This window comes from Microbacterium commune, assembly GCF_014836945.1.
GTDB classification, from domain to species: domain Bacteria; phylum Actinomycetota; class Actinomycetes; order Actinomycetales; family Microbacteriaceae; genus Microbacterium; species Microbacterium commune.
In genome coordinates this window covers 566,215-796,900 of record NZ_JACSPX010000001.1, presented here as the reverse complement: position 1 = coordinate 796,900, position 230,686 = coordinate 566,215, and the positions used below count along the sequence as shown (strand labels likewise).

The 230,686-nt window shown below is 68.9% G+C and carries 185 protein-coding genes, 3 tRNA genes, 3 pseudogenes and 1 riboswitch (2 of these 192 running past the window's edge); of the genes and pseudogenes, 121 read left to right on the top strand and 70 right to left on the bottom strand.

What is annotated here, in order from left to right:
• A protein-coding gene (gene aspS / locus H9633_RS03640) for an aspartate--tRNA ligase (RefSeq protein ID WP_191712130.1) crosses the window boundary here: on the bottom strand, positions 1-368 show its 5' portion. The gene continues 1,408 nt to the left of window position 1, outside the view; only the first 368 of its 1,776 coding nucleotides appear in the window; its start codon is at positions 366-368; its stop codon lies beyond the left edge, outside the window.
• Positions 369-467: 99 nt separating this feature from the next.
• On the opposite strand from aspS, the gene H9633_RS03635 reads away from it, so the two are divergent.
• From H9633_RS03635 to ccsB, 5 genes are all read left to right on the top strand, one after another.
• Entirely contained in the window at positions 468-1,109 is a 642-nt protein-coding gene (locus tag H9633_RS03635) for a histidine phosphatase family protein (protein ID WP_191712129.1), read from the top strand.
• A 124-nt stretch (positions 1,110-1,233) separates the two neighbouring features.
• Positions 1,234-1,854: a TlpA family protein disulfide reductase gene (locus tag H9633_RS03630; RefSeq protein ID WP_318247183.1), complete on the top strand. Its 621-nt coding sequence runs from the start codon at positions 1,234-1,236 to the stop codon at positions 1,852-1,854.
• On the top strand, positions 1,851-2,612 hold the full coding sequence (locus H9633_RS03625) for a cytochrome c biogenesis CcdA family protein (RefSeq protein ID WP_191712128.1): 762 nt from the start codon (positions 1,851-1,853) through the stop codon (positions 2,610-2,612). Before H9633_RS03630 ends, H9633_RS03625 begins: the two co-directional genes overlap by 4 nt.
• On the top strand, positions 2,593-4,308 hold the full coding sequence (gene resB / locus H9633_RS03620; RefSeq protein WP_191712127.1) for a cytochrome c biogenesis protein ResB: 1,716 nt from the start codon (positions 2,593-2,595) through the stop codon (positions 4,306-4,308). Before H9633_RS03625 ends, resB begins: the two co-directional genes overlap by 20 nt.
• A 1-nt stretch (position 4,309) precedes the next feature.
• The gene (gene ccsB, locus H9633_RS03615; RefSeq protein ID WP_191712126.1) at positions 4,310-5,314 is read left to right on the top strand and encodes a c-type cytochrome biogenesis protein CcsB; all 1,005 of its coding nucleotides are present in this window, start codon (positions 4,310-4,312) and stop codon (positions 5,312-5,314) included.
• Between the two features lie 179 nt (positions 5,315-5,493).
• On the opposite strand, the gene H9633_RS03610 is transcribed toward ccsB, so the two are convergent.
• Positions 5,494-7,485 carry a YhgE/Pip domain-containing protein gene (locus H9633_RS03610; RefSeq protein ID WP_191712125.1) on the bottom strand — a complete coding sequence of 664 codons (1,992 nt, stop codon included), beginning with the start codon at positions 7,483-7,485 and terminating at the stop codon, positions 5,494-5,496.
• Positions 7,482-10,202 (bottom strand): MMPL family transporter, encoded by a 2,721-nt coding sequence (locus H9633_RS03605; RefSeq protein WP_191712124.1) that lies wholly within the window; start codon positions 10,200-10,202, stop codon positions 7,482-7,484. The genes H9633_RS03610 and H9633_RS03605 overlap by 4 nt, the downstream gene beginning before the upstream one ends.
• 104 nt (positions 10,203-10,306) lie before the next feature.
• Here H9633_RS03605 and H9633_RS03600 point away from each other — a divergent pair, with 104 nt between their 5' ends.
• Entirely contained in the window at positions 10,307-10,918 is a 612-nt protein-coding gene (locus tag H9633_RS03600) for a TetR/AcrR family transcriptional regulator (RefSeq protein ID WP_191712123.1), read from the top strand.
• 47 nt (positions 10,919-10,965) lie between these two features.
• Here H9633_RS03600 and H9633_RS03595 read toward each other — a convergent pair whose 3' ends face one another.
• From H9633_RS03595 to H9633_RS03585, 3 genes are all read right to left on the bottom strand, one after another.
• Positions 10,966-11,946, bottom strand: coding sequence for an o-succinylbenzoate synthase (locus tag H9633_RS03595; RefSeq protein ID WP_191712122.1), 981 nt, complete (start codon positions 11,944-11,946; stop codon positions 10,966-10,968).
• A gap of 163 nt (positions 11,947-12,109) precedes the next feature.
• Positions 12,110-12,271, bottom strand: a complete 162-nt coding sequence (locus H9633_RS03590; RefSeq protein ID WP_177243771.1) for a hypothetical protein — start codon at positions 12,269-12,271, stop codon at positions 12,110-12,112.
• On the bottom strand, positions 12,268-13,128 hold the full coding sequence (locus H9633_RS03585) for a GNAT family N-acetyltransferase (protein ID WP_191712121.1): 861 nt from the start codon (positions 13,126-13,128) through the stop codon (positions 12,268-12,270). The genes H9633_RS03590 and H9633_RS03585 overlap by 4 nt, the downstream gene beginning before the upstream one ends.
• 77 nt (positions 13,129-13,205) lie before the next feature.
• Here H9633_RS03585 and H9633_RS03580 point away from each other — a divergent pair, with 77 nt between their 5' ends.
• The gene (locus H9633_RS03580) at positions 13,206-13,541 is read left to right on the top strand and encodes a PadR family transcriptional regulator (protein WP_071644049.1); all 336 of its coding nucleotides are present in this window, start codon (positions 13,206-13,208) and stop codon (positions 13,539-13,541) included.
• 1 nt (position 13,542) lies between these two features.
• Positions 13,543-14,499, top strand: coding sequence for a hypothetical protein (locus H9633_RS03575; protein ID WP_191712120.1), 957 nt, complete (start codon positions 13,543-13,545; stop codon positions 14,497-14,499).
• 196 nt (positions 14,500-14,695) lie between these two features.
• Here H9633_RS03575 and H9633_RS03570 read toward each other — a convergent pair whose 3' ends face one another.
• The gene (locus tag H9633_RS03570; protein ID WP_318247182.1) at positions 14,696-15,394 is read right to left on the bottom strand and encodes a peptidylprolyl isomerase; all 699 of its coding nucleotides are present in this window, start codon (positions 15,392-15,394) and stop codon (positions 14,696-14,698) included.
• 70 nt (positions 15,395-15,464) lie between these two features.
• On the opposite strand from H9633_RS03570, the gene H9633_RS03565 reads away from it, so the two are divergent.
• The 9 genes from H9633_RS03565 to H9633_RS03525 all read left to right on the top strand — a co-directional run bounded on the left by H9633_RS03565 (position 15,465) and on the right by H9633_RS03525 (position 23,851).
• Complete coding sequence (locus H9633_RS03565) at positions 15,465-16,376, top strand: 1,4-dihydroxy-2-naphthoyl-CoA synthase (RefSeq protein WP_191712118.1); 912 nt, start codon at positions 15,465-15,467, stop codon at positions 16,374-16,376.
• A 13-nt stretch (positions 16,377-16,389) separates the two neighbouring features.
• Positions 16,390-17,505: an AMP-binding protein gene (locus tag H9633_RS03560; RefSeq protein ID WP_191712923.1), complete on the top strand. Its 1,116-nt coding sequence runs from the start codon at positions 16,390-16,392 to the stop codon at positions 17,503-17,505.
• Positions 17,506-17,530: 25 nt separating this feature from the next.
• The gene (locus tag H9633_RS03555; protein ID WP_071644057.1) at positions 17,531-18,322 is read left to right on the top strand and encodes a methyltransferase domain-containing protein; all 792 of its coding nucleotides are present in this window, start codon (positions 17,531-17,533) and stop codon (positions 18,320-18,322) included.
• Positions 18,323-18,469: 147 nt separating this feature from the next.
• On the top strand, positions 18,470-19,684 hold the full coding sequence (locus H9633_RS03550) for a sensor histidine kinase (RefSeq protein ID WP_071644059.1): 1,215 nt from the start codon (positions 18,470-18,472) through the stop codon (positions 19,682-19,684).
• 29 nt (positions 19,685-19,713) lie between these two features.
• The gene (locus tag H9633_RS03545) at positions 19,714-20,349 is read left to right on the top strand and encodes a response regulator (protein WP_071644061.1); all 636 of its coding nucleotides are present in this window, start codon (positions 19,714-19,716) and stop codon (positions 20,347-20,349) included.
• 102 nt (positions 20,350-20,451) lie between these two features.
• On the top strand, positions 20,452-21,213 hold the full coding sequence (locus tag H9633_RS03540) for an ABC transporter ATP-binding protein (RefSeq protein ID WP_191712117.1): 762 nt from the start codon (positions 20,452-20,454) through the stop codon (positions 21,211-21,213).
• 17 nt (positions 21,214-21,230) lie between these two features.
• Entirely contained in the window at positions 21,231-22,667 is a 1,437-nt protein-coding gene (locus H9633_RS03535) for an FtsX-like permease family protein (protein WP_449843652.1), read from the top strand.
• 77 nt (positions 22,668-22,744) lie between these two features.
• Positions 22,745-23,425, top strand: a complete 681-nt coding sequence (locus tag H9633_RS03530) for a 2-phosphosulfolactate phosphatase (protein ID WP_191712116.1) — start codon at positions 22,745-22,747, stop codon at positions 23,423-23,425.
• A gap of 51 nt (positions 23,426-23,476) precedes the next feature.
• Positions 23,477-23,851 (top strand): DUF3054 domain-containing protein, encoded by a 375-nt coding sequence (locus tag H9633_RS03525; protein ID WP_071644065.1) that lies wholly within the window; start codon positions 23,477-23,479, stop codon positions 23,849-23,851.
• A gap of 36 nt (positions 23,852-23,887) precedes the next feature.
• On the opposite strand, the gene H9633_RS03520 is transcribed toward H9633_RS03525, so the two are convergent.
• The 4 genes from H9633_RS03520 to H9633_RS03505 all read right to left on the bottom strand — a co-directional run bounded on the left by H9633_RS03520 (position 23,888) and on the right by H9633_RS03505 (position 27,210).
• Positions 23,888-24,376 (bottom strand): SprT-like domain-containing protein, encoded by a 489-nt coding sequence (locus H9633_RS03520; protein ID WP_191712115.1) that lies wholly within the window; start codon positions 24,374-24,376, stop codon positions 23,888-23,890.
• Positions 24,377-24,410: 34 nt separating this feature from the next.
• Positions 24,411-24,941 carry a hypothetical protein gene (locus H9633_RS03515; RefSeq protein ID WP_071644069.1) on the bottom strand — a complete coding sequence of 177 codons (531 nt, stop codon included), beginning with the start codon at positions 24,939-24,941 and terminating at the stop codon, positions 24,411-24,413.
• Positions 24,942-25,034: 93 nt separating this feature from the next.
• Complete coding sequence (locus H9633_RS03510; protein ID WP_191712114.1) at positions 25,035-25,904, bottom strand: spermidine synthase; 870 nt, start codon at positions 25,902-25,904, stop codon at positions 25,035-25,037.
• 70 nt (positions 25,905-25,974) lie between these two features.
• Positions 25,975-27,210: an LCP family protein gene (locus tag H9633_RS03505; RefSeq protein ID WP_191712113.1), complete on the bottom strand. Its 1,236-nt coding sequence runs from the start codon at positions 27,208-27,210 to the stop codon at positions 25,975-25,977.
• A gap of 163 nt (positions 27,211-27,373) precedes the next feature.
• Here H9633_RS03505 and H9633_RS03500 point away from each other — a divergent pair, with 163 nt between their 5' ends.
• The 4 genes from H9633_RS03500 to H9633_RS03485 all read left to right on the top strand — a co-directional run bounded on the left by H9633_RS03500 (position 27,374) and on the right by H9633_RS03485 (position 32,747).
• Entirely contained in the window at positions 27,374-29,050 is a 1,677-nt protein-coding gene (locus tag H9633_RS03500; RefSeq protein ID WP_071644076.1) for an ABC transporter substrate-binding protein, read from the top strand.
• A 69-nt stretch (positions 29,051-29,119) separates the two neighbouring features.
• Positions 29,120-30,124, top strand: a complete 1,005-nt coding sequence (locus H9633_RS03495) for an ABC transporter permease (protein WP_071644078.1) — start codon at positions 29,120-29,122, stop codon at positions 30,122-30,124.
• On the top strand, positions 30,124-31,071 hold the full coding sequence (locus tag H9633_RS03490) for an ABC transporter permease (protein ID WP_191712112.1): 948 nt from the start codon (positions 30,124-30,126) through the stop codon (positions 31,069-31,071). Before H9633_RS03495 ends, H9633_RS03490 begins: the two co-directional genes overlap by 1 nt.
• Entirely contained in the window at positions 31,068-32,747 is a 1,680-nt protein-coding gene (locus tag H9633_RS03485; RefSeq protein WP_191712111.1) for an ABC transporter ATP-binding protein, read from the top strand. Before H9633_RS03490 ends, H9633_RS03485 begins: the two co-directional genes overlap by 4 nt.
• Positions 32,748-32,757: 10 nt before the next feature.
• Here the strand turns inward: H9633_RS03485 and H9633_RS03480 are convergent, their stop codons facing one another.
• Positions 32,758-33,252, bottom strand: a complete 495-nt coding sequence (locus tag H9633_RS03480; RefSeq protein ID WP_225211039.1) for a hypothetical protein — start codon at positions 33,250-33,252, stop codon at positions 32,758-32,760.
• A 214-nt stretch (positions 33,253-33,466) separates the two neighbouring features.
• Here H9633_RS03480 and rpoB point away from each other — a divergent pair, with 214 nt between their 5' ends.
• The 4 genes from rpoB (at position 33,467) to H9633_RS03460 (ending at position 42,220) form a co-directional block, all read left to right on the top strand.
• Positions 33,467-36,967, top strand: a complete 3,501-nt coding sequence (gene rpoB, locus H9633_RS03475; protein WP_191712109.1) for a DNA-directed RNA polymerase subunit beta — start codon at positions 33,467-33,469, stop codon at positions 36,965-36,967.
• A 46-nt stretch (positions 36,968-37,013) separates the two neighbouring features.
• Positions 37,014-40,889, top strand: a complete 3,876-nt coding sequence (gene rpoC, locus H9633_RS03470) for a DNA-directed RNA polymerase subunit beta' (RefSeq protein WP_191712108.1) — start codon at positions 37,014-37,016, stop codon at positions 40,887-40,889.
• A gap of 258 nt (positions 40,890-41,147) precedes the next feature.
• Complete coding sequence (locus tag H9633_RS03465; RefSeq protein WP_191712107.1) at positions 41,148-42,053, top strand: PfkB family carbohydrate kinase; 906 nt, start codon at positions 41,148-41,150, stop codon at positions 42,051-42,053.
• An 86-nt stretch (positions 42,054-42,139) separates the two neighbouring features.
• Positions 42,140-42,220: transfer RNA gene (locus H9633_RS03460), tRNA-Tyr, on the top strand.
• A gap of 72 nt (positions 42,221-42,292) precedes the next feature.
• Here H9633_RS03460 and H9633_RS03455 read toward each other — a convergent pair.
• On the bottom strand, positions 42,293-42,610 hold the full coding sequence (locus H9633_RS03455; RefSeq protein ID WP_191712106.1) for a DUF2249 domain-containing protein: 318 nt from the start codon (positions 42,608-42,610) through the stop codon (positions 42,293-42,295).
• A gap of 59 nt (positions 42,611-42,669) precedes the next feature.
• On the opposite strand from H9633_RS03455, the gene H9633_RS03450 reads away from it, so the two are divergent.
• The 15 genes from H9633_RS03450 (at position 42,670) to H9633_RS03380 (ending at position 60,229) form a co-directional block, all read left to right on the top strand.
• On the top strand, positions 42,670-43,326 hold the full coding sequence (locus tag H9633_RS03450; protein WP_191712105.1) for a helix-turn-helix transcriptional regulator: 657 nt from the start codon (positions 42,670-42,672) through the stop codon (positions 43,324-43,326).
• A 209-nt stretch (positions 43,327-43,535) separates the two neighbouring features.
• Complete coding sequence (locus H9633_RS03445; protein WP_191712104.1) at positions 43,536-44,654, top strand: hypothetical protein; 1,119 nt, start codon at positions 43,536-43,538, stop codon at positions 44,652-44,654.
• Positions 44,655-44,677: 23 nt separating this feature from the next.
• Positions 44,678-47,401 carry a multicopper oxidase domain-containing protein gene (locus tag H9633_RS03440; RefSeq protein ID WP_191712103.1) on the top strand — a complete coding sequence of 908 codons (2,724 nt, stop codon included), beginning with the start codon at positions 44,678-44,680 and terminating at the stop codon, positions 47,399-47,401.
• Positions 47,402-47,747: 346 nt separating this feature from the next.
• Positions 47,748-48,440 (top strand): ankyrin repeat domain-containing protein, encoded by a 693-nt coding sequence (locus H9633_RS03435; protein WP_191712102.1) that lies wholly within the window; start codon positions 47,748-47,750, stop codon positions 48,438-48,440.
• A gap of 13 nt (positions 48,441-48,453) precedes the next feature.
• Positions 48,454-48,936 (top strand): nucleoside deaminase, encoded by a 483-nt coding sequence (locus H9633_RS03430; protein ID WP_191712101.1) that lies wholly within the window; start codon positions 48,454-48,456, stop codon positions 48,934-48,936.
• 9 nt (positions 48,937-48,945) lie between these two features.
• Positions 48,946-49,437 (top strand): FBP domain-containing protein, encoded by a 492-nt coding sequence (locus H9633_RS03425; RefSeq protein ID WP_191712100.1) that lies wholly within the window; start codon positions 48,946-48,948, stop codon positions 49,435-49,437.
• A gap of 283 nt (positions 49,438-49,720) precedes the next feature.
• Positions 49,721-50,530, top strand: a complete 810-nt coding sequence (locus tag H9633_RS03420) for an enoyl-CoA hydratase/isomerase family protein (protein ID WP_191712099.1) — start codon at positions 49,721-49,723, stop codon at positions 50,528-50,530.
• A 73-nt stretch (positions 50,531-50,603) separates the two neighbouring features.
• Complete coding sequence (locus tag H9633_RS03415; protein WP_191712098.1) at positions 50,604-51,992, top strand: hypothetical protein; 1,389 nt, start codon at positions 50,604-50,606, stop codon at positions 51,990-51,992.
• A complete protein-coding gene (locus tag H9633_RS03410; RefSeq protein ID WP_191712097.1) occupies positions 51,989-52,783 on the top strand; it encodes an inositol monophosphatase family protein in 795 nt (264 codons plus the stop codon). Before H9633_RS03415 ends, H9633_RS03410 begins: the two co-directional genes overlap by 4 nt.
• Before the next feature lie 280 nt (positions 52,784-53,063).
• Positions 53,064-54,227, top strand: coding sequence for a M23 family metallopeptidase (locus H9633_RS03405; protein ID WP_318247181.1), 1,164 nt, complete (start codon positions 53,064-53,066; stop codon positions 54,225-54,227).
• Between the two features lie 66 nt (positions 54,228-54,293).
• Positions 54,294-54,365, top strand: a tRNA-Thr gene (locus H9633_RS03400).
• Positions 54,366-54,397: 32 nt separating this feature from the next.
• Positions 54,398-54,471, top strand: a tRNA-Met gene (locus H9633_RS03395).
• Between the two features lie 94 nt (positions 54,472-54,565).
• The gene (locus H9633_RS03390) at positions 54,566-56,035 is read left to right on the top strand and encodes a DUF3375 domain-containing protein (protein ID WP_191712095.1); all 1,470 of its coding nucleotides are present in this window, start codon (positions 54,566-54,568) and stop codon (positions 56,033-56,035) included.
• Positions 56,028-56,885: a DUF4194 domain-containing protein gene (locus tag H9633_RS03385; RefSeq protein WP_191712094.1), complete on the top strand. Its 858-nt coding sequence runs from the start codon at positions 56,028-56,030 to the stop codon at positions 56,883-56,885. Before H9633_RS03390 ends, H9633_RS03385 begins: the two co-directional genes overlap by 8 nt.
• Positions 56,882-60,229, top strand: a complete 3,348-nt coding sequence (locus tag H9633_RS03380) for an ATP-binding protein (protein ID WP_191712093.1) — start codon at positions 56,882-56,884, stop codon at positions 60,227-60,229. The genes H9633_RS03385 and H9633_RS03380 overlap by 4 nt, the downstream gene beginning before the upstream one ends.
• A gap of 111 nt (positions 60,230-60,340) precedes the next feature.
• Here H9633_RS03380 and H9633_RS03375 read toward each other — a convergent pair whose 3' ends face one another.
• The gene (locus tag H9633_RS03375) at positions 60,341-61,708 is read right to left on the bottom strand and encodes an HNH endonuclease signature motif containing protein (RefSeq protein WP_191712092.1); all 1,368 of its coding nucleotides are present in this window, start codon (positions 61,706-61,708) and stop codon (positions 60,341-60,343) included.
• Positions 61,709-61,912: 204 nt separating this feature from the next.
• Between H9633_RS03375 and truA the strand changes: the two genes are divergently transcribed.
• Entirely contained in the window at positions 61,913-62,761 is an 849-nt protein-coding gene (gene truA / locus H9633_RS03370) for a tRNA pseudouridine(38-40) synthase TruA (RefSeq protein ID WP_191712091.1), read from the top strand.
• A gap of 63 nt (positions 62,762-62,824) precedes the next feature.
• Positions 62,825-63,493 (top strand): endonuclease/exonuclease/phosphatase family protein, encoded by a 669-nt coding sequence (locus H9633_RS03365; RefSeq protein WP_071640488.1) that lies wholly within the window; start codon positions 62,825-62,827, stop codon positions 63,491-63,493.
• A gap of 446 nt (positions 63,494-63,939) precedes the next feature.
• Here the strand turns inward: H9633_RS03365 and H9633_RS03360 are convergent, their stop codons facing one another.
• Positions 63,940-64,935 (bottom strand): PDDEXK family nuclease, encoded by a 996-nt coding sequence (locus H9633_RS03360; protein WP_191712090.1) that lies wholly within the window; start codon positions 64,933-64,935, stop codon positions 63,940-63,942.
• Between the two features lie 463 nt (positions 64,936-65,398).
• On the opposite strand from H9633_RS03360, the gene rplM reads away from it, so the two are divergent.
• From rplM to glmM, 3 genes are read left to right on the top strand one after another with little or no spacing between them, the layout of a single operon-like run.
• The gene (gene rplM, locus H9633_RS03355; RefSeq protein ID WP_071640481.1) at positions 65,399-65,845 is read left to right on the top strand and encodes a 50S ribosomal protein L13; all 447 of its coding nucleotides are present in this window, start codon (positions 65,399-65,401) and stop codon (positions 65,843-65,845) included.
• 29 nt (positions 65,846-65,874) lie between these two features.
• Positions 65,875-66,360: a 30S ribosomal protein S9 gene (rpsI, locus tag H9633_RS03350; protein ID WP_071640480.1), complete on the top strand. Its 486-nt coding sequence runs from the start codon at positions 65,875-65,877 to the stop codon at positions 66,358-66,360.
• 17 nt (positions 66,361-66,377) lie between these two features.
• The gene (glmM, locus tag H9633_RS03345; RefSeq protein ID WP_191712089.1) at positions 66,378-67,742 is read left to right on the top strand and encodes a phosphoglucosamine mutase; all 1,365 of its coding nucleotides are present in this window, start codon (positions 66,378-66,380) and stop codon (positions 67,740-67,742) included.
• 389 nt (positions 67,743-68,131) lie between these two features.
• On the opposite strand, the gene H9633_RS03340 is transcribed toward glmM, so the two are convergent.
• Genes H9633_RS03340 through H9633_RS03330 form a run of 3 tightly spaced genes read right to left on the bottom strand, consistent with a single transcriptional unit; the run spans position 68,132 to position 71,123 of the window.
• Positions 68,132-69,373 (bottom strand): sulfate adenylyltransferase subunit 1, encoded by a 1,242-nt coding sequence (locus H9633_RS03340; protein ID WP_191712088.1) that lies wholly within the window; start codon positions 69,371-69,373, stop codon positions 68,132-68,134.
• Complete coding sequence (cysD, locus tag H9633_RS03335; RefSeq protein WP_218161789.1) at positions 69,373-70,293, bottom strand: sulfate adenylyltransferase subunit CysD; 921 nt, start codon at positions 70,291-70,293, stop codon at positions 69,373-69,375. Before cysD ends, H9633_RS03340 begins: the two co-directional genes overlap by 1 nt.
• Positions 70,293-71,123, bottom strand: coding sequence for a 3'(2'),5'-bisphosphate nucleotidase CysQ (locus H9633_RS03330; RefSeq protein ID WP_313477341.1), 831 nt, complete (start codon positions 71,121-71,123; stop codon positions 70,293-70,295). Before H9633_RS03330 ends, cysD begins: the two co-directional genes overlap by 1 nt.
• 340 nt (positions 71,124-71,463) lie before the next feature.
• On the opposite strand from H9633_RS03330, the gene H9633_RS03325 reads away from it, so the two are divergent.
• From H9633_RS03325 to H9633_RS03315, 3 genes are all read left to right on the top strand, one after another.
• Entirely contained in the window at positions 71,464-72,429 is a 966-nt protein-coding gene (locus H9633_RS03325) for a sulfite exporter TauE/SafE family protein (protein WP_191712087.1), read from the top strand.
• The gene (cysC, locus tag H9633_RS13230) at positions 72,426-73,604 is read left to right on the top strand and encodes an adenylyl-sulfate kinase (RefSeq protein WP_191712086.1); all 1,179 of its coding nucleotides are present in this window, start codon (positions 72,426-72,428) and stop codon (positions 73,602-73,604) included. Before H9633_RS03325 ends, cysC begins: the two co-directional genes overlap by 4 nt.
• Positions 73,605-73,788: 184 nt before the next feature.
• A complete protein-coding gene (locus H9633_RS03315; RefSeq protein ID WP_191712085.1) occupies positions 73,789-75,216 on the top strand; it encodes a carbohydrate binding domain-containing protein in 1,428 nt (475 codons plus the stop codon).
• Position 75,217: 1 nt separating this feature from the next.
• Here the strand turns inward: H9633_RS03315 and H9633_RS03310 are convergent, their stop codons facing one another.
• Positions 75,218-76,771 (bottom strand): MATE family efflux transporter, encoded by a 1,554-nt coding sequence (locus tag H9633_RS03310; RefSeq protein WP_191712084.1) that lies wholly within the window; start codon positions 76,769-76,771, stop codon positions 75,218-75,220.
• Between the two features lie 7 nt (positions 76,772-76,778).
• The gene (locus H9633_RS03305) at positions 76,779-77,642 is read right to left on the bottom strand and encodes a sulfotransferase family protein (RefSeq protein WP_225211038.1); all 864 of its coding nucleotides are present in this window, start codon (positions 77,640-77,642) and stop codon (positions 76,779-76,781) included.
• A 203-nt stretch (positions 77,643-77,845) separates the two neighbouring features.
• Here H9633_RS03305 and H9633_RS03300 point away from each other — a divergent pair, with 203 nt between their 5' ends.
• Positions 77,846-78,769: a sulfotransferase family protein gene (locus H9633_RS03300; RefSeq protein ID WP_191712083.1), complete on the top strand. Its 924-nt coding sequence runs from the start codon at positions 77,846-77,848 to the stop codon at positions 78,767-78,769.
• 31 nt (positions 78,770-78,800) lie between these two features.
• Here H9633_RS03300 and H9633_RS03295 read toward each other — a convergent pair whose 3' ends face one another.
• A complete protein-coding gene (locus H9633_RS03295; protein WP_191712082.1) occupies positions 78,801-79,574 on the bottom strand; it encodes a phosphotransferase in 774 nt (257 codons plus the stop codon).
• A gap of 377 nt (positions 79,575-79,951) precedes the next feature.
• Positions 79,952-81,466 carry a Wzz/FepE/Etk N-terminal domain-containing protein gene (locus H9633_RS03290; RefSeq protein ID WP_191712081.1) on the bottom strand — a complete coding sequence of 505 codons (1,515 nt, stop codon included), beginning with the start codon at positions 81,464-81,466 and terminating at the stop codon, positions 79,952-79,954.
• Between the two features lie 193 nt (positions 81,467-81,659).
• On the opposite strand from H9633_RS03290, the gene H9633_RS03285 reads away from it, so the two are divergent.
• The 6 genes from H9633_RS03285 to H9633_RS03260 all read left to right on the top strand — a co-directional run bounded on the left by H9633_RS03285 (position 81,660) and on the right by H9633_RS03260 (position 92,304).
• On the top strand, positions 81,660-82,460 hold the full coding sequence (locus H9633_RS03285; protein ID WP_191712080.1) for a sulfotransferase family protein: 801 nt from the start codon (positions 81,660-81,662) through the stop codon (positions 82,458-82,460).
• Positions 82,457-84,859 carry an O-antigen ligase family protein gene (locus H9633_RS03280; RefSeq protein WP_191712079.1) on the top strand — a complete coding sequence of 801 codons (2,403 nt, stop codon included), beginning with the start codon at positions 82,457-82,459 and terminating at the stop codon, positions 84,857-84,859. Before H9633_RS03285 ends, H9633_RS03280 begins: the two co-directional genes overlap by 4 nt.
• An 11-nt stretch (positions 84,860-84,870) precedes the next feature.
• Complete coding sequence (locus H9633_RS03275; RefSeq protein WP_071641132.1) at positions 84,871-85,785, top strand: glycosyltransferase family 2 protein; 915 nt, start codon at positions 84,871-84,873, stop codon at positions 85,783-85,785.
• A 159-nt stretch (positions 85,786-85,944) separates the two neighbouring features.
• Positions 85,945-90,900 carry a PKD domain-containing protein gene (locus tag H9633_RS13225; protein ID WP_191712078.1) on the top strand — a complete coding sequence of 1,652 codons (4,956 nt, stop codon included), beginning with the start codon at positions 85,945-85,947 and terminating at the stop codon, positions 90,898-90,900.
• Positions 90,901-90,904: 4 nt separating this feature from the next.
• On the top strand, positions 90,905-91,471 hold the full coding sequence (locus H9633_RS03265) for a hypothetical protein (RefSeq protein WP_191712077.1): 567 nt from the start codon (positions 90,905-90,907) through the stop codon (positions 91,469-91,471).
• A 38-nt stretch (positions 91,472-91,509) separates the two neighbouring features.
• Positions 91,510-92,304, top strand: a complete 795-nt coding sequence (locus H9633_RS03260) for a hypothetical protein (protein WP_191712076.1) — start codon at positions 91,510-91,512, stop codon at positions 92,302-92,304.
• Between the two features lie 66 nt (positions 92,305-92,370).
• On the opposite strand, the gene H9633_RS13220 is transcribed toward H9633_RS03260, so the two are convergent.
• The 5 genes from H9633_RS13220 to H9633_RS03235 form a co-directional block, all read right to left on the bottom strand.
• Positions 92,371-92,928, bottom strand: coding sequence for a glycosyltransferase (locus H9633_RS13220; RefSeq protein ID WP_191712075.1), 558 nt, complete (start codon positions 92,926-92,928; stop codon positions 92,371-92,373).
• An 8-nt stretch (positions 92,929-92,936) separates the two neighbouring features.
• On the bottom strand, positions 92,937-93,461 hold the full coding sequence (locus H9633_RS03250) for a UDP-N-acetylglucosamine--LPS N-acetylglucosamine transferase (RefSeq protein ID WP_318247180.1): 525 nt from the start codon (positions 93,459-93,461) through the stop codon (positions 92,937-92,939).
• Between the two features lie 17 nt (positions 93,462-93,478).
• Positions 93,479-95,011 carry a sugar transferase gene (locus H9633_RS03245; protein WP_191712074.1) on the bottom strand — a complete coding sequence of 511 codons (1,533 nt, stop codon included), beginning with the start codon at positions 95,009-95,011 and terminating at the stop codon, positions 93,479-93,481.
• 562 nt (positions 95,012-95,573) lie between these two features.
• On the bottom strand, positions 95,574-97,022 hold the full coding sequence (locus tag H9633_RS13215) for a polysaccharide biosynthesis tyrosine autokinase (protein ID WP_191712073.1): 1,449 nt from the start codon (positions 97,020-97,022) through the stop codon (positions 95,574-95,576).
• Positions 97,023-97,085: 63 nt separating this feature from the next.
• The gene (locus tag H9633_RS03235) at positions 97,086-98,459 is read right to left on the bottom strand and encodes a polysaccharide biosynthesis tyrosine autokinase (RefSeq protein ID WP_191712072.1); all 1,374 of its coding nucleotides are present in this window, start codon (positions 98,457-98,459) and stop codon (positions 97,086-97,088) included.
• 99 nt (positions 98,460-98,558) lie between these two features.
• Between H9633_RS03235 and H9633_RS03230 the strand changes: the two genes are divergently transcribed.
• From H9633_RS03230 to H9633_RS03220, 3 genes are all read left to right on the top strand, one after another.
• Positions 98,559-99,761, top strand: coding sequence for a hypothetical protein (locus tag H9633_RS03230; RefSeq protein ID WP_191712071.1), 1,203 nt, complete (start codon positions 98,559-98,561; stop codon positions 99,759-99,761).
• A 147-nt stretch (positions 99,762-99,908) separates the two neighbouring features.
• Positions 99,909-101,348 carry a sugar transferase gene (locus H9633_RS03225; protein WP_191712070.1) on the top strand — a complete coding sequence of 480 codons (1,440 nt, stop codon included), beginning with the start codon at positions 99,909-99,911 and terminating at the stop codon, positions 101,346-101,348.
• A gap of 19 nt (positions 101,349-101,367) precedes the next feature.
• Positions 101,368-102,636, top strand: coding sequence for a nucleotide sugar dehydrogenase (locus H9633_RS03220; RefSeq protein ID WP_191712069.1), 1,269 nt, complete (start codon positions 101,368-101,370; stop codon positions 102,634-102,636).
• Positions 102,637-102,739: 103 nt separating this feature from the next.
• Here the strand turns inward: H9633_RS03220 and H9633_RS13280 are convergent, their stop codons facing one another.
• Entirely contained in the window at positions 102,740-103,783 is a 1,044-nt protein-coding gene (locus H9633_RS13280) for a glycosyltransferase family 4 protein (RefSeq protein ID WP_191712068.1), read from the bottom strand.
• A 57-nt stretch (positions 103,784-103,840) separates the two neighbouring features.
• Between H9633_RS13280 and H9633_RS03210 the strand changes: the two genes are divergently transcribed.
• The 4 genes from H9633_RS03210 to H9633_RS03195 all read left to right on the top strand — a co-directional run bounded on the left by H9633_RS03210 (position 103,841) and on the right by H9633_RS03195 (position 108,258).
• Entirely contained in the window at positions 103,841-105,013 is a 1,173-nt protein-coding gene (locus H9633_RS03210; protein ID WP_191712067.1) for a glycosyltransferase, read from the top strand.
• 59 nt (positions 105,014-105,072) lie between these two features.
• Positions 105,073-106,173 (top strand): O-antigen ligase family protein, encoded by a 1,101-nt coding sequence (locus H9633_RS13210; protein WP_318247179.1) that lies wholly within the window; start codon positions 105,073-105,075, stop codon positions 106,171-106,173.
• 68 nt (positions 106,174-106,241) lie between these two features.
• On the top strand, positions 106,242-106,805 hold the full coding sequence (locus H9633_RS13275) for an acyltransferase (protein ID WP_191712065.1): 564 nt from the start codon (positions 106,242-106,244) through the stop codon (positions 106,803-106,805).
• Positions 106,798-108,258 (top strand): lipopolysaccharide biosynthesis protein, encoded by a 1,461-nt coding sequence (locus H9633_RS03195; RefSeq protein WP_225211364.1) that lies wholly within the window; start codon positions 106,798-106,800, stop codon positions 108,256-108,258. Before H9633_RS13275 ends, H9633_RS03195 begins: the two co-directional genes overlap by 8 nt.
• Positions 108,259-108,484: 226 nt before the next feature.
• Here H9633_RS03195 and H9633_RS12940 read toward each other — a convergent pair.
• A pseudogene (locus H9633_RS12940) lies at positions 108,485-108,583 on the bottom strand (glucose-1-phosphate thymidylyltransferase); the annotation flags it as partial.
• A gap of 2 nt (positions 108,584-108,585) precedes the next feature.
• Between H9633_RS12940 and H9633_RS03190 the strand changes: the two are divergent.
• The 3 genes and pseudogenes from H9633_RS03190 to rfbD all read left to right on the top strand — a co-directional run.
• Positions 108,586-109,248: pseudogene (locus tag H9633_RS03190) on the top strand (sugar nucleotidyltransferase); the annotation flags it as partial.
• Positions 109,245-110,235: pseudogene (gene rfbB, locus H9633_RS03185) on the top strand (dTDP-glucose 4,6-dehydratase). The pseudogenes H9633_RS03190 and rfbB, both read left to right, overlap by 4 nt.
• Positions 110,232-111,644, top strand: coding sequence for a dTDP-4-dehydrorhamnose reductase (gene rfbD, locus H9633_RS03180; RefSeq protein ID WP_191712063.1), 1,413 nt, complete (start codon positions 110,232-110,234; stop codon positions 111,642-111,644). Before rfbB ends, rfbD begins: the two are co-directional and overlap by 4 nt.
• Here rfbD and H9633_RS03175 read toward each other — a convergent pair whose 3' ends face one another.
• Genes H9633_RS03175 through H9633_RS03160 form a run of 4 tightly spaced genes read right to left on the bottom strand, consistent with a single transcriptional unit; the run spans position 111,645 to position 115,110 of the window.
• Positions 111,645-112,148: a VanZ family protein gene (locus H9633_RS03175; RefSeq protein ID WP_191712062.1), complete on the bottom strand. Its 504-nt coding sequence runs from the start codon at positions 112,146-112,148 to the stop codon at positions 111,645-111,647.
• A 53-nt stretch (positions 112,149-112,201) separates the two neighbouring features.
• Positions 112,202-112,978 carry an arsenate reductase/protein-tyrosine-phosphatase family protein gene (locus H9633_RS03170; protein ID WP_191712061.1) on the bottom strand — a complete coding sequence of 259 codons (777 nt, stop codon included), beginning with the start codon at positions 112,976-112,978 and terminating at the stop codon, positions 112,202-112,204.
• Between the two features lie 24 nt (positions 112,979-113,002).
• Positions 113,003-114,028 carry a UDP-glucose 4-epimerase GalE gene (gene galE, locus H9633_RS03165; protein WP_191712060.1) on the bottom strand — a complete coding sequence of 342 codons (1,026 nt, stop codon included), beginning with the start codon at positions 114,026-114,028 and terminating at the stop codon, positions 113,003-113,005.
• Between the two features lie 56 nt (positions 114,029-114,084).
• The gene (locus H9633_RS03160) at positions 114,085-115,110 is read right to left on the bottom strand and encodes an LCP family protein (RefSeq protein ID WP_191712059.1); all 1,026 of its coding nucleotides are present in this window, start codon (positions 115,108-115,110) and stop codon (positions 114,085-114,087) included.
• A gap of 278 nt (positions 115,111-115,388) precedes the next feature.
• On the opposite strand from H9633_RS03160, the gene coaA reads away from it, so the two are divergent.
• Both coaA and H9633_RS03150 read left to right on the top strand, forming a co-directional pair.
• Positions 115,389-116,381, top strand: a complete 993-nt coding sequence (gene coaA, locus H9633_RS03155) for a type I pantothenate kinase (RefSeq protein WP_191712058.1) — start codon at positions 115,389-115,391, stop codon at positions 116,379-116,381.
• A 202-nt stretch (positions 116,382-116,583) separates the two neighbouring features.
• Entirely contained in the window at positions 116,584-121,776 is a 5,193-nt protein-coding gene (locus tag H9633_RS03150) for an isopeptide-forming domain-containing fimbrial protein (RefSeq protein ID WP_225211037.1), read from the top strand.
• 295 nt (positions 121,777-122,071) lie between these two features.
• Here the strand turns inward: H9633_RS03150 and H9633_RS03145 are convergent, their stop codons facing one another.
• Positions 122,072-123,328: an MFS transporter gene (locus tag H9633_RS03145; RefSeq protein ID WP_191712057.1), complete on the bottom strand. Its 1,257-nt coding sequence runs from the start codon at positions 123,326-123,328 to the stop codon at positions 122,072-122,074.
• Between the two features lie 83 nt (positions 123,329-123,411).
• On the opposite strand from H9633_RS03145, the gene H9633_RS03140 reads away from it, so the two are divergent.
• From H9633_RS03140 to H9633_RS03125, 4 genes are all read left to right on the top strand, one after another.
• The gene (locus H9633_RS03140; RefSeq protein ID WP_191712056.1) at positions 123,412-125,715 is read left to right on the top strand and encodes a helix-turn-helix transcriptional regulator; all 2,304 of its coding nucleotides are present in this window, start codon (positions 123,412-123,414) and stop codon (positions 125,713-125,715) included.
• A 74-nt stretch (positions 125,716-125,789) separates the two neighbouring features.
• Positions 125,790-126,398 carry a hypothetical protein gene (locus H9633_RS03135; protein WP_191712055.1) on the top strand — a complete coding sequence of 203 codons (609 nt, stop codon included), beginning with the start codon at positions 125,790-125,792 and terminating at the stop codon, positions 126,396-126,398.
• A gap of 125 nt (positions 126,399-126,523) precedes the next feature.
• On the top strand, positions 126,524-127,237 hold the full coding sequence (locus H9633_RS03130; protein WP_191712054.1) for a fructose 1,6-bisphosphatase: 714 nt from the start codon (positions 126,524-126,526) through the stop codon (positions 127,235-127,237).
• A 132-nt stretch (positions 127,238-127,369) separates the two neighbouring features.
• A complete protein-coding gene (locus H9633_RS03125) occupies positions 127,370-128,848 on the top strand; it encodes a glycosyltransferase family 2 protein (RefSeq protein WP_318247178.1) in 1,479 nt (492 codons plus the stop codon).
• Between the two features lie 21 nt (positions 128,849-128,869).
• On the opposite strand, the gene H9633_RS03120 is transcribed toward H9633_RS03125, so the two are convergent.
• Together H9633_RS03120 and H9633_RS03115 are read right to left on the bottom strand one after the other, a co-directional pair.
• Positions 128,870-129,844: a response regulator transcription factor gene (locus H9633_RS03120; RefSeq protein ID WP_191712053.1), complete on the bottom strand. Its 975-nt coding sequence runs from the start codon at positions 129,842-129,844 to the stop codon at positions 128,870-128,872.
• 80 nt (positions 129,845-129,924) lie between these two features.
• Positions 129,925-131,004, bottom strand: coding sequence for a glycoside hydrolase family 6 protein (locus H9633_RS03115; RefSeq protein WP_191712052.1), 1,080 nt, complete (start codon positions 131,002-131,004; stop codon positions 129,925-129,927).
• Between the two features lie 85 nt (positions 131,005-131,089).
• Here H9633_RS03115 and glmS point away from each other — a divergent pair, with 85 nt between their 5' ends.
• Entirely contained in the window at positions 131,090-132,937 is a 1,848-nt protein-coding gene (glmS, locus tag H9633_RS03110; RefSeq protein WP_191712051.1) for a glutamine--fructose-6-phosphate transaminase (isomerizing), read from the top strand.
• A 163-nt stretch (positions 132,938-133,100) separates the two neighbouring features.
• On the opposite strand, the gene H9633_RS03105 is transcribed toward glmS, so the two are convergent.
• Positions 133,101-133,934, bottom strand: coding sequence for a DUF559 domain-containing protein (locus H9633_RS03105; RefSeq protein ID WP_191712917.1), 834 nt, complete (start codon positions 133,932-133,934; stop codon positions 133,101-133,103).
• Positions 133,935-134,288: 354 nt separating this feature from the next.
• Here H9633_RS03105 and H9633_RS03100 point away from each other — a divergent pair, with 354 nt between their 5' ends.
• The 3 genes from H9633_RS03100 to tsaE all read left to right on the top strand — a co-directional run bounded on the left by H9633_RS03100 (position 134,289) and on the right by tsaE (position 136,370).
• Positions 134,289-134,648, top strand: coding sequence for a holo-ACP synthase (locus H9633_RS03100; protein ID WP_191712050.1), 360 nt, complete (start codon positions 134,289-134,291; stop codon positions 134,646-134,648).
• A 139-nt stretch (positions 134,649-134,787) separates the two neighbouring features.
• Positions 134,788-135,891 carry an alanine racemase gene (gene alr / locus H9633_RS03095; protein ID WP_191712049.1) on the top strand — a complete coding sequence of 368 codons (1,104 nt, stop codon included), beginning with the start codon at positions 134,788-134,790 and terminating at the stop codon, positions 135,889-135,891.
• The gene (gene tsaE / locus H9633_RS03090; RefSeq protein ID WP_191712048.1) at positions 135,888-136,370 is read left to right on the top strand and encodes a tRNA (adenosine(37)-N6)-threonylcarbamoyltransferase complex ATPase subunit type 1 TsaE; all 483 of its coding nucleotides are present in this window, start codon (positions 135,888-135,890) and stop codon (positions 136,368-136,370) included. Before alr ends, tsaE begins: the two co-directional genes overlap by 4 nt.
• 363 nt (positions 136,371-136,733) lie before the next feature.
• On the opposite strand, the gene H9633_RS03085 is transcribed toward tsaE, so the two are convergent.
• The 4 genes from H9633_RS03085 to H9633_RS03070 are packed head-to-tail and all read right to left on the bottom strand — an operon-like array spanning position 136,734 to position 142,549.
• Complete coding sequence (locus tag H9633_RS03085; protein ID WP_191712047.1) at positions 136,734-138,380, bottom strand: MFS transporter; 1,647 nt, start codon at positions 138,378-138,380, stop codon at positions 136,734-136,736.
• A 2-nt stretch (positions 138,381-138,382) separates the two neighbouring features.
• Entirely contained in the window at positions 138,383-139,000 is a 618-nt protein-coding gene (locus H9633_RS03080) for a response regulator (RefSeq protein ID WP_191712046.1), read from the bottom strand.
• Positions 138,997-140,469 carry a sensor histidine kinase gene (locus H9633_RS03075; RefSeq protein WP_225211036.1) on the bottom strand — a complete coding sequence of 491 codons (1,473 nt, stop codon included), beginning with the start codon at positions 140,467-140,469 and terminating at the stop codon, positions 138,997-138,999. Before H9633_RS03075 ends, H9633_RS03080 begins: the two co-directional genes overlap by 4 nt.
• On the bottom strand, positions 140,438-142,549 hold the full coding sequence (locus tag H9633_RS03070; protein WP_191712045.1) for an MMPL family transporter: 2,112 nt from the start codon (positions 142,547-142,549) through the stop codon (positions 140,438-140,440). Before H9633_RS03070 ends, H9633_RS03075 begins: the two co-directional genes overlap by 32 nt.
• Before the next feature lie 315 nt (positions 142,550-142,864).
• On the opposite strand from H9633_RS03070, the gene H9633_RS13205 reads away from it, so the two are divergent.
• The 8 genes from H9633_RS13205 to H9633_RS03030 all read left to right on the top strand — a co-directional run bounded on the left by H9633_RS13205 (position 142,865) and on the right by H9633_RS03030 (position 150,489).
• Complete coding sequence (locus H9633_RS13205) at positions 142,865-143,692, top strand: response regulator transcription factor (RefSeq protein WP_191712044.1); 828 nt, start codon at positions 142,865-142,867, stop codon at positions 143,690-143,692.
• An 89-nt stretch (positions 143,693-143,781) separates the two neighbouring features.
• A complete protein-coding gene (locus tag H9633_RS03060; protein WP_191712043.1) occupies positions 143,782-145,410 on the top strand; it encodes a sensor histidine kinase in 1,629 nt (542 codons plus the stop codon).
• Entirely contained in the window at positions 145,407-146,582 is a 1,176-nt protein-coding gene (locus tag H9633_RS03055; RefSeq protein WP_191712042.1) for a hypothetical protein, read from the top strand. Before H9633_RS03060 ends, H9633_RS03055 begins: the two co-directional genes overlap by 4 nt.
• Before the next feature lie 178 nt (positions 146,583-146,760).
• Positions 146,761-147,348, top strand: a complete 588-nt coding sequence (tsaB, locus tag H9633_RS03050; RefSeq protein ID WP_191712041.1) for a tRNA (adenosine(37)-N6)-threonylcarbamoyltransferase complex dimerization subunit type 1 TsaB — start codon at positions 146,761-146,763, stop codon at positions 147,346-147,348.
• Positions 147,345-147,869: a ribosomal protein S18-alanine N-acetyltransferase gene (gene rimI / locus H9633_RS03045; RefSeq protein ID WP_191712040.1), complete on the top strand. Its 525-nt coding sequence runs from the start codon at positions 147,345-147,347 to the stop codon at positions 147,867-147,869. The genes tsaB and rimI overlap by 4 nt, the downstream gene beginning before the upstream one ends.
• Positions 147,866-148,933, top strand: coding sequence for a tRNA (adenosine(37)-N6)-threonylcarbamoyltransferase complex transferase subunit TsaD (gene tsaD / locus H9633_RS03040; protein ID WP_191712039.1), 1,068 nt, complete (start codon positions 147,866-147,868; stop codon positions 148,931-148,933). The genes rimI and tsaD overlap by 4 nt, the downstream gene beginning before the upstream one ends.
• Positions 148,930-149,370 (top strand): hypothetical protein, encoded by a 441-nt coding sequence (locus H9633_RS03035; protein ID WP_191712038.1) that lies wholly within the window; start codon positions 148,930-148,932, stop codon positions 149,368-149,370. Before tsaD ends, H9633_RS03035 begins: the two co-directional genes overlap by 4 nt.
• Before the next feature lie 3 nt (positions 149,371-149,373).
• The gene (locus tag H9633_RS03030; protein WP_191712037.1) at positions 149,374-150,489 is read left to right on the top strand and encodes a hypothetical protein; all 1,116 of its coding nucleotides are present in this window, start codon (positions 149,374-149,376) and stop codon (positions 150,487-150,489) included.
• Here H9633_RS03030 and H9633_RS03025 read toward each other — a convergent pair whose 3' ends face one another.
• On the bottom strand, positions 150,490-151,671 hold the full coding sequence (locus tag H9633_RS03025) for a class I SAM-dependent methyltransferase (RefSeq protein WP_191712036.1): 1,182 nt from the start codon (positions 151,669-151,671) through the stop codon (positions 150,490-150,492).
• Positions 151,672-151,916: 245 nt separating this feature from the next.
• Here H9633_RS03025 and groES point away from each other — a divergent pair, with 245 nt between their 5' ends.
• The 3 genes from groES to H9633_RS03010 all read left to right on the top strand — a co-directional run bounded on the left by groES (position 151,917) and on the right by H9633_RS03010 (position 154,617).
• Positions 151,917-152,213 (top strand): co-chaperone GroES, encoded by a 297-nt coding sequence (gene groES / locus H9633_RS03020; protein ID WP_099196502.1) that lies wholly within the window; start codon positions 151,917-151,919, stop codon positions 152,211-152,213.
• Positions 152,214-152,320: 107 nt separating this feature from the next.
• Positions 152,321-153,232 (top strand): EamA family transporter RarD, encoded by a 912-nt coding sequence (gene rarD, locus H9633_RS03015; RefSeq protein ID WP_318247177.1) that lies wholly within the window; start codon positions 152,321-152,323, stop codon positions 153,230-153,232.
• A gap of 119 nt (positions 153,233-153,351) precedes the next feature.
• A complete protein-coding gene (locus H9633_RS03010; protein WP_191712034.1) occupies positions 153,352-154,617 on the top strand; it encodes an ABC transporter substrate-binding protein in 1,266 nt (421 codons plus the stop codon).
• 88 nt (positions 154,618-154,705) lie between these two features.
• Here H9633_RS03010 and H9633_RS03005 read toward each other — a convergent pair whose 3' ends face one another.
• The 4 genes from H9633_RS03005 to H9633_RS02990 are packed head-to-tail and all read right to left on the bottom strand — an operon-like array spanning position 154,706 to position 158,722.
• On the bottom strand, positions 154,706-155,446 hold the full coding sequence (locus H9633_RS03005; RefSeq protein WP_071642778.1) for an ABC transporter ATP-binding protein: 741 nt from the start codon (positions 155,444-155,446) through the stop codon (positions 154,706-154,708).
• On the bottom strand, positions 155,446-156,459 hold the full coding sequence (locus tag H9633_RS03000) for an ABC transporter ATP-binding protein (protein ID WP_071642776.1): 1,014 nt from the start codon (positions 156,457-156,459) through the stop codon (positions 155,446-155,448). Before H9633_RS03000 ends, H9633_RS03005 begins: the two co-directional genes overlap by 1 nt.
• A complete protein-coding gene (locus H9633_RS02995) occupies positions 156,449-157,426 on the bottom strand; it encodes a branched-chain amino acid ABC transporter permease (RefSeq protein WP_191712033.1) in 978 nt (325 codons plus the stop codon). Before H9633_RS02995 ends, H9633_RS03000 begins: the two co-directional genes overlap by 11 nt.
• A 3-nt stretch (positions 157,427-157,429) precedes the next feature.
• Positions 157,430-158,722, bottom strand: coding sequence for a branched-chain amino acid ABC transporter permease (locus H9633_RS02990; protein WP_071642788.1), 1,293 nt, complete (start codon positions 158,720-158,722; stop codon positions 157,430-157,432).
• A 346-nt stretch (positions 158,723-159,068) separates the two neighbouring features.
• On the opposite strand from H9633_RS02990, the gene guaB reads away from it, so the two are divergent.
• The 3 genes from guaB (at position 159,069) to H9633_RS02975 (ending at position 163,525) form a co-directional block, all read left to right on the top strand.
• Complete coding sequence (guaB, locus tag H9633_RS02985; RefSeq protein WP_071642773.1) at positions 159,069-160,571, top strand: IMP dehydrogenase; 1,503 nt, start codon at positions 159,069-159,071, stop codon at positions 160,569-160,571.
• Positions 160,572-160,718: 147 nt separating this feature from the next.
• Positions 160,719-162,074: an MFS transporter gene (locus tag H9633_RS02980; RefSeq protein ID WP_191712032.1), complete on the top strand. Its 1,356-nt coding sequence runs from the start codon at positions 160,719-160,721 to the stop codon at positions 162,072-162,074.
• Positions 162,071-163,525, top strand: coding sequence for a pyridoxal phosphate-dependent decarboxylase family protein (locus H9633_RS02975; RefSeq protein ID WP_318247176.1), 1,455 nt, complete (start codon positions 162,071-162,073; stop codon positions 163,523-163,525). The genes H9633_RS02980 and H9633_RS02975 overlap by 4 nt, the downstream gene beginning before the upstream one ends.
• 114 nt (positions 163,526-163,639) lie before the next feature.
• Here H9633_RS02975 and H9633_RS02970 read toward each other — a convergent pair whose 3' ends face one another.
• Positions 163,640-164,485 (bottom strand): type IV toxin-antitoxin system AbiEi family antitoxin domain-containing protein, encoded by an 846-nt coding sequence (locus tag H9633_RS02970; RefSeq protein WP_191712031.1) that lies wholly within the window; start codon positions 164,483-164,485, stop codon positions 163,640-163,642.
• A gap of 255 nt (positions 164,486-164,740) precedes the next feature.
• On the opposite strand from H9633_RS02970, the gene H9633_RS02965 reads away from it, so the two are divergent.
• The 5 genes from H9633_RS02965 (at position 164,741) to guaA (ending at position 173,573) form a co-directional block, all read left to right on the top strand.
• Positions 164,741-165,859: a GuaB3 family IMP dehydrogenase-related protein gene (locus tag H9633_RS02965; protein WP_071642766.1), complete on the top strand. Its 1,119-nt coding sequence runs from the start codon at positions 164,741-164,743 to the stop codon at positions 165,857-165,859.
• The gene (locus tag H9633_RS02960) at positions 165,856-166,656 is read left to right on the top strand and encodes an SURF1 family protein (RefSeq protein ID WP_225211035.1); all 801 of its coding nucleotides are present in this window, start codon (positions 165,856-165,858) and stop codon (positions 166,654-166,656) included. The genes H9633_RS02965 and H9633_RS02960 overlap by 4 nt, the downstream gene beginning before the upstream one ends.
• A 158-nt stretch (positions 166,657-166,814) precedes the next feature.
• Positions 166,815-171,419 carry an ExeM/NucH family extracellular endonuclease gene (locus tag H9633_RS02955; RefSeq protein WP_191712030.1) on the top strand — a complete coding sequence of 1,535 codons (4,605 nt, stop codon included), beginning with the start codon at positions 166,815-166,817 and terminating at the stop codon, positions 171,417-171,419.
• An 88-nt stretch (positions 171,420-171,507) separates the two neighbouring features.
• Positions 171,508-171,990 (top strand): DUF3817 domain-containing protein, encoded by a 483-nt coding sequence (locus tag H9633_RS02950; protein ID WP_191712029.1) that lies wholly within the window; start codon positions 171,508-171,510, stop codon positions 171,988-171,990.
• On the top strand, positions 171,987-173,573 hold the full coding sequence (gene guaA / locus H9633_RS02945) for a glutamine-hydrolyzing GMP synthase (protein ID WP_191712028.1): 1,587 nt from the start codon (positions 171,987-171,989) through the stop codon (positions 173,571-173,573). The genes H9633_RS02950 and guaA overlap by 4 nt, the downstream gene beginning before the upstream one ends.
• Positions 173,574-173,644: 71 nt before the next feature.
• Here guaA and H9633_RS02940 read toward each other — a convergent pair whose 3' ends face one another.
• Both H9633_RS02940 and H9633_RS02935 read right to left on the bottom strand, forming a co-directional pair.
• Positions 173,645-173,914 (bottom strand): GlsB/YeaQ/YmgE family stress response membrane protein, encoded by a 270-nt coding sequence (locus tag H9633_RS02940; protein WP_071642759.1) that lies wholly within the window; start codon positions 173,912-173,914, stop codon positions 173,645-173,647.
• Positions 173,915-174,123: 209 nt separating this feature from the next.
• Positions 174,124-175,056: a Bax inhibitor-1/YccA family protein gene (locus H9633_RS02935; protein WP_071642782.1), complete on the bottom strand. Its 933-nt coding sequence runs from the start codon at positions 175,054-175,056 to the stop codon at positions 174,124-174,126.
• Between the two features lie 87 nt (positions 175,057-175,143).
• Here H9633_RS02935 and H9633_RS02930 point away from each other — a divergent pair, with 87 nt between their 5' ends.
• On the top strand, positions 175,144-176,127 hold the full coding sequence (locus H9633_RS02930; protein ID WP_071642780.1) for a glycerophosphodiester phosphodiesterase family protein: 984 nt from the start codon (positions 175,144-175,146) through the stop codon (positions 176,125-176,127).
• A 9-nt stretch (positions 176,128-176,136) separates the two neighbouring features.
• On the opposite strand, the gene H9633_RS02925 is transcribed toward H9633_RS02930, so the two are convergent.
• Positions 176,137-176,529 (bottom strand): YccF domain-containing protein, encoded by a 393-nt coding sequence (locus H9633_RS02925; RefSeq protein ID WP_071642757.1) that lies wholly within the window; start codon positions 176,527-176,529, stop codon positions 176,137-176,139.
• A 24-nt stretch (positions 176,530-176,553) separates the two neighbouring features.
• Positions 176,554-176,952, bottom strand: coding sequence for a pyridoxamine 5'-phosphate oxidase family protein (locus tag H9633_RS02920; RefSeq protein WP_071642755.1), 399 nt, complete (start codon positions 176,950-176,952; stop codon positions 176,554-176,556).
• 71 nt (positions 176,953-177,023) lie between these two features.
• Between H9633_RS02920 and H9633_RS02915 the strand changes: the two genes are divergently transcribed.
• From H9633_RS02915 to ligD, 3 genes are all read left to right on the top strand, one after another.
• Entirely contained in the window at positions 177,024-179,498 is a 2,475-nt protein-coding gene (locus H9633_RS02915; protein WP_191712027.1) for an ATP-dependent helicase, read from the top strand.
• 63 nt (positions 179,499-179,561) lie between these two features.
• Positions 179,562-180,716, top strand: coding sequence for an SseB family protein (locus tag H9633_RS02910; protein ID WP_191712026.1), 1,155 nt, complete (start codon positions 179,562-179,564; stop codon positions 180,714-180,716).
• A gap of 78 nt (positions 180,717-180,794) precedes the next feature.
• Positions 180,795-181,856, top strand: coding sequence for a non-homologous end-joining DNA ligase (gene ligD, locus H9633_RS02905; RefSeq protein ID WP_191712025.1), 1,062 nt, complete (start codon positions 180,795-180,797; stop codon positions 181,854-181,856).
• 54 nt (positions 181,857-181,910) lie between these two features.
• Here ligD and H9633_RS02900 read toward each other — a convergent pair whose 3' ends face one another.
• Complete coding sequence (locus H9633_RS02900) at positions 181,911-182,945, bottom strand: ATP-dependent DNA ligase (RefSeq protein ID WP_191712024.1); 1,035 nt, start codon at positions 182,943-182,945, stop codon at positions 181,911-181,913.
• Positions 182,946-183,030: 85 nt separating this feature from the next.
• Between H9633_RS02900 and H9633_RS02895 the strand changes: the two genes are divergently transcribed.
• Positions 183,031-183,534, top strand: a complete 504-nt coding sequence (locus tag H9633_RS02895; RefSeq protein ID WP_191712023.1) for a hypothetical protein — start codon at positions 183,031-183,033, stop codon at positions 183,532-183,534.
• 13 nt (positions 183,535-183,547) lie between these two features.
• Here the strand turns inward: H9633_RS02895 and H9633_RS02890 are convergent, their stop codons facing one another.
• Positions 183,548-184,207, bottom strand: coding sequence for a TetR family transcriptional regulator (locus H9633_RS02890; RefSeq protein WP_071643540.1), 660 nt, complete (start codon positions 184,205-184,207; stop codon positions 183,548-183,550).
• Positions 184,208-184,361: 154 nt separating this feature from the next.
• Between H9633_RS02890 and sucC the strand changes: the two genes are divergently transcribed.
• On the top strand, positions 184,362-185,528 hold the full coding sequence (gene sucC, locus H9633_RS02885; protein WP_071643539.1) for an ADP-forming succinate--CoA ligase subunit beta: 1,167 nt from the start codon (positions 184,362-184,364) through the stop codon (positions 185,526-185,528).
• Between the two features lie 22 nt (positions 185,529-185,550).
• Positions 185,551-186,453: a succinate--CoA ligase subunit alpha gene (gene sucD, locus H9633_RS02880; RefSeq protein WP_071643538.1), complete on the top strand. Its 903-nt coding sequence runs from the start codon at positions 185,551-185,553 to the stop codon at positions 186,451-186,453.
• 235 nt (positions 186,454-186,688) lie between these two features.
• Here sucD and H9633_RS02875 read toward each other — a convergent pair whose 3' ends face one another.
• Positions 186,689-188,128, bottom strand: coding sequence for an NCS2 family permease (locus H9633_RS02875; RefSeq protein ID WP_191712022.1), 1,440 nt, complete (start codon positions 188,126-188,128; stop codon positions 186,689-186,691).
• Between the two features lie 92 nt (positions 188,129-188,220).
• On the opposite strand from H9633_RS02875, the gene H9633_RS02870 reads away from it, so the two are divergent.
• The 8 genes from H9633_RS02870 to H9633_RS02835 all read left to right on the top strand — a co-directional run bounded on the left by H9633_RS02870 (position 188,221) and on the right by H9633_RS02835 (position 198,527).
• Positions 188,221-189,489, top strand: coding sequence for a cell division protein PerM (locus H9633_RS02870; RefSeq protein WP_191712021.1), 1,269 nt, complete (start codon positions 188,221-188,223; stop codon positions 189,487-189,489).
• Positions 189,490-189,493: 4 nt separating this feature from the next.
• On the top strand, positions 189,494-190,075 hold the full coding sequence (gene purN / locus H9633_RS02865) for a phosphoribosylglycinamide formyltransferase (protein ID WP_071643535.1): 582 nt from the start codon (positions 189,494-189,496) through the stop codon (positions 190,073-190,075).
• A 35-nt stretch (positions 190,076-190,110) separates the two neighbouring features.
• Positions 190,111-191,718, top strand: a complete 1,608-nt coding sequence (gene purH / locus H9633_RS02860) for a bifunctional phosphoribosylaminoimidazolecarboxamide formyltransferase/IMP cyclohydrolase (protein ID WP_071643534.1) — start codon at positions 190,111-190,113, stop codon at positions 191,716-191,718.
• Between the two features lie 185 nt (positions 191,719-191,903).
• Positions 191,904-193,418: a DNA-3-methyladenine glycosylase 2 family protein gene (locus tag H9633_RS02855; RefSeq protein ID WP_191712020.1), complete on the top strand. Its 1,515-nt coding sequence runs from the start codon at positions 191,904-191,906 to the stop codon at positions 193,416-193,418.
• On the top strand, positions 193,415-193,912 hold the full coding sequence (locus H9633_RS02850; protein WP_191712019.1) for a methylated-DNA--[protein]-cysteine S-methyltransferase: 498 nt from the start codon (positions 193,415-193,417) through the stop codon (positions 193,910-193,912). The genes H9633_RS02855 and H9633_RS02850 overlap by 4 nt, the downstream gene beginning before the upstream one ends.
• Before the next feature lie 132 nt (positions 193,913-194,044).
• Positions 194,045-195,904, top strand: a complete 1,860-nt coding sequence (locus H9633_RS02845; protein WP_191712018.1) for an ABC transporter ATP-binding protein — start codon at positions 194,045-194,047, stop codon at positions 195,902-195,904.
• Positions 195,901-197,709, top strand: coding sequence for an ABC transporter ATP-binding protein (locus H9633_RS02840; protein ID WP_191712017.1), 1,809 nt, complete (start codon positions 195,901-195,903; stop codon positions 197,707-197,709). The genes H9633_RS02845 and H9633_RS02840 overlap by 4 nt, the downstream gene beginning before the upstream one ends.
• 53 nt (positions 197,710-197,762) lie before the next feature.
• A complete protein-coding gene (locus H9633_RS02835; RefSeq protein ID WP_191712016.1) occupies positions 197,763-198,527 on the top strand; it encodes a hypothetical protein in 765 nt (254 codons plus the stop codon).
• A 10-nt stretch (positions 198,528-198,537) separates the two neighbouring features.
• Here the strand turns inward: H9633_RS02835 and H9633_RS02830 are convergent, their stop codons facing one another.
• Positions 198,538-198,996: a GNAT family N-acetyltransferase gene (locus tag H9633_RS02830; protein ID WP_071643528.1), complete on the bottom strand. Its 459-nt coding sequence runs from the start codon at positions 198,994-198,996 to the stop codon at positions 198,538-198,540.
• A gap of 128 nt (positions 198,997-199,124) precedes the next feature.
• Here H9633_RS02830 and H9633_RS02825 point away from each other — a divergent pair, with 128 nt between their 5' ends.
• Positions 199,125-201,341, top strand: a complete 2,217-nt coding sequence (locus tag H9633_RS02825; protein WP_191712015.1) for an NADP-dependent isocitrate dehydrogenase — start codon at positions 199,125-199,127, stop codon at positions 201,339-201,341.
• Positions 201,342-201,414: 73 nt separating this feature from the next.
• On the opposite strand, the gene H9633_RS02820 is transcribed toward H9633_RS02825, so the two are convergent.
• Entirely contained in the window at positions 201,415-202,881 is a 1,467-nt protein-coding gene (locus H9633_RS02820) for a L,D-transpeptidase family protein (RefSeq protein WP_318247175.1), read from the bottom strand.
• Between the two features lie 207 nt (positions 202,882-203,088).
• On the opposite strand from H9633_RS02820, the gene H9633_RS02815 reads away from it, so the two are divergent.
• Both H9633_RS02815 and nagB read left to right on the top strand, forming a co-directional pair.
• On the top strand, positions 203,089-204,237 hold the full coding sequence (locus H9633_RS02815; RefSeq protein WP_318247174.1) for an ROK family transcriptional regulator: 1,149 nt from the start codon (positions 203,089-203,091) through the stop codon (positions 204,235-204,237).
• A 169-nt stretch (positions 204,238-204,406) separates the two neighbouring features.
• Positions 204,407-205,186: a glucosamine-6-phosphate deaminase gene (gene nagB / locus H9633_RS02810; RefSeq protein WP_191712014.1), complete on the top strand. Its 780-nt coding sequence runs from the start codon at positions 204,407-204,409 to the stop codon at positions 205,184-205,186.
• A gap of 25 nt (positions 205,187-205,211) precedes the next feature.
• Here the strand turns inward: nagB and H9633_RS02805 are convergent, their stop codons facing one another.
• From H9633_RS02805 to H9633_RS02790, 4 genes are read right to left on the bottom strand one after another with little or no spacing between them, the layout of a single operon-like run.
• Positions 205,212-205,607, bottom strand: coding sequence for an NUDIX hydrolase (locus H9633_RS02805; RefSeq protein ID WP_191712013.1), 396 nt, complete (start codon positions 205,605-205,607; stop codon positions 205,212-205,214).
• The gene (locus H9633_RS02800; protein WP_071643524.1) at positions 205,600-206,961 is read right to left on the bottom strand and encodes an FAD-binding oxidoreductase; all 1,362 of its coding nucleotides are present in this window, start codon (positions 206,959-206,961) and stop codon (positions 205,600-205,602) included. The genes H9633_RS02805 and H9633_RS02800 overlap by 8 nt, the downstream gene beginning before the upstream one ends.
• Positions 206,962-206,984: 23 nt before the next feature.
• Positions 206,985-207,356: a YrdB family protein gene (locus H9633_RS02795; protein WP_071643523.1), complete on the bottom strand. Its 372-nt coding sequence runs from the start codon at positions 207,354-207,356 to the stop codon at positions 206,985-206,987.
• Between the two features lie 59 nt (positions 207,357-207,415).
• Entirely contained in the window at positions 207,416-208,603 is a 1,188-nt protein-coding gene (locus H9633_RS02790; protein WP_191712012.1) for an N-acetylglucosamine-6-phosphate deacetylase, read from the bottom strand.
• Between the two features lie 143 nt (positions 208,604-208,746).
• Positions 208,747-208,829: riboswitch (ZMP/ZTP riboswitch) on the top strand.
• A 36-nt stretch (positions 208,830-208,865) separates the two neighbouring features.
• Between H9633_RS02790 and glyA the strand changes: the two genes are divergently transcribed.
• Both glyA and H9633_RS02780 read left to right on the top strand, forming a co-directional pair.
• Positions 208,866-210,140 carry a serine hydroxymethyltransferase gene (glyA, locus tag H9633_RS02785; protein ID WP_071643521.1) on the top strand — a complete coding sequence of 425 codons (1,275 nt, stop codon included), beginning with the start codon at positions 208,866-208,868 and terminating at the stop codon, positions 210,138-210,140.
• A 98-nt stretch (positions 210,141-210,238) separates the two neighbouring features.
• On the top strand, positions 210,239-211,120 hold the full coding sequence (locus tag H9633_RS02780) for a bifunctional methylenetetrahydrofolate dehydrogenase/methenyltetrahydrofolate cyclohydrolase (protein WP_191712011.1): 882 nt from the start codon (positions 210,239-210,241) through the stop codon (positions 211,118-211,120).
• Between the two features lie 77 nt (positions 211,121-211,197).
• Here H9633_RS02780 and H9633_RS02775 read toward each other — a convergent pair whose 3' ends face one another.
• The 8 genes from H9633_RS02775 to H9633_RS02740 form a co-directional block, all read right to left on the bottom strand.
• A complete protein-coding gene (locus tag H9633_RS02775; RefSeq protein ID WP_191712010.1) occupies positions 211,198-211,923 on the bottom strand; it encodes a DUF6882 domain-containing protein in 726 nt (241 codons plus the stop codon).
• A 78-nt stretch (positions 211,924-212,001) separates the two neighbouring features.
• The gene (locus tag H9633_RS02770; RefSeq protein WP_191712009.1) at positions 212,002-213,231 is read right to left on the bottom strand and encodes an MFS transporter; all 1,230 of its coding nucleotides are present in this window, start codon (positions 213,229-213,231) and stop codon (positions 212,002-212,004) included.
• A 46-nt stretch (positions 213,232-213,277) separates the two neighbouring features.
• Positions 213,278-214,081, bottom strand: a complete 804-nt coding sequence (locus H9633_RS02765) for an HpcH/HpaI aldolase family protein (RefSeq protein WP_191712008.1) — start codon at positions 214,079-214,081, stop codon at positions 213,278-213,280.
• The gene (locus tag H9633_RS02760; protein ID WP_071643518.1) at positions 214,066-214,854 is read right to left on the bottom strand and encodes a fumarylacetoacetate hydrolase family protein; all 789 of its coding nucleotides are present in this window, start codon (positions 214,852-214,854) and stop codon (positions 214,066-214,068) included. The genes H9633_RS02765 and H9633_RS02760 overlap by 16 nt, the downstream gene beginning before the upstream one ends.
• Entirely contained in the window at positions 214,851-216,017 is a 1,167-nt protein-coding gene (gene hpaD / locus H9633_RS02755; protein WP_191712007.1) for a 3,4-dihydroxyphenylacetate 2,3-dioxygenase, read from the bottom strand. Before hpaD ends, H9633_RS02760 begins: the two co-directional genes overlap by 4 nt.
• Positions 216,018-216,136: 119 nt before the next feature.
• Positions 216,137-217,657 (bottom strand): 5-carboxymethyl-2-hydroxymuconate semialdehyde dehydrogenase, encoded by a 1,521-nt coding sequence (hpaE, locus tag H9633_RS02750; RefSeq protein ID WP_191712006.1) that lies wholly within the window; start codon positions 217,655-217,657, stop codon positions 216,137-216,139.
• Positions 217,657-218,337: a GntR family transcriptional regulator gene (locus tag H9633_RS02745; protein WP_071643515.1), complete on the bottom strand. Its 681-nt coding sequence runs from the start codon at positions 218,335-218,337 to the stop codon at positions 217,657-217,659. The genes hpaE and H9633_RS02745 overlap by 1 nt, the downstream gene beginning before the upstream one ends.
• Positions 218,334-219,812 (bottom strand): fumarylacetoacetate hydrolase family protein, encoded by a 1,479-nt coding sequence (locus H9633_RS02740; protein WP_191712005.1) that lies wholly within the window; start codon positions 219,810-219,812, stop codon positions 218,334-218,336. The genes H9633_RS02745 and H9633_RS02740 overlap by 4 nt, the downstream gene beginning before the upstream one ends.
• 134 nt (positions 219,813-219,946) lie before the next feature.
• On the opposite strand from H9633_RS02740, the gene H9633_RS02735 reads away from it, so the two are divergent.
• Positions 219,947-221,350 carry an MFS transporter gene (locus H9633_RS02735; RefSeq protein WP_191712004.1) on the top strand — a complete coding sequence of 468 codons (1,404 nt, stop codon included), beginning with the start codon at positions 219,947-219,949 and terminating at the stop codon, positions 221,348-221,350.
• A 96-nt stretch (positions 221,351-221,446) separates the two neighbouring features.
• Here H9633_RS02735 and H9633_RS02730 read toward each other — a convergent pair whose 3' ends face one another.
• Positions 221,447-222,136: an IclR family transcriptional regulator gene (locus H9633_RS02730; protein WP_191712003.1), complete on the bottom strand. Its 690-nt coding sequence runs from the start codon at positions 222,134-222,136 to the stop codon at positions 221,447-221,449.
• Between the two features lie 105 nt (positions 222,137-222,241).
• Here H9633_RS02730 and H9633_RS02725 point away from each other — a divergent pair, with 105 nt between their 5' ends.
• From H9633_RS02725 to H9633_RS02705, 5 genes are all read left to right on the top strand, one after another.
• The gene (locus H9633_RS02725) at positions 222,242-224,098 is read left to right on the top strand and encodes an FAD-dependent monooxygenase (protein ID WP_191712002.1); all 1,857 of its coding nucleotides are present in this window, start codon (positions 222,242-222,244) and stop codon (positions 224,096-224,098) included.
• 92 nt (positions 224,099-224,190) lie between these two features.
• Entirely contained in the window at positions 224,191-225,183 is a 993-nt protein-coding gene (locus tag H9633_RS02720; protein WP_191712001.1) for an ABC transporter ATP-binding protein, read from the top strand.
• A gap of 1 nt (position 225,184) precedes the next feature.
• On the top strand, positions 225,185-225,964 hold the full coding sequence (locus tag H9633_RS02715; protein ID WP_071643510.1) for an ABC transporter permease: 780 nt from the start codon (positions 225,185-225,187) through the stop codon (positions 225,962-225,964).
• A gap of 31 nt (positions 225,965-225,995) precedes the next feature.
• Positions 225,996-227,120, top strand: coding sequence for a sensor histidine kinase (locus H9633_RS02710; protein WP_191712000.1), 1,125 nt, complete (start codon positions 225,996-225,998; stop codon positions 227,118-227,120).
• Positions 227,117-227,755: a response regulator transcription factor gene (locus H9633_RS02705; protein WP_071643508.1), complete on the top strand. Its 639-nt coding sequence runs from the start codon at positions 227,117-227,119 to the stop codon at positions 227,753-227,755. The genes H9633_RS02710 and H9633_RS02705 overlap by 4 nt, the downstream gene beginning before the upstream one ends.
• A gap of 33 nt (positions 227,756-227,788) precedes the next feature.
• Here the strand turns inward: H9633_RS02705 and H9633_RS02700 are convergent, their stop codons facing one another.
• Entirely contained in the window at positions 227,789-229,447 is a 1,659-nt protein-coding gene (locus H9633_RS02700) for a thiamine pyrophosphate-binding protein (protein ID WP_191711999.1), read from the bottom strand.
• A gap of 270 nt (positions 229,448-229,717) precedes the next feature.
• On the opposite strand from H9633_RS02700, the gene H9633_RS02695 reads away from it, so the two are divergent.
• Positions 229,718-230,686, top strand: partial view of a YihY/virulence factor BrkB family protein gene (locus tag H9633_RS02695; RefSeq protein ID WP_071643541.1) — the 5' portion only. The gene runs 123 nt beyond the window's last position; only the first 969 of its 1,092 coding nucleotides appear in the window; its start codon is at positions 229,718-229,720; its stop codon lies off the right edge, out of view.

Here is a 230,686-nt window from a genome sequence, read left to right as displayed (position 1 = left end):
CGCACCTCCTCGCCGATCGGGTCGGATTCGGCCAGGCCGCTCGAGACCTGAAAGGGGAGCGGGGCGGACTCGTTGAGAACGACCACCTCAGCCGCGATCACCTCGATCTCGCCGGTCGGCAGGTTCGGGTTCTCGTTGCCCGCGGGGCGGCGCGAGACCTCGCCGGTCACCTGCAGCACGAACTCCGAGCGCAGCGGGTGCGCCACCTCTTCGTCGCGGATGACGACCTGCGCGATGCCCGATGCATCGCGGAGATCGATGAACGCGACGCCTCCGTGATCGCGGCGACGATCGACCCAGCCCGAGAGGGTGACGGTCTGACCGATGTGCGAGGCATCGAGTGAGCCTGCCGTGTGTGTGCGAAGCACGGAGATTCCTTCTGATCGGGAGATATGAACCCGCCCAGTCTACGTGGCGGGTCGTGACGCCCGATCCGGCGGGGTGCTCGCCCGCGATACGGTGGGCGGGTGACGGCACGACGACTCCACCTGGTGCGCCATGGCGAAGTGCACAATCCGAAGCGGGTGCTCTACGGGCGCCTGCCCGATTACCACCTGAGCAGGGCTGGGCGCCGGATGGCGCGCGATGCGGCCGAGTATCTGGCATCCACAGGCCGCCCCGTGAGCGAACTGCGTTGCTCTCCGCTCGAGCGCACCCAGGAATCCGCCGAGCCGTTCACCGAGCTGTTCGGGCTGGACGCCACGCACGACGCGCGCATCATCGAACCCGCCAACGTGTTCGAGGGGCAGCGGATGTCGCGCGCTCTGCGCAATCCGTTCAACTGGCGGCATCTGCGTCGACCGTCGGTGCCCAGCTGGGGTGAGCCGTACACGTCGGTCGCGACGCGCATGCGCGCGGCGATGGATGAGGCGTGGGATGCCGCCGAGCGGGCGGCCGCGGTGCACGAGGGCGACATCGTGTTCGTCTCGCACCAGGCGCCGATCTGGATCACGCACCTCTCGGTCGCGGGCATCACGCTGCAGCACGATCCGCGCACCCGGCGCTGCGCGCTGTCGAGCATCACCTCGTTCGAGCGCGTCGGCGACGTGTGGCGTGAGGTCGACTACGCGGAGCCCGCGGCCAAGGGCGTCGACCTCGGCGCGGTCTGACCCACCGGTTTCGAATCGCTCACCTGGCGGCGATCTCGGCGCAGAAACCGCCAGGTGAGCGATTCGAACGCCACCGGGGGGCCGGCTCAGAGCGCGCATAGGAACCGCGCGTACGATTCCCAGCGTGTCCGTGCCTGCTCGATCCCTTCGCGGCGCTTGGCGCATCGGCGCCGCAGCGCTCGCCGCGACGCTCGCCATCGGCCTGAGCGCCTGCGCGCCCGACCCCATGGTCGAGGCGTACAAGAACGGCGATCAGAAGGCGTACACGACCGCCGATTTCCGAGTCGAGTCGATCCCGGCGGCCGAGCGCAAGGCGCCCGTCGATTTCGGCGGGGTCACCGAAGACGGGACGACGTTCTCGAGCGACGACATCCGCGGCGAGGTCGCCGTCGTGAACTTCTGGTACGCCGGGTGCGGGCCCTGCCGCATCGAAGCCGAAGACCTCGAGGCGACCTGGCAGAAGCACAAGGACGACGGCGTGCAGTTCATCGGCGTGAACATCTACGACCAGGCCGACACCGCGAAGGCCTTCGCGAAGACCTACGGCGTCACCTACCCGAGCCTCATGGACGCCACCACCGGCGACGCCAAGCTCGCGTTCGCCCGGGTGACGCCGATCCAGGCACCGCCGACCACGCTCGTGCTCGACAGGCAGGGGCGGGTCGCCGCGCGCATCATCGGGCCGATCGACGGCACCTCGATCCTGTCGACCCTCATCAAGGACGCCCTCGAGGAGAAGGCGTGACTCCGGATGCCGTGATCGGAGCCGGCGCGCTCTGGATCGCCATCCCACTCGCCCTGCTCGCAGGGCTCGTGTCGTTCCTGTCGCCGTGCATCCTGCCGCTGGTACCGGGGTATCTGGGATTCCTCGGGGGAGCGGCGGGAACCGCAGCCCCCTCGGCGCAGGTCAGCGCATCCACCTCCCCACGCCGCCGGATGCTTCTCAGCGTCCTCCTGTTCATCGCCGGGTTCACGGTGGTGTTCGTCGCCTACACGGTGATCGGCGGCGCGGCATCCGTCTTCTTCCTGGAATGGGGCGACCTGATCACCCGCGTCCTGGGCGGCGTCGTCGTGCTGATGGGCCTGGTCTTCCTCGGAATGTTCGGCTTCGCGCAGCGCGAGTACAAGATGCGGGTCGACTCGACCGCCGGTCTCATCGGCGCACCTCTGCTCGGCTTCACGCTCGCGATCGGCTGGGCGCCGTGCACCGGCCCCACACTCGGCGCCATCATCAGCGTCGGCTGGACCCTGGGCGATCCGTGGCGCGCCGGACTGCTCGGTGTCGCGTACTCGCTCGGCCTCGGCATCCCGTTCCTGCTGGTCGCGCTCGGCTTCGGCTGGGCGACCAGCGCGACCGCCTTCATGCGGCGCCACATCCGCGTCGTCAACATCGTCGGCGGTGCGCTGCTGATCGTGCTGGGCCTGCTGATGGTCACCGGCGTGTGGACCCAGATCATGTCTCGACTCACGGCGGTGATGAGCAGTGTCATCCTCCCCCTCTGATCGCTCCGACGGCACGGCGGCCGCCTCCGATCCGCTTCGGCCCTCCGATCACATCGACTCCGCGCCCGTCGACGACAACGACATCAATCAGCCCGCGCTGGGCGTCGTCGGCTGGCTGCGGTGGGGCTGGCGCCAGCTGACGTCGATGCGCGTCGCGCTGGTGCTGCTGCTGATCCTCGCCATCGCCGCGATCCCCGGATCGGTGTTCCCGCAGCGCACGGCCGACCCCAACGGCGTCGTGCAGTACCGGCAGAACAATCCCGACATCTTCCCCGTGCTCGACGCGATGCGGATGTTCGACGTGTACTCGTCGCCCTGGTTCTCGGCGATCTACCTGCTGCTGTTCGTCTCGCTGATCGGCTGCATCATCCCGCGCATCAAGCACCACGCGAAGGCGCTGCGCGCGTTGCCGCCGCGCACCCCGGCGCGGCTCGGCCGACTCGAGCACCACCGTTCGGTGACCCGGGAGAACGGCGACGCGGCCGCGGCGATCGACGTCGCCGAGAAGCAGCTCAAGTCGCTCGGGTACCGCGTGGCACGCTACGACCGCGGCACGACGTGGTCTGTGTCGGCCGAGCGCGGGTACTGGCGAGAGACCGGCAACCTGCTCTTCCACATCGCTCTCGTCGGCGTGCTGGTCACGGTCGGCATCGGCGGAGGCTTCGCGTACACCGGCCAGCGCGTGGTCATCGAGGGCGCCAGCTACGTGAACACCCTGATCGACTACAACTCGATCAACCGGGGTCGTTTCGTCGCGGACGACACGTTCCAGCCCTACGCGCTCACGCTCGACTCGTTCGACGTTACCTACGAGGATTTCGGCACCCCCGGTGCGGGTCAGGCCGGCAACTTCGCCGCCAACCTCTCGGTGCGAAACGTCGACGGCTCGACCAGCAAGGGCACCGTGCGCGTGAACCACCCGCTGCACGTCGGCGGCGACAGCGTCTACCTGCTCGGCAACGGATACGCACCGACCATCACGGTGCGCAACGCCGAGGGCGACACGGTGTTCAGCGGGCCGGTCGAGTTCCTGCCGCAGGACAGCGCGATGACCTCGCTCGGCGTGGTGAAGGTCACCGACGGCATGCCCGAGCAGCTCGGCATGATCGGCTTCCTCTACCCGACACCGCTGAAGATGAAGAGCGGCGCGTACACCTCGGTGCACGGCGCGCTGAACCTTCCGCTGCTGACGCTGGACGTGTATCAGGGCGATCTCGGCGTCGACGGCGGCAAGCCGGTCTCGGTGTTCGAGCTCGACACCGACGGTCTCGAGAAGCTCAACGGCCGCACCACCGACACCGAGTCGATCGAGCTGCAGCCCGGTGAGACGGCCGACCTGCCCAACGGGCTCGGCACCGTCACGTTCGAGAACGTGTCGCCGAAGGGCGCGAAAGACACGCTGCAGTCGGTCAAGCGCTACGTCTCCCTGCAGATCCACCACGACGCGTCGGCGCCGTGGGTGCTGGCGTTCGCGCTGCTCGCCCTCGCCGGCCTGGGGCTGGCCCTTTTCGTGCCGCGTCGACGCATGTGGGTGAAGGCCACCACCGCCGACGACGGCACCCACCTCGAGTACGCCGCACTCGCGCGCGGCGACGATCCGACCCTCGCCGCCGCCGTTGACGACCTCGTCCGCGGACACGAGCGGCTTCTCGAAGCGGCCGCGCCCGAAGGCTCGACCCCCGCGAAGGGAGCATGACATGCCCGACCTCGATTCGATCTCGATCCTCACGCTGTGGACGGCCATCGCCGTCTACGCCGGCTCGTTCATCGCCTACGCCTTCGACCTCGCCCGTCGCTCCTCCGCGACGATCGCAGAGGTCGAGACGCCGGTGCTGGTCGCAGCCGGGGGAGCGGATGCCCGTGGCGCCGGCTCGCCGGCATCCGGAACCGCCGCAGGCGGCGCAGCCAGGAGCGGGAAGGCGAAGAGCGGCACGCCGCGCTACATCTTCGCCCGCATCGGCACGGCGCTGGCGATCCTCGGCTGGCTGTTCCATCTCACGTCGACGCTGACCCGCGGCTTCGCCGCCGGACGCGTGCCGTGGGCGAACCTGTACGAGTTCGCGATGGTCGGCACGCTGCTGATCATGGCCGTGTACCTCGTGGTGCTCACCCGCATCGACCTGCGCTACCTGGGAACGTTCATCTCGGGGCTCGTGGTCGTGCTGCTGGGGGCCGCCGCGGCGAACTTCTACGTCGCGGTCACCCCGCTGGTCGACCCGCTGAAGTCGGTGTGGCTCGTGATCCACGTGTTCGTGGCATCGCTGTCGACCGCCCTGTTCGCGCTCGCCTTCGCTCTGTCGGTCATGCAGCTCATGCAGTCGCGGCGCGAGCGTCGCATCGCGGGCGGCGTCGAGAACGCGGGTCCGGGGTTCCTGCGCACACTGCCGAACACGGTGCGTCTCGAGAACATGGCGTACCACTTCACGGTCGTGGGCTTCATCTTCTGGACCTTCACGCTGATCGCCGGCTCGATCTGGGCGCAGGACGCCTGGGGTCGCTACTGGGGCTTCGACGTGAAGGAGACCTGGACGTTCATCATCTGGGTGCTCTACGCCGGGTACATCCACGCCCGCGCGACGCGCGGCTGGCGCGGCAACCCGTCAGCATGGCTCTCGATCACCGGATTCACCGCCGTGATCTTCAACTTCGCGATCGTGAACGTCTTCTTCAAGGGCCTCCACGCGTACTCCGGCCTGAGCTGAGCTGAGCTGAGCTGAGCTGAGCTGAGCTGAGCTGAGCTGAGCCGTGCTCTTCGCCTACGAGGCCACCCACGCGGCGGGCACGCAGGAGAACAGACGAGGGCAGGACCTGGATCATCGGATCCGTCCTGCCCTCGTCTGTTCGCCTGCGCCCGCAGAGGCAGGCCGCAGGCGTCCGGATGCTAGGCCGCGGCCAGCACGGCCTTCGCTGACGTCGTGCGCCGGGTGGCCACCGCGATGGTGGCGGCACCGAGCGACAGCACAGCCCACACGACCAGCCCGGCGAAGGCCGCACCGCTCGGCTCGATCAGCCCGCTCAGAGCGGGCGCCGTCGGCATCGCGGCGCCGAGGCCCGCGAGCCAGTCGGGCACCGTCGAGATGAGGCTCGTCGCGAATGCCAGCACGCCCACCAGGGCGCTGATCCAGCGACCGATGCCGCCGAGCACGGCGACGAGCGCCTGGTTGATCGCGGCGAAGGCGATGCCGACGATGATCGCGAAACCGGCGAAGCCCCACCACGTCGCCGCGTCGTACGCCACGACCAGCTGCACGACCAGTGCGGCCAGCAGGCCCTGCGCCGCACCGATCGCCGCGGCGGGCCAGAACCCGCGCAGCACCATGCCGGCCGACGAGCGTCGCGAGGTGAGCGCGCTGCCGGGAACCGCCCGCAGCACGACGAAGGACGCCAGCGCCCCGAACCACAGCACGACGGCCGACAGCAGGGGGATCGTCGCCGGACCGAAGAAGTCGTTCGTGTCGGAGCTCGAGGTGACCGGGTCGGCGATCACCGACGCGAGGGAGGTCGACTGCTCGTCGTCGAACGACGGCAGCGAGGTCGACGCGGTGCGCAGGCCCTCGGCGAGCTCGTCGGTGCCGGATGCCAGGTCGTCGAGTCCGCTCGAGAGCTCACCCGCACCGTCGCCGAGGGCGGTGATGCCGTCGCCGAGCTGCGACGCGCCTTCAGCGAGGCCCGATGCCCCGGTCGCCGACTGGCCCACTCCGTCGGCGAGCTGGCCCAGTCCGCTGCCGAGCTGGGATGCCGCCGCACCGGCCGTACGCAGCTGGCCGGCGACGGCCTTGGGGGCCTCGGTGCTCAGCTGCGTGAGCCCGTCCGCTGTTCCCGCTGCGGCCGCCGAGGCTCCCGCGGTGCCAGTCCTCAGAGCGGGCAGACCCTCCTTCTGATCCGTCTGGAGGGTCTTCAGAGCACCGCACACCTGGTCGCCGGCGGGATCGATCCCGGGCGTGCGGGTGGAGCACAGCATGACGAGCTGGTCGATGCCGCTTGAGAGCTTCGCGACTCCGCTGTCGACCCCGGCGGTGGCCTGCTTGGCCCCGTTCGCGGCATCCAGCAGCTGACCCGGCACGAGTCCGCCGCTCTCCAGCGCCGCCGCACCCGAGATCAGACCCTGTCCGAGCTGCGTCGCGCCCGAACCGGCTTCGCGCGCCTTCCCGGCGATCGTGCTCAGGCCACCCGCGAGCTCACCCGCGCCGTCTGCGAGCTTGTTCGCCCCGTCGGCCAGCTGCGCCGCGCCGCCCGGGATCTCGGCCGCGCCGTCGGCCGCAGAGCGTGCACCGGCGGCGAGCTGGTCGGCGCCGTCGGCGGCATCCCCGATCTGGTCGCCGATGGTCTTGAAGCCGATCAGCACGTTGCCGACCGTCGCCTCGCTCAGCATCGTGCCGAGGGTCGAGGCGGCGACCGAGGCGATCTGCTGGCTGATCAGCCCGTCGGCCACGCGCCCGTCGGGCGGGGAGGTGACGCTGATCTCGGCCTGCTCGGCGGTTGCCTCACCGTCCTGCAGGGCGACACCCGCCGAGGTGGCGTCCTTCGAGAACGACTTCGGGATCGTCACGATCGCCTGGTAGCGGCCGTCGGCCATGCCCTCGGCAGCATCGTCCTCGTTCGAGATGACCCACGTGAGGTTCGAGTCGAGCTCATCCGAGCCCTCCACGAGTCCTGCGGCGAGCTGACGGCCGAGCGGGGTGTACTGCCCGTCGATGGTGACCGGCTTGTCGAGGTTGACGACCGCGGCGGTCATCTCCTCGAGGCGGTCGGTCGGGTCGTGCAGGGCGGCGACGAGGATCCCGCCGATCATCGCGGGCAGCAGCAGCACCCCGATGAGCGTCAGCCAGGTGATCGGTCGCCGGGAGCGTGCGCGTTCGATGGGAAGACTCATGCGGTCACCTCGGTCGGGTCGGGAAGGACGGAAGTGCGGGACAGATCCGAGACGGATGCCGGGGCGCGGCCGGCATCGACGAGCAGCCGCTGCGCGGCATCCGGATCGGTCGTGGTGAAGACCACGGCGAGAGCGTCACCGGCGTCGCGCAGCTGCGCGGCGATCTGGTCGCGGTGCGAGAGCGACATGCGCTCGATGCCGTGCAGGATGACCAGCGCCGTGTGACCGCGCAGCGCCTCGCCGACGTGAGCGGGGGCATCCGGCTGGTCGAGCAGCGCGACGCCGACGTGCGCGCGCACCCACACCGCGCGACCGGGCAGCAGGTGTCCGGCGATGCGCAGCCTGCCGGCATCCGGCGTCACCCGTCCCGCCAGCACGAGAGCCAGGGCGCGCAGCGCGCGCGACGTCGTTCCGGTGACGACCAGCGAACCACCCGGCGCGAGGCGCAGGTGCGCCCGGTGGATGTCGGCCTCGTCGACGACGAGGTCGTCGGCCGCGAGGACGCTCCCGTCACCCGGCCACGCCTCGAGCGCGCGCTCGCGCTCGACCGCCTCGCCCTCGATGTCGACGTGCGGCAGGATGCGCTGCATCCACCGCGGGATGCGCCACGCGCGATCGCCGAGGATCGCCATCACCGCGGGGATCAGCGTCATGCGCACGAGGAACGCGTCGATCGCGATGCCCGCGGCGAGCCCGAGGGCGATCGGTTTGAGCGACGAGTCGCCCTCCGGCACGAACGCGACGAAGACTGCGAACATGATGAGCGCCGCCGCCGTGACCACGCGGGCGGTGCCGGCGAAGCCGGATCGCACCGCCTCGACGGCCGCAGCGCGACCAGAGCCGGCGGCGTGCACGAAGTCCTCGCGCATCCGCGAGACGAGGAACACCTGGTAGTCCATGGCCAGGCCGAACAGCACACCCATCAGCACGATAGGCATGAAGCTGATGATCGGGCCCGTGCGCGCGACGTGCAGGGCATCCGCGAACCAGCCCCACTCGAAGACCGCGGCGACGACGCCGAACGCGGCGGCGATCGAGAGCAGATAGCCGATCGCCGCGGTGACCGGCACCCAGATCGAGCGGAAGACGATCGCCAGCAGGATCAGCGACAGGCCGATCACGAAGATGCCGAACGGAAGCAGCGCCGAGCCGAGCTGATCGGAGATGTCGATCGCGACGGCGGTGAATCCGGTGACCTTCAGGTCGATGCCGTACTCGTCGAGCCACTCGTCGTGGTGCGAGCGCAGTTCGCGCACGAGGTCGCTGGTGGCGGGGTCGTCGGGGGCGGTCTCGGGGATGATCTGCACGATGCCGGTGTCGGCCGTCTCGTTCGGGGTGGCCAGGGCGACCTCGCGCACGCCGGGCAGCTTCTCGACCTCGTCGCCGAGATCCTGCATGAGGTTCAGCGGATCGGTGGAGGTGACGATCGTGCCGGTGAGGATCAGCGGGCCGTTGAAGCCGGGGCCGAATTCCTCTGCGGTGAGGTCGTAGCTGATGCGCGCCTCGGATCCCTTCGGCAGCACGCCGGCGTTGGGCAGTGCGAGGTTGAGGCTGAGGGCCGGGATCGCGACGACGCCGAGACCGACGATCACCGCCGTGGCGACCATGACCGGACGCTTCGTGATGGCGTCCACCCAGCGCCGCGAGAAGGTGGGCCGAGGTGCGGCATCCGTCTTCCGGCGCGCGCGGCGCGGGCGCCCGGCGACGCGACCCTTGACGAAACCGAGCATCGCGGGGGTGAGCGTGACCGAGATGGCGACGGCGATCGCCACGGCGACCGAGGCGGCGACGCCCATGGTCGTCAGGAACGGGATGCCCGCGAAACCGAGCCCGATCAGGGCGATCAGCACCGTGACTCCGGCGAACACGACGGCCGAGCCGGCCGTGCCGACGGCTCGTGCGGCGGACTGCTCGGGATCGACGCCATCGCGCACCTGATCCTGGTGCCGGGCGACGATGAACAGCGCGTAGTCGATGCCGACCGCGAGGCCGAGCATGAGCGCGAGCAGGGGAGTGGTCGACGAGACGGTCGCGAATGCCGTGGCGGCGAAGATGCCGGCCATCGAGATGCCGACGCCGAGCACGGCGGTCAGCAGGGGAAGGCCCGCGACGACGAACGAGCGGAACGTCACGATCAGCACGAGCAGGGCGATGAGCAGGCCGATCGCCTCGGTGATCGTGACGGTGGGGATCGACGTGGCGAACAGGTCGCCGCCGAGCGCCGCCTGCGATCCGTCCGGCAGCGCCGTGGCGAGGTCGTCGACGCGCTGCTGCAGGTCGTCTTTCACGCTGTCCGGCACGTCCGTCGACTGCCCGTCGAACTGCAGGCGCACGATCGCGGCGGTCTTCTCGTTGTTGACCATGCCGGTGATGTTCTCGTCGTAGGGCGACGTCACGGCGAGCACTCCGTCGATGCGCTCGAGAGCCCGCACAGTGCTCTCGATGTCGTCGCGGTACGCGGTATCAGTGACGTCATCGCCGTCGGCGGCGACCACGATGAACTGGGCGTTCGTGCCGCTCACCTGGGGGAAGGTACGCTGCAGCTGCTCGAGTCCGGCCTGCGACTCGGTGCCGGGGATGGAGAACGTGTTGTCTGTTCCCGCGCCGAGCCCCACCGCGCCGCCGCCCGCGACGCCGAGCACGATCAGCCAGGCGACGAGCACACGCCAGGGGTGGCGGAACGACCATCGGCCGAGCGAGGAGAGAAGGGTGGACACGCGGCCTCCGCAGAATCTCGATACATGTCTGTATTGAATACGTAGATGTATCGTAAGGGCATCGGGATGCCGGATGCTGTGCACCCGATGTGAAGGAGGAGCCGATGTCGACGACGCGCAGCCGTGAGAACACCCGCGCGCGCCTGCTCGAGGCGGCTGCGCAGGTGTTCGCCGAAATGGGCCTGGAGGGCGCCACCGTCGAGGCCGTCTGCGAGCGGGCCGGATTCACCCGCGGTGCGTTCTACTCGAACTTCGAGTCGAAGGACGCCCTGTTCCTCGAGCTCGCCGCGTCGGTCGGCGAAGCGCGCCTGCAGGCCGTCCGCGAGCGGGTCTCGGCCCTCGTCGGCCAGAACGCCATCGACGACTGCGACCCGGCCGACCTCGTGCAGCAGATCATGGACTCCGGCGCCGATGACCGCGTCGGCGTGATGATGATGAGCGAGATCCGCATCCGTGCGCTGCGGGATCCGGGATTCGGCGCCGCGTACCTCGCACAGGAGGACGAGATGGTGGGCAGTATCGCCGCCATCATTCAGGAGATCGTCGACACGGGGCAGATCACTCTGCGCATCGGCGCGGAGGAGGCGGCCCGGCTGCTGATGATCGTGTGGGAGGGGATGATCGTGCGCGGCGCGATGAGCGGCGAGGATTCGGATCGACTACGCCGCACGGGCAGCGAGGCCCTCGGCCGCATAGTCGAGCTGATCCGCCTCTAGACGCAGGCCTATTCGCCTGCTCTGGTCGCCGGTTCTGGTCGACGGCCTCAGCCTCGGGCATCCAGCAGCGCGTGGCAGCGCTCGAGACGCGCCAGCCACCAGTCGCGCCGCTCAGCCGGTGCCTCCAGGCGTGCCAGTGCACCGGCATCCGGAATCACCCGCGCCGCAGACACCGAGCCGCCCACCGGGCGGGCGTCGGCGACGTCGTCGGTGAAGAGCGAGGCGGTGCCCAGCCCGCAGTCGAACTCGAGAGAGGGGAGGGATGCCGCGAGCGCCGCCCCCTGCGACAGCCCCACTGCGGTGTCGAGCGCGCTCGAGACGACCGCCGGCAGCCCTGCCTGCGCGACGATGTCGAGCGCTCGCCGGATGCCGCCGAGCGGCTGCGCCTTGATGACGACGAGATCCGCGGCGCCGGCGCGGGCGACCGCCAGCGGATCATCGGCCTTGCGGATGCTCTCGTCGGCGGCGATCGGGATGCCCATGTGCTTCACCCGACGGCGCAGCTCCGCGAGCTCGTCGACCGACGCGCAGGGCTGCTCGGCGTACTCGAGATCGAACTCGGCGAGAGCGTGGATGGCGTGCTCGGCCTCGTCGACGTTCCAGCCGGCGTTCGCGTCGACGCGGATCCGCCCTTCAGGCCCCACCTGCGCGCGTACGGCGCGCACGCGGGCGATGTCGTCGGCCAGCGCCTGGCCGCGCTCGGCCACCTTGACCTTGGCGGTGCGGCATCCGTCGAATCGGGCGAGCACCTCGGGCACGCGCGCCGCCTCGACGGCCGGCACGGTGGCGTTGACGGGGATGCGCTCACGCAGCGCCCGGGGCTGCTCGTGCCAGGCGAAGTTGATCGCCGCAGCGAGCCAGGTGGCGGCCTCGGCGTCGGGGTACTCGACGAAGGGCGAGAACTCGGCCCAGCCCTGCGGTCCCTCGAACAGCAGCGCCTCGCGCACGTCGACGCCGCGGAAGCGCGTGTTCATCGGCAGGGCGACCACGCGGGCGGTCGCGAGCAGGTCGGCGAGGGGCGGCGTCATGCGTCCATCATGCCCGCGCATCCGGCCCGGGCTCTTCGTCGACACCCCATCTCGTGCTCACGCCCCCCACCTCGCCCACACCCCCATCTCGTGCCGACACCCCTGGATGCGTAAGCCCGCAGGTAGGGGTGTCGACGGGAACCGGGGGTGTCGGCAGCGGAGGTCAGCCGGCCTTCTTCTGCAGCTCGCCGAGGCGACCGGTGGGCCGGAAGCCGAGGCGGGTGTTGACGGCGAGCATGTGCGCATTCGACGCGGCGTTGTAGGTGTAGATGCGCGGCGTCTCCGGGGAGTGGCGCTGCAGCATCCGCAGGTTCTCGAGCTTCACGCGCAGGCCGAGACGGTGGCCGCGGTCCTCGCGGCGCACGAGAGTGCCCCACTGGTACGCGTTGCCGTCGTCGCCCGAGACGACGAGCTGCGTGTACGCGGCGACCCGGCCGTCGCCGTCAGAGCCACCGTTCCGAACGATGTGCGGCCCTGCATGGCCTGCATCTGCTCGTCGGCGCGGTAGTCGGCGACGTCGGCTGATGCGGCCTCGATGTCGAGCTCGCCGGTCGGCGCCTCGGTGTCGAGAACGGCGTCGAGAGCCGCCCACTCGGCGACGATCTCGTCGGGCACCGGACCGACCCAGCTGCGGATCGCGTACCGCTCGGCGGGTGCCGCCTCGAGCAGCTCGTCGATGATCGCGTCATCGACCGGCAGCTCGAGGCGGTTCTGCAGGTCGCTGAGGGCGAGCGTGTATCCGTGCCGTCGCGCGAATTCGATTCCCGGCTGCCCGGCGCCGTCGTCGGGCTCGGATGCCGGCCACTCCGTCTCCGCGCGCAGGGTCGTGCGATCGGCGTCAGCCGCCTCGGCCTCGATGTGCGCGAGCAGGGCGGAGCCGACACCCCGTCGACGATGGGCGAGCGGCACGGTCACGCCGAGGGCGGCTGAGCGCAGGTTGTCTTTCAGGCTCAGGGCGAGCGATCCGCCGCCCACGACCGCGCCGTCGAGCACGGCGACGTAGGTGCGACGCTCGGTGGTCTCGGAGCGCTGCTGCATCTCGGCGCGGCTCTCTTCGAGGGTCCAGATCAGCGCGTTCTCGCCCATGTCGGCGCGCTTGGCCTCGGCATAGGCCTGCCACCACAGATTGTGCTCGACGGTGTGGAACGGATCGACGCGGCGGATCTGCACCGAGGTGTTCATCGCCCCAGACTACGGTCGCGATGTGACCATCAATGTGCCATTGACAATGGTGTGTGTCACACAATATAGTCTCTCGCATGAGCGACAGCGAGTTCGACGTCCATCTGCAGGAGCTGCGGCGAGGCACCATCGTGCTCGCCAGCCTGCAGCTGCTGCGCACCCCGGGTTACGGGTACGGCCTGCTTGAGCAGCTGGCATCCGCCGGCTTCCCCACCGATGCCAACACGCTCTACCCGCTGCTGCGCCGACTCGAGAAGCAGGGCTATCTCGACAGCGAGTGGAACACAGACGAGGCGAGGCCCCGAAAGTTCTACCGCACCTCCGAGGCGGGCGTCCGCCTCGCGACCACACTGACTCAGGAGGTCGCGGCCATCGCCGCCGCGACCGCCGCGCTCCGCGACCAGGAGAACTGACATGACCGCCACACTGACCGACCGGTACATCGCCGCCACCGTGCGGAGCCTCCCAGCCGGGCTGCAGAAGGAGGTCGGCGACGAGCTGCGCGCCTCGATCGCGGATGCCGTCGACGCCCGCACCGCGAATGGCGAGGCTTTAGAGCATGCCGAGCACGCCGTGCTCACCGAACTGGGCGATCCCGCGGCGCTCGCCGCGGGATACGCCGATCGGCCGCTGCATCTGATCGGGCCGAAGTACTACCTGACCTGGTGGCGGCTGCTGAAGATCCTGCTCGCAATCGTGCCGGCCTGCGCAGTCGGCGGGGTCGCGATCGCGCAGGCGCTGGCCGGCGCGGGCATCGGCGAGATCATCGGCGAGGCCATCGTCGTCGCCCTGTCGGTGATCGTGCACGTCTCGTTCTGGACGACGCTGGTCTTCTTCATCCTCGAGCGGACGGGCGCCGACACCGGCGTCAGGTGGAGCGTCGATCAGCTGCCCGAAGATCCGCAGAACGGCACCGGGCACGCCGATCTGATCGCCTCGCTGATCATGCTCGCGCTGTTCGCCGGGGTGCTCGTGTGGGATCAGCTGCGCGGCTGGACGGCCTCCGCCGATGAGCCGCTGTCGATCCTGAACCCTGGGCTCTGGCCGTGGGGCATCGGCGCGCTGCTGGCGCTGCTCGTCGCCGAGGCCGTGCTCTCGGTCGCGGTCTTCGCTCGCGGGCGCTGGACGATGACCTTCGCCTGGATCAACGCCGCCCTGGCGGCAGTCGTCATGGTGCTCGGCCTGACCGCGCTGATGAACGGGACGCTGTACAACCGGCGTTTCGTCGACGAGGTGTTCCTGAGCAACGGGGTGGGCGATGACGCCGTGATCGTCCTCGCCGTGCTCACCGGCATCGGCATCGTGGGCATCACTGTCGGCGACATGATCGACGGCTGGCGCAAGGCCGCTCGCGCCCGCCTGGCCCGCTGATCCGCGGCCGCCCTCCCGCGGCGAGCGCCGGCGAGCGCCGGCGAGCCCCGGGCCGCCCTCCCACCGCCGAGCTCCCGCCGCCGAGCGCCGAGACCCCCAGATAACGCCGAGACCCCCACCTGCGGACGTTCCGAGGTGGGGGTCTCGCCGCGAAGTAGGGGTCTCGGCGCAGAAGACGGCGCCGCGGCGCGCGGCGTCAGCCCTTCGTGACGCTCTCGATCATGACCGGGGTCTTCGGGGCTCCGTCGGGGCCACCGGTCTCGGTTCCAGCGGCGGCGACGTCGGCCACGACCGCGGTGGACGCCTCGTCGAGGTGGCCGAACACGGTGTAGCTCGGCGGAAGCTGGCTGTCGGCGTAGACGACGAAGAACTGCGAGCCGTTCGTATCCGGCCCGGCGTTCGCCATCGCGAGCGTACCGGCCTCGTACGTCTCCGATCCGTCCAGCTCGTCGGCGAACGAGTAGCCGGGGCCGCCCGTCCCCGTGGCGCTCGGGTCGCCGCACTGCAGCACGAAGATGCCCTCGGTGGTCAGGCGGTGGCAGGTGGTGCCGTCGAAGTAGCCCTGCTCGGCGAGCGAGAGGAAGCTGTTCACGGTGCACGGCGTCTTCGCGGCGTCGAGCGTCATCTTCAGCTCGCCGACGCCGGTCGCCACCGTGACCGGCACCTCGGCGGTCTCGGACGGCTCGGCAGCGGGCGCGTCGACCGCGGGCGACGCCGGGCGGCCGTCTTCCGGGTAGGAGCAGGTTCCGGATGCCTCGGTCGCCGTCGACGACGGCGCGGGGTTCGATGAGCCCGGCTCGCCGGCATCCGGGTTCGACGCGCAGCCCGTCAGGGCGAGCGCCGCAGCGGCGGTGAGAGCGAGCACGGAACGGCGGAGGTGAGTTGTCAGGCGCACGCCACGATCGTACGCGACCCGGTCGCACCGACCCGGTCGCACCGACCCGCAGGTGATTAGGCTGAGAGCCGTGACCGCCGACTTCGTCTCCGACATCTTCGACCCGTCCGAGTGGCAGCTCGCCCCCGGCGCCGAGGACTACACCGACATCACCGCGCACGTGTCGCTCGACGGGGGCGTCGCCCGCATCGCGTTCGACCGGCCCGAGGTGCGCAACGCGTTCCGCCCGCACACGGTCGACGAGCTCTACCGGGCCCTCGACATCGCGCGGCAGGATCCGCGGATCGGCGCCGTGCTGCTCACCGGCAACGGCCCGAGCCCGAAGGACGGCGGCTGGGCGTTCTGCTCGGGCGGCGACCAGCGCATCCGCGGTCGCGACGGCTACAAGTACTCCGACGACGAGGCGACGGTGCACGACACCGCGCGCGCCGGTCGGCTGCACATTCTCGAGGTGCAGCGGCTGATCCGGTTCATGCCGAAGGTGGTCATCGCCGTCGTGCCGGGCTGGGCGGCGGGCGGCGGACACTCGCTGCACGTGGTGTGCGATCTGACGATCGCCAGCGCCGAGCACGGCAGGTTCAAGCAGACGGATGCCGACGTCGGCAGCTTCGACGCCGGTTACGGCTCGGCGTACATGGCACGACAGACCGGGCAGAAGATCGCCCGAGAGGTGTTCTTCCTCGCCGAGGAGTACTCGGCGCAGCGCGCCTACGAGATGGGCGCGGTCAACCGCGTCGTGCCGCACGCCGAGCTCGAGCGGGAGGCGCTGAAGATGGCGCGCACGGTGCTGACCAAGTCGCCCACCGCGATCCGGATGCTGAAGTTCGCCTTCAACGCCGTCGACGACGGGCTCGTCGGCCAGCAGGTGTTCGCCGGGGAGGCCACGCGGCTCGCCTACGGCACCGACGAGGCCGTCGAGGGACGTGACTCGTTCCTGCAGAAGCGCGACCCGGACTGGTCGCCCTTCCCGTACCACTTCTGAGCCCGTGGCCGAGGTGAGTCTGCGAACCGTCGACGGCGCGGATGCTGGCGCGGTGCGGGATGCCCTGCCGGCCGCGCTCGACGGAGCGGGCCCCCTGGCGCTCGGCTTCGAGCCCTCGGCGGAGGATGTGGTGCCCGAGGGAACCGCGGTGGTCATCGCCACCTCCGGGTCCAGCGGCATCCCCAAGCGCGTCGTGCTCAGTGCCGCCGCGCTGCGGGCGAGTGCCGCGGCGACCGCCGCGCGGATCGGGTCGGGGCAGTGGATGCTCGCCCTGCCCGCCGCGTACATCGCCGGCGTGCAGGTGCTCGGACGCTCGCTGCTCGCGGGCATCGACCCGGTGCTGCTCGAGGGCCGTTTCACCCCCGATGCCTTCGTGCGCGCGACCGCGACGCTGCGTGACGGCGTCGACCGGTTCACCTCGTTCGTGCCGGCGCAGCTTGCGACTCTGCTGGACGCAGCGGACGAGCAGCCGGGCGTGCGCGCCGCGCTCGAGTCGTACCGAGCGATCCTCGTCGGCGGACAGGCGCTGCCCGAGCGGCTGCGCGTTCGCGCCGACGCCGTGGGGGCGCGGATCGTGCGCACCTACGGCTCCAGCGAGACGGCCGGCGGGTGCGTCTACGACGGACGACCGCTCGACGGCGTCGGGCTCGCGGAGGTCGACGGAGAGGTGCGCATCAGCGGACCGATGCTCGCCGACGGGTACCTCGGAGACGACGAGCGCACGGCCCAGGTGTTCGTGCCCGGCTCCGATGGCGTGCGCTGGTACCGCACCGGCGACGCCGGCACCATCACGTCCGCAGGTCGTCTCGCCGTCACCGGCCGGATCGACAACGTGATCGTGTCGGGCGGCATCAACGTGTCGCTCGACCGGGTGGAGCGGGTCGTGCGCGGCATCCCGGGGCTGGAGCAGGCGGTCGTGGTCGGCGTGCCCGATGAGCGCTGGGGCGAGGCATCCGTCATCTTCGCCGACGTGCCCCACGGAGAGCAGCTGCTCGAGGCCGCCCGCGCGCGCGTCGAAGCCGAGATCGGCCGGCATGCCCGGCCGGCGCAGCTGCGCGCCGAGCGGGTTCCGACGCTGGCATCCGGCAAACCCGACCGCGAGTCTCTGCGTCGCCTCGCCCGCGACTGAGCCACCGCTGCGGCAGACTGGCCGCATGGCCGTCTACACGCACGGGCACCACGATTCGGTGCTGCGCTCGCACAACAACCGCACGGTGGCGAACTCCGCCGCCTACCTCGCGGGGCACCTGACACCCGACGACCATCTGCTCGACGTGGGAGCGGGCCCCGGCAGCATCACCCTCGACTTCGCCGAGCGGGTGCACCGGGTCACGGCGACCGAGATCTCCGACGACGCGCTCGCCCTGTCGCGCTCCCTCGCCGCCGAGCGGGGGGCGACGAACGTCGACTTCTCCGTCGAAGACGTGCATGCGCTGAGCTTCGCCGACGACACCTTCGACGTCGTGCATGCCCACCAGGTGCTGCAGCACGTCGGCGACCCGGTGCAGGCGCTGCGCGAGATGCGCAGGGTCACCAGGCCGGGCGGCCTCGTCGCCGCCCGCGACGCCGATTACGCGGGTTTCATCTGGTTCCCGCTGCTGCCCGAGCTCGACGAGTGGCTGCGCCTGTACCGCGAGGCGGCGCGGCGCAACGGCGGCGAGCCGGATGCGGGGCGTCGCCTGCTCGCGTGGGCACGCGCCGCGGGCTTCACCGACGTCACCTCGACCGCGTCGACCTGGTGCTACGCGACGCCGGAGGAGCGAGCGTGGTGGGGCGGGATGTGGGCCGACCGCATCCTGCAGTCCGCACTCTCGACACAGCTCGAACGCGACGGGCTCGCGGATCGGGCGCAGCTGCAGCAGATCAGCGACGCCTGGCGCGCCTGGGCATCCGACGGCGACGGCTGGTATCTCGTCCCGCACGGCGAGATCCTCTGCCGAGCCTGAGACGGCCGGCCGCTACGCGTCGGCAGGTCCCAAATGGCCGCTTCAATCGCCCGGAGGCGGCCATTCGGGCCCACTCGGCTGCCTCGGATGCCCGGATACATCTCGAGGCGGACGCGCGGCGCGCACCCCCTCCCGTAGCGTGAAGGGGTGATCCGCCGCATCCCCGCCCCCTGGCTCGTGCTCGACATCGTCGGGGCGATCGTCGGCCTGCTGATCACCGTTCCCCTGTCGCTGACCTTCAGCGGCGGGCAGCTGAGCTTCTGGATGCCCGATCCGCCCTCGGCCGTCATGCTCGTCGCGGTCTCGATGCTGCTCTGGGGGGCGGCCGCGATCAGCCGGCTCTCGCCGCCGATCGCCCTCGTCGTCGCGTGGACGGGCGCGCTGCTGCAGATGGCCGCGGGCCTGCCGCCGCTTCCGCTCGATCTCGCCATCTTCGTGGTGCTGTTCGCTGCCGCCGCCTGGGGCACGAAGCGCATGATGTGGATCGGCGGCGCCTCCGCCGTCGGCGGCGGCCTCATCGCCGGCGTCTACATCGGCGTGCTCCAGTACGACTTCACGGCCGCGGTGACCGCGCCCTCGCCGATCGAGATGCGGCTCGTGCTGCTGAGCATCACGATGGGGCTGACGATCGTGCTCTCGCTCGCCATGGCCTGGGGCGCCGGGCTGCTCTGGCGGCTGGTGCGCCAGAGCCGCGCGAACCGCGAGGCGCAGCTGCGTGCCGAGACCGCGGCGGCCGAAGAGCAGGAGCGCGTGCGCATCGCCCGCGACATGCACGACATCGTCGCGCACTCGCTCGCCGTGGTGATCGCGCAGTCCGATGGCGCACGCTACGCCGCGGCCGCGCGACCCGAGCTCGCGCAGGAGGCGCTGACCACGATCGCGCAGACCGCGCGCTCCGCGCTGTCGGATGTGCGGATGCTGCTGACCCAGCTGCGCCACCGGCAGGGCGACGGCCCCCAGCCCACACTCGCCGATCTGGAGACGCTGTTCGCCCAGGTGCGTCAGGCGGGCGTCGAGCCGCGGGTGTCGGTGGATCCGATGCCGCAGGCCGAACCGCCCGGCGCCGTGCAGCTGGCGGTCTACCGGATCCTGCAGGAGGCGCTCACCAACGCCATCCGGCACGGCGAGGGCGACGTCGACGTGCGTCTGTCGTGGTGGGCCGATCGAGTCGACCTTCTCGTGCACAACCGGATCCCCGGCGTGACCACGGCCGCGGACGCCCCGATGAGTGCGCAGGGCGGCCACGGCCTCATCGGAATGCGCGAGCGCGCTCAGCTGATGGGCGGAACGCTCACGGTGCAACATGAGCCGAGCCGCTTCACCGTGCGCGCTACGCTTCCGATCGGCCCCTCGGCGAACTGAGCGGGCCGCAGACGACCAGGAGGTCACGGATGATCAGGGTCGTGCTCGTCGACGACCAGGCGCTGTTCCGCGCGGGTGTGCGGATGCTCGTCTCGTCGCAGCCCGACATGGATGTGGTCGGCGAAGCGGGAGACGGCAGCGACGCGCTCGAGGTGATCGGACGCACCCGCCCCGACGTGGTGCTGATGGACATCCGGATGCCCGTCATGGACGGCCTGACCGCGACCGCGCAGGTGCTCACCCAGCCCGAGCCGCCGCGCATCGTCATGCTCACGACCTTCGACCTCGATGAGGCCGCGGCCCGGGCGATCCAGCAGGGCGCCAGCGGATTCCTGCTGAAGGACGCCGATCCGGAGTTCCTGCTCGCCGCGATCCGGACGGTCGATTCCGGGTCGAGTGTGATCGCGGCCTCCGCCACCCGCGAGCTGTTCGCGCACTTCACCACCGAGACCAAACCCGTGCCGGCCGAGTACGCCGACCTCACCGATCGCGAGCGGGAGATCTTCGCGCTCGCCGCACGCGGGCTGTCGAACTCCGAGATCGCGGCGCGCGAGTACCTCAGCGAGGCGACCGTGAAGACCCACATCAGCCGCATCCTGAATAAGCTGCGCCTGCGCGACCGCGTGCAGCTGGTCGTCTTCGCCTTCGAGCACGGCCTGGCCTGACCGGCGTACGCCTGCGGGCGCGCAGGGATCATCCCTGCGATGTACGCGGATGCCATCGCCGGGCCGATGTGCCGGCCGGGGCGGCGGAAATAGCGTCGAAGCATGGAGATCACCACGTCGGACCTCGGCCTCGCCGCACGCGTCCAGCACCTCACCAAGACCTACGGAACGGGCGCCGCCGGCGTCCGGGCCCTCGATGACGTCAGCGTCGGCATCCGCCGCGGCCAGTTCACCGCGATCATGGGGCCGTCCGGGTCGGGCAAGTCCACGCTCATGCACATCATGGCCGGGCTCGACGCCCCCACCGAGGGGCGCGCCTGGATCGGCGACACCGAGATCACCGGGCTCGGCGACCTCGAGATGACCGTCCTGCGCCGTCGCCGCGTGGGGTTCATCTTCCAGGCGTTCAACCTCGTGCCGACCCTCGACGCCCTCGGCAACATCCTGCTGCCCTTCGAGCTCGACGGGCGCCGGCCGACGGCCGTCGAACGGGCGCGCATCGACGGCCTCGTCGAGCGCCTCGGTCTGGCATCCCGCCTCACCCACCGGCCGCACGAGCTCTCGGGCGGACAGCAGCAGCGCGTGGCGATCGCCCGCGCACTGGCCACCGCACCCGACCTCGTGTTCGCCGACGAGCCGACCGGCAACCTCGACTCGCGCAGCGGCCGCGAGGTGCTCGCGCTGCTCGCCGGGGCGAGCCGCGACCACGGCCAGTCGATCGCGATGGTCACGCACGACGCGATCGCGGCGAGCCACGCCGACCGGGTGCTGTTCCTCGGCGACGGCCGCATCACCGCCGACCATCCGAAGCAGAGCGCCGAGCAGATCGCCGCGTACATGCTCGCCGCGGAGGTGGCGGCGTGAGCGCGGCCGCCGCGGCGATGTCGCTTCTCGAGCCGACCCGCCCGCGCCCGGCACGCCTCGGCTGGCTGCGCGAGCGGGGGATGGGAGCGAGCATCCTGGTCTCGGCGCTCGCCGCCGCCTTCGGCGTGATCCTCGTCGAGGTGACCGCCTACCTCGCAGCGGTGCTGCAGTCCGACCCGTTCATCGGCGACAGCGAGGTGCTCGCCATCGTGGTGGCGATCCTGTCGGTGCTGCTCGTCGCGGTCGCGATGTACGTGGCCGCAATCGTCACCGCGAACACGTTCTCGACCATCATCGCCGGCCGAACGCGCCGCATCGCCCTGCTGCGTCTGATCGGCGCCTCGGCCCGCTCGCAGCGTGCGGAGGTCACCGGTCAGGGGTTCGTGGTCGGCCTGATCGGAGCGGGCGTCGGTCTGGTGGTCGGCGTCGGCTTCGCGGCGCTCGGGGTGCTTGCCGGCGAGCTGCTGCTCGATCGCGCCCCGGCGGAGTTCACGCTCGTGCAGCCCGGTGTGCTGTTCCCCGTGGTGGGCGTGGTGCTGACGACGTGGCTCGCCGCCTGGATCGGGTCGCGTCGTGTGCTCACCGTCACGCCCCTGCAGGCACTCGGCGGCTCGGTCGAGCGCACGCACGCTGAGGAGGCCGGCCGCCGTGGCAGCCACGTGGGGGCTCTGGTGCTGATCGTGGCCGGAGCGGCGCTGCTGGCCGCCGGCGTCCTGCTCGGGCTGATCACGCCGCTGGGCGTGGTCGTGGCGTTCTTCGGCGGGCTGTTCTCGTTCACCGGCCTGGCGACCGCGTCGCCGCTGTTCATGCCCCGTGTGCTGCGCCTGGTCGGCCGGTTCTTCGGCAACGAGGCGACGGCGCGGCTCGCGGCGGAGAACGCGCTGCGGTATCCGGAGCGGTCGAGTCGGATGGCGATCGGCGTGGTGATGGGGGTGGCGCTGGTGACGATGTTCGCCGTCGCGCTGGAGTCGGTGAAGGCGCTGCTGATGCGCCAGAGCGAGGGGGAGTCCTTCGCCCCGATGGACGCGTTCGCGAGCATCATGATGGTGCTGGTCGCCGTGTCGGCGGTCATCGCCGCGGTGGGCCTGGTCAACCTGCTCACCATCGGCGTCGTGCAGCGTCGTCGTGAGCTCGGGCTGCTGCGCGCGATCGGACTGACCTCTGCCCAGGTGCGCCGGATGGTGCTGCTCGAGGCCGTGCACATCACGGTCGCCGCCACCCTCACCGGTCTCGCGCTCGGCATCGCGTACGGGTGGATCGCCGCGCAGTCGCTGCTCGGCTCGGTGCCCGTGCTGCCCGACTTCGAACCGGCCGGGCTCGTGTACCCGGCGGTGCCGTGGATCCCCGTGGTGATCATCGTCGTCGCGACCGCCGTGCTGACCGTCGTCGCCGCGGTCACCCCGACTCGCCTCGCGACGCGAGTCGCCCCCGTCGAGGCGCTCGCCGCCGACTGAGCACTGCCCTCCAGCCGGGTGGCGTGCGGGTGGCGCAGCCCGGCATCGGATATCCGGCGGCGGATTAGGCTGGATGGATGCCCTCCCCGTTCGACCAGTCCTCGTATCAGGTGCGCTTCGACTGGGGCGCGGACGGGCTCGCTCGGCTCGCGCCCGCCGGCATCGTGATCGTCGTCGACGTGCTGCGCTTCTCGTCCACCCTCGCCGACGCCGTCGCCGCCGGTCAGCGCGTCACGCTCGAATCGGCTGTGTCGTGGTCGACGAACGGCGCCGCGGTCGCCTCGGCCGCGTCAGCCGCGGCTGGTCCGGATGCCGGTCCCGCGACGGTGCTGATCGGCGGCATCCGCAACGCCGCCGCGACCGCTCGGGCGGTGCTGGACGTGCAGGAGCGGCAGGGGGCGCGGGCCTCGGTCTCGATCATCGCGGCGGGCGAGCTCGCATCCACCGGCGAGCTGCGTTTCGCGGTCGAGGATCAGCTCGGCGCCGGAGCGATCATCGCCGCGCTCTGCGACCTCGGCATCGATCACTCGTCGCCGGAGGCGGCCGCGGCGGCCGAGGCGTTCCGTGCGCTGCGGCCGGGGATGCGGCACATGCTCGTCGGCAGCGGCTCCGGCCGCGAGCTGGTCGCAGGGGTGGCCTCCACCGCCCGCATGGAGGCCGCCGGAGTGCGCCCGGCGACCACGGCAGAGGCGGCGGAGCTGGATGCCGTCGACACCGCTGCCGTGCTGCGCGACGGTGTCTTCGAGCGCTTCAGCTGACCGGCCGCGCGGCATCGACAGCACCGTCGGGCGGCGGCATAGGGTCGGAGCATGAGGTTTGTCCCCGCGGTCATCGTCGACGCCGTGTTCGTGCTCATCTTCGCGGCGATCGGCCGCGCATCGCACGACGAGAATCCGCTCGGGTTCCTGCTCACGGCCTGGCCGTTCCTGGTCGCGCTCGTCGTCGGGCACGCGCTCGCCGCGCTCGTCCCCGCGCGCCCGCGGCGGCCGTGGTCGCTCGGCTGGGGCGTGATCGTCTGGGTCGTGACGGTGGGCGGCGGGATGCTGCTGCGCATCGCCACGGGCGACACCGCCGAGACCCCGTTCATCATCGTCGCCTCGCTGGTGCTCGCGGCCATGCTGCTCGGCTGGCGGCTGATCGCCCTGCTCACCCGGCGCTATCGCGCTCCGCGGGTCGCGGACTGACGCCCGCCGCCCGCAGCGCCGACCGACTGAGCGCGCTCAGCGCGGCAGCTGCGCGGCGAGCCTGTCGGCCGCGGTGATCTCGCGGCGATGCCATTCGAACAGGAAGCGCCGATCGAAACGGCGCGAGCACTTCGCGCACGACGTCTCGCGCGCCGGGCGGCGGTGACGATAGGCGACGTGCCCGGCGGGGCAGCTCCCGATCCACGGTGCGAGCTCGGTCGCGGTCTCGCCCTGGTGGGTGGTGCCGCCGACATAGCCCAGCGAGCGCGCGGTGCGCTTCCAGGCCGGTCCGTGCCCCGCCGCGTGCCCCGCCAGCGCGTGCGCCACTTCGTGCAGCAGCGTCTGATGCACCTCGTCGTCGTCGAACCGGGCGGCGAGATACCGCGACACCGAGATGCGGCGGCGCTGGTAGTCGCACAGTCCGGCACGACGCTTGGCGTTGTCGAACTCGAACGACCACGACTCGTCGAGGTGCATGCGGATCAGCGCGTCACCCCAGACGCGCACGCGGTTCAGATCGGCCATGTGATCAGAGTAGAACCGGCGACCGACATCGGGTCTAGACGAGCGCGTCGGCTTCCATCGCGCTGCGCCGCTCGGCGGCCTCGATGGCGCGCAGCGCCTTCTCGAGATCCGAGTCGTCGGCGCCGGCCGCCCGGCGCAGGAACAGCGAGCGCTTGAAGCTCTCCCGCGCCTGCTCGAAGTCGCGCACCTCGTACGCGTTCTTGCCGTGGTGCTGATGCGCGAAGGCGGCGATCCCCGCCCAGCCCTGGCCCTCGGCCTCGCTCGCGCAGGTGGCGAGCTCCTGAGCCGCCGCGGCGTTGGCGCCACGGTTCTGCAGCACCGTGGCGTGCAGCACGCGGGCGCGCAGCAGGTCTTTGCGGGTGCCGGCCATGCGCGCCTGTCGCACCGTCTCGTCGGCGAGCTCGAGCGCCTCGTCGAGCCGATCGAGCACCTTCAGCAGCCACACGCGCTCGAGCAGCACGGGAAGACTGCGCTGATGCTCGATCTCGGCGAGACGCGTCACGCATTCCCGCGGGTCGACGATCTCACGAAGGGTGTCGGGGTCGTAACCCTGGATCAAATTCACGACTGATGGCTCCTCTCCGCGACCGTCATCCCAGTCTGCCCCGAGGATCTGAGAACCGTCCGAGGCACGCCCTGGATGACCCCGAACCGAGGATCAGCGCAGGAAGATGCTCGCGTCGGGGCGGGGGGATGCCACGGCGTCCGCGTCGGTGACGATCGCCGCGCCCTTCGCGAACGCCGCGACCTCGGTATCCTGAGCGATCTTCGCCGGATGCGGACCCGCGGCCAGCAGCCGCGGCAGCCACTCGGTCGGAAGCGGAGTGCGTGAGGCGGCCATCACGAGATTGCCGAACCGGCGTCCCTTCAGCACCTGCGTGTCGGCGAGCAGGGCGACCTCGTCGAACACGCTCATCGCGGTCGCCACCTGGCGGCGCGCGAACGCGAGCCCAGGGCCGTCGGCGACGTTCACCAGCAGCACGCCCGCCGGCGCGAGCAGGTCGGCGATTTCGCGGTAGAACTCCAGGCTGGTCAGGTGAGCGGGCGTCTGGGCACCGGAGAACACGTCCGAGACGACGAGATCGCAGCGCCCGGTCAGAGCGGGCGGCAGGCGCCGCAGCCCCTCGCGCGCGTCGCCGATCCGGATGCGGATGGCCGCCGACCGCGGCAGCGGAAGGTGCTCGCGCACGAGCGCGACCAGCGGAGCCTCCAGCTCGATCACCTGCTGGCGAGATCCGGGCCTGGTCGCCTCGATGTAGCGGGGGACGGTCAGCGCGCCCGCGCCGAGATGCAGGACGCTGAGCGGGGCGGATGCCGACGGGCCGAGCTGATCGATCACCGCGCCCATCCGCACGATGTACTCGAAGTGCAGGTGGGTGGGATCATCCAGGTCGACGTGCGACTGCGGCGTGCCGTCGACGATCAGCTCGAAGCCGCTGCCGAACTCGCTCGGCGCCACCTCGGCGATGCCGCCGTGCTCGAGCCGCGCCTGCGGGTTCGCGGCATCCCGCGCGCGTGCTCGTCCCATGCTCATCTCCTCTGTCGTGCGGTCTGCGGGGTGCAGGTCGCTTGGTCGTGTCCGTTCCAGAAAGCATCCGTCAGCGACGCCGGCCGCCCGAGCAGGTCTCCTGGTTCAGGTCGATGCCGCTGATCTGCTCCGACAGCACGACGCCGTCGGTCGCCGACGGTGCGGGGGTCGGCGCATCGGATGCCGGGGCGGAGGGCTCCGCAGGCGAGACCGGGTCGTCGGCGACCACGCCGCCGTGGTTGCTGGCCTCACCGGTGATCTGCATCGACTCCCCGGTGCGGATGGCCTGCCACATCGGCTCGGCCGCGCCGTCATCGGTCACCACGCGGTTCGGATCGGACGGCGCCTCGACCGTGGGCAGCTGCAGGAACTTGAACTCCTCGAACGGCACGTCCTTCAGCGCGAGCGCGAGCTGCGCGAGGCGCACCGGGTTGGCGAGCTCCCTGCTCGGATCGACGTTGTCGGCGACGACGTTCGCCAGCCGCAGCACCTTCGGCACGTCGGTGAGGGTCTCGCTGCTGAGGATCGTCTTCGCCAGACGCGACATGTACTGCTGCTGGTTGGAGATGCGCGCGAGGTCGCTGCCGTCGCCGATGCCCTTGCGCACCCGGATGAACTGCAGCGCGTCGTAACCCGACACCGTGCGCAGCCCGGGCGGCCAGTCGATCCCGGTGTCGCGGTCGCGGATGCCGGTGCCGCCGACGCAGATCTGCACCCCGCCGATCGCGTCGGTGATCTTCATCACGCCGTCGAAGCTGAGCTTCGCGGCGAAGCCGATGTCGATCCCGCTCAGCGCGGCGACCGACTTGACGACGCACGACAGCCCGGCCCGCTCGAAGACGGTGTTGATCACCGCCGAGGATGCTCCGGATGCCACCGAGCCGTCCTCACGCGTGCATTCGGGCACCTCCAGCATCAGGTCGCGCGGCAGCGAGACGACGCTCACCTTGCGCGGCTCGGCCGAGACGTGCACGAGCAGGTTGACGTCGTTGCGGATGCCGTCCTCGCCGACGCACCGCTCACCGAGCTTCTGCGTCGACACCTCACCGCACTCGTCCGTGCCGACGAGGAGGACCGCGAACTCGCCCGGGTACGCCGCGAGCGACGGGGGAGCGACCTCCGGTGCGTCCTCCAGATCGACCGCGTCCTGACCCACCCGCAGCGTGAGGTCCGCGGCGATGAAGCCGCCGATCCCGAGAGCCGAGACCGCGACGACCGCGGCGCCGATGCCCAGCATCCGCAGAGCCGACCCCCAGGCTGAGGGCGTGCGGTGCGGGGCGTGCTGAGCGACGGGGGTGCGCGTCATGGCACCCGACCCTACAGCGCGCGGCAGGGGACGCCCCGATACCGGATCGCAACACGCGAAAGTTTGGCGATCGGCGGGGGCGCTGAGTAGCGTCAAGACATCATGTGCGGATGCGATGGGGCATCCGATTCATGCGAAGAAGCATTCCACAGAGAGGCACACCATGCTCCACAGCACCCGCAGGCGAGGCTTCGCGCTCGCCGCCGGCGCGGCCGTCGCAGCGATGCTGCTGACGGGCTGCGTCGCCAGCCAGCGTGACGACGACAACAGCTCCGAGTCGTCCAGCGACGTCGACAGCACCTTCGTCTTCGCCGCATCGTCCGACCCGCAGGGCCTCGACCCGGCCCTCGCGCAGGACGGCGAGACCTTCCGCGTCTCGCGCCAGATCTTCGAGGGTCTCGTCGGCACCGAGCCCGGCACCGCCGACCCCGCTCCGCTGCTGGCCGAGTCGTGGGAGTCGTCCGAGGACGGCATGACCCACACCTTCGACCTGAAGACCGGGGTGACGTTCCACGACGGCACGCCGTTCAACGCCGAGGCCGTCTGCTTCAACTTCGAGCGCTGGTACAACTGGACCGATCTGCTCGCCTCCGAGGCGCTCGGCTACTACTACAACAAGCTGTTCCGCGGCTACGCGTCGAACCCGGCGGACGCCGTGTACAAGTCGTGCACCCCCGACGGCGACGACAAGGTCACGATCGAGCTGAACAAGCCCTTCGCGGGCTTCGTCGCCTCGCTGTCGCTGCCCGCGTTCAGCATGCAGAGCCCGTCGGCGCTGCAGGAGTTCAAGGCCGATGAGGTCGGCGGCACCGCCGCTGCGCCCACGCTGTCGGAGTACGCGAAGGCGCACCCCGTCGGCACCGGACCGTTCCAGTTCGACTCGTGGGCCCCGGGCGAGAACGTCACGCTCACGTCCTACGGCGACTACTGGGGCGAGAAGGGCCAGATCGAAGAGGTCATCTTCCGCGTCATCGACGACCCGACCGCTCGCCGCCAGGCGCTCGAGGCCGGCGACATCGACGGGTACGACCTGGTCGGCCCCGCCGACACCAAGGCCCTCGAGGAGAAGGGCTTCACCATGGTGTCGCGCAAGCCGTTCACGATCCTCTACCTCGGCTTCAACCAGGCGGTGCCCGAGCTGCAGGACATCACGGTGCGCGAGGCGCTCTCGCACGCCATCGACAAGGACGCGCTGATCAAGCAGGTGCTGCCCGAGGGCACCGAGAAGGCCACGCAGTTTGTGCCGCCGGTGGTCAACGGCTACAACAAGGACGTCACCACCTACGAGTACGACGTCGACAAGGCGAAGTCGATGCTGGCCGAGGCCGGCTACACGGCCGACAACCCGCTCACGCTGACCTTCAACTACCCGGTCAACGTGTCGCGTCCGTACATGCCCAACCCCGAGCAGATCTTCACCGTGCTGGCGAAGCAGCTCGAGGAGGCGGGCGTGAAGGTCAACCCGCAGACCGACGCGTGGAGCCCGGACTACCTCGAGAAGATCTCGAGCACGCCCGACCACGGCATCCACCTGCTGGGCTGGACCGGCGACTACAACGACACCGACAACTTCGTCGGCGTCTTCTTCGGACAGCAGAGCGCGGAGTGGGGCTTCGACAACGCCGAGCTGTTCGGCGCACTGGCGGATGCCCGTGGCATCTCGAACATCGAGGACCAGACCGCGGCGTACGAGAAGATCAACGAGGAGGTTGCGGAGTTCATCCCCGGTGTCCCGCTGGCCCACCCGGCGCCCACCCTCGCGTTCGCCGAGCGTGTGAAGAGCTACCCGGCCAGCCCGGTGAACGACGAGGTCTTCTCGGAGATCGTCCTCACCAAGTGATGCCCGCCACGTCGTCCGCCTCGGACCTGTGAGGTCCGGGGCGGGCGACGCGCCCTGACGGAGAACTTCGTGCTGCGAACAATCGGCAAGCGGCTGCTGCTGCTCATCCCCACCCTCTTCGGCCTCAGCATCCTGCTGTTCGCGTGGGTCCGCGCCCTGCCGGGCGGCCCCGCCGTCGCCCTGCTCGGCGAGAAGGCCACCCCGGCGGCGGTCGAGCAGGTCAACGCCCTCTACGGCTTCGACCGGCCCCTCATCGAGCAGTACGTCACCTGGATCGGCAGACTGCTGCAGGGCGACTTCGGCGCGTCGATCGTCACGTCCCGCCCCGTCGTGGAGGAGTTCTTCCGCCGCTTCCCGGCCACGATCGAGCTCAGCATCGCCGCGCTCGTCTTCGCGGTCGGCATCGGCATCCCGCTCGGATACTGGGCGGCGCGCCGCCACGGGAAGTGGACCGACCACGGCGCGGTGATCTTCAGCCTGGTCGGCATCACCATCCCGGTGTTCTTCCTCGCGTTCATCCTCAAGTACATCTTCGCCGTGCAGCTGGGCTGGCTTCCCTCCGACGGAAGGCAGAGCCCGCGCATCAACGCCACGCACGTCACCGGCTTCTACGTCTGGGACGGCATCATCACCGGCGAGTTCGACGCGGCGTGGGACGCCATCCTGCACCTGGTGCTGCCCGCGCTCGCGCTGGGCACGATCCCGCTGGCGATCATCGTGCGCATCACCAGGGCCAGCGTGCTCGAGGTGCAGAACGCCGACTACGTCCGCACCGGCAAGGCGAAGGGCGTGGCGCCCGCCACGCTGCGCAACCGGTTCATCCTGCGCAACGCGATGCTGCCCGTGATCACCACGATCGGACTGCAGACGGGTCTGCTGATCTCGGGCGCGGTGCTCACCGAGACCGTGTTCGCCTATCCCGGCATCGGGTCGTTCCTCGCGCAGTCGATCTTCGCGCGGGACTTCCCCGTGCTGCAGGGCTTCATCATCTTCATCGCGATCGCGTACGCGCTGATCAACCTGGCCGTCGACGTGTCGTACAGCCTGATCGATCCGAGAGTGAGGGTTCAGTGATGAGCGCAGTGCTCCCACCCGCCCAGGGCGGCGAGGTGCTCGACACCGTCGCCGTCGCACAGGCCGACCTCGCGTCCGGCGGCGGATTCTGGCATGACGTGTTCCGACGCCTGCGGCGCAACCCCGCCGCGTGGGTCGGCGCCGTCATCGTGCTGCTGTTCCTGCTGGTGGCGGCGCTGGCTCCGCTGCTCGCACCGTACCCGGAGCGCGCTCTCCCGGGCACCGAGTACATCACGCCCACCGGCATCCCCGGGATCGGCGAAGTCGACGGATTCCCGCTCGGTCTCGACCGCTTCGGCGGCGACGTCCTGTCGAAGCTGATCTGGGGAGCGCAGGCCTCGCTGCTGGTCGGCGTCGTCTCCACCGCCCTCGGACTCGTCGGCGGCATGCTGCTCGGCCTGCTCGCGGGCACCTTCGGGGGCTGGGTCGACACGCTGATCATGCGCATCGTCGACATCATCCTCTCGGTGCCGAACCTGCTGCTCGCGGTGTCGATCGCCGCGATCCTGGGGCAGACGCCGTCGGCGGTGATGATCGCCATCGGAGCCTCCCAGGTGCCGATCTTCGCCCGCCTGCTGCGTGCGTCGATGCTGCAGCAGCGCTCGGCCGAATACGTGCTCTCGGCGCAGACGCTCGGGCTCGGGCGCGGCCGCATCACCATGTCGCACGTGCTGCCGAACGCCATCGGCCCGGTCATCGTGCAGGGAACCCTCACCCTCGCCACCGCGGTGATCGACGCGGCGGCGCTGTCGTTCCTCGGTCTCGGCGGCGGACGCCCCGAGACGGCCGAGTGGGGTCGGATGCTGACCTACGCGCAGAACGAGCTGGCGATCGCTCCGCAGCTGGCCTTCCTCCCCGGCATCTGCATCGCGGTGACCGCGCTGGGCTTCACGCTGTTCGGCGAGGCGCTGCGCGAGGCGATGGACCCGAGGACGCGTGCGCGATGAGGAACGAGAAGATGAACACGAACCCGGATGCCGTGCGCCAGCCGCTGCTGCAGGTGTCGAACCTGGCCGTCGACTTCGGCACCGTCGACGGCGTCGTGCACGCCGTCGAGGGCGTCGACCTCGAGAGCGCCCCGGGGGAGACCGTCGCGATCGTCGGCGAGTCCGGCTCGGGGAAGTCGACCACCGCGATGGCCGTGATCGGTCTGCTCGCCTCGGGCGGTCGGGTGGCCGGTGGCAGCATCACCCTCGACGGGCGCGAACTGGTCGGCATCTCCGAGAACGAGATGCGCAGGATCCGCGGTCGCGACATCGGCATGGTGCCGCAGGATCCGATGTCGAACCTCAACCCCGTCGCCAAGATCGGCACGCAGGTCGCCGAGACGCTGCTCGCGCACGGCCTCGCGAACCGCTCCACCGTGCAGCAGAAGGTCATCGAGGCGCTCTCCGCGGCAGGTCTTCCCGACCCCGAGCGTCGCGCCAAGCAGTACCCGCACGAGCTGTCGGGAGGTCTGCGCCAGCGCGCCCTCATCGCGATCGGCCTGGCCTGCCGGCCGCGTCTGCTCATCGCCGACGAGCCCACCAGCGCGCTGGACGTCACCGTGCAGCAGACGATCCTCGATCAGCTCGACGAGATGACACGCGAGCTCGGCACCGCCGTGCTGCTGATCACGCACGACCTCGGTCTCGCCGCGGAACGCGCCCAGCGGGTGGCGGTCATGCACCGCGGTCGCGTCGTCGAGCAGGGCCCGGCGCGCCAGATCCTCGAGGACCCGCAGCATCCGTACACGCAGAGTCTGGTGCAGGCGGCGCCGTCGATCGCCGCCGCGCGGCTGCAGCCGGAGGTGTTCCAGACGGGGCGGGAGCAGGACGCCGCGGCGGACGCCGTCGCAGACAACATCGTCGAGATCGAGGGACTGCGCAAGGTGTACCCGATGCGCGGGAGTGCGTCGGACTTCGTTGCCGTCGACGACGTGTCGCTCGCGATCCCGCGCGGCAAGACCGTCGCCATCGTGGGTGAGTCGGGTTCGGGCAAGACGACCACCGCCCGCATGCTGCTCAAGCTCATCGAGCCGACCGCCGGCACGATCCGCTTCGAGGGCAACGACATCGCGAAGCTCGACCGCGCGCAGTCGCGGGAGTTCCGCCAGCGCGTGCAGCCGGTGTTCCAGGACCCGTACTCGAGCCTCAACCCGATGTTCACGATCGAGCGTCTGATCGCCGAGCCGCTGGAGTTCTACAAGCGCGGCAGTCGCGCCGAGCGTCGCTCGCGCGTGCGCACCCTGCTCGATGACGTCGCCCTGCCGCAGTCGATGCTGCAGCGCTACCCGTCGGAGCTGTCCGGCGGTCAGCGTCAGCGCGTCGCCATCGCCCGCGCTCTCGCCCTCTCGCCCGATCTCATCGTCTGCGACGAGCCGGTGTCGGCCCTCGACGTGCTCGTGCAGGACCAGATCCTCACCCTGCTCGGCGACCTGCAGAAGGAGTACGGACTCAGCTATCTGTTCATCTCGCACGACCTCGCGGTGGTGCGTCTGATCAGCGACTACGTGTGCGTGATGAAGGACGGCGCGCTCGTGGAGGCGGCGAGCTCGGAGGAGATCTTCACCAACCCCCGCGACCCGTACACGCGGCGCCTGCTGGCATCCATCCCGGGCAACGAGCTCGGCATCGCCTCCTGACGCGCGAGCCTCAGCCCCGCAGGTCCGGGTCGCGCGCCCAGCGCCGCGCCAGCGCGCGCACGCGCAGCGCGCGCGCCTGCCACGACACCCAGAGCACCGGCCAGAGCAGCGCGGCGGTCGGCCCGTCGAACGTCAGCCGGTCGCGCCACAGCGTTCGGCCGTGGTGGCCCGGCTGAGCGCAGACCGCCATCTGGTGGTCCCACACGTCGAGTGCGCCGAGCGGGCCGGTGAGCGGGATGCCGCTGTCGCGGAGGATGCGCACCGGACCGCCGGGCTCGTCGACGGTGCGATCGCTGATGTGGATCAGCTGCGTGCCGACCGGGAGGCGCCCGAACGCGGCCAGTCGCACCGGCACCTCATCGCCCGGAGTCCACCGCTCGGGCAGGCCGTCGGGCAGCAGCGGCTGCATCTGCAGCAGGGGAGCGTACAGCTCGCCGACGATGCGCGGCGAATGCAGCGCCCGCCACGCGGTGTCGACGTCGCAGTCGATGGTGAACTTCAGCATGATGCGCATACTGCAGTGTCGCTCATACCCCAGCATCCGGCATTGGTCAAGGATTCCGCTTGCCATGTCGTGAAATCGTGCGTATAGTTGGTAGTTGCGCTCGCTTCTCCGTGCCCTCATATGGTGGTCGGCATCCGTTGAGCTCTCGAGCGCGCTCTCCACCGACGTCTAGGAATCGACCAGCCCCTGCGCGGGGCTCACGGAGGTTACTCCCTTGGCTGCTGCTCGCAACGCATCCACATCCACCACCAACAAGAACGGCCGCGGAGTCTCCCGCCTCTCGTTCGCCAAGATCTCCGACACGCTCGATGTCCCGGATCTGCTGGCTCTGCAGACCGAGTCGTTCGGCTGGCTCGTCGGCAACGACGACTGGAAGGCGCGCGTCGCCGAGGCCAAGAAGTCCGGCCGCAACGACGTCTCCGAGGTCTCCGGCCTTGGCGAGATCTTCGAGGAGATCTCCCCGATCGAGGACCTCGGCGAGACCATGCAGCTCTCGTTCACGAACCCGTACCTCGAGCCCGAGAAGTACTCGATCGACGAGTGCAAGGAGCGCGGCAAGACCTACGCGGCCCCGCTGTACGTCGAGGCCGAGTTCATGAACCACCTCACCGGTGAGATCAAGACCCAGACGGTCTTCATGGGTGACTTCCCGCTGCAGACCGGCAAGGGCACGTTCATCATCAACGGCTCCGAGCGCGTCGTCGTCTCGCAGCTCGTCCGCTCGCCCGGTGTCTACTTCGACAAGACTCCCGACAAGACGAGTGACAAGGACATCGTCACCGCTCGCGTCATCCCCAGCCGCGGTGCGTGGCTGGAGTTCGAGATCGACAAGCGCGACCAGGTCGGCGTGCGCATCGACCGCAAGCGCAAGCAGTCCGTCACCGTCTTCCTGAAGGCGCTGGGCATGTCGAGCGAGCAGATCCTCGCCGAGTTCTCCGGCTTCCCCTCGATCGAGGAGACCCTGGCGAAGGACACCATCCTCACCCAGGAAGACGCGCTGCGCGACATCTACCGCAAGCTGCGTCCGGGCGAGCAGGTCGCCGCCGAGGCCGCGCGCTCGCTGCTGGACAACTTCTACTTCAACCCGAAGCGCTACGACCTGGCGAAGGTGGGTCGCTACAAGATCAACCAGAAGCTCGGTCTCGCCGCTCCGCTCACCGACTCGGTGCTCACCGTCGACGACATCGTCGCGACCATCAAGTACCTGGTGCGCGTCCACCGCGGCGACGAGACGTTCGAAGGCATCCGCGGCGGCAAGAAGACCGAGATCCGCATCGCGACCGACGACATCGACAACTTCGGCAACCGTCGCATCCGCGCCGTCGGCGAGCTGATCCAGAACCAGGTCCGCACCGGTCTGTCGCGCATGGAGCGCGTCGTCCGCGAGCGCATGACCACGCAGGACATCGAGGCGATCACGCCGCAGACCCTGATCAACGTGCGCCCCGTCGTGGCCGCGATCAAGGAGTTCTTCGGCACCTCGCAGCTGTCGCAGTTCATGGACCAGAACAACCCGCTCGCGGGTCTGACCAACAAGCGCCGCCTGTCGGCCCTCGGCCCCGGTGGTCTCTCGCGTGACCGCGCCGGCGTCGAGGTGCGAGACGTGCACCCGTCGCACTACGGCCGCATGTGCCCGATCGAGACGCCGGAAGGCCCGAACATCGGCCTGATCGGTGCGCTCGCGACGTTCGCGCGCATCAACTCGTTCGGCTTCATCGAGACGCCGTACCGTCGCGTCGTCGACGGCGCCGTCACCGACCAGATCGACTACCTCACGGCAGCCGAGGAGGTCGACTTCAACATCGCCCAGGCCAACGCGCCGCTCGACAAGAACGGCCGCTTCATCGAGAGCCACGTCCTGGCCCGCCCCCGCGGCGGATCGGGTGAGGTCGACCTGTTCCTGCCCGAGGAGATCGGCTACATCGATGTCTCGCCGCGCCAGATGGTGTCGGTCGCGACCTCGCTCGTGCCGTTCCTCGAGCACGACGATGCGCAGCGCGCGCTCATGGGCGCCAACATGCAGCGTCAGGCCGTGCCGCTGCTGCGCTCGGACTCGCCGCTCGTCGGCACCGGCATGGAGGGCTACACCGCCATCGACGCGGGTGACGTGATCACCGCGCAGAAGGCCGGTGTGGTCAGCGAGGTCTCCGCAGACCGCGTCGTCGTCATGCTCGACGAGGGCGGCACGCAGGAGTACCACCTGCGCAAGTTCGACCGCTCCAACCAGGGCACCTCCTACAACCAGCGCGTGATCGTCAGCGCCGGTGAGCGCGTCGAGGTCGGCGAGGTCATCGCCGACGGTCCCGCCACCGAGAACGGCGAGCTCGCTCTCGGCAAGAACCTGCTCGTGGCGTTCATGCCGTGGGAGGGTCACAACTTCGAGGACGCCATCATCCTCAGCCAGGAGCTGGTGAAGGACGACACCCTCTCGTCGATCCACATCGAGGAGTACGAGGTCGACGCCCGCGACACGAAGCTGGGCAAGGAGGAGATCACCCGTGACCTCCCCAACGTCAGCCCCGAGCTGCTGAAGGACCTCGACGAGCGCGGCATCATCCGCATCGGCGCCGAGGTCCGCCCCGGCGACATCCTCGTCGGCAAGGTCACGCCGAAGGGCGAGACCGAGCTGTCGGCCGAGGAGCGCCTGCTGCGCGCCATCTTCAACGAGAAGAGCCGCGAGGTGCGCGACACCTCGCTGAAGGTGCCGCACGGTGAGCAGGGCACGATCATCGCCGTCAAGGAGTTCGACGCCGAGGAGGGCGACGACGAGCTGGGCTCGGGCGTCAACCGCCGCGTCGTGGTCTACATCGCTCAGAAGCGCAAGATCACCGAGGGCGACAAGCTCGCCGGCCGTCACGGCAACAAGGGTGTCATCGCGAAGATCCTGCCCGTCGAGGACATGCCGTTCATGTCGGACGGCACGCCGGTCGACGTCGTGCTGAACCCGCTCGGCATCCCGGGTCGAATGAACTTCGGTCAGGTGCTCGAGACCCACCTCGGCTGGATCGCCAAGACCGGATGGAAGGTGGAGGGCGACCCCGAGTGGGCCGCCAAGCTGCCGGAGAACGGTCGCGACGTCGCCCCGAACACCAAGGTCGCGACCCCGGTGTTCGACGGTGCCAGCGAGGCGGAGATCTCGGGTCTGCTCGACTCGACCCTGCCCACCCGTGACGGCGTGCGCCTGATCGACTCCTCGGGCAAGACGCTGCTGTTCGACGGCCGCTCCGGCGAGCCGTTCCCGGCTCCCGTCTCGGTCGGCTACATGTACATCCTGAAGCTGCACCACCTCGTCGACGACAAGATCCACGCACGCTCGACGGGCCCGTACTCGATGATCACCCAGCAGCCGCTCGGCGGTAAGGCGCAGTTCGGTGGACAGCGCTTCGGTGAGATGGAGGTGTGGGCGCTCGAGGCTTACGGTGCCGCGTACGCACTGCAGGAGCTGCTCACGATCAAGTCCGACGACATCCTCGGCCGCGTCAAGGTGTACGAGGCGATCGTCAAGGGCGAGAACATCCAGGAGCCCGGCATCCCCGAGTCCTTCAAGGTGCTCATGAAGGAGATGCAGTCGCTCTGCCTGAACGTCGAGGTGCTCTCGGCCGACGGCACCGCCGTCAACCTGCGGGACACCGACGACGAGGCCTTCCGCGCAGCGGAGGAGCTCGGCATCAACATCTCCAGCCGTTTCGAAGCCGCGTCGATCGACGAGATCTGATCTCGGCCCTCGACAAGCGACAGATTTTTTCTACACAGGAGAACTAGTGCTCGAATCAACCACTTTCGATGAGCTTCGAATCGGCCTGGCCACCGCTGACGACATCCGCGGATGGTCCTTCGGTGAGGTCAAGAAGCCCGAGACGATCAACTACCGCACGCTGAAGCCCGAGAAGGACGGCCTCTTCGGCGAGCAGATCTTCGGACCCTCCCGCGACTGGGAGTGCGCCTGCGGCAAGTACAAGCGTGTCCGCTTCAAGGGCATCGTCTGCGAGCGCTGCGGCGTGGAGGTCACCAAGAGCTCCGTCCGTCGTGAGCGCATGGGTCACATCGAGCTCGCCGCTCCCGTGACGCACATCTGGTACTTCAAGGGTGTTCCCTCGCGCCTCGGCTACCTGCTCGACATGGCGCCGAAGGACCTCGAGAAGGTCATCTACTTCGCCGCCTACATGGTGATCTCGGTCGACGAGGATGCTCGTCACCGCGACCTCGCCACGCAGGAGAACAACATCCGGCTCGAGCTGAAGACGCTCGGCGACCGCCGCGACGCGAAGATCGCGGAGCGGATGGCGAAGCTGGAGGAGGAGCTCGCCGCTCTCGAGGCGGAGGGTGCCAAGGCCGACGCGAAGAAGAAGGTCAAGGACGCCGCCGAGAAGGAGATGACCCTCACCCGCAAGGGTGCCGACGAGGCCATCGCCAAGCTCGAGCGCGTGTGGGAGGACTTCCGCACGCTCGAGGTGGGCGCGCTGCGTCCCGAAGACGACGTGTTCCACGAGCTGCAGGACCGGTTCGGTCAGTACTTCGAGGCGCACATGGGTGCCGAGGCGATCAAGCGCCGCCTCGAGACCTTCGACCTGGCGGCCGAGTCCGAGAGCCTGCACCTGCAGATCTCGGAGGGCAAGGGCCAGCGCAAGATCCGTGCGATCAAGCGCCTGACCGTCGTCAACTCCTTCCTCGAGACCGGCATGAGCCCGGCCGCGATGGTGCTCGACGTCGTCCCGGTGATCCCGCCGGAGCTGCGTCCGATGGTGCAGCTCGACGGTGGCCGCTTCGCGACCTCCGACCTCAACGACCTGTACCGCCGCGTGATCAACCGCAACAACCGTCTTCGTCGTCTGATCGACCTCGGCGCTCCCGAGATCATCGTCAACAACGAGAAGCGGATGCTGCAGGAGGCCGTTGACGCTCTGTTCGACAACGGCCGCCGCGGTCGCCCCGTCACCGGCACCGGCAACCGCGCCCTGAAGTCCCTCAGCGACATGCTGAAGGGAAAGCAGGGTCGCTTCCGCCAGAACCTGCTCGGCAAGCGCGTGGACTACTCGGGCCGTTCGGTCATCGTCGTCGGCCCGCAGCTGAAGCTGCACCAGTGCGGTCTGCCCAAGCAGATGGCTCTGGAGCTGTTCAAGCCGTTCGTGATCAAGCGCCTGATCGACCTCGGTCACTCGCAGAACATCAAGGCAGCCAAGCGCGCCGTCGAGCGCACCCGTCCCGAGGTGTGGGACGTGCTCGAGGAGATCATCCGCGAGCGTCCGGTGCTGCTGAACCGTGCGCCCACGCTGCACCGTCTCGGCATCCAGGCGTTCGAGCCGCAGCTCGTCGAGGGCAAGGCCATCCAGCTGCACCCGCTCGTCTGCGCCGCGTTCAACGCCGACTTCGACGGTGACCAGATGGCTGTGCACCTGCCGCTGTCGGTCGAGGCTCAGGCCGAGGCCCGCGTGCTGATGCTCGCCTCGAACAACATCCTCAAGCCGTCGGACGGCCGTCCGGTCACCCTGCCCTCGCAGGACATGATCATCGGTCTGCACCACCTGACCACGGTCAAGGAGGGCGCTGCCGGTGAGGGTCGTGCGTTCGGCTCGGTCTCCGAGGCGATCCTGGCGAAGGACGAGGGCACCCTCGACCTGCAGGCGAAGGTCCGCATCCGCATCCCGGGTCTGACCTTCCTCGAGGGCGAGGCTCCCGAGGGCTACGAGCGTCACGGTCTCGTCGACGCGTCGCTCGGTCAGGCGATCTTCAACGGCGCCCTGCCGAAGGGCTACCCCTTCGTGCGCGGCCAGGCCGACAAGGGCAAGCTGTCGCAGATCGTGAACAAGCTGGCCGAGGAGTACCCCAAGGTCGAGACGGCCGCCACGCTGGACCGCATCAAGGATGCCGGTTTCCACTGGGCGACCCGTTCGGGTGTGACCGTCGCGCTCAGCGACATCCTCACCCCGCCGAACAAGGCGGAGATCGTCGCGGGCTACGAGAAGCAGGCCGCGAAGGTCCAGTCGCAGTACGACAAGGGTCTGACGACCGACATCGAGCGTCGTCAGGAACTCATCAAGATCTGGACCGAGGCGACCGACGAGGTTCAGGCCGCGATGCGCGCGCACTTCCCCGAGGACAACACCATCAACCGCATGGTGACCTCCGGTGCTCGTGGTAACTGGCTGCAGATCCGCAACATCGCGGGTATGCGCGGTCTGGTGAACAACCCCAAGGGTGAGATCATCCCCCGTCCGATCATCTCCTCGTACCGCGAGGGTCTGTCGGTGGCGGAGTACTTCATCGCGACGCACGGTACCCGCAAGGGTCTGGCCGACACCGCTCTGCGCACCGCCGACTCGGGTTACCTGACCCGTCGTCTGGTGGACGTGTCGCAGGACGTCATCATCCGCGAGCAGGACTGCGGCACGTCGAAGGGCCTCGAGCTCCCGATCGCCGCACCGAACTCGCAGGGTGTGCTGACCCGCGACGCGAACGTCGAGAACTCGGTGTTCGCCCGCACCCTGGCATCCGACGTCGTCACCGAGGCCGGCGAGGTCGTCGCCACCGCCGGTGAGGACGTGGGTGACGTGCTGATCGACAAGCTCGTCGAGGCCGGCATCGAGACCATCAAGGTCCGTTCGGTGCTGACCTGCGACTCGGCTGTCGGAGTCTGCGCGCAGTGCTACGGCCGTTCGCTCGCGACGGGCAAGACCGTCGACATCGGCGAGGCCGTCGGCATCATCGCCGCCCAGTCGATCGGTGAGCCCGGTACCCAGCTGACGATGCGTACCTTCCACACGGGTGGTTCGGCCTCGGCCGACGACATCACCCAGGGTCTGCCGCGTGTGCAGGAGCTCTTCGAGGCCCGCACCCCGAAGGGGGCCTCCCCGATCGCCGAGGCCGACGGCCGCATCACGATCGAGGAGACCGAGAAGGCCAAGAAGGTCATCCTCACGCCCGACAACGGCGACGAAGAGGTGGTCTACCCGGTGCTGAAGCGTGCAACGCTTCTCGTCGAGGACGGCCAGCACGTCACCGTCGGTCAGCCCCTGCAGGTCGGCACGCTCGACCCCAAGGAGGTCATGCGAGTCATGGGTGCCCGCGAGGTGCAGAAGTACCTCGTCGGCGGCGTCCAGGGCGTGTACCGCTCGCAGGGTGTGCCGATCCACGACAAGCACATCGAGGTCATCGTCCGCCAGATGCTGCGCAAGGTCACCGTGGTCGACCACGCTGACACCACGCTGCTGCCGGGTGAGATGGTCGACTCGAAGCGCTACCAGCAGATCAACCGCGAGGCCGTGGCAGAGGGCAAGCGCCCCGCGTCGGGTCGTCCGGAGCTGATGGGTATCACCAAGGCGTCGCTCGCGACCGAGTCGTGGCTGTCGGCCGCGTCCTTCCAGGAGACGACCCGCGTGCTCACGCAGGCCGCCATGGAGGGCAAGCGCGACCCGCTGATCGGTCTCAAGGAGAACGTCATCATCGGAAAGCTCATCCCGGCCGGAACCGGTCTGTCGAAGTACCGCGACATCGCGGTCGAGGCGACGGAAGAGGCCAAGAGCGAGCGCTACCCGAACCGGATCTTCGCATCCGACGGGGCGTACGCCGACGGCGACTTCGGATACGTCGACTTCGACGCGTTCTCGACGGATGACATCACTCCCGGCACCTACAACTGATAGGTCCTGAGTGAGTCGAAGGCCCCGGCCCCTCTTCGGAGGGCCGGGGCCTTCCCCGTCCCCCGCTTTCCCGCCTACCGCTTCTCGCTCCGGTATGAGTTTGTGCCGCTTGAGCGCGGCTGAGGCGGCACAAACTCATACCGGAGCGAGGGGTGGTGCGGGGCGGAGGGTCGGGGTGGGAAGGGTCAGGCCGAGGGGAGGGTGGGGGCGGGCGCCGGGGGAGTGCCGTTGACGAACCGCTCGCGGTACCCTCGCAGAATGACTGCTGTGGTGATCGGGGACGCCCTGATCGATGAGATCCGTGATGCGTCCGGCGTGCGGGAGCTGGTCGGGGGAGCCGCTCTGAACGTCGCCGTCGGCCTGTGCCGGCTGGGCGTGGAGACGACCCTGATCGCGATGGTCGGCGACGACGAGGCGGGCCAGCACATCCGTGAGTACCTGCGCGACTACGGGGTGCGGCTGATCGACAGCCCCGCTCCGCTCGGGTCGTCGAGGGCGGTGGTGACGTGGTCATCCGCCGGCGAACCGCAGTACGCCTTCAACGAGGCGGCCCGCGGCCGCAGCATCCGGTACGGCGACGAGGCGCGTGAGGCGATCTCGACTGCCGATGTCGTCGCCATCAGCTGCTTCCCGTTCGATCGGCCGGACGAGGTGGATGCGCTGGTCGACGCCCTGCAGGATGCCCGCATCGCCGTCGATCCGAACCCTCGCAGCGGCATGATGGGCGATGTCGCGGAGTTCGTGCGCGGGTTCGAGCTCCTCGCCGCCAGGGCGGAGCTGGTGAAGGTGGGCGCCGATGACGCGACCCTGCTCTACGACGGTGATATCGATGCGCTGCGTGGCCGTCTTCGGCGGCTCGGCGCGGGCGCGGTGCTCGCCACGGCGGGTGCCGCCGGCGCGGTGCTCGAGACCGACGCGGGTGTCTTCCGCGCCCCGATCGCGTCGCTTCCCGGGCCGGTGGTCGACACCGTGGGCGCGGGCGATGCGACGCTCGCGGCCGTCGCCGCCGGGCTGTCGCAGGGCGAGCCCAGGACGGATGCCGAGTGGCAGCAGCTGCTCGATGACGCGATGCTCATCGCCGCCGCGACCTGCCGCGCGGAGGGCGGTCTGCTGCGCACGCTGGAATCGCTGCAGGAGGCGGAGCGCGGCGTGTTCGGCAGCTGATCTCTCGATTTCTCACCGTCGCCGGTGACCGGTATGCTTGATCTTCGCGCCCCCGGTTGGCTGAGAAAGCCGGACGGGTGTGCACTGGCAAGTTGCCCGAGCGGCCAAAGGGAGCTGACTGTAAATCAGCCGCGTAAGCTTCGGGGGTTCGAATCCCTCACTTGCCACACACTGACCGAAGGCCCTCGCATCGCGAGGGCCTTCGTCGTTCCGGAGCTGCTGACCGCGGTGACGCCGGCTCAGCCGACGTGGCGCACGAGAATGCGCCAGCGCTCGGGGCCCTCGTCGAGGTAGCGGGTGTGGAAGGTGTCGCCGTGCTTGCCACGCAGCTGGGTCAGCAGCGGCACCGGGTCGTGCGTCGCCGAGATCACGAGGGCGGCCCCGGGCTTAAGCGACTCGATCGCCCCGAAGATCGCCGCATGGCGCACCGCGTGCGGGATGGCCTGCGCGTCGAGCTCGGGCAGCTCTTCGTCGTGCCCGCCGCAGGCGCATCCGGTTCCGCCGGGCATCTGCGTCGTGGCCTCCGAGCGTGACCGGTGGATCTCGATGCTTCCCATGATTTTCTCCGTCTCTGCGAGGGTGTGGCTACCTGGCTGATTTTATTACACTGGATACCGTGGAAAATGCACAGACGGCCGGAGAAAAGCGTGCGCGCCTCGGCGACGGCGGCCGGCACTCGTCGACCCGCGAGCGGATCCTCCGCGAGGTGGAGTCGCGCACCTCGGCATCCACCTCCGACATCGTCGCCGCCACCCGACTGCACGAGAACACCGTCCGCGAGCACCTCGAGCGCCTGCGCCAGGAAGGACGCCTGCGCCGGGTCCGCGCCGAGGTGCAGGGCCGCGGGCGCCCGGGCTGGCGGTGGCAGGCACCACCCGCCGACACCGTGAGTCCCTACGCCGGGCTCGCGCTCACGCTCGCCGACACGCTCACCCGCGTCGCCGCCGATCCGGTGGGCGAGGCCCGGGCGTCGGGTGAACGGTGGGGGGCGGAGATCGCTGCCCAGCATCCGGATGCCGCGGCCGCAGCCCGCACGATGGTCATCGACGTGATGCGCGAGCAGGGCTTCGCGCCGGTCGACGACGGCGACGGGATCCGGCTGCACCGCTGCCCGCTGCTGTCGGCCGCGGCTCGCCGAGCCGAGGTGGTCTGCGCGGTGCACGAGGGGATGATCGCCGGCATCCTGCGCTCCCGCGATGCGACGGCGGATGCCACGCTGCTGCCGTTCCAGGCCGACGGCGCCTGCGCCCTGCACCTGCGGACAGCATCATGACCACCCCGCGCCCGGCCGCCTCGCGCCCGGCCGCCCCAAGCTCGCCGGCCTCGCGCCCGGCCGTCGAGAAACCAGATTCTGCGAGAGCCACCGCCCCGCGTGTGGTTTCCCAGGCAGAGCGGGGTTTCTCACACAGCGCGGCACGCGGTTCGCACAGCGCGGCACGCGGACGCCGACCCGCGGCACGCGGCCGCCGACCCGGGTTCCGGATGGTGTGGATGCTGCCGGCCGGCCTCGCCCTGCTCGCCGGACTCGACGCGGGCCTGCTGCTGCTCGGCCTGCCGGCGCCGGTCACCGCCGAGCGCCTGCCCGCCGTGCACGGCATGCTGCTCGTGCTCGGCTTCGTGGGCACGCTGATCAGCCTCGAACGGGCCACCGCTCTCGCGCGCCCGCTCGGCTACGTCGCGCCGGCCCTGCTCGGCGTCGGCGGCATGCTGCTCGTCGTGCCGGCCGTGCCGCTGGTCGTCGCGAAGATCGTGCTGGCCGCGGGCGCGGCATCCTTCCTCCTGCTCTACATCCCGCTGTGGCGCCGACAGTACGACCACGCCCTGCTCACCCAGCTGCTCGCAGCGGGTCTCGCGCTGGTGGGAGCGCTGATCTGGATCGGACAAGACGCGATGACGCGCGTGATCCCGTGGCTGATCGGGTTCCTCGTGCTGACCATCGCCGCCGAACGCGTCGAGCTCGCGCGCATCACGATGGGTCCGCAGGCCGGCGTCAGGCTTCTCGTGCACGGCTGGGCGGTCACCGCGGCGCTCGTCATCGGGCTCGTCTTCCCCGACGCCGGGGCCATCGCGCTCGGTCTCGGCCTGCTCTCACTGACCGGCTGGCTGGTCGCGCACGACGTCGCGCGCCGCACGATCCGGGCGACGGGCGTGACGCGGTACATGGCCGCGTGCATCCTCGCCGGGTACGTCTGGCTCGCGGTCGCCGGGCTGGTGCTGCTGCTCGGAGCGCCGCAGGCGCAACCCGCCTACGACGCCGTGATCCACGCGATCTTCCTCGGCCACACGTTCTCGATGATCATGGCGCACGCTACGACGATCCTGCCCGCCGTGCTGCGCATCGCCCTGCCGTACCGCCCCGCGTTCTGGGCGCCGATCGCGCTGCTGCAGGTGGCGCTCGTCGTGCGGGTCTGGTTCGGCGACGGGCTCGGGATGCCGGTGGCGTGGCGCATCGGGGGAGTCCTCGGCGTCATCGCTCTGCTGCTCTTCGTGCTGACGGCGGTGGGCAGTGCGGTGCTGGGCGGCGCGGTGCGGAGCAAGGCTCCCGCGGTCGCAGCACCCGCATCCGGCGATGCCGCCGCACGTGAGGGAGGCGCACGATGACGAAGAACCGCGGATTCTGGCCTATGCGCGACATTCCTACGGTGCTGTGGCTGCTGCTCACGGTGATCGCCGCTCTCGCGCACCGCGCGCTGCCCATGCCCGGCTGGCTCATGATCCACCTGCTGCTGCTCGGCGCCGTCACGCACGCGATCCTCGTGTGGAGTCAGTACTTCTCGTTCGCGCTGCTGCGCCGCGCGGCGACCGACGTTGACCGCCGGCGCCAGAGCATCCGGCTGATCCTGTCGAACGGTGCCGCCGCGCTCGTGATCACCGGCGTGCTGAGCGGCATCTGGGCGGTCACCGTGGCGGGCGCCGCGGCGCTGATCGTGGCGGTCACCTGGCACGCGGTGACGCTGGTGCGCCGCATGCGCGGCAGCATGCCGGGCCGGTTCGGTCGCACCATCCGGTACTACATCGCCTCCGCGGCGCTGCTCACGATCGGCGCCGCCCTCGGCGCGTGGCTCGCCCGCGGCGATGCCGCGTCGAACCTCGTCGTCGCCCACGCCCTGATCAACGTGCTGGGCTGGATCGGCCTCACGGTCGCAGGCACGGTCGTCACACTGTGGCCCACCATCCTGCGCACCCGGGCCGATGAGGGGGCTGCGGCCGGGGCATCCCGCGCCCTGCCCGTCCTCGCCGGGGCCGTCGTGATCGCGGCCACCGGTGCCGCCCTCGAGCAGCTGCTCGCCGTCGCTGCCGGGCTCGGCGCGTACCTCGCGGGGCTCGGCATCATCTTCTTCTCGCTGGTCCGCGCGGCGCGTCAGAAGGTGCCACGCAGCTTCGCCGCCCTGTCGGTGGCAGCCGCCATGCTGTGGTGGGCGGGTGCCGTCGCCGCGGTAGCCGTCGGCGCGATCGTCGCCGCTGTCGACGGCGGCGGCTTCGAGGCGCTCGACGCGCTCTTCGGTCAGGTCGTGCCCTATCTCGCCGCGGGATTCGCGGTGCAGGTGCTCGTCGGCGCGCTGAGCTATCTCGTGCCCGTCGTGCTCGGCGGAGGCCCCACACCCGTGCGCGTCGGCACGGCCGGATTCGACGCGGCAGGGATTCTGCGCGTCACCGTCGCCAACGCTGCGCTCGCCGTCTGCGCGCTGCCGGTGTCGAGCCTGATGCGCGTGGCCGCATCGATCATGTACCTGGTGGCGATGGCGTCGTTCCTCGTGGTGATGTGGCGCGCGATGCGCACGCAGCGACGGGCGAAGGCGGCGGCCGGTCTGCCCGACGGGGGTCTGCCCGCGATCGGCCGGCCCGACGGCGGCCGGCGCGCGGCCGGCCAGCCCGCGGCCGGTCTGCCCGACGGCGGCCGGCCCGACGGCGGTCTGCCGCGCAGGCACGGGCCGATCGTGCCGGAGGGCGAGCAGCAGCCGGGACGCCGTTCGGGGCAGGCGGTCGCGGGTCTGCTGTCGGTCGTCCTCGTCGCGGCGGGCCTCGCGGCGGCCGATCCGGTCGGGCTCGGCTGGAGTGCGGCTCCGGTCGGGGCGGCGGATGCTCCGGTGCAGACCGTGCAGGTCGAGGCGGCGAACATGCGCTTCACTCCCGACCGCATCGAGGTGCCCGCGGGCACCCGGCTGGTGATCGAGGTGACCAACACCGACGAGGAGCAGGTGCACGATCTGGTGTTCGCCAACGGCATCGCCGGTGGCCGCCTGGCACCCGGCGAGAAGGAGACCATCGACGTCGGCGTGATAACAGCGGATCTTGACGGCTGGTGCTCGATCCTCGGGCATCGGCAGATGGGCATGACTCTGCAGATCGTCGCGACCGGCTCTGAAGCCGCCTCCGGTGAGAGTCCGGATGCCGGTGCGAGTCCGGATGCCGGTGCGCACGGCATGGGCCACATGGGCGGCGGCACGGCCACCGGGTCGTCGACCGCTCCCGACCTCATGGCAGAGCCCGGCCCCGGCTTCGACCCGATCGATGCCGAGTTGCCCGCGCTTCCGGCATCCGATTCCCCGATCACCCGCGAGCTGACCCTCACCGTCCGCGACGAGAAGCGCGAGGTCGCGCCGGGCGTGACCCAGACGCTGTGGACGTACAACGGCACCGCGCCGGGGCCTGTGCTGCACGGCAGGGTCGGCGACCGGTTCGTCATCACGCTCGAGAACAAGGGCACGATGGGTCACTCCATCGACTTCCACGCCGGCTCGCTCGCGCCGGACCGGCCGATGCGCACCATCCCGCCCGGCAAGAGCCTGACGTACACGTTCACCGCCACGCGCGCCGGGATCTGGATGTACCACTGCTCGACCATGCCCATGAGCACGCACATCGCCAACGGCATGTACGGCGCCGTGGTGATCGAGCCCGCAGGGCTGCCTGCCGTCGACCGCAGCTACGTGCTCGTGCAGGGCGAGTACTATCTCGGCGACCACGACGGGGGCACGGTCGACCCCGACCGCATCGCGACGCGCAACCCCGACCTCGTCACCTTCAACGGGTACGCGAACCAGTACGACCACGCGCCGCTGCCGGCGCGGGTCGGTGAGCGGGTGCGCATCTGGGTTCTGGATGCCGGTATCGAGCGCCCCAGCAGCTTCCACGTGATCGGAGGCCAGTTCGACACGGTGTGGGCCGAGGGCGCGTATCTGCTGGACCACGCGACCGACACCGGTTCGCAGGCGCTGGCGCTGCAGCCGGCCCAGGGCGGCTTCGTCGAGCTCGCCTTTCCCGAGGCCGGCACGTACCCGTTCGTCTCGCACCTCATGGTCGATGCCGAGCGCGGCGCGCACGGCGTGTTCGCGGTGGACGAATAGCCGCACCGCCCGCCGCCCGCCGCTCGCCGCTCGCCGGCCGGTCGCGCGGGGTGGCTGACGAATCGGGGGCCGACACTCCACCGGTCGGCCGTTTCCCCGTGATCGGTCCGACATCTGGAGTGTCGGCCCCCGAAGTGTGACGGGCACAGGACAGGCCGGTCGCGCGGGGCGCTGACGAATCGGGGGCCGACACTCCACCGGTCGGCCGTTTCCCCATGATCGGTCCGACATCTGGAGTGTCGGCCCCCGAAGTGTCGCGCGCGCAGAACAGGCCGGACCCGCCCCGCCCCGGTTTTCGGTGGTCACAGGCCGGTGGCCTACGCTTCCCTTGATCCGAGGAGGCACCATGATTCGCACGGCACTGGTCGCGGCAGCGGCCGCGTTCACCTTCGGCAGCCTGGTCGGGTGCGCCCCGGCATCCGACTCCTCCCCGCCCGACGCGACGGAGCGCGCGACGGCTGCGCTCTGGGCGGCGATCGAGGCGGAGGATCCCGACGCCACAGCCCGCGCGATCGAAGACGGCGCGACGCTCGAAGACCGCGGCGGTGAGAAGAACGCGACGCCGCTCGTCGAGGCCACGAAGAAGAACCTCCCGCCGATCGCCCGGGCGCTCATCGACGCCGGCGCGGACGTGAACGCGAAGGACGCCATCCAGGACTCCGCGTTCCTGTACGCCGGAGCCGAGGGGCTCGACGAGATCCTCACCCTCACGATCGCCGCCGGAGCCGACGTCACCAGCACCAACCGCTACGGCGGCACGGCGCTGATTCCCGCCAGCGAGCACGGGCACGTGAGCACGGTGAAGATCCTGATCGCGGCGGGTGTTCCCGTCGACCATGTGAACGACCTCGGCTGGACCGCCATGCACGAGGCGATCGTGCTCAACGACGGCGGGCCCGCCCAGGTCGAGACCGTGGGGCTGCTGCTCGAGGCCGGCGCCGACCCCGACATCACCGACCGGGAGGGACGCACCTCGCGCGAGCTGGCTCTCGAGCACGGCCACGACGAGATCGTCGCGGTGATCGACGCCGCCGGATGAGAGGGTGGATGCCATGGACGCCACAGACCTGACCCACCTGCGCCGCTGCGTCGAGCTGGCCCGCGAGGCGCTCGACGCCGGCGATGAGCCGTTCGGCTCGCTGATCGTCTCGGCTGACGGGGACGTGCTCTTCGAGGACCGCAATCGCGTCGCGGGCGGTGACCACACCCGGCATCCCGAGTTCGAGATCGCGCGGTGGGCGGCGGCCCACCTGTCTCCGCAGGAGCGGGCGGATGCCACGGTGTACACCTCGGGGGAGCACTGCCCGATGTGCTCGGCCGCGCACGCCTGGGTGGGCCTCGGACGCATCGTGTACGCGACGTCATCGGCCCAGCTGTCGCGGTGGCATGCGGAATGGGGACTCGAGCCCGGGCCCGTGGCCGCGCTGCCGATCCGGACGGTCGCTCCCGGCATCCCGGTCGATGGTCCCGCAGACGACCTCGTCGACGAGGTCAAGGAGCTGCAGTGGCGCCTCGCGGAGCGTCGGTCTTCCTAGACTGGATCGATGCGACCACTCACCGAGACCCAGGTCCGCGAGGCGATCAGGAACGCCGATGCCGATGAGATCGAGCAGATCGGGATGCCCCACGACTTCATCCTGACCGACTGGGACTACATCGACTTCCTCGCCTGGCGCGACCCTGAATCGAGCCGTCGCGCGGTCGTGGTCGTCGAGCACGACGGGCATCCGATGGGCATCGTGCTGCGCTCCACCGACCCGGCGCGGGTGCGCTCGGGCATGTGCAACATCTGCCGCACCATGCAGCCGGGCAACCAGGTGGCGCTGCTGACGGCGCGGCGCGGTGGAGCGAAGGGCCGGCGCGGCGACAGCGCGGGCACGTACATCTGCGCCGACCTGTCGTGCCACGACAACGTGCGACTCGCGCATCCGCTGGCACCGAGCGAGGTGCGCGCGCCCGGCCAGATCGATCAGCGGCTCGACGGCACGAAGCACCGCATGGAGGACTTCGTGGTGCGCGTCCTGTCGGAGGACTGACCCCGCCGGCGGGGTCGCGTCGGTGCCGGGTCACTTTCGTACGCTTTCGAGCCGATGCGCGTACCGAAGTGACCTGGCATGCGCGGCCGTGCGCGCAGGGGCGGTGCGGCGGGCGGCACTGCGGGCAGTGGTGCGGGTCGCATCCCGGGCGTGCGGGGTCAGGTTCGTACGGTTTCCGGGCCGTGAGCGTACCGAAGTGACCTCGCAGCGGCTGCGGCTCCCGCAAGGATGACGCTCAGTACCAGGTAGTCTGGAACCCCGTCCTGTGCATCAAAGGAGAGCCATGACCGAGCCGCTTCTGCTCACGATCGACGGGGGCCTCGCCAGGCTCACGCTCAATCGTCCCGCGAGCCTGAACGCCTTCGACGCCGATCTCGCGCACGCCTGGCGCGACGCCACGGCCGAGGCGGTGGGCCGCGACGATGTCGGCGCCGTCCTCATCGAAGGACGCGGCCGCGCCTTCTGCGCCGGCGGCGACGTACGCGCCATGTCGACGAGCATGTCCGGCGGGCACGAGATCACCGCCCTGGCGCAGGTGATCAACGCCGGCATCCTGTCGCTGACCACCTCCGCCATCCCCGTCGTCGCCGCCGCCCATGGCACGACGGCGGGCGGGGGCCTGGGCATCCTGATGTGCAGCGACTACGCGGTCGTCGGTGCGAGCTCGACGATCGGCAGCCGCTACGCGAACATCGGACTTACGCCCGACCTGTCGGTCTCGGCGCAGCTCGCACGCGCCGTCGGCGAGCGTCGAGCGCTGCAGCTGCTGCTGCAGGACCGGATGCTGTCAGCCGACGAAGCCGTCGAATGGGGCCTCGTCGCCGAGCGGGTGGCAGGCCCGGCCGACGCGAGCGGGGCTGATCCGGAGGCCGAGGCGGATGCCGTGCGCGAGCGCGCCGAGCAGGTCGCGCGGTTCTGGCTGGCGGGCGCCTCCGCCGCGTACGGGCAGGCGAAGCGCCTGGTGCGCTCGCAGCCGGCGCGCTCCTTCGAGGAGCAGCTGAACGCCGAGGCCGACTCCATCGGCGCGGCGTTCGACACGGCGGACGCGCAGGCGCGCATCGCCGGATTCGCGGCCGCCTCGCGCCGGCGCTGAGGCTTATCCACAGCATCCGATCGTACTGACGGGCGCATGCGAGGATGAGACCACCGACCGGGAGGATCTCACCATGTCCGACGTCACACCGTCAGCCGAGCATCCGGCGAATGCCGATGCGCACCAGCCGATGTCGTCGAAACTGCTGCGCGGCGCGATCTGGATCGCCATCGGAGCGCTGATCGCCGCCGCTCTCGTCTGCGTGGTCTGGGTGCTCGTCGGCGATCAGGACGGCATCATCGGGCGGGCGTTCCTCACGATCCTCCTGCTCGCCCTGTTCGCGGGTGTCGCGATCGCCGAAGCGCATCTCGCCGAGCGGCGTCCGGACTGGCTCGCCCTCGCCAGCATGATCAGTTGGATCATCGTGCTCCTGGTCGGCGCGGTGAAGATCTGGCTGCCGTACGACGCCGCGGAGCCCTACGGCTGGGCCGGAGCGAGGTTCTTCCAGTTCCTGTTCGTGATCGCGGTCCTTCAGCTCGCGCTCGCGCACGTGCGCCTGTTCACGAAGGCCGCCCGTCGGTATGTCACGACGTTCACCCGGGTCATCGTCATGGTCACGTTCGCGATGCTCGCGGGCCTGGTCGCTCTGCTGGTGTTCCACCTGACCTTCCCCGATCAGTTCCGGTACGACGATCTGTACTGGCGCATCGTGGTCGCGCTCGCGATCCTCACCGCGGTCGGCACCACACTGATCCCGCTGCTGAACGCCCTGTTCGCACCGCGAGCACCCCGGCCCGCGCAGCCGGCCGCCGTCGCCCCGCAGCAGATGTGGCCGACCTACGCCGACGGTCGCACGCCGCTGCCCGCGCTGCCCGACGGCAGCCCGGACCTCAACGCGTACTACACCGGTCGCCCGACATACGCGCCGCAGCAGACCTCGAGCTTCCCGACCCTCGAGGCCCCGCCTCACGCGTACGGGCACGGAGCGCCGGCGGGCGCGCCGGTTGCGCCCCGGGTCGAGTCGAGTCGGGATGCCGATGCGCCGTTCGCCCGGGTTCCCGAGCGTCACGGGGGCGGGTCGGCTGCCGGTGCGAGCGCGGCTCCTCCTGCGCCACCGGCACCACCTGCGCCGCCCGTGCCACCGGCCGCGAACGCGCCGTCCGCGCAGTCTGCGCCGGCGGGCGGTGGCGGCGCCGGTGCGCACGCCGCGGCACCGGTTCCGCCGGTTCCGCCTGCGCCCGGCGTCAGCGCCGACGTTCCGCCGGCTCCGCCTGCACCCCCCGCTCCCGGCGAGGGCGTCGGTCTTCCTCCGGTTCCCCCGGTTCCGCCCGCACCTCCGGGTCCGCCCGCGATGGACGCGAGCTCCCCGGCTGCGCAGCCCACCGGTGAGCCGCACTCAGCCGAGCCGCACTCAGCCGAGCCGCACTCAGCCGAGCCGCACTCAGCCGAGCCGCACTCAGCCGAGCCGCGCTCAGCCGAGTCGCGCTCAGCCGAGCCGCACGAGAGCGAGGGCCAGCGATGACCGCCGTCGAACTCGGAGCCCTCGCCGCGGAGATCGCGCGCGAAGCCGGCGACCTGGCGAGACGGCGACGCTCCGAGGGTGTCGCGCTCGCCGCGACCAAGTCCACGCTCGCCGACATCGTGACCGAGGCCGACCGCGAGGTCGAGCAGCTGATCCGCGAGCGACTGCAGGTCGAGCTGCCCGATGACGGATTCCTCGGCGAGGAGACCGGAGCCGAGCGCGGTTCCAGTGGACGCACCTGGGTCGTCGACCCGATCGACGGCACCGTGAACTACGCGTACGGCATCCCCGGGTACTCGATCAGCATCGCCGTCGTCGAGGGCGAGCCCGACCCCGAGCGCTGGCAGAACCTCGCCGCAGCGGTGTACGCCCCCGCGCTGGGAGAGCTGTTCACCGCCGTTCGCGACGAGGGCGCCTGGCTCGACGGCACGCGCCTGGCGGTGAACACCGAGACCCCGGCCGGAGCACTGCTCGGCACCGGGTTCGGGTACGACCCGTCGACCCACGACGGTGACCTGGCCACCGTCCGGCGCGTGATGGCCATGGCCCGCGACGTGCGCCGGATGGGGTCAGCGGCGATCGACCTCGCCTACCTCGCGGCGGGACGCCTCGACGGGTTCTTCGAGCGCGGACTGAAGCCGTGGGACTTCGCCGCCGGAGCCCTCCTGGTCGAGGAGGCCGGGGGAGTGGTGACCCGTCTCGATCCCGGCGTCGACCGGCCCATGCTGGTCGCCGGCGGCCCCGACGTCCACCGTCGGCTGTGCGAGCTGATCACCGAACCGCGCGGCTGAGCGATATGTTCGGTCTCATGGCTTTTTCAGTCTGAGCACGTTATCGTTTATCTGATCGTTACTTTCGTTGCCCGAACGACGAGAGTGATCAAGCCCTCATCTGCTTGACCCGAAACACGAGAGATCCGCTTTGCCCCCTGAGCACACCGAGAACGCCGCTGCCCCGACGCGTCGTTCGAATCGACTTCGCACCGCGACCGAGGTCTCCGCGAACTCGACGACTCCGAACGCAGACCAGGTCGTCCCCTCTTCGGCATCCGCTGTCGCCGCCGCTGCAGCCGTGACCGCCGCCGCTGTCTCGGCCGCCGCGAGCAGCCGTCGCGCGCGGCGGATGGCCGCGAGCGGAAGCGCCGAGGGTCAGAGCGTCACCGAGCCTGAGTCCGTCATCGCCGCACCCGCGGCAGTCATCGCCGAGATCGTCGCGTCCGTGGCATCCGCTGCCTCGACCGCGCCGGCGCCCGCCGTGCGCGAGGAGCCGGCCGAGATCGTCGATCCGGCCGCATCCGAGAGCGATAAGGACGCACTCACCGAGGCGACCGGGAGCGATAAGGACGCGTTCACCGCGGCATCGGCGGCCTTCGGCTTCCGGCCCGTGGATGACGCTCCGGTGGATGACGTCCCCGCCGACGACCAGTCTGTCGATGAGGTGCCCGTGGCCGACAAGCCCGTTTCTGCGGGTGTCGTCGTCCCGCACGTCGCACCTCGACGTGCGCGGGTCTCACGATTCGTCGCCGCCGGTGCGAGCCTCGGCGTCATGGGCGTCGCCGGCCTCATCGCCGTGTCGATGACGCTGCCCGTCTCGGCCGTCGCCGCCACGCAGGGCGGCGCGTCGGCGTCGCTCGTCGCCGGTGCGACCGCGGCCTCCTCGACGAAGGTCGGCGAGGGAGAGATCCAGGCGTTCGTCGCACCCGCCGATGTGCAGGACGAGTCACTCGCCCGGTCCGACTCGTACTCGTCGGTCTCGCTGGCACAGGTGGCTGCCGAAGAGGGCATCAAGTTCTCGGAGAGCCTGTACACGAACGACCCCGAGGCCGCGATCCAGTGGCCGTTCAAGGTCGGCGTGGCCATGAGCTCGCCCTACGGCCAGCGCTGGGGCCGACTGCACGCCGGCATCGACCTCGTGCCGGGAGAGGGTGCGCCGATCCAGGCCATCGCCGACGGCACGGTGCGCATCGCCACCGAGTCGGGCGGCGCGTACGGCGTGACGATCTACATCGACCACGTCATCGACGGTCAGGTGGTGACGAGCCACTATGCGCACATGCAGCACGGCTCGATGCAGGTCAAGGCCGGCGACAAGGTCACCGTGGGCCAGGTCATCGGGCACGTCGGAAACACCGGCCGGTCGTACGGCGCGCACCTGCATTTCGAGATCATCATCAACGGCTCGACGGTCGATCCGCTGCCGTGGATGCAGCGAAACGCCGGGCGTTACGACTACTAGGCCTCGATTTCGCACGAGACACCGTGAGGTGATAATCTCATCTGGTTGCCCGGAAACGGGTGGCACGCCCCGATAGCTCAGTGGCAGAGCACTTCCATGGTAAGGAAGGGGTCGTCAGTTCAATCCTGACTCGGGGCTCGCAGCATTCGCATTTCGATCGGATGCCCTGCGGCAGGGTAGCTCAGTTGGTGAGAGCGCACGACTCATAATCGTGAGGTCGCGGGTTCAAGCCCCGCTCCTGCTACAGATTGAAACCCCCGGTGAAGCCGGGGGTTTTGTCGTTTGGCCGCGGGACGGTCGGGACGGGAGCACCGGGCCCGCCCGATAAACTGGAGCGTGTGACTGGCGCGCGTGCCGAGGCGGCATATTCTCGCTCCCTCGCGGCGTTCCGAACGCCGACGCTGGGGCTGCTTCACGGTCGCCAGGCGCCCTTCGTCATCGCGGCGCTTTCGATGCTGTTCACCGCAGAGCGGCCCTCCGTGCCCGTCGCCGATGCGCACGCCGAGGTCGCCGAGGCGCTCGACGAACTGCGCTCGGCGGGCCACGACGACGACGACCGTCGCATCCCCTCCGGCAGCGGGCGGGAGGTGTGCCGCACGTGGGCGAAGCAGGGCTGGCTCGTGCAGCAGATCGACGACGATGTCGAGGTGTACCGGCTCTCGGCGCACGCGGTCGAGGCGCTCGAGATCACCGGCCGCACCGGAGGCGGCCGCACCCGCGTGTCGAATTCGCGGGTGCGCACCCTGCTCGACGCGGTCGAACGGCTAGCGGACGAGGCCGAGGCCGACCCCGTCAAGCGCATCGCCAGGCTGACCGCCGAGCGCGACGCCATCGACGCCGAGATCCTGCGGGTGCAGGCCGGCGGCACGGTCACCGTCGACGACGAAGAGCTGTACGAAGAGGCCGAGAACATCCTGCATCTGGCGCGCGAGCTGCCCGCCGACTTCACCCGCGTCGCCGAGTCGCTCAAGGCGATGCAGCGCGATGTCGTCGCCCACCTGCGTCGCGACGAGCGCCCGACCGGCGAGGTGCTGCGCGAGTACCTGCAGCGCGCGAAGGACGTCATGCAGTCGACCCCCGAAGGGCGCGCCTTCGCCGGTGCGCTGCGGCTGATCGGCGACCCGGAGCGCATCGACGCACTCGCCGAGCAGCTGCACGACCTGCTCGCGCACCCGTTCGCGCGTCACCTTGACCCGACCCAGCGTGCGGAGTTCGACGCGATCGGCCGACGCGTCGAGCTGGGCGTCGAAGAGGTGCTCGCCGCGCAGCGTCGCGCCTCGCACGTGATCACCGGCCAGGTGAAGACCCACGACCCGCTGCGCGACAGGCAGATCGACGACCTGCTGCGCGACGTCATCTCGGGCCTGCATCACTGGGCGCAGGCGGCACCGTCGAACGCGACCGTCGATCCGGTGCGCAGCCTGCCTCTCATCGACCTCGGTCGCCTCCGCCAGACTGTCGGCGACGTGCGCCCGCCGGGGGCTCCTGCCCCGCTGACGGATGCCGACGACGTCGAGTACCTCGAAGCCGACTCGCGCTCGTGGGGCGGGCCGCGGTACGCCGAGCTCGAGACGTACGTGGCGGGTCTCGGCGACGAGTTCGATCTGGCGGATGCCTTCGCCCACGCCCCCGATGACACGCGCCGTCCGGTGGACCTGGTCGGTCTGCTCGAGATCGCGCACCGCAACGGCATGAACGAGACCGACGGTCTGTCGACCGTCGAGACGCTGCGCCCCGACGGCACCACGAGACGCTTCGCGTTCGTCTCGGTGACCGCTCGCGCCGCCGAGGAGGACGACGATGACTGACGAGATTGCTGCTTCGGGCTCGGCCGCGGGCCCGGCATCCGGTTCAGAGAGGGGAAACGCCGGTGCGGATGCCACGGAACCGGCGTTCGGAATCCCGGAACAGGCCGACGACCGCGCGGGCGACCAGACCGAGGCGCCCTTTATCGTCCCGGTCGCGATGGAGGACGACCCCGACGAGCTGTTCCCCGGTGACCGCGGCACCCTCGAGCCGGAGGTGCGGCGCGTGCTCGTGCACGTGCTGCAGCGGCGGTTCCTCAGCGCCGACAACCGCGCCGAGTGGGCTCTGCTGCTCGAGCATCAGCAGCTCATCGAGTCGCGGATGCACGACATGTACCTGCGCCTCGTCGTCGATCTGGGCCGTGGCCTGGCGTACAAGCAGCAGGTGCGCTCGGACGAGTTCGAGGTGCCGATCCTGCTCAAGGACGCCCCGTACAACCGCACCGAGACGCTCGTGCTCGTGCACCTGCGCACGGTCTTCCAGCGCGAGTCGGCGGCGGGGGAGCCGGCGCCGCGCATCGACATCGAAGACATCGAGCAGACCGTGCTCAGCTATCTGACGGATGCCGACGGCAGCACCGCCCGTCAGCAGAAGGCGATCCGCGCCGCGCTCGACCGGCTCGACCGCGAGGGCGTCATCGACGAGGAGACCCTCGGTCGCTACCGGATCAGCTCCCTCGTCGAGGTCGTGCTGAGCGCCGAGAAGCTCGCCGAGCTGCGCGCGTGGCTACGCGAGCAGGCGGCGCAGCAGGCATCCCGAGCCGCAACCGCCGAGAGGCAGACCGCCCCCGACCAGACCGCCCCCGACCAGGCCGACCAGACGCCCACCGCCCAGAAGGAGGCAGCGCTGTGACGATGCTCGACACGCTCTTCGGGCTGATCCCCGCAGACTCCCGGGGTCAGCAGTGGGTCGCCGAGGATCTGCAGCTGATCAACTGGGGCGGCTACGACGGCGGCCCGCACCGGGTGCGCTTCTCGCCGAATGCGACGATGCTGTGTGGCGGGTCGGGATCGGGCAAGTCGACCCTGATGGACGCGTACATCGCGCTGATGATGCCGCACACGACCCCGTTCAACGGCGCCTCCAACGGCGGGATCACCGGGCGCCCTCGAGGCGACGAGCAGCGCAACATCCTGTCGTACGGCCGCGGCAAGATCGACGAGTCGCGCACCGACGAGGGCACCAGGCTGCGTGTGCTGCGCGGCGACGGCGAAGACACCTGGACAGCCATCGCGATGACGTGGCTCGACCACGACGGCTCGCGGTTCACCGCGCTGCGTGCCTGGTACATCCCTGCCGGCGCCCGCATCCTGGAAGACACCGTGCGGGTGCGCGCGACGACCGACGCATTCTTCGACCTCGCGCGCCTCGAAGAGGCGGCGTCGCAGCGGCTCGGAGACTCGGCGCTGCGGGCACTCGGCCTCGATACGCTGGCCACCGACCGCGAGTTCTCCGCCCGCCTGCATGCCGTGCTGGGTATCGGTGCGGCCGGCTCCGGGGCGAAGGCGATGAGCCTGCTCGCGCGCATCCAGGCCGGGCAGCAGATCACGACGGTCGACGACCTGTACAAGCGGCTGGTGCTCGAAGAGCCCGAGACGATGGCGACGGCGGATGCCGTGGTCGCGCACTTCGACGAGCTCGAGAGCACTCGGGCGAGCATGATCACCGCGCGCCAGCAGGTGAACGCGCTGGAGCCGATCCCGGGCATCCGGGAGAGGATCACGGCAGCCGCTGAGCAGGTGCGGCTGATCGACGAGGTGGGTGACTTCGCCTCGCCCGACTCGCGTGCGACGCTGTGGCGGGCCGAGCGCCGTCTCGATCTGCTGCGCGAGGTCGAGGACGAGCTGCGCGAGCGCACCCACGCGCTCGATCTGACCCTGCGTGAGAAGAAGGCGCTCGTCGACGCCGCCGAAGCCGAGCGCGACGGCCTGCTCGACCTGCTGCGCCAGTCGGGCGGCGACCGGCTCGAGACGGCGCAGCGTGAGCTGCGGGCGGTCGAGCGGCGCCTCACCGAGGTGCAGCGTGAGCGCGACCGCTTCGACACCGTGCTTGCCGAGCTGGGACTGTCCGCGGCCACGGCCGAGGAGTTCGCCGAGGTGCAGGCGACCGCCCGCGCCGCGCAGTCGGAGGCATCCACCCGCCGCCAGGCCAGGGCGACGTTCGCCGAGGCCGAGTCCGCCAGGCAGGCGCTCGCGAAGCGCCGCCGCGCGCTCGCCGAAGAGCGCGCTGAGGCGGATCGGCTGCGCGGCAGCATCCCTCCCGCTCTCGACCGGGCGCGCATGCTGCTGGCCGAGGCCGCGGGTCTCGACGTCGGCGACCTGCCGTTCGTCGGCGAGCTGATCGAGGTGCGCACGGAGTTCGAGCCGTGGCGTGAGGCGTTCAACCTCGCCCTGGGCGGGTTCGCCACGACGCTGCTGCTCGACGATGCGCACCTCGACCGGTTCCGGGCGGCGATCGACGAGGTGCGTCTGCCGATCCGGCTGCGCTACGAGGGCGTGCAGATCGGGCTGGCCGAGTCGCCGAACGCCGACGCGCGGACCCTGCCCGGGCGCCTCGACCACCGTCCGACGCCGTTCACGGGCTGGTTGCAGCAGCGCCTCGACGAGCGCTTCGGGTTCGTGTGCGTCGACTCGTCGGCGCAGCTGGGGGCGCACTCGATGGCGCTCACGATCGCCGGGCAGATGTCGCAGGGCAGCCGCGGCGCCCACGGCGGGCACGGACGCGAGAACGTGCTCGGCTTCTCGAACGAGCGGCGCCTGCGTGCGCTCGACGAGCAGGCTGCGGCGCTCGAGGCGGAGGCTGCGGCCGCGACCGCCGCGGTGACCGACGCGGAGGCGGCGATGGATGCCATCGAGCAGCGCTCGACGGCCTTCGCGATGATCCACGACCTGACCTGGGAGCAGATCGACGTCGCATCGCTGGCTGCGGAGGTCGAGCGCTGGCAGGGCGTCGAGGCGGAGGTCACGACGGCGAATCCCGAGATCGCCGATCTGCGTGAGCGGGCCGAGGGCCTCAAGGTGCGCGCGGCCATGCTGCGCGACGAGATCGGCGCGCTCGGTGCCCAGCGTGCCGACGCCCAGGAGCGCTGGGCTGCGGTGACCGACGACGTCGACGAGTGCCAGCGGGTCGTCGACGACGCGGCGGAGACGACCCTCGACGATGCGCACACGGCGTTCCTCGATGCGCGGTTCATGCTCTCGGCGTCCGACGACGGCGAGGGGCTGTCGGCGACCGATCGGCTCGCACGGCTCGACCTCGCTCTGACGTCGGCGGCGGCACGCCTGGCATCCGACCGCCGCGCCGCCGTCGAAGCGCACGACGAGCAGCGCGAGCGGATGCACCAGCTGATGTCGTCGTTCCTCGAGCGGTGGCCGAACCTCAATCTGCTGCCGGATCCGGATGCCTCGGTGCCGGAGTTCCTCGGCATCCTGGACGCGCTGCGGACGAACGGCCTGCACGAGCTCGAGAACGAGTGGCGTGACAGTCTGCTCGGGCTCTCGGGCAACGACCTGACCAGCCTCGATTCGACGCTGAGCCGATCGGTGCGCGAGATCAGGGAGCGCATCGAGCCGATCAACAGCATCATGCGCGATCTGCCGTTCTACGACGACAGGCACCGGCTGCAGATCTCGCCGCGCGAGAACCAGTCCGAGGCGCGCAAGCGCTTCCGCCGTGACCTGCGCGAGGTGCGCGGGCTGATCGAGGCAGCGTCGACCGACGACGAGCGCGAGCATGCGTACAAGCGGATGAGCCGGCTGATCGGGCGGATGCGCCGCACCGCTCCCGACTTCGCCGAGCTGATCGACGTGCGCAACCACGTGCGGGTGTCGGCCGAGCGGGTGCTCGCCGAGACGGGCGAGCACGTGGCGCTGTACGACCACATCGGCGAGAAGTCGGGTGGGGAGTCGCAGGAGCTGGTCGCGTTCATCGTCGGGGCGGCTCTGCGGTATCAGCTGGGGGATGCCGGTGCTTCGCGTCCGCGCTACGCGCCGGTGTTCATGGACGAGGCGCTGATCAAGGCCGACGCGCACTTCACCAAGCGTGCGATCGGCGCGTGGCGGGGGCTGGGGTTTCAGCTCGTGATCGGAGCGCCGAACGACAAGTACAGCGCCATCGAGCCGCACGTCGACGTGGAGTACACGATCCTCAAGGACACCCGCGGTCGGTCGTGGGCGAAGCCGAAGGTCGCGGTCTGAGGGAGCGGTTTCTGAGCCGGCGATTGCGGGGCCGAGACAGCATGCTGGTCCGTCTCACGTGCGGGGGCAGGCAGGGTCGAGACAGCACGCTGGCCCGTCTCACAGGCGGGGTCAGGCGGCGATGTCGTAGCGGGCTCTGCCGCCGGGGCGGGGTGTTCGGGTGGGGTCGATGTGGGGTGGGGGGATGAACCATACTCGTCCCCTGGTGCCCGAGCGTGCCTCGGTGTTCTCGATCCGGATGTCCCATGCGTTGTCGTGGATGCGGTGGTGACAGGTGGAGCAGAGCAGGATGCCGTTGGTGAGGTCGGTGGGTCCGGTGTCTCGGTTCCACCAGTTGATGTGGTGGGCTTCGGTCATGTGGGGTGGGAGTGCGCACATCGCGCATCCACCGTCTCGGTCGACGAGGGCGAGTTTCTGTTGTCGGGTGAACAGGCGTTTCTCGCGTCCCCAGTCGAGGATCTCCCCGGCGCTGTCGAGCACGCAGGGGATGACACCGCCTGCGGCGGCCATGCGGCGGATGGCGGTGACGGAGAGGGGTTGGTCGATGCCGTCGATCGTCCCGTAGCCGGTTCCGGCTTCCAGGTCTGCGGCGTTGATGCGGACGATGACGGTGGCGCCGCTCACGGGCATCCGGCTGTCGCAGTCGAGCGTGTGGGCGCAGAACAGGGTGAGGGCGTCGGCGCGCATCATGGTGACGGTGCGCTGATCGGCATCCGCGCCATCGGCATCCACGACCCCCGCAGTGTCTTTGCGGGCTTGGAACTGCGCGGTGACGTATCCGTCGATCGCGGCTTTGATCGGTGCGCCTTCTTCGACGGGGGTGATGAGGTTCAGGTGCAGCATGCCGTCTCGTTCGAACATGCTCAGCGACCGCTGCGCTCGGCGTTCTTCTTCTCGCGCTTCGAGCCGGTCGGCGTCGAGTACGGCTTCGGCGCGTGTGACGAGTCGGCGCACGTCATCCAGCGACAGTCCCACCGCCCGTTCGACGAGTTGCTGTTCGACGTCGGCGACCAGGGTCTTGTCGGTGCCGATGCGGGCGCGGTCGAGGAATTCGACGATCAGTGCCGCCCCTGCCCCGCCCAGGCGGCCGGAGGTCACCGCGGCCTGCACGGCGGGGTATTTCGCCGGAGCGGGCTCGCCGAGCAGGTTCTGCCGGGGTGCGATCGCCTCCCCGACCTTCACCAGCCGGGCGGCATCTCCGGCGCTGGTGCCCGTCGTCGTCGCGATGAGCTGGGCGGTGTTGCGGAACCCCTGCTGTTTCGCCAGCGAATCGGCTCCCAGCTCCGGCCGGGACTCGTGCGCGATGGCCGCAGCGACGTCGGCCTGCAACGCATCCAGTGCCCGACGCGCCGACCCGATCGCGCAGGTCACCGCCACGAGGTCTGACCGGTCGAGGTCGGCCGCAGTCGAGGCATCCGCCCACACCCCCGCGAGAGCCGTGACGGCTTCTCGCAACGGGTCCAGGGCTGGTGCTGGCATGTGAAAAGCCTAAACCTCGGCCAACCGCAAGTCAAGCAAATCTACGAAGAAAAGTCTAGAACTTATCCACAACTATGGTAACTATATACGAATGCATGCGACGGTCGATCACGCACCATATGCAGGACCCGCAGACATTCCTCGCCGGGGGCCGCGTCGGCGACCGGCTCCGTCCCGGCCGAGGCTCGCGTCTAGGCTGGACGGGTGCGCATCCGCCTCGACATCGCCTACGACGGCACCCATTTCCGCGGCTGGGCGAAGCAGCCGGGCCTCCGCACGGTGCAGGGCACGCTCGAGGCGGCGCTCGCACGCATCCTCGGCTCCGAGGCGCAGCTGGTCGTGGCCGGGCGGACGGATGCCGGGGTGCACGCCGCCGATCAGGTCGCGCACGTCGATCTCGACGACGCGCAGTGGTCTCGCGTGCAGACGCGCCACGGGCAGGCCGCCGCGGATCCGGCGGGGTCGCTCGCCCGGCGCATCCGGGGTGTGCTCGGCAGCTATCCCGACGTGACCGTCACCCGCACCAGCGTCGCGCCGGACGGGTTCGACGCGCGCTTCTCGGCGGTGTGGAGACGGTACAGCTACCGCCTCGCCGACGCGACCGTCGGCTACGACCCGATGCGCCGCAACGACACGACGACCATCCGCGCCGCTCTCGACGTCGAGCGGATGGATGCCGCGGCCCAGACACTCATCGGGCTGCACGACTTCGCCGCGTACTGCAAGCCGCGCGAGGAGGCGACGACGATCCGCACCCTGCTCGACTACCGCTGGACGCGCGACCGCGACGGTGTGCTCGTCGCGGCGGTGAAGGCCGACGCGTTCTGCCACAGCATGGTGCGCGCGCTGGTCGGCGCGTGCACGGCGGTGGGGGAGGGCAAGCTCGAGGTTGCCGATGTCGCGCGCCTGCGCGACGAGCTCACCCGCACCAGCGCGTTCAAAGTGCTGCCCGCGAGGGGTCTCACCCTCGCCGAGGTCGGATATCCGGCCGACGAGCTGCTGGCATCCCGCGCCGAGCAGACCCGCGCCCGACGCGACCGCGACGACGGTTAGTGCGGTGCGGGCCCGCGGCGCAACCCCGTCGCGCGCTCGGATCCCGGCGGTAACGTGTCGGACATGAGAGTCATCTCGTACAACCTTCGCAAGCACCGTGCCGCGACTGAGCTCACCGGCTTGGTGACTGAGCACGACCCGGACATCCTCTGCCTGCAGGAATGCGACACGGCGGCGCTTCCGGATGCGATCGAGGGGCTGTCTCTCGTGCACACCACCAGCGGCAACAGGCTGGGTCTTGCGATGTATCTGCGCAGCAACACCTTCCAGGTTGAAGAGGTGCGCACGATCGGGCTGAAGAAATCGCTGCACGACCGGGTGCTCAAGCCGGCGCACGAGCGCGTGCTCGGGGCGCGGCTGCGCGACATCGACGCCGGGCGGGGACTCATCGTCGCGTCGTTCCACGCGGCCCCTCTCACCGCGCTCAACTCGCTGCGTCGCAACCAGATCAGGTCGGCGCTGGATGCCCTGCAGGAGCTCGGACCCGGGATGCCCGTGCTCATGGTCGGCGACTACAACTACCCCGTGTTCAAGGAGAGCCTCGGTCAGACCGTGCGCGAGCACGGGTACACCCTCACCCTCAGCGACGACCGCACGTACACGCGGTACCGGGTGTTCAAGGGCCACTACGACTTCGCGACCTCGGTCGGGTTCGACATCTCGAAGATCACGACTCTGCCGCAGGCCACGAGCGATCACCGCCCGATCCTGGTGACGGCTGAGGCCGCGTAACTCGGGCCTCTGGGCCTCGGTGTCCTCGGTGTCCTCGGGGTCCTCGCCTCCCGCCGGGTGGTCCCATATGGTCGCGTCGGCGCACGGGATGCGGCCATTCGGGCCCACTCGTGTGGGGCGGGGGTGCTGTGGAGCCAGTCTTCCCGTCGGGGGTGGTTCATATGGTCGCGTCAGCGCGTGGGGATGCGCCCATTCGGGCCCACTCGTGTGGGGCGGGTCCTCGGGGTCCTCGCCTCCCGCCCGGATGGTCCCATATGGCCGCGTCAGCGCGTGGGGATGCGCCCGTTCGGTCCCACTCGTGTGGGGCGGGGGTGCTGTGGAGCCAGTCTTCCCGTGGGGGGTGGTCCCATATGGCCGCGTCGACGCGTGGGGATGCGGCCACATCGGCCCACTGGAGGAAGACACCACCGGCGCGGGGCGAGCGTGAGAGGGGCCGCGAGCGCCACTCAGAGTTCGGGACGCCAGCCCCGCCGAACGAGCACCTCGCGGACGATGCGAGCGGCCCTCCGCGTCGTGCGGATGTCGTGCGCGGTCAACCGCACGACCTCCCAGCCGGCGCTGGCGTAGTCCCGGTACTTCTGCAGGTCGCGATTCCACTGCTGCTTCGACGAGCGGTGATGATCGCCCTCGATCTCGACCACGAGGCTGTACTGCCGATAGACGAACTCCGAGATGCCCAATCTCCGGCCTCGCGCGTCGAAAATCTCGACATCGAGCTCAGGCTCCGGCAGCCCGGCGTCCTCGGCATCGAGCCGGTAATCGGTCTCCAAGGGCGATGAGCAGCCGACCCGGATCCGCTCCAGCGCGGCTCGCAGCTTCCTCAGCCCGGCTCGTGAACCGGCGTCGACCGCGGCCTGCAACTGCTCGATCGTAGCCCCGGCCCGCTCGGGATGGCGAATGCCTCGGTCATCGCGGGGGACCCTGACGATGGCATCTCCGAGGATGACCAGCTTGCGCACGCTGAGATCGCGACCGAGCATCGCCCAGGTGCTGGCTGGAGACGAGGCCGGGATGCCGTCGATAACGTCGATGTCCACCAGATGCGATCTGATGGCGCGTCCCTTGACGCCGCGCCCCTTCGGCGCCCGTCGCGGAGCGAAGACCGCGACGTCGAGATCGCTCGATGCGGTCGCCGGGTAGCCGCGCAGCACGGCGGCGCTCGCGCCGCAGATGAAGCTGCCCGGAGCGGCGACTTGCAGGTAGGACAGCGCCTTGGAGTGCATGAGGCGCGTGCTCGCACGCGTGAGGGCGAGCGGTTCCGTGTCGCGGCGGATCGCGACCTTCTCCGCCGCGATGTCGGCGACCGTGCGGCGCGCGCCGTGGAACGGCCGGGCGAGGTCCTTTGCTCGCATGCGGCCGCGTGTCAGGCCCGACTCGCGCCCACACTCGACGCTGAAATGCACGCCGAGCTCAGTGGGCAGGCGGCTCGGCGTGATCGGCATCCATCCACTCTCGCGCCGACCTCCGACTCGCGAGCCTGCTGGCCCCGCGCCCTGTGAAGAAGCCGACGAAGACGACGCATGTGGAGGATGAGGGCGCCACCTCGGGCGGGCCCGTATGGTCGCCTCGCGCGCGGGGATGCAGCCATATGGGCCCAGCGGCGGTAGGGGTGCGTGACGAGTGAGGGCGCGATCACCTCGGGTGGGCCCGTATGGTCGCCTCGACGCGCGAGGATGCGGCCATTCGGGCCCACCCGGCGGGCAGACGGCACCCACCGCCCAACCCAAGTTCCGCCCCCGCCCCCGGATGCTGTAGAGTTGACCCTTGGTGTGTGATCAACTGCGGTCGCACCCGCGAACGTGAGCCCTCCACTGGCGCGTGTTCCGCCTCGGATCATCGAGACGGAACCCACCCCGGAGTGGGATTCACGAACCTCTCCGTTCGAATCAAGAAAGCAGCACTATCGTGACGCGCACTTACACCCCGAAGGCCGGGCAGGTCCAGCGTGACTGGATCGTCATCGACGCCACCGACGTCGTTCTCGGTCGCCTCGCCTCGCACGCCGCAGCAATCCTGCGCGGCAAGCACAAGGCAACCTTCGCACCCCACGTCGACACCGGTGACTTCGTCATCATCGTCAACGCCGAGAAGGTCGCCCTCACGGGCCAGAAGCTCCAGAAGAAGATGGCGTACCGCCACTCCGGCTACCCGGGCGGCCTGACCGCCACGAGCTACGCCGAGCTCCTCGAGAAGCACCCGGTTCGCGCCGTGGAGAAGGCCGTCCGCGGCATGCTCCCGAAGAACACCCTGGGTCGTCAGCAGCTGTCGAAGCTCAAGGTCTACGCAGGTGCCGAGCACCCGCACGCCGCTCAGCAGCCCACGCCGTACACCCTCGACCAGGTCGCGCAGTAAGCGCCCCTCAGATTTCAAAGGACATACTCGTGGCTGAAATCCAGGACACCACCGAATTCCCGCAGACCTTCTCGACCTCGAGCCCTGAGGCTGAGGTTCAGGAGTCGGCTCCCCGCCCCGTGCTCTCCGTTCCCGGCGCCGCTGTCGGCCGTCGCAAGCAGGCCATCGCCCGCGTGCGTCTGGTTCCCGGCTCGGGCACCATCACGATCAACGGTCGTACGCTCGAGGACTACTTCCCGAACAAGCTGCACCAGCAGCTGATCAACGACCCCTTCACGGTGCTGAACCTGCAGGGTGCGTACGACGTCATCGCCCGCATCTCGGGTGGCGGCGACTCGGGTCAGGCCGGCGCGCTGCGCCTCGGCATCGCCCGTGCGCTGAACAACATCGACGCCGAGAACAACCGCCCGACCCTCAAGAAGGCCGGCTTCCTCTCGCGCGACGCCCGCGTCATCGAGCGCAAGAAGGCCGGTCTCAAGAAGGCCCGCAAGGCTCCTCAGTACTCGAAGCGCTGATCCGCACAGTCCCTCCTATGGCACTGTTCGGAACGGACGGCGTGCGGGGGCTGGCCAACGGTCAGCTCCTCACCGCCGAGCTTGCGCTCCACCTGGCCCAGGCGACTGCTGTCGTCCTGGGCCAGGGCCGTATTGCCGACGCGCGTCGCACCGTCGGCAAGCGGCTCACGGCCGTCGTCGCGCGGGATCCGCGCATCTCGGGGCACTTCCTCAGCGCCGCCGTCGAGGCGGGTCTCGCCTCGTCGGGCGTGGATGTGCTGGATGCCGGCACCCTGCCCACGCCGGCCGCGGCCTTCCTCATCTCAGACGTCGACGCCGATTTCGGCGTGATGATCTCGGCCTCGCACAATGCGGCTCCCGACAACGGCATCAAGATCTTCGCCCGCGGCGGGGTGAAGCTGCCCGACCTCGTCGAGCAGCGCATCGAAGAGCACATCGAATCGGGCGAGAAGCTGCAGCCCACCGGCGGTGACGTCGGTCGCGTCATCCGGTTCGCGGATGCCGAGGACCGCTACGTCATGCATCTGCTGGCCTCGCTGCCGCATCGCCTCGACGGCATCCACGTCGTGCTCGACTGCGCCAACGGCGCAGCATCCGGTGCCTCGCCCGAGGTCTTCACCGCGGCGGGCGCGAAGGTGACCGTCATCGGTGCCGACCCTGACGGTCTGAACATCAACGACGGCGTGGGCTCGACGCACCTCGACAAGCTCGCGGCAGAGGTCATCCGCGTCGGAGCCGACGTCGGCATCGCCCACGACGGCGACGCCGACCGCTGCCTCGCCGTCGACGCGCAGGGCAACATCATCGACGGCGACCAGATCATGGCGATCCTCGCGGTGGCGATGAAGAGCCGCGGCAAGCTGGTCGACGACACCCTGGTCGCCACGGTGATGAGCAACCTCGGTCTGCACGTCGCCATGCGCGAGCAGGGCATCACCGTGCGTCAGACTGCGGTCGGCGACCGCTACGTGCTCGAGGACATGACCGCGGGCGGCTATTCGCTCGGCGGCGAGCAGTCGGGTCACGTGATCATGAGCGAGTTCGCCACCACCGGCGACGGCCTGCTCACCGGTCTGCACTTGGTCGCCGAGATGGCGCGCCAGAAGAAGTCGATCGCCGAGCTCGCGTCGATCATGACCGTCTACCCGCAGGTGATGATCAACGTGAAGGACGTCGACAAGGACGCCGTCTCGGATCACGCCGGCGTGCAGGAGGCCGTGAAGGACGTCGAGTCCCAGCTGGGCTCCACCGGTCGGGTGCTGCTGCGCAAGTCGGGCACCGAGCCGCTCGTGCGTGTGATGGTCGAGGCGGCGGATGCCGAGACCGCGAACTCCCACGCCGAGTCGCTCGCCGAGACGGTGCGACGGCATCTCGCGCTCTGAGCGCGAACGAGTCGAAGAAGGCGGTCACCTGCGGGTGGCCGCCTTTTTCGCATGCGTGACCCGTGAAAAGGGCGCGGCCCCGGCGAGTGGGGACTCTGCAGGGGCCGCTGATGCGGGCCGCTGGGGACGGCTTCGCATCTGACGCGTGGCACTGGGGATGCCGTGTCGCGCCAACGACGCGTGTGACAGCGTCGCAGTTCGACTCTATCGGTGGATGCTGTGGGATCTTCTCCTGGCCGGAGGGGTTTCGCAGGATCACCCGGTTCAAGGCATTGTTCGTTCGCTCGGTCGCGCGGAATGTCTGCCAGCTGAACGGCGAGGTCGGACTCTCAGGTGAGGACTGAGAGTCCGACCTCGGAGTCGAGACGCCAAGATTCGAGCGACGCGGTTCAGCTTGCGATGACCCCTGCCGCAACCGTGTGATTGGATATCTCGTCAACCAGGATGAAAGACCCTGTCTGCCGATTCCGCTGATACGCGTCGGCCATCAGCGGCTGCGTAGTGCGCAGGGTGATCCGCCCTATCGAGTTGAGGCGGAGCGTTCCTGGCGACAGGTCGCGATGCAAGGTGTTGATGTCCAATTCATACATGATGTCCTTCACCATTGCCCGTGCCGAGCGCGTGGTGTGCTTGATCACGTACTTCCCTCCGACAGAGAGGGGGCTCGAGTCCATCCAACACACCATCGCGTCGATGTCCTGGGTCGGTGTGGGCTGGTTGTTCGGTCTACTGATCATGTCGCCGCGCGAGATATCGAGTTCGTCTTCGAGCCGCACGGTCACCGACATTGGCGGGTATGCCTCCTGCAACTCCCCATCAGCTGTGTCGATGGACTTGATCCGGGAGGGCAACCCGCTGGGCAAGACCACAACCTCATCACCAGGGCGCAGTACTCCTCCGATGATCTGCCCCGCCAGGCCCCGATAGTCGCCTCTGCCGTTCTGCGGGCGGATGACGTATTGGACAGGGAAGCGAACGTCGACCAGATTGCGATCGCTGGCGATGTAGACGTTCTCCAGGTGGTGCAGGAGTGACGCGCCGTGATACCAATCCATGTGAGTGGAGCGCTCGACCACATTGTCTCCCTTCAGGGCCGACAGCGGGATCGTCGCGACGTCGGCGAAGTCCAGCTTCGAAGCGAAGTCGACGAACTCATCGCGGATCGCGTTGTAGACCTCCTCCGACCAATCGACGAGGTCCATCTTGTTGATGGCCAGCACGACGTGCGGCACGCGCAGCAGCGACACCAAGGTCGCATGTCGCCGGCTCTGCTCAAGCAGGCCCTTCCGCGCATCGACGAGGATGATCGCGAGGTCTGCCGTCGAGGCGCCCGTCACCATGTTGCGGGTGTACTGGATGTGCCCCGGCGTGTCGGCGATGATGAACTTTCGTCGCGGCGTCGAGAAGTATCTGTACGCGACGTCGATGGTGATGCCCTGCTCTCGCTCGGCGCGCAGTCCATCGGTGAGAAGGGCGAGGTCGGTATAGTCGTCGCCGCGCTGCACGCTCGTGCGCTCTACCGCCTCGAGCTGATCGGTGAAGATCGACTTCGAGTCGTACAGGAGCCGACCGATGAGCGTGCTCTTTCCATCGTCGACCGACCCGGCCGTCGCGATCCGGAGAATGTCCATCAGAAGTACCCTTCCTTCTTGCGATCTTCCATCGCTGCCTCGCTCACACGGTCATCGCCGCGGGTGGCGCCTCGCTCCGTGATCCGGGTGGCGGCGACCTCTTCGATCACGTCTTCCGGCGTCGCAGCGCGCGACACCACGGCTGCTGTCAGAGTCGCGTCGCCTACCGTTCGATAGCGGACAGTCTCACGGAAGACCTCTTCGCCTTCCTTGGGTTGGCAATGCTGGTTGACGGCGAAGTACATCGAGTTGCGCTCGAACACATCGCGTTCGTGCGCGTAGTAGATCGAAGGCAGCTCGATACCTTCGCGCGCGATGTAGTGCCAGATGTCGAGCTCGGTCCAGTTCGAGATCGGAAAGCAGCGGATACTCTCGCCGGGGTGGATGCGGCCGTTGTACAGCGACCACAACTCGGGGCGCTGGTTCTTCGGATCCCATTGACCGAACTCGTCGCGGAACGAGAAGACACGCTCCTTCGCGCGAGCTTTCTCCTCGTCGCGTCGAGCGCCACCCATCAGCGCTGAGAGGCCGTGCTCTTCCGCCGTCCGAAGCAGCACCGGCGTCTGAATGCGGTTGCGAGAGCCGTTCGGCTCTTCTCTCACAAGACCCTTCTCGATGGCATCAGGGACGGAACCGACGATCAGACGCACGCCGAGCTGCTCGACGCGCCGATCGCGGAAATCGAGGACCTCATCGAAGTTGTGGCCGGTATCGATGTGCACGACCGGAAAGGGGACGGATGCCGGGGCGAAAGCCTTCGCGGCGAGATGCAGCATCACGGCAGAGTCCTTGCCGCCCGAGAACAGCATGCCGGGAGCCTCGTTCTCAGCAACGATCTCGCGGATGATGAAAATGGCTTCGGCCTCGAGATAGTCCAGATGGGTGAGGCCGTATCTGCGTGCCTCGACGGTTTCCATCATCACAGTGCCCTTTCGTTCAGCGCGCCGACAGCCCGCAGCACCTCATCGGCGAGGAGCGGGTTGCAGACGACGAGGTCAGGTAGGTACGGGTTGGCGTTGTTGTACTCGAGAGCGCTGCCGTCGACTCGGGAGGTGAACAGTCCTGCGGCGCGGGCTACCGCGACCGGCGCGGCCGAATCCCACTCGTACTGCCCGCCAGTGTGCACGTACGCGTCCACTTCGCCGCGGATCACCGCACATGCCTTGTAGCCGGCCGAACCCATCGGTATGAGTTCCGCGTCGAGCGCTTCCGCGAGCGCGGACACCAGTGGCGTCGCCCGACTCCGCGAGACGGCAAGCCGGATGCGATCAGGGCGCGACCAGGTCTTGGCGGGCATCCCGGTATCGAGAGTCTCGCCCAGGCCGGGCAGCGCGACTGCTCCAGCGGCGAGCTCGCCGTCTTCCCAGAGCGCAACGTGCACAGCCCAATCGTCACGCCCCTCCGAGAACTCTCGGGTGCCGTCGAGCGGATCGATGATCCACACTCTCGACGCGTCGAGACGGCCGGCGTCGTCGGGCGCCTCCTCGGAAAGGACTGCGTCGGCAGCCCTGTTCTCGGTCAGCTCTCGATCCAAGTATCTTTGGCTGATCCGGTCGCCGCGGTCTTTCAGATCCGCGGAACCCAGCTCCTCCGGCGATGCCTGTTGTTGCACTTCTCGCAGCAGTCTGCCCGCCCCCTCGGCGAGCGACGCAGCGATAGCGGTGTCGTCCATTTCCCCAGATATTCCTTTGTCTCCCCAAACGCAGGAGTCACCCAGAACGCGCACGCTGACGCATTCGTCGCGTGACACGCTCGACTCCCGGTGGCCTGCGGCCACGAGCGGCAAGCGCCCTCCCCACGCCACACCATATCGGACGATTCCGCCGAGGGCGAGAGCCCTCCGCGATGCGTCCGTTCTGACGACGCGTGCGTCACGCCGTGAATCGCCGATATGGAAAGCATCGCGAATGGGTCGGGGGCGTGATTCGCGTCGAGATCGGAATATGAGCACCGCGGGAGCGTGCCAGGAAGCGCGCGCCAAAGCCCTCATTGGCGGCTGCGAGGGGAGGTACGACCTCCTCTCACAGCCGGCATGCGGGTTTCAAAATCCCGAGTGCAAGCGCGATAAGGCGTGTGCAACAATACGATCCATGGACTTGGGGCTTGTCTGGGGTGCCTTTGCTGTGGGGATCGTGGTCGGACTGACCGGGATGGGCGGAGGCGCTCTAATGACGCCTATGCTCGTGCTTTTTTTCGGAGTTTCGCCGCTGGCTGCGGTCTCGAGCGATCTGGTCGCAAGTGCCGTGATGAAGCCTGTGGGCTCGTTCGTCCATCTTCGCCGGGGCACGGTGAACCTCCGGCTGGTCGGTCTCCTCTGCATCGGCTCGGTTCCGGCAGCTTTTGTGGGCGTGCTGGTTCTCAAGGCGCTGGGGGATGGGGAGCAGGTCCAGCATGTGGTCAAGTACGCGCTTGGAGGGGCGATTCTCTTCACCGCCACCATGTTGATGGTTCGCGCGTACATGAGATTGATCGAACGCGCGAAGTCGCGCGACGGCCGTGGTGCTCCTCTGCCTCAGGATCGCCCTGAGGTGGAGGTCAAGGTTGTGCCGACCATCTTGTTGGGCGTCGTCGGCGGACTGATCGTCGGTATGACGTCGGTCGGTTCCGGGTCTCTGATCATCATCGGGCTGATGATGATGTACGCGGGACTGAAGGCGAGCCAGCTCGTGGGCACTGACCTGGTACAAGCGGTGCCGCTGGTCATATCCGCAGCTATCAGCCATGCGATCTTCGGCGAGCTTGACCTGGGAATCTCACTGCCGCTGATCATCGGCAGTGTGCCCGGTGCATTCATCGGCGCTCAGCTGTCGTCGCGATTGCCGGGAGGCTTCATCCGTCGCGCCCTCGCCTTCGTGCTGCTCGCTTCCGGTTTGAAGCTGCTGGGAGTAGGGAACGTCGAGACGGCGATCATCCTCCTCACCGCGCTGGTCGGAGGGCCTCTGGTGTGGATGAGCATCCGGCGCCGACATGGCTTCCCCGCCCTGGCGAGCGTCGAAAAGCGTCAACGGCTCGCCCAGAAATCTGCGCCGCTCGAAGCTCCAGAGGTGGGGTCGTGACGGCCGACTCGCCGAATGTGGTCCTGTCCGGCCGCGCGCTCGACGGACTGGAGCTGATTCTTTCGGGAATCCTCGATTCACTAGACGGCTACTCGTTGCCGACAGACCGAAACAGTGAGGCCGGGCTGACGGCGGAGCTGTGCATTGCCACGCACGTGGTGCCCGGCCAGCAGCTGGTCATTCATGACCCCGACCGTACCCCTCTTGCGGTGTGCCACATCGAGCGCGTACGTGAAGCGGATGCAGGCACCCGATGGATCGAGGGGCCGGTCAGCCGACTGCAGCCTCCCGAGCACGGATACGCTCGTCGGCTCCGTCCGACCGTCCACACCGACCTGACGGGCTGCACGGTCGGACTCTTCTCCGGGCTCCCCGAAGATTCCGATCTGTCGGCAGTTCGCAGCGCCGCACGCGGGGGCCCCGTCGCCTTGACGTATGTGGGGGAGTCGGACGATCGCACTACGGCGGCCGGGATTCAGTTGCTCACCGCGAGTGTTGCGGATTCACCTGACACACGTGTTCTCTTCGTGCCAGAAGTCGATTTGGGAGGACACGCTGACGTCGCGGCAGAGGTAGTCAACCGTCTGGGCGCGGCCGATGTGATCGACAGACGGCGGCCTGTGGTTACGAGCGAGGGCGCGGTTGTGCTTTTCACCGGCCTTTCGGGTGCAGGTAAATCGACGCTCGCCCGGGCACTGGTGGAGTACATCCACGCGTTCACGACGCGATCTGCCGTCCTGCTCGATGGGGATGATGTTCGCCGCGAGCTGGCGGGGGAACTCGGATTTGGCCCAGCGGACCGTGACCGCAACCTTCGCAGGATCGCTTGGGTGGCGGCCCGCGTCGCGGAGGTCGGCGGCCTAGCAGTGTGTGCGCCCATCGCGCCGTTCGCTGCGTCACGCGCAGCCATGCGTGATGCCGTCGAGCCGCGGTCCCCATTCATCGTCGTCTACGTGTCTACTCCGCTCGACGTCGCGGAGGAACGGGACAGAAAAGGGCTGTATGAAAAGGCTCGGTCGGGCCTGATCACAGATTTCACGGGTATCGGGTCGCCCTACGAGATCCCTGAAGACGCGGATCTGGAGCTCAACACTGCGGAGAGCAGTGTTGAGGACTGCGTTCGGGGCGTCGTGCGGTTGCTCGAGCAGCGAGGCGTGCTGAAGACGTTCGTCTAGATCGGAATCGCTCGGCACAGCGAGCGGTCATGGTCGCGAGGGTGGCCGCCGCTGGGTGGCGAGGATTTGGATCTCTCAGCTGCGTGGGCTAGGGTCCCTGCGGGGAGAAATCACGATTAAGTTACGATAGGCGTGTCCTGTGGTCCAGCGAGGGGCTGCGGTGCGCCTCAACAGGAAGTTTTACATGCCCCTCTCTTACCCGAAAACCACCAGACACCGTTTGACCTCGCGGCTGTTGATCGCGGCCGTCGCAGTAGCATCCGTCGTCATCGCAGGTGCCGCCACCGCTGAAAGCGCGAGCGCTGCCACGCCTGCCGACGAGTTGGTCGTAAATGCCGATTTTTCGGCTGGCGTGCAGAATTGGCGCACGAACCTCTCGTCGGATCGACTCACCGCCAGCACCGTCTCGCGCTCTGACGGGAAGTCCGCACGCATAGATGTCGGCTCACCTGGCATCACCGTGCTGAACGACTCGAAGAACACCGTCTCGGCGGCTGAGCGTGGAGCGGAATACCGCATGACCGCTTGGGTGAAGGCCAGCAGGGAGGTGACTGCGCAGATCAGGGCCAGGGAGGTTGCGGACGGCTCAGCTGAAGCCCACAAGACCGAGTCCCGGCCTGTGAGCGGTGAGTGGACTCAGCTCACGATGGACTTCACCGTTGAGCGCAGTGGCGCAGCCCTGGATCTGAACGTCGTATTCGCCGGTGCAGCCAAGGGCGACCAGCTCTACGTGGACTCCGTCTCGCTCAAGTCGGTCGCAGTCGACGCCCCCCAGGAGAACCCCACCGTCGGTCAGTGCGCGGCGAAGCTTCCGCTGGGCGACACGCGCTTCGGGGTGAGCCTTGGCACCTCCGATGGGTCATCGATGCAGGAGGGGTGGGACCGTGCAGTGCAGGCCTACGGCACCCCTGACGTCGTGCGGGTGTTTCAGCGCGGCGCGCCGAACTGGAACGTGACCAAAATCGCCCCCAGTTCGGATCTGTCGATCTCGTTCAAGATCGCGCCCAAGGACGTGCTGTCGGGCGCGTATGACAGTCGATTGCGGTCCTGGTTCCAGAGCGCCCCGACCAATGTGCAGGTCTACTGGACCTACTTCCACGAGCCCGAGGACGACGTGGCGCGTGGTGAGATCACCTCAGCGGACTACCGTGCAGCATGGCAGCGGATCTCATCCATCGCTGACGAGACCTGCCGGTCGAATCTTCACGCGACCCTGGTGCTGATGTCGTGGACGCTCGATCCCAAATCGAATCGAGACTTCGATGACTACTACCCGGGCTCGGCGGCCATCGACGTGCTCGCCTGGGACCCCTACAACCCCTGGAACAACAACACGGGCTACAAGGACCCGGAGGCGATCTTCGGGAGTGTCATCGCGAAGTCCAAGGCGGAGGGTAAGCCGTTCGGAATCGCTGAGACCGGGTCCACCCTGATGGGGTCAGACACCGGCGTTGCGCGCGCAGCCTGGTTGCGTGAGATCGGCGCATATCTGCGCGACAATGACGCGCTGTTCGTTTCCTACTACGACGCTGTCGCGCCGAGTGACCAAAACGACTTCCGTCTACGCGACACGTCTTCGGTGGCTGCCTGGCGGGCTCTCGTCCAAGGCTGATTCAGAAATCTCCCCGCCCCCGACTGGACGGTCTTCTGCGACGCAGGAGACCGTCCAGTTCGATCAGAGCTCGCCACCGCCACAACAGGACGCTGTAGACGGCTGCAGCAAGAACCAAGGTGATCACGGAGCCGATCGGACCGCCTCCCGCGGACTTGACCAGCCACGGCAGGACGCCGAAGAGAGTGGCGGCTGAGAACATGGTGAGCACTGAAGACCGGCCGAACGGATGAATCCCGATTCCGATCTTCGCCTGCACGAGCGGAATCAGATTGTTCGCGCAGATCGCTGCGACCCAGGCCACGGCCGCCCCGACAATACCCAGCTGCGGGATCAGCCAGATGTTCAGAGCCAGGTTGACGGCCAACGCGAACCAGGCGTTGTACATGGTCCAGGTGGACTTCCCCGCCATCAGAAGAACTGCATCCACTGCGCCGCATGCCGTGGCGACCAGCATCGCCGCTGACAGCAACTGCAACAGAATCGCACCGCGCGAGTAGTCGTCACCGAATACGAGCATCAACGTAGGCGCTTCGAGGATGAACGTGAGGTACAGGGGCCACGTGGCGAGCACCACCCAGCTCGTCGAGACTCGATACAGGTCCTGCAACTGCGATCGTTCACGTCGTGACGCGAGCGCGCTGATCCGGGGCTGCACCGCCGTTCCGATGGCCGCAGCCGTGAGCTGGCCGAAGATGAGAAAGCGTGTGGCTGCGGCATATACAGCCGCTTCCGCCGGGCCCAGCCAGAGTCCGACGAGGACGATGTCGACGCGTTGGATCGCCACCTGAGCGATCTGGCCGAGCGAACGAGGTCCGGTGAACGCCCAGTATTCACGAAACATGGACGCTTCTGGAACCCAGCTCTGGCGAAAGGTCTGGTCTGAAGGCATCGAGGATTTCCGTACGAGCTTCAGCAGCCAGGGGATCGAAATGCCGGCAACGGCGGCGAATGCCAGGACTCGCGTCCAGATCAGCTCCGGACCGCCTGTCATGCCGACGCTCCATAGAACGATCAGTGCGAGGAGCTGAATCGTCGGATTCACGAACTTGTCGGCGACGACCGTCGTTCGCATCACACCGAAGCCTCGAGTGGCGCCGAGCGTGCTATCCGCGATGATGGCCGCGACGGCGCCGAGGCACAGGATCAGGATGACAGTACCGGCGGCATCGACGTTGCGCCCGAATATGGCGTTTCCCAGCTGTTCCCGGAAGATGACGGCGAGGGTCAGGGCGATTGCGCAGAAACCCAGCAGCGGGCTGCTGCCCGCAACGAGGACCTTCCGCAGGGCGTTCGTTCGTCCAAGGCTCCGATACCGCGAGATGAAGTACACGTTCCCGACGGGGACACCGAGTTCAAGCATCGAGACCGCGATAAGCAAGACCGATATCGCGGCGAAGTACACACCGGCGTCCTCCGGCGTGGCGATTCGCGTGACGATTGCCGTTGTGGCGAATGAAGCCACGCCCGCGTATCCCGCTCCGATCAGATTGGCAAGACCGCCCCTCGCGACATCTCGGGTGCCCGTTGCGCGTCTCGGGGATGTCGTGACCATCTCGCGGTCACCGTCTCCACGAGGGCGCTCGCCCCCACCATTGGCTCAGACGCTGATCCGTCTCCTCGAACCGCGCGAGCAGGTCTTCACGGAGGTGGCCGTCGAGCGGGTTGCGCTCGCGCGCATTGTGCCGCTCGAACTTGATGCCGGAATGCGGGGTGAGTGAAAGGAATCGAAGGATGTCAGCGAAGGTCGACTCGGGATCGGTGAAGAACTCGTGCGAATCGACGAGGTGCAGATGGTCCCGACCGACCGCGGCCTCCAGCGCCTGGATCTGCTCGATGTACCTGCCGCGCGACACATACGCATGGTGCTGCAAAGAGAAACTGACGTAGGAGGGGTCCTCGATCATTCGCTCGCGCTCGCCCGCGATGCGCTGCTGTTCGAGTTCGATGGCCGTGATGAAGTCCTCGTCCTCAAACCCCCGTGCCTTCTCGTGGCTGTGCGCCGAGTACGCTCGCGTCACGGGGTCGCGCATCAAGAGGATGAGACGCACTCCGGGAAGCGCCTCGGCGATTCGCTGAGGCGCCAGCGGGTGAAACCCGTAGAACGGGCTCGATTCGCCGGTGATGGGTGCGGGACCGGCGAGACGCTTGAGTCGAGAGGTCAGGCGGAGAGGGAAATGCCCGCGGTACCAATTGAAAGTGTGATCGAAATGGGTATCGAAGTAGTGCACCCCCTTGAGGGCGAAAGGACGGGCGACCGACCGATGCTGCGCGAGCGTCTTGAAGAGCGAGGTCGTGCCACAGCGTTGGCCGCCGACGATGAGAAAGGAGGGCAGCATACGCAGAGGGGCTGTGGCAGATGCCGTTGAATCAATCGCCTTCAGTGCGAGCGGACGTAGGCGCATCAGCGCGTCTTTGGGCATCATCGATACTCCTTGCCGTCGCATCACTGCGACTCCCCAGTGGCCCACGACTTCCCATGCCGTGCGGTCGAATGCAGTCTAGCGGGACGACGGACTAGTCTGTGAGACGCATACCGCGACGAGCGGCGACTGCACGAGATTGCGTTTCGAATCGGACGGCGATAATGGCAGACAGGCTTCACCCCTCTCGATCATTCCCACAGGGTATGCCTGCGGTGCTGTACATCGGTGGTTTCGGCCGGTCTGGCTCCACTCTTCTCGAGCGCGTCCTCGAGGCACAGCCGACCGTGGTATCGCTCGGTGAGATGGTTCACCTGTGGACTCGAGGTCTCCGCGAGAATGAGCTGTGCGAGTGCGGCAGTCGGTTCTACGACTGCTCATTCTGGAGCGCGGTCGGCGAACGGGCATTCGGGGGCTGGTCTGCTGTCGACACCGACAAGGTGCTCGGCCTGCTCGACGCCGTTGACAGGCAGCGGCGCGTTTTCAAGACGGTCCTTCCTGTGCGCCGGCGGACTCGGCAGCAGATCCTGGAGTACACCGGCTACTACCGCGCGGTCTACGCGGCGGCGGCGTCGGTGACGGGGGCAGCCGTCGTTGTCGATTCGTCCAAGCACGCATCACTCGCGCTCGCACTCGTCAAAGATCCGCGGGTGGATCTGCGTCTGCTTCATCTCGTCCGCGACAGCGTCGCGGTCGCTTACTCCTGGTCGCGAGAAGTGGCGCGGCCGGAAACTGCTGAGGCAGGAGAGATGATGACTCGGTATTCCTCCTTCTGGGCCTCGATGCTGTGGATGTCGAACAACCTCCTCGTGCAATTGGCGCGTCTGAGTGACCGCCCGGTGCAACGCCTCCGCTACGAGGACTTCGTCAAGGCCCCGAACGACATTCTGCGCAGGGTGTGGGGCGCATTAGCGCTTCCCGGGCATTATTCCCCGGATCTCTCGGCCCCTGGTGGAATCGATATACCTGCAGGACACTCGATCGGCGGTAATCCGATGCGCTTCCGCAAAGAGCCGTTGGTGATCAAGTCTGACGAGGTATGGCGCACTCGGATGAATCCTCGCCAACGTCGGGCGGTGAAGGTCCTCACCGCCCCTGTGCGGTACTGGTTGGGCTACTCCCGAAGTTGATCGGCTGAGCACCCGTCTCAGCGACCTGCATTCACACGAGCTCTTCGAGCGCAGGAAGCAGCCACCGCCCCAGGGGGCCGTTCGGCGCGCCGGCGGCCTCCTGCCGATCGGCCAGGAATGTGCACCCGCGATGCAGAAGATACGTTGCGAGGATGGCCTCGCGCTCGTGCGGATGGGAAACCCCGGTGATGATCTCGGCTAGATGTCGGCGGGCACTGCGCAAGCCGGTGGCCGCGTCGCCCCGGTAGGAAGCCACGTGGAAGTGCAGAGCATCCCACCCGGCAGGACGGTTCTCCGCGAAGCGCTCCCAGTCCCAGACCGCGATCGCATCGTCGTCGCGCGCGGCCATGTTCCAGGGCGTCCAGTCGCCATGGCACGCCCCATGCCGAAGAGTCACGCGACCGAACTTGTCCTGAAGACGGGCAGCGGCGCTCATCAGGCGCTCCGCATCGCTGTCACCTCGCTTCGTCTCGAGCGAGGAAAGAGCGTTCGTCCACCACGGCGCGTCGGCGACGGAGCTGTCGTAGGACGGGAATGCCCCAACCAGAGACTCGCTGGCGCGACGCCGCCTCGTGAGCGATGGTTCGGCGGGAGGGCCGTCGTGCACAGGGCTCATGATCAGGTAGTCGAGGTCGTCCCAGGTTCCGGAGTCGATGACTTCAGGTACGACCACACCCTGCAGGCGACGAGAGGAGAGTTCTGACAGCGAGGCGGTCTCGGCGCGTACCCGCGCGCAGGTCAGGGCGTTCACACCCAGCTTCACATAGGCCAGCGAAGTGCCTGTGCGATCCATGATGTGCATCACAGGTTTGCGGTTCGCTCGAGGCGGGCCGAGATGAACACTGAATGCCCCGCCGCTGGGGAATCGTTGGAGCACGTGCTCCACGAATGTGCCAGGCCCCCCGAGCGTCACGCGTCTGGGCAGCGCGCTCGCAGCGCCCAACCGGAATGCACCGGACACGACTGCGGCAGAGAGACGACTGAGAGCAGACGAGGAGACCTTATATCCGCGGATGGCTCTTGCACTCGACACGGTCGGGCTCAGCGGCACGAGGAATCGCGCGGTCTCAGAGGATGCCAGGGGAATCGCCGCATGCGTGCCGCGGCGCCGAGACGCTCCGCGCTCCTGCGCCGGTGCCGCGAATGCGTGATCGGCGCGGCCGAGGCCTAAGCCGACGTCGCTCATCTGCGTGCCCTCGCATACTTGGGATTCATCTCTTCGTTCCGGGATGTCCGAGTCGGCCTCTGGCTTCGCTCGCTGTGTGTCGCGGGCGCCTTGGCGGTCGTCACCTTGACTGCGCCCAAGACATCGATCCCGAGACGGTCGAAACGCTCGAGAGCCGCGTTGAGGCGCGCTCGCTTGGTGCGATCCGAGGTGAGGATGAGAAGGACGGAGTCCGAGGCGAGAAGAGCGGCATCTCCTTCCGCCGAGCCGGCGGAAGCCGCCGCGATCACGACGAAGTCGAAGTCCTCATGAAGGCTGTTCACGATTGCGCGGAAGGCGGGGCTGGCGGTCAGGTCTCGGGCGCCGGCAGTATCGAGGCCGGCCGTCAGCACGTTCACGCCTCGCGTTTCGACCAGGAACTCGCGGGCTGCAGCAACTTCTCCCGCTGAATCAGCCAGACCCCGGTGTCGGCCGATGCCGAGCGGGTCTTGGCTGGGAGCGGAACTCATATCGGCGGCGATGAGAGCGACACTGAACTCGGCCTCCGCGAGCACGACAGCCAGATTGCTCGCGATTCCCCAGGAGGACTCGTCCTCGACGCCCGCGACGGCGAGGATGTGCGGCGCGGGTCCGTTCGCCACGACCGCGGCGCGCAGCCGGCGGTATGCCTCGTGCTCCGTCCCATCATCCGCGGTGTCTTTGACCAGGGTGCTACCCGGTGAAGGCACGGTCGAGAAAACGGCGACATCCATTTCCGCTGCGGCGTTTGTGTCCCGTACGAGGTCTCGCCGCCACTCCCGGAGAAGAGCGAATGCGATCCCCGCCAGCATTCCGAGCGCAGCCGCCGCCACGAAGTAGACCCATTCGGGAAGCTCATTCGCGCCGGCGGGTTCGACAGCCGGCGCGATGATCGATCCAGGCGCGGTGTTGAGGGCTTCGGCTGCGCTACGCGAAGTGCTCAGCTGCGCGAGTCGGTCCGTGTAGAGCTGGACCTCCTGAGAGGCGAAAGAGCCTGTCCCGGCACTTGCGGCCTCAGACGTCGCCCGTCGCAGATTCGCTTCGGCCGCGTCGATCTGCGTCTGGAGTGCTTCCAGTTGTGAGTTCTGCGTGCTCGTGGCGCGTTCTTCTCGAAAGGCGAGATAACCCTCGGCGAACGCCTGCGCCGCTTCCTGTGCCTGCTTCGCGGTGCGGGAAGTGAACGAGATCTCGAGCATCTGCGTGTTGGTGGGTATCGTCACCTCGAGGCGTTCGCGCCCGTCCGGTGCAAGCCGCCCGAGCGTATCGGCCACGATGTCACGCACCGCCGAGGTGCGGACCAGCTCTGCTTCTGTGGACATGGCAACAGTGGTCTGCGTACCGCTCCCCGACGCTGCTTCGGCGGTGAGCGGGTTGCCGGGCGCAGGCGCAAGCAGCACGACAGCCGAAGAGGTGTAGGTGTAGGGAAGGTTCACCACATAGAGAGCCGCGAATCCGAGAGCAAGCGCGGTGCAGACGATGATCGACGTGATGTGGTGCCGCAGCGCAGAACGCAAAGAGGGTAGGTCGCGACCAGACCGAGATTCAGCCTCCACACATTCCCCCAGTCGTATCGCGGATAACAATACATAGTGCCCACAGGCAGGTCAAAAACCTGGCAGTCAGCGCCGACTGTTCGGGTATGCTCAGGGCCATCAGGGGATCAAAGGGGATGATTTCCGCCTTTCTTGAAGGGATGAGTGGTCCAGTATGGGGCTGGCTACGATCGATCCGACGCGACTGGTCTTCATCGGTGGGCTGCATCGCAGCGGAACCACCGCTCTCGGCCGGATTCTCGCCGATCACCCCGCCATCTCGGGGTTCGAGGGCACGGGGGCGAAGGAAGACGAGGGGCAACACCTTCAGCAGAGTTACCTGCCGGCTGCGGCGCACGGTGGACCCGGGCGGTTCGCTCGGCGCAGGCGAGCGCATCTGACGGAAGATCTCGGCGATCCGGCGCTGGCTCGGGAGAGCCTTTTAGAAGCGTGGACTCCGCATTGGGATCTTTCGCGACCTCTGCTGGTCGAGAAGTCGCCACCGAACCTGATCATGGGCAGATACCTGCAGGCGGTGTTCCCCGGCTGCAGTCTGATCATGATTCTGCGTCATCCTGTCGTGGTCGCCCTTTCGACGAAGAAGTGGGCGAAGCGGCAGAGCCTCGAGCGACTTGTCGAGCACTGGTTCATCGCACACGACATCCTGCGAGCGGACAGCGAGCACCTCGACCGTCTGCATCTGGTCCACTACGAGCATCTGATCGACCAGCCCGACCAGACACTCCGGACGATCGCGGAGTTCATCGGAGTCGACACCCCGCTTGCCGCGGACAGGGTTCAGTCCACGCGATCAGATTCGTACCTCGATCGCTGGCGAGACATGGCGGATGGCTCACCTCTCGACCGATTGGCCTATAGGCGGATCATCGCAAGATTCGGCGAGCGCGCAGCGGCATTCGGGTATGACATCGAGCATCCGGACAAGCCGCCTGCGTTGACGAACCGCACAAGATGATCCACCGCTTCCTGCGATCTCAGGACGCCGGCTGGCCGATCGCGCTGCTCTTCGTCGGGTTGCCCATCTGGTGGGTTCTGGGTGTGTGGCAGATCATGTTCTTCGTCATGGCGATACCGATGGCGGTGCACCTGATGAAGCAACGGCTGGTGCACATGCCACGCGGCTTCGGGATGTGGATGGTCTGGCTCTGCTGGCTCGCCATCGGGGTCCTGGTGATTCAGGTGGACGCGCCCGGGGCTGTCCCGGGAACGCAGATGAGCCGCTATCTCACCTTCGGCTACCGGTTCTGCTGGTACCTGATCATCACGATCGTGGCGCTGTACGTGGTCAACACTCGGCGGCTGGTGACGTCCGAGCGTTTGGCGCGAAGCATCGCCTGGCTGTTCGTGATGATGGTCGGCGGAGGGATGCTCGGTGTGCTCGTGCCCGAGCTGAGCCTTCCGTCCGCACTGCAGATGGTGCTCCCGTCCTCCGTGGCCAGCCAGCCGTTCGTCCACGATCTCGTGCATATCCAGACCGCGCAGGTTCAGAATTTCCTGGGCTACGACGAGGCGCGTCCGAGTGCTCCGTTCGCATATACCAACGAGTGGGGCCTGACGACTGCGGTCAGCTTGCCGTTCTTCGTCGCGTCATGGTCTCGGGGCAGCACCCTGAGGAAGACGGCCATGCTCGTCATCCTGGGGTTGGGACTGTTTACGATCGTGTCCTCGCTCAACCGGGGCATGTGGGCCGCGGTCGCCGCGATGGGGGCGTTCCTCGTCATCCGAGCCGCGAGCAGGGGGCACTTCAAGCTGCTCTTCTCGTCCGGGATGCTGCTGGCCGGGGTCGCCGCCGTCCTGATGTTCTCATCTCTCGGCGACCTGGTCCTTGCGCGCTTCGACAACCCCCACAGCAATGAGGGACGCACCAATCTGGGCTTGCTCTCGGTGAACAGCACGCTCGAAGGGTCGCCGCTGGTGGGCTTTGGCTCCACCCGAGACGTCGCAGGTAATTTCAAATCGATCGCGGGCGGTGCCACCGACGCATGTCCGAAATGCGAACCTCCGCCCCTGGGCACGCAGGGACAGCTGTGGCTTGTGATCTTCGGCGCTGGTCTGATCGGGCTCGCCCTGTATCTGGGCTTCATGCTTCGGCAGATCGTCCAGAACCTCAGGGCGACGAGCGCCGAGGGGACCGCAGCCTTGTGCGCGCTCATCGCCCTCCTCATCACGATGCCGGTGTACAACGCCGTAGGGGTCGGCCTCTACGTCGGGTTCATCGGCATCGGCCTACTGGCACGAGAGCATCCAGCGGAGCTTCCCGCCGTCAGCCAGGTGCTACGTCCGTTCCGGCAGCACGCCCTGACAGTGCTCGTGATCGCCATTGCTGGCGGCGCAGCGGGCCTGGGGGTGCATGTTCTCAGAGGCGCTCCGATCGAGGCCACGCAGCGCATCTTCGTGCCTGCTGCTGATCTTGTCGGTGTGCCCGGTGTCCGCACGCTTTCTCTCGATGGTGAGGCGCGGATCGCCACATCCGTGCCAGTGGTGCGAGCGGTCGCCGACGAGCTCGATCTTCCTGAGCAACACGTTCGAAGCGCGTTGAGCATTGGTGCCGAGAGCAATTCTCGAGTCCTGATTCTGCGCTACGCCGGCGCAGACGAACGAGATGCCATCCTGGGGGTCGAAACCGCTGCGGAGGAGTACCTGAGACTGCGGACGGAACTGATCGCGCAATCCAATGAGTCGGTCGTGGCCAGGTACAGTGCACGCGAAGAGGCCCTCGATGACGTCTATCGAGACATCAGCGAGTTGACCGAGACAGCGAGAGGTGAATCGCTGTGGGGCACCGTGACGAAGATCAGACGCGAGCGAGTAGAAGTGGCAGACGTGCTGCTCGGCACCAACGATCTTCCTGCCGGTCAGGTCATCAGCGCAGCGACACCGCGACGCACGAACTCCGAGCTGACCATCAGGGTGACAACGGGCCTGGGGCTTGGGGCGTTGGCTGGCCTGGCGCTGGTACTTGTCTACGATCGATACCTCGGTCGGATCGGCCTGAGGCCGGTATCCCGGTTGGGTATCGATATTCCCGTCGTCGCCAGTGTCTCTGCTGCTGACGTTCCACGCACGTTGGAAGCGGTGCGCGCGTACCTTCCGGTGGCCGGGGTCCTCGCTGATCCACTCAGCCCTCGCGCTCGCCGTATGGCGGGCGCACTTAACGCCCATCTGCGTGCGGGCGACCACAGAGGAGCGCGCGTTCTGCTGGTCATCGATCGTCGGTCCCGCACGGGAACGCTGCGTCGCGCTTATGAACGCCACCTCGCCAGTGGTGTGTACCCGGTCGGGCTGATCATGTGCACCGACAGTCGCAGCAGAGAGCCGAACGCGGACACTCGATCGCGGAGCAAGGCGTCATAGAGGAGAGAGCCATGAATAAGTACCCCTCGGTCAGCGTGGTGATTCCGGCTCACCAGAGACCCGTCGAGCTTCGGCGTGCGATCGACGCGGTGAGAGCCCAGCAGTATGAGGGCAGCATCAACACGATTGTCGTGTTCGATCGGGCTGAGCCAGACGAGACTCTTCGCAGAGACGGGGAACGCCCCGTCGAGATTCTTCGCAACGAGCGCACTCCCGGGCTCGCCGGTGCGCGCAATACGGGAATCCTCGCCAGCGGCGGGGAGCTTGTTGCCTTTTGCGATGACGATGACGTATGGATGCCGGACAAGCTCGCTGCGCAGGTGAAAGCACTGGCCCGATTTCCCGACGCGCCGATGGCCACTACTGCGATTCAAGTGGACTACGGAGATCGGTCGACAGTGCGGCTCGCCGGCACGGAGACGGTCACCCACGAGATGCTGCTCGGGTCGCGCATGTCGATGCTCCACTCCTCCAACTTCTTGTTCCGGCGGGCCGCGCTGATGGGCGAGCTCGGCTTGATCGACGAGGAGATCCCGGGCAGTCAAAACGAAGACTGGGACATCCTGCTGCGAAGCTCTGCGCTGCATCCCATCGTTCACACCGACCAACCGCTCGTGCGAGTTCTGTGGGGCAAGACCTCGTACTTCTCGCGCCGGTGGGACACGAAGATCGCGAGCTCGATATGGATGCTCGAGAATCACCCGGACGTCGCGGCGCATCGCGTCGGCGCGTCGAGGCTCCAGGGACAGATCGCGTTCGGTTACGCGAGCGAGGGAAAGCGCGATAAGGCCTGGAGCTGGGCTCGTCGCGCCCTGCGCACCAACCCCGGCCAATGGCGTGCGTGGGTTGCCATTCCTGTGGCGATCGTGCCGCGCTCAGGTGATCTTGTGTTGAATGTGCTCCATCGCTGGGGACGCGGAATCTAAGGTGAGGGCGCAGGGTATTGCTAACGAGGCATCCGCTCGGGCACACTTAACGCGTTCTCCTCTACGACTGGGGTAAGAGGAAGCAACGAAGCTGGGGAGCTTGCAATGGAATATGGGGAGTCCGTTGTGTCCGCGAGGCCGATGAGGCGTCGCGGCATCATGGCGATCATCGTGACGGCGGCGTTCATAACTGCAGAACTCTTGGCGCTGCCGGGAGGTCTGCAGGCGCAGGCCGCAGAGCAATCGCCCGTCGTCGCTCTGGCGGATCGGCCGGACATCATCACCGCACCCGCATCGCATGATCGCGTGGTCAGCCCGGTGCCGGTGAGCTGGACGCCGCAGATCCTGGATGGTCGCGTCCTCGACACCACTCAGGTGGGCGACATGGTTGTCGTGGCCGGGCAATTCAGCCAGGTTGCTCCCAGCAGCGGATCGCCGGTGCTGAATCGCAACAACGTAGTTGCGTTCAGCGCCGTGAACGGCGCCATCAATACGGCATTCGCCCCGAGCGTGAGCAACGGGCAGGTTCGCGCGGTGGAGCCCGGCCCCACCACCGACACCGTCTATCTCGCGGGCTCCTTCCAGGGCGTCAACGGCGTGACCAAGAAGGTCGTGCTGATGAACATCACGACCGGAGCGATCGTCTCGAGCTTCAACGCGCCCGCTATCAACGGTGCGGTCAACGACGTGCAGCGGGTGGGGTCCCGGCTCTACGTGGGCGGCGTCTTCACCGTGGTGGGCGGCCAGCCGTTCAACGGCTTGGTGGCGCTGAACGCGGTGACCGGCGCGCGCGAAAACTTTCTCTCTGTTGCCCTCACTGAGAATCAGAACTACACAGGACAACCCGGCCAGGCTCAGGCTCCCGTCGGCGCCAAGGCCCTCGCGGTGACGCCGCAGGGCGATCAGATGGCTGTCATCGGCAACTTCCGCAAGGCTGACGGCCTGGAACGGCGTCAGATGGCTCTCATCGATCTGACCGGTCCGACAGCGTCGGTACGAACGGACTGGAGGACAGACCGCTTCGCGCCGGCTTGTTTCTCCAACGCGTTCGACACATATGTGCGGAGCGTCGCTTCGTCTCCAGACGGCAGCTACTTCATGGTTGCTGCCACGGGTGGACCGAACCCCGGGACGCTCTGCGACACGGTGACACGGTGGAACGTCGCCAACTCGGGTCAGACCGTTCAGCCCGATTGGCTCGATGACACAGGTGGTGACACTCTGCTCAGCGTCGCCTCCAGCGGAGCGGCCGTGTACACGGGCGGTCACCAGCGGTGGATGAACAACGCGGGTGGGCGGGATTATCCCGCTCCGGGCGCGGTGCCGCGGCCGGGAATCGGCGCAGTCCGAATTGACAACGGTGTTCCTATCAGCTGGAACCCGGGACGAAGCCCCCGGGGAATCGGCGCGGAGAGTATTTTCGTGAGTTCGACCGGACTCTGGGTGGGCAGCGATACCGAGCAGATCGGCCATCACAAGTACCGCCGGCCGCGCATCGCGTTCTTCCCGGTGTCCACCGGCACCCCCCTTGGCGCGGATGACACCGGAGCGCTGCCGAGCAACGTCTACAAGGCGGACAATGCTCCCGTCGGCAACGTCGGTGATGTGCTCTATCGGGTCAACGCAGGTGGCCCCGCTCTGCCCGCGATCGATGGCGGCCCGGACTGGTCCGCGGACGACGGAGCCAGCAGCCCGTACCGCAGTCAGGGAAGCAACGCCGCGGGCTGGGAGCCTGTTCCCTCTGTGGACACAACCGTTCCCGGATCCACACCCTCTCAGCTCTTCGACAGTGAGCGTTGGGATCCGAGCGACGCAACAGAGATGGCATGGTCCTTCCCCGTGTTGAGCGGCCAGGAAGTCGTGGTGCGTCTCTACCTGTCCAACCGCTGCAGCTGCACCAGTGGGATCGGTCAGCGCGTCTTCGACGTGAACCTCGAAGGTTCGAAAGCCCTGGAGAACTACGACATCGTCGCCGACGTCGGGGACCAGACCGGCACGATGAAGTCGTTCACCGTCACATCTGACGGAAACATTGACCTCAGCTGGGTGCACAACATCGAAAACCCGCTGGTCAACGGCATCGAGATCCTCAAGAGCGTTGCTGCGAGCGAACCCGCGCCCGCGACCACCGGACTCTCGCGCGTGTGGTTCACGGGCGAAGCGGTCGACGAGCCCGTGGCGGTCGCACCCGCCGGTGACATCGACTGGGCGAACGTCCGGGGCGCGATGGTGATCGACGGCGTGCTCTACTACGGCACCTCCGACCGGCAGCTGATGCGTCGCACGTTCGACGGGCAGAATTACGGGGCGGCGACGGCGATCGATCCGTACAACGACCCGTATTGGAGCGACATCAACACCGGTTCCGGACAGACGTTCCGCGGCACGAAGCCGTCGTTCTACAACGACATTCCGAGTCTCGCCGGGCTCGCGTACTCTGACGGACGTCTGTACTACACGAAGGTGGGATCGAATAAGCTGTGGTCGCGCGGCTTCGCGCCCGACAGCGGCGTCGTCACTCAGGAGGTGCGTGACGCAGGCGCACTTGCCGGCGGCGGGCTGGGAGGAATCTTCTTCGACGAAGACTCGCAGCACCTTTACTTCGTCACCACCGGGGACGGAAACCTGTCGGTCGTCTCGTGGGCCGGCGGCGCAGCCACCGGTGCCCCGAGCGTGGTCAGCGGGCCCGCCGTCGACGGGGTGGACTGGAGGGCACGCGCGTTGTTCCTCGCGGAGGGGCCGCGAGCCGCGGCCAACAAGCCGCCGGTCGCCGTGCTCAACGCGAATTGCGAACGTTTGGAGTGTGCGTTCTCCGCCGCCGGATCCAGCGATGAAGACGGCTCGATCGTCTCGTATTCCTGGGACTTCGGCGACGGAGCGATGGCGGCGGATGCGTCGGCCGACCACACCTACGCTGAATCGGGCGACTACACCGTCAAGCTGACCGTCACGGACAACCGTGGAGCGAAGACTACAGAGTCGACCGACCTGGTAGTCGTCGAGAACGAAGCTCCAGTGGCGGTCATCGCAGACCCGGTCGTGTGCGACCGGCTGAGCTGCCAGTTCGACGGCTCGGGCTCCTCCGACGCAGACGATTCTGTGGCGTCCTATGAGTGGGACTTCGGAGATGACACAGAGCCAAGCACGGAGGCGGCGCCGGCGCACAGGTTCGGTGAAGCCGGGACATACACGGTGAGGCTCACGGTCACCGACGAGTTCGGCGCCACAGCCACCGCCAGCGTCGAGGTCGCGGCGTTGGCGAATCAGCCTCCGGTCGCCGTCATCGGCGAACCCAGCTGCGATGCGCTGTCATGTGAGTTCTCGGGTGCTGATTCCTCAGATCCCGACAGCGGAGACGCGGTGACCGCGTATTCATGGGACTTCGGTGACGGTTCGGCTACAGCGTCGGGGGTGACGGCTTCGCACACATTCGCTGCTGCCGGAACGTACACGGTGACACTGACCGTGACCGACGAATCTGGCGCGACGGGATCGACGACGCACGAGCTCGAAGTGGTCGTGTCATCGGGGCCGGTGACGACGGCGGCGCAGTTTGTGGGCAAGTCGGCGGTGATGCGTCAGCAGACGGCGTCGGCTGCGGTGTCTGTGCCGGATGGTGTGCAGGCCGGGGATCTTCTGGTGTTGTTCGTGACTGTCAACGATGCGACGGAGGGCACTGGTCCTGCGGGTGCAGGGGAGTGGACTCTGAAGAAGCGGGTGGTGTCGGGGCCGCTGGCGGTGTCGACGTTCACGAAGGTGGCTGATGGTTCGGAGGTGGGTCAGTCGGTGACGATGACGTGGCCGAGTTCGACGTTCCGTACGGACTTGACGATGGTGGCCTATCGCGGTGTCGGTGAGGGCGGCGTTGAGGTTCTGGAGTCGGCGACGGCGGCCAATGTCTCCTCGCACCGCACTCCGGCTGTGACTGTGCAAGGGGAGAAGAGAGTCGCGTTGTCGTTCTGGGCGGATCGTTCGTCGAGTACGACGGGATGGACGGCCCCCGCTGGCATAGAGGTGGTTTCGACCCAGGCTGGGACCGGTGGTGGGCGGGTGAGCAGTTTGTTGACCGCTGAGACCGTGGATGGCGGCACCTATGGTCCGTTGGTGGCCACGACCGATGCCACCAGCGCACGCGACGTCACCATGACCCTCCTCCTCGCGCCCACGGTGACTGAGGGAGGCGGTACGCCTGCGGATCTCAACAACCCACCGACCGCATCGATCGCACCACCGACATGCGATCTGCTGTCTTGCGCTCTCGACGGTTCGGCCTCAACGGATCCGGATGACGGTGATTCCATCGCTGCTTATTCGTGGAACCTCGGCGATGGTTCGGCCGCGAAGGCGGGAGCGACGGTCTCGCACACATATGCTGCTGCCGGAACGTACACCGTCACTCTGACCGTGACGGATCAATCCGGTGCGGAGGCGGAGACCTCGCGCTCTGTGAACGTGACCGACGGCTCGGGGCCGGTGACGACGGCGGCGCAGTTTGTGGGCAAGTCGGCGGTGATGCGTCAGCAGACGGCGTCGGCTGCGGTGTCTGTGCCGGATGGTGTGCAGGCCGGGGATCTTCTGGTGTTGTTCGTGACTGTCAACGATGCGACGGAGGGCACTGGTCCTGCGGGTGCAGGGGAGTGGACTCTGAAGAAGCGGGTGGTGTCGGGGCCGCTGGCGGTGTCGACGTTCACGAAGGTGGCTGATGGTTCGGAGGTGGGTCAGTCGGTGACGATGACGTGGCCGAGTTCGACGTTCCGTACGGACTTGACGATGGTGGCCTATCGCGGTGTCGGTGAGGGCGGCGTTGAGGTTCTGGAGTCGGCGACGGCGGCCAATGTCTCCTCGCACCGCACTCCGGCTGTGACTGTGCAAGGGGAGAAGAGAGTCGCGTTGTCGTTCTGGGCGGATCGTTCGTCGAGTACGACGGGATGGACGGCCCCCGCTGGCATAGAGGTGGTTTCGACCCAGGCTGGGACCGGTGGTGGGCGGGTGAGCAGTTTGTTGACCGCTGAGACCGTGGATGGCGGCACCTATGGTCCGTTGGTGGCCACGACCGATGCCACCAGCGCACGCGATGTCACCATGACCCTCCTACTCGCACCCACAGCCGGATGACGACATGAAGCGACAGGTGGATTCCCGGATATGGATCGCTGCGGTGCTGTCGGTCATGCTCGGCCTGACGGGGTGCACTGCGGACTTCGGAGCGGGCGCCGGAAACGGCACGCCTTCACCGGCGGCATCGACAGCGAGCGTGCCTGACCCTGACGATGTGCCCCCCGATACGACGGACTACTCCAAGGACGCAGGCAATGAGCCGCAGGCCTACGAGTACGAAGAAGAGCCGCCCCCGGCGGAATCCGTGGTGCATACGCTCTGCAACCTCAACCAGGTATATTTCGACGGGCTCCGCACGGTGAAGTCGGGCACCCCGATCGTCGACGACAAGCTGCGGAGGAGCGTGGTGGGGCTTACAGATCTCCTCGATTACTGGGACACGCTCCGCACGCAGTTCCCGGATGCCGCGGACGACATCGACGCAGGTATAGCTATCTCGCAGAAGTGGGATGAAGCATTGCTGAGTCGAGAAAACGGAGACGATGCGGCCGCCGACAAGGCGATGGCGTCGGCCGAGAAGCTGGTCGCGGAGTTGCCGAAGGAAGCCGCAGCGGACTGCGTGCAGTGAGGTGGGACACTAACCCGCCGCGGAAGGGTGGAAGTGAGATGACCGGCAGGCTGGGTATCGCAACCTGGGCGATCTACGGCGTGGTGGCCGTGCTGTTGATTGTCATCGTCAGTGGGGCGCTCTCGACGATGTTCCCTTCTGTCGCATCGACGCGAATCGCATACAACAGCGAGGGATATCTCTTCGCACTCGTGCTGGGGCTGTGGCTCCAGGTCGCGCTGCCCCGGGTCCCCGAGCGCAGGAGGTTCGCGCTCTCGGCGGCACATGGCGGGCTCTGGGCGATCATCGGTATAGCGCTCTTGCTCAGCGATCTGCCCTCCCGCATCCGCACTCTGAACGAAGCGGCGCTCGGCTTGGCGATCGTGCTTCCCTACGTTGCGCTGCGTCGCCCGCTGCCGCGCTGGGTGCCGTGGTCGTCGTCACTTCTTCTGATGGCGCTGACGGTGTGGGCGATCGTCTGGGCGCCGAGCTCCTGGGTGATCGACCAAGCCGAGACGTTCGGCTTCATCGTGCTTGCGGTGCTTACGTTTGACGTCTTCGACCGCCGGCTGATCGACGACACCGCGACGTCTTCTGCAGGTGTGCGCTGGGCTTGGTACGGCTTCATGATCTTGGAGCCGATTGTCGTGTCAGCCATCGGGACGGACGCCCGATCCGGTTCCGGGGCCGGTGCCGTGACGTTGCTGTATCTGGGCAGGATTCATGAGTCGTTCGTCGGCGTGCTCCTGGTGGTGGCACTGATGTATCTGAGCCGGGTAAGTCAGGCTCGGGCACGCACCGCAGACGGGCAGACGCGGCCCACGCCGCTTCTCGGCGGAGGGCGAACAGGGTAAGCCACACGTCATGCCAGAGCGACGTTCGCCTCCGGGCCGGCCGAGCTGCGCGGCCCAGGCGTTCAGTCAGGCCCAGGTGGGCGGCTTAAGGGACGGGAGACGCCGTCGGGACGCACCACGCGAACGGAGCACGCGCAGCTCCTCGAGAACTCGGCGCGTCGACGCTGCGACCTGCTCCTGCGGGTTCTCGTCGCTGGACCGGGTATGCGGCGCAGCAGCATCGAGCGCTTGGTCGAGAAGGTCGACGTGCAGCACGACTTTGCCCAGCCCGCGCTCGGACGCCCACCGGGCGAACCGCAACTGGTGATCGTCCACGTGCTCCCCATGCGCGGGGTCGCGGGGAAGTATAAGCGGCGCGAGTCCCGCCGCTCTCGCGGCCGCTATGGTCCCAGGCCCGCCGTGAGTCACGACGGCATCCATGCTGATCAGGGTTCGGTGCAGCTCATCGGGTGCGAGCATCTCCACCCCCCGGGCGATCCTCGGCGAAGCAGTCGCCCCGTGCTGCACCAGGACGTCCTCTTCCGGGTGAGCGGTCGCGCGCTGGTCAGCCCAGTCGCACAGGCGTGCGAACGGATGCACGTCCGTGCCCAGCAGGATCAGGACTCGCCGGCGTTCGTGCCGCACGTCGCCGTTCACAGCAGTGGCCCGATCGCGATCGTGTCTCGATACAGCGCACGCTGTTCATCCCATTGCACGAGCATCAGGTCGGCGAATGGACTGCACAGCCGCGCCGTGAGGGTCGGGCTGTCCACTCGGTCATACACCTCGATGTACACAGTGCGCGCACCGAACAGACGGCTCAGGACGAAGTACGGGAAGGCGACCGCGGCACCTGTGCTGATGATCACATCAGGTCGCCGCTCACGCAGCAGCCGCCAGGCGAGCCCGGCGTTGCGCAGAAGGTTCCGAACGCTGCGCGTGGTGGGGTGATAGGCCCAGACGACATCCTTCTCGTCTCGGAGCGCGCCGAGAGCGTCGCCTGTTCGAAACGTCACCCATGTGCGGTGCTCTGGGCTGAACAGCTGGGTCAAGGGCATCATCTGGGCGAGATGGCCCCCCGATGATCCCACGAAGAACACTCGCCCGGAGAGGACCTCATCGACGGGCGCAGGCTGCTCTTGCGGATGCTGCTGCAGGGGCGCTCGTTCCGCGCTCACGGGCCCTCGTCGGAACATCAGTATGCCCCGCTCGGGCGCACCATGACCTTGGCGGTGCGCCACATGATCTGCAGGTCGCTGATCACCGACCAGTTCTCGACGTAGCGCAGATCGAGGCGCACGCTCTCATCCCATGAGAGGTCGCTGCGGCCCGACACCTGCCATAGGCCGGTGATCCCGGGCTTGATGTACAGCCGGCGGAACACCCTGCCGTCGTACCCGGTGACTTCGCTGGGCAGTGGCGGGCGCGGTCCGACAACACTCATGTCGCCGATGAGGACGTTCCAGAACTGCGGGATCTCGTCGAGCGACAGCTTGCGCAGCAGGCGACCGACCCGCGTCACCCGAGGGTCATCTTTCATCTTGAATAGAAGACCGGCGCCTTCGTTCTGGTCGCGAAGGACGGCAAGCCGCTGCTCGGCATCCGTGCTCATCGAACGCAGCTTCACCATCTTGAAGAGTCGTCCGTCGCGGCCAACCCGCTCCTGCAAGAAGAACACAGGGCCGCGGGAGTCCAGCTTGATCAGCAGGGCCAGCACAGGCAGGGCGAGCGCGATCGGGACGAGCGCGCAGAGGGCTACTGCGATGTCGAGCGCCCGCTTGATCACGTGCTGGCCACCGGAGTAGGTGGGAATCTGCATGCGGATCAGGGGCAGACCGTCGAGCGCCTCGAACGAGAGTCGTGGACCCGCAACATCGGCGAGCCCGCTCGAGAGCACAAGTTCGGCCGCAGTGCCCTCAAGCTGCCAGCTGAGGCGCTTCACGAAGTCTGCATCGCCCTGAGGCCGGCTCGCGACGATGATCGTGTCCGCTCCCAGATCTCGCGCCACCGCACCGATGGTTCGGGAGTTGCCGAGCACGGGGTAGGCGCCGTCGCCGACGACGAGCTCCGAGGCATTTCCGTTGAGAAGGGTGACGCCCACGACTCGCAGACCCGAGCAAGGAGATCTGCCCAGACTTGAGATGACGTACTCGACGTCGTCGTGGTCGCCGACGACCAACGTGCGCGACGAAAAAGCACCCTGATTGCGCTGGTGAATCAACCAGCGACGCCACGACCACCGGCTCAGCATCAGCATTCCCAGCCCGAGGGGGAGGGCGACGAGCAGGAGCAGCTGCATTCCATGCAGGCTCATGAGCGCGTCACCAATGGCCGAAAAGCCGAATGCCAAGCCGGTGGCGTGCGCAACGCCACGGTATTCGACCACGCTGGGCCGGAACAGCGCAGCGTCGCGCGTGTGGGTGCCGCCTAGCAGCACCAGCCAGAGAGCGCACAGAAGGGTTGCGCGCAGGGCGGTGTCGACAGGGCTGGCGCCCAGCTGGATTTGGATGGCGGCGGTGACACCGACGGCGACACCGATGACTCCGACATCCGTGGAGTGAAGCAGCAGGCGGTAGTGCCGTTCCCACCGGCGCCGCTGCTCCAGTGTGGTGGTCGCGCGCGGGGCCACGATCAGATCGGGCACCGCGCGCAGAGCTCGTGGCTCGGTGATGACGCGAGCGTCGCCACCGCCGCGGGTGTACTCCAGGACTTCCTCTACAGAGGTCATCGCGAAGCTCCACGAGCCGATGATGTACGCAATCCCCAGTGCGACATGCTTCCCCAGACTTCCCCAGACCCGCCGCCGCAGACGGCGGGCGTTTCGATAGGCGCCGACCCCTCGGCGCTTTCCCCGCGACCCCAGATCGCGGTATGGATGTTGCTCCCCAGCGACATCCGTGAGTCATGATCACCCCGAGATCAGGGGCGCGGAGGCGAGCGTGAACCAGAAGTCGTCATCGATCGACTGCCTCTGCCCTATTGGCGCGGCAGGGGAGGGGAACGCGCACGTGAGCCGCGCGACGATCGTGCGCGTGTGCGAACGCAGAGGCGTTGAATGATGCGGCCGCGAAGCCGGCGATACGCGTGTTCATGATCTCCCCAGATCAATTCCCCAGTGATAGCGGATCCCCATCCGCGTGCGGGTCCCATCCCGCTCCTTGGAGTCTACTGAGAGTTACTCGAGTAACGCAATCGGTTTCTCTTGATTGACGGCGGGCCGCGAGAAAAGCGTCGGTACGACAGAGGATCCCACTGCTCGGTGCGGGGTGCCAGCGTTGCCAGGGGCCGCGTCAGCGCGCCTCAGCCTTCACTTTGCCGCGCCGCTTGGGCTTGGCCTGCTTGGCGCTCAGCTCGGGCGCGGCCTGCTCGGCGACGTGCTTCGAGCCGTAGGTGTAGGCGCCGTAGCCGTAGCTGTCAGGGCCCTTGGTGGGCAGCATGGTGACGACGGTGCCGAGCAGGTTCACGCCGGCGGTGGCCAGGCTGCGTACGGCCCCGGTGAGCTCCTGCTTCTTCGTCTTGCCGGATGCGGCGACGAGGATCACGCCTCGCGTCTTCTTGCCGAGCACGGCGGCGTCGGTCACGAGCAGCAGGGGAGGGGCGTCGATGAGCACGTAGTCGAAGTACTCGCCCAGCGGGCCGAGCACCTGGGTCATCGCCGCCGAGCCGAGCAGCTCGCTCGGGTTTGGGGGCACGCGGCCACTGGTGAGTACGAACAGCTCGTTCTGGCCCCACTTCTGCAGTGCGTCGGCGACATCGACGCGGCCGATCAGCACGTCGGTCAGACCGACCCCGCCCTCAAGACCCATGTAGTCGGCCACGCGCGGCAGACGCAGGTCACCGTCGATCAGCGCGACGCGGGCGCCCGTCTCGGCCAACGCGATCGCGAGGTTCGCCGTGGTGGTCGACTTGCCCTCACCGGGGCCGGCGCTGGAGACGACGAACGTGCGCGCACCGCCCTCGACATCGAGGAACTGCAGGTTGGTGCGCAGGGTGCGAAACGACTCCGCGCGCGGGCTGCGCGGGTCGGCGTGCACGATCAGCGGTCGCTTCTGGGCCTCGGGGTCGAACGCGATGCCACCGAGCATCGGTCGGTCGGTGATGTCTTCGAGGTCGTGCAGGGTGTGGATGCGGGTGTCGAGCACCGTGCGCAGCATCGCGAGGCCAACACCCAGAGCCAGACCGAGCAGCCCGCCGAGCAGGATGAGCATGCGCACGTTCGGCGCGCTCGGGGCGGTGGGGGCGACGGCCGGTTCGGTGACGGTGACGGTGACGGGGCTGCTGGCGCCTTCGGCTGCCGGCTGCTCGAGGGTGCTCTGCACCACGCCGGCGAAGCTCTCGGCGACGGCGTTGGTGATCACAGCCGCCTGCTTCGGGTCGCCGTCGGTCACCGAGATGTCGATCAGCACCGTGTTCAGAGGGGTGGTCGCCGTCACCCGCGAGGCGAGCCCGGCCACGGTCGTGTCGAGCCCCAGCTCGTCGATGACGGGGTCGAGCACGAGGGCGGTGTTCACCACGTCGACGTAGCTGGTGACCATCTGTCGGGCGAAGGTGGTGCCCTGCACGAGGTCTCCGGTGGCCGCTCCCTCGGTGCGCACCGACACGTACAGCTGAGTCGATGCCACATACTTCGGGGCCTGCAGCGCCGCGTACCCGGCGCCCCCGGCGAGCCCGAGCACGAGCAGGATCAGTATCATGATCCAGTTCTTGTGCAGGATGCGTACGTAGTCGCGAAGCTCCACGCGGGTCTTCTCCTCAGTTCAGGCAACTTTTCGATTCTCACACACGCGGCGTCTCACCGCGGGTCAGGCCTTGGCCAGTGCGCCGTAGCCGTACGTGCCGTAAGCGGTCGTGTCGGCGCCGCGGATGGGCAGCATCGTCACGACCGTGCCGAGCACTCTGCCCTCGGCGGCCTCGATGCGTGCGGCGGCGGCTGTCAGATTGTCGGTGGTGGTAGCCTCGGCGGCGGCCACGAGCAGCACCCCGGTGGCGAGACGCGAGAGCACCGCGGCGTCTGTCACCGGCAGCACCGGCGGCGCGTCGATGATCACCACATCGAACGCGGCCTTCAGATCGTCGATGAGGGTGGTCATCGCATCCGATCCCAGCAGCTCCGCCGGATTCGGCGGCACGGTTCCTGACGGCAGCACGAAGAACGTGCCGCGCCCCCAGCGCTGCATGACATCGCTGACGGCCACGCGGCCGATGAGCACGTCGGTGAGTCCGATCGCCCCTTCGATGCCGAACAGCCCCGCGACCCGCGGCTTTCGCAGATCGGCGTCGAGCAGCGCCACGCGGTACCCCGATTCGCCGAGAGCGAGCGCGAGGTTCGCTGCCGTCGTCGACTTGCCCTCGCTCGGCCCCGCACTGGTGACGACGAAGACAGCGGTCTGGTGCGGGGGGAAGAGAAAGCGCACGTTAGTGCGAAGACTGCGAAACGCCTCGGCGCGCGGATCGAGCGGCGCGTTGGCGACGATCAGCGGGCGGGCGGATGCCTTCGGGTCGAACGCGACACCGCCGAGCACCGGGGCGGTGACCGCCTTCTCGACGTCGGCAAGAGTGCGGATGCGACGGTCGAGCACCTCACGCAGCAGCGCAACGCCGATTCCGGCGGCGAGGCCGACCACCGCGCCCAGCGCGACGGAGAGCGGCAGGTTGGGTGCGGCCGGCTGCGTCGGCACGGTGGCGGGCTGCACCGGCACGATGCGGATCTGGTACGCGGTCGCCTGCTCGCGGCGCTCGAGCTGATCGGTGATCACCGTGGTGAAGCTGTCGCCGATGGCGTTCGCGATGCGAGCGGCCTGACCGGGGTTGGCATCGCTGACGGTCGCGGTGATGATGACACCGGGAGTGGCGACGCTCGTGCTCACCTTGCCGGCCAGCTGGGCGACCGAGAGGTCGAGTCCGAGGTCGTCGATGACCGGCTGCAGCACGACTGAGCTGGTGAGCACGCTGCGGTAGCTCTCGATGACCTGCTGGGCGTAACTGCCGCCCTGCGTCAGCTCGATGGCGGTGGAGTCCCCACCGGCATCGACGCTCACCATGAGCTGCGTCGATGCCTCATACCTCTGCGGCGTCACGAGCCCGACGATCGCGCCGCTGCAGAGGCCGATGACGGTGGCCGCGACCACGACGACGAGGTGTCGTCGAAGCACGCGGATGAAGTCGCGCAGATCCATGTGGCTCCCGTGGCATGACGCGGGGGACGTCCCCCCGGGTATCCTCTGAGGGTATCGGCTGCGGCCGGAGACGACGGCTTCCGCTCGACAGGAACGGTGATGAGCACACTCGACGACCTCTTTCCCGATGGCAGACGGCAGAGCGGTGCTGACGTTTCTGCCGACGAGCAGCAGACCGTGCGCCGGCTCGACCAGCTTCTCGGTGATCGGCGCGCCGACATCGACCGCACCCACCGTGCATCGGCGCGCCCGGCGCTTGTCGCCATGGTCGACGGCGCGCTTTCCGACGCCAGACCGCTCGGCACGGTGCCGGCCACATCGCACCCCGACAGCCGCCGACCGCGCCGACGATTCGACCTGCTCAACCTCTCTGTCGCCGCTCTTGCCGTTGTCGCACTGGCGGCGGCGGGCTTGATCGGCGGGGTGCAGGCCGCGACGGCGAGCCCGGCGACCGATGCGCTGCGCGTGCTGGCCGCTGACGAGAAGACGATCGAGAGCGCCACAGCGGGGCTGGAATCGGCGCGAGGGCGTCTGATCGAGTCTGTCGCGGAAGCGGATGCTGCCGCGGCAGCGCTGCGCCCTGCCCTCGAATCGACGAGATCAGCCCCCGACCCGGCCGACATCCCGCCGGGCGAGACCGAGGCGCCCGCTGATGCGGGCACCATTCCGATCGCGGATCCGAAGGCGCTCGACACCGTGCTCGCGGCACTCGACGCGTATCGCACCGATCTCTCGGCGTTCGGCGTGCCGCATCTGCCTGAGCCGTATGCACGAGGTGCTGTCGACAGCGACTCGCTGACCGAGGTCGGGGCGGCGATTGATCACGCTCAGCTGCAGCTCGGCGAGATCGACCGGGTGAGCGCCCAGATCCGCGTCGCGCGTACCTCGCTGGACGATCGAAACGCGGCATTCGCCGCGCAGTTGGTGACTTTCGCCAAGACATTCCCCGATCTTGCCAGTGCAGCCGTCGACGACAACGGCAACGCTGACGAGGACTTGCGAGACGCCGTTGTCACCGCGGCCGACGCATTGACAAAGACAGATCTCCAGACCGCTGCGGGAGTCGCATCTCTCACGGCGTACCGCGACGCCGTGGTCGCGTTGGTTGCGGATCAGGTGTATGCCGATCGCCTGCGCGAGGAGCGGGAGCGTGAAGAAGCAGAGCGCGAGCGTGAGCGTCAGCGTCAGTGGCGGCCCAACCCGGCTCCCGAACCTACGCCTGACGCCACGCCTGCGCCCGATCCTGAGCAGACGGAACGTCCCGCCGAATCGGACGGTTCTGGCGACGTCGCAGTCGACTGAGCTTGCTCGCCTGTCCAGAGCCGGGTGCGCTGTGTGCGAACATTGACTCTGAGTTGTCGACTGAGGGGTCGCACTCAGCAGGGCGAAAGCTCGAGATTCGACGCGCCCGAAAGCGCAAGGCTGAACGAATGGCACGGGGGAGCAGGAATGGGCGTAGGCGCGCCAGCGTGGGAGACACGATACGGGCGGAAGCTCGTCGTCACCGATATCGCGATCGTCGTAGGTTCCGTCTACGGAGCTCAGGTGCTACGTTTCGGGCCCTCACCCGACGATCTCAGCCAGCCCGTCTCGTCTGCCTCTGTCGATATCTCGTACAGCGTGGTCTCCATCCTTCTCGCAGTCGGATGGCTCGTTATGCTCGCGCTTGGCGAGACGCGCAAGCCGCAGAACTTTGGAGCGGGCTCGTCGGAATACCGCCGCGTTGTCTCGGCCACGCTGATGACCTTTGGGCTGTTTGCCGTGCTCGCGTTCGCGTCGCGCGTCGACATCGGTCGCGGTTATCTGCTCATCGCCCTCCCGATCGGATTGGTCGCACTCTTGACGGGGCGATTCTTGTGGCGGCGTCGCTTGCATTCCCGACGACGACAGGGAAAGAACGTCTATCGAACGATGTTGGTCGGGGAAGCCGCAAAGGTCAGCCATTTCTATAGGCAGATGCGAGCCGATATCAATGCTGGTTTCAAGGTGGTCGTGGCCGCCACTAACGATCACAGGCGCGTGTCCAAATTGCTTGGTGACGTGACCACGAGGACGTACGACGACTTGCTTGAGGCGGTCGAAGAGTTTGACGTAGACACAGTGATCATCACCGGATCGGACGATCTGCCTCCCGATCGCCTGCAGACGATCGGATGGGAACTCGATGCACGAAGTGTGGACCTGGTCGTTGCGGCCGCTCTCACCGATATAGCCGGCCCTCGAATTCATATGCGGCAGGCGGTCGGATTCCCGCTCATTTATGTTGACTACCCGAAGCTGACTGGGTTCAGGCGTCTTCTCAAGCGACTCTTTGACATCTTTGCGTCGATCATCTTGATCTTTATGCTGTCTCCGCTGATGGTAATTGTCGCACTCTCCGTAAAGCTGAGTAGTTCGGGAAGGATCTTCTATTCCCAAGAGAGAATCGGTGTCAACGGGCGGCCTTTTCCGATGTTTAAGTTCCGTTCGATGATACAAGACGCGGACGATCAGCTCGCGTCGTTATTGGACGCACAAGGCACCTCGGACCAACCCCTGCATAAGATCCAGAACGATCCGCGAATCACGCCACTCGGTCGGTTTCTGCGCCGATACTCTCTAGATGAGTTGCCGCAGTTGTTTAACGTGCTGCTAGGTACCATGAGTCTAGTCGGCCCTCGACCCCAGCGAGCGGCCGAAGTAGCTCTGTATGACAAGCACCACCACAGGCGTTTGCTGGTGAAGCCAGGGATAACCGGCCTGTGGCAGGTTAGCGGGCGCAGCTCGCTCGATTGGGACGACGCCATCCGGCTTGATCTCTACTACGTCGAGAACTGGTCGCTCGTCGGCGATTTGATAATTCTTTGGAAGACCGTCCGCGCTGTGATTCAGGCTGATGGTGCTCATTAATTGCTCTGAGAGGAAAAACATGGATCAAGACGCTAAGAAGGTCGTTGTCATCGGCCAGGGGTACGTAGGCCTGCCGGTGGCAATGCGAGCTGTCGACGTCGGGTACAACGTCGTCGGTATCGACCTTGACTCGCGAAGAGTAAACGCGCTCCAACGAGGGGAATCGTTTGTTGACGACGTCCCGGGGGAAACCTTGCAGGCAGCCCTGAACACTGGGCGTTATGTCGCCTCGACGGACTACGCGCCAAGTGAAGGCTTCGACATCGCGGTTATCACCGTTCCGACTCCTCTTACGGACTCACTGCCGGACCTGAGTTTTATCGAAGCATCTGGAGCCTCGCTCGCCCCACACCTGCGTCCAGGCGCGACCGTCATTCTCGAGTCAACCACGTACCCAGGCACCACGGAAGAGTTGCTGGTTCCGATCTTGGAGCAAGGATCGGGACTCAAGGCGAGAAAAGATTTTCACGTCGGGTACAGTCCGGAGCGAATTGATCCCGGTAATCCTACGTGGGGATTTGTGAACACTCCAAAGGTTGTATCCGGCCTAACGCCGCAGTGTCTTACCAAGGTGGAAGCGTTCTACAATTCACTAGTCGATACCACGGTACGAGTGTCAAGTACGCGGGAGGCTGAGTTGGCCAAGCTACTCGAGAACACCTTCCGCCATGTGAATATCGCGCTTGTGAATGAGCTGGCCATGTTCGCTCGTGAATTGAACGTGGACGTTTGGGAAGCGATTGATGCCGCCGCAACAAAGCCGTTTGGCTTTATGAAGTTCACTCCAGGTCCCGGCGTGGGCGGCCATTGTTTACCGGTTGACCCGAGCTATCTTTCGTGGCAAGTCCGTAAGTCGCTCGGCCGGAGTTTTCGGTTCGTAGAGTTGGCCAATGACGTAAATGACCACATGCCTGACTACGTGGCGGAGCGCGCTCTAAGACTCCTCAACGATCAGGGCAAGGCGGTGCGGGGTGCAAGAATTGTGATCCTTGGTGTCGCATATAAGCGCGACAGCGGTGATGTCAGGGAGTCGCCTTCACTGAAGATAATGGAGCTTCTGAAGAGTTTTGGAGCCGACATAGTTGCGACGGATCCGCATGTGATCGACCACCGTTGGCCATCCTCCGTGACGCGCGACGAGCTGACCGCTGACCTCCTGAGAGAAGCAGACCTCGTTATTCTGGTGACCGATCATTCCGCGTTCGATTTGAGTCTTCTTGACGGAATCGACTCGCCAATCTTGGATACGCGAAACGTCCTCCTCGGCGAGCGAGTGACTCGGCTCTAACTCGAGCAAAGGTGAGGGTATCCATAGGATGCCCTCACCTTTGACGAAATCATATGTCGAGCCACGCTGTAGCGAACGCATTATCCCCCGCGGTTGGAGTCGACTATTCGACCTTGACGCCAATTAGCCTGCAATATAGTTCCTTCCACTCGCGCGCTACGCGCTGATCCGAGTGCTTCTCGACCGCGTGCTCCCTGGTTTTCTCTTGAAGCTCATCCCTGTCCATCAGTAGCGCCCTGCTGATCGTGCCCGCAAGGTCGGTAGCATTAGGTAAACAAGCAAATTCCTTCAGGGTAGCCGGAAGATTCTCAGGCAGTCCTCCGACCTTTGTGACTACGACCGGCGTGCCACACGCGAGCGCCTCAAGGGGAGCAATCCCCGACGCTTCAGCCTGGCCGCGCGCCGGCACGGACGGGCATACGAGCAACCGAGCTGACTGGAGATGCCTTCGGACTTTCGAGGCCGGGAGGCTCCCTAAGAATGTTGCGTTGACCCCGAGTTCTGTGGCGCGTGTCTTGAGCGTGCTCATTTCGGGGCCGTCGCCGATGAGAACAATGGGCTCCGCCAAGCCGGTCAACTGTGCAAGCGCTTCCAAGAATAGCGCACCACCCTTCTCCGGCGACAGGCGTCCGACGTAATATATGCCTCGTCTTGGCTGAGACGCAGGCCTGAAGTATTCGGTGTCAATGCCGTGCCGGATTAGATGTATACGTTGGGATTGCACGCCCAATGACTCGACGCGGGCTGCCATGAAACTGCTGTTCACCACGACCGCCGTTGCGGAAGACAGAGCGGCACGTCGCTCGACGTGCTTAGCTGCGTCCTTTACTCTTCCTAGACGACCGGGTGTACGAGGCAGGAATGCATCGTACCCATGCACCGAGACGACTAGAGGAACACCTAGGCGTCTCGCTGCACCAACAGCTGGTGCTGACCATGTAGCCCAATGCTGATGTACGAGCGCGGGACGTCGGGCGACGAGGTCACGATAGAGTTGTACCGCGCTTCGCCGTGAGGATGGCTGAAGCTCGAATCCTCCAAAATCAGCGCGATCTACGTCGAGGATCTGGGCATGGAACGAGAAGTTGAACGAATCTCGTAGGTGACGCGGCGCGCTGAGCACGAAGTAGCTCGGGGGTAGGGCCATCCTCCCAGATACGATAGTGATGTTCGGCCCGGATCCACGGGTCGAGATGGGAATCATATGCCTTCCGTTCTGTTAATTGCGCGTCACTATTATCCCAGTCCCGGAGCAGCTACGAACCGTCTGAGTGCGATGGTTCGGGTCTTTCGCGAGCGCGGATGGGACGTGACAGTCGTGACGCGGCAGGTGGCCACGCATGCATCTGCTGCGCCGGAGTCCGGGCCACATGGCGAGAGCATCCTCCGCGTGAGGGGCGACTCGTCTACCGGTGTGGGTTTGAGGCGGGCATCGGAACTGATCCTATTCCCCTTACGTGCCTTGATTCGCGCCAAGCGTCTGAATACAGAATTCCGCCTCATCATTGCTGATCCGCCGCCAACGGTGGGTCTCGCTGCTCTTCTCCTGCGGTCGCGGGGAAGGCGACTCGTCTATTACTTCGCCGACTCGTGGCGGGAATTGCTGGCCGCTTCCGGTGGTCGGCTTGGTCGTTTGCTAGCTGGGCCAGTCGGCAAACTCGAGCGCGGCGTGCTTCGGCGGGCGGACGTCGTGATCGCTGTTACCCATGGTCGTGCCGCCCTTGCCGAGTCTGCCGGCGGGGCAGCGATACTCAGTCCCAACGGAGTTGATGGCGCAGTCTTTACCCACGACGCACCAGAGGTCGAGCCTTTCCGCCCCCCGACGGGGCTGCCGTACTTGTTGTACGCTGGCAACTTTGGTGAAGCCCACGGATCGCAAATTTTCGCACAAGCGGCCTCACGGACATGGGCCACGGACTCGCGGAACTTTGCATTGATCTTCATGGGGTATGGTTCTAACCAGGCGGCGCTGGAAGAGTACGCGCGAGAGTGGCCCGAAAACTTTTTCATTATTCCTCCCCAAACACCGGAAGTCGCCGCTTCAGCGTATAGGCAATCGTGCGGGGGACTCGCCTCAGTTAAACCGGACGACAATCTTGCCCATGCGGTATCGGTTAAAGCCCTCGCCGCAGTTATGGCTGGCGCTCCATTAATTTATGTCGGAGCAGGACCGTTCGTGAATGATGTAGTTTCCGGGAACATGGGGCTTGTGGCGTCCCATTCTGCAGAGGACGTCGCAAGTCACTTCCGCTCACTTATCCAGGAGCCCTGGTCAGATCGCGAACGCGCAAAACTCTCTTCAGCTGCGCGCCGCTTGTACGATAACCGCCAACTCGCGCACACGTTGGTCGACAATTTAATGAAGTTGGCAGAATGACTCGAACTGCCGTCATACTTCGGAGTGCGCAATTCATCTCGATTGCGTCGTATTACCTGGTGATTCCCTCTCTTGAGAGAGCGGGGTTGCAGGTGCCTGCTGGTCTCAAGCTCGTTCCGCTGTGCGCCATACTTGGCGCGACCGTCGCGCTCTTGTTTGCTGCGATCCAAGCCAAACTGCCAGTCGATCGACTACGTCTGCTTTTCCTAGTCTATCCAATCGCCTACTTCGCAATATCGGTCGTTAAGGTCGACTTCGATGCCATCTTCGTTTCAATTGTGGCTGTCGCTATCGTTCTTTCGATCTCATTCTCCCTTTCCGAAGAGACGCTCAGAATTTATCGGCGGGGAACCGCGGCGTTGATTGTCATTTCGGTTGGGCTCGCAGCGTTCGACGACCGATTCGCTATTGTCGATAGGGACTTTCTTCCAGTTATCGTGGACGGCAGGGCGTTTGGGCTGATGGGTCACCCGAACACTCTCGGCCTGCTATCCGGCCTTCTCCTTGTAGGGACGCTGAGCGCCACGAACAGGTCTGCGTATTTCGTGATCGCGGGTGTCGGGCTTCTTGCCGCGGCCAGTCAAACCTCCATTTTGGCCACGCTGCTTGCGGGCGCAGCTTACCTTGCCGTTCGAATACTGAATCGAATGGGTGCTGTCAGCGCCACCATTTTTGTATCCATGTCGCTTGCGGTGGGGGTGGCGGTGATGATGTTTACCGACGTCGCTGGAATACTCACCTCTGAATCCGATAACTTTGACGGAACCCTGACCGGGCGAACAGAAATCTGGGCGACTCTTTTGCGTCAGGATTACGGGCTTCTGGGGCTTAGTAGTGACGATTTCACCTATCTACTCGAAACCGAGTTTTCCCTCGGCAGTGCCCATAACCTGTACGTGGAAGCCCTTCTAAGGTCGGGCATCGTGGGCCTTGCTTTCGTTGGAGTTTTCCTGGTGCTGCTGGTGGTTTCGGCGCTTCGCACTCGGGCAGGCGCCCCAATTGCGATCTTCGTGTTTCTTGTCGTGTCGACCATCACGGAAGGAGTTCTTCTGTCGCTTCCATTGATTGCTTTCCTGGCGGCATTCACTTCCGCGCCTCGAACTACGGCGGCAGCGTCAACTGGTGGGGAGCGCCAAACGATGCGCGTCAGGTTTACGTGAGATTTCCGCTCGTCGACAGCTCTAGCGCAAGTACGAAAAAGTCTTTCCGAATTGTCCGAGGTATATGAATGAACTTTGCACGTGTTTATGCCGCAAGAACCAAAGGTGCGCGACGATTGCGCGGGCTTCTCTTTAAGGTGAGGGTGTGGTGGTGCGGCGGGCAAGCAGGTCGTCGCTTAGAGATCGAACGAGGCGTGCTTATTCGTTGGCGGCCGCACCGGAACATTCAGATCGCCGATGATGTATATCTGGGTCAGGGAGTAATTCTCGATGTGCCATATCCGGCGCGGCTAGTCGTGGGTGATCGCGCCAAAATTATGCACTATTCGCTGGTCGCCGCATCCAACGCGGTGATCATTGAGGCAGACGTGCAAATCGCTGAGTCTAGTTCAATTCGTGACTCAGACCACGATGTGAGTATCGATGCGGTTATGGCAACTGCTCCCTTGCGAGCCGATGCTGTGAGAATAGGACGGGGAGCCTGGGTGGCTCGAGGCGTTGCGGTGCTCCGTGGGTCACAAATTGGGGAGGGCGCCGTGATTGGAGCCAACGCTGTAGTGCGCGGGACGATCGAGCCAAATGCCATAGCCGTCGGTGCGCCCGCGAGAGTGGTGAAGTTCCGCGGTGAATAAGACCCACGGTCGTTCATACTCCGTGAAAAGGGCGGGGGCAGCTTACATGCTGCTTTCCTTGATGCGCCCAGCCGCTAACACGCTTGTGTTGCCGGTTCTGGTCGCTGCCATGAGTCCGAGCGATGTCGGCCGCTTCGTCCTTCTTGCGCCGCTGTGGTGGTTGTGCCAGTCATTGCTGTCTCTGGGCGCAAATGAATCCTTAGCGCGTCTTGTGGCTAAGGGTTGCACAGGTGTTGCGGGTGCATTGCTTCTTATTACAGCGACTATAGGGGTGTTTGGTGTTCTTCTCGCTGCAGCTTTAATGGCATTCTCTGGTGGAATTCTTGGGATACCCTGGTCCTTTGCCGTTCTCGGCGCTGTGTTGCTCGGCGTCTCGCAAGCGGTGATCGCCGTTTCGGTGGCCGTTCTGCGGGTCGACATGAGGGTACGCGCAGCATCTATCGCGTTGGCCGCATCCACCTTGGCGACCGTAGTGCCGGGCGTCTTTTCAGTCCTGCTGATCGAGCCCTCGGCTGACGCGTATTACATGGCGGCCGCTGTTGGCGGTCTCCTCGTCGCGGGTGTCGCGTCGGTTGCTACGATGCGCGGGCATCGTAGGGATTATCGAGACTCTTGGACCACCTTTCGGCGGGCTGTACGCCTCGGAATTCCGTTGATGCCGCAATTGATGGCGTCGCTTGTGATTGATCTGTTGGCGAGGCGAGTTGTTCTGGCATTCGGTGGGCTCGCGGCTGTTGGCGTTTTCGGTGTAGCGATAATGGTTGGCAGCCTGCTGTCCCTGATTGTAAAGTCAGTGGTCCAGGCCTGGGGCCCGGTGTTCTTCCGCAAAGATCAGGCCAGTGCCGTGTCACAAGCCCGTCTGGTCGCTACGGTAGGAGTGTCGGGCGTCTTGTTGGCTACAGCGGTCATTCCCATCGCTGGATTTGCGGCTTCTTCCGTAATCGACAACCTGGGTTATCGCGCTGACTCAATGATCATCGTCGCGACGTTGGCAGCATGCGCCGCTGCTCCCCACATTGTGGTTCTCGTCTTGACATACGCAAGTCTTCATTCTGAGCGAACGGGGCTGATCGCTTGGACGGCAATTGTTGGTCCTGCTAGTGGGTTACTATGCGGCGTGATATTGGCGCAGGTGCGTTGGGAGCTAATAGCGGTGGCCCTCCCACTCGGTCACCTGGCCAGTGGCCTGCTTATGTTGGTCTTCAGCCGGGACCTCCGTCAATGGGGGGTCCCCCCGCCCACGGTTTCATGGGCGATTTTGTCGGCTGCCGTTGGAGTCGTGTTTTCCGCGACCGGAGTCCTTGAGTCAGGCGGGGGATGGATTGCGCTTCTCTCCGCTTCAATTATTGGAGCGGCGGGGGTCGCTCCACTGGTTCTGCTCTGGGTCGCTCGGGTTCGGGGCGGTCGTTCATTGGTCGACGACAGTCGGGCCACAGTACGATCGCGTGAGTGAGTCTCCCCAGTGTTCGGTATTGGTGGCTCCCACAGCGATGGGCCACGCTCTGACTGTCGGCCCCTCTATGCTCGCTGATCCTTGGCCGCTCCTGGGCTGCGTCCAGCAGGGGTGTAGGAGCCCATTCGGCTTGCAGGAGCGTGTGGTCAGGACGGTCTTCGAGGTGCGCCCGGGTTACGACAGCGAGTATCAGGCGAGCAGCCTGATCGCGAAGCCGGTCTGTATCGCGCGACCCGTCCCCCAGCAGACGCTCGAAGTGCGCCGCGTCGTGCGGGGTCGTGATCACCAGGATGTCGTCGATGCCGGCGAGCATCAGCGTCGACAACGTTCGGCATCCGTCTGTCGTTCGCGCAGCAGTCCTCGCCCGACGGGCTGGCGCAGGCATTCACGATCGGCGCCGACTTCATCGGCGACGACAGCGTGGCGCTCGTTCTCGGTGACAACCTGCTCTACGGCCCGGGCCTGGGCACCCAGCTGAAGCGGTTCGCCGACATCGACGGCGGTGCCGTGTTCGCCTACTGGGTGGCCGAGCCGAGCGCGTACGGTGTGGTCGAGTTCGACGGCGAGGGGCAGGCGGTGTCGCTGGAAGAGAAGCCGGCGCAGCCGAAGAGCAACTTCGCGGTGCCCGGTCTGTACTTCTACGACAACGACGTGGTCGAGATCGCGCGCAACCTCGCGCCCAGCGCGCGCGGCGAGTACGAGATCACCGACGTGAACAGCGAGTACCTGCGTCGCGGCAAGCTGCAGGTCGAGGTGCTGCCGCGCGGCACCGCCTGGCTCGACACGGGAACGTTCGACCAGATGACGGATGCGGCGGAGTATGTGCGCACGATGGAGCGACGCACGGGCATGAAGATCGGCGCCCCGGAAGAGGTCGCGTGGCGGCAGGGCTTTCTCGACGACGACGAGCTGCGCAGCTGCGCGGAGAAGCTGGTGAAATCGGGGTACGGGTCGTACCTGCTGGAACTGCTCGAGAGGGGCGATCGATGAGGCTGCTGGTCACCGGAGGCGCCGGATTCATCGGCTCGAACTTCGTGCACCACGTCATCGAACACACCGATCACGACGTGACGGTGCTCGACAAGCTGACGTATGCCGGCAACCGGGCATCTCTTGACGGGCTGCCCCAAGAGCGAGTGCAGTTCGTTCAGGGCGACATCGCCGACCCCGGCGTCGTCGACGCGCTGGTGGCTGAGTCGGATGCCGTGGTGCACTACGCGGCCGAGTCGCACAACGACAACTCGCTGCACGACCCGCGGCCGTTTCTCGACACGAACATCATCGGCACGTACACGCTGCTGGAGGCAGTGCGAAAGCACGAGGTGCGCTTTCACCACATCTCCACCGACGAGGTCTACGGCGACCTCGAGCTCGACGATCCCGAGCGGTTCACCGAGACCACACCGTACAACCCGTCATCGCCCTACTCGTCGACCAAGGCCGGCTCCGACCTGCTCGTGCGCGCCTGGGTGCGCTCGTTCGGGGTGCAGGCGACGATCTCGAACTGCTCGAACAACTACGGCCCCTACCAGCACGTCGAGAAGTTCATCCCGCGCCAGATCACGAACGTGATCCGCGGCATCCGCCCGAAGCTGTACGGCGCCGGCCAGAACGTGCGCGACTGGATCCACGCCGACGACCACTCCTCGGCGGTGCTGACCATCCTCGAGAAGGGTCGCATCGGCGAGACCTACCTGATCGGCGCCGACGGCGAGAAGGACAACAAGACGGTCGTCGAGCTGATCCTCACCATGATGGGCCAGCCGGCCGACGCGTATGACCAAGTCACCGACCGGGCCGGTCACGATCTGCGCTACGCGATCGATTCGACGCGTCTGCGGGAGGAGCTGGATGCCGCAGTACGGCGACTTCGAGGCGGGCCTGGCCGCCACGATCGACTGGTACCGCGAGAACGAGTCGTGGTGGGCGCCGTCGAAGGACGCGGTGGAGGCGTTCTACGCAGGGAAGGGCCAGTGAGCATCGCGTTCGGCAAGACGCTGACGGTCACCGACACTCCGATCCCCGGGCTGGTCGTTCTCGACCTGCCAGTGCACGGCGACAGCCGCGGCTGGTTCAAAGAGAACTGGCAGCGCGAGAAGATGACCGCCGCGGGCCTGCCCGACTTCGGCCCCGTGCAGAACAACATCTCCTTCAACGACGCGGTCGGCACCACCCGCGGCATCCACGCCGAGCCGTGGGACAAGTACGTCTCGGTCGCCACCGGCCGCATCTTCGGCGCCTGGGTGGACCTGCGCGAAGGCCCCACCTTCGGCGCGGTGTTCACCATCGAGCTCGACCCCTCGAAGGCCATCTTCGTGCCCCGCGGCGTCGGCAACTCGTACCAGACCCTCGAACCCGACACCGCCTACGTGTACCTGGTCAACGACCACTGGTCACCCGACGCCGAGTACGCGTTCCTCAACCTGGCCGACGAGACGGCAGCCATCGACTGGCCGATCCGGCTCGCCGACGTCGAGATCTCCGACAAAGACAAGAACCACCCGCGGCTCGCCCAGGTCACCCCGATCCCGCCGAAGAAGATCCTCGTAACGGGGGCCGACGGGCAGCTCGGTCGGGCGCTGCGTCGACGGCTCGGCGAGCACCCGCACATCGAGTACGCCACCCGCGGCGCGCTCGACCTCACCTCCGCCGATCTGGACACCGCCCGGCGCTGGCGCGACTACGGCGCGATCGTCAACGCCGCCGCCTACACCGCCGTCGATGCGGCCGAGAGCCCGGACGGGCGTGCCGCGGCGTGGGCCGTGAACGCCACGGCCGTCGCGCGCCTCGCCGCAGTCGCCGCGGAGCACGGCATCACGCTCGTGCACATCTCGAGCGACTACGTCTTCGACGGCGAGTCCGACCGCCCCTACCTCGAAGACGACCCGCTGGCACCCTTGGGGGTGTACGGGCAGACGAAGGCCGCCGGCGATCTGGCCGCCGTCACCGCCCCGCGCCACTACGTGCTGCGCACCTCGTGGGTCATCGGAGAGGGCAAGAACTTCGTCAGCACGATGCGATCTCTGGCTGAGCGCGGGATCGATCCTTCCGTCGTCGACGACCAGATGGGCCGGCTCACCTTCACCGACGACCTCGCCGCCGCGGCCGTGCACCTTCTCGAGAGCCGCGCGGCGTATGGCGTCTACAACGTGACCGGCAGCGGAGAGCGCCGGTCGTGGGCCGACATCGCTCGCGAGGTCTTCCGCCTCACCGGCCACGACCCCGATCGGGTGACCGGGGTCAGCACCGAGCAGTACTTCGCGAACGCGACGGGCCCGGTCGCACCGCGACCCCGCAACAGCACCCTTGATCTCTCGAAGATCACCGCCACGGGTTTCTCTCCGCGGGATCACATGGAGTCGCTTGCGGAGTACCTGGCTGATTGATCAGCTTGCCCCGCGCTGCGAGGCAGCGGTCTCGTCGAACGTAGCAGCGCTCGGTCTGACTCGCGTCGGGCGCCGCCGATGACGCCACATCAACACGCGCGCGAGGAGGCATCCGATCGCGGTGCCGAGCGTGTTCGCGAGCACGTCGGACAGTGTCGGATAGCGACTGGGCAGCACGGTCTGCATCAGTTCGATCGTCGCACTCACCGAATAGCCGATCAGCAGCACGCCCCAGGTCTCCGCTCGCGAGAAGGCGATCACGAGGAGTAGGCCGAGCGGCACGAACAGTACGATGTTGGCGAGAAACTCGAAGACCGTCGCGCTCGTAGTGCGGTCGAGGCTGGTGAGCTCGCTCACCCACCGGGCGAACGCGAAGACGATGCCCGTTGCTTTCGAGGCTTCCGAAGCAGGGAGCCAGACGATCAGGCCGAGCGCGATGAGGTAGGGGATGAGGAGGATGCGGGCGGCCAGGGTCGTCCACATCCGGTGTGACCGGGGGCTCATCGGGGGCCTCGTTTCGACTCGCTGCGCTCGTTCAACGACCGGGAGGGAATCGCTCAACGACCGGGGGAGAGCGCCGCGCGGATCACGCGCGCGGCCTCACCCACCGCTGGCACGAGCTGCGATGCCGACAGGTCATACGTCTTCTGTGAGCGGCGGTAGGGATCGATCACGTCGTCGTTGTCGGGGTCGGCGGGCATCATGCCGCGCTGGCTGCCGATGAGACGAGCGAGCGCGTGCAGGCGGGCTCCGGCATCCGTGCCAGCCGGCACGACAGCCGCACGCACCTCGTCGTCGGTGAGCGTCGCGGCGAGGCGCGCGAACTCGCGCAGGGTGAAGGTGCGGTGCAGCAGTGCGGGCCTCATCTGCACTACGTGCGAGCGGTGCTCGCGCGCCATCGTCAGCACGAGGTCGGTCTCGGCCAGCAGCGGTCCGGTCAGCAGCCGCGCACGGTGGTCGCCCGAGGCCGCGGGATCCGCCCCGTGCCCGATCGCCAGCTGCAGCGCCTGCTCGGTCATGCCCTCGTCGACCAGCGCGTGTGTGCCGGCGCTGTGCACGCGCACGCCGAGGTCCGCCAGGGCGGAACGCAGCAGCACCTCGCCCATCGGCGAGCGGCAGATGTTGCCGGTGCACACGGTCATGATCGTGCCGCCGTCACCGCCGGGCGCGATCGGCGGAGTGGGGCGGGCGGCGGTCGCCGGGGGAACGGCCGCCGCGGGCGCGGGTGAGACGGTGCCGGGAACGTCGGTCTGGCCTCTCGTCAGAGCCTCGCGCAGGCGTCGGAGATCCGCGCGCCGCAGGCCAGGACGCTTGCTGCTCTCAGAGTCGGACACGGCATCGCCTCTTCGTGAACAGGCTTACGCCTGAGACGCGAACCCGTTCGGGTTCTTGACCTGCCACGCCCACGAATCTCGGCACGCGTCGGCCAGCGAGCGCGTGGTGCGCCAGTCGAGCCCCTCGTTCGCCTTCGCCGGGTCGGCGATGGTGGTGGCGAGGTCTCCGGCGCGGGGGGCGACGATCTCGTAAGGGATCTCACGCCCACTCGCCTCGGCGTACGCGCGTACGACCTCGAGCACGCTCGATCCCTCGCCAGAACCCAGGTTGTACGCCTCGACGCCGGGGGAGAGGTGCGCGAGCGCCGCGACGTGGCCCTCGGCGAGATCCATCACGTGAATGTAGTCGCGCACCCCGGTGCCGTCGACCGTCGGGTACTGGTCGCCGAACACGGCGAGCTTCTCGCGGCGGCCGACGGCCACCTGCGCGACGAACGGCATGAGATTGTTCGGGATGCCCGCGGGATCTTCCCCGATCTCACCCGACGGGTGCGCGCCGACCGGGTTGAAGTAGCGCAGCAGCACGGCCTCGAGCTTGGGCCAGGCGACCTGCACGTCGGCGATGATCTGCTCGATGAACGCCTTCGTGCGGCCATATGGGTTGGTGATGCCCACGCCGACCGGCTGGTTCTCGTCGAGGCGCTCGACACCGGCATCCGGAGTGCCGTAGACCGTCGCCGACGAGCTGAAGACGAGCTTGCGCACGTCCTTCTCGCGCATGATGTCGAGCAGGTTGAGCGTCGAGTTGAGGTTGGTACGGAAGTACCGCGACGGCTGCGCCACCGACTCGCCGACGGCCTTGAGGCCGGCGAAGTGGATGACGGCGTCGAAATCGACGTCGGTGAGCGCAGCATCCGCTGCCGCCCGATCGGCGAGGTCGGCCTCGATCACCTGCACGCTCTTGCCGGTCAGCTTCTCGACCCGCCGCAGCGACTCGGGACTGCTGTTCGAGAAGTCGTCGACGACGATGACGTCGTCGCCGCGCTCGAGCAGCACGAGAGCGACATGGGATCCGATGTAGCCGGCACCGCCGGTGAGGAGTACACGCACGACACCGATGCTACCGGGCCACCGCGCCGGTCACCCGAGCGGTCGCCCCACCGCGATCACTTGGCGGGATGCTCGGCGACGTACTGCGGCACCGTGTCGTTCTTCAGTGCCTGCGACAGGGCGGCCAGGCCGTCGAAGTCGGGGCGCACGATCGACTGGTCGCCGACCATGTCGGTGCCGAGGGTCGGCGAGGTGAGGAAGAGGATCTCGCTCTTGTCGACATCGCGCAGGCTGAAACCGAGGGATGCCACAGAACCGGCATCCAGTCCCTGGTCGACCGCGAGGTACGGGGCGAGCGCGTCAACCGACGCCGAGATGCGGCTCGGGTCGGTCAGCGTCTCGCGGCTGACCAGCTTGTCGAGCATCCCCTTGATGAACGCCTGCTGGTTGCGCACACGCTGGTAGTCGCCGTCGGTGAACGGGTAGCGGGCGCGCACGTACGCGAGCGCCTGGTCGCCGCGCAACTCGATCGGGCCCTGGGCGAAGGAGTACTTGCCTTCCTTGAAGGCGACGGCGTTGTTCACCGTGACCCCGCCGAGGGCCTCGCTCAGGCCCTTGAATCCCTCGAAGTCAGTGATCGCCACATGGTCGATGCGCACGTCGGTGATCTCTTCCAGCGTCTGCACGAGCAGCGGAGTGCCGCCGAAGGCCAGCGCAGCATTCAGCTTGCCGTTGCCGTAGCCCGGGATCGGCACCCAGTTGTCGCGCATGAACGAGATCACCTGGACGCCCGAACGGTCGGCGGGGATGTGCACGAGCAGCATGGTGTCGGCGCGCTGCCCGCGGATGTCGCTCTGCGAGCCGCCCAGACCTGAACGCGAGTCCGAACCGAGCAGCAGGATGTTCATCGCCTCGGGGTTGCTCTGCGTCGGCCTGGCGGCTTCGGTGGGGAACACCTCTGCTGATGGCAGCGTGTCCGCTTTGCCGTATGACGACGCCAAGCTGCCGAGATAGACGGCTCCCGTCACCGCGATCGCAATGAGCACCGCGACGAGGCCGAAGACGATGCCCCAGACCCAGCGACGCTTGCGGCGGGAGGGGGTCTGAGTGATGGTGGCCCCATCGGGGTCAGAGATCTGCATGCAGTGATTATCCCGTCTCCCGCTGAAAGCGGCCTACGCGCGTCACCCTGTGGTCGTAGGCCCTCGGGAGTTGCGTACGGCCCTCCAGCCCCCAGCTGATCATCTGAGCCTTCGGGCGGCTCAGCCCCAGGATCATGCCCCGCCAGAGGGCCGTATCGCACGAGTCACGCTATCCGCCGCTCGGCTTCCGTGGGAGCCGCGGAACGAATGCTTGTGCTTTCTCGCGTAAACGTTGCGCTGATCTTGAGGTTCGGCGGCGGGGAGGTCGCATCGAGCGCATGCCGGCGCGCGGAAATTCGCGCCCTCCGGCCGATTACGATGAATCCGTGACCGCCATCGATCCGACGCTGCCGTTGTCTCCGTATCGCGAGATCGACCGTGCCGATTGGGCGCGCCTCGCAGCGGGGATCGATCAGCCCCTCACAGAGACCGAGGTGGTCGGCATCCGAGGCATCGGCGACCGGCTCGACATCACCGAGGTGCGCGAGGTCTACCTGCCGCTGAGCCGGCTGCTCAGCCTCTACGCCAGCTCGACCCGGCAGCTCGGCGCGGCCACGAGCGAGTTCCTCCAAGAGAGCGACACGACGACGCCGTTCGTCGTCGGGGTGGCCGGATCCGTCGCCGTGGGCAAGTCGACGATCGCGCGCCTGCTGCGCGAGTTGATGAGTCGCTGGCCGGGAACCCCCCGCGTCGAGCTGGTGACGACCGACGGCTTCCTCTACCCGAACGCCGAGCTCGAGCGGCGCGGGCTGATGGATCGCAAAGGCTTTCCCGAGTCGTACGACCGGCGAGCACTCCTCTCCTTCCTCACCGAGGTGAAGAGCGGCGCGGCCGAGGTGCGCGCACCGTTCTACTCGCACATGCGCTACGACATCGTGCCCGACGCGCATGTCGTCGTACGCCGCCCCGACGTGGTGATCGTCGAGGGGCTCAACGTGCTGCAGCCGCCGCCCGCCCCGAACGACGTCGCGGTGAGCGACCTGTTCGACTTCTCGATCTTCGTCGACGCCGATATCGCGCACATCGAGCGCTGGTACATCGACCGGTTCCTCGCGCTGCGGCAGAGCGCGTTCAGCAACCCGTCGTCGTACTTCAACGTGTTCGCGCATCTCAGCGATGACGAAGCCGTCACGACCGCGCTCGGGTTCTGGAACGAGATCAACATGCCCAACCTCGTCGAGAACGTGATGCCCACCAAGCACCGCGCCACGCTGGTGCTGCGCAAGGGCGCCGAGCACGCCGTCGAGAGCGTGCAGCTGCGCAAGGTGTGAGCAGGGCCCCACCCAGGGGTGAAATCGGGGGTGAAATCCGGGGAAGTCCCCGGGCCGCGCCGTGCGTCGCAGCCACTCTGGCAGAGACCCGGCGACGCGGACACGCCGTCAACACGACGGCGCGCCCATCGGCCATGCTGCCCGCATCGCCTGGTCATCCGCGTGCGTGAACGCCGCGGGTTCCGCACCAGGGGAGGCAATCTTGATATTCCGTGCTGGGCAGGCGCACCACCTGTCCGATTCGACTCGACCACGACCCGAGCGCCGCTGGCGCCGAGGGCTGAACCGGCTCGTCGCGGGCGCGGCGAGCACCGCCGTCGTCGCGTCATCGCTCGTCATCGGCAGCATCGCCGCCGCACCGCCCGCTGCTGCGGCCGAGCCGTTCCGCTGCGAAGCGGGCTCTGTGTACGTGCAGAGCAGCAGCGAGGTTCGCGAGTTCAAGGTCAACACGCAGGGCACCGGCGGCACGCTCGACACGAGCGGCGCCGGCCTGGGCACGGGTCACCAGAACAACGGACTCGGCATCTCGTCGAACGGACGCTACGCCTACACGGTCACGAACACCGACACGGCGAAGTTCGTGTCGAAGCACGATCGCGTCGACAACAGCACGGTCACCTCTGCGCAGATCCCTGCCAGCGCCGGGCTCGACAGGTCTATCCTGCGCGGGGCCGTGCACCCCGTCACGGGGGTCTACTACTTCGCCAGCGGCACCAGCAGCAACGCCATCAAGCTCTACGCCTGGAACGAGAAGGCGAGCACGCCGACCGCCGTGCAGGTCGGCACGCTCAAGCCCGCTGCCGGCAGCACCGCGTTCGGAAGCAATGGCGACATGGCCTTCAGCGCCTCCGGGCAGCTGCTGATCGTCGCCGACAAGGTCATCTACTCCGCAGACCTGCCGAACGTCGACCCGATCGTGCAGAGCACCGCCGACATCGCGGCCAAGCAGGTCTTCATGATGGACGGCGCCGTCGAAGGCAACGGCATCGCGTTCGGCAACTACGGCCGCATCTTCGTGTCGGCCGGCAACCCTGGCCGGATCATCGAGGTCGACCTCGCCAGAGGAGAGATGGTCAGCACGACGCCGATCGACTTCTCGCCGACCGACATGTCGAGCTGCACCTTCCCGAACACGATCACCCTGAAGAAGGACCTTCCCGCCGGCCGCCAGGCATCCACCGACCAGTTCGGTCTGCGCGTCGACGCGCCCGCGGGGTACAAGACCGCTCGCACCGAGGCGACCACCCGCGGCGACGCCCCCGGGCTGCAGCCGGACTACGTCGGTCCGGTGTTCGTCAACCAGGGCGACACCTTCACGCTCAGCGAATCCGCCTCGGGCACCACGCAGCTCGACCGCTACGCGTCGTCGCTCGCGTGCGAAGAGCTCACCCCCACCGGCACGAAGCCCGTCACCGTCACCGGCAGCACCGTCGTGCAGCCGCGGGGTGAGCTGGGCACGTCGATCGAGTGCGCATTCACGAACGCCAAGCTCACACCCGCTCTGGCGCTGCGCAAGACGTCGGACCCGGCATCCGGCACGGCCGTCACCGCCGGCCAGAAGATCACCTACACCGTCGAGGCGCAGAACACCGGCAACACCGTGCTCAGCCCCGTGACCGTGACCGACGACCTGTCGGCCGTGCTCACGCACGCCACGTACTCCGACGACGTGCAGACGCGCATCGACGGCACCGACGTCAGCTCCGGCGCCGCGGCCGTCGACGGCACGACGCTGGCATGGACCGGATCGCTGCAGCCCGGCCAGGTCGTCACCCTCACCTACTCCGTCATCGTGAACGACGACGTCGCCGGTGAGACGATCGCCAACCGCGTCACCGCATCCGGAACGCCCCCGGGCTCGTTCGAGCCCGTCGTTCCACCCGCAGTGACCACCCAGCACCCCGTCGCCGGCTTCGTGATCACGAAGACCGCGAACCCGGCATCCGGCACCGTCGTACAGCCGGGCGACACGATCAGCTACACCGTCACCGGCACCAACACCGGCGCGACCACCCTCGACCCGGCCCGCATCAGCGACGACCTCAGCAGGGTGCTCTCGGGCGCGGAGTACAACGACGACATCGTCACCACGATCGACGACGCACCCGTCACCACGGGCGCCGCGACGATCGTCGACGACGAACTGGCCTGGACCGGCGCGCTCGCCGCCGGCGCCTCCGTCACGATCACCTACTCGGTGACCGTCGCGCAGAACGCCTCCGGTGAGGTCATCGCCAACACGGCATCCGGAGACGCGACCCCGGTCACGCCCGACCCCGCCGACCCGAACGGACCGCAGATCCCGGGCACGCCCATCATCCCGCCCGCGGTCACGACCGAGCACCCGGTGCTCGGCTCCGGCTTCACGATCAGCAAGTCCGCCGACCCCGCATCCGGAACCGCGGTCGAGGCCGGCGCCACCATCACGTACACCGTCACCGGCACCAACACCGGCGACACCGAGCTGCGTCCCGCCGAGATCGTCGACGACCTGTCGGCCGTGCTCGACGACGCGCGCTACAACGACGACGTCACCGCAAGCCGCGGCACCGCCGAAGTGAAGAACAGCACGCTGAGCTGGACGGGAACCCTCCCGAAGGGGGCATCCGTCACCATCCGCTACAGCGTCACCGTGAAGGCGGGCGTCACCAGCGCGCTGCTGGAGAACACCGCTGACGGCTCGGCCACCCCGCAGATCCCCGTCGACCCATCCGACCCGCAGAGCCCGACCACCCCGGGCACCGAGATCACGCCGCCGCCGGCATCGACCACGCACCCCGTCGTCGACACCGGCCTCACCGTGAGCAAGACCGCCGACCCGGTCTCGGGTACCGCGGTGCGCGCGGGCGACTCGATCACCTACACGGTCGTCGGCACGAACACCGGCAACACGGTGCTCGACCCCGCCACCCTCTCCGACGACCTGTCGGCGGTGCTCGGATCCGCGCAGCTGACCGGCGAGATCGCCGCCTCCACGGGCACGGCCACGCTGGACGGCCAGACTCTCACCTGGACGGGTTCGCTCGCACCCGGCGCGGCGGTCACACTCACCTACGCGGTGACGGTGAACGACGACGCCACCGGTGTGCTGCTGCGCAACACGGTCGCGGGCCAGGGCACGCCCCTGATCCCGGCCGACCCGACCGACCCCGAGAGCCCGACCACCCCTGGCACCCCGGTGACCCCGCCGACGGCGAGCACCGAGCACCCCGTCGTGAACCCTGGGTTCACCGTCACGAAGTCGGCGAACCCGGCATCCGGCACGCGTGTCGACCCGGGCAGCGTGATCGAGTACACCGTGACCGGCACCAACACCGGTGACACCGTGCTCGAACCCGCGACGATCACCGACAATCTCGCCGACGCGCTCGCGTACGCCGCGTACAACGGCGATGTCGAGGCGACCACCGGAACCGCGAAGGTGACCGGCAGCACGCTGACCTGGACCGGCTCGCTGAAGCCCGGCGACGACGTCATCATCACCTACTCGGTGACGGTCGACGGCGGCGCCGGCGGAGAGACGATCCGCAACTCGGTGACCGGATCTGCGACCCCGCAGCTGCCGGACGACCCGAGCGACCCCGACAGCCCCACCACGCCCGGCACCCCCGTGACGCCGCCGACGGTGACCACCGAGCACCCGGTGAACACTCCGGGATTCACGTTCGCGAAGACCGTCGACCCGGCAGCGGGCACGGCCGTCGACCCGGGCCAGGTGCTGACGTACACCCTCACCGGCGTCAACACCGGCCAGACGGCGCTGCCGCTGGTCGAGATCGCCGACGACCTGTCGGGCGTGCTGTCGCACGCGTCGCTGACCGGTGACGCGGTGGCGACGATCGACGGCACGACCACCACGGCTCCCGCTGTCGCAGACGGCGTGCTGACGTGGCAGGGCGCGCTCGCGGTCGGTCAGACGGTCGTCGTCACCTACGCGGTGACGGTCGGCCCGGATGCCGGCGGCGAGGTGCTGAGCAACTCCGCCACCGGCACCGCCACGCCGCCCGGAGGTGAGAAGATCACGCCGCCGCCCGGCACCACCACCAACCCGGTGAACCTGCCCGGATTCTCGGTCTCGAAGAGCGCCGACCCGGCCAGCGGCACCGTCGACCCGGGCGACACCGTCACCTACACAGTGACCGGTGTGAACACGGGCGAGACGGCCCTCGAGCCGGTCGCCCTCGTCGATGACCTGTCGGGCGTGCTCTCGGGCGCCTCGTATAACGACGACGCGGCCGCGACGATCGACGGGGCAGCTGCTGCCGCTCCCGCCGTCGTCGACGGCGAGCTGACGTGGCGCGGTGCGCTCGCGGTCGGCCAGACGGTCACGATCACCTACTCGGTGACCGTGAACCCGGATGCCGGCGGCGCGCAGCTGAAAAACTCGGTCACCGGCTCCGCCACACCTCCGGGTGGGGTGCCGCCGATCGAGACGCCTCCGGCGATCACCGAGCACGGTGTCACCGAGCCCGGATTCTCGGTCACGAAGACCGCGGACCCGGCATCCGGCACCCGCGTCGACCCGGGCAGCGTCATCACCTACACGGTGACGGGCGTGAACACCGGTGAGACCGCGCTCGAGCCGGTCACACTCACCGATGACCTCTCAGCCGTGCTCGCCCACGCCGTCTATAACGACGACGCGATCGCGCGCATCGGCGAGACGGATGCTGCGGCTCCGGTCCTCGTCGGGGGCGAGCTGTCGTGGCAGGGCGCCCTGGCCATCGGCGAGCGCGTCACGATCACCTACTCGGTGACCGTGAACGGCGACGCCGGCGGTGGGACGCTGACGAACACCGTCGAGGGAGTCGCGGTGCCTCCGGGGGGCGCCGAGCTGACGCCGCCGCCGGCGGCCACCGAGCATCCCGTCGGAAAGCCGGGCTTCTCGTTCGCGAAGACGTCGAACCCGGCATCCGGCTCGGCGATCGCCACGGGCAGCACGGTGACGTACACGCTCACCGGTGCCAACACCGGGGAGACGGGTCTCGACCGGGTCGTCATCACCGACGATCTGCGCGCCGTGCTCTCGCACGCGACGCTCACCGGCGCTGCGGTCGCGAAGATCGACGGCCGTGAGGTCGCTGCGCCGACGATCGACGGCACGACGCTGTCGTGGAGCGGCGCGCTGGGTCTCGACGAGACGGTTACCATCACCTACGCGGTGACGGTGGACGACTCAGCCGCAGGGCAGACGCTGACGAACGTGGCCACCGCGGTGGCGACGCCTCCCGGCGGTGTGGTGCTCGACCCGGTGACCGACAGCACCGAGCACAAGGTGCTCACACCGCTCGCCATCACCGGTGGCCAGCTGGCGCTGTGGGTCCTCGCGCTCGGCACCCTGCTGTCGCTCGGTGGCGCCTCGCTGATGCTGGTGCGTCGACGCCGAAGCGCCTGATAGGCGGCTGACGAGGCCCCGGAATGCTGCACGGCAGTCCGGGGCCTTCGTCGTACCTGCGGGGTGCTGGGTCTCGGCTGTGGTTCGGGTGGGCCCGTATGGTCGCCTCGCGCGGCGGGATGCGGCCCTTTGGGCCCACTCGGGCGGGTGGGAGGTGCGGGAGTGGGACTGGGTTCGGCGGGGGTGGGCCCGTATGGTCGCCTCGCGCGGCGGGATGCGGCCCTTTGGGCCCACTCGGGCGGGGGAGCAGGCGGGGGGAGAAGTGCGGGGGCCGGGAGGCGAGGGCGAGCGCGACTCAGACGCGCGTCGAGACAGCGGGCTGTGCAACGACGCCGACAGCGTCGGGGGCGGATGCCCGTCGCACCAGGGGAAGAGTGAGCAGGCTCACCAGGGCCAGCACCGCGGCGGTCGCGTAGAGCGCCACGTAGTTGTCTGCCGCGCCGGAGATCGGGTCGCCCGCGCCGACGCGCAACAGCGCCGCCGCGGCGAGGGGCACCATCACCTGCGGGATCGTCTCGGCGACGTTGAGCAGCCCGAGATAGGCGCCCGCCCGCCGAGAGGGCACCACACGCATCGCCAGCGCGAGGTTGACGGCGAGAGACGTGCCGACGGCGAGCCCGCCGGCCGCGGCCGCCACCCAGAGCGCGACCGGGGCGCCCGCGAACGCCCGCAGCGTCGCGGCGGCAGCGAGCCCGACGCCCGCGGCGGCGAACAGCGCCACGTGTCCACCTCGGCGCGACACCCAGGTGCCGCCGATGATCGCCCCGGCGACGATGCCGGCGCCGCCGCACAGCGTGGCGACCATTGCGACGGGCGTCGCCGTCACCGCATCGCCGGTCATCCGATCGATCACCAGGTACAGGGTGAACGCCGCAGCCAGCGAGAAGGCGGCCTGCATCGTGAACCGCTGCAGCCACACCGCGGCGAACGCGCGAGAGCCGGCGAGCCGATCGCGCTCTCGTCGCCGTGCCCGGGTCTGGGCCGGTGCCGTCTGCGCGGGCATCCGCTCGGGAATCGTCATCGCCGCGCCCACGACGACGATCGAAAGTACCGGCATGACGAACGAGACCGCGTCCACATCGCGCGGCAGCAGCGCCGAGAGCGCGAGCGGCGGCAGGGTGCCGACGAACGCCGCCGCGGTGAACAGGCCGGATGCCGACCCGCGCTGCCGCTCGGTGACCGAGTCGGCCAGCAGCGCCGTCGACGCCGCCATCGTCGCGTTGAAGGCGAGCTGCGCGCCGACCCAGCTGCCGGTGATCACGGCGACGCTGTCGCTGGTGGACAGCATCGCGAGGAACGCGAACCCGGCGAGCACACCGCCCAGCATCCAGGGGCGCCGTCGTCCCAGCGGGCCGCGCGTGCGATCCGACAGGGCGCCGAAGAGCGGACTGCCCACGAGCGCCGCCGCGCTGCCGAGGGCCAGAGCGGTGGCGAGGGCGCCGGCGCGCTGACCCTCCGGGAGAGCCGCGAACTTCAGCGGCATGACCGCGACGACGGGGGCGGTGAGTGAGCCAAGGGCGACCAGGTTCACGGCCGCAAGCAGCAGAATCACCTGTCGCGGCTGTCGTGTGCTGATCTGCGCAGGCGGCATCCGGGACCCCTCTCGTCCTCGAGCACTCTAGCTACACTGAGGGCATGATGTTCGCGGGCGATCAGAGCCCGCTGCCTCGCAGGCGCCTTCTGGATGCGCTGTCGTCGTCGAGTCCCGTGGTGGTGCTGACCGGTCCGGTCGGCGCGGGGGCTTCCACGGCGCTGCGCGCCTGGGCGGATGCGCGTGAAGACGTGACCTGGGCGGCGGCGGAGGTGCCGGACGTCGCAGACCACGATCTCGCGGCCCCGGGCGCCGCCGTGGTGATCGACGACGCCGACGCCCTGAGCTCCGACGACTGGGAACGGCTCGCACGCCTGCGGGCATCCCGGCTGCACCTGCTCGTGCGGATCGCCGTGCACGGCCGCAGCGCGGTGCCGCCGCAGCAGGGGGTGGAGTTCGCCGAATCGCTGCTGCTCACCGCCGACGAGACGGCCGAGTACCTGATCGAGGTGGGGTCGGCGCTCGACGCGCAGGCCGTGCACCGCCTCACCGGCGGCCTCGCGGCTGCGGTGCGCGCCGTCTCGCGACTGACCGTCCTCGCGCCCGCCGCCGTCGAGGCCGCCCTCGCGGCTGTGCCGCACGGGCAGCTGCCGGCCGAGCACGCGGCGCTCGCCGCCCCCGCCGTGCTCACGAACGAGGTGGCCGAAGCGCTGGGCGCTCCCGCCGGTGTCATCGACGCCCTCGAGCGCGCGGGGCTGGGGCAGTGGGAGCCCGGGTTCGGGCATCCGCTCTTCGTGCTCACCGCACCAGTGCGGGCGGCGGCTCGGCGCGCACGAGACGCCGCACAGGACCCAGACCAGAACCGGGGCGCCGCGGCGTCGGCGCTGCTCGAACAGGGCGCCTGGTACGGCGCGCTGCGCGAGGGCGCGGCCATCTCGTCGTTGCAGACGGTGGACGCCGCCCTCAAGGGCGGGGGACTGCCGCTGATCCGCATGCACGGCGCGGCGATCGCCGAGCAGCTGCGACACGTCCGTCCGCTCGAGCTGCGACGCTGGCCGGTCACCGCCATGGCCCTCGCCCTGATCCTCAACGCGCGTCGCGAGCATCGCGTGCGGGCGGTGGAGATGATGGGCATCGCGCTGATCGGTGCACGCACCGCCGCGGCGGGTTCGGGGGAGCGGGCGCTGCTGAAGGTGATCGAGTCGGTGCTCAAGCGCCTGCTCGGCGTCGCCGACGGCGGGGTGCGTGCGGCGCAGTCCGCGGCGCGGATGCTCGCCGAGCTCTCCGCCGACCAGCGGGCGTCGCTCGACGGCGTGCTCAGCGATCTGCACGCCCACACCGGGGTGAGTCTGATGCACGTCGGGCAGGGTAGCGAGGCCGCGGATCAGTTCGAGAACGCCCTCGCCTCGGCGTCCAGACCCTCCGCCCGGCTCACGGCCTTCGGCGGCCTGGCGCTGGTGCACGCGCAGGCCGGCGACATCGGCACGGCACAGACCTGGATCGACACCGCGCTGCGCCATCCGTGGCACGACAACGTGCTGCGGGAGTATCCGGGCAGTCTGCTGCTCATCGCCCAGGCGTGGACGCACATCCAGCGCGGCGACATCGACGCCGCTGAAGAGGCGATCGACGGGGTCTGGCACATCATCGACACGATCGAGCACTGGCCGCTGCTCGCCCAGGTGCGAGCAGTGGCAGACATCTGCCGGCACGAACCGCAGCGCGGTCTCGAGCGCCTGCGGGCGCTGCGACGGCAGCGAGGGTCGCACATCCCGCGACGACTGGTGCGCCAGCTCGACGTGACGGAGTCGATGCTTCACCTGGCCGTCGGGGACGTCGGCGCTGCCGGTGCGCTCTCCGCGCACTCGCATGATGCGCCCGCTGTGGCCATCGGGGCTGCGCGGGTGCAGCTGTTCGACCGTCGTCCGGAGCACGCGCTGCGCGTGCTCGTCCGCACCGCGGCGGAGACCCCCGTCGACCGCGTCACCGCCGCGGCACTCGAGGCGACCGCGCTGGTGCAGCTCGGACGCGACGCCGCAGGTCCCGCTTCACGCGCTCGATCGGTGTCCGACGCACACGGACTCACGACGCCGTTCCTCCTCCTGCCCCCGGAAGGCCGGGAGATCTTCGGTGAGCGGATGCCGTGGCATCCGAACCACGCGACGACCGAGGTCGTGCCGCGGCCACGGCTGACCCCGCGCGAGCTGATCCTGCTCGGTCAGCTCGCCGAGATGCCCAGCCTGACCGACATCGCCGCCGAGCTGCATGTGTCGGTGAACACCGTCAAATCGCAGCGCAGAACCCTGTACCGCAAGCTCGGGGCGACCTCGCGGGATGAGGCGCTGGCCATCGCCGCCGAGCACGGCCTGCTTGCTGCCGCGCCCACGCCGCCGTCGTATTCCCGGTGAGAGCGGCACGGAACCCTAGGATGGTCGTGGCTGCAGCACGCAGCACGCAGCACGCAGCACGGTGAGGGGAAGTGATGCGCAGACGCATTCTGCGAGGTGAAGGGGCACTGGCCCTGCTCGTCGGGATCGGCGTCCTCACCGGATGCGGCCCGGCCCCGTGGACGATGGGCGACCCGGAGGCGACGCCCACGGCATCCGCCACCGTCGCACCGCCCGTGCCGAACGATCTCTCCAGCGGCAGCACCCAGCGTGAGCTCGTCGCCGGTGCGGTGACCGCGAAGGTCGACTACTGGTCGACGCTGTCGATGGACCGGTGGACGGCGGGCGCGGTGAAACCGCTCAGCGTCTCGCTGGTCACCAACGTCACCCCTGACGACGGCCAGAAGGTGTACCTGCAGAAGGCCACGGTGACGGCGATCGCCGCAGCCGGCGACCACGCCCTCGCGCCGCTCGACCCGCAGACCGACGCGGCGACCGTCGCCCCCGGCTACCTGGTGCTCGCGCCCTACAGCTATTCGCAGACCTTCACCGTCGGCCCGGTCGACGCGAAGGCGACGTCGGTGACGCTGCAGATCACGTTCGACTTCCTCGTGCAGACCACACCCACGTCGGCCGAATACGCCAAGCAGACCGCGACCGACACCCTCACGGTGGCCATCGCTCAGCCCGCCTCCGAAGACTGAGCGGCACGAAGCTCAAGATCGGCGCAAGATCAGCGCAACAGCATCCGAAGCCGCCGGAAAAGCCGATCCGACGCCGATAGCGTACCGACGGGCGTGCACTCCGGCGCTGCCCAGGAGGGTGTTTCATGACCTATCGACGGACTCGCGGCACCGTGCGCGCCGCCGCGGCGATCGCCGCCGTCGCCGCGATCTCGGGCCTCACCGGCTGCAGCCAGCTCATCGACACGCTGAACGGTGCGGAGACGGTTCAGGCCGTGCGCCCCACCCCGCAGGCCTCGGCCGACAACGACCTCGACGACGGCAGCGGCTTCGAATCGCAGTTCACCCGCGACGGGTCGGTCTCGCTGTCCAGCGACGTCGCCGACGGGCTCGAGGTGCGCCTCGACGTGTGGGCGTACGACCCCAAGCGCACCATGCAATGGCATCCCGACGGTGAGAAGAGTCTCGGCTTCGCGGTGAACGTCTACGACCACCGGGTCGACGAGAAGGCCGTGCTCACCCAGAAGCGCCGGGTGTACCTCTCGCAGATCGCCATCACCTCGCAGACCGCGCAGGCGTCGAATCAGATCTCGTCGCCGTTCCAGTTCACCGCCGACCCGCGCACGCTGGTGCCCACCGACACGCTGCGCTCCGAGCGCGGACTGCTGCTGAACAGCTTCCAGGGCGGCCTGCTCGTGCCCCAGACGACGATCAACCAGCTGCCCGCCGACACCCAGGGCATCACGCTGCAGTTCGCGCTGACCATCGCGGTCGAGGGTGCGGCCAACGACGACGCCAGTTTCCAGCAGCAGACGGTGTACCAGGTGCTGCCCATCCGCATCCACCCGATCGAGAACTGAACGTCGCAGATCAGATTCTTGAGCCGATCTTGAGCAGAACCGGTGCCCGCCTGACGGGAATCCCGCGATCGATCGACCAGGATCGTCATATCGGACAGCGCAGCCAGCGCACCGAAGACCGAGGGGGCCGTCGTGACGACCGAGTACGTGCATTCGCCGCAGGAGTTCGACCGCAACGCGGGCGGCCACAGCACGGCGCTCACGCCGGCTGGTGACGCGCCGGGCTTCGCCGACGACTTCTCGGCCGTACTCGAGGGCACGTCCGGGCACCGATCGACCATCGGATGCGTGATCCCGGCGTACAACGAGGAAGAATCGATCGCCGGGGTGCTCACGTCGCTTCTCGCCCAGACCCGGGTGCCCGACGTGATCCACGTCGTGGTGAACAACAGCACCGACAAGACGGTCAAGATCGCCTCGGAGTTCGCCGGCCCGCACGAGATCACCACCGAACTCGGCGAGCAGTTCACCGAGGTGTTCGTGCACGACATCGGCAAGAACCCCGACAAGAAGGTCGGTGCGCTCAACTACGGCTACTCGCTCGTCGAGGGCTACGACTACCTGCTCGGCGTCGACGGCGACACCATCGGCGACCCGCGGGCGGTGGAGTACCTCGAGACCGAGGCCGTCTCAGACTCCCGCATCGGCGGCATCTCGGCGATCTACTCCATCGACACCGCGCCCATCAAGGGCGCCATCGCGAAGTTCCTCATCGCCGGGCAGCGCACCCAGTTCGCCGCGTTCAACCTGCAGAACCTGCTGCGCGGGCGCAACATGGCCGTGCTGGGTGGCCAGTTCTCGATCTTCTCGACCACCGCGCTGCGTGACGTGATGGTCGCTAACCGGCAGCGCACCCCGTGGGTGCGCGACAGCGAGGTGGAGGACTCGCTGCTCTCGCTGCAGATCAAGAGCGCCGGCTACCTCACCAAGATCAGCCCCTACGCGCGCGCCGACGTGGGCGGCATGACCACCATCCGCGCCTACGACGCCCAGCAGGTGAAGTGGACGTTCGGGGCCATCGAGCTGATGTGGCCCGGGCAGCGCGGCGACACGAAGGGCCAGCCGTTCCACCCGAACCTGCGTCTGCGCTGGTTCGAGAACTTCGGCATGCTCACCAACCTGCTCGTGCGCATCGGCTTCGTCACCCTGCTCGCCGGGTCGCTCTCGATCGGCGCGTTCGTGTTCTCGCCTTGGTGGCTGCTGCCGCCGCTCGCCGCCGTGCTGCTGAACGTGCGCATCGCGATGACGATGAAAGACCGCACGACCCGTGACATCCTGTTCGCCGCCCTGGTCGTGCCCGCCGAGATCTTCATGTGGATCAGGCTGAGCCACTTCCTGCGCTCGTGGTTCCGCTTCCTCTCGCGCAAGAAGGTCGACAACTGGGCCATGCAGGCTCAGGCCGAACGCGGCAGCGGCAGCGCGCACTGGATGCCGCTGGTGATGCTCATCGTCGTTCTCGTCGGCCTCGCCGTGGCGTGGAACCTGCTGACCCCGGCGATCCAGTCGGCGATCCTCTGGATCGGCTGGCCGGTGCTCGGCGTCGTCACCGTCACGCAGACCGTGCTGATGGTGTTCAAGCTGCTGCGCCGCTACCAGGGCTTCAAGGTCTGACCCGGCGGTCGGCCGGGCCGGTCAGCTGGTGACTTCGGTGGTGAGCCGGTAGCCGACCCCGCGCACCGTCTCGATGTAGCGAGGCTGCACGGGGTTGTCGCCGAGCTTGCGCCGCAGGTTGGTCATGTGCGCCTCGATCGCGCGCTTGTCGGCGTCGCCCACGAAGTAGCTCGTCACGTACGACTCGCCGCGCAGCACCAGCGTCAGGTCTGCCTTGCTGCGCACCCGACGCTTCGACTCCATCAGCGCGCAGAGCAGGTCGAACTCGGTGCGGGTGAGGTCGACGTTGTTGTCCTGCACGAGTACCGTGCGGGTGTCGGCGTTCAGCCGCAGGTCGCGGTGCGACACCCAGGTGCCCTCTTCGAGCTCGGCGTGCAGCACGTGCGGAACGACCGCGCTGCCCGGCTGCGCGGGCATGACGACCGGGGTCAGCCGGCCGTCTTCCTCGTAGCGCAGCACGAGATCGTCGTGGTCCGCAGACTCGGCGGCGGGTGCCTGCTCCCGCGCCGGCGCGACCGTGCGCGTGGGGGCGGGGGAGGTGAACTGCTCGCCACCGCGCGCGGCGGGGAACGATCGTCCGGACTGCTCCTGCCGCGGAGTCACGGCGGGAGCCCGCCGCGGTCGGCGCAGCATCGCCTCGATGCGCGCCCGCAGCTCGCGCGGGCGGAACGGCTTGTTCAGGTACTCGTCGGCGCCGGCGCCGAGGCCCATGACGACATCGGCCTCCTCACCCAGCGCGGTGAGCATGATGATGTACGTGTCGCTCTGCGCTCGGATGCGGCGCGCGGCTTCGATGCCGTCGATGCCGGGCATGTTGACATCCAGCGTCGTGATCAGCGGCTGGTAGGTGAGCACGGCGCGCACCCCGTCGATGCCGTTGCCTACCGAGACCGTCGAGAATCCGGCCGCTTCGAGCACCTCGGCGAGCAGGTGTCGCACATCCGGGTCGTCTTCGACGATCACCGCTGTCTTCGGGGGAAGGCCGTCATCCAGCATGCAGCACTCTCACATTCGAGGAAGGGGAACCGACGTGGTTCGGTTCATGCTATCGCGCGCCGCTGAACCGGTTACCCGGGTCACTGGGCATCCGATGTCAGCACATCGGCCGTCAGCGTCTGCGCGGCCTGCGGCCACCACACCCCGGCCGCCGGGCCGCCCTGACACGGACCGTCGCTCTCACCGGGCGGTTTGATCCACAGATTCGTGTCGACCACGTCGTCGCCGTAGGTGCCGCCCGGGTCGCCGACGCGCTGCCCGGGCGGGTTGCACCACTCCGATCCGGCGCTCGCGACGCCGTTGCGCGAGGTGTCGACGATCGCGTGCATGCCGTCGAGTTCTGCCGCGACCGCGTGCGCGTAGGCGAACTCGTCGTAGGTCGACTGGTAGTTCGACACGTTCGTCGCGAAACCGCGGACCCGATCGGCGACGTCGACCCGGGTGATGAGGTCGGCCATCTCCGACGGGCTCAGCCACGAGCTGTGGCCGCCGTCGAGGTAGATCCAGGTACGGGCGACCTGCAGGCGGTCGACCGCGTCGCGCAGCTGGGCGGCTCGCTCGGCGACGTTGTCGCACTGCGGGGCGAGCGCCAGGCTGTCGGGTTCGAGCACGACGATCTTCTGCACGTCGGGTGCAGCGCCCAGCGCGGTGGCGATCTCGTCGATCCAGCGGTGGTACTCGCCCTCGCTCAGACCGCCCGCGGAGTGGTTGCCGCAGTCGCGCCCGGGCAGACCGTAGATGACGAGCGCAAGCGACACGTCCTGATCGCGCGCGGCCGAGGTCAGCGCCGACACGGTGCGGCCCGCACGACCGGGCGGGTCCTGCTCGGGAGTGAGCCAGTACGCCGTCGGCTGCTTCGACAGGTATTCCGTGGCGTCGCGCTGCGCGGCACCCATCCCGCTCTCGTCGAGAGCGAGACGCGCCTTCGACAGCGGTGGCGCGAGGATGACCGTGCCCACCGCGGGAGAGGCGGCCGTCGCCGAGAAGACCCACCGCTGCACGGCACTCACCGCCACGACGAGGGCGACGATGAGCGCGATCACCACCGCGATCACCACGATCACCAGCACGCGTCGGCTCCGCTGTCGCGAGGGTCGGATGCCCGGCGCGCCGCGCCCCGTTCCCGCCGGGCCGCGGGTGCGCTCGGAGCGTCTCTTCATGGCTGTCAGCTTATCGACGCGCTCGCGCGCGTCCGCGCGCTTTCGTACGGCGTCCTTTCAAATACCGGGCCGTATTCTTGAGCTCATGTGTGGAATCGTCGGATACGTGGGCCCGCGGCCCAGCCAGGACATCCTTCTCGCGGGCCTCGCCCGCCTCGAGTACCGCGGCTACGACTCCGCCGGCATCGCCGTGATCGATGAGCAGGGCGATCTGGGCATGCGCAAGAAGGCCGGCAAGCTGGCCATGCTGCGCGACTCGCTCGCCGAGCACCCCCTTGCCGCCGGCACGACGGGCATCGGGCACACCCGGTGGGCCACCCACGGCGGCCCGACCGACGTGAACGCGCACCCGCACCTGGCTGACGACGACAAACTCGCCGTCATCCACAACGGCATCATCGAGAACTTCAACGTGCTGCGCGACGAGCTCATCTCCGAGGGCGTCACCTTCCGCAGCGAGACCGACACCGAGGTCGCCGCGGCTCTGCTGGGGCGCGAGTACCGGGCATCCGGCGATCTCGCATCCGCCTTCCGCGCCGTCGTGAACCGCCTCGAGGGCGCCTTCACGCTGCTCGCCATGCATGAAGACCAGCCCGGCGTCGTCGTCGGCGCTCGCCGCAACTCGCCGCTGGTGATCGGACTCGGCGAGGGCGAGAACTTCCTCGGCTCCGACGTCGCCGCCTTCGTCGAGCACACCCGTAAGGCGCTCGCCATCGGGCAGGACCAGATGGTCACGATCACCCCGTCGTCGGTCGAGGTGACCGACTTCGACGGCAACCCCGTCGAGGCGCAGCCGTTCGACGTGTCGTGGGACGCCGCCGCCGCCGAGAAGGGCGGCTGGCCGTCGTTCATGGCCAAGGAGGTCGCCGAGCAGCCCGACGCCGTCGCCAACACCATCCGCGGACGCGTGCAGGGCGACCAGGTCGTCATCCCCGAGCTCGACGGTCTCGACGAGCTGTTCATCGGAATCGACCGGGTCATCATCACCGCCTGCGGCACCGCCTCGTACGCGGCGCTGGTCGGCAAGTACGCGATCGAGCAGTGGGCGCGCGTGCCCGTCGACGTCGAGCTCGCGCACGAGTTCCGTTACCGCGACCCGGTGATCGGCGACAAGACGCTGGTCATCTCGATCAGCCAGTCGGGCGAGACGATGGACACCCTGATGGCCGTCAAGTACGCCCGCGAGCGCGGCGCGCGCACGCTGTCGGTGTGCAACACGCAGGGCGCGACCATCCCGCGCGAGTCGGATGCCGTCGTCTACACCCACGCCGGACCCGAGGTCGCCGTCGCGTCGACCAAGGCGTTCTCGGCGCAGATCACCGCGCTGCTGCTGCTCGGCTTGCACATGGGTCGGGTGCGCGGCTCGCTGTCTGACTCTGCTGCTTCGGACGTGGCCGAGCTGCAGGCGCTGCCCGAGAAGATCGCCCAGGTGCTCGCCGAAGAGCAGGAGCACGTCGCGCAGCTGGCCGGCTGGATGGCCGACACCCGCTCGGTGCTGTTCCTCGGCCGCCACGTCGGCTACCCGATCGCGCTCGAGGGCGCGCTCAAGCTCAAGGAGATCTCGTACATCCACGCCGAGGGTTTCGCCGCCGGCGAGCTGAAGCACGGCCCGATCGCGCTGATCGAGCCCGGTCAGCCGGTGTTCGTGATCGTGCCGTCACCGCGGCACTCGGCCCTCGTGCACTCGAAGGTCGTCTCGAACATCCAGGAGATCCGCGCCCGCGGCGCTCGCGTGATCGTCATCGCCGAGGAGGGGGATGCCGCCGTGCTTCCCTTCGCCGACGAGGTCATCCGCATCCCGCTCACCGGTGCCATGTTCGAGCCCGTGCTCGCCGTCGTGCCGCTGCAGATCTTCGCGATGGCGCTCGCCACGGCGAAGGGCCTCGACGTCGACCAGCCGCGCAACCTGGCGAAGTCCGTCACAGTGGAGTGAGGCGGGGCCTGCCGCCCCGGGCGCCCCACCGCCCCCGGCACGGATGTCGGCGGAGTTCACGGATGTCGGCGGAGACGGGCGGGTGCTGCTGGCATCCGTCTTTTCTGCCGACATCTGTGTGGCGGGGAGTGGATGCGCGGCCGACATCTGCGCGTCAGGAGGATCAGTCGCCGATCCGGCCGATCGCCGCGGTGATCGCCGGAACGACCTGGTCCCAGTTGTGCACGACGAGCGCGTAGTCGAATCGCAGCGTCTCGTACCCGAGGGCGGATGAGGCCGCGTCGCGCACGAGGTCGGTGTGCCGTCGCTCGGCGTTCTGATGGTTCTCGCGGCCGTCCACCTCGAGAATGAGCCGGCCGCCCACGACGAAGTCCACCCGACCCACGCCCGGAATCTCCACTTGGCAGTCGAGCCGGATGCCGAGCAGGTGCAGCCGGAATCGAAGCAGCGACTCCAGCCCGCTCTGCGCATCGGACCGGGCGAAGCGCAACATCCACTGGGCAGCCTGCGGCAGCTCGGCGGCGATTCGACGCCGATCGGATGCCGTGATCAGCCGGCTGTTCCAGGCCGACTCGTAGGCGGCGAAGAACTCCTCGGCCGGAACGCAGCGATAAGCGTGGATCAGGGCCGTCGCGACCGAGGCGTATCCGACGCCGGAGGTGCCGGGGGAGTAGTGCGTGACGCACGTGCACTTCGGATGACGATGCCGTCGGCCGGCGCGCCCGACCCAGACGTGGACCTCCTCGACGGCGCTGGACAGTACCCACACCTTGCGGGACCGAAGGGCATCCCTGCAGGTCAGTTCGCCGCCGTGCACCGCTGCCGTCACGACCCTCGGATCGGTTGTGGGCAGCGCGAAGACACCGGGACGGACTCGGCGGATGCTGCCGTTGGTCACGGCATCGGCGAGGATGCGCCGGCTGCATCCGTACTGCTGGAGCTGCACGCCACGAGCGATCCCGTCGAAGCGGGAGAGGAGGTCTTTGGGCGCCAGCATCACTCGAGCATTGTCGGATGTCGGCAGGCGTGTGGCGGACTCGAGCCTGATTGTGGACGGCCTGACCGAATCGGGCAGGTGTGCAGGAGGATTCGCGACGTGAGGTGGGCCGAGCGGATGCACGCGCGATGAACGGATGTCGGCGCATACGGCACCTTCTTGCCGACATCTGTCCTCTGCACCGCCATCTGTGTGGGCGGCGGGGCCGGGGAGGCGGCGGAGCCGGCGGGGCCGGGGAGGCGGCGGAGCCGGCGGGGCCGGGGAGCCGGCGGGGCCGGGGGCCCCACGGGGCGCGGAGCCGGCGGGGAGCCGGCGGGGCCGGGGGCCCCACGGGGCGCCGAGTAGGCTGAGAGGGTGATTCACGGAACCGGCATCGACCTCGTCGACATCGCACGGTTCGAGCGCTCGGTCACCCGCACACCGAAGCTGTTGCCGCGCCTGTTCACCGAATCCGAGCAGCGGCTCCGGCTGCCCTCACTCGCCGCGCGATTCGCTGCGAAGGAGGCGCTGATCAAGGCGCTCGGTGGCAGCGACGGGGTGCACTGGACCGAGATCGAGATCGGCGCCGAGCCGTCGGGCAAACCGCTCTTCCTGCTCAGCGGCTCGACCGCGGCGGTGGTCGCCGAGCGCGGCATCACGACGCTGCACCTGAGCATGACGCACGACGCGGGCCTCGCCATGGCCTACGTGATCGCCGAAGGGAGCGACACATGACCTCCTCTTCCTTCTCCTCCGCCGACACCCCCATTTCCTCACGACACCCCCGCGTACGAACGTCTGCAGGCAGGGGTGTCGGCGCGAAGTGGGGGTCTCGGCGAGAGAGGGTAGGCGCGAACAGCAGAGGAGTGCGCGGATGAGCGTTCCGTTCCGTGAGGCATCCATCGACCTCGGTGCGATCGCCCACAACGTCTCGCGGCTGCGCTCGATCACCGGCGTGCCGGTCATCGGCGTGGTCAAGGCGAACGGGTACGGCCACGGCGCCGCCGAGGTCGCGACCGCGGCTCTCGCCGGTGGTGCCACCCGACTCGGCACGGCCACCATCGAGGAGTCGCTCGCCCTGCGCAGAGCGGGCATCACCGCCCCGCTGATGGCGTGGCTGCACGCCCCCGACCGCCGGTTCGACGACGCGGTCGAGGCTCGCATCGAGATCGGCATCTCGTCGTATCAGCAGCTGCTCGCGGCCTCCGAGGCGGCGCGGCCACCGGCATCCATCCATCTCAAAGTCGACACCGGACTGTCGCGCAACGGCCTCGCACCCGCCGAGCTCGACCGCGTCTTCGCCGAAGCCGCGCGCCTCGAGCGTCTCGGACGCGTGCGGGTCGTCAGCATCTTCAGTCACCTCTCCGGCGCGAGCGGCGAAGACGACCGCGCGCAGCTGGCCCGGTACGAGCAGATCATCGCGCAGGCGAAGGCACACGGTGTCCGCCCCGAGTTCCGCCACCTCGCGGCGACCGCCGGCGCGATCGGCATCCCCGAGGCGCGGCTCGACGCGGTGCGCATCGGGATCGGGATGTACGGGCTCTCGCCCTTCGGCGACCGCACCTCCGCAGACCTCGGCCTTCGCCCGGCGATGACTCTGCGCGGTGCCGTCGCGGCCGTGCGCCGCGTCTCCGCCGGCACGGGAGTGTCGTACGACTACGCGTACCGGTGCGAGCGCGAGACGACCCTCGCCCTCGTGCCGCTCGGGTATGCCGACGGGGTTCCGCGCCAGGCATCCGGCGCCGGCCCGGTCGTGATCAACGACCGCCGCTACACGGTCTCGGGACGCATCGCGATGGACCAGTTCGTCGTCGACGTCGGCGACGACCACGTGCGCCCCGGTGACGAGGTGGTGCTGTTCGGCGACCCGGCGCTGGGTCAGCCCAGCGCGACGGAATGGGCGGATGCCGCGGGCACGATCAACTACGAGATCGTCACGCGCATCGGCGACCGGGTGCCGCGGAGGTCGCACTCATGACGGTGGATCCTGCCTTCCTCGGGCGTCACGAGATCCGCACATCGGATGCGATGGAGGCCCTCGGCCTGCGCATCGGCGAGCAGCTGCGGCCGGGCGACCTGCTGATCCTCACCGGTCCGCTCGGCGCCGGTAAGACGACATTCACGCGCGGCCTCGCCGAGGGCCTCGGCGTGCGCGGGCCGGTGCAGAGCCCCACATTCGTGATCGCGCGCACCCACCCGTCACTGATCGGGGGAGCGCCGCTCGTGCACGTCGACGCCTATCGGCTCGGCTCGGCGGCCGAGCTCGACGACCTCGACATCGACTTCGTGCGCTCGGTCGTGGTGATCGAGTGGGGCCGGCCGATGGCATCCGCCGTGGCCGATGCGTGGTGGGACATCGAGATCGAGCGACCCGTCGGGGGAGCCGAGTCGCTCGACGACGAGGACCTCGACGCCGACGCCCCGCGATTCGTGACGGTCACCCGCGTCGAGGGCTGACGCGGGTTTCTCTCGCTCTCGGGCCTCTTTCTCTCGAGGGTGGGCCCGTATGGCCGCCTCGTGCGCGGGGATGCGGCCATATGGGACCAGCGGGCGTCAGTGCAGGGTCGGCCATCGGGGAGGCATGCTGGTCTCCTGATCTGGGTGGGCCCATATGGCAGCCTCGCGCGCGGGGAGGTGGCCATTCGGGACCAGCGGGCGTCGCGTTCAGGTGGGTTCGGCGGAGCGGCGTGCTGCCTGCGCCGCCGGGTGGGCCCATATGGCCGCCTCGGATGCGGGGATGCGGCCATATGGGACCATCGAGCATGCGTGGGCGAGCGCCCGCAGGGGACCAGCGGGCATGCCCGCGCGCGACCCCCGCGCCTACGAGAGCTCCGCCGCCCGCTTCAGGCGCAGCGCGCCGATGAAGCCCAGCACGAGGAACACCGTGGCCACGAGCAGAGCACCGCGGGTGGCGTCGGCGAAACCGCCGGTCAGTGCGTCGATCACCGTCGGGGTCCGCTCGCCGTACGCTGAGCCCGCGCCCTGCGCGCGCAGCTGCGCGATCGTCGTCCCCGCCGAGAGCCGCGTGGATTCCGCGAGTCGATCGGCGGCGGCACCGGTGACCCCTGCGCCGTCGAGCGCGGCGGGCAGCGAGACGGCGAGCCACACCGACAGCGCGGTGCCGGCCATGGCGGTCCCCAGCGCGGATCCCACCTGCCGCACCGTGCTCTGGGTCGCCGAGGCCTGCCCCGACACGGCCACCGGGATGTCCTGCAGCACCGTGCCGGTGAGCTGTGCCGAGGCGAGCCCCAAGCCGAGCCCGTAGACGATCAGGGGCAGAGCGACCACCCAGCCGGTGCTGTCGGCGCGCAGCAGCAGCGCGAGAGCCAGCGTGCCGGCGATCTCGAGCCCGAGGCCCAGCAGCACCGTGCCCGGAGCGCCGAAGCGCGCGGCGAGGTGCCGGGCCGCGGCGCCCGAGAAGAACGCGCCCACCGCCATGGCGGCCAGCACGAGGCCGGCTCCCATCACGTCGAGTCCGAGCGCGTTGATGAGGAACAGGGGCAGGACGAAGATGATCGCGAACTCGCCGATGGCGACCATGGCGGCGGTGAGGTTGCCCCACGAGAACGTCGAGAACGCGAACAGTCCGAGATCCAGCAGCGCCTCACGCTGCACCTTCTCACGATGCCGCTCCCACACGACGAACAGCACGAGCGCGACGATCGCGAGGGCCAGCGCCACCGGGACGGCCGAGATCGGGGCATCCTCCGACCAGGTCCAGCCGAACACCGTCAGCGCGCTCTTCGGCATCCACCATCCGAGATCGGGACCCTCGACGACCGCGAAGACCAGCGCGCCGAAGCCGATCGCGCTGAGCAGCGCGCCGTCGACGTCGACGCCGGGCCGGGTCTTGCGACCGCGCGTCTCGGGCACGACGATCGCCGCGGCGACGAGCAGCAGCACCCCGATGGGCAGATTGACGAGGAAGATCCAGTGCCACGACGCCCACTGCGTCAGGGCCCCGCCGGCGAGAGGTCCGACGGCGGCCGCACCCGAGATGACCGCACCCCACACGCCGAAGGCCGCCGCCCGGTAGCGGCCGCGGAACACGGCGTTCACCGTCGACAGCGTCGAGGGCATGATCAGCGCCGCGCCGACCGCCTGCACGGCGCGGGCTCCGATGAGGGCGCCCGCATCGACCGAGACGGCGGCGAGCAGACTGCCGCCCATGAAGACCACGAGACCGGCCAGGAAGAGGCGCTTGCGGCCCCAGCGGTCAGCCAGGCTGCCCGTCGAGAGCAGCAGCGCCGCGAGCACCACCGCGTACAGGCTGTTGACCCACTGGGCGTCGGTGAGGTCGAGGCCGAGGTCGCTGATGATGGCGGGCAGTGCGACGCCGACGATCGTGCCGTCGAGCACGATGAGACCGAGCCCGACCGAGAGCACCGCCAGGGCGATCCACTCCCGCCGGGTGGGTGCTGCGTCGGGGGTCTCCGCGGTGCGCGGCGTGCGGGGCTCGTCGGCCATGCTCACAGCAGACCCACCTGCTGCGCGACGTGGATCGCGCGGGAGCGGCTGTCGACGTCGAGTTTGGTGAAGATGTGGGCGATGTGGCTCTTCACGGTCGCCTCGGTCACGAAGAGCGCCTTGGCGATCTCGCGGTTCGCAGCTCCCGTGGCCAGCAGCCGCAGCACCTCGACCTCGCGGTCGGTGAGCTTGGGCAGCGGGTTGCGCATGCCCTGCAGCACCCGGGCCGCGAGTTCGGGGGAGAGGATCGTCTCGCCGGCATGCGCACGACGGATGCCGTCGATGATCACCTCGGGGGCGACATCCTTGAGCAGATATCCGGCGGCGCCCGCCTCGATCGCGCCGAGGATCTCGGCGTCGCGATCGAAGGTCGTCAGGATCAGCACGGCGGGTGCGGGGTCGAGGCGGCGCAGCGCGGCGGTGGTGCGGATGCCGTCGATGCCGGCCCCGAGGCGCAGATCGCACAGCACGACGTCGGGCCGCAGATGACCGGCCAGGGCGATGGCCTCTTCGCCCGTCGCCGCCTCGCCGACCACGCGGACCGTGTCGGTGTCGAGCACGCTGCGCAGGCCGCTGCGCACGACAGGATGGTCGTCGACGAGCAGGACGGTGGTGGTCACGGGGTCTCCTTCGTCTCGGGCGACTCGGCGGGTGCGGGCGCTGTGGAGTGCACGGGCGCGGGTCGCTCGGATACGGGTGCTGCGGTCTGCGCGGATGCCGGTGACACCGGTTCGGGGTGGATGGGCACCGACACCGAGATCGCGGTGCCCTCGCCGGGTGCGCTCTCGATGTCGAGGCCGCCGCCGAGCTCGCGCAGCCGGGCGCGGATGAAGCGCAGCCCGTAGCTCGACGAGCCAGACTCGACGTCGCGCTCCCAGCCGGGCAGATCGAATCCGGTGCCGTCGTCGATGATGTCGAGTCGCACCGATCCGGCGTCGTCGATCAGGCTGACCACGACCCGGGATGCCTTGGCGTGCAGCCGCACGTTGGCCAGCGCCGACTGCGCGGTGCGCAGCAGCGCGACCTCGACGGGCGTCGGCAGTGCCGGCAGAGACTCGTCGACGTGCAGCTCGGTACGCAGCGGCGACTGCTGCCCCGCCTCCTGCTCGGTGCGCTCGAGCATCCGCTCCAGCGCTTCGGCGAGCCCGTTCTGATCGAGTTCTGCGGGGGCGAGCGCGGCGACGATGCGCCGGACATCACCGAGGCTGGAGCCTGCGAGGTCTTCCAGCTGTGTGAGGGTGCGGGCGGCTTCGGCATCGGTGCTGCGCGCGGCTCCTGCGTGGGCGAGCAGCCGGATCGACGAGAGCCCCTGCGCCACCGTGTCGTGGATGTCACGCGAGATGCGGGTGCGCTCGGCGATCGCACCTGCTTCGCGCTGCGCGAGGGCGAGTTCGTCCTGCAGCTCGGCCATCTCGTGCTGCGCGCGGGTGAGCGAGCTGAGCAGCCGCTCCCGCTCGGCCGCGTCGCGCAGCAGCTGCAGATACCCCCGCGAGATGCCGAACGCGAAGATCCCGCCGATGAGCGGGCCGAAGATGTTCGCGTAGCTGGTGGCGCCGTGGTGCACGATCGGCCCGAGCACGACGACCGCGAAGACCACCCCCGAGAAGACCAGGCCCCACCGCAGCGGCAGCAGGTGCCCGGCGAGCAGCCACAGCAGGAAGGCGATCCACACGAACTCCGGCGAGACGGCGACGGCGGCGATCCACACGGCGGCGAAGCCCACCAGCCACCAGACGGCCGCGCCGTGCGCGCGTGCGCGCAGCGGCAGCAGGGCTCCGGCGGTGTGCCAGGCGAGGATCGCCACGCCGGCGATGATCGCCGCGGCGATCGGCGTGCCCGCGGTGACCGCACGGATCACGCCGATCCCGGCGAGCCCCGCGGCGATGACGTGCTGGCCGATCTCCATCGCGCGCACCGTCGGGGCGGCAGACGTGGGGCCCATCCGGCCACCGTGCCCGCGCTCGCGGCGGCCGCGACCGGGCATCCGGCCGCTGCCGCCGGGCTGGTCACCCGCGCCGCCCCCGCGGCCGGGCATCCCGGCCGTACCGTCCGGCTCGTCACCGGGTGACGGCGTGCTCACGAGGCTCATGGGTCGATTCTTCCTCTGAACCGCTCTCCGGCGAAGAGTCGGGGCGGCTCGGCCACCAGATGCGGTCGCCGACGAGGGCGAAGATCGCGGGCACGATCACGGTGCGCACGACCAGCGTGTCGACGATCACGCCGACCCCGACGATCAGGCCGAGCTGACCGAGAGTGACCAGGGGCAGCACTCCCAGCGCCGCGAACACGGCTGCCAGCACGATGCCCGCACTGGTGATCACGCCGCCGGTGTGGGTGACCGCCTCGACGATGCCGACGCGCGTGCCGCGCGCCGCGGCCTCGTCGCGAGCGCGGTGCACGAGGAAGATCGTGTAGTCGATGCCGAGGGCGACGAGGAACAGGAACGCGAGCAGCGGCACCTGCAGGTCGAGAGCGTGCTGACCCAGCAGCACCCGGCTCAACCAGGCGCCGGCGCCGATTGCGGCGACCGCGCTGGCGAGGTTCACCAGAAGCAGCAGCACCGGCGCGACGACCGACCGCAGCAGCACGAGCAGCACGATGAAGCTGACGGCGAGCACGAGCGGGGCGATCAGCAGCAGGTCCTGCTGGTTTCCGGTGCGGGCGTCGAGGTCGGTGGCCACCGCGCCGCCGACCAGGGCATCCGCACCGGGGACGACGTGCACGGCATCGCGCAGCTCGGCGATCTGATCGAGGCTCTCGGTCGTGCTGGGGGCGTACTCGCTCGTGACCATGAGCTTCGTCAGCGACCCGTCGGCGGTCTCGCCGGCGGGATGCGCACGCACCACGCCAGCCACGTCGTCGATCGCGGTGAGCACGTCGTCGGCGCGGTCGCTGTCGGTCACGATGAGGATCGGCTGCGCCTCGCCGGCGGGGAAGTGCTGCGAGAGCACCTCGAGGCCCGTGGCCGACTCGGACTGCACGCGGAACTTCTCGATCTGATCGAGTCCGACCGAGGTGCCCACGAGGCCGGTGGCCATGACGGCCAGCAGCGCCACGCCGCCGATCAGGCTCAGGACGGGTCGGCGCACGACCCGGGTGGCGAGGCCTCGCCAGGCGCGACCCTGCGTGCGGGTCTGCCCGGGGCGCGGCACGAACGGCCAGAAGATGCCGCGGCCGCACACGGCCAGCAGCGGGGGCAGCAGGAACAGCACGGCAGTCAGGGCGATCAGCAGGCCGATCGCGCTCGACACTCCCAGGCCGTGCGTGCCCGGGATGACGGCGAGCACGAGGGTGAGCAGCGCGAGCACCACGGTGACGTTCGACGCGAGGATGGCGGGCGCCGTCCGGCGCCACGCGATGCTCAAGGCGTGCCGGTGGTTCTCGGTCTCGAGCAGCTCCTCGCGATAGCGGGAGATGAGCAGCAGCGCGTAGTTCGTGCCGGCACCGAAGACCAGCACGCTGATGATGCCGGCATCGAACTGCAGGTTCCAGGCCGATCCGGCGGCCGCGGTCATCCGCCCGGCGAGGCCGTCGGCGAGCGCGACGACGATGAGCGGGATCAGCCAGAGCACCGGGGAGCGGTAGGTGATGATCAGCAGCACGGCGACGATGAGGATCGTCACGAGCAGCAGCGTGAAGTCCGCGCCCTCGAAAGCGGAGGCGACGTCGGCGCCGAACGCGGGCCCGCCGGTGACCTGCGAGGTGAGTCCGTCGATCGGCTCCTCGGTGAGGTCTGCGCGGATGTCGCCGACCACCTCCGCCGTCGCGGTGTTCGTCTCGCCGACGGAGATCGGGGCGACGAGCAGGGCTGCCTTGCCGTCTTCACTCACCAGGGGGCCGGTGGCATCGGCATCCGTCCGCTCGTCGAGCACGGGCAGCAGGTCCTTCAGGCCGGTGAGGTCGGCATCGCTGAGCGCCGCCCCGTCGTCACGTGTGGTGACGACGAGCACCGACTGCCGATCCGCGTTCGGGAACTCATCGAGAAGCGCGCTGGTGCGGGCGGATTCCGAGTCCGGCGGCGCGGCGGCGTTGCCCTCCGGGGCCTCGGCCGAGCCGAACGCGCCGAACAGCAGCACCATCACGAGCAGGGCGAGACCGAGCGACACCCACGCGCCTCGGCGCGAGGTCAGCCGGTCGGAGAAGGAGGGGTGAACCGCAGAATCTGGCATGACATCCACTCCACCAGCGCGCCGACTGCGGCACATCGCGAGCAAGGGTGAAGTGCACGTCAGTCGAAAGGATGAGACGCCCGACCGGCGCGCCCGCGTGTTCGGTCGAAATTCCGCCGACGCGTACCCGAAAAGTGTCGTGGGACGAGGCCTTGACGCGATAGTCTCATCGGTACCGACGCGAGCGGATCAGAACCCGAGCCCAGCTCGACGCGACGACCGGTTCCGCGCCCTCACGGCACGGAACAGCGGCGGTGACGGCGGTGATCTGTGCAGCGGCGCGAGCTGCTCGACGACGCGGGGAGCTGGCTTGCGGTGAACGGTTCAGAGTCGAATGCGGTGATCATCGGCGGTGCCCTCGAACTGGCCCAGCTGCTCGCCGACACGTGTCGAGAACTGGGGTTTCATCCCGCACTCGTCGCGCTGCAACCGGACAGCATCACCGTGATCCGCGAGCAGGCACCGCGGCTCACCCTTCTGGTCGCCGACGAGCCGGGGCCGGCGGCACTGCAGCTCGTACGAAGCATCCGAGCCGCCAGCGCGACCCATCTCATCATGCTGTCTGTCCTCTCCGAGCCGGCCGATGTGCTGCACGGCTTCGATGCCGGTGCCGACGATTTCCTGACTCTTCCCGTCCGCCCGCTGGAGCTGAGGGCACGCATCGGGGCACTCACACGCCGATCGGCCGGACACGCGGGATCGGCCGGGCAGGCGCCGACCCGTCCGTCCGGTGCAGCGGAGGGCGCCCCCGCGGCAGCGAGCGCCGCAGCGCGCAACCCGTCGGCAGACCTCGACCTGACCGGGCAGGACGACGAGGAACGGTGGCTGCGATACGGCGGCATCGCGCTGAACCAGCGCAGTGGCATGGTGCTGGTCGACCAGCGGGAGATCCGTCTCAGCCCGGCGGAGTTCGACGTGCTGGCCACCCTGCTGCAGTCCAAGCGTCGAGTGCGCAACCTATCCGATCTCGCGCTCGTGATGCGCGGAAAACCGACCGGGGAGTGGTACGAGGTGGATGAGTCAGAGAAGGCCAGGGTCGACGCGTGCATCTTCGAGCTGCGGCGCAAACTGGGAGACACCCCTGACGGATCGCGGTACATCGAACGTGGTCCCGGCGCCGGTTACAGGCTCTCTGCGCAGTGACCGGTGGTCGTCGTCCGCAACGTGCGCAGAGAGCGCGCGTTGACACGGGTAACCTTGTCCCCGAGGCGAGCAGGGGGAGATTCCGCGATATGCGCCGTACGTCGTCGATCCTGCGCTGGCAGATGATCTGCACCGGTGCCATGGTGAGCGTCGCGCTGATCATCGCGATACTCAAGCCCGCCGTCTTCGGACATGCGCTCTTCCTGATGGGGCTGACGCTGATCGTGCTCGTCACGATCGGCGCGTTCCTCGCTCCCTGGCACCGGATGCCCGGGTGGGTCACTATCGTCGTGCCGTTCCTCGACATCCTCGGGATCGGCTTCGCCGTCTCCGCCCAGGACATGCGGGTCGGCTTCCTGTGGGTGATCCCCGTGGCCTGGCTCGCCACCTACCACGCGGGGTGGGTGGTGGCCGCGGCGGTCGGCTTCGTCTGCGCATGCCTCACCGCATTCGCCGGCGGGCAGGGCACGCCCTCCGACACCGCGGTCCGGGTGGTCATCACCGCCCTCGCGCTCAGCTTCCTCGGCACGAGCATCCAGGTCGGAGCGCGGCAGAGCCGGGCCACGCGCCGACTGCTGCGGCGACAGTCGGACCAGATCAATCGCACGGCGGACCGCGCCGCCGGTCACGAGCGCAGAGTCACCGACATCATCGACGCCCTCGACACCGCACTCGTCACGGTCGCCAGCGACGGCGGCATCCTGAAGATGAACGAGACGTACCGCGCGCTGTACGGCAGAGACCGGTACGGGGCTCAGCTGCCCGCTCAGGCCGTCGAGTACGACGACCATCGAGGCGAGCCGCTGCGTCGCGGTCACACCACGCTCGCACGTGCCGCCCGTGGTGAGCGGCTTCAGGCCGAACGCGTGTGGCTCTACGACACGCTCGGCCGATGGCGTGCGCTGGATGCGACCACGCATCCGACCGCGCCCTTGACCGACGACACCGAGACGACGCTGCTCATCCTCGACGACGTCACCGAGCAGCTCGAAGCGAGCGCGGACAGGCAGAAGATGGTCGCGATCGTCTCGCACGAGCTTCGCAACCCGCTCACCGCCATCATCGGGCACGTCGACCTGCTGCTCGACCGCGATGATCTTCCGCCTCGGGTGCACGAGCAGCTCGAGGTGATCCTGCGCGCCGGGGAGCGGATGCAGCATCTGGTGAGCACCGCCCTCGAGACCGGCCGTGCGGCGTTCACCGAACCCGAACCCGTCGACCTGCGCGTGCTCGCCGACGCCGCGGTCGAGCTGTTCCTGCCGACCGCCGCCGGCAAGGGGCTGAACCTGTCGGTCGTCGGACTCGAGACGCTGATGACCACGGGTGACGCCTTCCGACTGCGGCAGGCTATCGACAACATCCTGAGCAATGCGGTCAAGTACACCCCCGGTGGCGGCAGCGTCTTCATCCGACTCGGGATCTCGCGCGATCAGCGGGCGCAGGTCACGATCTCGGACACCGGGGTCGGCATCGCCGCCGATGATCTGGAACGGCTCTTCGAACCCTATTTCCGCACATCGGATGCCGTGCACAGCGGCATCCCCGGCACCGGACTCGGCATGGGCATCGTGCGTGCCATCGTCGAAGAGCACCACGGCGAGCTGACCGTCACGAGTCAGCCGGGCGAGGGCACGCATGTCGAGATGCGATTGCCCACCCACGCGGCCCCCGCGATGAGCGCCTCCCGCAGCGAGACCCCGATCGAGGAGAGTCGATGAGCGACAACGTCCACGTGTACGCCGGTCTGTATGCCGGGCTGCCGCAGGCCCTCATAGCCGTGGTGACGATCTGCACGGCCGCGGTCGTCGGCCTGGTTCTGCTGCACCGCCCCGACCGAGCGGCGGCGGCCTGGTCGACCGCGTTCGCACTGGGGCTGCTGGGGACGTACATGTGGGTGGCGGCCATCGAGCTGCAGCTGCCGGCGGTGCGTGCGCTGGCATCCGGACTGCTGCTGTGCGCCGAGCCGCTGATCTGGCTGGGGGTGCGACTCTTCGCCGGCCGTCGGGCGACGTGGCCGGCCGCTGTGCTGTTCGTCGCTCTCGTTCCGATCATGCTCGCGCTGACCGTCGACAGCGACGTGTTCCCCATCTTCTTCCGGGTCTGCTTCGCCGGCGCCGGGGTGTTCGCGGGCCTGATCGCCTTCGATCTGGTGCGGCTGAAGGGCGTGCCGCGTGACATCCTCCTGCCGCTCATGCTCTCGTCGGGCGGCTTCGTGCTCGTCGCCGCGCTGAACCTGGTCTGGACGATCTCGTTCCCGCAGACGTCCGGTGAGGAGCAGGTCGCCGTCCTTCGCGACATGAACGTGATCGGCACGATGGTGACGAGCATCACGGCCACGCTGACCATCATTCTGCTCGTGCGCATGCAGCCGACCGGCCAGGCGGCCCGCTCGGCCGCTCCGGATGCGGCGATCCGCGAACGCGTCGATCGTGTGCGCGCCCATCAGGAGCCCGCGTGGTCGCTGCTCGATGTGCGACTGGACGACGTGCGCGATCTGCGTGAATCCTCGGGGGCGTCTGACTTCGCGCGGCTTCTGACGAGGTTCCGGTCGCGGGTCGTCGCGGCACTGCCGCCGACGGCTGATATCGCGGTCGTCGACGACAGTCGTCTGCTCGTGCTGATACCCGGGAGTGACGAGGCGGTGACCCACCACCTGCGCACCCTGCTCGAGCGCGTCTCGGCGATGGATCGCCGGGAGAGCACGACCGCGATCAGGATCTCGGCCAGCGTCGGCTGGGCCACCATGCTGGACGCGCGTTTCGACTACGACAAGCTCCTCGAGCTCGCCGCACAGCGCGCCGAGAGCGCCAGCGAGCTCGGTGGCGACCGGTGGGGACGCCCGCGTCGAGACGCCGTCACGATCGCCGACGGTGAGACCTCCAACCGGTGACGACGTGCGCGCCGTCGCTCGGCACGCCGCTGGTCCCGAATGGCCGCATCGACGCGTGCGAGGCGGCCATTCGGGACCAGAGAGCAGAGCGGGCGGATGCTAGCGGTCTGGGCTCGCAGTGCTGAACGGGCAGCGGTCGCGTCGCGGCCGCGACGGACGACCCGGCTACTCTGAGAGGGTGATCCTCGCCGTCGACACCTCGCTCGGAACGACCGTCGCCGTCGTCGACGCCGACGGCCGCACGCTCGCCGAGGCGAGCACCCCCGATCCGCTCGGCCACGCCGAGGTGATCGGCGATCTGCTCGCCCAGGTGGTGCGTCCGGGCATCACGCATGTCGTGGCAGGCATGGGCCCAGGGCCCTTCACCGGCCTGCGCATCGGGATCGCCGCCGCGCGCGCGTTCGCGCTCGGTCGCGGGGCGCCGCTCATCCCGATCCCCAGTCACTTCGCGATCGCTCTCGACGCGAGTGCGGACGGACCGTTCGCGGTGGTCACCGACGCCCGCCGCCGCGAGATCGCGGTGAGCGTGTTCGACGGGGTGGATGCCGACGGCATCCCGGCACTCGTCCGACCGACCCGTCTCGAGAAGCGCGGCGTCGAGCTCGACGAGCCGGTGCACGAGACCACCGAGCTCTCCGCCGCGGCACTCGCCCGGGTCGGCGCCAGGGCGATCGCGGCCGGCCGTGTGCTGGCCGACGCCGAACCGCTCTATCTGCGCTCGCCCGACGTCGTGCAGCCGGGCGCTCCGAAGCGGGTGAGCTCGTGACCCTGCGGACCGCGACCCTCGACGACCTCGCCGCGATCATGGACCTCGAGCGGCGCGGATTCCCCGCCGACGCGTGGAGCGAGCGGACGATGGGCGCCGAGATCTCGAGCCTGCACAACGTCTACCTCGTCGACGTCGAGGGCGAGCACGTGGTCGGGTACGGTGGCGTGCGCGCGCTGCGGGGCTCGTCGGACGCCGACATCCAGACGATCGCGCTCGATCCGTCGGTGCGCGGCCGGGGGAGGGGGCGGGCGCTGCTGAGCGCGCTGATCGCGACCGCGCTCGATCGCGGGGCGCGCGAGCTGTTCCTCGACGTGCGTGACGACAACACCGTCGCGCGGGCGCTGTACGCCTCGGAGGGCTTCGTCGAGCTGGGACGGCGACCCGGGTACTACCAGCCGGATGACGTGGACGCGGTGGTGATGCGCCTGGACCTGCGGTCGTGGGCGGATGCCGCAGATCCGGATGCCGCAGATCCGGATGCCGCAGATCCGGATGCCGCAGAGGAGGCGAGCGCATGACCGGACCCCTGGTGCTCGGGATCGAGACGAGCTGCGACGAGACCGGCATCGGCATCGTGCGCGGCCGGCAGCTGCTGTCGAACACGATCGCCTCGAGCATGGACGAGCACGCCCGCTACGGCGGCGTCGTGCCCGAGGTCGCCGCACGCGCGCACCTCGAGGCGCTGCAGCCGTCGATCGAGCGCGCACTGACCGAGGCCGGAGTCACGCTCGATGACCTCGACGCGGTCGCGGTGACCAGCGGACCCGGCCTCGCCGGAGCGCTCATGGTGGGCGTCGGCGCGGCGAAGGGCCTCGCAGTCTCGCTCGGAAAGCCGCTGTACGCGGTGAACCATCTCGTCGGGCACATCGCCGCCGACATCCTCACCTCCGACGATCGCGCCACCGCGCCGCTCGAGTACCCCACGATCGCCCTGCTCGTCTCCGGCGGGCACACCTCGCTGCTGCACGTGCGCGACCTGACGACCGACGTCGAGCTGCTCGGTGAGACCGTCGACGACGCCGCGGGCGAGGCCTTCGACAAGGTCGCCCGGCTGCTCGGCCTGCCGTATCCGGGCGGGCCGCAGATCGACATCGCGTCCGCCGACGGCGACCCCAGGGCGATCCGCTTCCCGCGCGGGCTGTCGAAGGCATCCGACATGGCGAAGCACCGGTACGACTTCTCGTTCTCGGGTCTGAAGACCGCCGTCGCGCGCTGGGTCGAGCGGGCTGAGGCGGCCGGAGAACAGGTGCCGGTGGCGGACGTCGCCGCGAGCTTCCGCGAGGCGGTGATCGACGTGCTCGTCACCAAGGCGCTCGCCGCGTGCGAAGACCGCGGTGTGCCACGTCTGCTGCTGGGCGGCGGCGTGATCGCCAACCGACGGCTGCGTGAGGTCGCCCTCGAACGGGCGGCGGCAGCCGGGGTCGCCGTGCGCATCCCGCCGCTGTCGCTGTGCACCGACAACGGAGCCATGATCGCGGGCCTCGCCGCCGAGCTCATCGCGAACGGCCGCGGGCCGTCGACGCTCGGCTTCGGCGCCGATTCCACGCTGCCGGTGACCGAGATCCAGGTGAGTCCGGCATGAGCGACCCGCGCATCGAGCAGCCCACTCCCGAGGTCGAGCGGCCAGGCGGCGGTGCCGCGGTGCCCGGTGCGTCGAAGGGGTACGCCAAGCTGCCGACCGCGCCGGTGCCGGTCGAGCGCACCGCGGCCGCGCATCCGGATGCCGACGAGCCGTCGCCCCTGGAATGGGAGCCGTCGACCGGGGCGACTCCCGTCGACGACGCCCGTCTCGCCCCGTGGGCGCTGGTCGCGGCGATCGTCGCCCTCGCGACGTCGATGTTCGTGGGCTGGGGGATTCCCGTCGCGATCATCGCGGTGATCTCCGCGATCATGTCGCTGCGCCGTCCGGTCGAGAACCGGTCGGTGGCGATGTGGGCGCTGGTGCTGGGATCGTGCGCCACCCTGTTCAGCGCGGGGTGGCTGGTGTGGGCGGCCATGCAGCTCGAGAAACTGGGGTGATGGATGCTGAACCAGGCGGAGAGCTCACGACGACGTGAGCTGCAGCGCCGGGCGTTCGCCGCGGGCGGCGGGGTGACCGAGGCGGAGCTCGCCGAGCTGCGGGGTCTGGATGCCCGTGCCGCCGCCGGGGCCGAGACCATGCCGCTCGCTGGGTCGGCGAGGCAAGATCCCGTCTCGGCGACGGAGCCGGCGGGGACGGCGGGGATGTCTGTGCCGGCGGGGCCGCCGGCATCGATGGCAGCTCTCGGCGAGTCCGTGCAGCGTGCGCCGCACGAGCCGGATGGGCAGCCGGCCGAGCCGGCCGCTGCGCCGACGCGCCGACGTCCGAGTGTCGCGGCGCTCGTCCTCTCGACGCTGATCGCGCTCCTGCTGGGGTTCGGCGGCGCCTGGATGCTGCTGAGCCGCGACGGCACGCCGGCCATGACGGCCGAGCAGGCGAAGGCCATGGCCGAGATCGAGGAGACCGCACGCTTCGATCCGGGGTCGATGACGTACCTCGGCGAGCGGTACGGCGCCGCCGTGTGGCGCGCATCCGCCCGGGACGGCGAGGAGACCTGCCTGGCCATCCACGTCGTCGATCGCAGCGACCACCAGTGCATGCCGCCGCCGGACGAGGACACGCCGTACGCGCAGCCGGTGGGTGTCTCGCTGAACCGGTCGGACGGCGATGCGCAGTGGTCGTACTGGGCGTCGCTCGTGACCGACATCGCCGGGCGCGAGGCGCTGATCGTACAGCGATACGACATGGCGGCGGGCTTCGACTGGGAGGCGCAGTACACCCCCGACGAGCGGCGCTACATCAGCATGCTCGAAGCCGAGGGCGTGGTTCCGAGCTCCCTGCAGATCATCGGCTACGACGGTGACGTGCCGGTCTTCATCTCGCAGGACGAGCGCACCTGCGTCTACGCCGTCGATACGGCGACAGATGCCGTCGTGCAGTCCTGCGATCCATCCGACGGCGTCTACTTCCTGCAGGTTCAGAACGCGACGTACGAGGTGCGTGAGTCCAGCAGCCGCGGTCCGACGCTGACGGTCATCCGGATCCCCGATTCGATCGTCTGCGACGTCGACTCGGGATACTGCGGCACCGTCGACGGCGCGGGTGCGTCGGAGGGCTGATCACACCCGGTCGGCGAGGATCGCCACTCGGCCGGACGTCGTCCGGGTGAGGATCAGCGTCGCCGCCGCCGATCCCTTCAGGCTCAGCTTCTTCCGGAATGCCGCGGGGTCGATGTCCATGCCGCGCTTCTTGATCTCCAGCCGCCCGATGCCGTGGGCGCGCAGCGCCTGATTGATCGTCTTCACATGGGCGGGCATGGTCTCGCGCACGCGGAACGACTGCACGAACGGGGAGGTGAGCGCCGCGTCGCCGGTGAGGTACGCGATCTGCTCATCCACCATCCCCGCCTCCAGCATCCGGGCCACCTCGCCGATCAACCGGGCGCGGATCACCGCGCCGTCGGGCTCGTGCAGGTAGGCGCCGAGCGGGCGCACCGGTTCGTCGTCGGCGTCGGCCGCGGCCGTGATCTCGTGCGTCTCGCCCGCCTGCATCACCAGGGCAGAGCGCCGGATGCCCGCACGCGCGAGCTCGCCGCTCCACAGCACCAGCTCGACCACGCTCCCGTCCGCGCTCACCCATTGCGCCTCGACGTCGTCGGGGATGAGATCTCGATCGAGGCCGGGGCCGAGCTTGATCCCGGCGGGATGCGCTTGCGCGACCTCGAAGCACCAGTCCAGCGACGGCGACCAGTCGGCGGCGGAGGTGCGCGTCGTCTCGCTGTGCCCGGCCGTCCGCCGAGCGGGGTCGAGCCAGACGGCGCCCTCGTCCGGGAGGCTGGTCTCGGCGGTCCCCTGACGCACGCTCGCGTCGGGGAACGGTGCCAGGTTGTACGCGGCGATCGCCGAGGTCACCTCATCGGCATCCACCGCGTCGACGGCGAGACCGGCGCCCGCGAAGGCGAGGCTGTCGCCGCCGATGCCGCAGCCGAGGTCGGCGACGTGGGTGATTCCGGCGCGCCGCAGCCGGATCGCGTGCATCGTCGCGACACTCAGGCGCGTGGCCTGCTCGAGCCCGGCCCGGGTGAACAGCATCCGGTCGGCGAACTCGCCGAACTTCGGCCGCGCCTTCACCCGCAGGCGGGCCTGGCCGACCACGGCCGAGACAAGGTCGGGGGAGTGGCCGGCGGCGCGCAGCCGCGATACGGACCGCGCGACGTCGGCCGACGACTCGACGCTCCCGGTCTCGTCGAGCAGCGCGAGACCCTCACGCGTGAGCAACGCCGTCAGCTCAGACATCTCCACCCGCCCAGCCTACGGCGGGGCGCGCGGAGCCGCGTGCCGTGAGCCCGCTCGTCGGCTGGGCCCGTATGGCCGCCTCGTGGGGTGGGTCGCGGCCATTTGGGCCCACCGCGTAAGAGATGGAGCATGCCGAACGGCTGGCACTCGCATTGCGTGAGTGCCAGCCGTCGGCATAGACTGGAGTTAGCACCCTCACCACGAGAGTGCTAATGATCTTCTGAACACAGTCACGAAAGAAGAGGTACACCGTGTCGGTTTCCATCAAGCCGCTCGAGGACCGCATCGTCATCCAGCAGGTCGAGGCAGAGCAGACCACCGCAAGCGGTCTGGTCATCCCCGACACCGCCAAGGAGAAGCCCCAGGAGGGCCAGGTCGTGGCAGTGGGCCCCGGCCGCATCGACGACAACGGCAACCGCGTTCCGCTCGACGTCGCCGTGGGTGACCGCGTGCTCTACAGCAAGTACGGCGGCACCGAGGTGAAGTTCGGCGCCGATGAGTACCTCGTGCTCTCGGCTCGCGACGTGCTCGCCGTCGTCGTCCGCTGACGCGGTTCGACACCAGCGCCCAGCGGGCCCGGACGCCAGGGCATCCGGGCCCTCTGTCGTCGCGCCCCGTCCCGAAACGGGGCGACTCCCGCCGCTAGGCTGTGTCGGTGAGTACGAGCCGCAGCGGGATCCTCTACACGATCGGGGCGTACCTGCTCTGGGGTGCTCTGCCGCTGTACTTCCTGGCACTCGTGCCGACCGGCCCGTGGGAGGTCGTCGCCTGGCGGGTGCTGCTGTCGTTCGTCTTCTGCGGCATCCTGCTCACCGTCACGCGCGGATGGCCGGCGCTCATCGCCATCATCCGGCAGCCGCGGCTGCTGGGATGGACGGCCCTGGCCGGAGTGCTCATCTACGTCAACTGGCAGACGTTCCTCATCGGCACGCTCACCGGGCACGTCATCGAGACCAGCCTCGGCTATTTCATCAACCCGATCTTCACCGTGCTGCTGGGCGTGTTCGTGCTGCGCGAGCGCATCCGCCGGCTGCAGTGGATCGCGATCGCGGTGGCGGCGCTCGCGGTGGTGGTCATCGTCGTCGCGTACGGCGCCTTCCCCTGGATCGCCCTGACGCTCACCGCCTCGTTCGGCATCTACGGGCTGGTGAAGAAGCAGATCGGCGCGGCGGTGGATGCCATCAGCGGCCTCACCCTGGAATCGTTCTGGCTGATCCCGATCGCCGTGGTGACGCTCATCGTCGTCGCCCAGACCGACGGCATCACGCTCGGTCAGGTCTCGCCCCTGCACACCCTGCTCGTCGCGGGCGCCGGGGTCGCCACGGCCGTGCCGCTGCTGCTGTTCGCCGCCGGGACCCGACGCATCGACCTGAGCCTGGTCGGGATGCTGCAGTTCATCACCCCGGTCATGCAGTTCGTGGTGGGGTGGGCGCTGCTGGGGGAGCCCATGCCGCTGGAGCGCTGGATCGGCTTCATCATCGTGTGGATCGCGATCCTCGTGTTCGTCGCCGATCTGCCCATCCACAACGGTCGTTCGCGCGCCGCGGCATCCGTCGATCCGGTCTGAGCGGCCGGCGCCGCGCCCGGCGCGATCGTTAGGCGACCGAGACAGAACGCGCGCATGCGAACCAATAGGGTGAGAGCACCCGATGTGGATATCCACGTTCAGTTACGCAAGGGAGCAACATGAACGCAATGAAGGGCTCGCGTCCGGCGAGGATCTTCGCGGCGGCTGCGATGGTCAGCGCCTCCGCACTCATCATCGCGGGCTGCAGCAGCACGCCCGCAGACAACCCCAGTGACGAGCCGGCAGGCGACAAGCCCGCAGCGGCGGATCTCACCCTCAAGCTCGGCTCGCTGTTGCCGGTCTCCGGCCAGCTCGCGTTCCTCGGCGCTCCCATGGAGGCCGGTGTCGCGCTCGCCGTCTCGCAGATCAACGACGCCGACGCCGGCGTGCAGGTCGAGCTCACGAACGCCGACGAGGGCGACCTCGACAACAAGGCGTACGAGACCTCCATCACCAAGCTGCAGAGCGCCGGGATCACCGCCATGATCGGTGCGGCATCGTCGTCGGTCTCGAAGCTCATCCTCGACAGCAACGTCGGAGCGGGCATCGTCACCGTGTCGCCGTCGAACACGTCGGCGGACTTCACGGGTCTGAGCCCGATGTACTTCCGCACGGCGCCGAGCGACAACCTGCAGGGCGAGGTGCTCGGCAACCAGATCGCTGAGGACGGCAACACCACCCTCGGCATCATCTACCAGAACGACCCGTACGGCACGGGCCTGGCAGAGGCGATCAAGGCCACGTTCGAGTCCGCCGGCGGCAAGGTCGTCGCCGAGGCCTCGTACAACCAGGGCGACGGCCAGTACAACGCCCAGGTGCAGACGGTCTCGGCCGCCAAGCCCGACGCCGTGGCCATCGTGTCGTACGAGCAGTTCAAGACGATCGCCCCGCTGCTCGGCAACGCGGGCATCGACACCGGCAAGCTGTACATGGTCGACGGAAACCTCTCGAACTACGGCAAGGACAACCTGCCGATCAAGCTCGAGGGCTCCAAGGGCACCCGTGCCGGCGCCGAGCTTCCCGACGACTTCCTCGAGCAGCTGAACGCGGTCTGGACCGAGGCCGGCAACGACGAGATCAACGACGTCACCTACTCGGCCGAGGCGTACGACGCGACGATCCTCGTCGCGCTGGCAGCGCTCGAGGCACGCTCGGTCGAAGGCAAGGACATCGCCTCGAAGATGCGCGAGGTCTCCGGCGGCGAGGGCGACGGCGAGAAGTGCACCACCTTCGAGGAGTGCGCGCAGATCATCAACGACGGCGGCACCGCCGACTACGAGGGCCTGTCCGGCTCGGTCACGTTCGATGAGAACAACGACCCGAAGGGCGCGGCCATCGGCGTGTACGAGTACGGCGCCGACAACAACAACACCCGCATCAAGTAAGCAGCGCGAGAAAGCCCCGGATGCCGATCGGCATCCGGGGCTTTCTTCATGCCCGGCCGCAGGGGGCGGGTGACAGCGGAATCAGGTGTCAGGCGGCGTCCTGGCCCAGCGTCCCCAGGTACAGGCCGATCACCTTCGGATCGTTCAGCAGGTCGCGGCCGGTTCCCTCGTAGGCATCCCGGCCCTGGTCGAGCACGTACCCGCGGTCGCAGATCTGCAGGCAGCGGCGTGCGTTCTGCTCGACCATGATGGTCGTGACGCCCGCCTTGTTGATGTCGGAGACGCGGATGAACGCGTCATCCTGGCGCACGGGCGAGAGGCCGGCCGAGGGCTCGTCGAGCAGCAGCACAGACGGGTCCATCATCAGGGCACGCGACATCGCGACCATCTGGCGCTCGCCGCCCGACAGCGAGCCGGCGCGCTGGTTCAGGCGCGTGCCGAGCTCGGCGAAGATCCCGGTGACGAACTCGAGACGCTCGGCGTAGATCTTCGGGTTCTGGTACAGACCCATCTGCAGGTTCTCGGCGATGGTCAGCGAGGGGAACACGTTGTTGGTCTGCGGCACGAACGCCACGCCCTTCGACACGAGCTTGTCGGCCGTCAGGCCCACGATGCTCGACCCGTTCAGCGTGATCTCGCCGTCGCGCACCTGCACCATGCCGAAGATCGCCTTCAGCAGCGTCGACTTGCCCGCGCCGTTCGGTCCGATGATCCCGATGAGCTCGCCCTTGCGAGCGACCAGGTTCGCACCGTTGAGGATGTTCACGCCCGGGAGGTAGCCCGCGTGCACGTTCGTGAGTTCGACAACGACCTCGTCGGAGGCATCCATCACTTCTTCTCCTCTTCGGCATCCGCCTCGAGCTCGGCTTCGGCCTCGGCCTCGATCTTCTCGCGCAGCCGCGTCGCGGCGGCTCCGGAGCCGGCGTCGTCCGGGATGACGATCCGGCCGGTGACCGCACCGAGATCCACATCCTGATGCGCGCCCAGGTACGCGTCGACCACGGCCGGGTCCTCCATGACCGTCTCGGGCGGGCCCTCGGCGACCACGCGGCCCTCGGCCATCACCACGACCCAGTCGGCGATGTGGCGCACCATGTGCATGTCGTGCTCGACGAAGAGCACCGTCATGCCGCGGTCCTTGAGACCGAGGATGTGCTCGAGCAGCGACTGGGTCAGGGCGGGGTTCACCCCGGCCATCGGCTCATCCAGCATGACGAGCTGCGGGTCGCTCATCAGCGCCCTGGCCATCTCGAGCAGCTTGCGCTGCCCGCCCGAGAGCGCGGCCGCGAAGTCCTTCTCCTTGGCATCCAGCTTGAAGAGCGTCAGCAGCTCCCGCGCCTTCCGCTCGATCTCCACTTCCTTCTTCTTCCAGATGGCGGGGACCAGGCTCGCCCAGAACCGCTCGCCCGGCTGATCGGGCGAGCCGAGCTTCATGTTCTCGAGCACGGTCAGCAGCGACAGCGCCTTGGTGAGCTGGAAGGTGCGCACCTGTCCCATCCGCGCCACCTTGAAGGAGGGGATGCCGGCGAGGTTCTTCCCGTCGTACTGCCAGGTGCCGCTGCTGGGCCGGTCGAAACCGCAGAGCAGGTTGAACAGCGTCGTCTTGCCGGCGCCGTTGGGGCCGATCAGAGCGGTGATCGCACCGCGCGGGATCTCGAGGTGCTCCACGTTGACGGCCGTCAGGCCGCCGAAGTGACGTTCGACTCCGTCGACGACGAGGATCGGATCGACCTTCGCCACCCCGGGGGCCGCCGGCCCCTTCGCGAGGCCGGTCGACTTCTGGCGCGTGACCGGAACGGAGGCCGCGTCCGCAGCCCCGACCGGCTGATTCTCATTTGACAAAGGTCATCTCCCTCTTGTCTCCGAGGATGCCCTGCGGGCGATAGATCACGATCAGCATCAGCGCCACACCGGCGAGGATCCAGCGCACGATCTCGGCCTGCGACGACGACATCGGCAGGTAGCCGGCCGTCGCCATCTGGGGGAGCAGATTGCCGAGGAAGGCGAACAGCACCCAGAAGAGCACGGCGCCGAGCGTCGGGCCGAAGACCGTCGCCGCGCCACCGAGCAGAAGCACCGTCCACAGGAAGAACGTCAGCGACGTCGAGTAGCTGCCCGGCACGACCGCCGAGGGCAGCACGAAGACGATGCCGCCCGCGGCGCCGATGACGCCGCCGACGACGAGCGCCTGCATCTTGTACGCGAACACGTTCTTGCCGAGCGAGCGCACCGCGTCCTCGTCCTCCCGGATGCCCTTGAGCACGCGGCCCCACGGGCTGCGCATCAGCGCCCAGACGAGCAGGATCGACACGGCCAGCAGCATCAGGCCGAACACGATGTTCCACAGCTCCGTGGCGTTGTAGGTCCACGGGCCGAACCCGTAGGTGCCCTCCGGGATGGGGTTCGCCGCACGGAAGCCCTCGTGGTAGCCGCTGCGGCCTCCGGCCGCGCCCGTGACGTCCTCGAACAGACGGGTGAGGAACAGCAGACGCACCACCTCGGCGGTCGCGATGGTCGCGATGGCGAGGTAGTCGGCGCGCAGGCGCAGGGTCGGGATGCCGAGCAGCAGCGCGAACAGCGCACCGCCGGCCAGGCCGATGAGCATGCCCAGCCACCACGGCGCGCCCAGGGTGAGCACGGGGATGGCGTAGCCGTATGCGCCGACGGCCATGAACGCGGCCATGCCGAAGTTGAGCAGTCCCGCGTAGCCGAAGTGCACCGCGAGGCCGGTGGCAGCCAGGGCGTACGCGATGGTGACCGGGCTGAACAGGTATGCGGCGGTGTTGCCGAAGATCGATCCGAAGTCCACGCGTCAGCCCAGCCTTTCCTTGCGACCGAACAGACCCTGCGGTCTGACCAGGAGGATGACCACCAGCGCGACCAGGGCGGTGGCGTACTTGAGGTCGGAGGGGACGCCGAGCAGCGTCGAGACCTCGACCGAGATGCCGACGATCAGCGATCCGATCAGGGCGCCGATCGCCGAGCCCAGGCCGCCGAGCGTTATCGCGGTGAAGATCAGCAGCAGCATCTGCATGCCCATGTCCCACTTCACACCGGGACGGAAGTAGGCCCAGAGGATGCCCGACAGCGCCGCGAGCGAGCCCGAGATGATCCAGACGATCCGCACCACCCGGTCGACGTCGATTCCCGAGGCCGCGGCGAGCTGCGGGTTGTCGGAGATCGCGCGGGTGGCCTTGCCGATGCGGGTGCGAGTGAGGAAGTAGGCCATCCCGAGGATGGCGGCGAGGCTGATCGCCATCGCGATGAGGTCGATGTACGACAGCGAGATCGGGCCGAGCCGCATCGGGGCGGGGCTCGAACCGGGCAGCTGCGCGGTGTCGCCGCCGATCATGTACTGCAGCACGTAGCGCAGCGCGAGCGAGAGTCCGATGCTGACGATCATCAGCTGCACGATGCCGAGACCGCGTCGGCGCAGGGGGCGCCAGATCCCGGCATCCATCGCCCAGCCCAGCGCACCGCCGCCGATCACCGCGGCGATGATCCCGGCCCACAGCGGCAGGTTCCAGAACGATGTGAACAGCACCACCACGACGCCGCCCCAGGTGACCATCTCGCCGTGCGCGAAGTTGGAGAGGCGGGTGGTGCCGTAGATCAGCGCGGCACCCATCGAGGCGAGGCCCAGCAGCAGACCGAAGTTGATGCCGCCGATGGTGCGCGAGATGAGCTGGTCGAGGAAGGAGACGGTGACGCGCTCACCCTGTCCGAGGAACAGGTTGACGATCTTCGTGCCGGTGAGGCCGAACTCCGCCTCGAACGAGCCGCTCGTCCCGTCGACGGCGGTCACGCCCTCGGGCAGCTGCGAGGTGTCGACGATGACGCCCTTGGGGAGGGTGTCCTCATCCACCGCGATGGTGTACTTCTTCTTCTCGGGCACGTAGAGCTTCCACTTGCCGTCGGCGCCGGTCTGCGTCTCGCCGGTGAAGCCGTTGCCGTCGACCGCCAGCTTCACGCCCTCGATCGGCTCGCCCTTGTACGTGATGTTGCCGGCGAAGTAGAAGTCGGTGACCTCCTGACCGTCCGGCGTCGTCTCCGCATGCGCGGCACCGGCCGGCATGCCGAAGACGAGGAAGGCGGCGAGCAGCATCGCGAACAGCGCGAGCACACCGTTTCGGGGGCGCTGAAGCGCCGCAGTTCTGAGTCCCACGCATCCTCCACATCGAGTGCATCGAGCGACTTCGGGTCGTCGCTCCGCTTGGACGTCGCACTGAGCGTATCCCGTCGTCGGCACGCATCGCACCATCCGTGTCCTGATCGGAATCTCGGGAGTGTCCGACCTGACGTGCATGGCGTTCCCGACGTTCTCGGCGTTCTCGGAATAACGCGGGCGCGAGCGCGCTTAGAATCTATACACCGTCACACCATCTCCGGTCGCAGACGTTCCCGCGCATTCGCCATTCGATCGCGCCTCCGGCGCAGAGGAGCACGCTTTGATGCAGCAGCACGACCCGTTCGGTTTCGTCGGACTCACCTACGATGACGTGCTCCTCCTTCCAGGGCACACCGACGTCATCCCCAGTGAGGCCGACACCTCCTCGCGGATCACGCGGCGCATCTCGGTGGCCACCCCGCTGCTCTCCAGCGCAATGGACACCGTGACCGAGGCCCGCATGGCGATCGCGATGGCGCGCGAGGGCGGCATCGGCATCCTGCATCGCAACCTGTCGATCGCCGACCAGGCCGCGCAGGTCGACCGGGTCAAGCGCAGCGAGTCGGGCATGATCACCGACCCGATCACCACGACCCCGGACGCGACCGTCGAAGAGGTCGACAACCTCTGCGCGCGCTACCGGATCTCGGGGCTGCCGGTCGTCGACGAGGCGGGCCACCTGGTGGGCATCATCACCAACCGCGACATGCGCTTCGTCTCGGGCTTCGAGCGCCAGACCACGCTGGTGAAGGACGTCATGACGAGCGAGAACCTCGTCACCGCTCCCGTCGGGGTTCCCGCCGGCGAGGTCATCGCCCTGTTCGCGAAGCACCGCGTCGAGAAGCTGCCGCTGATCGACACCGACGGAACGCTCGCGGGCCTCATCACGATCAAGGACTTCGACAAGAGCGAGAAGTACCCGCTCGCCACCAAGGACGACCAGGGCCGCCTGCGCGTGGGCGCGGCGATCGGCTTCTTCGGCGACGCGTGGGAGCGAGCCGAGGCGCTGCGGGATGCCGGTGTCGACCTTCTCGTCGTCGACACCGCCAACGGCCAGTCGCAGGGCGTCATCGAGCTCGTCAAGCGGCTCAAGGCCGACCCCACCTTCGAGCACATCGACATCGTCGGCGGCAACGTCGCCACCCGCGAGGGTGCGCAGGCGCTGGTGGATGCCGGCGTCGACGCCGTCAAGGTCGGCGTGGGCCCCGGGTCGATCTGCACAACCCGCGTGGTCGCCGGTGTCGGCGTGCCGCAGGTGACCGCGGTCTACGAGGCGTCCCTCGCGGCCGGCCCCGCCGGTGTGCCCGTGATCGCCGACGGCGGCCTGCAGTACTCGGGTGACATCGCCAAGGCGCTGGTCGCCGGGGCCGACGCCGTCATGCTGGGCTCGCTGCTCGCCGGCACCGACGAGTCTCCGGGCGAGATCGTCTTCCAGTCGGGCAAGCAGTTCAAGCAGTACCGCGGCATGGGGTCGCTGGGCGCCATGCAGACCCGCGGCAAGCAGACCTCGTACTCGAAGGACCGCTACTTCCAGGCCGACGTCCCCAGCGACGACAAGCTGATCCCCGAGGGCATCGAGGGGCAGGTGCCGTACCGCGGTCCGCTCTCGGCCGTGGCGTACCAGCTGATGGGCGGTCTGCGTCAGTCGATGTTCTACGTCGGCGCCCGCACCATCGAAGAGCTCAAGGCGCGCGGCCGCTTCGTGCGCATCACCGCGGCGGGCCTGAAGGAGTCGCACCCGCACGACGTGCAGATCGTCGTCGAGGCGCCCAACTACAAGAAGTAGGGTCCCGGCGCCGGCATCCGGATTCTTTTGGCGTAGGCCAACACGCGAGGGTAGGACGAGAACCCGTGTTCTCGTCCTACCCTCGTCTGTTCTCCTACCTCCGCCGCGTCGGACGACGGCCGCGCACCCACCACTAGAGTGAGCCGCATGCGCTCAGCGTCGAACACGCTCACTCGCGGACAGATCACCCGCTACGCCATCGGCTCGCTCGGCACCGGGGGATTCTCCACGCTGCCCGGACTCGTGCTGGTCTACTACCTCACCGACTCGCTGGGCGTGACGGCGCTCGCCGCCGGCGCGATCGTCACCGGCGCGAAGGTGTGGGACGTGCTGATCGACCCGGTCATCGGCGGGCTCAGCGACACGGCACTCGCGCGCTCCGGATCGCGTCGCGGACTCATGCTGATCGGATCTATCGGCCTGCCGATCGCGTTCGTGCTGACCTTCGCCGTCCCCGCCGGCATCGGACCGGTGACCTCGGGCGTCTGGGTGCTCATCGCGTTCATGCTCGCAGCGACATGCTTCAGCCTGTTCCAGGTGCCGTACATCGCGCTGCCGGCCGAGCTCACCGACGACTACCGCGAGCGCACCCGTCTGCTCACCTGGCGGGTGGTGATGCTGACCGTCGCGATCCTGCTGTTCGGCGCCGGCGGGCCCGAGATCCGCGGCATGTTCGAGGGTGACCCGCTGCTGGGCTATCTCGTGATGGCGGCCGTGGCCGCCGTGCTGCTCGGCGTGGGCCTGTTCGTCGCATCCACCGTCGCCCCCACCCGCCCGATGCTGCCCGTGCGTCCCGGCGCATCGATCGCGAAGCACTACCGCGACGGCATAGCCGCACTGCGTGAGAGCCAGCCGTTCCGCGTGCTGCTCGGCGCGTTCGTGCTGCAGGGACTCGCGACCGGGCTGATGCTCGCGGCCGCGCAGTTCGTCGCGCGCTGGGTGCTGGGCGACGAGGGCGCGGTGACCCCGCTGTTCGTCGCGCTGATCGCCCCGGCTCTGCTGATGGCTCCGGTGTGGAAGCTCGTCGCAGACCGCATCGGCAAAGAGCGCGGATTCCGGATCGCCAGCGCGGTCTTCCTCGCGGCGACCGCGATGCTCGGCGTGATGATCTGGACGCCCGGATGGTGGATCCTCGCACCCGTCGCGCTCGCCGGCGCGGCCTACGCGGGCATGCAGACGCTGCCGATGGCGATGCTGCCCGACGTCATCGCGCACGATCACAGCGCAGGCGGACACGACAACCGCTCCGGGGTGTTCAGCGGAGTGTGGACGGCGGGGGAGACGACGGGCATGGCACTCGGCGCGACGGTGCTCTCGATCGTGCTCGCGGCCACCGGCTACATCGAGACCACGGCCGCGGTCGAGGTCGTCCAGCCGGATGCCGCCGTGACCGGCATCGCGGTGGCTTTCAGCCTGCTCCCGGCGGCGCTCATGCTGCTCAGCCTCGTCGCACTCGCCCGCTACCGGCTGCGAGAGCACGACATCGTCGGGACGTCGGCGTGAGCGACATCCTCGATCGTCTGCGCCGGATGCGCGCCGCAGACGCGCCCACGCACGGCGGAAGGGTGCTGTCGTACGTGTACGACTCCGGTCTCGCCGAACTCGACGAGCTGGCCGACGCCGCGGCACGTCTCGCGCGACCTCTCAACGGCCTCGATCCCACCGTGTTCCCGTCGATCGCCGCGATGGAGCGCGACGTGATCGGCTTCACCCGACGGATGCTGCACGGCAGCCGATCGGTCGTCGGCACCGTCACGAGCGGGGGGACCGAGAGCTGCCTGCTCGCGGTCAAGACGGCCCGCGACCTGTGGCGGACGTCGCATGCCGACTCGGCGGGGGGCGTCCGTCCGCGCCTCGTCGCCCCGGCCACCGCGCACGCCGCGTTCATCAAGGCCGCGCAGCTGTTCGATCTCGAGTTCGATCCCGTGCCCTGCTCGCCCGACGGAACGATCGCGGCAACCGACCTCATCGAGCGCCTCGGAGACGACGTCGCCCTCGTCGTCGTCTCCGCGCCGTCGTATCCCACCGGACTGCTCGATCCGATCGCAGAGGTCGCGGCCGCGGCATCCGGTCGGGGGATCTCCTGCCACGTCGACGGGTGCTTCGGCGGATTCGTGCTGCCGTGGTGGCCGGGGCTGCCGGCATGGGACTTCCGCGTGCGCGGGGTCACGAGCATCTCGGCAGACGTGCACAAGTTCGGATACGCACCCAAGGGGGTGTCGGTGCTGCTGCAGCGCGGCCGGCGTCGCCAGCGGGCGCAGTACTTCGCGACGACGGGGTGGGCCGGCTATCCCATCGTCAACCCGACCCTGCTCGGCTCGCGCTCGGCGTCACCGCTCGCCGCTGCGTGGGCGATCATCGAGCATCTCGGCGACGACGGGTACCGGCGGCTGACGGGCTCGATCCACCGGGTCGCGCACGCCGTCAGAGGCGCGGTCGACGACATCCCCGGCCTGCGGGTCATCGGCGACCCGATCGGGCCGGCGATCGCGCTCGGCTCGGACGACAGCGTGCCGGCATCGGAGCGCGTCGACCCGCACCGCCTCGCCGACGCGATGGTGGGGCACGGATGGAAGATCCAGCCCCAGCCCGGTCTGGTGCAGCAGAACGGCGTGCGGATCGCGCACAGCGCGCACCTCACGCTCACCCCCGTGATCGAGCATCGGATCGGGGAGTTCACGCGCGCGCTCGCGGCCGCCGCCGATGAGGTGCGCGGCACGCCCGCGGCCGACCCGTGGCTGCTGCTGGCCACCCTGCGGCTGCTCGGCTACGGCCCGGGCGGGCGCGTTCCCGGCCCGACGGCGGCGTGGCGACTGCTGCGGCTCGCCGGCGCGGGATCGGTGTCGGCGGATCGGCCGATGGCCACGCTGATGGCCCTGCTCGAGCGGCTGCCGCGGCCCGTGGCCGAGGCGCTGCTCATCGAGCTGCTCGCGCGGATGTCCGAGCCGCGCTGACGCACCGGCCGGTCGGTTCCACCGCCCGTCGGAGGTAGGCGAACACGCGCAGGTAGGCGGGAGGTCGGGTGGATCGGCCTACGTCCGTGCGTTCGCCTGCGCCGGATGCCCGGATCAGCGCCGGGGTGACAGATGCAGACCCTGCGCGATCGCGTTCATGAGCGTCTCCATCACGTATCGCGCGTCGAACATGACCTGCTGGTAGTCGAAGCGGAGCACCGTGTAGCCCAGCAGAGCGAGCCGGGCGTCCTGCCGCAGATCGCGCCGCCTGTCCTTCGCCTCGCGGTGGAACTCGAAACCGTCGAGCTGGACGACGAGTCGCTCGCCGATCAGCGCGTCTACCCGGTGACCGTCGATGACGACCTGCTGGCGCACCTCGAGGCCGCACGTCTGCGCGATCCGCACGAAGGTCGTCTCCACGCCCGAGTCCGACAGCGCGCCGATCATCTCGAGCACCTGAGCCGGTCGCAGCGATCCCCACTGCGTCCGTCGCAGCTGGGTGAGGGTCACCGATCCGGTGCGCAGCGCCGATTCCCACACCGTGGCCGCTTCGGCGGGATCGAGGCACCTCGCGACGTGGAAGAGCACGTTCAACAGCGGCTCCTCGGTGCTGAAGCGAGCCACGGGGAGCGGCCCTTGCGCCCAGTGCATCTGCAATCCCTCGCGCGCGTTGCGGGATGCCGTCGGCGCGACCGCGACGTGCGTGTTCTCGGCCGCCGGAACCCAGAGACCTTTCTCGCGCGCTGCGGTGATGCAGGTGATCCGTCCGCCTGCCTGCGCGGCTTCGCGGCGCTGCGGAGAGCAGTCGGCGCTGACCAGCCACGATCGACGTACCCGCTCGAGGGTCCCCGCCTCGACCGCCGTGCGCACAGTCCAGTCGGAGTATCCGGCGGCGCGCGCGTCCGAGCTGTGCGCGATGCCGTGCCGCTGTTCCATCCAGGTCAGCAGAGGAGTTCTCATGACGCACGAGCCTGGCGGCCTCGGGCATCCGACGGGCCGGGAAGGGCCGAATGTGGGCGGAATGCGCGTACGCGGCTTGTGTGCAGGAAGAGTGGGCTCCCGGTGCACTCGGCCGAGGTAGGCGAACACGCCAGCGCAGGTGGACGAACCGTCCCGGGGGCCTACCTCCGCGTATTCGCCTACCGCCGGCGGGCGGCGAGCGAGCCCGTCGACAGAGGGGCCGCCGGCGACCACGGGTAGGCTGGAGGGGTGAGCATGGACATCGAGATCGGCCGAGGCAAGCGCGCGCGCCGCGCGTACACGTTCGACGACATCGCGGTGGTCCCATCGCGACGCACCCGCAACCCCGCCGACGTCTCGACCGCGTGGACGATCGACGCGTTCTCGTTCGACATCCCGGTGCTCGGCGCCCCGATGGACTCCGTCGTCAGCCCGGCGACCGCCATCGCGCTCGGCCGGCTCGGCGGGCTCGGCGTGCTCGACCTCGAAGGCCTGTGGACCCGCTACGACGACCCGCAGCCGCTGCTCGACGAGATCGCCGCGCTCCCCGCGGAGACCGCCACCGTGCGGATGCAGCAGCTGTACTCCGAGCCGGTCAAGCCGGAGCTCGTGAAGCAGCGCCTCGCCGAGATCCGCGAGGCCGGCGTCACCGTCGCGGGCTCGCTCACCCCGCAGCGCACCCAGGAGCTGTACGAGACCGTCGTCGCCGCCGGCGTCGACCTGTTCGTCATCCGCGGCACGACCGTCTCCGCCGAGCACGTCTCCAGCGCCGTCGAGCCGCTGAACCTCAAGAAGTTCATCTACGACCTCGACGTGCCCGTCATCGTCGGCGGCGCCTCCACTTACACCGCCGCCCTGCACCTCATGCGCACGGGCGCGGCGGGCGTGCTGGTCGGCTTCGGCGGGGGAGCGGCGTCGACCACGCGCGTGACCCTGGGCATCCACGCCCCGATGGCGACCGCCGTGTCGGACGTCGCCGCGGCTCGCCGCGACTACCTCGACGAGTCGGGCGGACGCTACGTGCACGTCATCGCCGACGGCGGCGTCGGCACCTCCGGCGACATGGTGAAGGCCCTCGCGATGGGTGCGGATGCCGTGATGCTGGGTGTCGCGCTGTCGCGCGCGACGGATGCCCCCGGACAGGGCTTCCACTGGGGCGCCGAGGCGCACCACCCCGAACTTCCCCGAGGCCGGCGCGTCGCCGTCGACCGGGTCGCCGACCTCGAGCGGATCCTGTACGGCCCGGCACCCGTCGCCGACGGGACCGCCAACCTCATCGGCGCGCTGCGCAAGTCGATGGCGACCACCGGGTACTCCGACCTCAAGGAGTTCCAGCGGGTCGAGGTCGTGCTCGCGCCGTACGAGCTGGGATGACCGAGCCGCTGCCCGCCCCGGCGCAGGAGTTCCCCCCGACGCTGCGCGAGGTGATGCTGCGCGGGCGCTGGATCGGCGTGCTTCTGCTCTGCCTCGTGGTCGCCGGCGTCTTCGCCTGGCTCGGACAGTGGCAGCTCGCGCGCGCGATCGACACCGACCCGCCGCCTCCCGGCGCGACCGAGCAGGTGCGCCCGCTGACCGACGTGGTCGAACCGGGGCAGTACCTGCCCGAACCGCTCGGCGGTCAGAAGGTCACCACGAGCGGCGAGTGGGTCGCCGAGGACTTCATCGTGATCTCGTCCCGGTTCAACGCCGGCGTCGAGGGGTACTGGGTCACCGGGCAGCTGCGGGTCGCCGATCGCACGTCGATCGCCGTCGCGCTGGGCTGGGCTCCGACTCGAGAGCAGGCCGATGCCGCCGCCGACGCGCTCGCCGGTCAGGGTGCCACCGAGGTCGAGCTCACCGGTCGGCTGATCGACGATGAGGGCGTCGAGCTGCCGCCGGCCGACGACGTCTTCGCGCTGACGAGGATGTCGCCCGCGGCGCTGCTCAGCCAGTGGCACGACGTCGAGCAGCTCGACGTGTACCGCCCGTATCTGGCATCCCTCACCGCCCCCGCCGGACTCGTCGACATCGACTCACCGGCGCCCGAGGAGAAGTCGCCCGTCAACTGGCTGAACATCTTCTACGCGGCCGAGTGGGCGATCTTCGCCGGCTTCGCGTTCTACCTCTGGTACCGCCTGGCGAAGGATGCCTGGGAGCGCGAGGTCGAGGAGTTCGAAGACGCGCACGCCTGACGCGACGGCGGGGTGACCATCCGGTGACGGGTGGGCGAACCCTCTTGCCGGATGTCGGAGGCCCGGCCTATGGTCGCTTTCATGCGCGAGCACGTGCTCGAGCGTCTGACGGCGGATCCACGAGATCTCCGGCCAACCAGAATGAGGAGACGGCATTCATGATGCACACCCCTGCCGATCGGAACGCGGCCGTTCCGATCGCCCACCAGAGGAAGCGGGGGCGCATCGCCGCGCTCGCGCTCACCACGGCGTTCACGATGAGCATGGGATCGCTCATCGCCGCGCCCGCCTTCGCGGATGTCGCCGGCACCGGCGTCGTCATCAATGAGGCCTACCTGTCCGGCGGCAGCGCCGGTGCCGCGTTCAAGAACAAGTTCATCGAGCTGTACAACCCGACCGGCAAGGACGTCGTGCTCGACGGGATGTCGCTGCAGTACCGCTCCGCGGGAGGCTCGGGCGCCTCGAACGGGGTCGTCGCGCTCACCGGAACCATCAAGGCCGGTGGCTACTTCCTCGTTCAGGCGAACAGCAACGGCACCGCGGGTGCCGCTCTGCCCACGCCCGATCAGACCAGCACGCTGACCCCGAGCGGCACCGCGGGGACGATCGCCCTCGTGCAGGGCGCTTCGGCCGTGACGCTGCCCGTCGGGGATGCCGCCGGCGCGGACGGCGTCGTCGATCTGCTCGGATACGGCAGCTCGAACACCTTCGAGGGCACGGTCGCCGGAGCGCCGACCGGCACCTCCGACGTGAGGTCGCTGAACCGCACCGACGGCAAGGACACCGACGACAACAAGGCCGACTTCGCGCTCTCCGCGACGATCACACCCACGAGCTCCGGCAGCACCACCGAGCCCGAACCCGAGCCCGAACCCGCGCAGAAGGTGAGTATCGCCGAGGTGCAGGGCACCACCGACGTCTCGCCGTACAAGGGCAAGACCGTCACCGTCGAGGGCGTCATCACCGCCGACTACCGCACGGGCGGCTACAAGGGCATCGTCATCCAGACCGCAGGGTCAGGCGGCGCAGAGGACAAGACCCCGGATGCCTCGGACGGCATCTTCGTCTTCCTCGGCGGCACGACCGTTCCCGGTGCGATCGGCGACCTGGTCTCGGTGACCGGCGTGGTCGACGAGTACTTCGGCCAGACGCAGATCGCCCCGTCATCGGCATCCGGCGTCTCCGTCGTCACGGCGGGCGCCGGCGTGCCCGCCCCCGCACCCCTGCCGACCACGGTCGTCGGCACGGCGCGCGAGGCGTACGAGAACATGCTCGTGCTGCCCACCGGCGACTACCTCGTCGCCTCCAGCCACCAGCTGTTCAACTTCGGCACGCTGTGGCTGAATCCCGGCGAGCTCAACGTGAAGGGCACCGAGCTGAAGCGCCCGGGGGCCGAGGCGGATGCCATCGCCGCGGCGAACCGCGCCGACCGGATCCTGCTCGACGACGGCTACAGCATCCAGGTGAGCAACAAGGATCACCTGAACGACCAGCCCTACTTCACCAAGGACGCCGTCGTGCGAAACGGCGACGCGGTCGACTTCGGCGGCAAGGGCCTCGTGCTGCAGTACGGGTTCGACGACTGGCGGCTGCAGCCCGTCACCCCGCTCGACAGCGCCTCGCCGGCGGACGAGAAGTTCGGCTTCACCATGAAGAACCCGCGCCCCGAGGTCCCCTCCGTCGGCGGCGACGTGCAGATCGCGTCGTTCAACGTGTACAACTACTTCACCACGCTGACCAGCGAGAACGCCGACGCCCGCGGCGCGAAGACCGCGGCCGAGTTCGCGATCCAGAAGTCGAAGATCGTCTCCGCGATCAACACGCTGGATGCCGATGTCGTCTCGCTCATGGAGATCGAGAACTCGGTGAAGCTGGGCGAGCCCGCCGACACCGCGCTCGCCGACCTGGTCGACGGGCTGAATGCGGAGGCCGGCAGCGGAGTGTGGGCGTACGTTCCCACCCCGCAGTCGCTGCAGAACGCGGCCACCACTGACTTCATCACCAACGCCATCATCTACAAGGCGAACGAGGTGAAGCCGGTCGGCGACGCGCAGACCATCGACGACGAGACAGTGTGGGGCAACGCGCGCGAGCCGATCGCCCAGGCGTTCGACGCGGACGGTCGCACGATCACCGTGATCGCGAATCACTTCAAGTCGAAGTCCGGCTCCGGCACGCAGCCGGCCGACGGACAGGGCTTCTTCAACGCCGACCGCGTGAAGCAGGCGCAGTCGCTGCTCGCGTTCACCGAGCAGCTGGAGAAGACCAACGGCGACGACATGCTGCTGATCGGCGACTTCAACGCCTACGGCCACGAAGACCCGATCGACGTGTTCACATCGAAGGGCTGGGTCGACACCGTCCCCGTGCATTCGCCCGGCAGCTACACCTACACGTTCGACGGCGAGCTGGGCTCGCTCGACCACGTGATCGCCTCGCCGTCACTGGCGAGGTCCATCACCGGCGCCGACGCGTGGACGATCAACTCGCCGGAGTGGAGCGACCGCGGCTACGCGTACGGCGCCACCGAGACGGGCACACCGTACCGCTCGAGTGACCACGACCCGATCCTCGTCGGCGTCTCGGCCACCGAGCCGCCGGTCAGCATCGACATCGCCACGATCAACGACTTCCACGGCCGCATCGAGGCCGACGGCAAGGCAGCCGGCGCGGCAGTGCTGGCGGGAGCGGTCAAGGCGGTGCGCGAGGCCAACCCGAACACGATCTTCGCCGCCGCCGGCGACCTGATCGGCGCATCGACGTTCACCTCGTTCATCCAGGACGACAACCCGACGATCGACGCGCTCAACGCCGCCGGCCTCGACGTGAGCGCCGCGGGCAACCACGAATTCGACCAGGGGTGGGCAGACCTTCGCGATCGCGTGCAGGAGCGCGCCGACTGGGAGTACATCTCGTCGAACGTGTTCCTGAAGGGCTCGGACGAGACCGCCCTCGCCCCGTCATGGGTGAAGGAGGTCGACGGCGTGCGGGTCGGCTTCGTCGGCGCCGTGACCGAAGAGCTCGACTCGCTCGTCTCGCCGGCCGGGATCGCCGACCTCGAGGTGCGCGACATCGTCGACTCGGTCAACACCGCAGCCGCGAACCTGCGAGACGGCGACGACGCCAACGGCGAAGCCGATGTGGTCATCCTGCTCGTGCACGAGGGGGCGACCACCGTGTCGGCCGACAGCATCACCCCCGAGTCGGCACTGGGCGAGATCGTCTACGGCGTCGGCGACGACGTCAGCGCGATCGTCTCGGCGCACACCCACCTGGCCTACAACCACGTCATCGACGGCCGTCCGGTCGTGTCAGCGGGGCAGTACGGCGAGAACATGGGCGTGATGAACCTGAAGGTCGACCCGAACAAGAACGAGCTCATCTCGATCACCAACGAGATCCGTCCGCTGGCGGGCAACTACCAGCCGGTCGCCGAGGTGCAGGCCATCGTCGACGAAGCCAAGAAGGAGGCCGACGTGCTCGGCGCCGTCAAGGTGGGCGACATCACGGCCGATCTCAACCGCGCTCGCCAGGCCGACGGCACCGAGAACCGCGGTGGCGAGTCGACGATCGGCAACTTCGTCGCCGACGTGCAGAAGTGGGCCACGGGCGCTGACGTCGCGCTGATGAACCCGGGCGGCATCCGCGCCAACCTCACCTACGCCTCGTCGAACGCGAACGACCCCGACGGCAACGTCACCTATCGTGAGGCGGCGACGGTGCAGCCGTTCGCCAACACGCTGGTCACGACCCAGCTCACCGGTGCACAGCTGAAGGCCGTGCTCGAAGAGCAGTGGCAGCCGGCGGGCGCCAGCCGTCCGTTCCTGAAGCTCGGCGTCTCGGAGGGGCTGTCGTACACGTACGATCCCACCGCGGCGCAGGGTGAGCGGATCACCTCGATCACCCTGAACGGAGCCGCTCTCGACCCGGCCGCCTCGTACACGGTCGCGGCGAACTCGTTCCTCGCCGCCGGTGGAGACAACTTCTCCACCCTGGCGAAGGGCACCAGTGCCAAGGACACCGGCAAGATCGACCTGCAGTCGATGGTCGACTGGTTCGACGCGAACAAGACGGCGAGCCCTGACCTCGACCAGCGCGCCGTGGGCGCGTCGATCACGCCGGCCCCGGGTGCGGACGGCTACGCCACGGGCGACGTGGTGACCGTGGCGCTGTCGTCGCTCGCGTTCAGCGCGGGCGATCGGGTGCCGACGACGGTGGAGCTGTCGCTGGGCGGCGTCCCGGTGGGTTCGGCCGCGGTCGACCCGACCATCGTGAACACGACCGACGAGGTCGGCCGGGCGAGCATCTCGTTCACCGTGCCTGAGGGATCAGCCGGTGCGCCGCTGGTCGCGACGCCGGACGTGGGCGCGGCGGTCACGCTGCCGTTCACGGTGGCCGCCGACGAGCCCGAGCCCGGACCGTTCGAGGGCACCATCACGACGGGTTCGTCGAAGGTCAGCGCCGGCGGCACCCTCGCGCTGACCGGCGAGCGCTTCACCCCCGGCGAGACGGTGACCGTCGAGCTGCGTCCCAAGAAGGGGCAGGCCGTGCAGGTCGGCACCGTGCAGGTCGGAGACGACGGAACGTTCTCGACCACGGTGCGCGTGCCGAAGAGCACCCAGCCGGGCAAGTACACCCTGGCCGTGACGCAGGCCGACGGCGACGCGGCCACCGCCACGGTGCACGTCAACCGCGCCGGCGGAGTGAGCGGCATCATCCAGCAGATCGTCGACTGGATCTGGGGTCTGATCACCCGCTGGTGATCACGGCACGCATCTGATGCGGGCGGAGGCCGTCGGGAGCGATCCCGGCGGCCTTCGCCGTATCAGCGCGGCGGCTAGAATGGAGGGCATGCCCGAGCCCAGAGTCGCCAGCTTCCCGGCGATCCGCGGAGCGCTGAAGTTCTACCAGGTCGCCTCGATCATCACCGGCGTCATGCTGCTGCTGCTCGTGACCGAGATGGTGCTGAAGTACACGCCGATCCACCTCGAACTCTTCCTCGGCGGATCCGGCGGTCCGCTCTGGTTCGCCGATGTCGTCGAGACCGCCGACGGGCTGGAATCGACCGGTGACGGATTCAACGTGTCACAGGGCATCCTCGTCGCGCACGGCTGGTTCTACGTGGTCTACCTGTTCGCCTGCTTCCGCATGTGGAGCATGATGCGGTGGCCGTTCGTGCGCTTCATCCTGCTCGCCCTCGGCGGTGTCATCCCGCTGCTGTCCTTCTTCATGGAGACGCGCGTGGCGCGCGACGTGAAGGCCTATCTCGCCCAGCGCGAGGCCGCGGAGCCAACCGCGACGCCTGCGCCCACCACCACGGAAGGTGCCCGTTGACCGAGCAGACCGAGACCCAGCAGCGCCCCGCGCTGGTCGTCGACTTCGGAGCGCAGTATGCGCAGCTGATCGCCCGCCGCGTCCGGGAGGCGGGCGTGTACAGCGAGATCGTGCCGCACACCGCCACGGCGGAGGAGATCGCGGCGAAGAACCCCGTCGCGCTCATCCTCTCGGGCGGACCCTCCTCGGTGTACGAAGAGGGCGCACCGCAGCTCGACCCGGCCGTGTTCGAGCTCGGTGTTCCGACGCTGGGCATCTGCTACGGCTTCCAGTACATGGCGCAGACCCTCGGCGGGGAGGTCGCGCACACGGGTCTTCGCGAATACGGCGCGACCGACGCGCACATCCCCGCCACCGACAGCACGCTGCTCGCCGGTCAGCCCGCTGAGCAGAACGTCTGGATGAGCCACGGCGACCAGGTGTCGCGCGCTCCCGAGGGCTTCGACGTGCTGGCGACGACGGACGCGACGAAGGTCGCCGCCTTCGCCAACGAGGGGCGCAAGCTCTACGGTGTGCAGTGGCACCCCGAGGTCAAGCACTCCGATCACGGCCAGGCGATCATCGAGAACTTCCTGCACCGGGGTGCGGGGCTTCCCGCAGACTGGAACAGCGACAACGTCATCGCCGAGCAGATCGAGCGCATCCGCGAGCAGGTCGGCGACGCCCGCGTCATCTCCGCGCTCTCCGGCGGCGTCGACTCGGCCGTGTCGACGGCCCTCGTGCACAAGGCGATCGGCGACCAGCTGACCGCCGTGTTCGTCGATCACGGGCTGCTGCGCAAGGGCGAGCGCGAGCAGGTCGAGAAGGACTACGTCGAGTCCACCGGCGTGCGGCTGATCACTGTCGACGCCGTCGACACGTTCCTCGGCCACCTCGAGGGGGTCACCGACCCCGAGACCAAGCGCAAGATCATCGGCCGCGAGTTCATCCGCGCGTTCGAGCAGGTGCAGCGCGACCTTGTCGAAGAGGCCAAGGCCACCGGCGGCGCGCCGGTGAAGTTCCTCGTGCAGGGCACCCTGTACCCCGACGTGGTCGAGTCGGGCGGGGGAGCGGGCACCGCGAACATCAAGTCGCACCACAACGTGGGTGGCCTGCCCGACGACCTCGACTTCGAGCTCGTCGAGCCCCTGCGCGCGCTGTTCAAGGACGAGGTCCGCGCCATCGGACGCGAGCTCGGCATCCCCGAGGCGATCGTCGGCCGCCAGCCGTTCCCCGGCCCCGGCCTCGGCATCCGGATCATCGGGGAGGTCACACTCGAGCGTCTTGAGATCCTCCGCGAAGCAGACGCGATCGCCCGCGAGGAGCTCACCAAGGCGGGCCTGGACGAGACGATCTGGCAGTGCCCGGTCGTGCTGCTCGCCGATGTGCGCTCGGTGGGCGTGCAGGGCGACGGCCGCACCTACGGCCACCCCATCGTGCTGCGCCCGGTCTCCAGCGAAGACGCCATGACGGCCGACTGGACGCGCCTGCCCTACGACGTGCTCGCCAAGATCTCGAACCGCATCACCAACGAGGTGCGCGAGGTCAACCGCGTCGTGCTCGACGTCACGTCCAAGCCGCCGGCAACGATCGAGTGGGAGTGATCTCCCGACGCTCCGCTCGCACATGAAAGAGGCCGCTGCCCGAAGGCAGCGGCCTCTTCTCTGTGCCCGTATCAGGCGCGGCGGCTGCCGCGACCGACGACGAGGCCGTAGATCAGCAGCACGATGATCGAGCCGCCGATGGCCAGCAGCCAGCTGCCGAGGTCGAAGAAGCCCTCGACGCCCTTGCCGAACAGCACGCTGCCCAGCCAGCCGCCGAGCAGTGCGCCGACGACTCCGAGGATGAGGGTGACGATCCAGCCGCCGCCCTGCTTGCCCGGAAGGATCAGCTTCGCGATCGCACCAGCGATGAGTCCGAGGAGGAGAAAGGCGAGGAAGCCCATGAGTGTCTCCGATCTGTGAGTGATACCCGGGGTTCCGGATTCCTCTACCCTGCCCGATACCTACGAATATGCGGCACACCCTTGTGTCGGTCGGCGCGATGAGGTAAGTGCCTCTCAGGCGCGTAATGCGCCGCAGCTGTAGACGACCGGCAGACGCGGAACGGGCCGCCCTCCGAAGAGAGCGGCCCGTTCGCGATGCGGGGGTCTGATCAGTCGTTTCCGCGCAGGATCGCGAGGATGCGCAGGATCTCGACGTACAGCCAGACGACGGTCACCATGATGCCGAACGCTCCGAGCCAGCCGTACTTGCGCGGTGCGCCGTTGCGGACGCCCTGCTGGATCTGGTCGAAGTCCATCACGAGCGAGTACGCGGCCATGAAGACGACCAGCACGCCGATGATGAGACCGAGCGGGATGCCGAAGATCTCGGCGCTGTAGAGGCCGAAGGCCTGGCCGGCGGGGAGGACGCCCGTCCACATGAGCACGAGGTTGAGCACCGAGAACACCAGGTAGCCCAGCATCGCGATCATGACGACCTTGGTCATCTTCGCGCTGGCGCGCACCTTGCCGCTGGCGAACAGGGCGAGGGTGACGCCGACCACCGCGATGGTCGCCAGAGTCGCCTGCATGACCACGCCCGGCCAGATGATCTCGAAGTAAGCCGAGATGGCGCCGACGAACAGGCCCTCGAACGCCGCGTAGGCCCAGATGAGGGCGGGGCGCACCTTCTTGCGAGAGGTGAACGTGACGACCATGGCGAGAACGAAACCGCCGAGTGCGCCGACGAGCCATGGGGTCATGTCGGCGTTGCCACCGGAGTTGACGAAGCTGGTCGCCGTCCACACCCAGCCGACGACCGCGGTGACGAGCAGGATGGCGAAGAGGCCCGCGGTCTTCCAGACCGTGTCCTCGACCGTCATCCGGTCGGTCTCCAGCGCGCCCGCGGACGGCGAGGTGTACATGCCCTCCAGCTGCGCGTTTGCGGCGGCATCCATTCCCGCGTGCTGGAACGACGCGGTGCCGGCGGCGGCGCCCGGTGCGGGCGGCGGTGCGTAGGTGCCCTGAGACGAACCGGGATAGGACGCGACATTTCGCGGATCCTGCTGCTGGAACGCCGGGTTGTTGAATGCGAAATTGCTCATGGTGGCCTCTGCTCCCGAGGGATCGGTCATCTCTTTCCTCAAAGATACTCGCGGCAACCTATGGAATGGGTGCTTTACGCTGTGAGCGTGCCCAGGAGAAGACCGCTCGTCATCGGGCATCGCGGTGCCCCCGGATACCGACCGGAGCACAGCCGCTCGTCGTACGAGCTCGCGTTGGCGATGGGGGTGGATGCCGTCGAGCCGGATGTCGTTGCGACGAAGGACGGCGTGCTCGTGCTGCGGCACGAGAACGAGATCTCCGGCACGACCGACGTGGCCGATCACCCCGAGTTCGCCGATCGACGCACGACCAAGCGCGTCGACGGGGTCTCGCTGACCGGATGGTTCACCGAGGACTTCACCTGGGCCGAGCTGTCGACGCTGCGCAGCCGGGAGCGGCTGCCCGAGATCCGTCGATCCAGCGCGACGTTCGACGACGGTCAGCCGATCCTGCGCCTTCCCGACCTGCTCGACCTCGTGCGCGCCGGGTCGCACGAGCACGGCCGGGAGATCGGCATCGTGCTCGAGATCAAGCACGCCACGTACTTCGACAGCATCGGACTCGATCTCGCGCCGCTTATCGAGCGCGACCTGCGCGCGGGCGGCTGGGCGGACGGCGACCTGCCGCTGATCATCGAGTCGTTCGAGTCGACGATCCTGCATCGACTGCAGAAGACCGGTATCGCGGCATCCTTCATCTACCTCATCGAGTCACGGGGCAAGCCGTTCGATCTCGTCAGCGCGCTGGGCCGGCAGGCGCCCGCATACGCCGTCGCCGTGACGCCCGAGGGGCTCGACCAGCTGGCCGGCACGGTCGACGGCATCAGCGTCAGCAAGAGGATGCTGCTCGCGCCGGGCAACACGATCGTCGCCGACGCGCATGCGCGCGGTCTGCGGGTGTTCACCTGGACGTGCCGCCCGGAGAACACCTTCCTCGACCCGCGGTTCCGCGTCGGCGCAGCGACGTCGGCGTTCGGGGACTACGAGGCCGAGTGGCGCGAGATCGCCGACACGGGCGTCGACGGCGTGTTCGTCGACCACCCCGATCTGGGAGTCGCGTTCTTCGGCTGAACCGGCCGGTCAGGCTCGGAAGGCGCCGCTGCGAGCGGGGACGATCTCCTTGCCGAGCGGCATGAGCGACACCGGCACGAGCTTGAAGTCGGCGATGCCCATCGGAATGCCGATGATGGTGATGCACAGCGCGATGCCCGAGAGGATGTGTCCGAGCGCGAGCCACCAGCCGGCGAGGATAACCCAGACGATGTTGCCGAGAACCGAGCCGAGGCCGGCCTTGGGGTGGTCGACCACCTGACGCCCGAACGGCCACAGCGAGTATCCGGCGATGCGGAACGAGGCGATCGCCCACGGGATGGTGACGATCGGGATGCACAGCACGATGCCTGCCAGGATGTACCCCAGCCACAGCCAGAATCCGGCGAAGATGACCCAGATGATGTTGAGGATCGTGCGCATGGCCCGATTCTGCCACCTCTGCGCTCAGTGCGGACGGCGCACCCGGCGACCGGAGATCGATGCCGGGGTGAACCGCAGCGGCAGCGACCTGTCGCCCTCGGCCCACGGAGTGCGCCGCGTCACACCGGGCACGGCCGCCAGCTCGTCGTCGGTCATCTCGGAGACGGATCCGCTCAGCAGCACGCTCCAGCCGGAGCCGGCGAGATCGTCGTGGTGGTCCACCTCGAACGCGATCCCCACGGTGCTCTCCGGCAATGCGCGCAGCAGGCCGGACGGTGCCGTCCGGATCACGACGTCATCGCCGTCGATGAGGTAGTTGACCGGGATGATCTGCACCCGGGCATCCGTGACGAAGCCGAGCCTTCCCACGGTCGTCGCGCCGAGCAACTCCCGGCATTCCTGTTCGGTCAACTCGGTCATCATCGGGGCACCGTCCTCTCGGCTCGCTCCGAGCGTACCCCGGTGTCGGACGTCCCGAATAGACTCGACGTGCCATGACCGACGCCCCCCTCATCGTCCCCGCATCCTCCGGCCCCCGCCTCTCCGGCGGCCGCGACGAGCTGCTCGCCGGGCTCAACCCGCAGCAGCTCGAGGCGGTGACCCACCGGGGCAGCGCGCTGCTCATCGTCGCTGGCGCGGGCTCGGGCAAGACGAGTGTGCTCACCCGGCGGATCGCGCTGCTGCTGCGCGAACGCGAGGCGTGGCCGAGCCAGATCCTCGCGATCACGTTCACCAACAAGGCGGCAGCGGAGATGCGCGAGCGCGTCGCCGGTCTCGTGGGCGACGTCGCGCGCGGGATGTGGATCTCGACCTTCCACTCCGCCTGCGTGCGGATCCTGCGCCGCGAGGCCGAGCAGTTCGGCTTCACCAAGTCGTTCACGATCTACGACTCGGGTGACTCCCGTGCCCTGCTGAAGAGGCTGGTGAAGGAGCACGACGCGGATGCCTTCGGGCTCACCCCCGGAGCGGTGCAGTCGCGCATCTCGAAGCTGAAGAACGAGCTGACGGATGCCGAGGGCTTCGCCCGCCAGGCGAATCTGAGCGATCCCGCCGAGCGGAAGTTCGCCGACATCTTCTCGGACTACCAGCGGGCCCTGCAGAAGGCGAACGCGTTCGACTTCGACGACCTCATCGGCCAGACCGTGTACCTGTTCCGCGCCTTCCCGCACGTCGCGGACGTGTACCGGCGTCGCTTCCGGCACATCCTCGTCGACGAGTACCAGGACACCAACCACGCGCAGTATGCGCTGATCCACGAGCTGACCCGGCCGGTGTCGGGGCAGGCCGCAGAATCGGATGCCTTCGCGATGAACGGCATGATGATTTTCGAGCCGGACCCTTCGACAGGCTCCGGGGCCCAGGGTGCCGCTGATGCGGAGGGCGCGTCGCTGACGGTGGTCGGCGACTCCGACCAGTCGATCTACGCCTTCCGCGGCGCCGACATCCGCAACATCAGCGAGTTCGAGCGCGACTTCCCCGGAGCGAAGGTCGTGCTGCTCGAGCAGAACTACCGGTCGACGCAGAACATCCTGTCGGCGGCGAACGCCGTGATCGGAAACAACTTCGACCGCAAGGCGAAGAACCTGTGGAGCGATCGGGGGCCCGGCGAGAAGATCGTGGGCTTCACCGGCTACTCCCAGCACGACGAGGCGCAGTTCGTCGCGGACGAGGTCGAAGCGCTGCGCCGCGCGGGCATCCCGTACTCCGAGATGGCGGTCTTCTACCGCACCAACTCGCAGTCGCGTGCGCTGGAGGAGATCTTCATCCGCGCGGCCGTACCCTACAAGATCATGGGCGGCACGAAGTTCTACGAGCGCGCCGAGATCAAGGACGCCCTCGCGTACCTCGTCGCCGTGGCGAACCCGGCTGACGAGATGGCGGTCCGTCGCATCCTGAACAAGCCGCGGCGCGGCATCGGCGACGTCACCGAGACGTCGATCGCGCGCTTCGCGGACGAGAACGGTCTCAGCTTCCGCGATGCGCTGCGCAACGCCCCGCTGCTGGGGGTCGGGCCGAAGATCCAGGCGGCGATCACGCAGCTCGACGCCGTGCTGAACGAGGCAGCCGAGATTCTCACCCCGTCATCCGGCGAGGTGCCGCCGGCGACCTCGGTCGCCGAGGGGCTCACCGTGCTGCTGAACGGCAGCGGCTACTTCGACATGCTGCGCGCCAGTCGCGACCCGCAGGACGAGGCACGACTGGAGAACCTCGACGAGTTCGTGGCCGTCGCGCGCGACTTCGCGCGAAACAACCCCGATGGCGGTATCGCCGACTTCCTCACCGAGGTGGCGCTGGTGTCGGATGCCGATGACCTCGACGACGAGTCGGGCGCGGTGTCGATGATGACCATGCACACGGCGAAGGGTCTGGAGTACGACGCGGTGTTCGTGACCGGCGTCGAGGAGGACCTCATCCCGCACCGCATCTCGGCCGGCGAGCCGGGCGGGCCGCAGGAGGAGCGGCGGCTGTTCTACGTCGGCATCACCCGGGCGCGCAAGCGCCTGCACCTTTCGCTCGCGATGACCCGCGCTCAGTTCGGCGAGGTCACGGTCGCCATGCCGAGCCGGTTCCTGCAGGAGATCCCCGGCGACCTCATCGACTGGCGTCAGTCACCCGGTGACGTGAACTCGCGCGGCGGAACGCAGTCGCGCGCGTTGAACGCCCGTCGACCGGGCGGTTTCGGCGGGCGCAGCGCAGACCCGTTCGCGCCCAAGTCGCTGCCCAAGGGCGGGGGCCTCAAGCCCCTCTCGACGGCGATGGACCGCTTCCCGAACAAGGTCACCGGCAAGGTCCGCGACAACGGCGATCTCGAGCTGGCTGCCGGCGACCGCATACGGCACGACGACTTCGGCGACGGACGCGTCGAGGCCGTCACCGGCGAGGGCGCCAAGCGCATCGCGCATGTGCGCTTCGACTCGGCGGGGCAGAAGAAGCTGCTCATCAAGATCGCCCCGATCACGAAGCTCTGACCCGCGCGGCGCCCCGTGTCGCCGATCGACTCGCGCGCACACCGTGCGGTTAGGCTGGCTCACATGGCCCTCTTCTCCCGCCGCAAGAAGTCCGTCGACGAACCGACCTCCCCGGCAGCGCCCGCGGCCGAGGCCGAGACCGTCGACGAGCAGGCGGTCGAGGCGCCGGCCGAGCCGGTGCCCGATGTCAGCATCTCGGTGCAGGCGTTCCGCGGCGTCGGCGCCGAAGCGGGCCCCGAGGTGAGCCTTCCCGCGGAGGGCGCATCGCAGAGCGCACCCGAGCGCACCGCACCCGCCGCACGATCCTCGTCGCCGTCGGCGCAGGGCCTGCCAGGCGAGCAGCACGCGGCCGCCACCGTCGAGCAGCCGGTGCCGCGGCTTCCGCTCGCGCCGGCCACGCCGCCCGAGCAGACCCACACCGTCGACGGTCTCAACGACAACATCCTGCTGCGCGAGGCGCTCGCCGAGCTGCAGGAGGGCGCGACCAACGAGCAGCTGCTCGGCGTGATGCGCCAGTCGCTGCAGGGCCACCTCTACCTGCGCGTGCACGGCGACGCGCGCGAGCAGATCAGCTCGGGCAAGCCGCTGTCGGTGGGGGTCATCCGCGACGGAGAGCGCTCGTTCATGCTCGCGTACAGCTCCGGCCGGGCGCTGCAGCAGTCCCTCGAGGGCGCGGAGGACGCCGCCGCCACCTCGGCCATCGCCCAGCCGACGACGGCGGTCTACCAGCAGGTGATCGCCGGCGGCTTCAACGGCATCGTCATCGACAACTCCTCCGCGCCGCACCGCGCGGTGTTCCCCACCGAGCTGCTGCAGAAGGCCGTCGAGCAGGGTGACGAGAACATGGCGGTGAAGACGGCGCTGGCCGCACCGCGCGACGAGCAGAGCGCCGTCCGCGTGGCGGAGGCGCTCGCCGGCACCCGGTGCTGGGTGGCGGTCAACGACGGATCCAACGGCCAGCCGGTGGGCATCGCCGAAGCGCACGCGACCGACGGACGCCGGTTCCTGCAGGTGTTCTCGCACCCGCTCGAGGTCGTCGCCCTCGGGCGCAAGGACAAGCCGCTGCCGTTCCAGCCCGAGCAGCTGGCGAAGGTCCTCGGCGAGCACTCCGGGCTCGCCGGGGTGCTGGTCGACATCGCGGGCCCGTCGATCGCGATCGAGCGCGACGCGCTGAGCGCCGTGCTGGTGCTCGGGATCGACATCGGCGACGACGACTGATCGATGCGCCGCATAGTCGGCGCGCCTGCTGGTCGCCAGCCCCTGTGATCCGCCCCGGGCACGCCCTAGTGTCGGAGCATGGCCTCTGAGCGAGTGAAGCTGACGGTGCAGGATCCCGACGGCGAACGCGTCGTCGACCTGTCGAGCCCGAACAAGGCGGTCTGGCCAACCGATGACGGCGCCGGCATCACCAAGGCGGAGTACGCCGAGTACGTGCAGCAGGTGGCGGAGGCGTTCCTGCGATCCACCGGCCACCGGCCGGTGTCGCTCGAACGGTTCCGTGACGGCATCCAGGGGGAGCAGTTCTTCTCGAAGAACCCGCCGAAGGGCACTCCCGACTACGTCGAGTCCGTGATGTGCACGTACAACAGCGGGCGCCGTCACCCGCAGCTCGTGCTCACCCGGCCGAGCGCGATCGTCTGGGCGGTGCAGATGAACACCGTCGTGTTCCATCCCTGGGCCTCGCTCGCGGCGAACACCGACAACCCGGTCGAGCTGCGCATCGACCTCGACCCGCAGCCCGGCACGGGCATCGAGCAGGCCATCCCCGCCGCCCTCGAGCTGCGCGAGGTGCTGCGCGACGCGGGGCTCGACCCGTTCATCAAGACGAGCGGCAACCGCGGCCTGCACGTGTTCAGCCCGATCGTGCCCGAGTGGGAGTTCCTCACCGTGCGCCACGCGGTGATCGCGGCGGGACGCGAGCTCGAGCGCCGGATGCCGGATCGCGTCACGACGAACTGGTGGAAGGAGGAGCGCGGCGAGCGGATCTTCGTCGACTTCAACCAGGCGAACCGCGACCGCACCATCGCCGGGGCGTACAGCCCGCGGGCCAGACCCGGCGCGCCGGTGTCGACTCCGATCCATTGGGAGGAGCTCGACGACCTCGACCCGATGCGGTTCACGGTGCGCACGGTGCCCGCCCGGCTCGCCGAGATCGGAGACCCGTGGGCGGGCATGCAGGATGCCCCCGCCCGGATCGACACCCTGCTCGCCTGGTGGGAGCGCGACGTCGAGCACGGGCTCGGCGAGCTGCCGTTCCCGCCCGAGTTCCCGAAGATGCCTGGCGAGCCGCCGCGCGTGCAGCCCAGCAAGAAGGTCGCCGAGAACTGGGATGCGAACGGCGACCGGGTCGACGACTGACGGCGCCGTCCTGGCATGGCCGTCGTCTCGGAGCCGCGGGCGAGACGCCGGCGACTACTGCAGCACGTCCGCCAGGTCGTATCCGGCGACCGTCTCGAGCTGGTCGTAGGTGCACGAGCGCGCCTCGCGGTCGGGGCGCCAGCGTTCGAACTGCACGGTGTGCCGGAAGCGGTCGCCTTCGAGCTGGTCGTAGCGCACCTCGAGCACCAGCTCAGGGCGCAGCCGCACGAACGTCATGTCCTTGGCGCCGGTGAACCGGGAGCGCTCGCTCTCGCCGGTCACCGCGTCGCCCGCCTCGTCGCGCACGACGAGCGGAGCGAGGTCGTCGACGAGCTTCTGGCGCATGGCATCCGTCCAGGCGGCGACGCCGCCCACCTGCCGCAGCGCGCCGGTCTCGTCGTACAGCCCGACCAGCAGCGACCCGACGCCCGATCCGCTCTTGTGCACGCGATAGCCGAGCGCGACCACGTCGGCGGTGCGGGCGTGCTTGATCTTGATCAGGGTGCGCTTGCCGGGGGCGTAGGCATCGTCGAGCGGTTTCGCGACGACCCCGTCCAGCCCCGCGCCCTCGAACTCCGCCAGCCAGCGTCGGGCGAGGTCCGGATCGTCGGTGGCGCGGGTCAGGTGCAGCGGATGCGGGGCATCCGACAGCATCCCCTCGAGCCGTGCCCGTCGCTCTCGGAACGGATGCTGCTGCAGATCCTCCTCGCCGTCGGCGAGCAGGTCGAAGGCGATGAACATCGCCGGGGTCTCGGTCGCGAGCTTCGCCACCCGCGATGCGGCCGGATGGATGCGCTGGCTCAGCGCCTCCCAGTCCAGACGCTGCGCGCCGGCGGGACCGGTGGCCACGACGATCTCCCCGTCGAGCAGGCACGGGCCGGGCAGGATGGCGGCCAGCTGCTCGACCAGCTCGGGGAAGTAGCGGGTGAGCGGCTTCGCGCCGCGCGAGCCGATCTCGATCTCCTCGCCGTCCCAGGCGACCAGCCCGCGGAATCCGTCCCACTTCGGCTCGTACAGCATCGGCTTCTTCGCCGGATCGGGGATGGATGCCGCGGCCTTGGCGAGCATCGGAGCGGGGATGGAGTACATGTGCCGGTCCTCTCCGGTCGGATCAGAAGAGTCTGGCACGGCGAAGACGACCGACGGGGCCGTTGCGGGTGAGAGAATGGAGGTGATGAACGAAGTACAGGGCCCGACGCCCGCAGGAACCTCCCGTCCGTACCGATCTCTCGCGGAGGCGCTGCGCGCGCACCGGATCCCCGTCGAGAATCACGAGTTCATCGCCGCGGTGACCGAGGCCGTCGGCGTCAGCAGCTACATCGATCGCGGCAGGTACATCGAGGCGATCCGCCGCACCGCCGAAGCTCCTCTGCACATCGGCCGCACGTACATCAACGGCTTCGCCGCGGACGAGCAGGTGAGCGTGGGCGGTCGGGTGCTGCCGCTGCTGCCCAGCGAAGGCCGCCCGCCGTACTTCTACGTCAACCAGCCCAGCGGACTGCCGACCGTCTCGGCGGCGAAGCGCCCGGCATCCGGCACTCGCACCCCGGCCGCATCCCGCCCCGCCCCCGAGCCCCGCGCGCCGAAGGCCACCAACCTCGCCGAGCGCGATTACGGCGTGTGCGACGTGTGCTTCATGGTGAAGAACGCTTCGGGACGGTGCGGCTGCGACGAGTGACGTCGGCGGCCGCTCAGGACAGCTGAGCCTGCACGCGACGTGAGATCTCGGCGATCGGCATCGACCGCGGGAACACGGCGACGACGACATCGTCATCCGACGGCGTGATCGCCTCGGGAAGCACACCGTAGCGGCGACGCACGTCGTCGAGCGCCTCCCGCAGAACGCTCAGCGGCACGCGGCCGCCGCGCAGCAGCTGGCGCAGCACGTGATTGTGCACGGCGGTGATCAGGGCAGAGAACCCGACCGCGTCGATCGGCGCGATCCCGGGCAGGGAGGCGCGCAGGTATTCGTCGAACAGCCGCTCATACCGGAACACCGTGACGATCTCGCGGTCGCGCAGCACGGGCACCTCGCGGACGACCTCGTAGCGTCGGCGGGCGAGCTCGGGGTCTCGCGCGAAGTGCGCGAAGACGCGCTCCGATGCCTCGCACACCGCCGCCCACGGGTCGTCGTGCGGCTCGGCGAGGAACTGCCGCAGCTCGTCGAGCAGGGCCTCGTGATCGATGAACACGACATCCTCCTTGCCGCCGAACTGGCGGAAGAAGGTCGACCGCGAGACGCCCGCGGCCTTCGCGATCTGCTCGACGGACGTCTGATCGAACCCCTGGGCGCTGAAGAGTTCGAGGGCCGCGGCGACGACACCGGTGCTCAGATCTGCGGATTCGTGCATGGCGAAAGCCTAGACCGCGGCGCCCCCCGGCGTCCGTCGACGTCGCGGGACGGCGACGGCGCGCTCAGACGGCGGTAGTAGGCTGGGGGACTGGTCGATGTCTCGACATCGAGAGAATCACCAGACCAGACAGCAGCCCAGTGAAGGAACCACAGTGGATCTGTACGAGTACCAGGCACGAGACGTTTTCGAGAAGTACGGAGTGCCGGTCCTCGCCGGCATCGTCGCCGACACCCCCGAGGAGGTGAGGGCGGCCGCCGAGAAGATCGGCGGTGTCGTGGTCGTCAAGGCTCAGGTCAAGACCGGTGGGCGCGGCAAGGCCGGCGGTGTCAAGGTCGCCAAGACCCCCGACGAGGCGTACGAGGCAGCGAAGGCGATCCTCGGCCTCGACATCAAGGGCCACGTCGTCAAGCGCGTCATGGTCGCGCAGGGCGCGCGCATCGCGGAGGAGTTCTACTTCTCGGTGCTGCTCGACCGCGCCAACCGCTCGTACCTGTCGCTGTGCAGCGTCGAGGGCGGCATGGAGATCGAGCAGCTCGCCGTCGAGAAGCCCGAGGCCCTCGCGCGCGTCGAGGTCAACCCGCTGACCGGCATCGACAAGGCCAAGGCCGTCGAGATCGCCCAGGCGGCGAACTTCCCCGAAGAGCTCGTCGAGAAGGTCGCCGACGTGTTCGTCAAGCTCTACGACGTGTACAAGGGCGAAGACGCCACGCTCGTCGAGGTCAACCCGCTGGTGCGCACCGAAGACGGCGAGATCATCGCCCTCGACGGCAAGGTGACCCTCGACGACAACGCGTCCGAGATCCGTCACCCCGAGCACGAGGCTCTCGCCGACAAGGACGCCGAGAACCCCCTCGAGGCGAAGGCCAAGGCATCCGGCCTCAACTACGTCAAGCTCGACGGACAGGTCGGCATCATCGGCAACGGCGCGGGTCTGGTCATGTCGACCCTCGACGTCGTCGCCTACGCCGGTGAGAAGCACGGCGGCGTGAAGCCGGCGAACTTCCTCGACATCGGCGGCGGTGCGTCCGCCACGGTCATGGCGGCCGGACTCGACGTCATCCTCGGCGACGAGCAGGTCAAGAGCGTGTTCGTGAACGTCTTCGGCGGCATCACCTCCTGCGTCGCCGTCGCCGAGGGCATCGTGAAGGCCCTCGAGATCCTCGGCGATGCGGCGACCAAGCCTCTCGTCGTGCGCCTCGACGGCAACCAGGTCGAAGAGGGTCGCGAGATCCTCGCCGCAGCCAACCACCCGCTGGTGACCCTCGCCGCCACCATGGACGAGGGCGCCGACAAGGCCGCCGAGCTGGCGAACGCCTGACGCGCCGGAAGGAATCACAGACATGTCGATCTTCATCAACAAGGACTCCAAGGTCATCGTCCAGGGCATCACCGGCGGCGAGGGCACCAAGCACACCGCCCTCATGCTCAAGGCGGGCACCAACATCGTCGGCGGCGTGAACGCCCGCAAGGCCGGCACGACCGTCGCGCACACCGACAAGGACGGCAACGCCGTCGAGCTCCCCGTCTTCGGCTCGGTCGCCGAGGCGATGGAGAAGACCGGAGCTGACGTCTCGATCGCCTTCGTGCCCGGCGCGTTCACCAAGGACGCCATGGTCGAGGCCATCGACGCCGAGATCCCGCTGCTCGTCGTCATCACCGAGGGCGTGCCCGTGGGCGACAGTGCCGAGGCATGGGCGTACGCGACCGAGAAGGGCAACAAGACCCGCATCATCGGTCCGAACTGCCCCGGCATCATCACCCCTGACGAGGCGCTGGTCGGCATCACCCCGGCCAACATCACCGGCAAGGGCCCGATCGGTCTCGTGTCGAAGTCGGGCACGCTGACCTACCAGATGATGTTCGAGCTGCGCGACCTGGGCTTCTCGACCGCCATCGGCATCGGCGGCGACCCGGTCATCGGCACCACGCACATCGACGCGCTCGCCGCGTTCGAGGCCGACCCCGAGACCAAGGCCATCGTCATGATCGGCGAGATCGGCGGCGACGCCGAGGAGCGCGCGGCCGACTACATCAAGGCCAACGTCACCAAGCCCGTCGTCGGCTACGTCGCCGGCTTCACCGCGCCCGAGGGCAAGACCATGGGCCACGCCGGCGCCATCGTCTCGGGCTCGGCCGGAACCGCACAGGCCAAGAAGGAGGCCCTCGAGGCCGCCGGCGTCAAGGTGGGCAAGACGCCTTCTGAGGCGGCCGACCTGATGCGCGCCATCGTCGAGGCGCTCTGACCGCGACGCGTCCACCTGCGCACGATGGCCCCGGGATCCCCTCCCGGGGCCATCGGCGTCTGCACCCGCGGATGCCGCGCGGCGGACGTGACGGGATCGAGGCATGCGCTCATCGGGACTTCCGCAGCTGCTGCGCGGAACGCCATCGTGCCGCCGACGCGGTAGACTCGTACACGAAGGCCCCGGGCTCCACCCCGGGGCCTTCGTCATACCCGCGACCGCGGGACGCCGTCGCTCAGCTGAGCAGCATCTCCACCGGTCCGCGGGCGAAGTAGATCACGAAGCCGGCCGCCACGATCCACAGCAGCGGGCTGATCTCCTTCGCCTTGCCCGAGAACGCGCGTGCGGCGACCCAGCCGATGAAGCCGGCGCCGATGCCGTTGGCGATCGAGTACGTCATCGGCATCACCGACACGGTGAGGAAGACGCCGAACAGTGCGGAGAAGTCGGTCAGGTCGATGAAGCGGATCTGGCTCATCATGAGCGCTCCGACGATCACCAGCGCGGCGGCGGCCACCTCGGTGGGCACGATCGAGACCAGCGGGGTGAAGAACATCGCGATGAGGAAGAGCCCGCCGGTGACGAGGTTCGCGAAACCGGTGCGGGCGCCTTCGCTGATGCCGGCGCCCGACTCGACGAACACCGTGTTCGACGAGGACGAGGTGGCGCCGCCGACCACGGCGCCGACGCCCTCGACGATCAGCGCCGACTTCAGACGCGGGAAGTTGCCGCGCTCGTCGGCGATCTCCGCCTCCTTCGCGAGGCCGGTCATGGTGCCCATCGCGTCGAAGAAGTTCGTGAAGACGAGGGTGAAGACGAGCATCAGGGCGGCCAGAGCGCCGATGCGACCGAAGCCGCCGAACAGGTCGAACTGGCCGACGAGCGACAGGTCGGGAAGGCTGACGAGCTGCGCGGGCAGAGCCGGCACCGACAGGCCCCAGCCACCGGGGTTGTCGTCGCCCTTGGCGCCGATGTGCCAGATCGCCTCGACGACGACGGCAAGCACCGTCCCCGTGACGAGCCCGATGAGGATGCCGCCCTTGACCCGGCGCGCCACCAGCACGCCGGTGAGCAGCAGGGTGATCACGAACAGAAGTGTGGGCACGGTGGCGACCGAGCCGCCCACGCCGAGGGCGACCGGCGGCGAGGCGGCGGCCGTCACGAAGCCGGCGTTGACGAAGCCGATGAACGCGATGAACAGGCCGATGCCGACGGTGATGGCGATCTTCAGCTGCATGGGGACGGCGTCGAAGATCATGCGGCGCAGGCCGGTCGCGCTGAGCAGCACGATGATCAGGCCGTTGATGACCACCAGGCCCATCGCCTCGGGCCAGGTGACCTCGCCGACGACGGAGAACGCGAGGAACGCGTTGATGCCGAGACCGGCCGCGAATCCGAACGGCAGGCGCGCGACCAGACCGAACAGGATCGTCATGACGGCCGCGGTGAGCCCGGTCACCGCGCTCAGCTGCACGAAGTCCAGCTGAGCGCCGCCGATGTCGGTTCCGCTGGAGAGGATGATGGGGTTCAGGATGACGATGTACGCCATCGTCACGAACGTGACCACACCTCCGCGGATCTCGGCGGCGAAGCTCGAACCTCGTCGGGTGATCTCGAAGAAACGGTCGATCGCATTACGCGGTTCGGCGTCAGGGCGCACAGGGGCATCAGTCATCGGGTGGACCTCCGAAGAGAATCTACCGGGTTCGCCGCACCGCGCGTGGCCGCAGCAGACCGGGCGGATGCACGACGTAGGCTCGATCCGTCATGCAACGCCTCATCGTCGCGCTCCTCGCCGCCCTCGACGCCGCCATCGCGGCCGCTGTCGGGCTCGCCGTCGTGCTCGCGCCCTTCACCCTGCTCTGGGTACTGGCGTTCGGACTCGCCGCCGACTGGGGTTCGCTCTGGCCGGTGAGCGGCACGCTCTGGCAGTTCGGGCACGGGGTCCCTCTCGAGGTGGTGCTTCCGGATGCCGTGGTCTCCGCCCTCGCGATCCCGAAGGACGCGGCCCGATTCGCCCTCTCGGTGCCGCCGCTGGCGCTGCTGCTGTTCACCCTGCTCTTCGCGGCGCGGTCGGGCCGTCGTGCCGCCGTGGCCGGCCGGTGGGTCTCCGGTGTCATCGGGGGAGTGGCGGGGTTCACCGCCCTCTCGGTCGCCGTCGCGGTGACCTGCCGCTCTGACGTGCTGCGCGCCCCGCTGTGGGCCGCGATCGTCATCCCCGCCGCGGTCTACGCGGTCGGTGCGCTGGCCGGCGCGCTGCGCCACGCGTGGGCGGAGGGCGACGACGGGCTCATCGATCGGCTGCGTGACGTCGTCGACGCCTGGGGCGACTGGGCCGCGGTGCCCGGCGAGGCCGTCCGGGGCGCTGCCGTCGCCACGGTCGCACTGACGGGCGCGTCGGCCGTGGGCATCGCCGTCATGACGCTGCTGCGCGGCGGAGAGGTGGTGGCGCTGTTCGAGGCGGCGCACGTCGACGCCCTCGGCGCCGCCATGCTCACCCTCGGGCACCTGGCCTACCTGCCGACCCTGATCGTGTGGGCGGCGAGCTGGCTCGCCGCCCCGGGCTTCGCCCTCGGCGCGGGCACCTCGGTGTCGCCAGCCGGCACCGAGCTGGGTGTCGTCCCCGGCATCCCGGTTCTCGGGCTGGTGCCCGAGAACTCGTCGATCTGGATGCTGGTGAGCGTGCTCGTGCCGATCGCCTGCGGCGCGGTGGCCGGCTGGATGGTGCGCTCGAGGCTGGTCTGGGAGAACACCGCGGGCGGGTACGGCCCGCGAGCGGCGATCGCGGTCGCGATCGCCGGCCTGACCGCCGGCGTCGCCGCGCTCGCGGCGGCACTGGCGTCCGGCTCGATCGGCCCGGGCCGACTCGCGCAGGCCGGACCCGCGCCCGGAGCGCTCACGCTCGCGATCGGCATCGAGGTGCTCATCGGCGCCGGCATCCTGCTGCTCGCACCGCGGCACCGCGACGAGCTCGCCGAAGAGCGCATCGACCGCTGGAACACGGAGATGGCGGGGCTCACCACCCCGGTAGACTGACCGGGTGCTGACGCTCGCTGTTCTGATCTCCGGTACCGGCTCGAACCTTCGAGCCCTGCTGGAGGCGGCGAGTCACCCCGACTTCCCGGCCAGGGTGATCGCCGTCGGCGCCGACCGGGACGCGGAAGGGCTCGCGCACGCCGAGGAGTTCGGCATCCCCACCTTCACCGTGCCGTACACCGCCTATGCGAGTCGCGAGGAGTGGGGGCGGGAGCTGGCCGCCCAGCTGGACGCCTGGCAGCCGGACCTCATCGTGCTCAGCGGGCTGATGCGCCTGCTGCCGCCGGCGGTCGTCGAGCGCTACGCGCCGAACATCATCAACACGCATCCCGCGTACCTGCCCGAGTTCCCCGGCGCGCACGGCGTGCGCGATGCGCTCGCCGCCGGCGTCGCCGAGACCGGAGCGAGCATCATCGTGATCGACGACGGCATCGACAGCGGACCGATCCTCGCCCAGGAGCGCGTGCCCGTGCTGCCCGGCGACACCGAAGCCACCCTGCACGACCGCATCAAGCCCGTCGAGCGTCGCCTGCTGATCGATGCCGTGCAGCGCATCGCCACGGGCGACCTGACCCTCTCCCGCTGACCCGCACGACCTCCCCCGAACGAAGGAGCACCCCCATGGCCGGCCCCAGCCTCGACCCCTCGCTGTACCGCGACCGCGACCTGGTGCGGGTGAAGCGCGCCCTGGTGTCGGTGAGCGACAAGTCCGGCCTGATCGAGCTCGCCGAGGCGCTGACCGAGGCGGGCATCGAAATCGTCTCGACCGGCTCCACGGCGCAGACCATCCGCGATGCGGGTCACCAGGTCACGGATGTGGCATCGGTCACCGGGGTCGCCGAGATGCTCGACGGCCGCGTCAAGACGCTGCACCCGAAGGTGCACGGCGGGCTGCTCGCCGACCTGCGCCTCGAAGAGCACGAGCGTCAGCTCGAGGACTTCGGCATCGAGCCGTTCGAGCTCGTCGTGGTCAACCTCTACCCCTTCGTCGAGACCGTGGCATCAGGCGCACACCCCGACGCCATCGTCGAGCAGATCGACATCGGCGGACCCGCCATGGTGCGCGCTGCGGCGAAGAACCACGCCAACGTCGCGATCGTCGTGTCACCCGAGTCTTACCCCGCCATCATCGAGGCGATCGCCGAGGGCGGCACCACCCTCAGCCACCGTCGCGAGCTCGCCGCACGCGCCTTCGCGCACACCGCAAACTACGACTCGGCCGTCGCGCAGTGGTTCTCGGAGCGCACCCTCGCCGAGAGCGGAGACCTGCCGGCGCACCTCACCGTGAAGGCCGAGCGCCTGGCCACGCTGCGCTACGGCGAGAACTCGCACCAGCGCGGCGCGATCTACACCCGCGCCGGCGGCCACGGCATCGCGCAGGCGACCCAGCTGCAGGGCAAGGAGATGTCGTACAACAACTACGTCGACGCCGACGCCGCGCTGCGCGCCGCGTACGACATGGTGCAGCCGGCCGTGGCGATCATCAAGCACGCCAACCCGTGCGGCATCGCGACGACCGCGCGCAACGCCCTCGATCCCATCGCCAGCGCGCACCTGCGCGCCCACGAATGCGACCCGGTCTCGGCTTACGGCGGAGTGATCGCGGCCAACGGCACCGTGACCCTGAAGATGGCGGAGAACCTGAAGGACATCTTCACCGAGGTCATCGTCGCCCCGGCGTTCGAGCCGGCCGCGCTCGAGGTGTTCAAGGCGAAGAAGAACCTGCGTCTGCTGCAGCTGCCCGCCGACTGGCGGCAGGAGCGGATGGACGTGCGTCTGGTCTCGGGCGGTCTGCTGCTGCAGGATGCCGATCGGTTCCCCGACGACATCGTCTCGGTGGCGACGAACTGGGAGCTCGTCTCGGGCGAGCGGCCCGACGACGTCGAGATGGAGAACCTCATCTTCGCGTGGAAGGCCTGCCGTGCGGTGAAGTCGAACGCGATCGTGCTGGCGAAGGACAACGCGACCGTGGGCGTGGGCATGGGGCAGGTCAACCGGGTCGACTCGTGCCGCCTGGCCGTCGAGCGGGCCGGAGACCGGGCCGCCGGCTCGGTGGCCGCATCCGATGCGTTCTTCCCCTTCGCCGACGGCGCGCAGGTGCTCATCGACGCCGGCGTCACGGCGATCGTGCAGCCCGGCGGCTCGGTGCGCGACGAAGAGGTGGTGGATGCCGCCCGCAAGGCCGGCGTGACGATGTTCTTCACCGGGGAGCGTCACTTCTTCCACTGACCGGGGGCGCAGCGCCCGGGCAGTGGAAGAAGTGACCTCACAGCGGCCGAGCTGCGCGAGGGCGCAACCCGATCGTTGAGCGAGTTCGGCGGAGCCGATCGAGTCGAAACGTCGTGACCTGATCGCATGACTGCGATGTCCGATTTCCGCCAGCCGACGGCGCGCGGGCGTGACAGCATGAAGACATGGGCAGCACCGCAGAGCACGACCGGCGCTACCGTGCGATCGCCGCGCGGGACACACGCTTCGACGGGCAGTTCGTCACGGCGGTGCGCTCGACGCGCATCTACTGCCGCCCGAGCTGCCCCGCCCGCACCCCGAAGCCCGAGAACGTCACCTTCTACTCCACGAGCGCAGCGGCGCACGAGGCCGGGTACCGCGCCTGCAAGCGCTGCCTGCCCGAAGCCGCGCCGGGTTCGCCGGCGTGGGATCTGCGCGGAGACGCGGCCGGGCGCGCGATGCGTCTGATCACCGCGGGAGTCGTCGAGCAGGAGGGGGTGCCAGGGCTCGCCCGCCGGCTCGGCTACTCGCCCCGGCATCTGACGCGGATGCTGACCGCCGAGCTCGGCGCCGGCCCGCTCGCCCTCGCCAGGGCGCACCGCGCGCACACCGCGCGCATGCTGCTCGTCGGCACCGACATGCCCATCTCGGAGGTCGCGTTCTCCGCGGGATTCTCGAGCATCCGGCAGTGCAACGACACGATCCGAGAGGTCTTCGAGATGCCCCCCGGAGAGCTGCGCGCGACGCGCCGTGCAGCCGCCCGCGGCTCACACGCTGCGGCGGACGGCGCCGAGACGCCTGGCACCATAGACCTGCTGCTGCCGCACCGCGCGCCCATCGACGCCTCGGGCCTGTTCGTCTGGATGGCGGCGCGCGCTCTGCCCGGGGTGGAGACCGCCACGGCGACCTCGTTCGGTCGTCACCTGCGGATGCCGGGCGGCCCCGCGCACCTCGAGATCCGGCAGACGCCGGAGGGACAGCTGCGGCTGCGGGCGACGGTCACCAGGCTCGCCGACCTCGCACCCCTCGTCGCGACCGCCCGCCGGCTGTTCGACCTCGACGCCGACCCGCAGGCGGTCGACGACGCGCTCTCGGAGCACCCCGAGCTGGCGCCGCTCGTGGCCGCCGTCCCCGGCATCCGGGTGCCGGGCACGGCGGATCCGCACGAGATGCTCATCCGTGCCATGGTGGGACAGCAGATCACCGTCGCCGCAGCCCGCACCGCTCTCGCCGCGCTGGCCGAGCAGCTGGGCGAGCGCACTCCCACCGGCGGGCTGCTCTTCCCGACGATGGACGCCATCGCCGAGCACGGTGCCGAGGTGCTGCGCGGGCCGGCGGCGCGCCTCCGCGCCATCACCGGCGCTGCCGCGGCGCTCGCCGACGGGTCGCTCACCCTCACGGTCGGCGACGACGCCGCAGCGCAGCGCGCGGCCCTGCTGGCGATGCCGGGCATCGGGCCGTGGACGGCGGACTACGTGCGGATGCGCGTGATCGGCGACCCCGACGTCTTCCTGCCCGGCGACGTGGCCGTGCGCGCGGGTGCCGTGGCCTCAGGGCTCGCCGGAGATCCGGCGTCCCTCACCGCCTGGGCCGCGCGCACGGCGCCCTGGCGCAGCTACCTCGCCGCGCACCTGTGGCGGGCGGTACCCGCCCGGCCGCCGCGCCGCTCCGCACGCTCAGCCCCGAAGGAGAAGCCATGACCGCGCTCGTGCAGACGATACCGACACCCGACGGCGCCCTGACGATCCTCGTCGACGAGGCGCAGCGGGTGCTCGCCTCCGGCTGGACCGACGACCACGCGGCGATCATCGCGCGGGTGCATCCCGCGCTGCGCCCGACCGCGGTCGACGAGGGCGAGACGGATGCCGCACACGCGGCGCGCGCGTTCTACGCGGGCGACCTGCACGCCATCGACGCCGTGATCGTGCGCCAGCGCGGTACGACGATGCAGTCCGCCGGATGGGCGGCCCTGCGCCGCATCGAACCGGGACGCCCGCTCAGCTACAGCGAGTTCGCGGCCGAGCTCGGCAGCCCGCAGGCGGTGCGCGCGGCCGCGTCGATCTGCGCGCGCAATGCGCCCGCCCTGTTCGTGCCGTGTCACCGCGTGCTGCGCTCGGATGGGACGCTGGGCGGCTTCGCGTGGGGTCTCCCGGTGAAGCAGAGCCTGCTCGCCCGCGAGCGCGGCGAGATCTGATCGACGCGTCCGCCTTGCGCGTCGGACAGCGTCGGCAATAGGCTCGAAGGCTGTCGCGTCGACCGGGCGACGCAGCGGATGCCACGGCATCCGCCTCATCTTCGGCACCCACTCGCCACGCAACCGAGAGTCATGTCTGTCAGCTCGTCTTCGTCGTCCCTGTCCACATTCGCCGCGCTCTGGCGGCTGAAGCCCTTCGTGCAGCCGATCGTCGGCCGCCTGATCGGGGGCGCACTCAGCGCGCTCGCCGCCGCGGTGATCGCCCTGATGATCCCGATCGTGCTCGAGCAGGTCGTGAAGAACTTCGATCTCGGCGGCGGCGCCGGCGACTCCGTCGGATTCGTCATCGCCGGCGCGTTCGGCGTGCTGGCCCTCTCTCTGGGCGAGGCGGTGATGGTGTGGCTGCGCCGCTGGTTCGTGCTGACCCCCGCCACCGAGGTGGAGTACCAGATGCGCTCGCAGCTGTACTCGCGACTGCAGGGACTTCCCGTCGCCTTCCACGACCGCTGGCAGTCGGGGCAGCTGCTCAGCCGCATGATGCAGGACATCAACATCATCCGGCGGTGGCTGGCGTTCGGCCTGATCCTGCTCGTCGTCAACATCCTCACCATCGCGATCGGCGCCGTGCTGCTGTTCCGCTGGCACTGGCTGCTCGGCGCGATCTTCCTCGTCACCGGGGTGCCCATGTGGATTCAGGGCTATCTATTCGAGAAGCGCTACGGCGCGCTCGCCCGGCGCAGTCAGGATCAGGCCGGCGACCTGGCCACCAGCGTCGAGGAGAGCGTGCACGGCATCCGCGTGCTCAAGGCCTTCGGGCGCGGCAAGCACGCGCTCGTGCGGTTCAGTCGCCAGGCCGAGACGCTGCGCGAGACCGAGCTGCGCAAGGGGCGCGCGGTCGCCGAGATCTGGTTCTGGCTCGACCTCATGCCGCAGATCGCGTTCGGGCTCAGCCTGATCGCGGGCATCTGGCTGATCGTGCAGGGGCAGATCGACGTGCCGCAGCTGTTCGCGTTCTTCGCGATGGCCGCCGTGCTGCGCTGGCCGATCGAATCGATCGGCTTCCTGTTCTCGTTCATGCTCGACGCGCGCACCGCGACCGACCGCGTGTTCGAGATCTACCAGGAGACGAACACCATCACCGACCCCGCGCAGCCGGTGCGGCTCGCCGAGCCCCGTGGCGAGCTGGCCTTCGAGGGCGCTCACTTCCGGTATCAGGATGCCGGCGCGCACGAGCGCGATCTGCTCGACGGGATCGACCTCGTGCTGCGCCCGGGGGAGACCATGGCCCTCGTCGGTCTCACCGGCTCGGGCAAGACGACGCTCACCACGCTGCCGGCGCGCCTGTACGACGTCACCGGTGGCCGGGTGACGCTCGACGGCGTCGACGTGCGCGACCTCGAGCTGTCCGAGCTGCGCCGGCACGTGGCGATGGCGTTCGAGGACGCGACGCTGTTCTCGGCATCCGTGCGGGAGAACGTGCTGCTGGGCCGGGCCGATCTCGACATCCACGGCGACGAGGCGGAGCGGGTGCTGCGCGAGGCGCTCGATGTCGCCCAGGCCGGGTTCGTCGACACGCTGCCCAACGGCGTCGAGACGGTCATTGGCGAAGAGGGGCTGAGCCTGTCGGGTGGGCAGCGTCAGCGCCTGGCGCTCGCCCGCGCCGTCGCCGCAGCCCCGAAGGTGCTCGTGCTCGACGACCCGCTCTCCGCCCTCGACGTCGACACCGAGGCGCTCGTCGAGGAGGCGCTGCGTCACGTGCTCGCCGAGACGACCGCGCTGATCGTCGCGCACCGCCCGTCGACCGTCGCGCTCGCCGACCGCGTCGCGCTGCTCGAGAGAGGGCGCATCACCGCCGTGGGCACGCACTCCGAGCTGCTGCGCACCAGCTCGCACTACCGCCACGTCATCTCGAGCCTCGAGGCCGAGGAGGCGGCGCGCACCGGCGCGATCGACATCGTGGCATCAGCAGACGAAGAGGAGGTGCAGGCGTGAGCATCGCAGGCACCCGGGGCGAAGACCGCTCCGACTACACCAGGAGCGAGAGCCGTGCGATCCGGCAGCGATCGCTGCGGCTGCTCGGCTCGCTCATCGCGCCGCTGCGCCTGCGCATCGTCCTCGCCGCGCTCGTGCTCGTCGTCTCGACCGCGCTGCAGGTGGCAGGTCCCATCCTCATCGGCATCGCGCTGGACCGTGCTCTGCCGCAGCTGCTGCAGACAGCCGACTGGATGCCCGCGATCACCGTCACGATCGTCTACCTCGTCGCCGGGATCCTGGCCTCGGCGCTGATCGGGCTGTACGTCGTGCTCGCCGCTCGCATCACGCAGGCGGTGCTGCTGGATCTGCGCAAGCGGATCTTCCTGCACACCCAGCGCCTCAGCCTGGAGTTCCACGAGTCGTACACCTCCGGGCGCATCATCTCGCGTCAGACGAGCGACCTGGACTCCATCCGCGAGCTGCTCGACGGCGGTCTGAACAACCTCGTCTCCGGCCTGCTGTTCGGGCTGTTCACGTTCATCGCGCTGGTGATCGCGGACTGGCAGTCCGGGGTGATCCTGCTGCTCGCGGGCATCCCGCTGATCATGCTCATGCGCTGGTTCTACACGCGCTCGCAGGCCGTGTACCGCGAGTCCCGAGTGATCAGCGCCAAGGTGATCGTGCAGTTCGTCGAGACCATGACCGGCATCCGCGCCGTCAAGTCGTTCCGCAAGGAGCCGCGCAACGACGCCTCCTTCCGCGCCGTCGCCGGCGACTACCGCGACGTCAACCGACGCTCCATGGTGCTGTTCGGCACGTTCGAGCCGGGGCTGATGGGCATCGCCGCGCTCACCCTCGCCGCCGTGGTGCTGTGGGGCGGTCTGCGCGTCGCCGACGGCGCGCTGGGCGTCGGGGTGCTGCTCGCGACGGTGCTGTACGTGCGCAACTTCTTCGCGCCCATGCAGGAGATCGCGATGTTCCTGAACTCCTACCAGTCGGCCACCGCGGCGCTGGAGAAGGTCTCCGGCGTGCTCGAGGAGCAGCCGACCGTGCCTGATCCGGAGAAGCCGGTGGACCTGTGGGAGTCACGCGGCGCGATCCGCTTCGACGACGTCACCTTCGCCTACAACGACGACAAGACGATCCTGCCGGACTTCTCACTCGACATCCCCGCGGGCCAGACGATCGCGCTCGTGGGCACGACCGGTGCGGGCAAGTCCACCCTCGCCAAGCTCGTCTCGCGCTTCTACGACCCGACCGCCGGGCGGGTGACGCTCGACGGCATCGACCTGAGGATGCTGCACCCGAAGGATCTGCGCCGCGCGATCGTGATGGTGACGCAGGAGGCCTATCTGTTCAGCGGCACGGTCGCCGACAACATCGCGCTCGGCAGGCCGGACGCGACGCTCGACGAGATCCGCGCCGCGGCGCGTGCCGTCGGCGCCGACGAGTTCATCTCGTCGCTGCCCGACGGCTACGGCACCGACGTCAACAAACGCGGAGGTCGCGTCTCGGCCGGGCAGCGGCAGCTGATCTCGTTCGCCCGAGCCTTCCTCGCCGACCCCGCGGTGCTGATCCTCGACGAGGCGACCGCGTCGCTCGACATCCCGTCCGAGCGACTGATCCAGGAGGCGCTGCAGACGCTGCTCGCCGACCGCACGGCGATCATCATCGCGCACCGTCTGTCGACGGTCGCGATCGCCGACCGGGTGCTGGTGATGGAGCAAGGCCGGATCATCGAGGACGACACCCCCGCAGCGCTGATCGGCGGCACGGGGAAGTTCGCCCAGCTGCACGCCGCGTGGCAGGAGACCCTCGTCTGAGATCAGATCGGCGGGCGTGGCCGCGGACACCGGTCTGAGATTAGGTTAAAGGGGTGGACCCGATCCTTCTGCTGGCCACCGAGCTGTGGTGGGTCGCCCCGGCCGCCGCCGGAGTGGGAGCGAGCGGGTACGCGATCGTGCGAAGGCGGGGGACGGTGAACGGCAGACGGCTCGGCTACGACGCGGCGCGACTCGAGCTGCGCCAGGCCCAGGTCGAGGCCAGGGCGGCGGCGGACGCCGCTCGCATCGCCAGGGCGGATCTCGCGAGAGTGACCGCCGACCGAGCTGCAGCGCGAGTGGATGCCTCGGCCGTGGCATCCGCTCGTCGTGCGCTGCGCGACACCCAGCTGGCGGCGCGTGCCGCCGCCGCGCGCGTCAAGGCCAGCCGGGTGCGGGTCTCGACCGAGCGATCGTCGATGTCGACCGGCGGCATGCCGCCGCTGGAGCGGCTGCGCGGCCGCCACGACGCTCTGCTCGCGCGCTGGATGGAGTACGAGACGGATCCCGCTCGAGCGATCGCCTTCCCGCAGATGAGCGACGGACGTCAGCCCGCGACGGCGGCGTTCCTCGTCGCGCTGCGCCGAGCGCGCGACGCCAGGCTGAGCCCCGATTCGCGGAACAGTCCCGAGGAGTTCAGCATGTACCGAGCAGCGGTCGAGGATCTGGAGCGCGCCTTCGACATCGCCGAGCGCGCCGCCCGCGGCGAGCGGGTGGACGCCGAGCTGCCGGATGCCCTGTGGGACGCAGCGCGTACTCTCGCCATCCGCACGTCGGACTCGGTCATCGCCTGGACGATGAGGATGCGCCGTAGGCCTTGAGCCGTGCCCGTCAGCCGTCGACGCGGATCTGCGCGATGACCTCGGAGTACTCGGTCTCGCCGACGGGCTGGAACCCGACACGGCGGAAGAAGGCCTCGGGCCCGTCTTCGCCGGCCTCGTAGATCACGTTCACGTGGTCGACACCGCGGGCGCGGGCCTCCTCGATGAGCGCCTGCACGGCGAAGCTGCCGACGCCGCGGCGCTGGTCGTCGGCGTCGACGTTGATCCGCCAGAGCACGCTGCGGAAGTGCTCCTCGGGGGTGTCGGCGTCGAAGCTCGCGCTGACGAACCCGACCACCTCATCGCCGTCGAGCACAACACGCTGCCACGACGTCTGAGGGTTCACGACCGTCGCGGCGATGCCGTACGACACCGGAGCGAGGAACTGCTCCTGGCCCGGACGCAGCGACAGATTGTTCACGGCGACGATCGTCGCAGCGGAGAGTTCTTCCACGCGCAGTTCCGACATGCCCCCAGGCTAGCGCGTCACCGGCGATCCGTGACAGATCGGATCGAGCGGGCGCGACCCGGGCAGGCGCAGAAGACTCGGGTATCTTGGTATCGAGATAAATCTGCCCTCGCGAACGGAGATCCCCGGTGACCGACGACGCCATCATCTACACCTACACAGACGAGGCGCCGGCCCTGGCCACCGCTTCGTTCCTGCCCATCATCAAGGCCTATACCGGTCAGGCGGGCATCGAGGTGGAGACCCGCGACATCTCGCTGGCGGGTCGCATCCTCGCCGCCTTCCCCCAGAAGCTCACCCCCGAGCAGCAGGTCGGCGACGCGCTCGCCGAGCTCGGCGGCCTGGCCACGCTGCCCGAGGCGAACATCATCAAGCTGCCGAACATCTCGGCATCCATCCCGCAGCTCAAGGCGGCCATCGCCGAGCTGCAGGGGCAGGGCTTCGACGTGCCGGACTACCCCGACGAGCCGCAGTCGCTCGAGGAGAAGGACGTCCGCGCTCGCTACGACAGGATCAAGGGCTCGGCGGTGAACCCCGTGCTGCGCGAGGGCAACAGCGACCGCCGCGCCCCGCTCGCGGTGAAGAACTACGCCAAGAAGCACCCGCACCGCAACAAGCCGTTCGCCGAGGGCTCGAAGACCCGCGTGGTCACCATGGGCCACGACGACTTCAAGAGCAACGAGCGGTCGTGGGTGGCCGCCCACGACGACGTGCTGAGCTTCCAGCATGTCGCCGCCGACGGCACCATCACCGTGCTGAAGGAGGGCCTGAAGGTCCTGCCGCGGGAGATCATCGACGCCACGTTCCTATCGGCCGCCGAGCTCGACGCCTTCCTCGCCGAGACGCTCGAGCAGGCCAAGGCCGATGACGTGCTCTACTCGGTGCACCTCAAGGCGACCATGATGAAGGTCAGCGACCCGATCATCTTCGGCCACGTCGTCAAGGCCTTCTTCCGCGACGTCTTCGCGCAGTACGGCGACCAGCTCGCGGCCTCGGGCCTCAGCGCGAACGACGGTCTCGGATCGATCCTCTCGGGCCTGTCGGGCCTCGCCGGCGGCGAGGAGATCGCCGCCGCGTTCGAGCGCGCGATCGAGAACGGTCCGCGCCTGTCGTACGTCAACTCCGACAAGGGCATCACCAACCTGCACGTGCCCAGCGACGTGATCGTCGACGCCTCGATGCCGGCGCTGGTGCGCAACGGCGGCAAGCTGTGGGGTAAGGACGGCGGCGAAGCCGACACCATCGCGGTCATCCCCGACTCCTCGTACGCGGGCGTCTATCAGGCCGTCATCGACGATGTCATCGCCAACGGCCCGCTGGACCCCGCGACGATCGGCACCGTGCCGAACGTCGGCCTCATGGCCCAGGCCGCCGAGGAGTACGGCAGCCACGACAAGACGTTCGAGATCGCGTCGGACGGCATCGTGCAGGTGCTCGACAGCGAGGGCACCGTGCTCATCGAGCACACCGTCCGTGCCGGCGACATCTGGCGTGCGACCCAGACCAAGCACATCCCGGTCATGGACTGGGTCAAGCTCGCCGTGACGCGGGCCCGCGCGACCGGCGCTCCGGCGGTGTTCTGGCTCGACGCGAACCGCTCGCACGACGCGCAGATCATCGCCAAGGTGCACCAGGGCCTCGCCACGCTCGACACCAAGGGCCTGACGATCACGATCCTCGCCCCCGAGGAGGCGACGCGGTACACGCTCGCGCGCATGCGGCACGGCCTCGACACCATCTCGGTGACGGGCAACGTGCTGCGCGACTACCTGACCGACCTGTTCCCGATCCTCGAGGTCGGCACCAGCGCCAAGATGCTCAGCATCGTTCCGCTGCTGGCCGGCGGCGGTCTGTTCGAGACCGGCGCGGGCGGCTCGGCGCCGAAGCACGTGCAGCAGCTGGTCGGCGAGAACTACCTGCGCTGGGACTCGCTGGGCGAGTTCTTCGCCCTGGCCGCGTCGCTCGAGCACTTCGCCGACCGGACGGGCAACGAGAAGGCGCGGATCCTCGCGGAGACGCTGGATGCCGCGACCGGCACCTTCCTCGAGGAGGACCGCTCGCCGGGTCGCGCGCTCGGCACGATCGACAACCGCGGCAGCCACTTCTACCTCGGCCTGTACTGGGCGCAGGAGCTGGCGAAGCAGACGAAGGACGCCGACCTCGCCGCCGCCTTCGCACCGATCGCGGAGACGCTCGCCGCGAACGAGCAGAAGATCGTCGACGAGCTGAACGCCGTGCAGGGGCAGCCGGTCGACATCGGCGGCTACTACCGTCCGGACACGGCCAAGGTGGATGCCGCGATGCGTCCGTCGGCGACGCTGAACGGCGTGATCGACGCGCTCTGACGCAGGGACGCAAGAGGCCGGATGCTCAGCATCCGGCCTCTTCTGCGTCACGGCGCCGATCGGCGCCGTGGGATCAGTCGTGCACCCAGACCTCGGTGCCCTTCGTCGCGAACTCCCACACGTAGCGGGCGGCATCGATGCTCATGTTCACGCAGCCGTGGCTCATCGGCGTGCCGAAGTTGCTGTGCCAGTAGGTGCCGTGCAGGGCCTCATCGCCGTTGAAGTACGTGATGTAGGGGACGTTCTCGGTGACGTACTTGCTGCCGTCGGCGTTCGAGCCGCGCATGTCCTGGGTGCGCAGCTGCGCGTACACGCGGAACCGGCCCTTGTCGGTGGGGGTGGCGCTCGTGCCGGTGGACACAGACCACGACTTCACGAGCTTCTCGTTCTCGTACAGGTACGTGCGCTGCTCGCTGAGGTCGACCTCGACGCGACGGAACAGGCTGGTCGACTCGAAGGGCGTCGCGGTCACGGGAAGCGCGAAGGTGGCGTCGCCGCTCGTCAGCTTCTCGGCGAAGTCGCCGGCGGTCGTCGAGGTGTCGCCGAGCACGCGACCCTCCTTGCCCTCGGTGAGCGCCTTGAGAACCGTGCCGTCCGAGTCGACGATGTTCCGCGCGTTGACGATCTCGCGGTTCACCTGGGCCGGGAGCGCGTCGACCGACGGCTGGATCTTGGCGGGATCCGCCGAGATCGTCAGCTCGCCCTCCACGGCGTCGACCGTGAGCCACGACGCGACGACCTCGGGCGCCAGGGGCACCGTGCGCTCCTCGCCGACGTAGAAGCCGGCCTGTGCCAGCATCCCGTTCAGCTGCTCGACGGTCGTGGCGGCCTTGCTGTCGGTGATCAGCGGCGGCACCTCGGCCGGAGCGGCGGAGTAGTCGAATGATGTCTCGCCCGCCGCGATCGCATCGGTGAATGCGGCGGCCAGGCCGTCGACCGACACTCCCGTGCCCGGCACGGCCGGCGTCGCGGTGTAGGCCTGCGCGGCCGCATCGAACACGACCGTCGCGTCGGTGGCCGGGGTGTAGCTGGAGGGGACGGCGGCGCGCAGCGCGCTGTCGGCGGTCTCGGCGTCGAGCGTCACCTCGGCGGTGATCGGCTCGCCCATCCAGGCGCCGAGATTCCACATCGGGCGCTCGGCGAAAGCCTCATCGGTCAGGGCGGCGGCATCGATGCTCGCACCGAGGTCGGCACCGGGGAGGGTCGCCCCATCTCCGGCGTCCGTCAGCTGCACCTCGGTCGACGCCGTGCGCGCGCTGACGGCTTCTGCCGCCATGCCGGGTGTCATGAAGCCGACCGGCACACCGGCGACCGTCGTACCGGGGGCGATGAGCATCAGCGATGCGGCACCGGCGGCGAGAGCGAGTGCACCGGCACCCAGCCCGATCCACAGTCCGAGCCGGCGCTTCTTGGGGGCAGGCTCCATCGGCGCCCACTCCATGGGGGGAGTGCCTGTCGACGGCGGCTGAACCATCGTCTCGGTGTCAGATGAGACGGCGTTCGACTGGCCGGTGCCGGGTCCGGAGATCAGATCGGTCACGGACTCACCCCCCTAGATGCTTCGTGACATGTCTTTTCATGGTACGGGACGTGTGGTAACGGAGAGGCAACGTCGACGGGGCGCGGCCCGGGTGGGGGTAACGTTTCGATAAAGCGATGCGACGGCGACGGGCGGGTGTTGCGCGGGGCCGGTTCGGAAGGTGTACTAACAAATGTGTCTCCCTTCCTTGATCGCGGATCGCCCGCCGTGGCGCCCGGTGTCCTGAGCGGCTCGTTCGGCGGCGGTCGCGGGCTGCGGGCGACGGGCAAGGTGCTTCCCGAGCAGGCGAGGTCGCACAACCGCTCGCTCGTGCTGCAGACGCTGTACCACCGCGGTGAGATGAGCCGAGCGGATCTCTCCCGCGAGACCGGCCTGACCCGCGTCACCATCTCCGACCTGGTAGGGGAGTGCATCGCCGACGGCATCGTCCGCGAGATCGGCGTGCGCGAGGCGGCCGGCCCTGGCAAGCCGCCGATCGTCATCGACATCGATCGCGACGGCCACCAGATCATCGGCGTCGACATCTCCGGCACAGACCGCTTCGAGGGCGCCGTGCTCAATCTCGACGGCGAGATCCTGCACCGTCGCACCGTCGCGTTCCCCGCCGACGTGCTCGCCGATCAGGCCTACGCCGCAGTCACGGAGCTCGTGCGCGAGCTGATCGCGGACGCGGACCGGCCGGTGCTCGGCATCGGGGTCGGAAGTCCCGGCATCGTCCGTCCCGACGGAACCGTGCTCAGCGCTCCGAACCTCCACTGGAGCGACCTTCCCCTCGAGCAGCGCCTGCATGACGAGTTCGCCCTGCCGGTGCTGGTGCGCAACGACGCGAACGCGGCCGTCCTGGCCGAGTACACCTTCGGCGGCGCTCGATCCGACCTCATGCTCATCCGGATCGGGCGAGGCGTCGGTGCCGGGCTGATCGCCGGCGGACGGGCGGTGATCGGCGGACGCTTCGCCGCCGGCGAGATCGGGCACGTCGTGACAGGCACCGACGACGGCCCGCCGTGTGCATGCGGGAGGCGCGGCTGCCTCGAGGCCTGGGTCAGTGCCCCGCACCTGCAGAGCACGATCGACGCCGACCCCTCGCGTCGTCCGGATGTCCTCGCCCACGCCGGCGCTCGTCTGGGCATCGCTCTCGCGCCCATCGTCGCGGCTCTCGACCTCTCGCAGGTGGTGCTGGCGGGATCCCCCGAGCTGCTCGAGGGCGACTTCGTCGACGCCGCGACACGCACGCTGCACGAGCGCACGCTCGACGGCGTGTTCGCCGACGTCGTCATCCGCCTCACCCGGCAGGAGGACATCGTGCTCAGGGGCGCCGCGGTGATGGTCCTCTCCGCGCAGCTGGGGGTCTCGTGATCGGCGGGGCTGCGGCGATCCGCCATCGAGACGCCGTTTCCTCCGTCGCTGCGGCTCGATGAGAGAATCGAGCTGGTGCCCGCCGATTTCCCGGTCGCGGCGATCGGCGCTGCGCTGCTGAGCTCTGCGCTCGCCGAGATCGACCCCTTCGAAAAGGAGATGCCCGTTCATGGCTGAAGTCGTGATCCTCGAGAGCAAGGCCGCCGCCGGCGCGCTCGTCGCGGACGAGATCGTCCGTCTCATCGACGAGGTGAAGAACCCGGTGCTCGGACTCGCCACGGGGTCCACCCCGCTGCCGGTCTACCAGGCCCTTCGCGAGCGGCTGACCGGGCACGATGTGTCGCACGTGCGCGGCTTCGCCCTCGATGAGTACGTCGGACTCGACGCCGCACATCCCGAGAGCTATCGGTCGGTGATCACCCGCGAGGTCATCGAACCGCTCGGGCTCGACCCCGATCTGATCCGCGTTCCGAACGGCGACCTCGAGACCATCCGCCACGCCGGCGATGACTACGAGCGCGACATCATCGAGGCGGGCGGCGTCGACATCCAGCTGCTGGGCATCGGCACCGACGGGCACATCGGCTTCAACGAACCGGGCTCGTCGTTCGCGTCCACCACGCGTCTCAAGACCCTCACCGAGCAGACCCGCGAGGACAACGCGCGCTTCTTCGACTCGCTCGACGAGGTTCCGCGTCACTGCATCACGCAGGGGCTCGGCACCATCCTGCGCGCACGTCACCTCGTGCTGCTCGCGTTCGGCGAGTCGAAGGCGGATGCGGTCGCCGCCGCTCTCGAGGGACCGGTGAGCGCGATCCTGCCCGCGTCGGCCGTGCAGCTGCACCCGCACGTGACGGTCGTGCTCGACGAGGCCGCCGCCTCGAAGCTCGCCCTGCGCGACTACTACCGCTACAGCTACGACAACAAGCCGTCCTGGCAGGGCATCTGACCGGGCCCTGCGCCGATCGCCTGGGTCAGGTCCAGGCGATCGGCAGCAGGTGCTCCGTGCTGAGCGGCGCGAGCGGCACGCTCGTCCAGTCGCCGGGCTCGAGCCAGCGCAGCTCGGCGAGCTCGGCCTGCACGACCACGTCGTCCGGCCGGGCGCGCAGCGCGAACGCGTCGGCGATCACCCGATGATCGGGCTCGTTCGCCGCCGCCGAGACGAACGTGCCCAGCGGCGTGAGATCGGCCTCGACGATCTGCAGCGACAGCTCCTCGTCCAGCTCGCGGATGAGGGTGGCGGCGGCGCTCTCGCCCGGCTCGGGCTTGCCGCCCGGCTGCATGAACCTCGTGGTGCCGCGCTTGCGCACGACGAGGGCGCGCCCGCGGTCGTCGACGATCACGGCGGCGCTGACCCTGATGTCAGGCATCCGCGAACACCTTGCCGGGGTTGAGGATGCCCTGAGGGTCGAAGACGCGCAGAATCTGCCGCTGGATCTCCCACTGGTCGTCGCCGAGCTCCTCGGCGAGCCAGCGGCTCTTCAGGATCCCGACCCCGTGCTCGCCGGTGAGCGTGCCACCGAGGCGGATCGCGGCGCGGAACAGCTCGTCGGCCGCAGCCCAGATGCGCGGCGGCACGATCTCGCCCTCGAAGATGAAATTCGGATGCAGGTTGCCGTCGCCGGCATGCGCGACGGTCGGGATGCTCACGCCGAACTCGCGCTCGATGGCCGCGATCTCGTCGAACATCGCCGCCATCGCGCTGCGGGGCACCGCGACATCCTCGATCAGGGTGGTGCCGAGCGCCGCCATGGCCGGATGCATCGAGCGGCGCACCGCGAGAAGGCGCTCGCCCTCGATCGGGTCGTCGGTGAGCACCACCGAGCCGCCGGCCTCGCGAAGCACGCTCGCGATGCGCTCGGCGTCCGCGCGGGCCGCGGGGCCGTCGGTCTGGATGGTCAGCTGAGCGGCGCCAGACGCCGGGGCGGGCAGCAGCAGCAGCGCGTGCACGGCCGCGAGCGAAGCGGCATCCATCAGCTCCATGATCGACGGCTGCACACCCGCGGCGGTGACGGCCGCCGAGCCCGCGGCGGCGTCGCGCACGGTGGGGAACGCCGCGGTGATCGTGCACACCGCCCCCTCCACGAGTCGGCGCAGCTTGAGGGTCGCGCCGACGATGACGCCGAGCCTGCCCTCCGAGCCGATCACGAGCGAGGTGAGATCGAGGCCCGTGACGCCCTTGACGGTGCGGTGGCCGAGCCGCAGCAGCCGACCGTCGGCGAGCACGATGTCGACGCCCAGCACGGCATCGCGGACGACTCCGTACTTCGCGCAGAGAAGCCCGCCGGCCCCGGTGGCGATGTTGCCGCCGACCGTCGAGATCTCGCGGCTGGCGGGGTCCGGCGGCCACCACAGATCGTGCGCGGCCAGCTGCGCGTTCAGCTCGGCGTTCAGGATGCCAGGCTCGACGACCGCGAGCAGGTCGTCTTGACGCACCTCGAGGACCCGGTTCATCCGCGCGGTGGACAGCACGATCTCTCCCGGGCCCGCGTTGGCGGCACCCGCGAGACCCGTTCCCGCACCCCGCACCACGACGGGGGTGCCCGTGGCGGACGCGATGCGCATCACCCGCTGCACGTCGTCGACCGAGCGGGCGTGCACGACGGCGATCGGCGCTCCCGAGGAGCGATGGCCGCTGCGATCCGCGCGGGCGTCGTCGAGCACGTCGGCGGCGGTGTCGACGATGTCGCCGAGCTCGCGCTCAAGACGCTCGAGGACGGTCATGCTCGGGCCCGCTGCACGACGGATCAGTCCAGTGCTCGTCGTCCGGCGATGACGCCGGAGGTGACGGCGACGACAGCGAACGCGATCCCCGCCCAGGCCTGACCCATCGACCACCATGCCAGGGTGACACCGACGTAGATGAGCACCTCGACCACCGCACGCAGGAACGGGTGCAGGCGCAGCACCGGGCGGGGGGAGAGGAAGAGAGCCCAGATCAGCAGCGTCGCCACCGGCGCCCCGATGCCGACGACGATGCTCCACGGCATCGGCCATTCACCGAAGCCCCACAGCGCGAGCGAGGCGAGGGCGGCGATCAGCACCAGAACACGGACGATGTCGAGCGGAGTGATCGTCGGACGCTGGACGCCCGGTTCGGCGGCGGTGTTCTGGGACATGCTCCCAGTCTATTCGGCGCTCTGCGGGACGCCATCCTCGTCGGTCGGTGCCCGCCCGCTCAACGGCGTGCGGCGTCTCCGACCCACACGCGCGCCACCTCGAACCCGGCGCTGAGCAGCACCGCATCCGCGACCATGCCGGGCCGCAGCGCACCCAGCGAGTCAGCGCGGCCGATCGCCCGCGCGGGGGTGGCGGTGAGCGCCTGGACGGCGTCGCCCAGAGGAACCCCCGCCTCCACCGCCCGGCGGAGCGCCACGTCCTGGGTGAGCGTCGACCCCGCGATGGAGCCGGTGCCGTCGGTGCGAGCCATGCCGTCCTTCACCGTCACCTTCACCGCCCCGAGGTCGTAGTGCCCGTCGGCGCTGCCGGCCGCGGCCATGGCATCCGTGATCAGCGCGACGCGACCCGGCGCGATGTCGAAGAGCAGCTTGATGACGGCGGGGGAGAGGTGGAAGTTGTCGGCGATGCCCTCGAGCACGACCCGGGGGTCGGCCGCGGCGGTCAGCACGGGGCCCGGCGCGCGGTGGTGGATGCCGTTCATCGCGTTGAACGCGTGGGTGAGGATCGTCGCCCCGGCGTCGAACGCCCGACGTGCGATGTCGGCATCGGCATCCGTGTGCCCGACCGCCGCCGCCGCTCCGGCGGCGACGACCAGGCGCACCGCGTCGAGTCCACCGGGCAGCTCGGGGGCGATGGTCACCTGTCTGACGGTCCCCCGTCCGGCGTCGAGCAGCCGCGACACGTCGGCGGACTGCGGATGCCGCAGCAGCGACGGTTCGTGCGCGCCCTGGTGCCCCGGATCGAGGAAGGGACCCTCCAGGTGGCTGCCGAGGATGTCAGCGTCGGTCTCGACGAGGTCGGCGATCGAGGCGACCTGCTCCGCCAGCTCGTCGACCGTCGCCGTGACGAGCGAGATCACCGCGCGCGTCGTGCCGTGGCTGCGATGCATGTCGCGTCCGCGGCGGATGGCCTCGATGCCGTCGTCGTATGCGACACCCGCTCCGCCGTGACCGTGGATGTCGATGAAGCCGGGGGTGAGCAGGGCATCCGGTCCCGCGACCGCGGTCGCGTCGATCACCTCATCGGCGGGCGCCCAGTCGTCGCCGGTGCCGCGCGCTGCCACCCGTCCGTGCTCGAAGCGCACCCAGCCGTCCTCGACGATGCCGGCGTCGCCGTCCACGATCCGCGCGGAGTGGATCACGCGCGAGCCGCGGAAGTCGGTGGTGATCGCCTGTGTCAGGGGCATCGTCTGCTCCGGAATCTGTCGAGTGCCCGGCCGCCCGAAGCGCGGGGGGCCCGAGAGGATGATGAACCGAATGTATCGCGGCGCGGGAATGTGACGCGGAGGGCGCCCGCGCGCGGGGGACACCAGGCCTCGATCCGCTAAGCTTCTTGCGTCGCGACTGGCGTCTGGGTGGGTCACCACCGGGGAGCGGCCTCATAGGAATCGACCGCGCGCCTGGGCCGATGAGGAACACCCCTATTTCCCGTGTGAACAGGAGACCGTCATGACCGACCGCTACTTCAACGCCCCGCTCGCCGAGGTCGACCCCGAGATCGCCGAGGTCCTCGATCGCGAGCTGAAGCGTCAGCAGACCTTCCTCGAGATGATCGCGTCCGAGAACTTCGTGCCCGTCTCGGTGCTGCAGTCGCAGGGCTCGGTGCTCACCAACAAGTACGCCGAGGGCTACCCCGGGCGCCGCTACTACGGCGGCTGCGAAGAGGTCGATGTCGCGGAGGAGCTCGCGATCGCCCGCGCCAAGGAGCTGTTCGGCGCCGAGTTCGCCAACGTGCAGCCGCACTCCGGAGCCACGGCCAACGCCGCCGTGCTGCACGCCATCGCGCGCCCCGGCGACACGCTGCTCGGCCTCTCGCTCGACCAGGGCGGCCACCTGACGCACGGCATGAAGATCAACTTCTCGGGCCGGCTGTACGACATCGTCGCCTACGGCGTGAACCCCGAGACCTCGACGATCGACATGGACGAGGTGCGTCGCCTCGCCCTCGAGCACAAGCCGAAGGTCATCATCGCCGGCTGGTCGGCCTACCCGCGCACCCTCGACTTCGCCGCGTTCCGCGCGATCGCCGACGAGGTCGGCGCTCTGCTGTGGGTCGACATGGCGCACTTCGCCGGCCTCGTCGCCGCGGGCCTGCACCCGAACCCCGTGCCGCACGCGCACGTGGTCTCGTCGACCGTGCACAAGACCATCGGCGGCCCCCGCTCGGGCTTCATCCTCACCAACGACGCCGACATCGCGAAGAAGATCAACTCCGCCGTGTTCCCCGGTCAGCAGGGCGGCCCGCTCATGCACGTGATCGCGGCGAAGGCGACCGCGTTCAAGATCGCCGGCACCCCGGAGTTCAAGGAGCGCCAGGAGCGCGTGCTGCGCGGTGCGGCGATCATCGCCGAGCGCCTCTCGCAGCAGGACGTGAAGGACGCCGGCATCGCCGTGCGCTCGGGCGGCACCGACGTGCACCTCGTGCTCGTCGACCTGCGTGACGCCGAGATCGACGGCAAGCAGGCCGAAGACCTGCTGCACGAGATCCACATCACGGTGAACCGCAACGCGGTGCCCAACGACCCCCGCCCGCCGATGGTCACCTCGGGTCTGCGGATCGGCACCCCCGCGCTCGCGACCCGCGGCTTCGGCGACGCCGAGTTCACCGAGGTCGCCGACGTGATCGCGCTGGCGCTGCAGCCCGGCGCCGACGTCGAGGCGCTGCGCGCCCGCGTGGACGCGCTCGCCGCCGGCTTCCCGCTGTACCCCGACCTGCAGCAGTAAGCCGCACGAACACGCGTGAGAAACCACGTCGCGCGTGAGACACCCGTTGCGACGCGGTGTCTCACGCGGAATGTGGTCTCTCGATGAAGGGAGCGGTCATGACCGCGAAGATCCTCGACGGGAAGGCGGCCGCCGCCGCCATCAAGACCGAGCTGGCCGAGCGCGTCGCGTCGCTGCGCGAGCGGGGCATCGTGCCCGGCATCGCGACGGTGCTGGTCGGCGCCGATCCGGCGTCGCAGCTGTACGTCGGCATGAAGCACAGGCAGTCCGAAGCGATCGGGATGAACTCGATCCAGCGCGAGCTGCCGGCGGATGCCACGCAGGCCGACGTCGAGGCTCTGATCGACGAGCTGAACGCCGATCCCGACTGCCACGGGTACATCGTGCAGCTGCCGCTGCCGAAGCACCTCGACACCGATGCGATCCTCGAGCGCATCGACCCGGCGAAGGATGCCGACGGACTGCACCCGACCAACCTCGGGCGGCTCGTGCTCAACGTCAACGGCCCCATCCACACGCCGCTGCCGTGCACGCCGCGCGGCGTGATCGAGCTGCTGCTGCGCAACGACTACGACCTGAACGGCAAGCACGTGGTCGTGGTCGGCCGCGGGGTGACGATCGGCCGTCCGATGGGGCTGCTGCTCACCCGCCGTGCCGTCAACGCCACGGTCACCCAGGTGCACACCGGCACTCGCGACATGTCGCCGTACCTGCGTCAGGCCGACGTGATCGTCGCCGGTGCCGGGGTCAAGCACCTCATCAGGGCGGAAGACGTGAAGCCGGGGGCCGCGGTGCTCGATGTGGGCGTCACCCGCGAGGACGACCCAGAGACGGGGAAGTCCCGCGTCTACGGCGACGTGCACCCGGATGTCGCTGAGGTCGCCGGCTTCGTCTCGCCGAACCCCGGCGGCGTCGGCCCGATGACCGTCGCCCTGCTCATGACGAACGTCGTCGAGGCAGCGGAGCGCGCCGCCGGCTGATCAGGCGGTGCGGCGCCGGAGGCGGGTGGGGCCGTCTGGTGCCGGAGGCCGGCCGGCTGTCCGATGCGGGAGGCGGGTCAGGCTGTCGCCGAGAGCCGACCGCGGATGCCGGTGATGCGCGCGTACTCGTCGAAGTCGAAGGTCGCAGACCCCGTGGCGTCGGTGACCTCGGCCGCCGAGAACGCCTCGTCGGCCCACTCCAGCCGCCACCCGGCCAGGCGCGCGAGATCCCACACCGACGAGCGCGGATCGCTCAGCTCGAGGTCGCTCAGCACGCGGGGGAGGGCGGCGACCGCGGCGGCGACGGAGAGCGGGGGCAGCGGCACATCGAGCAGCAGCACCGCCCTGGACCCGCCGCCGAACGGCGCGGAGTAGTACGGCGAGCGGCCCGTGATCTCGACGGCGGCCGCGCCGATCACGTCCGCGATGTCGACGATCCACGCGTCCACGTCATCGCCGACGTCGTCGGGGAACGCCAGCTCACCCCGGGTCAGCTCGGTGATGCCGTGCTGCTCGCCGTACACACGCAGCGCGTCGGTGATGCCGCTGCGGTCGCCCTGCGGCAGCGCCCACGACCACATCAGCGAGCGCGGACCGGGCGCGATGGAGACGAGCAGGTGCGGCACCGCCTCGAGGGTGCGGGCGAGGTCGTCGTGCGCGGTGAACGCGAACGTGCCCGTGGCCAGATCGGCATCCCAGCGGTGCTCGCCCAGCGACGAGGTCGCGGCGGCGAGCTGATCCTGACGGAGGGCGGTGAACAGGGCGGCGCGGTCGGCCAGCGCGCGAAGCGTCTCGAAGCTCATGCTTCCAGTCTGGCGGCGGATGCTATGACCCGCCGACGCGTCTTCTGAAAGGTGGCTATGGTCACGTCGTCGCCTGGATCAGTCCCGCGCGGTCGCCGCCTCGGTGCGGCCCATCCGCCACACGCTCGGCACCATGACCGTCGCGAGGGCGATCGCGGCGTACAGGATGCCCGAGGTGATCAGCACGGTCGCGGGGGCGGCGTGCGTGATCAGCCAGCCGTACACGAGCGTGCCGATCGGCATGACGACGAAGCTGCCGAGCATGTCGTAGCTCGAGACGCGGCTGAGCTTGTCGAGCGGGATGTTCTCCATCATCGCGACGTTCCACCCGGTGCTGAAGACCTCCGCACCGGCGCCGGCGAGGAACGCGGCGATCGCCACGATCACCACCGCGGGGTGCAGCCCGAGCATGGTCAGCGGGATCGCGAACAGGCTCATCCCCAGCATCCCGAAGCGCAGCGGCCGCCTCAGCGGGAACCACATCAGCACCAGCGTCATCAGCAGCACGCCGAGACCCTCCGCGCTGACCACCCAGCCCCACCCGGCGATGCCCAGGCGGTCGTCGTTCTTCGCGATGTAGGGGCCGACGACGCCCCACGCGCCGACGTGGATGGCGTTCATGATCATGAACGCGAGCACGACGACGACCAGCCACGAGCGGCTCCAGAACTCCGACCAGCCCTCGCGCAGATCGGCGAACAGCGAGAAGCCGCCGTCGCCGGCCGGCGGAGGCAGTCGGACCATGGCGAGGATCGGGATGGCGAGAAGCCAGCCCGCCATCTGCACGATCATCGCCCAGGCGGGGCCGACCGTGGTCACGAGGATCCCGGCGATCACCGGGCCGCCGATCGTGACGGCCGAACGCACGAACGAGAGCATCGCGTTGGCCTGCTGCAGATTCTCGGCACTGGTCAGCTGCGGGATGATGCCCTGCATCGCCGGCATGACGAACGCCGTCGACGCGCCGTTCATCGCCGCGAGTGCGGCGACCGCGGGGATGCTCGCGGTGCCGGTGAACAGCAGCGCCGCGATCGTGCCGATCGAGAGGATGTCGAGCACGTAGCAGACCTGGATCACCAGCGCGCGGGGAAGACGGTCGGCGACCACCCCGCCGAACAGCAGGAAGACGACGTTGGCGACTGTGAACGCGGTCAGCACGAGCGACAGGCTGAACGGGTCGTTGTCGATCTCGAGCACGGCGAAGGCCAGGGCGATCGACGACATCGCCCCGGTCACCATCGTGATGGCCCTGGCGAGGAAGAACCAGCGGAAGTTGCGGTCGGCCATCGCCGCGAGCCCGCGGCTCACGACGGCATCCTCGGGTCCTGCACCCGTCCATCCTGGCACCGGGACGTCAGTAGGTGTCGGTCTCGTCGGCTCCGGATGTCGGGATGAAGCGCGCCGCGAGCGCCTCCGCGCCTCGGGCGAGGATGGTCACATCGGCGCTCGCCGACAGGAAGTGCGCGCCCGCGGCCAGGTACGCGTCGGCGCCGGCCGGATCGAACGCGTTCACGCCGACCTTCTTGCCCGCGGCCGTGACCGCCTCGAACACGCGCTGCACGGCCGCGAGCACGTCGGGGTGCGACTGCTGACCGGGAAGGTCCATGGACGCCGCGAGGTCGGCGGGTCCGACGAGCACGCCATCGACACCGTCGACCGCGGCGATGTCGGCGGCGGCGTCCACGGCATCCGCGGATTCGATCTGCACGAGCAGCGAGATCGTCTCGGATGCGTTCGGCACGTACCCGGCCACCCGGCCCCAGCGGCCGCTGCGGGCGAGGCCCGAGCCGACGCCGCGCACGCCCTCGGGCGGGTAGCGGACGGCCGCGACCGCGGCCTGTGCCTCTGCGGCGGAGCCGACCATCGGCACGAGCAGGTTCTGCGCACCCGTGTCGAGCACCTGCTTGATGATCACCGCGTCGTTCACCGGCACCCGCACGATCGTCGGCACCCGGTACGCGGCGATCACCTGCAGCTGCTGCTGCACGGAGACGACCGTGTTCGGACCGTGCTCCATGTCGATCAGCAGCCAGTCGATGCCCGACCCCGCGCAGATCTCGGCGTTCAGTGCCGTTCCGGTGCTCAGCCACATGCCGATCAGCGGACGATCGGCGGCGGCCAGCGCGTCGCGGAAGGTGGGCTCTAGACGAAGCGGCATGCGATCGTTCCCATCTCGCGGTAGTCGCACAGCACCTCGTCGCCGCGCTCGACCCACATCGGCCGTGTGAACGATCCTGCCAGGATGATCTCGCCGGCCTCCAGCCGCGCGCCGTGCTGGTGGAACTTGTTCGCCAGCCACGCCACGCCGGTGGCGGGATGCCCGAGCACGCCGGCGGCGACGCCGGTCTCCTCGATCTGACCGTTCTTCGAGAGCACGCCGGGCACCCAGCGCAGGTCGATCTCGTCGGGTCGCATGTGCACGTCGCCGAGCACCATCGCGCCGTAGGCGGCGTTGTCGCTGATCGTGTCGACGATCGTGCGCCCCTCCAGCTCGATGTGCGAGTTGAGCACCTCCAGCGCGGGCACGGCGTAGTCGATCGCCGCGAGCGCGTCGTCGAGCGTGCAGTCCGGCCCCTCGAGGGGCGAGCGCAGCACGAATGCGAGCTCGACCTCGATGCGCACGTTCGAGAAGTCGTCGAACGGGATCTCCGACCCGGTCGGGTAGACGGTGTCGTCGAACATCACGCCGTAGTCGGGCTCCGTGATCCCCGTCGCCTGCTGCATGGCGCGCGAGGTCAGGCCGATCTTGCGCCCCACCAGGCGACGCCCGGCGGCGACCTGCGAGTCGCGCCAGACGCCCTGGATGGCATAGGAGTCCTCGATCGTGGCATCCGGGTACCGGGCGGTGATGCGCGGCATCACGCCGCGCGTCCGCTCGGCCTCGGCCAGCTCCGCCGCGAGAGCGGCGATCGTCTCGGCCGGGAGGGTCACAGCTGGTGTCCGAGCTTGTACTCGCCCTGCTTCCACTCGGGCATGGACTCGTCGCCCTCGTCGGGACGGGTGTACGAGAAGCCGTCCGCGCCGATGGTCACGGCCATCTCGCTCGAGTCGGTGCGGGCGCGCACGGGCTGAGGGTTGCCGTCGAGGTCGAGCACGAGCGACGCGTCGGTGTACCAGCTGGGCACGACGGGGTTGCCCCACCAGTCGCGGCGCTGGTTGTCGTGCACGTCCCACGTGACGACCGGGTTGTCGGGGTCGCCGGTGTAGTAGTCCTGGGTGTACACCTCGACGCGGTGGCCGTCGGGGTCGCGCAGGTAGAGGTAGAACGCGTTGCTGACGCCGTGGCGACCCGGGCCGCGCTCGATCGCGTCCGAGCGGCGCAGCGCGCCGAGTTTGTCGCAGATGGCGAGGATGTTGTGCTTCTCGTGCGTCGCGAAGCACACGTGGTGCATGCGCGGACCGTCGCCGCCGGTCATCGCGGTGTCGTGCACAGTGGGCTTGCGGCGCATCCACGCCGCGTAGACGGTGCCCTCGTCGTCCTGGATGTCCTCGGTGACGCGGAAGCCGAGGTCCTGCATGTAGCGCACGGCGCGTGGCACGTCGGGGGTGACCTGGTTGAAGTGGTCGAGGCGCACGAGCTCCCCGGGGATGTGCAGGTCGTAGCGCCACGACATCCGCTCGACGTGCTCGCTCTGGTGGAAGAACTCGTAGGGGAAGCCGAGCGGGTCGACCACGCGCACCGAGTCGCCGATGCCCTTCACGAACCCGTCCGGGTTGCGGCGCACGTCGCAGCCGAGCTCGGTGTAGAACTCGACGGCGCGATCGAGGTCCTCGGGGGTGCGCACCCGGTACGAGAACGCCGCGACGGCTGCGATCTCGCCCTTGCGCAGCACGAGGTTGTGGTGGATGAACTCCTCGGTCGAGCGGAGGTAGATCGCGCTGTCGTCCTCTTCGGTCACGTACAGGCCGAGCACGTCGACGTAGAACTCGCGCGAGGCGGCGAGGTCGGTGACGACGAGCTCCATGTAGGCGCAGCGGAGGATGTCGGGCGGGCTCGCGACGGGCGTCGCGATGGGATCGTCGGTGTGGATCGGCGCCTCCTGGCTCACGTAGAAGCCGGAGGAGGTGAGGGTCTTGCCTGCGTGGTCGGTCATGTCAGCGTCCTTGCTCTGTGAGTTTCTTCGGAACCGCCCTTCGCTCCGGTATGAGTTGGTGCCGCCTGATCGGCGTCGCAGCGGCACGAACTCATACGGGAGCGAGAGGCGGGGGCGGGTCAGCGGGGGTCGGGGTCGTCCAGGTCCTGCTTGCCGAATGCGGGGTTGTGCGGTGCGCCGAGCGTGATGTGCACGCTCTGCTGGTCGGTGTAGAAGTCGATCGAGCGATACCCGCCCTCGTGCCCGAGCCCGGATGCCTTCACGCCGCCGAACGGGGTGCGCAGGTCACGCACGTTGTTCGAGTTCAGCCACACCATGCCCGCCTCGACGGCGCCGGCGAAGTTGTGGGCGCGCTTGAGGTCATTGGTCCAGATGTACGCGGCCAGTCCGTACCGCGTGTTGTTCGCCAGCGCCAGCGCCTCCTCCTCGGTGTCGAAGGGCGTGATCGCGACGACGGGGCCGAAGATCTCCTCCTGGAAGATGCGGGCATCGGGGGCCACGTCGGCGAACGCGGTCGGGGCGACGTAGTTGCCTGTCGGGAAGCCGTCGGGGCGGCCGCCGCCGGCGATCAGGCGGCCCTCGGTCTTGCCGATCTCCACGTAGCTCATGACCTTCTCGTAGTGCTCGGGGTGCACCAGGGCGCCGACCTCCGTGGTCGGGTCGTGCGGGTGGCCGACCTTGACGCGCTGCGCGATCGCGGCGAAGCGCTCGACGAACTGGTCGTAGACACCGCGCTGCACGAGGATGCGGCTGCCCGCGGTGCAGCGCTCGCCGTTGAGCGAGAAGACGCCGAAGACGCACGCATCCACCGCCGTGTCGAGATCGGCGTCGTCGAAGACGACGGCCGGGCTCTTGCCGCCCAGCTCCATCGACAGACCCTTCAGGAACGGAGCCGCGTTGCCGAAGATGATCTGGCCGGTGCGGCTCTCGCCGGTGAACGAGATGAGCGGCACGTCGGGGTGCTTGACGAGCGCGTCTCCGGCGTCCTCGCCGAGGCCGTTGACGAGGTTGAACACACCCTGCGGCAGTCCCGCCTCTTCGAAGATCCCCGCCCACAGCGAGGCCGACAGCGGCGTGAACTCCGCGGGCTTGAGCACCACGGTGTTTCCGGTGGCGAGTGCGGGGCCGAGCTTCCACGACTCGAGCATGAAGGGGGTGTTCCACGGCGTGATGAGACCCGCGACGCCGATCGGCTTGCGGTTGACGTAGTTCATCTGCTTGCCGGGCACCTTGAACGCGTCGTCGGCCTGAGCGACGATCAGGTCGGCGAAGAAGCGGAAGTTCTCGGCGGCGCGGCGGGCCTGGCCGAGTGCCTGCGTGATCGGCAGACCCGAGTCGAACGACTCGAGTTCGGCGAGGCGCGCGTCACGCGACTCGACGATGTCGGCGATGCGGTGCAGCACACGCGATCGCTCGCGCGGCAGCATGCGCGGCCACGGGCCCTCGGCGAACGCACGGCGGGCGGCGTCGACGGCACGATCGATGTCGGCCTTCTTGCCGGCGGCCGCGTGCACGTAGGTCTCGTTGGTGACGGGGTTGAGCACCTCGAAGGTGTCGCCGTCGATCGAGTCGACGAATTCGCCGTCGATGTAGTGCTGGATCTTCGTGGGGAGGTCGGCGGGGGTGTAGACGTCGGTCATCATCGTCCTTCTTCGCTGGTGTGGGAGTGCCGGGCAGCCAGGAACGCGTCCCGGGTGCGCCAGCGATGGCTTCGTGCGGACAGCTCGATCTCGAGCGGCTCGGCGCCGTCGCGGATCAGCTGGAGGATCTGCTCGTGCTCTTCGACCGAGTGCCGGGCGCGCCCCGGCACGTAGGCGAAGGTGGTGTCCCGGATGCCCGAGAGCCGGGCCCATCCGCGGTGCACGAGGTCGAGGATGTGCGGGTTGGGGCACGGCTCGAACAGCACCGCGTGGAACTGCTGGTTCAGCTGGGTGAAGCGGTGCGCGTCGAAGTGGTCGAGCAGGGCGCGCATCTGATCGTTGATCTGCTCGGCGCGAGCCAGCGCGTCGTGGTCGAGCAGGGGCGCCGACAGCGCGGTCGCGGAGCCCTCGACCAGGCCCAGAGCCTGCATGGTGTGCGCGTACTGGTCTTCGTCGATCAGCGAGACGTACGCGCCCACGTTGCGCTCGAAGGTCACGTACCCTTCGGCCTCCAGGCGCCGGATGGCCTCGCGCACCGGCACGACGCTCATCTGCAGCTCGCGCGCGATCCCGCTCAGCACGAGCCGGTAGCCGGGCCCGTACGCGTGCGAGGCGATCCGAGAGCGCAGCCATGTGTAGGCCTGCTCGGACTTGCTGACCTCCCGCACGAGGGTGCTCATCGTTCCGCCGGTTCCTGCGCGAGCGACGCGAGATGAAGGGAGTACTTCGCGCGCCACTCGGCGTTCATCGGGAACAGCCCGTCGACCGCGTTGCCCGCGGCGACCTGCTCGGCGATCCAGGCATCCTCGTCCTCCTGCACGAGCGCCGCGTCGGCGACCTCCTCGGCGAGAGCCGCGGGGATGACGATCACCCCGTCGCCATCGCCGACGATCACGTCGCCGGGCTGCACGGTGGCTCCACCGCAGCCGATCGTGACGTCGAACTCCCACGGCACGTGCTTGCGGCCGAGCACCGAGGGGTGCGCGCCCTTCGAGAAGACCGGGAGGCCGATCTCGGCGACGGCGTCGAAGTCGCGGACTCCGCCGTCGGTGACGACGCCGGCGGCACCGCGGGTCTTCGCGCGCAGCGCGAGGATGTCGCCGAGCGTGCCGGTGGTCTCGTCGCCTCGGGCCTCGATGACGATGATCTCGCCCTCGTCGACCGCGTCGAAGGCGCGCTTCTGCGCGTTGTACCCGCCGCCGTGGCTGGTGAAGAGGTCTTCGCGCGCCGGCACGAAGCGCAGGGTCTTGGCCGCGCCGACGATCTTCGCGCCCGGCAGGTTGGCGGAGAGGCCGTCGATGAAGCAGGAGCGCAGACCGCGCTTGCGCAGCTGGCTGGACAGGCCGGCGGTCGGGGCGGCCTCGAGCTTCGCGCGCAGCTCGGGGGACAGGCCGCTCTGCTGCTCGACGGCGGGCAGACCCGCGAGCTCGCGCGAGCCCCATGCCTCGGCGCGCTGGAGGTCGTCGACGGCGGGCATCGAGCCGAGTGCGGGGTCGAATTCGACCTCACCCTGCGTGACCGTCGTGCGCAGCCGCCCTGACGACGGGGCGCCGGGGGCATCCGGAGCATCCACCTCGACCTCGACCACGTCGCCGGGCACGATCACGCTCGACCCGGCCGGGGTGCCGGTGAGGATGATGTCGCCCGGTTCGAGCGTGAAGTGCTGCGAGAGGTCGGCGACCAGCTGGGGGAGGGGGAAGAGCAGGCCGGCGGTGGTGTCGTCCTGGGCGAGTTCGCCGTTCACCCACGCGCGCACCCGCAGCGCTGCCGGGTCTACCGATGCGGCGGCGATGAGCTCAGGCCCGACGGGTGTGTACCCGTCGCCGCCCTTCGACCGCACGTTCGAGCCCTTGTCGTTGGCGCGCAGGTCGTACAGGCCGAGGTCGTTCGACGCGGTGACGGATGCCACGTGCGCCCACGCCTCGTCGACCGAGACGCGGCGGGCCGCGGTGCCGATGATCAGTGCGATCTCGCCCTCGAAGGCGAGCAGCTCGGTGCCGGCGGGGCGCTCGACCACGCCGTCGGTGGCGGCGAGAGAGCTGGCGGGCTTGAAGAAGTACGAGGGGGCGGCGGGGCGACGGCCGCGCTGGTCGGCACGGGAGACGTAGTTGAGGTGGATCGCGATGATCTTGCCTGGTCGGGCGAGCTCGGTCATAGGGCGCCTCCTTGCCGGGTGCACGGGCGACTCTGAGGAGTCCTTGTGCGTCGTATTCGAAATCGTATATGATCCTTCTGCGGGTGGCAAGCATTCCTGCAGACCACCCCCGACAGAGCCGTCAAAGGAGCATCATGAACGAGCAGTCCCGCCGTTCCCGGGCATCGCGACCCCCCGAGGGATTCACCCCCACCGGCACGATCGCCAATGCGGCCGATCGTCGCCGCGTCGTGTTCGCGACGGTGGTCGGAACCACCGTCGAGTGGTACGACTTCTTCATCTACGCGACCGCGGTCGGACTGGTCTTCGGCCAGCTCTTCTTCGCGCCGCTGGGCGCGAACAGCATCCTGATCGGCTTCGCGACCGTGGGCATCAGCTTCCTGTTCCGTCCGCTCGGCGCCTTCCTCGCCGGGCACTTCGGCGACAAGGTCGGCCGCAAGGTGGTGCTGATGTGGACGCTGATCCTGATGGGGGCGGCGACCGCACTGATCGGCGTGCTGCCCACCTACGACGCGATCGGCATCGCCGCCCCGCTGCTGCTGGTGCTGCTGCGCATCCTGCAGGGTCTGTCGGCGGGAGGCGAGTGGGGTGGCGCGGTGCTGATGGCCGTCGAGCACGCCCCCAAGGCCAAGCGCGGCATCTTCGGCGCCTCGCCCCAGATCGGTGTTCCGCTCGGTCTGCTGCTGGCCTCGGGCGTGATGGCGATCATGACGGCGGTCGCTCCGGGCGAGCAGTTCCTGGCCTGGGGCTGGCGCATTCCGTTCCTGCTCAGCGTCGTGCTGATCCTCATCGGCTACTACGTGCGACGCAACGTCGAGGAGAGCCCTGTGTTCGCCGAGCTCGCCGAGCGCAAGGAGGAGGCGCGGATGCCGGTCGTGCAGCTGTTCCGCAAGCACCTGCTGCTCGTGATCGTCGCGGCGCTCGTCTTCGCCGGAAACAACGCCGTGGGATACATGACCACCGGTGGCTACATCCAGAACTACGCCACGAACCCGGACGGCCCGCTCGCTCTCGAGCGCGGACCGGTGCTGTGGGCTGTCACCGGCTCGGCGGTGACCTGGCTGCTCTCGACGCTGCTGGCGGGCTTCGTCAGCGACAAGCTGGGGCGCCGCACCACCTACATCATCGGGTGGGCGATGCAGCTCGCCGGTGTGTTCGCGCTGTTCCCCCTGGTCAACACCGGCGACATCGGTCTGATGTTCGCGGGCCTCGCGATCCTCACCCTCGGACTCGGCTTCACGTATGGCCCGCAGGCGGCGCTGTACACCGAGCTCTTCCCCGCCAGCATCCGCTTCTCCGGAGTGTCGATCTCGTACGCGATCGGCGCGATCGCCGGCGGTGCGTTCGCCCCGACCATCGCGACTGCGCTGGTGCAGGCGACCGGGACGACGATGTCGGTCACGTGGTACCTCGCGGGCATGACCGTGATCGGACTCATCGCCACGCTGCTGCTCCGCGATCGCAGCGGCATCCCGCTCGGTCCCGACCACGAGGCCGAGCAGGCGGTCAGCCCGATCCGCGGCCTCGCCAGGGCCTGACCTCCCTCGCCTCCGGCTGCTGAACCTCCGCGGGCCTGGAGGACGACTCGCGTCGTCCTCCAGGCCCGTCTTCGTCGTCCGGGGGCCGGTGCGCGCTCAGCCGTCGAGAGCGGCCCGGATGACGTCCACAGAGCGCTGCAGGCGCGCGGCGATGTCGGCATCCGCGACTCGGGATGCCACGTGCACCACCGCGAGAGCCGCCGGACGAACGCCGCGCAGCGGCAGCGGCACGGCGATCGACTTGAGATTCGGGATCACCTCGTCGTGGCTGAGCGCGTAGCCGCGCACGCGCACGGCCTCGACCTCGACGCGCAGCGCCGCATCGACGGCGGGCCACTCGGCATCGCGAAGCTGGGCGAGGATCGCCTTGCCCGGCGCGCCGACCGTGACCGGATGCCTGGTGCCCGGCCGCTGCGCGACATTCGCGACGGCATGGCGCGGCTCGACGCTGGTCAGGGTGATCACCTCGTCCCCGTCGAGCACGGCGAGGAAGGCGGTGTGGCCGAGCTCGTTCGCCACCGCGGTCAGCTCGGGCAGGGCCTCGGCGTGCAGGTCGTGCGCGACGCCAGCGGCGAGCGCCGCCATGCGCGGCCCCAGGGCCATCCGCCCGGACGCGTCGCGCACGACGAGCCGGTGGTCTTCGAGCGTGCGCAGCAGGCGGTACGCGATCGAGCGGTGCACGTCGAGTCGGGTCGCGACCTCGTCGATCGACAGCGGGCCGTCGGCGAGGACCTCGAGGATCCGGATGCCGCGGCTGAGCGTCTGTGAAGCGGGGGCGGCCGTCATCGGCGGCTCCTGTTCTCTTGTGGCGGCCTGCGCCGTCGTATACGATCTGTTCAATAGTAGAACGCTGTGTTCCAATATAGAACACGCCGGAAGGAATCGACGACGATGCAGTTCCACCACCACGGCTATGTCTCCCACGACCCGCGGGTTCTCCCCGCCGAGGGGCTGGGAATCGACCGGCCCGACGCCCTTCCCGACGAGGTGGACGTGCTCATCGTCGGCTCCGGGCCCGCCGGCATGCTGCTCGCCGCCCAGATGTCGCAGTACCCGCACGTGAACACCCGCATCATCGAGAAGCGCGACGGTCGCCTCGTGCTCGGTCAGGCCGATGGCATCCAGCCGCGCAGCGTCGAGACCTTCCAGGCCTTCGGGTTCGCCGAGCGCATCGTCGCGGAGGCGTACAACATCGGCTGGATGAACTTCTGGGGACCCGACCCCGAGAACCGCCAGAACATCGTCCGCACCGCCCGCACGGCCGACTACGCGTACGACATCTGCGAGTTCCCGCACCTGATCGTCAACCAGGCGCGGGTGCTCGACTACTTCGCCGAGGCCGCCGCCGACGGACCGGGACGCATCGTGCCCGACTACGGCGTGGAGTTCGTCGGCCTCACGGTGCACGGCGAGGGGGAGTACCCCGTCGAGGTGCAGGTCATGGATGCCGGCGAGGAGCGCACCATCCGCGCGAAGTACGTCGTCGGCTGCGACGGCGCCCGCAGCGGGGTGCGCAAGGCGATCGGGCGCAAGCACGTCGGCAACGCCTCCGCGCACGCATGGGGCGTCATGGACGTGCTGGTGAACACGGACTTCCCCGACTGGCGCACCAAGTGCGCCATCAACGCCGAGGCGGGCAACATCCTGCACATCCCGCGCGAGGGCGGCTACCTCAGCCGGATGTACATCGACCTCGGCGCGGTCGCCGCCGACGACGACCACCGCGTGCGCCAGACGCCGATCGAGGAGATCATCCGCAAGGCGAACGAGATCCTGCATCCGTACTCCATCGACGTGAAGGACATCGCCTGGCACAGCGTGTACGAGGTCGGCCACCGGGTCACAGACGGGTTCGACGACGTGATCGACGGCAGCGGCCGCACCCCGCGCGTCTTCCTCACCGGCGACGCCTGCCACACGCACAGCGCGAAGGCCGGCCAGGGCATGAACGTCTCGATGCAGGACGGCTTCAATCTCGGGTGGAAGCTCGGCTCGGTGCTCACCGGCCGCAGCCCCGAGTCCCTGCTGGCGACCTACGGCGCCGAGCGCAAGCCGGTCGCGCAGCAGCTGATCGACTTCGATCGCGAGTGGTCGAGCCTGATGGCCCGCAAGCCCGAGGAGATCTCCGACCCGCAGGAGCTCGCGACCTTCTACCTGGGCACGGCCGAGTTCCCCTCCGGGTTCATGACGCAGTACACCTCGTCGATGATCATCGGCACCGACGCGCACCAAGCACTCGCGGCCGGCTTCCCGCTGGGCAAGCGGTTCAAGTCGGCCGAGGTCACCCGGGTCTGCGACGGCAATGTGATCCACCTCGGCCACCACGCCCGCGCTGACGGACGCTGGCGCGTCTACGCCTTCGGCGACGCGTCGGGAGAGCGACTGAACACCTGGGCTTCGCAGGCCGCCGACGTGTTCGCGCGCTTCACCCCGGCCGACGGCGATGCCGATGCGGTGTTCGACGTGAAGGCGATCCACCAGGGCTCGTACGAAGACGTTGAGGTGACGACGGCACCCGAGCTGTTCGCCCCGAAGACCGGGCCGCTGGGGCTGACCGACTGGGAGAAGCTCTACGCTGCGGGCCCGAGCAAGTGGAACGACACCGACATTTTCGAGACGCGCGAGCTGTCGCGCGACGGAGTCGTGGTCGTCGTGCGCCCCGACCAGTACGTCGCCGCGATCCTGCCGCTGGACGCGGTCGACGAGCTCGGCGCGTTCTTCGACGGGGCGCTGCTGCCGGCATCCTGAACCTGGCCTGAGCGCGAGGCATGACGAGTGTCATGCCGAGATCGTGACACTGCCCTCCGGATGCCGTCGTGCCGAGCGGCCACGCTGGAAGCATGCCCACAGTCGCTGAGAGACCACCTGCCGCCCAGCCGAACGACGTCGCCCGACCGAACGCCGTCGGGGGCGACACCGCGCCGCCGATCGCCGTCGAGTTGCGCGGCGTCCGCCGCCACTTCGGCTCCGGTGACCAGCTCGTCCGCGCCGTGGACGGACTCGACCTCACCATCCGCCGCGGCGAGGTGGTCGCGCTGCTCGGGCCGAACGGGGCCGGCAAGACCACCACGCTCGACATGCTGCTCGGCCTCAGCGAACCCGGCGAGGGCAGCGTGCGCGTGCGGGGGATGGTCCCCGCCGCGGCTGCGCGCCGGGGAGCGATCGCCGCGGTGCTGCAGACGGGCGGACTGCTCGCCGACCTCACGGTCGGCGAGACCGTGCGCCTCATCGCGTCGCTGCACGGTGCGGCGGCGATGGCACGCGTTCCGTCTGTGCTTACGAAGGCAGACCTGACCGCGCTCGTCGGCCGCCGGGTCGCTAAGTGCTCGGGCGGCGAGCAGCAGCGCGTGAAGTTCGCCCTCGCTCTGGTCGCCGATCCCGGCATCCTCGTGCTCGACGAGCCCACCGCGGGCATGGACGTGACGGCGCGGCGTCGGTTCTGGGATGTGATGCGAGCGGATGCCGACGCCGGGCGCACGATCATCTTCGCCACGCACTACCTCGAGGAGGCGGAGCAGTTCGCCCATCGCACGGTGGTGATGCACCGTGGCCGAATCGTCGCAGACGCCCCGACCGCGCAGCTTCGCGTCGGGCTCGGCGCGAGGGGTATCGCCGCATCTCTGCCCGCCGATGATGAGGATGCCGCCGGCATTCTGCGCCGGCTCCGCGAATCGGAGGACGCCACCGATGTGCGCGTTGACGCCGGGCGGCTGACGCTGCGAGCGAGCGACTCGGATGCCATCGCCGCGGCGCTCCTCGCGGCCGGCTGCCGCGACCTCGAGATCACGGCGCCTACGCTCGAGACCGCCTTCACCGCTCTCACGGAGGACTGATATGACCATCGCCACGACCGCGCCGCCGCGGCTCTCACTCACCATGCTGCGCATCGAGGCCATCCGGCAGCTGCGTAACCCGTACACTCTCGCGTTCACACTCGCCATGCCCGTCGTGATGTACCTGCTCTTCGGTGCGACGGCCGGCTACGCCGAGCTGTCGGCCGGAAACGGCAACGTGTCGTTCTACGTGATGATCTCGATGGCGGCATACGGAACCGCGGTCGCGATGAGTTCGCTGACCTCACTGGCGGCCGCTGAGGCGCAGCAGGGCTGGGGGCGCCAGCTCGCGATGACCCCGCTGAGCACGGCCGGCTACGCGCTGACGAAGCTGCTCAACGCGCTGGGGTTCGCCGCGCTCGCCCTGGCCGCTGTGTTCGTCACCGGCATCCTCACAGGTGCGGCGGCCGACGAGACCTGGCGCTGGTTCGCCGTCGCGGGGATCGTCCTCGGAACCGGGCTGATGTTCGGCCTGTACGGGCTGGGGGTGGGGCTCTTCTTCAACACCGACTCCTCCGCAGCGCTGGCATCGATCTCGATGACCTTCTTCGCCTTCTTCGGCAACGTGTTCATGCCGCTCGACGGCGTCATGCTCGACATCGCCCGACTCACCCCGCTGTACGGCTTCGTGGCGCTCAGCCGCTGGCCGCTCACCGACGGCACCCTCACCACCGGGCAGACCGACCCGCTCTGGGCGGTGCTGGTGAACATCGTCGTCTGGGTGGCCGTGTTCGCGGCTCTGGTCTTCGCGGGTGTGCGGCGCTCCCGCCGGCGGCGATGAGCACGGTGCGGATGATCAGTAGGTTGGAGTCATGACAGCGCAGCAGGGCGGCACCGAGCGCCCCGCCGCGATCACGTCGCACTGGGATCGCTACGGATGGCTCATGGCGGTCGTCTGGATGATCTTTCTGGCGTACCCGGTGATCGCTCTGCTGCGCTCCGACGCGTCGCGCGCGTGGATCGTCACCGGGTGGGTGGCACTGGTCGTGTTCGCCGCTGTGTACGTCGTCGGGTTCGTGCGGGGCAGTCGCGGTGGCGGCGGACTCGGCTCTCCGCCTGTGCCCGGACAGTGGATGCTCTTCGCCGTGCTGATCGTCTGCGCGGCGCTGTCGGTGCCGGCGGAGGGGCCGCTGGCGCTGAGCTTCCTGCCCTTCATCATGTCGTTCGCCTCGTACGGCCTCACGCGCGCGGCGCACTGGGTCACCTCGATCGTCGCCGTGCTGATGACTGCCGCCTGCATCTTCCTGCTGCCCGGTGGCACGTCGTACTTCGCTCTGCTGGTGGTCGTGATGCTGCTCGGGGTGGTGAACACCGTCTCGACCTGGCTGATCATCCGTTCGGCGCAGGCCGAGCGGCTGGGGCTCGAGCTGGCCACGAGCGAGGGGCGGGAGGCGCTCGCACGCGACGTGCACGACCTCATCGGACACTCGCTCACCGTGGTGCAACTGAAATCACAGCTCGCCGCGCGTCTGATCGATTCCGATCCTGAGCGGGCGAAGACCGAGCTCGCCGCCATCACCGCCCTGACCGCAGAGGCGCTCGCCGCCGCACGCGCCACGGTAGCCGGAGCGCGCAGCACCACACTGGGCGAGCAGCTGGCCAGCAGTGGCGAGGCGCTCGCTGCCGGGGGAGTGACGCTGCAGGTGCGTGGAGCACCTGACGCGCTCTCACCCGCACAGGAGCTGACGGCGAGCTGGATTCTGCGCGAGGCGACCACGAACGTGCTGCGACACAGCGCTGCCCGTCAGGCGCGGGTGACAGTGTCGCCGGGCCGGCTCGTGATCGAGGACGACGGACGCGGTCTCGACGAGGGTCAGACGGCGGCAGCAGAAAGCAGCGGCATCCGCGGCATGCGCGAGCGCGCCGCAGCTGCGGGCGCAGCGTTCCGCATCGGACCCGCTGCGGAGGCGGGCACGCGAGTGGAGGTGCGCTGGTGAATCGGACACCCGCATGCACGCCGACCGACAGCATCCGCCTGCTCGTCGCCGACGACCAGGCCCTGGTGCGCGGTGCGCTCGCCGCGCTGCTCGAGCTGGAGCCCGACATCGACGTGGTCGGCGCGGCAGCGGACGGCGAGGAGGCGCTGCGCCTCGCGGTCGCCCTCACGCCTGACGTCTGCCTGATGGACATCCAGATGCCGGGGATCGACGGCATCGAGGCGACCCGTCGCCTGCGCGAGGCCAGCCCGGCCACCCGGGTGCTGATCGTGACGACATTCGCCCGTCCCGGCTACCTGCGAGATGCACTGGAGGCGGGCGCGAGCGGATTCATGGTGAAGGATGCGCCCGCCGAGCAGCTCGCCGACGCCGTGCGACGCACGCATGCCGGACTGCGGGTGCTGGATCCGGCGCTCGCCGAGAAGAGCCTGTTCGAAGGGGCGAATCCGCTCAGCGACCGGGAACGGCAGGTGCTGCGGCTGGCCGCCGACGGCAGGTCGGCGGCAGCGATCGCAGCAGAGGTCTTCCTCTCCGCCGGAACGGTGCGCAATCACCTGTCGGCCGCGATCGGCAAGACCGGCGCCGGAAACCGCGCGCAGGCGGTGCGCGTCGCGCAGGACAAGGGCTGGATCTGAGCCGCCGCCCGGGGTGACACCCGGAGGCCCCGCTCAGGAGTTCACGCGGATGATCTCCTCCTGGTACGGGGCGATGACCTTGCCCGAGATTCGCAGGTCGAGCACGAGGAAGCGGCGGTCGGCCGGATCTTCGGATGCCCAGGTGCGCAGCCGCTCGAGGTCGGCGAGCGTGCGCACCACGACGCCCTCCGCGCCGACGGCTGCTGCGAACGCGGCGAAGTCGACCTCGGGGATGAGCATCGGCTCTTCGGCGAGGCCCTTGAGTCCGTACAGATTGACCTCGGCACCGTAAGCCGCGTCGTTCCAGATCACCGCGACGCCCCGGCCTGCGGCCGCGCGCACGGCGGATTCGAGGTCGGCGATCGCCATCAGTCCGCCGCCGTCGCCCGAGGTCAGCACGATCGTCTGCCCGGGTCGAGCGCGGGTGGCGCCGACGACGCTCGGCCAGCCCTGCCCGATCGACTGGAAGGCCGTGCCGATCATCATCATGCGGTCGGGAGCGGCGACCGGCCAGTACATGTTGGCCCAGCCGATGAAGTGGCCGCCGTCGGAGACGACGACGCGGTCCTCCGGCAGCAGTTCGGCGATGCGGCGTGCGGCGGAGCGCGGGTCCAGCCGCCCGTCGGGCGCGAGTTCGTCGCCTGCTGCGTAAGCGCGAGCGGATGCCACGTCGACCGATTCGCGCCAGGCGGCGTGCCCATCGGCAGCGGATGCCGGGCTGAGCCTCTCGACGAGCGCCTCGGCCGCGAGACGTGCGTCCGCGCGCACGTAGCCGCCGATGTGCGCGTTCGTTGCGGCCGGTGCCACGTCGATCTGAAAGACGCGCGTGCCGGGGGCGAACAGTTCGCCGAAGCGCATCGTGAACTGGTTGAGCGAGGCGCCGAAGACGACGGCCACATCAGCCTCGCGCACCAGCTGCATGGCGCCGTCGGCGCCGAATCCGCCCGTCACGCCGAGGTCGTAGCGGGCGTCGGGGAAGACGCCCCGGCCGAGGGCGGTGGATGCCGTGAGCGCCCCGGTCGACTCCGCGAGCGCGCCGAGCGCGTCGCTCGCGCCGGCCAACCAGGCGCCCCGGCCGGCGAGCAGGAACGGGCGCTCGGCTGAGCGCAGCGCGTGGGCGATCTCGTCGAGCATCCCGGCGGCGAACTCACCGCGCGGTGCGAGGGGTGCCGGGAGGCGCGGCTCGGGTGCCGCAGCGACGGGACCCGCCTCGAGCGCGGCGACGTCGTAGGGGATGGCGAGCACGACGGGCACGCGATAGGTGAGGGCGTGCTCGATCGCGATGACCGTGGTGGCTGCGGCATCCGCGTGCCCGGTCGTGTAGGTGCGCGCGCCCACGGCCGAGGCCATCGCGATCTGGTCGACATCCCAGGGGCGGGGCCCCGAGGTGGGCTCGTCGCCCACGACGAGCACGAGCGGCACGTGCGCCTGCACAGCCTCGGCCAGAGCGGTGAGCGTGTTCGTGAAGCCGGCGCCGTACGTCGAGGTCGCGGCGGCGATCCGGCCGGAGGCGCGGAAGTGCGCGTCGGCGGCGACCACGGCACCCTGCTCGTGGCGCACGGCGGTGAAGACGGCGCCGGTCTGCTTCTCGATCGCGTCGAGGAAATACGCGTTGCCGTTGCCCATCACGCCGAAGACGTGATCGATGTGCTGAGCGAGAGTGAGGGCCACGTGGGCGGAGACGGTGGGCATGGTGAAGCGCCTTTCAAGACAGGGAACGGAGGGATCCGTATGTGTCTCGCGCCTCACGCCGCGTCGCAGAGTGCTTCGTGCCCCTTTTTCGAGCACCGGCCTCAGGGGCCGGACGTTCCGATTCTAACCGGCGGTGCGGGCCCGGCCGAGCGCATCTCGGCGCCGCAGGATAGCCTCGGCGGCGCCGTGCGTCGAGCCCGTGGCACGAGCCATCCGCGTCAGCGAGAGTGGTTCGCTCAGCAGCAGGAACGCACCAGCACGGAGGGCGTCATGTCCGGAAACCTCGAGCAGCCGGCATCCCAGAGCGATGCCGAGACCAGCACCGCGAAAGAGCGGCAGGCGCCGCCGCCCGACGACGCGCGCAAGCCGCAGACGCCGCAGCAGATCGACAAGCCCTCCTGGACGTACGCGCTCAAGCGGGCCGTCTCGGAGTTCTCCCGCGACCGGTGCACCACCCTCGCTGCCGCGCTGACGTACTACAGCGTGCTGGCGATCTTCCCCGCGCTGCTCGCCGTCGTCTCGCTCGTCGGCCTGTTCGGTCAGGCGAAGCAGACGACCGACCTGCTAGTCGGCGTGCTGCGGCGGGTGACCGATGAGTCGGTCGTGCAGGTGCTGCGCCAGCCGATCGAGCAGCTGGCCCAGTCGGATACCGCGGGTTTCGCGCTCATCATCGGTCTGGCCGGCGCCATCTGGTCGGCGTCCGGCTACGTCGGCGCGTTCTCGCAGGCGATGAACACCGTCTATGAGATCGACGAGGGCCGCCCGTTCTGGAAGCTGCGGCCGATGGTGCTCCTGCTGACCGTCATCCTGCTGGTGATCGCGGTGGCGATCGTGCTGCTGCTGATCGTTTCGGGCCCGATCGCCGAGGCCATCGGAGAGGCCATCGGGCTCGGCGGCGTGGCGCTCACGGTGTGGAGCATCGCCAAGTGGCCGGTCATCGCGATCCTCGCCGTTCTCGCCCTCGCGATCCTGTACTACGGCAGCCCCAACGTGAAGCAGCCGAAGTTCCGCTGGATGAGTCTCGGAGCGTTCGTGGCGCTGCTGATCATGGTGATCGCTTCGCTCGGCTTCTTCTTCTACGTGATCAACTTCGGCAACTATCAGAAGACGTACGGCAGCATCGCCGGCGTCATCATCCTGCTGCTGTGGCTCTGGATCGTGAACCTGTCGCTGCTGTTCGGCGCCGAGTTCGACGCCGAGATGGAGCGGGGTCGGCAGCTGCAGGCCGGCATCGAGGCG

Bases quoted from the DNA above. Each gene is read 5' to 3' on its own strand.
- H9633_RS03425 (WP_191712100.1), top strand. From the start codon at position 48,946: ATGCGACCACTCACCGAGACCCAGGTCCGCGAGGCGATCAGGAACGCC.
- H9633_RS02730 (WP_191712003.1), bottom strand. From the start codon at position 222,136: ATGACGGCCGCCCCCGCTTCACAGACGCTCAGCCGCGGCATCCGGATC.
- ccsB (WP_191712126.1), top strand. From the start codon at position 4,310: ATGCCCGACCTCGATTCGATCTCGATCCTCACGCTGTGGACGGCCATC.
- H9633_RS03375 (WP_191712092.1), bottom strand. From the start codon at position 61,708: ATGCCAGCACCAGCCCTGGACCCGTTGCGAGAAGCCGTCACGGCTCTC.
- H9633_RS03210 (WP_191712067.1), top strand. From the start codon at position 103,841: ATGCCTTCCGTTCTGTTAATTGCGCGTCACTATTATCCCAGTCCCGGA.
- H9633_RS02790 (WP_191712012.1), bottom strand. From the start codon at position 208,603: ATGCCCCTGACACAGGCGATCACCACCGACTTCCGCGGCTCGCGCGTG.
- H9633_RS03520 (WP_191712115.1), bottom strand. From the start codon at position 24,376: ATGGCCGATCTGAACCGCGTGCGCGTCTGGGGTGACGCGCTGATCCGC.
- H9633_RS03130 (WP_191712054.1), top strand. From the start codon at position 126,524: ATGACCTATCGACGGACTCGCGGCACCGTGCGCGCCGCCGCGGCGATC.
- H9633_RS03445 (WP_191712104.1), top strand. From the start codon at position 43,536: ATGGTGTGGATGCTGCCGGCCGGCCTCGCCCTGCTCGCCGGACTCGAC.
- H9633_RS03545 (WP_071644061.1), top strand. From the start codon at position 19,714: ATGATCAGGGTCGTGCTCGTCGACGACCAGGCGCTGTTCCGCGCGGGT.
- hpaD (WP_191712007.1), bottom strand. From the start codon at position 216,017: ATGACCGACCACGCAGGCAAGACCCTCACCTCCTCCGGCTTCTACGTG.
- H9633_RS03580 (WP_071644049.1), top strand. From the start codon at position 13,206: ATGAGCGACAGCGAGTTCGACGTCCATCTGCAGGAGCTGCGGCGAGGC.
- H9633_RS03575 (WP_191712120.1), top strand. From the start codon at position 13,543: ATGACCGCCACACTGACCGACCGGTACATCGCCGCCACCGTGCGGAGC.
- H9633_RS03455 (WP_191712106.1), bottom strand. From the start codon at position 42,610: ATGGGAAGCATCGAGATCCACCGGTCACGCTCGGAGGCCACGACGCAG.
- H9633_RS02910 (WP_191712026.1), top strand. From the start codon at position 179,562: ATGGCCCTCTTCTCCCGCCGCAAGAAGTCCGTCGACGAACCGACCTCC.
- H9633_RS03415 (WP_191712098.1), top strand. From the start codon at position 50,604: ATGTCCGACGTCACACCGTCAGCCGAGCATCCGGCGAATGCCGATGCG.
- H9633_RS03540 (WP_191712117.1), top strand. From the start codon at position 20,452: ATGGAGATCACCACGTCGGACCTCGGCCTCGCCGCACGCGTCCAGCAC.
- H9633_RS02940 (WP_071642759.1), bottom strand. From the start codon at position 173,914: ATGGGCTTCCTCGCCTTTCTCCTCCTCGGACTCATCGCTGGTGCGATC.
- H9633_RS03340 (WP_191712088.1), bottom strand. From the start codon at position 69,373: ATGGACATTCTCCGGATCGCGACGGCCGGGTCGGTCGACGATGGAAAG.
- H9633_RS02970 (WP_191712031.1), bottom strand. From the start codon at position 164,485: ATGAGAACTCCTCTGCTGACCTGGATGGAACAGCGGCACGGCATCGCG.
- alr (WP_191712049.1), top strand. From the start codon at position 134,788: ATGAGCGTTCCGTTCCGTGAGGCATCCATCGACCTCGGTGCGATCGCC.
- H9633_RS03535 (WP_449843652.1), top strand. From the start codon at position 21,231: ATGTCGCTTCTCGAGCCGACCCGCCCGCGCCCGGCACGCCTCGGCTGG.
- tsaE (WP_191712048.1), top strand. From the start codon at position 135,888: ATGACGGTGGATCCTGCCTTCCTCGGGCGTCACGAGATCCGCACATCG.
- H9633_RS02955 (WP_191712030.1), top strand. From the start codon at position 166,815: ATGATGCACACCCCTGCCGATCGGAACGCGGCCGTTCCGATCGCCCAC.
- H9633_RS02710 (WP_191712000.1), top strand. From the start codon at position 225,996: ATGACAGCGCAGCAGGGCGGCACCGAGCGCCCCGCCGCGATCACGTCG.
- H9633_RS03505 (WP_191712113.1), bottom strand. From the start codon at position 27,210: ATGACGCGCACCCCCGTCGCTCAGCACGCCCCGCACCGCACGCCCTCA.
- H9633_RS02725 (WP_191712002.1), top strand. From the start codon at position 222,242: ATGCAGTTCCACCACCACGGCTATGTCTCCCACGACCCGCGGGTTCTC.
- H9633_RS02935 (WP_071642782.1), bottom strand. From the start codon at position 175,056: ATGAGCAATTTCGCATTCAACAACCCGGCGTTCCAGCAGCAGGATCCG.
- H9633_RS03140 (WP_191712056.1), top strand. From the start codon at position 123,412: ATGATGTTCGCGGGCGATCAGAGCCCGCTGCCTCGCAGGCGCCTTCTG.
- H9633_RS03070 (WP_191712045.1), bottom strand. From the start codon at position 142,549: ATGCCAGATTCTGCGGTTCACCCCTCCTTCTCCGACCGGCTGACCTCG.
- H9633_RS03385 (WP_191712094.1), top strand. From the start codon at position 56,028: ATGACTGACGAGATTGCTGCTTCGGGCTCGGCCGCGGGCCCGGCATCC.
- H9633_RS03435 (WP_191712102.1), top strand. From the start codon at position 47,748: ATGATTCGCACGGCACTGGTCGCGGCAGCGGCCGCGTTCACCTTCGGC.
- H9633_RS03245 (WP_191712074.1), bottom strand. From the start codon at position 95,011: ATGACCTCTGTAGAGGAAGTCCTGGAGTACACCCGCGGCGGTGGCGAC.
- H9633_RS02895 (WP_191712023.1), top strand. From the start codon at position 183,031: ATGAACGAAGTACAGGGCCCGACGCCCGCAGGAACCTCCCGTCCGTAC.
- H9633_RS03360 (WP_191712090.1), bottom strand. From the start codon at position 64,935: ATGCCGATCACGCCGAGCCGCCTGCCCACTGAGCTCGGCGTGCATTTC.
- H9633_RS03175 (WP_191712062.1), bottom strand. From the start codon at position 112,148: ATGAGCCCCCGGTCACACCGGATGTGGACGACCCTGGCCGCCCGCATC.
- H9633_RS02720 (WP_191712001.1), top strand. From the start codon at position 224,191: ATGCCCACAGTCGCTGAGAGACCACCTGCCGCCCAGCCGAACGACGTC.
- H9633_RS02920 (WP_071642755.1), bottom strand. From the start codon at position 176,952: ATGATGACCGAGTTGACCGAACAGGAATGCCGGGAGTTGCTCGGCGCG.
- H9633_RS03410 (WP_191712097.1), top strand. From the start codon at position 51,989: ATGACCGCCGTCGAACTCGGAGCCCTCGCCGCGGAGATCGCGCGCGAA.
- H9633_RS03085 (WP_191712047.1), bottom strand. From the start codon at position 138,380: ATGGCCGACGAGCCCCGCACGCCGCGCACCGCGGAGACCCCCGACGCA.
- H9633_RS03610 (WP_191712125.1), bottom strand. From the start codon at position 7,485: ATGAGTCTTCCCATCGAACGCGCACGCTCCCGGCGACCGATCACCTGG.
- H9633_RS02740 (WP_191712005.1), bottom strand. From the start codon at position 219,812: ATGACCGAGCTCGCCCGACCAGGCAAGATCATCGCGATCCACCTCAAC.
- H9633_RS02875 (WP_191712022.1), bottom strand. From the start codon at position 188,128: ATGACTGATGCCCCTGTGCGCCCTGACGCCGAACCGCGTAATGCGATC.
- cysD (WP_218161789.1), bottom strand. From the start codon at position 70,293: ATGATGGAAACCGTCGAGGCACGCAGATACGGCCTCACCCATCTGGAC.
- H9633_RS02915 (WP_191712027.1), top strand. From the start codon at position 177,024: ATGACCGACGCCCCCCTCATCGTCCCCGCATCCTCCGGCCCCCGCCTC.
- H9633_RS03010 (WP_191712034.1), top strand. From the start codon at position 153,352: ATGAACGCAATGAAGGGCTCGCGTCCGGCGAGGATCTTCGCGGCGGCT.
- glyA (WP_071643521.1), top strand. From the start codon at position 208,866: ATGACCGACCGCTACTTCAACGCCCCGCTCGCCGAGGTCGACCCCGAG.
- H9633_RS03220 (WP_191712069.1), top strand. From the start codon at position 101,368: ATGGATCAAGACGCTAAGAAGGTCGTTGTCATCGGCCAGGGGTACGTA.
- H9633_RS03005 (WP_071642778.1), bottom strand. From the start codon at position 155,446: ATGGATGCCTCCGACGAGGTCGTTGTCGAACTCACGAACGTGCACGCG.
- H9633_RS03275 (WP_071641132.1), top strand. From the start codon at position 84,871: ATGAATAAGTACCCCTCGGTCAGCGTGGTGATTCCGGCTCACCAGAGA.
- H9633_RS03035 (WP_191712038.1), top strand. From the start codon at position 148,930: ATGAGCGACCCGCGCATCGAGCAGCCCACTCCCGAGGTCGAGCGGCCA.
- H9633_RS02980 (WP_191712032.1), top strand. From the start codon at position 160,719: ATGCGCTCAGCGTCGAACACGCTCACTCGCGGACAGATCACCCGCTAC.
- H9633_RS02735 (WP_191712004.1), top strand. From the start codon at position 219,947: ATGAACGAGCAGTCCCGCCGTTCCCGGGCATCGCGACCCCCCGAGGGA.
- guaB (WP_071642773.1), top strand. From the start codon at position 159,069: ATGCAGCAGCACGACCCGTTCGGTTTCGTCGGACTCACCTACGATGAC.
- H9633_RS03480 (WP_225211039.1), bottom strand. From the start codon at position 33,252: ATGCTGAAGTTCACCATCGACTGCGACGTCGACACCGCGTGGCGGGCG.
- coaA (WP_191712058.1), top strand. From the start codon at position 115,389: ATGCCGGCGCGCGGAAATTCGCGCCCTCCGGCCGATTACGATGAATCC.
- sucD (WP_071643538.1), top strand. From the start codon at position 185,551: ATGTCGATCTTCATCAACAAGGACTCCAAGGTCATCGTCCAGGGCATC.
- ligD (WP_191712025.1), top strand. From the start codon at position 180,795: ATGGCCTCTGAGCGAGTGAAGCTGACGGTGCAGGATCCCGACGGCGAA.
- H9633_RS03310 (WP_191712084.1), bottom strand. From the start codon at position 76,771: ATGGTCACGACATCCCCGAGACGCGCAACGGGCACCCGAGATGTCGCG.
- H9633_RS03285 (WP_191712080.1), top strand. From the start codon at position 81,660: ATGGGGCTGGCTACGATCGATCCGACGCGACTGGTCTTCATCGGTGGG.
- H9633_RS03420 (WP_191712099.1), top strand. From the start codon at position 49,721: ATGACCGAGCCGCTTCTGCTCACGATCGACGGGGGCCTCGCCAGGCTC.
- H9633_RS03510 (WP_191712114.1), bottom strand. From the start codon at position 25,904: ATGGGACGAGCACGCGCGCGGGATGCCGCGAACCCGCAGGCGCGGCTC.
- H9633_RS03600 (WP_191712123.1), top strand. From the start codon at position 10,307: ATGTCGACGACGCGCAGCCGTGAGAACACCCGCGCGCGCCTGCTCGAG.
- nagB (WP_191712014.1), top strand. From the start codon at position 204,407: ATGGCTGAAGTCGTGATCCTCGAGAGCAAGGCCGCCGCCGGCGCGCTC.
- H9633_RS02800 (WP_071643524.1), bottom strand. From the start codon at position 206,961: ATGACCGTCCTCGAGCGTCTTGAGCGCGAGCTCGGCGACATCGTCGAC.
- H9633_RS02700 (WP_191711999.1), bottom strand. From the start codon at position 229,447: ATGCCCACCGTCTCCGCCCACGTGGCCCTCACTCTCGCTCAGCACATC.
- H9633_RS03115 (WP_191712052.1), bottom strand. From the start codon at position 131,004: ATGAAGAGACGCTCCGAGCGCACCCGCGGCCCGGCGGGAACGGGGCGC.
- H9633_RS03105 (WP_191712917.1), bottom strand. From the start codon at position 133,934: ATGCTGGCGCCCAAAGACCTCCTCTCCCGCTTCGACGGGATCGCTCGT.
- H9633_RS02960 (WP_225211035.1), top strand. From the start codon at position 165,856: ATGACCGAGCCGCTGCCCGCCCCGGCGCAGGAGTTCCCCCCGACGCTG.
- H9633_RS03500 (WP_071644076.1), top strand. From the start codon at position 27,374: ATGCTCCACAGCACCCGCAGGCGAGGCTTCGCGCTCGCCGCCGGCGCG.
- H9633_RS03260 (WP_191712076.1), top strand. From the start codon at position 91,510: ATGACCGGCAGGCTGGGTATCGCAACCTGGGCGATCTACGGCGTGGTG.
- H9633_RS02775 (WP_191712010.1), bottom strand. From the start codon at position 211,923: ATGAGCTTCGAGACGCTTCGCGCGCTGGCCGACCGCGCCGCCCTGTTC.
- H9633_RS03135 (WP_191712055.1), top strand. From the start codon at position 125,790: ATGCGCAGACGCATTCTGCGAGGTGAAGGGGCACTGGCCCTGCTCGTC.
- H9633_RS03440 (WP_191712103.1), top strand. From the start codon at position 44,678: ATGCGCGACATTCCTACGGTGCTGTGGCTGCTGCTCACGGTGATCGCC.
- H9633_RS02830 (WP_071643528.1), bottom strand. From the start codon at position 198,996: ATGTCGGAACTGCGCGTGGAAGAACTCTCCGCTGCGACGATCGTCGCC.
- H9633_RS02965 (WP_071642766.1), top strand. From the start codon at position 164,741: ATGGACATCGAGATCGGCCGAGGCAAGCGCGCGCGCCGCGCGTACACG.
- H9633_RS03075 (WP_225211036.1), bottom strand. From the start codon at position 140,469: ATGAGCCTCGTGAGCACGCCGTCACCCGGTGACGAGCCGGACGGTACG.
- H9633_RS03225 (WP_191712070.1), top strand. From the start codon at position 99,909: ATGGGCGTAGGCGCGCCAGCGTGGGAGACACGATACGGGCGGAAGCTC.
- H9633_RS02780 (WP_191712011.1), top strand. From the start codon at position 210,239: ATGACCGCGAAGATCCTCGACGGGAAGGCGGCCGCCGCCGCCATCAAG.
- H9633_RS03300 (WP_191712083.1), top strand. From the start codon at position 77,846: ATGCCTGCGGTGCTGTACATCGGTGGTTTCGGCCGGTCTGGCTCCACT.
- H9633_RS13275 (WP_191712065.1), top strand. From the start codon at position 106,242: ATGAACTTTGCACGTGTTTATGCCGCAAGAACCAAAGGTGCGCGACGA.
- glmM (WP_191712089.1), top strand. From the start codon at position 66,378: ATGGCACTGTTCGGAACGGACGGCGTGCGGGGGCTGGCCAACGGTCAG.
- H9633_RS03555 (WP_071644057.1), top strand. From the start codon at position 17,531: ATGGCCGTCTACACGCACGGGCACCACGATTCGGTGCTGCGCTCGCAC.
- H9633_RS03305 (WP_225211038.1), bottom strand. From the start codon at position 77,642: ATGATGCCCAAAGACGCGCTGATGCGCCTACGTCCGCTCGCACTGAAG.
- H9633_RS02855 (WP_191712020.1), top strand. From the start codon at position 191,904: ATGGGCAGCACCGCAGAGCACGACCGGCGCTACCGTGCGATCGCCGCG.
- H9633_RS03265 (WP_191712077.1), top strand. From the start codon at position 90,905: ATGAAGCGACAGGTGGATTCCCGGATATGGATCGCTGCGGTGCTGTCG.
- H9633_RS03365 (WP_071640488.1), top strand. From the start codon at position 62,825: ATGAGAGTCATCTCGTACAACCTTCGCAAGCACCGTGCCGCGACTGAG.
- H9633_RS02850 (WP_191712019.1), top strand. From the start codon at position 193,415: ATGACCGCGCTCGTGCAGACGATACCGACACCCGACGGCGCCCTGACG.
- H9633_RS02805 (WP_191712013.1), bottom strand. From the start codon at position 205,607: ATGCCTGACATCAGGGTCAGCGCCGCCGTGATCGTCGACGACCGCGGG.
- H9633_RS02890 (WP_071643540.1), bottom strand. From the start codon at position 184,207: ATGCACGAATCCGCAGATCTGAGCACCGGTGTCGTCGCCGCGGCCCTC.
- H9633_RS03160 (WP_191712059.1), bottom strand. From the start codon at position 115,110: ATGCAGATCTCTGACCCCGATGGGGCCACCATCACTCAGACCCCCTCC.
- H9633_RS03585 (WP_191712121.1), bottom strand. From the start codon at position 13,128: ATGAACACCTCGGTGCAGATCCGCCGCGTCGATCCGTTCCACACCGTC.
- tsaD (WP_191712039.1), top strand. From the start codon at position 147,866: ATGACCGGACCCCTGGTGCTCGGGATCGAGACGAGCTGCGACGAGACC.
- H9633_RS03055 (WP_191712042.1), top strand. From the start codon at position 145,407: ATGAGCGACAACGTCCACGTGTACGCCGGTCTGTATGCCGGGCTGCCG.
- H9633_RS02990 (WP_071642788.1), bottom strand. From the start codon at position 158,722: ATGCTGCTCGCCGCCTTCCTCGTCTTCGGCATGCCGGCCGGTGCCGCG.
- H9633_RS02745 (WP_071643515.1), bottom strand. From the start codon at position 218,337: ATGAGCACCCTCGTGCGGGAGGTCAGCAAGTCCGAGCAGGCCTACACA.
- H9633_RS03235 (WP_191712072.1), bottom strand. From the start codon at position 98,459: ATGGATCTGCGCGACTTCATCCGCGTGCTTCGACGACACCTCGTCGTC.
- H9633_RS03060 (WP_191712043.1), top strand. From the start codon at position 143,782: ATGCGCCGTACGTCGTCGATCCTGCGCTGGCAGATGATCTGCACCGGT.
- H9633_RS03465 (WP_191712107.1), top strand. From the start codon at position 41,148: ATGACTGCTGTGGTGATCGGGGACGCCCTGATCGATGAGATCCGTGAT.
- H9633_RS02900 (WP_191712024.1), bottom strand. From the start codon at position 182,945: ATGTACTCCATCCCCGCTCCGATGCTCGCCAAGGCCGCGGCATCCATC.
- H9633_RS03315 (WP_191712085.1), top strand. From the start codon at position 73,789: ATGCCCCTCTCTTACCCGAAAACCACCAGACACCGTTTGACCTCGCGG.
- H9633_RS03490 (WP_191712112.1), top strand. From the start codon at position 30,124: ATGAGCGCAGTGCTCCCACCCGCCCAGGGCGGCGAGGTGCTCGACACC.
- H9633_RS03525 (WP_071644065.1), top strand. From the start codon at position 23,477: ATGAGGTTTGTCCCCGCGGTCATCGTCGACGCCGTGTTCGTGCTCATC.
- H9633_RS02925 (WP_071642757.1), bottom strand. From the start codon at position 176,529: ATGCGCACGATCCTCAACATCATCTGGGTCATCTTCGCCGGATTCTGG.
- H9633_RS03230 (WP_191712071.1), top strand. From the start codon at position 98,559: ATGAGCACACTCGACGACCTCTTTCCCGATGGCAGACGGCAGAGCGGT.
- H9633_RS02795 (WP_071643523.1), bottom strand. From the start codon at position 207,356: ATGTCCCAGAACACCGCCGCCGAACCGGGCGTCCAGCGTCCGACGATC.
- H9633_RS03120 (WP_191712053.1), bottom strand. From the start codon at position 129,844: ATGCTGGATGACGGCCTTCCCCCGAAGACAGCGGTGATCGTCGAAGAC.
- glmS (WP_191712051.1), top strand. From the start codon at position 131,090: ATGTGTGGAATCGTCGGATACGTGGGCCCGCGGCCCAGCCAGGACATC.
- H9633_RS02870 (WP_191712021.1), top strand. From the start codon at position 188,221: ATGCAACGCCTCATCGTCGCGCTCCTCGCCGCCCTCGACGCCGCCATC.
- H9633_RS02765 (WP_191712008.1), bottom strand. From the start codon at position 214,081: ATGCCGCTTCGTCTAGAGCCCACCTTCCGCGACGCGCTGGCCGCCGCC.
- purH (WP_071643534.1), top strand. From the start codon at position 190,111: ATGGCCGGCCCCAGCCTCGACCCCTCGCTGTACCGCGACCGCGACCTG.
- H9633_RS02845 (WP_191712018.1), top strand. From the start codon at position 194,045: ATGTCTGTCAGCTCGTCTTCGTCGTCCCTGTCCACATTCGCCGCGCTC.
- H9633_RS03325 (WP_191712087.1), top strand. From the start codon at position 71,464: ATGGACTTGGGGCTTGTCTGGGGTGCCTTTGCTGTGGGGATCGTGGTC.
- H9633_RS03030 (WP_191712037.1), top strand. From the start codon at position 149,374: ATGCTGAACCAGGCGGAGAGCTCACGACGACGTGAGCTGCAGCGCCGG.
- H9633_RS03430 (WP_191712101.1), top strand. From the start codon at position 48,454: ATGGACGCCACAGACCTGACCCACCTGCGCCGCTGCGTCGAGCTGGCC.
- H9633_RS13280 (WP_191712068.1), bottom strand. From the start codon at position 103,783: ATGGCCCTACCCCCGAGCTACTTCGTGCTCAGCGCGCCGCGTCACCTA.
- H9633_RS03485 (WP_191712111.1), top strand. From the start codon at position 31,068: ATGAGGAACGAGAAGATGAACACGAACCCGGATGCCGTGCGCCAGCCG.
- H9633_RS03280 (WP_191712079.1), top strand. From the start codon at position 82,457: ATGATCCACCGCTTCCTGCGATCTCAGGACGCCGGCTGGCCGATCGCG.
- H9633_RS13225 (WP_191712078.1), top strand. From the start codon at position 85,945: ATGGCGATCATCGTGACGGCGGCGTTCATAACTGCAGAACTCTTGGCG.
- H9633_RS02950 (WP_191712029.1), top strand. From the start codon at position 171,508: ATGCCCGAGCCCAGAGTCGCCAGCTTCCCGGCGATCCGCGGAGCGCTG.
- H9633_RS03530 (WP_191712116.1), top strand. From the start codon at position 22,745: ATGCCCTCCCCGTTCGACCAGTCCTCGTATCAGGTGCGCTTCGACTGG.
- H9633_RS03595 (WP_191712122.1), bottom strand. From the start codon at position 11,946: ATGACGCCGCCCCTCGCCGACCTGCTCGCGACCGCCCGCGTGGTCGCC.
- hpaE (WP_191712006.1), bottom strand. From the start codon at position 217,657: ATGACCGACGTCTACACCCCCGCCGACCTCCCCACGAAGATCCAGCAC.
- H9633_RS02715 (WP_071643510.1), top strand. From the start codon at position 225,185: ATGACCATCGCCACGACCGCGCCGCCGCGGCTCTCACTCACCATGCTG.